Here is a 230,686-nt window from a genome sequence, read left to right as displayed (position 1 = left end):
TTCACCTTCTCAAAGTGAATGGCGAGATAAGCACCCATCATATAATAGGCCAGGTAGGAGATCGCCAAGCTCCCTTTTTCAACAATGTGCAGTTCGTACTTATTCCAAAAAATAAAACCCCACTGAAGCGCCAAACCCACCGGTATCGCCCATTTCATTAAGAAGCGGCAACTCTGCAGTAGCTTAAGCAGCACTGGAAAAAGCAAATAAAACTGAATGCTAATAAAGACAAAATACAAATGCGCATATGCGGAACCCGAAAATAACGCTCTAGAAAAGCTTAACAAGTTGTCTCCAAAGTTCTGCATCAATCGTCCGTTCACATATAGAGTTAGTGCATAATAGCCCATAGAAGCTAGCAAATAAGGCAGTAAGATATACTTTAATCGTCGACGGTAGAAATTAATGATCAAGCTACGTGTCACAGGACGACCATAATAATTATAAAACAATACGAAGCTGCTAAGGAAAATAAATGAGGGCGTACCGAATTTAAAGAAAATGTTAATCCAGTTCAGCCAGTAATAATAAGGTGAATGCAGTGCCTGCTCTCCAGCAGCAAAAGATGAGGCATGCACATGCAGCACTCCTAATATAGCTAGAGCTCTGAAAATATCCAGCTGGGGCAGCCTTTCCTGTCTCACAGTATTCATATTAAATTCCTCTTCTCTACTATGATGGTTGTTCATAGAGACGCTAAGCGGAATGTGGAAACTGAACATACCAGGAAGTCTGCACTTGCTGAATTTACATTCTGATATTTGACGCTGAATGCCTAGCGTGGGATTTACGTGATTACTAAGGTTAATTATACCGCCTACATCCGAATAAAAAACTTAAGAAGATCTTAAAGTTTTCTTAATATGCTTCTCCAAGACGCAAGAAACCCTGCAGATCCTGCGCTAAAAAAACGCAATATGAAACTGCAGGGTTTACGAAGCATCTTTTACACTTGTTCCGAAGAATCTTCCGATGAAGCTAGACGTAGCTCTCGCAGTGGATTGCCTCCTACAAAAGAGCCAGCCGCCACATTCTTGTGTACTACTGATCCTGCGGCAACAACTGCCCAATCACCGATGGTTACACCGGGAAGAATCGTTGTATTCGCGCCAATCAATACATTTTCACCAATCACTACTTCTCCCAGGCGATACTCCTTGATTAAATACTCATGCGCCAATATCGTCGTGTTATAACCGATAATAGAGTTCTCACCCACCGTTATTTTTTCCGGAAAAAATACATCCACCATCGCCATCAGACCGAAGGAGGTATGCTTGCCTACCTTCATCCCGAGAATCTGACGATAGATCCAGTTCTTTAACGGTAGAATCGGGCAATAACGGGCAATCTGAATAAAAATAAAATTGCGGACACCCTTCCACGGGCTGACCGTACGGTAAATGTACCAAAGTGAGTTATGACCTTCTACAGGATATCGGGTTACGTTTCTCACGATTCACTCGTTCCTCGCTCCACAATTTCTATAATATCCTTCATGTTATGGATGATATAGTCGGGATCATACTTGCGGAGAGTCTCTTCGCCTTTTAAAGACCACGATACTCCAGCCGCATATACACCAGCAGCTTTTGCTGACTGAATATCAACCGTACTGTCACCCACCATAAGAGTTTTACGAGGATCAACACCAAGGTTATTGACTGCTGTCAGAACAGGCTCTGGATGTGGCTTTGGTTCAGTAACATCGTTCACCGTCACAATCGTATCCATGTACTTTAGCAAATCAAACATCTCAAGCGATTTAATCGTTGTTGGACGAATTTTTGTGGTCACAATCCCCATTTTAATTCCACGACGTAAGAGCTCTTCCATTGTCTCATTCACTTGAGGAAAGGGACGTACTAACTCATCGTGATGTTCATAATTATAAGAACGGTAGGATTTCTCAAGCGCACCACTTACATCCTCAAGTCCAGAGAAGACTCTCATCTGTTGCTGAAGGGTTGTGCCCATATGCGGAATAATCTCTTCCCTAGTGAGTGGAGCTAGACCATTATCCTTCAGCGCGTACATAAACGAACTAATAATTAGCTCATTCGTATCGACAATCGTTCCATCTAGATCAAAAAGAACGCATTCTATCATAAGCTTTACTGCTCCTTCTTATCTCCATCCGCTGGCTGTCCTTGCTCAGGTTGAGCCCCGTGACGAGCTTTCTGCGGTGTATTTACTGCGCTTTCAGGCACTATGGTATCTGCTTTGATTGGTTTAGTACATACGATAGGATCAGAATAATGTGCTTTAGGCTCTCCGGTGACCCTACGAATAATGATAAGCAGTACAGCTGCGACGATGATCAGTAGAGCAAGCAGCTGAGAAATACGAATATTTCCATAGCTTGGGTCCAAGTATCCTTGCTCAAAGCCTAACCATTCCATCGGTTTCCACAATCCGTTCATAAAGGATGCCAAGCCTGCACTTCCATTAAAGGCCAAGCTGTCCGTACGTATGGCTTCAATGAAGAAACGACCGATGGAATACCATATAAAGTAAGACATGAAGATCTCACCGGCTCGCACAAACTTCTGACGACGAAGTAGCATTAGTAGCGCGATACCCAGTAAGCTCCAAAGAGATTCATACAAGAAGGTCGGATGATGAAAAGCATCCCCTATGTACATTTGGTTCACAATGAAGTCCGGTAAATGCAGTTTATCCCGTAAAAAAGACTCTTCAACCACGCTGCCGTATGCCTCTTGGTTGACAAAGTTTCCCCAGCGTCCAATCATTTGACCCGCAAGTAGTCCAGGTGCACAAATATCAACGATACGCCAGAAGGGGTAGCCTTTATAGCGGAAATAAATAATCCCGCAAATAATGGCTCCAATTAACGCACCGTAAATGGCGATGCCACCATTCCAGATCTTAAAGACATCTATTAAATTATCCTTATAATCCTCCCATTTAAACGCTACAAAGTAAATCCGTGCCCCAATAATGGCCGAAGGCACACCTAGCAGCAGCATATCCATAAAGAATTCTTGTGGTATACCAAACCGTTTGCCCTCGCGGATCGCAAGAAATAACCCCGCGAGTGCACCGAAACCTAGTATTAATCCGTACCAGTGTACTTGCAGTGATCCAATTGAGAAGACAATAGGATTTAGTGCTAATGGGAACATTCTCTCACACTCCTAATCGAGATCATCCATATCTTCAGATATGGTCGCAGTTAGCTTATTCGTGAACTGCAGGGCTGCATTAAAGCCCATTTGTTTCAGGCGATAGTTCATCGCTGCAACCTCTATAATAACTGCAAGGTTACGTCCTGGGCGTACGGGAATCGTTACAAGCGGAACATCTGTGTCAATAATCCGTGTCGTTTCCTCATCAAGTCCAAGTCGATCATACTGCTTGTCTTGCTGCCAAGCTTCCAATCTAACAACAAGTGTAATCCGTTTATGATTACGAATGGCACCCGCACCAAAAAGTGTCATTACATTAATGATACCTACTCCACGGATCTCCAGTAAATGACGGATTAACTCAGGGGCTGTACCATGCAGCTGGTTATCTGAAGTCTGACGGATCTCTACGGCATCATCAGCAATCAATCGATGACCGCGTTTTACGAGTTCAAGGGCTGTTTCACTTTTACCAATCCCACTACTACCCGTAATTAGCATACCTACACCATATACATCACAAAGTACGCCATGAATAGTCGCCGTAGGGGCTAATTTTCCTTCTAGGAAGCTCGTCAAACGGCTGGAGAAAATAGTCGTAGCCATCGAGCTGCGAAGCACAGGAAGAGCCTTTTCATTACTTATGTCAATTAACTCCTGAGGCACTTCCAAACCACGTGTAATTACAATACAAGGTGTGTTATCATTGCAAATTCCACGAAGTCGACTTTTCCGCTCAGCTTCGGGCAGCATGGAGAAAAAAGCGAGTTCTGTTTTGCCTAGCAATTGAACACGTTCTTCTGGATAATATTCAAAATAACCAGCAATCTCTAGTCCAGGGCGATTCAGGTCATCGACCGTAATGGGTCTCTTTAGACCTTCCTGGCCGGAAATAACCTCTAATTGAAAATGCTGTACCAATTCAGATACTTTTACTTTCTTAGCCATGTAATTTCGTCCTTTCGTCACCTGCGGTATTTGTCCGCTTACTGCGTCCGGTTGGCAGCGATCTCTTTACATTCCGGAGGTAATTCTCCTGCTATCTTAATTGATAACGCTTATGAATGCAATCTTAGCGCCTAACCAAACAGGGGCCATCTAAACAATAAAGCCACCCTTTCGGGTGGCTTTATCAAGAGAGAAAAGATCTTTACAATCTTATCCCAACAAAATGTTAGCTTCGGATTCTTTATCAAAGAAGTGAATTTTGTTCATATCAATAGCCAATTTAGGCTTGCTGCCTTCGCGAGTAGTGGAACGTCCATCTACACGAGCGATTACAGTAGATTTACCAAGGCCGCTCAAGTAAAGGAGCATTTCGTGACCAAGGTTTTCAGTAACATCAACCAATGAAGTGAAGATTGTGTTCGGGGAAGCTTCCAAGAATACTGGCTCTTCATGGATATCTTCTGGACGAACGCCCATGATTACTTCTTTACCGATGTAACCTTTGTTGCGGATGATTTGAGCTTTTCCGCCTGGTACTTCAACATCAAGGTTCTCAGCACGGAAACGGATAGAACCGCTCACTTCGGACAAAGTACCATTGATAAAGTTCATTGTAGGGGATCCGATAAATCCAGCTACGAACAAGTTTGTAGGTTCATTGTACAACTCTTCAGGGGAAGCTGCTTGTTGAATGATACCATCATACATAACTACGATGCGATCACCCATTGTCATAGCTTCTGTTTGGTCATGCGTTACGTAGATACAAGTAGTTTCAAGGCGCTTAACCAGTTTAGTGATTTCAGCACGCATTTGACCACGAAGTTTAGCATCCAAGTTGGAAAGAGGCTCATCCATCAAGAAGACTTGTGGATCACGTACGATAGCGCGTCCCAAAGCGACACGTTGGCGTTGACCACCGGAAAGCGCTTTTGGTTTACGATCTAGCAAATGCTCGATATCAAGAATTTTAGCAGCTTCGCGAACTTTCTTGTCGATTTCATCCTTCTTCACTTTACGAAGTTTCAAACCGAAAGCCATGTTTTGGTATACGCTCATATGCGGATACAGGGCGTAGGATTGGAATACCATCGCGATATCGCGGTCTTTAGGTGCAACGTCATTAACTACACGATCGCCAATGTACATTTTACCTTCGGAGATTTCTTCCAAACCAGCGATCATACGCAAAGTTGTGGATTTACCGCAACCGGAAGGTCCAACCAATACTAGAAATTCCTTATCTTTAATATCAAGATTGATATCGATTACTGTTGCTTTATCTGAACCCGGGTATTTTTTGAAAATATGCTCTAAACGTACGCCTGCCATTGTATTTCCCCCTCGAGTTAATTATTAATTAGTTAATATAAAAATTCTGTTTCCTTGTACATTTATATTACCCCAGTCGGGACACTATGGCTATTTGTAAGGTTCACAAAAAACCTATTTCCTTTTCGTCACTTTATACAAAAGCATAGTAAGCTTAACAATAGCAGCGTCCCCAAAGCTTCGTACATCTGCTCCGGTCTCTTGTTTTATCTTATCCAGACGGTAAAGCAGCGTATTTCGATGGATATACAACTTCTTGGCGGTTTCACTTACATTACAGTCCATCTCAAAAAAGGTCTCCAAAGTCAGCAGCATTTCTTTATCTGATAGTACAGAGGAGTAGTCACCAATTTGTCCAAGCAACTGTTTGCGGCGTACATCAGGAATGCTGTTAACCAAACGTTCCAAATGCAGTTCCCAAGGTAAATGAATATACTCTCCTACTTGAAAAATACGACCGAGTACAATCGTCTCCCTGAGCAAAGCTACAGATCCAGTCAATCCCTTAACAGGGACTATAGCCGGAGCTACTGCCAAATGGAATACCCCTACCCATTCACTAGCTATCAGCTCATGTAACCCCATACTAGTCTGTGCTAGAAGATCATCTACACTCTCTTCTTCATCATCCTTATCATCCCCGCCCGTAAGTAATTCTTTACGAGCTAAAATTAACCATTCCTTCTCTTGAAGGGGAATGAGCAGAATTTCGTTCTCAAAATAGCTACGCAGTAATTTCATCAGTGAACGATAAGAGATCTGTGGACTATGGGCAATCTCACTACTAAGGAGGAATGGAATCATATCTCCGAACAGACGTCCCTTTAGGGTGATCTCATCGGGAATTTCAGTGTCATTCTTCTCTTGCTCTAGCTCCGTGTTCAACCAAGCGCCAAGCTGCCGCGCCTCCACTTCACCTTCTTCTCTAAGCCCTGTAGCTTTAAGTGCAATAGCAAAATTTCGAACTGCATAGTTGACCAGTTGTACTTCCAGAGAGGTGAGCCCCTCCATTTCTACCCAGACAGCGGTTATACGTCCGTCACTCTCATACAAAGGTGCCCAAAGATGACCCTCATGGATTACCAGCTGATCCTGTCCTTCTAATCCCATGCTAAAAAGAGAAGCTGAATGCTGCCTCCCTAACTGCTTGATTCCGGTTCTCTTTCCGGTGAGCTGCTCTAATTTTTTCCGCAATGTCTCACTATCCATAGTCACCATGCTCCACCACTTTTGCTCTTTTCGCCTATTTTAGCATATTCTCTTATATTATGTTAATCGCTACAGTAGCGCGCTACTATAATACAACCATAAAACACAAAAAAAGCCACCACCATAAGGTGATGACTTTCTGTTTGGGATGAGCCATGAAGGACTCGAACCTTCGACACCCTGATTAAAAGTCAGGTGCTCTACCAACTGAGCTAATGGCTCATAAATGGTGGGGGATGATGGATTCGAACCACCGAACACGTACGTGAGCAGATTTACAGTCTGATGCGTTTGGCCACTTCGCTAATCCCCCAGGGAAAAGTGGCTCGAGACGGATTCGAACCGCCGACACGAGGATTTTCAGTCCTCTGCTCTACCGACTGAGCTATCGAGCCATATTAAATTGACATAAAAATAAAGTGGTAGCATTAAACTTCCCACCCTAGTCTTGTGGAAAAAAATGGCGGAACCGACGAGATTCGAACTCGCGATCTCCTGCGTGACAGGCAGGCATGTTAGGCCAACTACACCACGGTTCCGCATTGATAATAATGGTGCCGGCGAGAGGACTTGAACCCCCAACCTACTGATTACAAGTCAGTTGCTCTACCAGTTGAGCTACACCGGCACGGTGTAAAAAGTAAATCTAAAAAAGTAATAATGGTGGAGGCTGAGGGGATCGAACCCCCGACCCTCTGCTTGTAAGGCAGATGCTCTCCCAGCTGAGCTAAGCCTCCAGGTATTATGGTAGCGGCGAAGGGGATCGAACCCCCGACCTCACGGGTATGAACCGTACGCTCTAGCCAGCTGAGCTACACCGCCACAATAATTAGAAATGCTATGGATTGAAAATGGCGGAGAGAGTGGGATTCGAACCCACGCACCGCTTACGCAGTCTAACCCCTTAGCAGAGGGTCCCCTTATAGCCACTTGGGTATCTCTCCAAACGATATCAGTACCACAGCAATCCAAACAGGAATTTGACTCCCTGAAAACTGAATCCGAATTGAATTTGCGTATTAAGTATAGGATAAGCCCTCGACCGATTAGTATTGGTCAGCTCCATGCATTACTGCACTTCCACCTCCAACCTATCTACCTCGTCGTCTTCAAGGGGTCTTACTAATTGGGAAATCTCATCTTGAGGGGGGCTTCACGCTTAGATGCTTTCAGCGCTTATCCCGTCCGTACGTAGCTACCCAGCCATGCTTCTGGCGAAACAACTGGTGCACCAGCGGTACGTCCATCCCGGTCCTCTCGTACTAAGGACAGCTCCTCTCAAATTTCCTGCGCCCACGACAGATAGGGACCGAACTGTCTCACGACGTTCTGAACCCAGCTCGCGTACCGCTTTAATGGGCGAACAGCCCAACCCTTGGGACCTACTTCAGCCCCAGGATGCGATGAGCCGACATCGAGGTGCCAAACCTCCCCGTCGATGTGGACTCTTGGGGGAGATAAGCCTGTTATCCCCAGGGTAGCTTTTATCCGTTGAGCGATGGCCCTTCCATGCGGTACCACCGGATCACTAAGTCCGACTTTCGTCCCTGCTCGACTTGTAGGTCTCGCAGTCAAGCTCCCTTATGCCTTTGCACTCTTCGAATGATTTCCAACCATTCTGAGGGAACCTTGGAACGCCTCCGTTACTCTTTAGGAGGCGACCGCCCCAGTCAAACTGCCCGCCTGACACGGTCCCCGTACCCGATTAGGGTACTAGGTTAGAACCTAGATACGATCAGGGTGGTATCCCAACGGCGCCTCCACCGAAGCTTGCGCTCCGATTTCTACGGCTCCCACCTATCCTGTACAGATCGTACCCAAATTCAATATCAAGCTGCAGTAAAGCTCCATGGGGTCTTTCCGTCTTGTCGCGGGTAACCTGCATCTTCACAGGTATTAAAATTTCACCGGATCTCTCGTTGAGACAGCGCCCAAGTCGTTACGCCATTCGTGCGGGTCAGAATTTACCTGACAAGGAATTTCGCTACCTTAGGACCGTTATAGTTACGGCCGCCGTTTACTGGGGCTTCGGTTCATAGCTTCGGGTTACCCCTAACCACTCCCCTTAACCTTCCAGCACCGGGCAGGCGTCAGCCCGTATACTTCGCCTTGCGGCTTCGCACAGACCTGTGTTTTTGCTAAACAGTCGCTTGGGCCTTTTCACTGCGGCCCCCTCGTGCTATTCACACTACCGGGGCACCCCTTCTCCCGAAGTTACGGGGTCATTTTGCCGAGTTCCTTAACGAGAGTTCTTCCGCGCGCCTTAGAATTCTCTTCTCGCCTACCTGTGTCGGTTTGCGGTACGGGCACCTTCTCCTGGCTAGAGGCTTTTCTTGGCAGTGTGAGATCATGACCTTCGCTACTGTAATTTTCGCTCCCCATCACAGCCCAGCCTTAACGATGTGCGGATTTGCCTACACATCAGCCTCACTGCTTAGACGGACATATCCATCAGTCCGCGTCACTACCCTCCTGCGTCACCCCATCGCTCATAGCGGATTACGGTGGTACAGTAATTTCAAACTGTTGTCCTTCGACTACGCCTTTCGGCCTCGCCTTAGGTCCCGACTTACCCTGAGCGGACGAGCCTTCCTCAGGAAACCTTGGGCTTTCGGCGGATCAGATTCTCACTGATCTTTTCGTTACTCATACCGGCATTCTCACTTGTATGCTGTCCAGCGCTCCTTACGGTACACCTTCAACCCACATACAACGCTCCCCTACCCCAGATACATAGTATCTAGCCATAGCTTCGGTGGTGTGTTTAGCCCCGTTACATTTTCGGCGCAGAGTCACTCGACCAGTGAGCTATTACGCACTCTTTCAATGGTGGCTGCTTCTAAGCCAACATCCTGGTTGTCTGTGCAACTCCACATCCTTTCCCACTTAACACACACTTGGGGACCTTAGCTGATGGTCTGGGCTGTTTCCCTTTTGACAATGGATCTTAGCACTCACTGTCTGACTCCCGGCAATAAGTATATGGCATTCGGAGTTTGACTGAGCTTGGTAATCCTTGCGGACCCCGCACCCAATCAGTGCTCTACCTCCACTACTCTTATACCGAGGCTAGCCCTAAAGCTATTTCGGGGAGAACCAGCTATCTCCGAGTTCGATTGGAATTTCTCCGCTACCCCCACCTCATCCCCGCATTTTTCAACATGCGTGGGTTCGGGCCTCCAGTGCGTGTTACCGCACCTTCACCCTGGACAGGGGTAGATCACACGGTTTCGGGTCTACGTCCACATACTCATTCGCCCTATTCAGACTCGCTTTCGCTGCGGCTCCGTCTTCTCGACTTAACCTTGCATGTTAAACGTAACTCGCCGGTTCATTCTACAAAAGGCACGCCATCACCCATTAATAGGGCTCTGACTTTTTGTAAGCACACGGTTTCAGGTTCTATTTCACTCCCCTTCCGGGGTGCTTTTCACCTTTCCCTCACGGTACTGTTTCACTATCGGTCGCCAGGTAGTATTTAGCCTTAGCAGATGGTCCTGCTGGATTCATACGGGGTTTCACGTGCCCCGCACTACTCGGGATCCGTCTCGGAGAGAACACAGTTTAGGTTACAGGGCTTTTACCTCTATCGCGGGCCTTTCCAGACCTCTTCACCTACCATATTCCTTTGTAACTCCATGTGAGACGTCCCACAACCCCTAAGAGCAAGCTCTTAGGTTTAGGCTGTTCCGCGTTCGCTCGCCGCTACTGACGGAATCACTATTGTTTTCTCTTCCTCAGGGTACTTAGATGTTTCAGTTCCCCTGGTCTGCCTCTACATCTCCTATGTGTTCAGAGATGAGTAACTGCGAATTACCACAGCTGGGTTTCCCCATTCGGACACCCCCGGATCAAAGCTTGCTTACAGCTCCCCGAGGCAGTTTCGTTGTTCGCCACGTCCTTCGTCGGCTCCTGGCGCCTAGGCATCCTCCGTGTGCTCTTATTAGCTTAACCTTGATTTTTCTTAGGAAAAATCTCACTAATAACATTTACTTGTTTGCACAAGTTGCTAAAAGATGTTCTAAAACGCAAATTCGTTTCGGTATCCAGTTTTCAAGGATCAAGTTTAAAGAAGGTATTGAATTAAAAATTATGGTGGAGCCAAGCGGGATCGAACCGCTGACCTCCTGCTTGCAAGGCAGGCGCTCTCCCAGCTGAGCTATGGCCCCATAAAAGGATATAATGTCATATGGTGGGCCTTGGTGGACTCGAACCACCGACCTCACCCTTATCAGAGGTGCGCTCTAACCAACTGAGCTAAAAGCCCATATAACATATATAATATTGTGAATCAACCAAAAAATGGTTGTTCGCTTGGCGGCGTCCTACTCTCCCAGGACCCTTCGGTCCAAGTACCATCGGCGCTGGAGGGCTTAACGGTCGTGTTCGGGATGGGTACGTGTGGAACCCCTCCGCTATCGCCACCAAACGCATACGAAAGAGACTTGCTCTTTCAAAACTGAACACGAGTGAGTGTTCGAACCCGAAGGTTCTATTGTGGAAGTTTAACTTCCGATTTGAATGTCTTCATTGCAGAAGACGATTCTCCATAGAAAGGAGGTGATCCAGCCGCACCTTCCGATACGGCTACCTTGTTACGACTTCACCCCAATCATCTACCCCACCTTCGGCGGCTGGCTCCCTTGCGGGTTACCCCACCGACTTCGGGTGTTGTAAACTCTCGTGGTGTGACGGGCGGTGTGTACAAGACCCGGGAACGTATTCACCGCGGCATGCTGATCCGCGATTACTAGCAATTCCGACTTCATGCAGGCGAGTTGCAGCCTGCAATCCGAACTGAGACCGGCTTTGATGGGATTGGCTTCACCTCGCGGTTTCGCTTCCCGTTGTACCGGCCATTGTAGTACGTGTGTAGCCCAGGTCATAAGGGGCATGATGATTTGACGTCATCCCCACCTTCCTCCGGTTTGTCACCGGCAGTCACTCTAGAGTGCCCAGCCTTACCTGCTGGCAACTAAAGTTAAGGGTTGCGCTCGTTGCGGGACTTAACCCAACATCTCACGACACGAGCTGACGACAACCATGCACCACCTGTCTCCTCTGTCCCGAAGGCCGCCACTATCTCTAGTGGATTCAGAGGGATGTCAAGACCTGGTAAGGTTCTTCGCGTTGCTTCGAATTAAACCACATACTCCACTGCTTGTGCGGGTCCCCGTCAATTCCTTTGAGTTTCAGTCTTGCGACCGTACTCCCCAGGCGGAGTGCTTACTGTGTTAACTTCGGCACCAAGGGTATCGAAACCCCTAACACCTAGCACTCATCGTTTACGGCGTGGACTACCAGGGTATCTAATCCTGTTTGCTCCCCACGCTTTCGCGCCTCAGCGTCAGTTACAGCCCAGAAAGTCGCCTTCGCCACTGGTGTTCCTCCACATATCTACGCATTTCACCGCTACACGTGGAATTCCACTTTCCTCTTCTGTACTCAAGTCACCCAGTTTCCAGTGCGACCTCAGGTTGAGCCCAAGGTTTAAACACCAGACTTAAATGACCGCCTGCGCGCGCTTTACGCCCAATAATTCCGGACAACGCTTGCCCCCTACGTATTACCGCGGCTGCTGGCACGTAGTTAGCCGGGGCTTTCTTCTCAGGTACCGTCACTCCGGTAGCAGTTACTCTACCGGACGTTCTTCCCTGGCAACAGAGCTTTACGATCCGAAAACCTTCATCACTCACGCGGCGTTGCTCCGTCAGACTTTCGTCCATTGCGGAAGATTCCCTACTGCTGCCTCCCGTAGGAGTCTGGGCCGTGTCTCAGTCCCAGTGTGGCCGTTCACCCTCTCAGGTCGGCTACGCATCGTCGCCTTGGTGGGCCGTTACCCCACCAACTAGCTAATGCGCCGCAGGCCCATCCCTCAGTGACAGATTGCTCCGTCTTTCATTCTTTCTTCAGGAGAAAAAAGAAATTATCCGGTATTAGCTACCGTTTCCGGTAGTTATCCCAGTCTAAGGGGCAGGTTGCCTACGTGTTACTCACCCGTCCGCCGCTAAGTTATTTTGAAAGCAAGCTTTCAAAATAACTCCGCTCGACTTGCATGTATTAGGCACGCCGCCAGCGTTCGTCCTGAGCCAGGATCAAACTCTCCAATTAGTATTGAAAAGAGCGATATGCTCATTTTGAAACATCTGACGAGAAAATTAATTCTCTAATTTTGGATTTCACTTTCGTGATTTCCTACTCACTCGTTGTTCAGTTTTCAAAGATCAATGTCTCATCTTTCGTTGTCGTTGCTTGTCAGCAGCGACCCTTATAATATATCACAGTACCTTTGTTTTCGTCAAGCGTTTTTTTAATTTCTTTTTTTCGCTTACCGTTTCAGCAAGTTGTTAATCAACATCTTGTCCAAAGGGGCGAGACTTAATGTATCATATTTTTCAAACTCACGTCAAGCATTAAAACAAAATAATTCTTAATCCTATTAACATTACTACGCCTGGAAGGCCAAGAACCGTTACTGCGCCTATGGTTGCCGGATTCAGGGGAATATGAACTTGTGTGATTAAACCCGAGAAATTCACTACATATATCGCGAGCGCAGCCAGTACCAAATGAGCTCCGAACAGACTAAGCCATCCAAAGCCAAGTTTTTTCCGGAATACAATTACACTCAACAATACAACCGATATCACCAGTACTCCTATAGCTAACATTCTTAGCATGTTGATCCCTCCTATATTTTCATTTGGCTAGCGCCTACATCTGACTGCTATTTAATCCAATGCTCTTTGCATGTTTGAGATGTATCTGATACTTACGCTCTGCTGCCTCTAAAATATAAATAGCATAATCAATTTGATCTTGACCCAACGCTTCATCAAACATTAGGTACGCTCTCTCCCACTCAGATTGCGCCTTACGAACCTCCAGCAACGTTTCCCAGCCCTCCGTATCTTTTCTACCCTGTTCTTCATCTGCTCCCCGCCACAATGAGGTCCACCATCCCATTACTCATTCCTCCTCAGAATAATTTCGATGCAAAATTACATCTCGTTATTCTCATTCATATCGAGATAGGGACAAACTTAGAACAAAAAAAGGAGGCCCAGGGGGCCTCCTTTTGAAAAACACGACTTTAGAGCTACTAGAATAGCTCACGACGGCCTTCCAACGCTTTGGACAAGGTAACCTCGTCGGCATATTCAAGATCGCCACCAACAGGCAAGCCATGGGCTATTCTGGTGATTTTAATCTCAAAAGGCCGAACTAGACGAGAAATATACATCGCCGTTGCCTCACCCTCAATGTTGGGGTTAGTCGCCATGATAAGCTCACTCACTCTTTCATCACTCAAACGAGTCAATAATTCCTTCAAGCGAATATCATCAGGGCCTATACCTTCCATAGGTGAAATCGCACCCTGCAGAACGTGATAATACCCATTAAACTCTTTGGTTCGTTCTATTGCCACCAAATCCTTGGAGTCTTGGATCACACAGATTACTGAAGGATCTCTAGTTTTGTCCTGACATATCTTACACGGGTCCGTATCCGTAATATTACAGCAGACGGAGCAATAATGAAGATTACGCTTGACACTTACTAGCGCTTTAGCAAAATCAATGACGTCATCCTCTTTCATGTTAAGCACATGAAAAGCTAACCGGGCGGCTGTCTTCGGCCCAATCCCGGGCAAGCGCGTAAAAGCATCGATCAGCTTGGCTAGCGGTTCGGGATAATACAAATTAATAATTCTCCTTTAGACGAAAGTGGAGTGAGTGAATTAGAACAAGCCCGGGATCTTCATTCCACCAGTAAATTTACCCATATCATTGTTCGCAAGGTCTTCAGCTTGAGTCAAAGCATCATTAACTGCAGTGATTACCAAATCCTGTAGCATTTCAACATCTTCCGGATCAACAGCTTCTGGCTTGATTTGGATAGAAAGCAACTTTTTGTGGCCATTAACTTGAACTGTAACTACACCGCCACCTGATGAGCCTTCAATTACCTTGCCACCTAGTTCTTCTTGAGCTTTAAGCATTTGCTCCTGCATTTTCTTAACTTGCTTCATCATTTGGTTCATATTATTCATACATCATCTCTCCTTTGGAATGCGCAATTTGCGCTAGTATGCTTACATTACTCTTTTATGACAACAAGGTCTTCTCCAAAAAGCTGGATAGCCTCATCAATCCAAGGTTCAGATTTCGCATCTGCAGTATCATGTTCATGCTCTAGCCGCAACTCTTCTTTGCTAGGCTGTCCAACAGACTTCTGAGCGGCTTCGTTCCAATCGCGCTGCATAATAGTTACCAGTCTATAAGGTTTACCAAGACGCGCTGCAAACACATTCTCAATGACCTGTCTGTTTGCTGGCTTCTCCGTTGTATCACGATGAATCGTGTTCTTAAATGCAACAAGCACAGCATCGTCCATTACAGATACAGGTTCTCCGTCTACAAACCACGCATGAACCGTTACCTTCTCCTCTTTTACCCCTTGCAAGACAAGACTCCACTGTTTGTAGATAGCTGCAAAATCAGGACTATCCTTACCAGCAATAAACTTATCAACATTTGGAGGCATTTTGGAGGTTGCAGAGATTCTAGGCGCAGAACTTGGAGTCGGATTCGATTTCGCAGAAGAGGCACCATCTCGCCCACCTCCGGAAATACCACCGGACTGCAATGCCTGCTCCAGCTTTTTCTCCAGCGCAGTAATCTGTCTCTTGAGCAGATCCAGTTCACCAGAGTGGACTGCAGGAGCATTCACCACTGATCCAGCCTGCAATGCACCTAACGGAGCAGCTGATGCGGTCTCACTTTCCTCTTGCTGCAAGCTACAAAGCTTCATCAGCGCGACTTCAAACAAAGTCTGCGGATGAGTAGCATATTTCATTTCACCCAGGTACTTATTAAGTGTATCTACGATCTGAAACAGACGATCCCGGGAAAATGCGGTGGCCATATCTTTAAACTCGGCGGGATTAAGCACTCGCTCCGTCAGTTGATCAGCCCCAGGTACCATCTTAATCATCAATAAATCACGGAAATAATACATAAGATTCTCTAGACATTTATCAGCACTCTTACCTTCATGCATAAGCTGTTCAACAAGCTCCAGCAGAAGACCCATATCACCTTCCAATATGGCAGTGGCAAGACGCGCAAATTGCTCAGAGGGTATCCCTCCGGTCATCCCCAGGACTTGCTCGTACGTAACTTTGCCATCTGTAAAAGATGAAATCTGATCCAGCAAACTCACTGCATCGCGCATACCCCCATCAGAAAGGCGGGCAATATACTGCAATGCGTTAACATCAGCTGTAATCCCTTCCTTCTCACAGATAGCACTTAGATGTGCTGTCTGCTCTTCCAAAGCTACTCTGCGGAAGTCAAAACGCTGACAACGAGAAATGATCGTCGCTGGCAATTTATGAGGTTCCGTAGTCGCAAGGATGAACATTGCATGTGACGGCGGTTCTTCCAATGTCTTTAATAGCGCATTAAATGCTTCTGTTGTCAGCATATGCACTTCATCAATAATATACACTTTACGGCGCACCTCGGTAGGTGCATATTTCACCTTGTCCCGGAGGTCGCGAATCTCTTCTACGCCCCGGTTGGATGCCGCATCTATTTCCTGCACATCCATCACATTACCCGCAGTGATTCGCAAGCAGGAAGGACACTCGTTGCAAGGCTCCGGACCTGGCCCACGTTCACAATTGACCGCTTTCGCTAAGACTTTAGCAGCACTTGTCTTACCAGTTCCCCGCGGACCACTGAACAGATAGGCATGCGAAACCCGCTGTTCACGAATTGCGTTCTGCAGCGTTTGGATAATGTGCTGTTGTCCAACCATGTCTTGAAACGACTGCGGCCGCCAAGCACGGTACAGCGCGATATGTTCCACTATGCATTACCCTCTCTTAGGCTGCCTCTTTCCCGGCATTTGTCGCAAATTTATTATACTATATTCATCGGCTATTGACCAAAAACAAAAAGCATCTTTGCTTGTGGCAAAGATGCTGTTATAAACAGAATTATAAACCGTGCACCTGTTATTGATGACTACGATCCAAGCGGCAACCCTACATGACTGCTCGGGCTAGGCCACCCTCCGGCACAAGAGTAAACTTACTTATGGCTGCTTCCTTCCGGACCTGACCAGGTTCATAAGCACTCATTGCGGAGGACCCAACCGTCAACACAGCCCGTAGGAACCAAGGCCTCACATCGATAGCACCTCTAACAGGAATTCAACCTCGCTACAGCGGATTGCGAGTTACAGGGCACCGCTACCTCCCCGTCTAGCACGGCGAAGATAAGTATAGCTCACGCCCGGACAAAAATCAACTCCAAGACATAAAATGAGCCCCCAGCGAGAAAGCTGGGAGCTCGATCTAACCATTAAGCCGCTAAGCGGCTATTCCAATTAGATACCGTATTTCTTCTTGAATTTATCAACGCGACCGCCGGCATCCAGGAACTTCTGCTTGCCAGTGAAGAAAGGATGGCAGCTGGAGCAAATTTCAACACGAAGCTCTTGTTTAACAGAGCCAGCTTCGAAAGAGTTGCCACATGCGCAGGTTACCTTAGTTAAGTTATACTTTGGTTGAATTGCTGCTTGCATTTTGAATTTCACCTCTCATGCCCTAAGCCTCATGCGGACCCAGAGTTATATGATTACACTGTGGTATTTTAGCACGAAAAATTCAATTGATCAATATGTTTCATTGGTAATTCATTGGTACATTTAATCTATTAAATGTTGAGTTGCCGTTGCTTTACCCGAGCCATATTTGCTGGTGGTACATGTGTGTAAGAACCAATAACAACATCCGGCAATTCGTCCCGGAAAATTTCCAGCATCGTCTTCATGCCGAGAATTTCACCCTTAGCAGGAGGAATTAACTCCAGATAACTCTCTGGATCAATGTTCAGATTACGCATCTGAATAAGCTTCAGATCCGTACGTCTTACAAACTCCACCATCGCCTCAATCTCTTCTTCGCGATCAGTTACTCCAGGGAAAATCAGATAGTTGATCGATGTGTAAACACCTTGCGAGGCAGCATATTTCAAAGACTTCTCTACATTAGCCAATGTGTAGCCACGTGGTTTGTAATAAGCATTGTAATGATCATCTAGAGCACTAATCGTGCTGACACGCATCAAATCCAGCCCAGCATCGACGATTCCACGAATATGATCGCTTAAGCCAGCATTGGTGTTGATATTAATGTAGCCCATGTCAGTAATCGAGCGCACTTCACGGATTGCTTCTATAATAAGTTTTGCCTGCGTAGAAGGCTCACCTTCACAGCCTTGTCCAAAACTGATAATCGATTCAGGCGTCTTCAAGTGCTCCAACATAACTTGTGAAATTTCATTGACCGTTGGTCGGAAATTCATACGAGTCTGCGGAGACACAAAACCACTATCATCAGGTTGCTCAGAAATACAGCCAAAACATCCAGCATTACATGAATAAGAGACAGGTACACCGCCCTCCCAACGCCCTAAGAAGGTGTTGGAGGAAGTCAGGCATTCATAACCAAGCGCACAGTTAGAAAGATGCTCATAGAGACGGTTATCAGGATATTTGGCAGTCAACTCGCCAACGCTTACCTCAAGATCCTGTTTATCACAGTTCAGTGGGTTCCACTTCTCCGGATTATCGGTTGGATCCGCCGCAACATAGAACCCGCCATCCTTCCACACTACAGCCGAATACCCAAACAGAGGAAGCTTGTAAGACTTATCTGTCTTTACATACCCAGGAAGACACAAGCGAGTATAGCCCTGAGGCAGCAGCGCGCCTACAGCCTGTGAGCCATCCGGCAACGCCATCATTTCACCTGTCTCAGGATCCATACCCACAGCCCGCGTACTAGGCAAGCCCACAAGAGTGGCGCCTTCAGGCAGCGGAATCAACTCTTCCTCCAACATTTCAACGATCATATCCCCACTACGGGCTAACCCGTACAGTTCTGGATGATCATATACGTTTCCTTGCCCGTCGGCATATACCAAATACATGTTAGTCTCCTCTTATTATCAATTCTCAAGTTGTAGGTACTGAAGAAGTCTTTGCCCGTGTTGTGCGACGAGCAGCCGTACCACTGTTGGAAGTTCCTCCGCTACTTGCAGTTCCATTTGGCGATTGTTTAGCTCCCGCAACGTCAAATGATGCTAAGAATTCAGCATTAGTCTTTGTATCACGCAGCTTTTTGATGAATCCCTCCACAAAATCGTAGGATTCATTCATATTTTTGCGAATCGCCCAGATCGTATCAAGCTCTTCTTTGCTCAAGAGCACTTCTTCACGACGTGTACCTGAACGACGAATATCAATAGCAGGGAATATACGGCGTTCCGCCAATTTCCGGTCCAAATGAAGCTCCATATTACCAGTACCCTTAAACTCTTCATAAATAATATCATCCATACGTGATCCGGTATCAATTAAAGCAGTTGCTAAAATAGTCAGTGAACCGCCCTCTTCAACATTCCGTGCAGAGCCAAAAAACCGTTTCGGCCGATGAAAGGCTGCTGGGTCAATCCCCCCACTAAGCGTGCGTCCAGATGGTGGAACCACAAGATTATACGCACGTGCAAGACGGGTAATGCTGTCTAAAAGAATAACTACATCCTTCTTGTGCTCAACTAAACGAAGAGCTCTTTGCAACACAAGTTCGGCCACTTTAATATGATTCTCTGGAAGCTCATCAAACGTCGATGCAACCACTTCGCCTTTTACTGAACGCTGCATATCAGTTACTTCTTCGGGACGCTCATCTATTAGCAATACAAAGAGTTCAATCTCAGGATTATTAGTGGAAATACTATTGGCAATTTCTTTCAAGAGGAGCGTTTTTCCTGCTTTAGGAGGTGCTACAATCAAACCCCGCTGCCCCAAACCTACAGGAGCGAGCAAATCCATTATTCGGGTAGACAAATGAGTAGGGGATGTTTCAAGCGGTAGCTTGTCTTGCGGATAAAGTGGTGTTAATGCTGGAAAATGTAGTCGCTCCGCTGCGCTAGCAGGGTTCTCGCCATTAACGGCATTGACTTGAAGCAGGCCAAAATATCGTTCATTTTCTTTCGGCGTCCGGCATTTCCCAGATACAAGATCTCCGCTTCTGAGATCAAACTTCCGAATTTGTGAGGCTGAGATATAAATATCTTCAGCGCTAGGCAAATAGTTAATCGGCCTTAGAAATCCATAGCCCTCGGGTAGAATTTCCAGTACGCCTTCCATAAACATAAGACCGCTTTGCTCTGCCTGTGCCCGAAGGATCGCAAAGATCAGTTCCCGTTTCTTCAGCTGTCCGTAATAAGGGATCTGGTATTTCTTGGCCAGCTTATACAACTCGGTCAGCTTCATTTCTTCCAAATCGGAAATTTGAAGATCCATGTAATAACCACCTATTCAATTTTTAAATGAGTTCGCCCTAGTCTATCTACTAGGCAAAATGATGAGTCTATTAAAATGCCCATTAGGATATTAATACCCAATTTGGAAGGATATATGCGGTAAATAAGCAAATAAACCTCCTTCCAAACGGGATATCCTAATTTTATTCGTTCTCACGCCAAACATGAGCACCAAGTTGTCGAAGGTTGCTCACTAAATTATCATAACCACGGTCAATATATTCTACGCCGGTCACCTCGGTGATCCCATCCCCTACTGTCAATCCAGCAATGACAAGAGCAGCGCCTGCCCGTAAATCAGTCGCTTTCACCTTTGCAGCGTTAAGCTTACCACCCTCAATAATTGCAGAACGGCCTTCAACGCGTATTTTCGCGCCCATACGTACCAATTCTGGCACATGTTTAAAACGGTTGCTGTAGACGAAATCGCTAAGCACACTAACGCCTTCCGCCTGTGTCAACATACTTGTCATAGGAGATTGTAAATCTGTAGGAAAGCCAGGATAGGTCAACGCTTTGACATCTGCGTGCTCATATTTAGCTCTACCTATAACGCGAATACTTTCGTCAAGCTCTTCAATATCAACGCCCATCTCTAAAAGCTTGGCCGTTAAAGCTTCCAAGTGCTTAGGAATAACGTTATCTATCAACACATTACCACGCGTAGCCGCAGCGGCAATCATATAAGTTCCTGCTTGAATCCGATCGGGAATAATGGAGTGACGGCAACCGTGCATCTCCGATACCCCTTCGATTCTGATGGTTTCTGTACCGGCGCCTTTAATAACAGCGCCCATAGAGTTCAATAGGGTTGCTACATCTATAATCTCAGGCTCTTTAGCCGCATTTTCAATAATTGTGGAGCCTTTGGCACGTGAAGCCGCCAGCATGATGTTAATAGTGGCACCTACGCTTGATACGTCTAAATAAATCTTCGCACCGCGTAGCTCTTTAGCATATAAGTGGATAGAACCATGTTCGTTGGTAACTGTTGCTCCTAGTGCCTCGAATCCTTTGATATGCTGATCGATTGGACGAGGTTCGAAGTTACAACCACCGGGTAGACCTATTGTCGCTTCTTTGAATCTTCCAAGTAGAGCTCCCATCATATAATACGAAGCTCGAAGTTTCTTAACCGGACCATTAGGCATAGGTATAGATACAATACGCGAAGGATCAATTTTCATCTGGTTGCCTGACCAAGATACACTTGCGCCAAGCTCTTGCAAGATTTCGGAGTAAACGGCTACATCACTAAGGGACGGTAAATTATCAAGAACAACTTCAGATTCGGCCAAAATCGCCGCAGGAATAAGTGCAATAGCACTATTCTTTGCTCCACTGATGGTTACAACGCCCTCTAGCGGACGTCCACCGCCAATCATTAATTTTTCCATAGATTTATCAATTTCCCCCTACGTGTATTGCAGCTGTGTGGGCAATACGTGCTGTGGACTTTTAGTGATGAAAATGGAAAGACACCGGCTAAGCGGTGTGCTTTCCTCATCAAACTATTCAACTGGGCAGAGCTACACCCTGCCCTTTACAAATTGCTTGTCCACCTGTGGCGGAAGCTAACAATGATTAGGCTTTGTTGTTGGATCCAAATTCGCGGATTTTACCGATAACGGTTTCTTTGATCGCATCGCGACCTGGTGCGATGAATGTGCGTGGATCGTAAGCATCAGGTTTAGCAGCTAGAACTTCGCGGACAACTTTTGCGAACACGATTTGGTTCTCAGTGTTTACGTTGATTTTGGAAGTACCCAAGGAGATAGCTTTCTTGATGTCATGTTCAGGAATACCTGTACCACCATGAAGAACCATTGGGATGTTAGTAGCGTCGCGGATTTCTTCCATTTCTTTAAATCCGAGGTTAGGCTCGCCATGGTAAGGTCCATGAACGGAACCTAGTGCAGGAGCCAAAGTGTCGATACCTGTTTCTTTAACAATACGTACGCACTCATCAAGCTTAGCATACATGATGCCGCCGATAACGTCGTCTTCTTGTCCACCAACAGTACCTACTTCTGCTTCTACAGAAACACCTTTAGCGTGAGCATATTCAACGACTTTTTTAGTCATATCAATGTTCTCATCGATTGGGTGGTGGGAACCGTCGATCATTACGGATGTAAATCCAGCATCAATTGCTGCTTTACATTTATCAAAGCTAGATCCATGGTCAAGGTGGATCGCTACAGGAACTGTGATATTCATATCGATAATTAGACCTTCTACCATTTTAACAACAGTAGTGAAGCCGCCCATGTGACGTGCTGCGCCTTCGGATACACCAAGGATTACTGGTGATTTCTCTTGTTCAGCGGCACCAAGAATAGCTTGTGTCCACTCCAAGTTGTTAATGTTGTACTGACCTACTGCGTATTTTCCTTCAAGTGCTTTGTTCAACATGTCTGTCATAGATACTAATGGCATGGTTTCATCCTCCTAAGAATGTTGGTTGGCTATGTTTTTAAACCGACATCACATACAGGCTTATTATAACACATCCTGAGTCAAATACTAAATAGGATAAACAAAAAAATGTCCCGGTGGGACGATTTTTATCCAGCCCGTATAGCATTTGTACTCAAACTGTTTATAATCACCATAACCAAATAGAATCGATACAGAAAATATTACTTTAACTGCATTGATCTACAGACTTATTATGAAGATGCATATTGACCGCTACCCGCATTTCATCGATGTCAAATGGCTTTGTGAAATGCATCAATGCGCCTAGCTTGGTTGCTTCCTTAATCATATCCAGCTCCCCATAAGCGGTCATCATTATGACCTTAATGGATGGATTTAGTTCCTTCAGATGCTTCAAAATCTCGAGTCCATCCATTCCCGGTATTTTCATATCGAGCAAAACCAAGTCAGGAGACTCACTGCGAACAATGTCTAAGGCCAATTTTCCGTTAGCTGCTTGAAATGTCGTATATCCTTCGCTATTGAACACTTCCATAAGAAGAATCCGAATCCCATTCTGATCATCGACAATTAACACTTTCTTTTTTTCCATATAATACCCTCCCAGAGATTAAGCCAGATTGACTATACCGCGCTCTCCACAGCTAACGGCCCCTTCAGAAACTAACCCATACGAAACCTATTATTCGTGCTTCACTGCTCAAATCCTGCTAATTGGATAAAATGGGTAAATAAAGAGTCTGAATTACAATGATGTCATTTACACAGCTCTTCAAAATGGACAAACAGGCATAAACACCTTCGGCGTCCCTATAAGGACGATAAGCGTTTAAGCGAAAAATATTAGACATAAAGGATAGATGAACAACTTATACTTTCGAATAGTTTAAAAAAAGAGCCTCCTATGGGAGGCTCTTCAGGTTTGATACAAAACCCGTAGGTTCTGATTATATTTACAAAATTACTGCTGTTCGGAATGAGTCAAAGAAGCTTTGACGAAATCACGGAACAACGGTTGTGGACGGTTCGGACGTGAAGTGAATTCCGGATGGAATTGAACCGACAAGAACCAAGGATGTCCCGGAAGCTCTACGATCTCAACTAAACGGCCATCTGGAGAGGTTCCGGAAATAACCAGACCTGCTTTTTCAATCTCATCACGGTACGTATTGTTGAACTCATACCGGTGACGGTGACGCTCATAAACCAGTTCATCATCGTAGCAAGACATTGCCAGGGAACCCTCAGCAATCTTACAAGGATACAAGCCAAGACGCATAGTACCGCCCATATCTTCAATATCCTTCTGCTCAGGAAGCAGATCGATCAGTGGATATGGTGTGTTCGGATCGATTTCGGAGCTATTCGCACCTTGTAGACCTAGAACAGAACGGCCATATTCGATTACGGAAACTTGCATACCTAAGCAAATTCCGAAGAAAGGTATCAATTTCTCACGGGCATAACGAATCGCAGAGATTTTACCTTCAATTCCCCGATCACCGAAACCACCAGGAACAAGAATACCACCAATACCACGCAGCATTTCATCCACGTTCTCATCCGTAATTTCCTCTGCATTCACCCAGCGAATCTTAACCTCTGCATTAGCAGCAAAGCCTGCGTGTGAAAGTGATTCAACAACGCTCAAATAAGCGTCATGCAGTGCTACGTACTTACCAACAATCGCAATTTCCACTGTTTTTTCAAGCTTCTGAATCCGTTCAAGCATACTTTCCCATTCACGCATATCTGGTGCAGGTGTCGTAAGCTTCAAATGATTAACAACAATCTCGTCCAATCCTTCATCACGAAGATTCAATGGAACTTCATACAACGTTGAAGCATCGCGGCATTCCACAACAGCATTAGCATCAATATCGCAAAAGAGTGCGATCTTCGCTTTCATATCTGCGGAAAGCTCATATTCCGTACGGCACACGATGACATTCGGTTGAATACCGATACTGCGCAGCTCTTTAACACTGTGTTGTGTCGGCTTTGTCTTCACTTCTCCAGCAGCCTTGATATAAGGAATCAAGGTTACGTGGATATACATCACATTTTCCCGTCCGATATCACTCTTGATCTGACGAATGGCTTCCAGGAACGGAAGACTTTCAATATCACCTACGGTTCCACCAATCTCTGTGATTACAACATCAGAGTTGGTCTCGCGGCCTGCACGGAACACGCGTTCTTTGATCTCATTCGTAATGTGTGGGATAACTTGTACAGTTCCGCCCAAATACTCTCCACGACGTTCCTTGCTGATTACGGATGAATAGATCTTACCTGTCGTCACATTGTTGTTCTTTGACAGATTAATATCAATAAACCGTTCATAGTGTCCAAGGTCAAGGTCAGTCTCCGCACCGTCATCGGTTACGAATACTTCACCGTGCTGATAAGGACTCATCGTTCCAGGGTCTACGTTAAGATACGGATCAAATTTCTGAATCGTTACCTTTAGACCTCTGTTTTTGAGCAGCCTGCCCAGCGAAGCGGCGGTAATGCCCTTGCCCAGGGAAGACACAACGCCACCCGTTACAAAAATATACTTTGTCACTGTAAAACCCTCCTAAATAAAGTCCAGACATAAAAGCGGCGCATGGTGTTTATCGTAACCCGTTTTACTATCATCAAAACAGGGGAAATCAAAAGTTTGATTCACCGGGGAAAACATAAAGCGTCGTCCCGCAAATTACATAAAACTACAGCTACTTTGCATCTAAAAAAACAAAAAAGTGACACCCGTAGAACCGGGGCACTTTTTATTTTAAGAAACGCGTTTATTAACTTACATGATAAGCCCATGCAATAGTTTACTCTGACGTTCCCCCACTGTCAAGGGAGGAATTAAACCATCAGCAAGACTCTTTGAAATTATTTATCTTACTTGTCAGCTTCTGCATCGTCTTCATCTGAGTCATCTTCTGCATCGTCTTCATCTGAGTCATCTTCGTCTATGTCATCTTCATCGATCACGACATCTTCGTCGACTTCTTCTTCGCTGTCGTCGTCGGAATAGAGGTCGTCGCGATCTTCGTCGATAGCGTCGAAATCCTCTTCTTCAGCAGCGTAGTTTTCTTCTTCTTCAGCAAAGTCGTCATCTTCCAAATCATCGTCTTCATCGTTGATGATACGCACGCGTTTGGTGTTACCAACCGGATCATCAGAGCGCTCTAGAGGATACCAGCGTTTCAATCCCCAAAGGTTGGTTCCGACACAGGCAAAACGCCCATCAATGTTAATCTCGGTATATAACTGGGCAATAGTATCTTGGCTTTGTTGATCGGTCATGCCGCGCAACTTGGCTACCTCGACCATCAGATCACGGTAATAATACGGTGTATTGGCTGCCTTAAGCACTAGAAAGGCCAAATCCACCATCGGCATTTCTTTAACTTTCTCAGGGTCTAGCTTTAAATTGAGTGGCGTACTCACTAAAGGACACTTCCTCTCACGCATTGTTCACATTACGGTTTATTTCAATAATATCCATTAACAAAACTAAGTAAAACCTATTTGACAACAAATTGCAAGTCAAAAGCGGTAACAGCTAACAGAAAGAGCCTTCAGGCTGTTATCCATAGCAGATACCTGTCTCCATCTTGAAGAAGGATAAACCCAAAACATATGTACCCGTGTGAAACTTATAATTCCTTTTAAATAAAAAAAGGCGGAGGAAACCCTCCGCGCATGACTGTATCCACGCCAAGGATCGGCTCCTTACGTGATGTTACAAAGAGAGTGTTAATCTCTTCTGTCTATTTTATGTAAAGCGCCGTCTTTTGACACGATGGGCAGCCCATTTCGTTAAAAAAGGGCAAGTTCCCATTCGGACCCCCTCTTCCACTCATACAATATGGCAGCAGGGCACCGAGGAGGGGACAGCGAAACCTATGGACTATTACAAATTTTGGAACATGCTTCTTGAAGAAATATCGGTTGCCCCCAACAATGGTGAGCGGCGTATTCTTACCTTCAATGATCCCCGCCAGTATGCCGGGGCATTCACACAATGGAAGGCGCTGAAAGCGAAGCAGCCTGAGCTGCGGCAAGTGCAGGTATCTCCGCTGATCCGGGCCTTTTTTGTGCCTGCTGCCGGAGCTGGAAAACTAATGAACCGATTTGCAGACCTCCTAAATGTCGAAGAGGATCTACAAATACAAATCCATTCCATAGCTAACGAAAAGAGCGGTACCGCCACACTCCCTTGGGGAGTAAAAGCCATTCATGCTCCTCAGGCATGGTCCAAATCAACCGGAGTTCACGTCAAAATCGGCGTAATCGACACAGGTGCTGATTACCGCCATCCCGATCTGAAGCATTCATTAGCCTCTGGGGTCAACTTACTACACCGCGGAATGTTGCCGCTAGATGATAATGGACACGGAACTCATATCGCCGGCACTCTAGCTGCGGCAGGAGGAACACGCGGTATGATGGGAGTGGCTCCACGAGCGTTGCTATATCCAGTCAAGGCCTTTGATCATAGTGGCTCCGCGTATGTATCGGACATTGTACTGGGCATTGATTGGTGCGTACAGAACAAAATTGATATCATCAATATGAGCTTCGGAATGAAAACTAGAAGCAAAGCGCTTCACAATGTGGTTATTAAAGCGTACCGAGCCGGAATCGCTGTCATCGCCTCATCCGGGAATGATGGAAAACGTGGCGGAGACTATCCCGCACGTTATCCTGAGACGATTGCCGTGGGCGCCATCGATAAAAGACATCGTGTTGCTGGCTTCAGCAACCGCGGTTCTTATATCGATGTCTATGGCCCCGGCGAAGGCGTGACCTCCTGTTGGCTGAAGGAGGGCTACAAAGAGATGAGCGGCACCTCCATGGCGACCTCGCATGTCACGGGAGCCGCTGCACTGCTGCTCGCGGTGCGACCGGGGCTCTCGCCAAGGGAGCTGAAGCTGCTCTTGCGCCGCACCGCGTCCCCGGTGCGGCTGCGCAAGGGGCAGCGACGCGCATCCCTTGGCGGCGGCGCTGCCGATGCCCTACGCCTGCTGAAAGCAGGAATGAGGGCCAAGCGGGCGGTATCCGCGAACGTATAGAACCTGCCCGGGCACCGGGTGGGTCACTCTGACGTGAGCGCAGCTTGTGCCGGTGCGAAGAACGGCACAAAATAAAATCCGCCTCCCAGAGAACCGGAAGGCGGATTTTTTGTCGTTTGATGTTGAATTACATGCGGTCTGGTGCGGAAACACCAACAAGACGCAGGACATTAGCAATGGTGGTACGCGCAGCACCAAGCAGTGCAAGTCGTGCCACGGTTTGAGCGGCATCCTCAGTGATTACACGTTCAGCTTTGTAATAACTGTGGAACATCGCAGCCAGCTCATATACATAACGGATGAGGCGATGTGGAGCATAACCTTCAGCCGCAACAGCAATTTCTGCTGGGAGCTCACCAATTTTGCGCAGCAGGTCATATTCATGCACTGCTGTCAGCTTGGAGAAGTCAATCTCAGCGTAATCAGGAATGGAGATCCCTTGCTCCTCTGCCTGACGGAAGATGCTGCAGATACGCGCATGCGCATATTGAACGTAGAATACAGGGTTCTCATTAGAAGTAGAGATCGCCAAGTCCATATCGAAATCGAGATGGGAATCCATGCTACGCATGGTGAAGAAATAACGAATCGCATCGATTCCTACTTCTTCCATCAAATCTTCCATCGTAACCGCTTTGCCGGTACGTTTCGACATTTTAACCTTTTCACCATTCTGGAACAGGCTGACCATCTGAGCAATCAGAACCACTAGCTTCTCAGGATCATTGCCAAGTGCTGACATCGCCGCTTTCATCCGCGGAATATAGCCATGATGATCCGCACCCCAAATGTTAATCATTTTATCGTAACCACGGCCATACTTATCGCTGTGATAAGCAATGTCCGGTGTAAGGTAGGTGTATGTGCCATCGTTCTTAATCAGAACGCGGTCTTTATCATCGCCATACTTAGTCGTTTGCAGCCAGGTTGCCCCATCCTGCTCATAGACTTCTCCACGATCACGAAGCTCATCTAGCGAGCGTAACACTTCTCCGTTCTCGTACAGGGAAGTCTCACTGAACCAGATATCGAAGTTTACGCGGAATAGTCCCAGATCACGTTTGATTTTATCGAGCTCTTTATTAAGTCCATAAGTCCGGAAAAAAGCTGCGCGGTCACTCGGGCTCATTTCGAGTAGTGTATCACCCTTTTCAGCCACAAGCTCTTTAGCAAATCCCTTAATATCCTCGCCATGGTAACCGTCTTCAGGCATTTCTGCTTCTTGGCCCAGCTCCTGCAGGTAACGAGTTTCAATGGATTTGCACAGGTTGACCACCTGGTTACCGGCATCATTAATATAATATTCCCGTGTCACCTGATAGCCTGCATAATCAAGTACGTTGCAAAGCGCATCGCCGACAGCAGCACCACGAGCATGTCCTAAATGAAGGCTACCCGTTGGATTAGCGCTGACGAACTCCATTTCAACCTTCTGACCTTGACCGATGTTAATACGGCCATAATCATCACCCTGCTCAGCAACAAGGCTGATAATTGGATACAAATAATTCTTGGACAACGTAAAGTTAATAAAGCCTGGTCCGGCAATCTCAGCTTTTTCAATAGAAGCGCTGCTAGTATCCAAATGTTCTATAATTGCCTCAGCAATTTGGCGCGGGTTACGTTTTGCGATTTTGGTCAGCTGCATAGCAGCGTTCGTAGCCAAATCACCGTGTGCCTTATCTCTTGGTACTTCCAGTACGATATCCGGAACCTCTTCCGGTGCAACAATTCCTGCATTTACAATTGCATCGGCAATGGCTTCTTTTACCCGTTCATTCACTAGCTCCAACGGATTCTTTCTCTGTGTCATAATTTCGGTTCCTCCTGTATATGCAAACTAATAGCAAACTTTCCTGACAATTCCTCGTATACGTACAAATCATATTCCCATGCAACCGTTAGGGAGCGCCCTTCGCGCACCACGTCCAGCTTGTTCGTTTCTGTAGAAAGATTAAACTGTGTATATGGTGAACGATAGAATCCCGGCAGACGCCGTCCGGATTGAAAGCTCTGTTCCGACTGTATCCCACCGTGGCGGATTAGCTTTAGCTGTTTGCCTGCAATCTTTATTGTTGTACGAACAGAAATTTCCTCTCCTCGAGGGCCTTGCTCTAACTCTTCATATTGAATATATAGATGCGGTCCTTTGGATACTACCTCTCCATTCGCTTTCATAACATTCCGCTGACCATCTTGAAGGCTCACGAGCGTAATAGAGACGTCATATTTGTTAGACTGTAATTCGGGCATCACACGTTCCTCCATTCTGCAAGCCTCTGCATTCTGCATAAGAAAAACGCCTGTCGTAAAACTTAAACATTTTTATATTCATTCAAAGGCCTATTCGCTTTCCCATTGTACACTATATCCAGTTCAAAGAAGCATTTCAATCTCAGAATCCATTAGATCTAGCTTAGCTCATAAAATTTTACCATATTGATGGATAAAAGCACACTTGGAACATGTAGTAAAACTGTACACAAGTGCAACCAACTTCATAATCACAAAAAAACGGTTCCCTTAGGAACCGTTTAGAAAACTATAAGCTATGCTCGCTACCTTTACTAACCCGCCCGTTACAAGGACAAAATTTTCAACGAAAATCTAAGTTGCCAAGATGCGCCGCCATCTTTAGTTACATATAACGATGAATAATCGCGTTCGCGAACGGCTAGCCAGCCTTCTTTATTACTAGTGAACGAGATTACTCCTTCATACCCAGCAATCGCCGGAAGATTGGTCCACTGCTTGCCACCGTTATATGTGCGTCCTACCGCTACTTTTTCTGCTGCGTCGGAATAACCCACCAAGAAGGTCGTATTGTTCCCTATCAGCTCCAAATTTCCCGGTCTGCCAGACGCAGGCCCTTTATTTACTACAGCTCTTCCACTACCCGGAGCAGGCCCACCCCCAGCAGTTTCCTGAGCGATCACTCTATTCCAGCTTTTACCCTTATTCGTACTTGTATATAGGGAGTATGAGGTTTGACTCATCCCTGAGCCGCCATAGAGAACCACATCAACTTGATCTCCCTTTGAAGTAATTTGCCCATGCTCTGGATCGGTAAAGGCTACCTTTAACGATAAACTCCAAGTTTTGCCACCATCTGCGGTCTTCATTACCCGGTAGCTGGTTCCAGGCACAGTTACAACGGCCCAGCCGGTATTACGATCACTGAAATAAGCACCGCGTGTATTGGATGGGGTTGAAATCTTACTCCAGCTAAGTCCCCCGTCCTTGGTGTAATACGTTGATGCCCTGTTATACCCGAAACCAATCTTACTGTCGATAAAATCGATTCTTTCAAAGCTAACAGCTTTATTCGAAAGTCTTTTCCATTCTGAGCCGCCATTAGAGGTACTGATTAAATATCGAGCTTGACCGTCTTCTACAGAAGCAAGGGCAAAACCATGCACGTTATCGGGAAAATCAATCTGTTTAAAGCTCCATTGGCCTTCATAAATTTCTTGAAAATTGCAGCCTCCATCAGAAGTGCCAATCATAAATCCATTGCCTGCTGCCCGTCCGATATCTCCATTCAGAAACTGAACATCAGAAAAGGTAAGCGGTGTGGATACGTCTCCTGAATGCTTGTTTTGCAGAGACTGTAGTAGCCCATGATCTCCAGTGCCGCACGCCGCTGGTGTAGCCGATGCCGCAGCATGTACAGAAGAAGCTGATGCACCCCAGCCTGAAACCATTATTAGCGTCGCCGAAAGGGCGGTTATTGTCGATCTGTGAATCTTTTTCGTCCAGTTCATAATGACACCTCCTATTGTATATATACCCTAGCTTTTAATCTCTACTCTTTTATACCTCCTGAAGCACGCATGATCCACCATTGAATAGTCACAAAATGGAAACAGTTTGTCATCTCCTATTTAAATCTCCTCCGGTGATAGTCCCTTTAACAGATCACCTAGTTATACAATGAATATCCTTCCAATTCCTTTCCCATAATACAAGGAGAAGGGAGTCTGGTATCATGTCACGTGAATCAACGAGTCCACCCAAACGAAAAAGCCGCTTCCGCCGTTTATTCCGGCTGCTGGTAGCCATGATTATATTGTTTCTACTGACCACGGTAGCTCTGCTCGGTTACCTATACCAAAAAGATCTCCCTCCCATTGGCGACGATGTGCGCTCCAAGCTACTCGACTCCAGGGGCAATATTCTTGCCACCTTTACCTCAGACGGGCGTAGCCGTGAACCGGTCAAATTAAGTCAAATTTCTCCCTTGCTCATTGAAGCCACACTAGCCGTCGAGGACCGTAAGTTTTACGAGCATTCCGGATTTGACATGAAAGGGATGGCTCGGGCCGTGCTCGTCAATCTGGAAGAGGGAAACCGAACGCAAGGGGCTAGCACGCTAACTCAGCAGCTCGCGAGAAATCTTTATCTCTCCCACGAGAAGACATGGACGCGCAAAGCTAAAGAAGCCTTGTATACGATGCAGCTCGAGATGAAATACAGCAAAGATGAAATCTTGAACATGTATTTAAATAACATCTACTATGGCCATGGTGCCTATGGCATTGAAGCAGCCTCTCAAATGTATTTTGGTAAATCTGCAGCAGACTTAGACTTGGCAGAGAGTACCATGCTAGCTGGAATTCCAAAAGGACCAACCTATTATTCGCCGTACAATCATTTAGACAACGCTAAAAAACGCCAAAAAATCATTTTGACTGTCATGACCAATTTAGGAGAAATCACACAAAAAGAAGCAGGACAGGCTGTTCAGGAAGACTTGAACTTAAAACCACAAGGCCAGAAGGATACCACTGTGGTTGCACCTTATTTCAGAGATTATATCCGCAATCTGGCCACAGAATCTCTTCACATCAGCAGTGATGAGCTGGAACAAGGGGGACTAAATGTTTACACTACCCTTGACCCTGACATGCAGCATGCTGCAGAACAAGCAGTCGACAAAGAGATGGATCAAAAGAGTGATCTGGAGACCGCTCTTGTTTCCATCGATCCTCGCACTGGCTACATTAAAGCTATGGTCGGCGGAAAAAATTATCGTACCAACCAATACAATCATGCTCTAGCCACCACACGTCAGCCTGGCTCGTCCTTTAAGCCGATCATGTACTTAGCAGCACTCTCTTCTAAAGAGATGACTGGTCTTTCCGTTTTCAAAAGCCAGCCCACGATGTTCCATTATGATAACAATCGCAAAACCTACCAGCCTCGGAACTTCGGGGATAAGTATCTGGGCGAAATCAATATGCGACAAGCTATTGCAGCATCCGACAATATCTATGCTGTGAATACGATCATGAAGATCGGCGCGGATAAGGTGAGCGAGATGGCAGGCAAGATGGGCATTGATAGTCCGCTTCAAAGCGTGCCGTCACTGGCACTCGGTACCTCACCGATCAGTCCGCTAGAAATGGCTGCGGCATTCGCTGTTATTGGAAACAGTGGTCAGAAAATGCCCACCACAGCCATTCTAAAAATAACGGATTCTAATGGTATGGTGCTGTATGAAGCACCACAGTCAAAGGGTGAAGCCATTGTAGAGCCTTCTGCCGCCTATGTGTTGACCCGTTTAATGGAGGGGGTATTTGAGACTGGGGGGACAGGAAATCGCGTAGCTTCTATAATCAAACGTCCGGTAGCCGGCAAGACTGGAACTACGGATACAGACGGCTGGATGGTAGGCTTCACCCCCGAGCTGTCCACTGCAGTTTGGGTTGGATATGACAAGGGGCGCGACATCACAACTACCGATGGCCGACGGGCAGCTCCAATTTTCGCGGAGTTTACTGAAAAAGCGTTGGAAAATATCCCGCCTAAGATTTTTCCCATTCCAGATGGCGTAGTCAGTGTATACATCAATCCGCAATCCGGTAAGCTAGCTACAGCAGCCTGTCCCGAAAAAGAACTGGAGACTTTCATTAGTGGAACTGAGCCCACCGAATACTGTGATCAACATGGCAAAGCTCCCGTTGTCGATGATGTACAAAGCAAAGTAGATCCTGCTGAAGAAAGTCGTTCCCTGTGGAACAATATTAAACGCTGGTGGTTGAATTAACCTCTTCATTAATTGAAGAGGTTTTTCTTTTTTATTACTTATTTATTGTAGAATTCATAGGATGGCCAAACTCGATTTTCACTTCTCCCACAAAGGATGTAACCGCTTCATTAATTATATTCACCCCATTCTCTTAACTCACAATTACTGCTATAATAGTTAGTAGCAACCAAAATATAAAGATGTAAATGAGGGACATGGGATGAAGGATACAGGCATGATCCGGAGTTTAGACAGTCTTGGGAGAATTGTGGTTCCCGCAGAAATCCGTATGACTCGTAATATCGACATTGGTGATCCTATCGAATTTTTTATATTAAACGATAACACCATCATACTCAGGAAGTACACCTCGACAGAATGTACGTTTTGCAGAAGCCACGACCATGTCACCTACTATAAAGAGCAATTTATTTGCAGTAGCTGTCTAAAAGAAATTGCCGACCCTGAACGCATGTCTCAAGTGCCTGAGGCGCGCCAAGATTTTGCAGGCGAAGTGTCAGAACACAGCAGCACGATCCGGAAGACGAAGACAGAGGATATGTGCCAACGCCTGGAGCGGGCCATAGAAGAACATCCATATGCCAATCAGAAAGAGCTTGCTGAAATTCTTGGGATCAGTCAAGCCAGAGTAAGTCAACTCAAACGCAAACTTAGTACGGCAGGCAAATCGTAAACTAATTCATTATGTTCAATTCAAAAAGGCCTCGACTCTCCTATATCAGGATGTCGAAGCCTTTTTTCTGTATCAGGTAACCTTGACCGGGTGATTCGTTCCTACTCGTTCAGTGCAGCTTTAAGCTCATCGGAGGACGCAGTCCACCATGCCTCATTATGAGAGATCAAGAGGGATTTGAGGGCAGCTTTTTCAACTGCGCCAAGCCCTCCCACATCGATTTTGCGTTTTAGAGCAGCATCCAACTTATTGACATGCTCGGCGAGAATTTTCCAACCGCGACGCGCTTCCGTATCGATCCACATTTCGCAGGCCGTTATTCCACCATAGAATTGACTATCCTGTGTACGGTCCACTGCTACCCATACTACCCAAACCTGTCTACCATTAGGTACATCTTCACGGTTCATGGAGAATTTAATCCCCTTTTCAACCTTACTCTTGGCATGCATGGCACCAATATCAATGACTGCTTCACCGCCATCAATAATGACAGGCGATACGTTATTGAGCTCTATAGAGCCCGCTCCAAAACCTTTATGTTTACTTTTGGCATTCACAATATTTAAGGCAATCTGTTTCTTGCCCTCCGGTTGTATGTTGTCCACGAGTGCACACCCTTCCTCTTACGAATAATTTAATTTTAGCTAATAATGCGGCGATTGCAAACATATACATCCCGTAGATGCTTGTCACGGGAGGAATCACACTATGAAGTCACTGTCATTAAGGTACATCATCATCTTTGCGACCCTGGCCACCCTCGTGCTATTAGGAGGCATATGGGTCTATTCGGGGGATAACTCCACATCTTCTGTTACTAGCTTTGTTTCAAAAGAGGCCAAGTCCTCAAGCGGTATAGCTCCTGCAGCTGCACCACAACAGACACTGCCTGAAAGCGCCCCCGTTCCAGCAGAAGAGGCATTAAGTCAACGAGTTGTCGAGTATCACATCGATGTTCAGCTTGTTCCTGATACAGAAACCTTAATCGCTTCTGAGACGGTAACCTGGACACACCCCGGTGTAAAACCGGTAAGTGATCTATATTTTCATATGTATCCAAATGCTTTTGCTTCATCAGATACTACCTTTATGAAGGAGTCCGGAGGAACGCTCAGAGGTGACACCATGCCAGAGAACGGCTTCGGAAGTATGACTTTAACCGATTTGCGCACAACAGAAGGAACATCACTAATGCAAAGAGTGCAATTTGTACAACCCGATGATGGTAACGTCAACGATAAGACACTCCTAAAGATACATCTCCCACAGCCGGTTAATGGTGGAGAAAGTGTCACGCTTAAACTCCAGTACGAGGTCCAGCTCCCCAAAATATTTGCCCGTATGGGCGCATCAGGCAATTTCGTGATGGCTGGGCAATGGTTCCCTAAACTTAGTGTATACGAGCCTATGGGCACACGCGGGGTTAAGGAGGAAGGCTGGGATTTGCATCAGTACCACGGCACCTCTGAATTTTACAGCGATTTTGGCATCTTTAATGTAACGATTGCGGTTCCTTCCGACTACACGGTAGCTGCGACCGGATTTCCTGTGAAGAATGCCAAGCTAAAGCAGGATCAGAAAATATATCAGTTCTACGCTGACGATGTCCATGACTTTGCGTGGGCGGCATCCCCTGATTTTACAGTAGCCGAAGAAGCCTTCTCTACGCCAGAAGTGCCTGGTGTACGGATTAAGGTGTATCTCGATCCATTACACAAAGACTTAAAGGAACGATACCTTCAGGCCGCTAAGGCAGCTCTGACCTACTTCAGCAAATGGTATGGTCCTTATCCCTACTCGACTCTGTCTATTATCGTTCCGCCTAAGGAGGGGAATGGGGCTGGAGGAATGGAGTATCCAACACTCATTACAGCGTTTGGAGCCACAGACTCTTCTCCTGACACCTCACTTGAAAGAACCGTCGTTCATGAAATTGGCCATCAATACTTTTACGGCATGGTAGCCAGCAATGAATTCGAAGAGGCTTGGCTAGATGAAAGCTTCACTTCTTATGCTGAAGACAGACTCATGGAGCAAGAATATGGCATCAAAACGAATCTCTCTCTTCAGTCCAGCTTGGTGACCAAATCAGAGCCGCTAAATTTAGAAACATGGAAATATGCCGGGGCAGAATCCTATAGCCGGAATGTGTATATTCGCGGAAAGCTAGTACTTAAGGATATTGAACGCCAAGTAGGCACTAAGGCAATGAACAGCATCATGTCCACTTACGCACGTAAATTCCGTTTCCAGCACCCCACTACGTCTGATTTTCAAAAAGTCATTGAGAAGGTAACCAAAAAATCATGGCAGCCTTATTTCGAAGATTATATTTATGGTGGTGGTGCTCCTGATTTCTCAGTAGATACGATTACGATTAAAAAGAATGGCAACAGCGATGCTCAGAGCTATGAATCCATAGTAAAGATTACAAACAAAGGGAGCCATTACGTTGACGTTCCCATTAAATTCACATTCGCCGATGGCTCTGCTACAGAGCGGGTCTGGAGCGGTGAAGGAGCAGAGACTACCTTCCAATTGTTAAGCGATAAGCTTCTGCTCTCTGCTGAGGTTGATCCTGAGCATACCATTCTGTTAGAAAACAAACATCTTAATAACTTCAGACTGGCGGAAATAGAGCCCAAAACGCTCTCCCGCTGGACATTAAGTGTAACTAAACTAGTTGAAACCGTGCTCGGAACTCTTGTCTGGTGAGGTGAATGATTGTGAGAACATCGATAACCCGCGGCTGGCAAAGCATGAAGGAGCAATTTTATATTCTGATTCTGCTCTTCATCTACCGACTGCTCTGGGGCTACTTTATGTACGGCTTCATCCGGTCTGCTATCGTTCCAATTCTACTGCGTTATCCAGATAAAGACGCTGGAGGCAGCGGAATGGGCAGACTACTCTATTATGTCGAAGGGCAGTTCAGCTTGAACACAGATCCTGCGATACGTACTTGGTTATGGATGTTCCTAGGGCTTGTTGTCTTACGACTGCTACTCTCCCCCTTCATAAGGGCAGGATTACTGCATGAACTCCATCAGGAGCGAAAAGGAGAGCGTGGCCTGTTCTTTTTTCCAGGTATGAAGCTTTATGGATTTCCAGTGTTTATCTTCAGTCTAATCGAATGGGCGCTGGCTCTACTTCCGTTATACTGGCTTGCTCCAAAAATGTACGGGCTATTCTTGTCCTCCTTTCTGAACTACTCTTTGTTACTTCATCTAGTTCCATACGTATTGGCATGGCTTATATACATCTTTATCGTGCGCCTGTTCCTTCTATATATGCAGTTTGGTTATACCAGCGGCACGGGGATGTTCTCCTCCTTATTCGTTTGCTTGAAGTCGCTGATTCCGGCAATAGGAATTTCAATCATACTTGGTGCAGCAGGCCTGATCCTTTTGCTAGTGTGCGGACTAACGGGTATCTTCTGTCCTGGCCTACCAGCGCTTCTTATTCGTCAACTTTCATCACTGCCCTCAACACTCTTCAAAATGTGGGGAATTTCGGCTCAATATCATCTATGGCACAGTAAAGCATTTCCACAATAATTTGAAACATTACAGAACATAATATAAGAGTCCCGGTTCCTGAATCAGGAGTTGGGACTCTTTCGCGTTATAGACAAATTATGAGGATTTGCAAAATCGTAAAGACTTTGTTACAATAAGTCCTGTTCCATTGGTAACAAGTTTGTAATCATTTGAAACGATTTCTACATAACTTCATGTATTTGTCGTAGTCATGTCGATAAGTCACTATCTGGTGCATAAAACGCCGAATTCCTTGCACCGGGAAGTGGGGGAACCATATTTTGGGTGAATTGATCTCGCTTTGCAGTGATCATAGGGGAACCTTCTACCGAATCCTTAAGCTAACCTCACAGGCATTGGAAGGGGTACAATTTTTTTGAAGAATTTAAGAAAAGCATGCGTCGCTGCGGCGCTAGGACTTGTGATGGCGTTCTCTATTGGTGGAGGAAGTGCCTTTGCAGATTCTAAGATGGACAGTGTTATTTCAAAGACAATTGGAGTTGCCTATAAAACCGGAGGCACTAGCACTGCCGGGTTTGACTGTTCTGGATTTACTACGTATGTATTCAAGAAGGTGGGTCTTTCTTTGCCCCGTACTTCAAAAGCTCAATATAATGTCGGAACTCCTGTAGCCAAAAGTAAATTACGTTCAGGTGACCTAGTTTTCTTTAACACATTGGGCAACGGCGTATCCCATGTCGGCATTTATGTTGGAAACGGAAAATTCGCACAATCATCATCTTCATATGGCGTGACCATCACTTCACTTAGCCAGTCCTACTGGGCCAATCGCTACGTTGGTGCTAAAAGAGTAATGAGTACTTCCTCATATCAAGCTATAGCCTACGATTAATACTTCCCCACAACTATAACCTCACAATTACATTATATAGACCTGGGTTTGATTATTGACTTAATCGAATCCAGGTTTTCTTTTGCCTTATTATATTCTTTACACCTCTAGAACGGACTTTAAACACTTTTATTTGATAAAAATTTCAATAAATATAAAAATTAGTTTAATATTATCGCTTACATATGCATTTTGTCTTTAAAAAAACGAATTTTTCTGCATGATTATGTTAAAAACGATTGCCAAGCGGCACTCTGTTTGTTACAATAACTGCAGTAAGATTTTAGTAACATTTTTGTAATCATTAAGTTGTTATTTACAAAGGTTTTGTCATGTATTGATTACAAGCTATTCCTAATCAACAGTATCAGCCGAGTTTCCTAACTATTAGGAAAACGGGGGAACCAACTTTGGGTGAATTGACCTCCATTTTTAGAGGGGTCATAGGGGACCTTCAACCGAACCCTTAAGCTAACCTCGTAGGCATCCGGAAGGGGTATAAACTTTTGAAGAAGAAGCTAGCAGCAGCAGTACTTAGCTTTTCCATTATTTTCACCATCGGAGCAGGAAGCGCTTTCGCGGATTCCAAAATGGATAAAGTGATCGACAAGACCATCGGAACTAAGTACGTATCCGGCGGCATCTCCACAAATGGATTTGATTGCTCCGGATTTACAATGTATGTATTTGATAAAATTGGTATAAACCTACCACACCAATCAGGTTCCCAGTATCAAATGGGCACTGCTATCTCCCAAGATGATTTAAGATCTGGAGATCTTGTATTCTTCAATACAAGTGGTAAGGGTGTCTCCCATGTCGGTATTTATGTCGGTGAAGGCAAGTTTGCACACGCATCTTCCTCACGCGGTGTAACGATTAGCTCCCTGAGTGATAGCTACTACGTGAAACGCTACATCGGTGCTAAACGAATTATGAGCACGGATGCTTATCATTCTGTTGCTTCTGAGACAGAAGATAATGATGATGTTCAATAAGTAAATCGTACATAGGCTCTTTTCCAAGATGTTGATTCTTGGGGAAGAGCTTGTTTTTTGTCTTATTTAGTATTTACCCCTCTCAGAATTTGTAAAACAATAATCCTCATAAATTTCTGAGTCGACCATGCCTCTTTTTGTATATAATTAGTTACAAGCATAAACGCCTTCGATGTCCTTATAAGGACCATAAGTATTTTAAGCTAGAAATATAAGACATTTAAAGTTCCCCCGTGAAAGGAGGTCCTTGACCTTATGATAAATCCCTCTGTTACTTTTCATGTAGCGCCTATGGAGACCAGTCACGCGGAAGAGATTTGCAACTGGGATTACACTGCCCCTTATAATATTTACGGCTGGATGCCGTGGGAGCAAATGCAGGCTCTTGGAATCGAGTTCGGTGACCCTCAGCTACGGAATGAGCAATATGTCTCCATCTTAAATGGGCAAGGGATTTTGTGTGGATTCGCGCAGTTGTTTCCATTGGAAGGTGTTGTTCGCTTGGGGATTGGTATGCGCCCTGATCTATGCGGTCAAGGTCTAGGAAAAATATTCATGGATGCAATCGTGCAAGCAGCCTTAATTCGTTATCCTGAGCGTGAGATTGATCTAGAGGTATTGACCTGGAACCAGCGGGCAATCCGAACTTACCAAAAGTGTGGATTTACGATTACCGATACGTATGAGCGCCTAACCCCCACAGGAAACAAACCTTTTTATTGCATGGTCTATGATAAATAATATTAAATTCCATATTTTTCAATGATTTGATGGCATTATCGTTCATTTTTTTGTCACAAACCCTATGATAACGCTTCACCTTGAGCTATAATGTAGGGAGCAGCTTACATAGAAGGGACGAACTGGGATGCAGAAATGGATCATGAGCGGTTTGTTTTTTGCCGCCTGTGCCTTTGCGGTAGTACTTATGTTTACACTTCCAGGTAAAGAAGAGGTAGCTGAACAGAATAAGCCGACGATGCCGGAAGTCCAATTGGATGCGGCAAAGGCCGAAGCAACCGTGAAAGCCAGCTGTATCACCTGTCACGGCGATCAGCTTCAAGGTGGAGTTGGACCCAGTCTTCAAAATGAAGGCGGTCAGCATGATGCTGAAGAAATCTACAGTATCGTCACTAAAGGACGAGGTCAAATGCCTTCCTTTAAAGAAAAGCTAGCCCCTGAGGAGATTGCAAACGTCGCCCTCTGGCTCTCAGAGAAAAAGTAACAGTAACTACTACCTAAGCAACTAAAAACGCCCGTGCCAGAAGATAGTTCACTATCTGCGCACGGGCGTTTATTTATGAGTTTAGGTGACACTAACGATTTTTCTCAAAGGCTTCATTAAATTCATGTGCCTCTCGAATATCTAGAGCTGTAATACCGTCTTCCTCATTTGATTTCAGTCGTAAAGTCACTGTCTTATAATCAATCGTAATATGTGGATGGTGATCAAAGGCTTCTGAAATGGTGGCTACTTCATCAACGAAAGCAATACCCTTCATATATTGGCTGAACATATATTTTCGCACCATGGTATTCTCTTCCAGCTTCCAACCTTCCAGCTTGCTGATCTGCTCACGCAGTTCTTCTTCGGTAAATAACAATTCGTTTCCTCCCTTACTAAAAATTGCAGTAAAATCCGCAGGTACCTTTACTCGTCTTATTCGTTAAACAAAACATCCCTTAGCTTCTGAGGTCCAAGGGATGTGCCAGGATAAAGGCAATATTTTCGATTAAATGTATTCAAGAATCCCAGCGATTATAACTCGGCTACACCAATTTTAACACGGGCTACTAACTACGGGCAAATTACGCCCCGCGGCCCCTTCTTCTTAAATCAAAACAACAGAGGCTAAATCCTCTTCTCCGACTAAAATATTAATGCGGTGCGTGTCCTTATCGTAGATGATAACGCCGCTCCCCACCTCAATCATAGGTTCATTACCCAGCGCGAAGAAAAGATCCTCAGCCAGTGCCTCCCATACCTCCATCTTGGATTCCTGCGGCAATTCTTGCCACTCTTCCGGATCCATTTCAAAAAATAAGTACCCATCGGAAATTCTTCCGACAGCCTCAGTCAAATCCGTTAGGATTTCACCGTAATCTCTACCATGCTTTACACCCACATGTATCACTCCGTTTTCTCCACAGATGAATAATTACTTACCTTATCCATTATAGCCGAAAAAATGACTTCACAAAAAACGGAATGATGTCGATAAATAAGAATATACGTTATTCGGTTTCGAACAGAGTGCCTTGCCGCTGTTTCAAGGATGATATACGCGGCTTTGTCGGAACACATCTTATAATCTCATGGACGAGGTGCATAATGGAAATTTCAACAATACTCGGTTTAATTTTTGGTCTAGTTGCAGTAATTTGGGGTATGATCCTCAAGCACGCTCCTCTTCACGCTTTAGCCACACCCGCTGCTTACGTTATTATCTTAGTGGGGACGGCGGCCTCCATCTTTATGGCCTTTCCAATCTCGGAGGTCAAAAAGATTCCAAGTCTGTTTAAAATAATTTTTGTCAAAAAGAAATTAATCAGTAAATCCGAATTAATTACTATGTTCATGGAATGGGCTTCTATTACACGGCGTGAAGGTCTACTGGCTCTTGAGTCTAAAGTCGATGAAATAGAAGATAACTTCCTCAGAAACGGCATGCGGATGATTATTGATGGGAATGATCAGGACTTTGTCCGCGATGTTCTCATGGAGGACATCCACGCCACAGAGGATAGACATAAAGCAGGCGCACTCATTTTCACACAAGCAGGTATGTATGCTCCTACACTTGGCGTGCTCGGGGCTGTTATCGGACTTATCGCCGCTCTGGCTGATATGAGTGATATGAACAAATTGGCTGCAGCAATCGGGGCGGCCTTCATCGCAACACTACTCGGTATCTTTACAGGTTACGTATTATGGCATCCTATTGCCAATAAGCTAAAACGACTTTCCAAACGTGAAATTGAAGTTCGAATGATGATGGTCGAAGGTCTTTTGTCCATACAATCCGGTGTATCCACTATTGCCATCAATCAGAAGCTTGCTGTCTTCCTGACACCTTCGGAACGAGCTAAGTTAAATGATGAGAAGGAGAGTGGATCGGGTGAGCAAAAAGACTAGACGACACGAAGAGCATGAAGAACACGCCGATGAATCGTGGCTACTGCCTTATTCTGATCTTATGACCCTTCTGGTAGCCTTGTTCATCGTAATGTATTCTATGAGTGCAACGGATGCCAAAAAATTCGAAGAGATGAGTCAAGCCTTCAGTTCTGCTCTTAATGGCGGTACAGGTGTTCTTGAAGAGCGGGCGGCAATGCCATCTAAGAGTCAAGAGGATTTAGGAAAAAATGATCAAATGGATAAATCAGTAACCAAGAAAAATGAACAAACAGAAATGGCTAAGCTGCGGCAAAAGGAACAAGAGGATTTAGAGAAGCTTAAGAAGCAGTTTGATCAATATATCAGCAAGAACGGCCTTACCGATCTACTCAGCACTAAGCTCAATCAATCCCAACTTATGATTACGATAAGTGATAACGCACTGTTCGCATCCGGACAGGCAGTAGTTAAAGATGATTCTCGGCAATTAGCAAAGTCCATCTCAACCATGCTGCAGCAATTCCCGGATTATGATGTAGTCGTGCAAGGACATACCGATAATATCCCTATCTCTAATAGCGACTATTCTTCCAACTGGGACCTGAGCGCCGATCGCGCCCTTCAGTTCATGAAGATTTTGCTAACAAATACGAACCTGAATCCACGGAAATTTAGTGCGATTGGATACGGGGAATACCACCCCATTTCTGAAAATACTACAGCTGTTGGACGAAGTAAGAACCGCCGGGTTGAAGTATCCATTATTCGTAAATATCAAGAAACCAAAGAGTTCTCAGGTATTGCTCCTTCCGATGAATAATGGTTATCCTATTACAAGCATAAAGAGCTGTCCCAAGGTCTTAGACCGATGGAACAGCTCTTTTTTGATACATTGTATTCAAATCTAGGCTCTTCTAGGTTATAGAAGTTCGTAGTTCAGTGTAGCTCCAAGTTCTTGCTTCTCTTCAGCAGACAGCTCACGCCATTCTCCTGTTTGTAATGCCCCTAGACGAATATTCATAATCCGAATGCGTTGAAGCTTTCTAACCTCGTAGCCAAAAGCGCTGCACATACGGCGGATCTGACGATTCTTACCCTCCGTCAAAATAATACGGAATACACGCTCTGTAATACGAGTGACCTCACAAGGTAGCGTCTTCTCACCTAATATCTTTACGCCGCTGGACATGCCGGTAATAAATGATGGCGTAATCGGTCTGTCTACAGTAACAACATACTCTTTTTCATGCCGACCTTCGGCCCGTAAAATCTTGTTAACGATGTCCCCATCGTTAGTAAGCAGAATCAATCCTTCTGAATCCTTATCGAGACGCCCAATCGGGAAGATTCGCTCATGATGACCTACAAAATCAACAATATTCCCCTTAATATGCTGCTCTGTAGTTGAAGTGATACCCACTGGCTTGTTTAACGCAATGTAAACCGTCTGGCTTGATGTTTCAAGCGCAACACCATCTATTCTCACATCATCGCCTGGAACGGCCTGACTGCCAAGCACAGCAGGTTGTCCGTTGATCGTAACTCTACCACCTTCCACCAGCTTATCTGCTTCACGGCGTGAACAGTACCCTGTCTCACTGATGAATTTATTAATTCTCACGTTGTCCTTCACTCCGTTCATCCTTAATATTAAGCCAAGGGGTATCCGTACCAGCTGCAGGCAGCTTAATCATAACAGTTGTCCCTTGACCCACTTCACTTTGTATTTCCAAATGACCCTTATGAGCCTGAATAATACGTTGGCTAATCATTAGCCCTAAGCCTGTTCCCGACTCCTTATTGGTGAAGAAGGGCTCACCCAGCTTAGGCAGCATATCCTTAGGAATTCCTTCGCCTTGATCTGAAATAAGAATGAAGACAGAATCCAAGGTATTTCTTAACTCCATTGAAATCACACCACCATCAGGCATAGCTTCAATAGCATTTTTGACGATGTTAATAAACACCTGCTTTAGCTGGTTCACTTCACAATGAACGGTGGATGGATATTCAGAGAATGTCGCACTAAACTGAATCCCAAACAAATGAGCTTGACTGTCTAATAGAGAAACCACATCACCAAGGATATCCCGCACATCTTTTTCCTGAAAATGAACAGCTTGAGGCTTGGCCAAAATTAAAAATTCACTTACGATCAGATTAATCCGCTCGAGCTCGGACAACATCAGTTCAATATGGAGGGGGACCAAAATCTGCTTTTCTTGTTGAAGCTGCAGAAATCCTTTTAGCGTCGTAAGAGGATTACGAATCTCATGAGCTACTCCCGCGGCTAATTGGCCAACTGTAGTCAGCTTCTCAGAGCGTCTAAGCAGTTCCTCCATTCGGTTACGTTCCGTCATATCACGTGAGACGTGAATAAAGGAATGTGGATACCCGTCTTCATCACGAATCACTGAGGTACTAACACTAACTTCAACAATTGCTCCATCACGTTTAAGTCTTACGGTTTCAATTGGTGGTAGAACCGCACCACTCTTTAACGCATCAAGCCGCTCTTCCTCCTGCTTAAGCGCTGTCGCAGGCACAAGGTAAGGCTTATTCCCTAGCACCTCTTTGGCACTCCATCCATACAGTTCTTCGAAGGCTCTGTTCGTACTAGTAATTCGGCCGTCCATATCGATGGTATGTATCGCATCAGAGGTTCCATTAATGACCGATTCCAAATGCTCCTTAACTGCTCGGTTCTCTTCCAGTGTCTGTTTGAGTCGATTAGTGCGCTGCATGAGATGAGCCGTCATAGCGTTGATTCGTAGTGCCAGTTGCCCTAACTCATCCCGGCTAGTTACCTTAAGTGGAGGCTCGAATTTCCCTTTGGCTACATCGTTCACTTTGGCAAGTATCGCCTGAATAGGACGAGTAACAAATCCAGACAGTATGTAACTACATAACAAGAATAATGTAAGTAATAACAGTGAAGTTGTCAGATTATTAATTAATTGTTCATGAACCACAGATGAAATCACGGAGTAATCCAAAACGACTCCAATCACATAAGCTTTCAGTCCAGGAGATTGGATAGGGATGAAGCTTTTGAGCACTCTTTTTCCAAGCACTTTCGTCTCCAGTGTAACCGGCTTCTGCTTCTCCTGAGCCAATAGAATCGCTGTTCTATCCTGCTCCACATTACCATAAGTATAGGTGCCGTACTTAATGGGACGGTTACCAAGATTCTTATTCAATGTGTCAGTTCCGTCAGCCTTCATACTTGCTGAGCCAAATGTTACTGGGTTAAATCCTGTGAGTTCTAAGATCCCTGGATTAGCTTCTTTAGTCTGCGCTGCGATTTGATCGGGATTGGTAATCTTGACATAGTCGCTGGCTGCAGTATTGAGAATAACAGGATTTATGATGTAGTTGCTCTCTTCATCATGGTAATATCCCCACTTTTCAATGAAATCGAGATTGTAGGTTGAATAATCAAAAGGGCCTGACCAAAAATGGTCCATGGCCTGCCCCTGACCCACGGATACCTCCTGATTATCGAACAACTCCAAAAAGGCCAGATACCAGTACCCCCAGTCCTTTGTGGACACCCCAATATCACTAGGTAGCGAAGACCTCGCTATTACAATATCGTTATCAGTCTTTACCAGAATTGAAATATTAGACACGCCCACCTTGGAAGTTAGGGCCTTAAGTTCTTCATTCGTCACATTCCTATAGTCGGGGTCCAGCTCCTCGGAGGCAAAGATAGCCGCCATCCTTAAATTATGCGCAATTTGATATTCTACATAGTTAGAGCTATAGTTACTTTGTTCTACAGAAACGGCCATTTGCATAGCGGTTAGTTGCATATTATTAATGCTTTCATTCCGTAGATTATTTTGGGCGGCATAAAGGTTAAATGTCAGGTTCAGTGCTAAAATTAGCAACACCGCCCCAAAAATAATAGCAGATAGTTTTGTCTTTATGGACAAACTGTTTGTTCACCTCTTATCCACTGGTAAATCCTTGCGGGGCCTACAATAAACATCATACCTTTTGCCCTCACATTTGAAAAGACATTTCAATGTAGCGTTCCAATTCAAGAATATTGAAATTCAAAAGGTCTTTCTCTACAATATACAAGTATAAATGCCTTCGGCGTCCTTATATGGACGGGAAGCGTTTAAGCGCGAAATATAAGGACAAAGTATAGCGTGAAACTTATACTTTCTTATATTTTAAGAAACCATCCACAGCTTATGCACATATAAACATTTTATTATAAAACGATGTGTACAAAAATGTGCATAAGTAGGCGGTTATCCACAGAGTTATGCACATTTTGTTAAGAACGAATATTTGTTCGTTGTACAATGGTTACAGAAGAAGGGAAGATGATCTTGAATATTAAAGCCAATGAATCGCCAGAAGATATACAAGCGGTTCATGAATATTGGATGAGGCAGGCGATCGCAGAAGCACGTAAAGCTGAGGCATTAGGTGAGGTTCCTATTGGTGCTGTCATTGTTCGACATGGTGAAATTATAGGACGTGGATACAATTTACGAGAAACGACAATGGATTCGACAGCCCATGCAGAGATGGTAGCCATTCGTGAGGCCAGCAATGTCATGAATTCTTGGCGTCTGCTGGATTGCCAGCTGTACGTCACCCTAGAACCTTGTCCGATGTGTGCAGGAGCAATAGTGCAGTCCAGAGTGCCTCTCACGGTATATGGAACGCCTGACCCTAAAGCTGGATGTGCCGGGACCCTCATGAACTTGCTTGAAGAGCCGCGATTTAATCATAGAACTGAGGTAATACAGGGTGTTTTACAAGAAGAATGTGCAGATCTACTCACCTCCTTCTTTCGCCGTTTACGTAAAAAGCCAATAAAACAAAAGGAGGACTCCTAAATGACCCTTACTCTATATCATACCTCTCAAGGCATCTATATTTCTCCACTTGAGCTTAAGGATGCACAGAGCCTGCTGGAGCTTCGTTTAAATAACCGGGTAACCCACGAACCGTTTGAGCCAAAACGTGATGAGCACTTCTTTACCCTGGAGAGTCAACAACAGATCATCAATCAGCGTATTGAGGACGCCCTACTGGACAGAGCTTATATGTTCGGCATTTATCTGCTGGATGGACAGCTAATCGGTCAGATCACATTGTCCAACGTCTCACGAGGTATAGCACAATATGCTGATTTAGGATATTTAATGGATCATCGGATGCAAGGACAAGGTTATATGACAGCAGCAGTCGGATTAGTCCTTGGCTATGCGTTCCGGGCCTTAGGTCTACATAGAGTTCAAGCAGCTATTTTATTGCATAATGAAGCTTCCCGAAGAGTCCTGGAGAAGAGTGGGTTCAAACCTGAAGGGATTGCTCGTCAGTATCTTAAAATAAATGGACAGTGGCAGGATCACCAAACCTACGCAATCTTAACCGAAGATGTGCTGACTGAGGAACGGAAATAAGATTCTGCATTGTCGCAGGAAAGAGTGCTACTTTTTTTCCTAAAAAAAGACCCGCATGGGCGTATAATATACGCCTCATGCGGGTCTTAATCTTGCGAACTGGGATTAATAAGTTCCCATACCACCGAATTCTTCTCCAAGTTGATCCATTGTAATTACATCATCACCTTGAGGGATACCAATCTTGAATACCGGCTTCTCGTTGATCTTGCTGTATTGGCCCGTTCCATTTACTGAGAAGGCCACATTTGTGCCATCTTCCGGATCATTTACTTTAATATCCATCAATAAATCCTGATACACAGCGTATCCGTCCTTATTGATCGCAGTATTATAGTGGAACTGGTTGATGGTAAGGTACTTATCAAGATCAGCTAAGCCCTTATCTAATTCAGTTCTAGCTTCACCTGATGTCAGTTCTTCTTTAGCTTTAGCTAAATCTGCATCTTTAATCTGCAGCATATCCTTGTATTCTTCCTTGCTTACGATATCAATGATTTTAGGCAGGGCGTTATTCACCAAGATAGTGATTGCTTCTTTAACATTATCGTTAGTCACTTGGAACTGAACGACCTGTTTAGCTTCCACACCTTCTGGTAAATTAGCATCTTTGGGATCAATCTCGTTAAAATATTTTTCTTCGTCATATTCAGCTAGGACAGTGTCCACCACTTCATTAGACAGCTTCTGCATTTTCTGAGTATCCATCGTACTTGGGTTAAATTCTGCACCCTCCTGCTCTGCCAACGCCTTCAGATCAACCTCTACAAACTTATTGAGGATCGTCTCAGGAATCGGTACGAAAGGAATCGATGGAATCTTAACGTACAACTTCTCGGCAGTCATTACCATAGGAACATTAAAGCTCATGCTCATATCGCCCTTCAGATTCAGAATCATAGTTAGTTCTGTCTGCATTGGCTCTGCTTGATATACCCCATCAATGGTAATATCAGCATTCTTAAGCATACTAAGTACCTGTGTAGTCATTGCAGCAGATTCAGCGTCAGAAGTCTCGATCGTAAGATCGTTGATCGTGAATTTACTCTTCATCTCATAGGATGACATTGTAGTCGCTTTAGTAGCAGCTGATTTTAAGGCCTCTTTTGGCGCCTCCTGTTTACTTCCACATCCCGGCAGAATTACTGCTGCTGTAAGCAGCAATGCAGCGGCCGACAAACCCCACTTTTTGTTCATTATTGTTCTCCTCTCCCATTGTAAAGAAATCTCTCCCCCCCCTATGATAAACCATTTGTAAAAATCAAGAAACACTTCTTTAAAATTCTTAACGTTTTTATTTGTTAACCTTGTGGATTATGGTGGTCAACATGATTCGCTTGTTTCACCTTTTTAGAACCTGAAAGCGGTTCTGGTGCAGAAGAATTATGCTCCTTTCTACGCTCGCCATCGTTGGGCTGTGCCCCGGGAACTGGAATACTTTTTGGTTTTGACATTGTTCATTCCTCCTAAGGATTAGTTATACTCTGTAGAGCCTGAGCACATTCGTGAATTTGTCGTGAATACTGCTGTGCTAATAGCTGTACTGCATCACTATGCTCATCAATATGAATTCCACTCTGCTCCACATCAAGCAGATCAACAGCGACCTCCCTGCTATCTACATACCTGCAACGAAAATCAAGTGAGTACCCTTGACGTCCTGCTGCATTAAAATGAATAAGCAGACTATTCGGATCACCATCATCCGCTAGTACATTGAAACTATCCCCATCCTCCATTAACGCAGGCAGGCGTTCTTGCCAGGCCGAGACAAGATTATGCTGATCTACTCCCAATTGTCTGTCCATAATTATGATCATCCTCCTTCTCTAATACATTGCGGAGAAATCAATCTTTTTATTCTCAATGGAACTAGGTTCATCAAACAATAACTAAAACTGTACCAGTTCAAGCACAACAAAAAAACCGCCTCCAAAGGAGACGGTTTCTATCTGCTTATTTCTTAAAGTTCATAAGGAATGGCGGAGAGGATGGGATTCGAACCCATGTGGGCTTGCACCCTAACGGTTTTCAAGACCGCCCCGTTATGACCGCTTCGGTACCTCTCCAAATGCATATAAATTTCACATGCATTAGTAATTGTATCATATGGTGCGGAGAAAAAGCAACTATTTTCTTAAATAGTTTTAGGTTGGATCGATTTTACATTGCGCATATACGGTTGTAGACATTCCGGAATCAGAACACTACCATCCTCTTGCTGATAATTCTCAAGAATTGCTGCAACAGTACGTCCAACAGCCAAAGCAGATCCGTTGAGTGTATGAACAAATTCAGGTTTGGATTTCGGATCTTTACGGAAACGAATATTTGCCCGACGCGCTTGGAAGTCCTCCGTATTCGAGCAAGAAGAGATCTCACGGTACATTCCACTCTCAGGCAGCCATACTTCCAAATCGTACGTCTTAGCCGATGTAAAGCCCATATCAGCTGTACATAGCCCAAGTACGCGATATGGCAATCCAAGAAGCTGCAGCACACGCTCAGCATCTGCTGTCATTTTTTCTAACTCCTCATAAGAGGATTCAGGTGTAGTAAGCTTCACCAGCTCTACCTTGTTGAATTGATGCTGACGGATCAGCCCCCGAGTATCACGGCCAGCTGAACCCGCCTCAGAACGGAAACAAGAGCTGTAAGCTACATGATACTTAGGTAGATCTGCTGCTGTCAAAATCTCTTCGCGATAGTAGTTGGTTACAGGTACTTCCGCTGTAGGAATCAAATAGTATTCAGTGTCACGTAACTTAAACAGATCTTCCTCAAACTTAGGAAGTTGCCCCGTTCCGTACAAGCTGTCTTTATTCACAATGTAAGGCGGCAGCATTTCTTCATAGTTATGCTCACCACTGTGCAGATCCATCATAAAGTTAATAAGCGCCCGCTCTAAACGTGCTCCCAGTCCTTTATAAAAAACAAACCGAGATCCCGTAACCTTCGCTGCAGCTTCAAAATCAATAATATCGAGCTGCTGCGCAAGCTCCCAATGTGATTTCGGAGTAAATCCGAATTCTTTTGGCTCCGACCAGCGACGCAATTCAACGTTATCATCCTCAGATTTACCAACTGGAACTGAATCATGAGGAATATTCGGAATACTCATAGTAAGTTCAGCAATCTGAACTTCCAATTCACGCACTTCGTCATCAAGCTCTTTAATTCGGTCAGATACCGTACGCATTTCTGCAATTAGGTCATCTGCTGGCTCACCATTCTTCTTCTTCTTCGCTACTTCACCAGAAACCGTATTACGACGGTTCTTAAGACCTTCTGTTTCTTGCAGTAATTCACGTCTGCGTAGATCAAGTTGTGGAAAATCAGCAATTAAATCCAGTGATTTACCCCGTTTCTCTAAGGCTTGTTCAACTCGAGCGTAATCACTGCGTAATACTTTTACGTCTAACACAAAGTTTCCCTCCTGAAAACAGCCTAAACTCTTTCAAATTGCTGCTTACAGCTTTGAAAGAGTCAGGATGTTCTTATATGCGATTCTGTTGTTGCACTTGCCTAGTAGCCTCTACCATATCAGCAAAATATTGATGCAGTCTGAAATCATCGGTCAATTCTGGATGAAAAGAAGACACCAGCAGGTTACCCTCCCGTGCAGTTACAATCTCATCATTATAGACTGTAAGCACATCAACTCCGGGGCCTACCTCGTTAATAAGCGGTGCACGTATAAATACAGCACGAACCGGCTCATCAATGCCCTTAACCTCCAGATCACATTCAAAGCTTTCCCGTTGACGACCGAATGCATTCCGAGCCACCGTAATATCCATTAGCTCCAAATGCCCTGGTTCGCCGCCGGCAATTTGTTTGGCCAGAACAATCATACCCGCGCATGTTCCAAAAATCGGCTTGCCCTGATTGGAGAAATCACGTATGGCTTCGATGAAGCCATATTTTCGCATCAGTTTACCGATCGTTGTACTCTCACCACCAGGAATAATTAGGCCATCAACCTCCTCAAGCTGCTCTACTCGCTTGATAGGTACGCCCACTGCTCCGGTCTTCTCTATACTAACAATATGCTCCGTAACTGCGCCTTGAAGCGCCAGCACTCCTATTTTCATCCGGCAACCTTCTCTCTATTAACGGCCACGCTCCGACATACGTTCAGCCGGGGTTAGAGTTGCAATATCAATCCCCTTCATTGGTGCGCCAAGGTTCTTAGATACTTCTGCAATCAGTTTGTAATCAGAATAGTGTGTAGTGGCTTCAACTATCGCACGGGCAAATTTCTCGGGGTTGTCCGATTTAAAAATACCTGAGCCTACAAACACACCATCCGCACCTAGATGCATCATCAGGGCAGCATCGGCAGGAGTTGCTACACCGCCAGCAGCAAAGTTAACAACCGGCAGCTTACCAAGCTCATGCACTTCAAGCAGTAGCTCGTAAGGAACTCCCAGGTTCTTAGCTTCATTATATAGCTCATCCTTGGACAAATTAGTTACTTTGCGGATTTGACTATTGATAAAGCGCATATGACGCACTGCTTCAACAATGTTGCCTGTTCCAGGTTCACCTTTCGTACGGATCATGGATGCACCTTCGTTAATACGTCTCAAGGCTTCACCCAAGTCTTTAGCTCCACATACGAACGGAACAGTGAACTCACGTTTATTAATATGGAAGACTTCATCAGCAGGAGTAAGAACTTCACTCTCATCCAAATAGTCAACACCCAAGGATTCCAGAACCTTTGCTTCTACGTAATGGCCAATACGAGCCTTAGCCATAACAGGGATACTTACCACTTTGATAACTTCTTCTACAATTGTAGGATCGGCCATCCGTGCTACACCGCCAGCTGCGCGAATATCAGAAGGCACGCGTTCCAATGCCATAACAGCTACTGCACCCGCAGCCTCAGCAATTTTTGCTTGTTCTGCATTCATGACGTCCATAATGACGCCGCCTTTTTGCATTTCTGCCATGCCTCTTTTAACTCGCGATGTTCCAGTTTCCATGTCCTAGCCCCCCGAATGATCTATCTTAATCTAACTTGTAATTTTACCCCAATGAAGGGAAATATACAATCCACTTACTCGGATTTAACGCAATTTTCGATGCTAAATTCATTAGAACAAGTTCTTGATCCCTGTAAATAAATCGCCGAAGAAATCTCCAATGGCTCTAAGGAATAAACTGAACCAACCGGCTTTCTCCGCTTCTTCAGCAGTAATCAGATTAACTGTCTTCTGCTGAACATCAGACATGCCTTCAACTTGGTAGGAATAAGTAACCTTACCCACTTTAGCAGATTGTTCTATAGGAGCAACTAAGGTTGCTGGATCATTTATTTCAACAGTTGTTTTAATTTGAGGGGAGGTTGTTCCCTTAGGGACGATAAACGAAACAGCTTCATCCGTAACTACAGACACCTTTTTATTTTTCCCTTTAAGAACTGGCACGGTTTCGTTGCCGGCTATCACTGCTTTAGGGGCCACGACCTGTTTGATTTCAAAATTATTAAATCCGAAATCAAGTACTTTCTTCGTCTCTGTAAAACGGTGTGGCTCTGTATTAGCCCCCATTACTACACTTATCAGACGCATGCCATCACGTACAGCTGTACCTGCAAAACAATATTTTGCTCTAGCGGTATGGCCTGTTTTCAAACCATCCAATCCCTCATAAGCATAAGCCTTAAAATTCTGGATACTCTTGTTAGCTTCCAACATCCAGTTAAAGTTAATCATTGGTGCGGTATCACGTTCACGGAACTTATACGACTGAACCGTTGTAAATCTATTAAAATCAGGATGATCAGTAACGATATATTTGGCAAGAATAGCAGCATCCATCGCTGACATTACGTTTTCTTTCTTATCAGTTGAGCGGAACTTCTTAGGCATGTCAGCTTTGTCTAATCCAGTAGAATTAACAAAATAGGCAGTTTTCATCCCCATCTTCTGGGCAGTCTGATTCATTAGCTCTACGAATTCCAATTCTGATCCGGAAACTAGTTCTGCCAAAGCTACTGTAGCATCATTTGCAGATCCGACAGCCATTGCTATGTACAGCTCTTCAACCGTATGCTCGTCATTTTCCGCTAGAAAAATACGTGATCCAACCTGTTTAGACGCATTTTCCCCTACTATGACTTTTTGATCCCATGAAAGCTGTCCCGTCTTCACCGCTTCTGCTACAAGATACTCTGTCATCATCTTAGTCATACTAGCTGGAGGCAAAGCCTCATCTGCATTCATAGATAAAAGAATTTCACCTGTTGTTGGTTCTATTAGAACCGCTGATTTCAAATTTAGACCCAGTGATTCCACAGAAGGGATCTTTACTGCTTTCTGAGTCGTCTGAGTTGCAGTACCAGCTTGTATTGTCGTTGTCGTACCTTCCTCAGCGAATGCCGGAAGTGGAGTGGAAACTAACATATTTAAAAGTAGACCTACTGTGACTGTCTTAATCATAAATTGCTTACCGTTAAATTTCTGTTTGTGCTTCAATGATTACTACTCTCCTTTAAACCTCATATCAATAGCTTGTTCTATTCTAACACAGGGGTACACGCAAAAAAAGACAGACAGGACGAAATAGTCCTGTCTGTCCAAAAAATAGTCTTTCTAGTCCATTACACGGAATAATTTGGCGCTTCTTTCGTAATTTGCACATCATGTGGATGGCTTTCGCGAAGTCCAGCACTTGTGATGCGAATGAAAGAAGTGTCATTCCGAAGTTCTTCGAGTGACTTGGTCCCACAGTAGCCCATACCCGAACGCAGTCCGCCAATCAATTGATGAACGGTATCCGAAAGAGGCCCTTTAAAAGCGATACGACCCTCAATTCCTTCAGGAACAAGCTTCTTATCGTCATCCTGGAAATAACGATCCTTACTACCTTGTTTCATGGCACTCATACTGCCCATACCACGATATACTTTAAATTTACGGCCTTGATAAAGCTCCGATTCTCCTGGGCTTTCTTCTGTACCCGCAAACATACTTCCCATCATTACTGCATGAGCACCAGCGGCAATAGCCTTAGTGATTTCACCGGAATACTTGATTCCACCGTCAGCGATGATAGGAACTCCGTACTCACGAGCAACCGTTGCACAATCATAAATGGCTGTAACCTGCGGAACACCGATACCAGCGATAACTCGTGTTGTACAGATAGATCCAGGTCCAATACCTACTTTAACTACAGAAGCTCCAGCTTCAATAAGTTCACGGGTTGCTTCACCTGTAGCCACGTTACCAGCAACAATCGTAAGATCAGGATACAACTCACGAATTTGGCGAACCGCTTCAATAATATTAATGTGGTGACCATGTGCAGAATCGACGACGATCAAATCGACACCTGATTTCACTAACGCTGCAGTACGCTCGAATGTATCTTTAGAGATACCAACAGCTGCTCCAACCAGTAAGCGACCCTGTGCATCTTTCGCTCCGTTAGGGAACTGAATCGCCTTCTCAATATCTTTAATTGTGATTAGGCCCTTAAGAACGTTATTCTCGTCCACCAGCGGCAATTTCTCAATTTTATGACGTTGTAAGATGCCTTCTGCTTCTTGAAGTGTCGTACCTACAGCAGCAGTCACGAGATTCTCATGTGTCATAACTTCTTTGATTGGAATATTAAAGTCATGAATAAAACGTAAATCTCTATTAGTTAGAATACCGACCAGTTTGTTGTCACTGTCTACAATCGGTACTCCGGAAATACGATATTTACCCATCAACAGTTCAGCATCGGATACCAGATGTTCTGCTGAAAGAGAGAATGGGTTAGTAATAACTCCGCTCTCGGAACGTTTTACACGATCCACTTCTTCCGCTTGCTGCTCTACAGGCATATTCTTGTGAATAATCCCGATACCACCCTCACGAGCAATAGCAATGGCCATAGCCGCTTCTGTGACTGTGTCCATACCTGCACTCATAAGCGGGATGTTCAACTTCACATTCTTACTTAGAACTGTAGTCAAATCTACTTCCTTCGGCAGTACCTCAGATTTACGCGGAACCAGCAGCACATCATCAAAAGTCAGACCTTCTTTACCAAACTTATCTTTCCACACCTGGGTCATTCCTCCTCGGTTGTTTTTAAATTATACCCGCCTACAAACTTTATAAAAGAAGAACCTTCGACTTTAAGTCCATTCACGACAGACAACTCTGTACATCTGGAAGTTGAACAAGTTCATATCTTCAATTTAGGTTTGAGATGCTTATCCAAAAATATATTATTGCCATCTTAGCAAAGGGCATTTGGACTGTCAAGAACATTACATCATCAGAGTAGGTATTCAAAAAACGACTCCCGCGTAAGCGAATTATTGGACTATTGTCCGCCCTGAGTGGACATTTAGTGGTGAAATTATACAATCCACCATACCCATCACCAATGCTTACACCTATCTCTAATGTAGTATCTCAAAATAAACCCTAATGAATTCTTCAATAATATAACAAAAAGACCACTGTCGATTACTCAACAGTGGTCTTGCGTGCTTGGCAACGTCCTACTCTCCCAGGACCCTTCGGTCCAAGTACCATCGGCGCTGGAGGGCTTAACGGTCGTGTTCGGGATGGGTACGTGTGGAACCCCTCCGCTATCGCCACCAAACATGCGTCTGTGAAACAGACGCTGCCGCGTGAAATTCGGTTCATCACCAGAAGTGAGAATGAATTTCTAAGCGTGTTACAGGCTTGATCGCCTGAAAACTGAATCCGAATTGAATTTGCGTCTTAAGTATAGGATAAGCCCTCGACCGATTAGTATTGGTCAGCTCCATGCATTACTGCACTTCCACCTCCAACCTATCTACCTCGTCGTCTTCAAGGGGTCTTACTAATTGGGAAATCTCATCTTGAGGGGGGCTTCACGCTTAGATGCTTTCAGCGCTTATCCCGTCCGTACGTAGCTACCCAGCCATGCTTCTGGCGAAACAACTGGTGCACCAGCGGTACGTCCATCCCGGTCCTCTCGTACTAAGGACAGCTCCTCTCAAATTTCCTGCGCCCACGACAGATAGGGACCGAACTGTCTCACGACGTTCTGAACCCAGCTCGCGTACCGCTTTAATGGGCGAACAGCCCAACCCTTGGGACCTACTTCAGCCCCAGGATGCGATGAGCCGACATCGAGGTGCCAAACCTCCCCGTCGATGTGGACTCTTGGGGGAGATAAGCCTGTTATCCCCAGGGTAGCTTTTATCCGTTGAGCGATGGCCCTTCCATGCGGTACCACCGGATCACTAAGTCCGACTTTCGTCCCTGCTCGACTTGTAGGTCTCGCAGTCAAGCTCCCTTATGCCTTTGCACTCTTCGAATGATTTCCAACCATTCTGAGGGAACCTTGGAACGCCTCCGTTACTCTTTAGGAGGCGACCGCCCCAGTCAAACTGCCCGCCTGACACGGTCCCCGTACCCGATTAGGGTACTAGGTTAGAACCTAGATACGATCAGGGTGGTATCCCAACGGCGCCTCCACCGAAGCTTGCGCTCCGATTTCTACGGCTCCCACCTATCCTGTACAGATCGTACCCAAATTCAATATCAAGCTGCAGTAAAGCTCCATGGGGTCTTTCCGTCTTGTCGCGGGTAACCTGCATCTTCACAGGTATTAAAATTTCACCGGATCTCTCGTTGAGACAGCGCCCAAGTCGTTACGCCATTCGTGCGGGTCAGAATTTACCTGACAAGGAATTTCGCTACCTTAGGACCGTTATAGTTACGGCCGCCGTTTACTGGGGCTTCGGTTCATAGCTTCGGGTTACCCCTAACCACTCCCCTTAACCTTCCAGCACCGGGCAGGCGTCAGCCCGTATACTTCGCCTTGCGGCTTCGCACAGACCTGTGTTTTTGCTAAACAGTCGCTTGGGCCTTTTCACTGCGGCCCCCTCGTGCTATTCACACTACCGGGGCACCCCTTCTCCCGAAGTTACGGGGTCATTTTGCCGAGTTCCTTAACGAGAGTTCTTCCGCGCGCCTTAGAATTCTCTTCTCGCCTACCTGTGTCGGTTTGCGGTACGGGCACCTTCTCCTGGCTAGAGGCTTTTCTTGGCAGTGTGAGATCATGACCTTCGCTACTGTAATTTTCGCTCCCCATCACAGCCCAGCCTTAATGATGTGCGGATTTGCCTACACATCAGCCTCACTGCTTAGACGGACATATCCATCAGTCCGCGTCACTACCCTCCTGCGTCACCCCATCGCTCATAGCGGATTACGGTGGTACAGTAATTTCAAACTGTTGTCCTTCGACTACGCCTTTCGGCCTCGCCTTAGGTCCCGACTTACCCTGAGCGGACGAGCCTTCCTCAGGAAACCTTGGGCTTTCGGCGGATCAGATTCTCACTGATCTTTTCGTTACTCATACCGGCATTCTCACTTGTATGCTGTCCAGCGCTCCTTACGGTACACCTTCAACCCACATACAACGCTCCCCTACCCCAGATACATACGTATCTAGCCATAGCTTCGGTGGTGTGTTTAGCCCCGTTACATTTTCGGCGCAGAGTCACTCGACCAGTGAGCTATTACGCACTCTTTCAATGGTGGCTGCTTCTAAGCCAACATCCTGGTTGTCTGTGCAACTCCACATCCTTTCCCACTTAACACACACTTGGGGACCTTAGCTGATGGTCTGGGCTGTTTCCCTTTTGACAATGGATCTTAGCACTCACTGTCTGACTCCCGGCAATAAGTATATGGCATTCGGAGTTTGACTGAGCTTGGTAATCCTTGCGGACCCCGCACCCAATCAGTGCTCTACCTCCACTACTCTTATACCGAGGCTAGCCCTAAAGCTATTTCGGGGAGAACCAGCTATCTCCGAGTTCGATTGGAATTTCTCCGCTACCCCCACCTCATCCCCGCATTTTTCAACATGCGTGGGTTCGGGCCTCCAGTGCGTGTTACCGCACCTTCACCCTGGACAGGGGTAGATCACACGGTTTCGGGTCTACGTCCACATACTCATTCGCCCTATTCAGACTCGCTTTCGCTGCGGCTCCGTCTTCTCGACTTAACCTTGCATGTTAAACGTAACTCGCCGGTTCATTCTACAAAAGGCACGCCATCACCCATTAATAGGGCTCTGACTTTTTGTAAGCACACGGTTTCAGGTTCTATTTCACTCCCCTTCCGGGGTGCTTTTCACCTTTCCCTCACGGTACTGTTTCACTATCGGTCGCCAGGTAGTATTTAGCCTTAGCAGATGGTCCTGCTGGATTCATACGGGGTTTCACGTGCCCCGCACTACTCGGGATCCGTCTCGGAGAGAACACAGTTTAGGTTACAGGGCTTTTACCTCTATCGCGGGCCTTTCCAGACCTCTTCGCCTACCATATTCCTTTGTAACTCCATGTGAGACGTCCCACAACCCCTAAGAGCAAGCTCTTAGGTTTAGGCTGTTCCGCGTTCGCTCGCCGCTACTGACGGAATCACTATTGTTTTCTCTTCCTCAGGGTACTTAGATGTTTCAGTTCCCCTGGTCTGCCTCTACATCTCCTATGTGTTCAGAGATGAGTAACTGCGAATTACCACAGCTGGGTTTCCCCATTCGGACACCCCCGGATCAAAGCTTGCTTACAGCTCCCCGAGGCAGTTTCGTTGTTCGCCACGTCCTTCGTCGGCTCCTGGCGCCTAGGCATCCTCCGTGTGCTCTTATTAGCTTAACCTTGATTTTTCCGCAGGAAAATATCATACAATGACATTCTCTTTGGAATCATCTCACTAATAACATTTACTTGTTTGCACAAGTTGCTAAAAGATGTTCTAAAACGCAAATTCGTTTCGGTATCCAGTTTTCAAGGATCAAGTCTTACTGAGAGCTTAAACTCTCAAAACTGAGCAACGAGTGAGTAACAGGCCTAAACCTGAGATTTGGAAGTTTAACTTCCGATTTGAATGTCTTCATTGCAGAAGACGATTCTCCATAGAAAGGAGGTGATCCAGCCGCACCTTCCGATACGGCTACCTTGTTACGACTTCACCCCAATCATCTACCCCACCTTCGGCGGCTGGCTCCCTTGCGGGTTACCCCACCGACTTCGGGTGTTGTAAACTCTCGTGGTGTGACGGGCGGTGTGTACAAGACCCGGGAACGTATTCACCGCGGCATGCTGATCCGCGATTACTAGCAATTCCGACTTCATGCAGGCGAGTTGCAGCCTGCAATCCGAACTGAGACCGGCTTTGATGGGATTGGCTTCACCTCGCGGCTTCGCTTCCCGTTGTACCGGCCATTGTAGTACGTGTGTAGCCCAGGTCATAAGGGGCATGATGATTTGACGTCATCCCCACCTTCCTCCGGTTTGTCACCGGCAGTCACTCTAGAGTGCCCAACATTACTTGCTGGCAACTAAAGTTAAGGGTTGCGCTCGTTGCGGGACTTAACCCAACATCTCACGACACGAGCTGACGACAACCATGCACCACCTGTCTCCTCTGTCCCGAAGGCCGCCACTATCTCTAGTGGATTCAGAGGGATGTCAAGACCTGGTAAGGTTCTTCGCGTTGCTTCGAATTAAACCACATACTCCACTGCTTGTGCGGGTCCCCGTCAATTCCTTTGAGTTTCAGTCTTGCGACCGTACTCCCCAGGCGGAGTGCTTACTGTGTTAACTTCGGCACCAAGGGTATCGAAACCCCTAACACCTAGCACTCATCGTTTACGGCGTGGACTACCAGGGTATCTAATCCTGTTTGCTCCCCACGCTTTCGCGCCTCAGCGTCAGTTACAGCCCAGAAAGTCGCCTTCGCCACTGGTGTTCCTCCACATATCTACGCATTTCACCGCTACACGTGGAATTCCACTTTCCTCTTCTGTACTCAAGTCACCCAGTTTCCAGTGCGACCTCAGGTTGAGCCCAAGGTTTAAACACCAGACTTAAATGACCGCCTGCGCGCGCTTTACGCCCAATAATTCCGGACAACGCTTGCCCCCTACGTATTACCGCGGCTGCTGGCACGTAGTTAGCCGGGGCTTTCTTCTCAGGTACCGTCACTCCGGTAGCAGTTACTCTACCGGACGTTCTTCCCTGGCAACAGAGCTTTACGATCCGAAAACCTTCATCACTCACGCGGCGTTGCTCCGTCAGACTTTCGTCCATTGCGGAAGATTCCCTACTGCTGCCTCCCGTAGGAGTCTGGGCCGTGTCTCAGTCCCAGTGTGGCCGTTCACCCTCTCAGGTCGGCTACGCATCGTCGCCTTGGTGGGCCGTTACCCCACCAACTAGCTAATGCGCCGCAGGCCCATCCCTCAGTGACAGATTGCTCCGTCTTTCATTCTTCCTTCAGGAGAAAAAAGAAATTATCCGGTATTAGCTACCGTTTCCGGTAGTTATCCCAGTCTAAGGGGCAGGTTGCCTACGTGTTACTCACCCGTCCGCCGCTAAGTTATTTTGAAAGCAAGCTTTCAAAATAACTCCGCTCGACTTGCATGTATTAGGCACGCCGCCAGCGTTCGTCCTGAGCCAGGATCAAACTCTCCAATTAGTATTGAAAAGAGCGATATGCTCATTTTGAAACATCTGACGAGAAAATTAATTCTCACGATGAAATTTCAAAAGCGTAAAATACGCTGTGAAACTCATCAGTTTTGGATTTCACTTTCGTGATTTCCTACTCACTCGTTGTTCAGTTTTCAAAGATCAAGTTCTCGTTGGCGCCGTTTAATGTCTCAGCAGCAACTCTTATACTATATCACGTTCGGCTATTTAATGTCAAGCTCTTTTTTTAACTTCTTTTTCGAGCTCGGCATGTGTATTTCTTGGCCGGACTTAGAATATATCACGTATAGAGATTCATTGCAACACTTTTTTTCAAACAAATTAGTATTAAGCTATATATCCTCATAACGATACCAGAATCTTTACCTTCTGATCAACAGTAGCCAAGGAGAACCGCCGCTAGACAGCTCCCCTGTGCTCATTGTTGTATAAATACTATTCGTTTGTACGGTTGCGCATATGCGGGAATAGCAGTACGTCACGAATAGATGCAGAATTGGTAAGCAACATGATCAAACGGTCTACACCGATTCCCAGTCCACCTGTAGGAGGCATACCATATTCCAAAGCACGGATAAAGTCATCGTCCATTTCATGAGCTTCGTCATTACCTTGCTCTTTCTCCTGGATTTGAGCTTCAAAGCGTTGACGCTGGTCGATCGGATCATTCAATTCACTAAATGCATTCGCATGTTCACGACCCACAATAAACAATTCAAAACGATCGGTGAAGCGTGGATCCTCATCGTTTTTCTTCGCCAGTGGTGAGATTTCAACCGGATGTCCCATTACAAAGGTAGGCTGAATCAGAGTTTCCTCTACAAATTGCTCGAAGAAAGCATTAAGGATATGACCAAAAGACATGTGCTTTTCTACAGGTACACGGTGCTCTTTTGCCAGAGCCTGTGCTTCCTCATCTGTCATATGAACACTGAAATCAACACCGGTTACTTCTTTAACGGCATCAACCATAGTTACACGACGCCATCCTGGCGACAGATCTACCGGCTTACCTTGATAGTCGACCTGTTGAGTTCCTAATACCTCTTGGGCAATATGAGCGATCATATTCTCCGTAAGGTTCATGATGTCCTTGTAATCAGCATAAGCTTCATACAGCTCAATCATAGTAAACTCAGGATTGTGACGAGTCGAAATTCCTTCATTACGGTATACACGACCTATTTCGTATACTTTTTCCAGTCCACCAACAATAAGACGTTTCAAATGAAGCTCAATAGCAATACGCATATAAAGCTGCATTTCAAGCGTGTTGTGGTAAGTAATGAACGGACGCGCTGCAGCTCCACCAGCAATCGCATGAAGTGTAGGTGTCTCAACTTCAAGATAGCCAAGTGAATCCAAATAACGACGCATAGATTGAATGATTCTTGAACGAGCAATAAAGGTCTGTTGAACTTCCGGATTAATAATCAAATCAACATAGCGCTGACGGTAACGCAGCTCTACATCTTTAAGACCATGATATTTCTCAGGAAGCGGCAACAAGGACTTGGACAAGACTTCGAGATTATGCACTTTGATGGAGGTCTCACCTGTTTTGGTTTTGAATACTGTTCCGCGAACGCCGATGATGTCTCCTAGATCGAGAACATTGAACGCTGCGTATTGCGTTTCAGGAATGCTGTCTTGACGAACATAAAGCTGAATTCTTCCACTGAGATCTTGGATATGCGCAAAACTGGCTTTACCCATAACACGTTTTGCCATAATGCGACCCGCTATGCTGACTTCAACAGATAGCTCGTCCAATTCTTCTTTAGAAAGTCCATCATACTTCGATACTAGGTCGCCAGCGTTAGCTGTACGCTCATACTTTTTGCCGAAAGGATCGATACCAAGTCCTCTTAGCTCGTCCAATTTGGCACGGCGGATTTGCAAAAGCTCACTAAGTTCGTTCTCTGCATTCTCCACATTATTCATTTCCTCGGTCATGCTATTCATCCCCTTGCAGATATAAATCCCTTATATTTTGAAAAAAAGCTTCCCTAAGGAAGCTTTCCCAAACAATGTTCCCTTATCTGCCTGCATACAACAAAACTACTTATACATTCGGCAGCACATCTATTTACAGACTATAAGATCTGTACACTACTTCATTCTGATATCGAGAATTTTATATTGAATAACGCCTGCAGGTGTATTAACGTCAACAATCGTGCCTATTTTCTTGCCGATGATGGCTTTGCCTACTGGACTTTCGTTGGAGATCTTATTATTTAGTGGATCGGACTCCGCTGTACCTACGATCGTGTATTCCATAGTGTCACCATATTCCAAATCTTCAACACTTACAGTAACACCGATACTTACCACATCAGTAACGATCTCGTCGCTATTAATGATGCGCGCGTTGCGAAGCATCTTCTCCAAGGTGATAACGCGTCCTTCGATAAAAGCCTGCTCATTCTTCGCGTCTTCATACTCCGAGTTCTCACTGATATCTCCGTAGCCAATCGCTACCTTAATCCGTTCAGCAACCTCGCGGCGTTTCACAGATTTGAGGAATTCCAGCTCATCTTCCAGACGCTTTAGCCCGTCCGGCGTAAGGATGACTTCTTTATCGCTCATCTCAACCGATTCTCCTGTCGTATACATTTATTGAAAACACCATACTATATGCTAATCTAGGAGGATAAGAACCCTCCCTGCTGCATTGCTCTTACTGTAACGGCGATTTTATACTGTGAAATTATATTGGAACCGCTACAAAATGTCAATGACACCACATATAAAGTGGGATGTGTTCAAAAAGCGTAAGGAAAACAACGTTTATACTGCCGAAGCAGACATTTCATTACCCTTATTCTCTTCTTCATGCTTTAGTTGAACGACAAAATCATTCAAAATCTTCACCATTCCATCACGTTCTGTCTCTAACATGAGCACATCCTTTACTCGTGCAGCAGACTTCAGGCCTTTTAAATACCAAGCCATATGCTTACGCATCTCCCGAACGGCTACTGCTTCTCCCTTAAGTGCAACCAGCCGATCCATATGAAGAATGGCAACCTTAATCTTCTCATCCAATCCAGGTTCAGGCATCAGTTCCCCGGTGCTTAAATACTGAATCGTACGATACAGCATCCATGGGTTACCTAGCGCACCACGCCCGATCATCACGCCATCACAACCGGTCTGATCAAGCATAGCCCGAGCATCTTCAGGTGTATTGACATCACCATTGCCGATAACCGGAATGGAGACCGCTTCTTTTGCCATCTTGATATAATTCCAATCCGCACGCCCCGTGTAGAGTTGCTCCCGTGTTCGTCCATGTACACTGACAGCCTTGCCACCGGCACGTTCTACTGCACGTGCATTATCTTCGACAAAAATATGCTCGCTATCCCAGCCAATCCGCATTTTCACGGTTACGGGTTTATCGACAACATCGACAACCGCAGAGACCATTTCATAGATTTTATCGGGATTCAAAAGCCAGCGGGCTCCCGCATCACATTTAGTTACTTTAGGCACTGGGCATCCCATATTGATATCGATAATATCAGCATTGGTTTCTTTATCAACCACTTTAGCTGCTTGCACCAGTGATTCTCTATCCCCGCCAAAAATCTGCAAACTAAGCGGTTTTTCCCGTTCATCTACAAACAACATTTCGCGAGTACGCGTATTCCCGTGAATAATAGCCTTGTCGCTCACCATTTCCGCACAGACTAAACCTGTACCAAACTCTTTAGCGATTAGACGAAAGGCCGGATTGCACACCCCAGCCATAGGTGCCAGAACAACTTGATTTTTCATCTCAATGTCGCCAATCTTCAGCATTCGTATCACTTCCATTATTCCTATTTAAATTGCTTAAAAATTATGAGTCAGGGTTTACCAATTCTTCGGTTGTAACCCCTAGGACATTCGCAATTTTATCTAAAATTTGATCTTCCAAACGTCTATTGCCCCTCTCGACTGCGCCAAGCACAGCCAAGGAAATCCCAGTGAGATCCGCAAGTTCCTGCTGAGTATAGCCTTTTAGCTTGCGGAATGCCCTGACCCTCCGTCCCATACGCTTGTTGTCCACAACCGAATTCCTTCCTTCCCGTCTATGTCTTGAAGCGCTGCTGTAATCAACTTGCGGAGTCCGGAAGACTGTTCATTCTGTGGAACGATATCACTGAGCGGAAGCATTACAAATGCACGCTCAAACATACGCGGATGCGGTAACGTTAAATGCGGAGTATCAAGTGTCTGGCCCTCTACCCACAATAAATCTAGATCTACCGTTCTCGGTCCATAGCGAATATCCCGGATACGACCCAGTTGCGTTTCGATCCCCAGCATTACTTCCAGCAAGGTCTCTGGCGCAAGCGTCGTGCGCAAAGCTGCTGCCATATTAAGAAACTGCGGCTGATCTAAATAACCTACTGGCTCTGTCTCGTAGACTTTGGAGCAGCGAACTACCGATATTTCATCATGATTATTCAGTCTGTTCAAAGCCTCTGACAGCGTGCCCTCACGGTCGCCCAAATTAGCCCCTAAAGCAATATAAGCCTCTGATTCTTCAGAGGTGGAATGTATATTCATGGACTTTGTTCTCACTTTCTAGTTCTGCGCAGCTCCACAGTCACTCCCTGAAAATGAATGTCGAATGGCGGATGCGGTTTAGTTACCTTTACCGTTACTGCATTGATAACAGTATAAGTGTCCAGTACGGAGGATGCAATATATTCTGCCAGAGCTTCAATTAACTTAAAGGACTTTATTTCGACAATGTTTTTGACCAGTTCATGCACTTCAGCATAGTTTACGGTTTGGTTCAAATCATCGTTCTGGCCCGCTCCCTGTAGATCAAGTTCCAGCTCCAAATCAATGTAAAAACGTTGGCCCAGCTTACGCTCTTCTTCAAACACACCATGATATCCGTAATATTCCATTCGATGCAGTGTCATTTTATCCATCTTTAAACCCGCCCTTTTTATAAAATATCTTTATTCACGCACCAATAAAGGTGCAGCATACAACATCGCATCACACATCTTGACCGTTCGTTTTATTAGGGACACATCATGCACTCGTACGATCTGGCAGCCCTGAGCAATACCAAAGGCTACTGTAGCTGCGGTACCTTCCACAACATCATCAGCGGGTAAATCAAGTACGGTCCGGATGAATTTTTTGCGTGAAGTCGCCAGTAACAGTGGATAGCCAAACTCAGTCAACCCGTCCAAAAGCATCATCGCCTGCAAATTTTCATTAAAATCCTTCGCAAAGCCGATCCCTGGATCCAAGATGATATTGGCCGGCTTCACTCCTGCGGCTAAAGCAAGATCAATACTTTCCTTAAGGTCTGCCGACATATCCGCACTTAGATTCGTATAATCACGGTCCTGCCGGTTATGCATCAAAATAATGGGACAGTCCGCAGCAGCTGCCACTGCCGCCATTTCCGGATCAGCTTTACAGCCCCATATATCATTAATGATATGGGCACCAGCAGCAATAGCTTGGCGTGCCACTTCAGCTTTGTAGGTATCTATAGATAACGGAATATGCGGTGCCGCTCGATGAATACTCTCGATGACAGGCAATACACGAGCTAATTCCTCTTTAAGCCCCACTGGTTTATGACCAGGACGGGTAGATTCTCCACCAATATCTATAATATCAGCACCGTCTGCGGCCATTTGTAGCGCATGTTCTACTGCTTTGTCCGGATCATCCCAAAGTCCTCCATCTGAAAAAGAATCCGGGGTTACATTCAGGATGCCCATAATCAGCGTTCGATTTCCTAATTCCAAATCAGTATCTCCACAGCGGTATGTCCGCTTGAATATGGCTGGTCTCATTTCGGTATTCCCGTCCTTTCTCTATAGAATGAAATCAAATCCGAAGTCATTCTGCCGCAAAGGCCATCGCCTACGGTAAATTTTTTATCTTTTTCCCAAAGCGTTGTGACCGGGACAATTTCTTGTACGGAATTAGTAAGAAATACTTCGTCGGCTATTTTCAACTGCCCCCAATGATATGCGCCCTCTTCTACCCTGATTCCAGCACTACGAGCCAGCTCCATTACCATTTCCCGGGTAATTCCCGGTAGAATTCCAGTTGAGATATCTGGAGTGTGGAGAATATTGTTTTTTATAAAAAAGATGTTGCTGACAATGCCCTCTGCTATGATCTCTTGTGCAGTCAACATCAGTCCTTCAGCACCATTCGCCGCAGAGGCATAGCCCCTAAGCTCACGCTTGGCCAAAATATTATTCATATAATGCAGAGACTTGAATCGCACTGCTCCCTCCGGAGTGTTACGCCGTAAGGACAACAGTTGCAGGTCTTTGCCTTCGCTATATATCTTTTCGGATACTTTCGGCAGCGCTTTGATGTACAGCAAATGATTGGGTTCGCAATAGTCGCCCGCAGGTAATCCGAGAATATCCTCACCAGCGGTCACGGTATAGCGTATATAAGCTTCTTTTAATTCATTTTTGTCCATAACACGCTGGATCCACTCCTGCAGCTGTTCAACATCCTGCGCAAATGGAATACCAAGCTCCTTGCAGCCCTCCGCCATACGCTTCAAATGACGCTCCAGCAGAAAAGGCACTCCCCCATACGTCCGAAAGGTCTCGAACAATCCTATGCCGTATAAAAAACCGTGATCCAGGGCGGAAACCACGGCTTGTCTTGCATCAATGACACCATTGTTAAATCCTATATATTTCATGCCGTTTCTCCGGCTCTCCGTTTCAAGAAATTACGCAGCATCGTATGACCATGATCCGTAATAATCGATTCCGGATGGAATTGCACACCTTCGATAGGGTATTCTTTATGGCGCAGTGCCATAATCTCCCCTTCTTCAGTCTCCGCTGTAATCTCCAGACAATCCGGCAGACTCTCGCGCTCTACAATCAAAGAATGATATCTCGTTGCCGTAAAAGGAGACTCCAGACCTTCAAAAACCGACGTGCCCTTATGATGAATCGGGGATGTCTTTCCATGCATCAAACGCTCTGCACGAATAACATTTCCACCAAATGCTTGGCCTATCGCCTGATGCCCAAGGCATACGCCGAAGATCGGAATAATACCTTTGAAATGATGTAACAATTCCAAACTGATCCCCGCTTCATTAGGTGTACATGGTCCTGGAGAAATTAAAATATGATCGGGAGCCATTTTTTCAATCTCTTCAATGGTAATTTCATCGTTGCGGTGTACTTTAACCTCTTCCCCAAGTTCACCCAAATACTGTACGAGGTTATACGTAAAGGAATCATAATTATCGATGACCAAGATCACAGTGTTTCTCCCCCTTCGGCGCCGCTGGTAGTTTGGGATTCCTGCTGTAACTCACTACAGAGTACTGCCTTTACTACCGCTTTGGCTTTATTATGGCATTCACGGTATTCACGGTATGGATCAGAGTCGATCACGATGCCCGCACCTGTCTGAATATATCCGACTCCATCCTTTACAGCCAGTGTTCTAATAATAATATTTAATTCCATATTTCCGTTATAGTCAATAAAGCCCATGGATCCTGTATACGGCCCACGCCGAACCGGTTCCAGCTCTTCAATGATTTCCATTGTTCTTACTTTGGGCGCGCCTGTAATCGTTCCCCCTGGGAACAATGCTGCGATTACAGCATAAGCATCCTTATCCGGTGCGACCTGGCCCTCTACCTGCGAAACGAGATGCATCACATGAGAGTAACGCTCCACCGTCATCAGCTCAGGCACGCTGACGGATCCATATGCAGCGACACGCCCGATGTCGTTGCGCTCCAGATCGACAAGCATAATATGCTCGGCGATCTCCTTTTCGCTCCCGCGAAGCTCCGCCTCCATGGCGGCATCCTCCGCGGGAGTCAGGCCTCGCCGCCGGGTGCCGGCGATTGGCCGTGCGCTCACTTTGTCCCCGTGCAGCTTGACGAGCAGCTCCGGTGAAGCGCTGGATAGCGCGAAGCCGGGCGACCGCAAGAGCCCCATGTACGGGGACGGATTGAGCTTGCGCAGCCATTCGTAAACATCCTCCGGCGAGGACTTCAGCTGCGCCTCCTGGCGCAGCGAGAGGTTCACTTGAAATACATCGCCTTGGCGGATGTATTCCTGAACGTCCAGCACGGCCTGCTGGAACTTCTCAGGTGAGAAGGCCGAGGTCATACCCGGCCACTCCCCTGAGGAATCTGTGAGGGCCTCAATGCTACCTTTGACCTCTTCGTTCAATCCCGAAGCAGCGGATACCAACTGCCACTGCTCTACCATTCGTCCAGCCTGTTCTATAGCACCGAGATAAAGGTTCTGCAAATCCTCCATCCCACATTCTGCTGGAACCGGGACGTGAACAGCACAATAAAGCACATGCTCTTCGTGATCATAAATCCATACCTCATCCATCCTCATAAAGAGATAATCAGGAAAACCGGGATCATCTTGTGCGAGAGACGGTAAACGCTCCAATGAGCGAACCACATCGTACCCTAGAAATCCAATACATCCACCGGTAAATGGAGGAATGCCCTGAACGTTTAGACTTGGCGAGGTGAAGCCTGACATCCACTGCTGTAGCAGCTCTAGCGGCTGACCTATCAGCGTTGTAGTCTCATGTGAACCCTCATCGGCTGTATGACCCAATGATTCGGGAGAAAGGCTAAACACCTCAGCGCCTTCTCCCTTGCCTTTTAATATTGATACAGGATTTAAACCTAAGTACGTATAGCGGCCACCCTTGCCACTCTCCAACACTACGGAGTATTCGGAAGCTAGTTCCCAGGCCTTCTTCCAGGATGCGGGCAATTCCCCCGAGCACTTGGGTGATTTTATAATCAAGGGGAACATGCTCCAGTCTTCAGCTGCCCATTGTTCCCACTCATTCCATGTCGTTATGATTTCCAAAGCCATCCTCCTAAAAGTTTTATGGAGCCATTACATCGTAGACATCACTTCGCAATAAAACTCGCTTCGTAAGCATTTGCTTAGTTTTATGAAGCCATTACATCATAGACATCACTTCGCAATAAAACTTACTTCGTAAGCATTTGCTTAGTTTTATCTAGCAATTACTTATTATTAATCATCAGTAGTATATTGCCTGTCAGTATACTGTACTTAAGGCATTATTGAAAAGCCCCCAGCTATAGGAAATTAATATGGCTTTTGAGTCTTCGGTAAAAACCTTAGCATTTTTCAAAAATATAAAATTAACACGTCTAGGGTGTAGTATATCAACAGAACCTTTTGCCCATATAATCAACGAAAAGAGTCTCCATCACCACCAGAAAAGTGGTATGAAGACTCTTATAAATTACGTTATTGCAAACAATTACGCTTCGAAATTGTAAAGTGGTGTACTCAGGTAACGTTCACCATTACTTGGGATGATGACAACTACCTTCTTGCCAGGACCGAGGTCTTTAGCAACCTTAAGTGCTGCAAATACTGCTGCACCGGAAGAAATGCCAGACAAGACGCCTTCTTCTTTAGCTACACGGCGTGCAGTTTCGAATGCTTCATCGTTCTCAACATGGATGATCTCATCATAAATGTCCTGGTTCAGGATTTCAGGAATGAAGTTTGCTCCGATACCCTGAATTTTGTGAGGGCCTGGTTTGCCTCCTGCCAAGATTGGAGAAGCAGCAGGCTCCACAGCATAGATCTTCACGTCAGGATATTTGCTCTTCAGCACTTCACCTGCACCCGTGATCGTTCCACCTGTTCCGATACCTGCAATAAAAGCATCCAGTGGGCCTCCGATAGACTCAATAGCTTCAACGATTTCAGGTCCAGTGGTCTCACGGTGGATCTTCACGTTCGCTTTATTCTTGAATTGCTCCGATGGGAAATAGCTTGGGTTCTCTTTCAGAATTTCTTCCGCTTTCTTAACCGCACCATTCATGCCTTCCGATCCTGGAGTCAGAACCAATTCTGCTCCGTATGCACGAAGTAGATTACGGCGTTCCAAGCTCATGGTTTCCGGCATTACGATAACTGCCTTATAACCTTTAGCCGCAGCCACAAGTGCCAAGCCAATACCAGTGTTACCACTGGTTGCTTCTACAATTGTACCTCCAGGTTTCAGTAGACCTTCACGTTCAGCTTCTTCAACGATGCTGATTGCGATACGGTCTTTTACGCTTGATCCCGGATTCTGATATTCCAATTTCAAATAAATATCTGCGGAGCCTTCCTGTGCCAGACGATTCAAACGAACGAGCGGAGTACCTCCGATCAATTCTGTTACGTTGTTAACGACTTTAGCCATGAGCAAAAACCTCCTTAGAATGATAAATGCGATATAAGAACGTAAATTGTGACTTTACTCTTCTGTATGTGTGTCCCTATTATGCAATAATAACTGCTATAAAGGGGTATAGATATTGGACCACCGTTAGTTATTTCCGACTAAAACGGTAGGTTTTACGTTAATATCATATTATCAATCTTGCAGGCTGTTGTCAATATTTATTGCCACATCATATTTCGTGCGCAAATCACTCTCCACTTGTTGTAAAGGGGGTGCTTGCTCCAACGCCAGCTCTTGACGTATCAGCGCTCGAATTTCCTTTTGATCAGGAATATTTTGTGTGTGAATACTCTCTAGTCGAATGATAGCGAAGTCGTCCTCCGCCTGAATCGGCCCCGCTATATCACCCTCATCCAAACTAGCAGCGGTCTTAAGCAGTCCCTCAGGCCAAAAAGGATCGTCTTCCTCTACTTTGCCCAAACGGCCTCCTTGCTGCCGACTCTCTGCATCAATGGAAACTTCCCTAGCTAAATCAGCAAAATTCTCACCCTGCTCCAAGCGATCCATTACTTGCTCGCCTTCATCATAAGATGAAACCTTAATCATGGAGAGTTCCAATTCCCTTTTGGGAGTGAAACGCTCCGTATTTTGGTCTAAATAAGTATCGATATCAGCTTCCTTAATCGTAATACCATCAGTGGCTATTGCTTGTAAGGTCAGACGATAAGCCGTTTCTGCGAACACTTCCTGACGAGATAATCCCAGCTGAGACTGCATTTGTGCATAATACTGTTCTTCCGATCCGTATCCAACCATAGTTCGTGCAAGTTCTTGCTCAACCTCATCGTCGGTCACGGTAATCCCCAGAGCCTTTGCTTCCATCTCCACAACAATATGATTGATCATTCCAACCAGCACTTCGTGGCCATGCTTTTTTTTGAGCTCATCCATCCACTGCTTATCTGTTATCGGTTGTCCGCCTGCAGTCGCTGCATCCGGTGTTTCGTTTTCTGTTGTATCCCCTTTTAGAAGAGCCATGGCGCGTAAGCTCCAGAACAATAGGCCCCCAAGCATTAAAGTTGCAACAGCCAGAATAACAACCGTATTGCGAAGTGCACGTTCCTGTCTCGTCATCATCCCATGCCCTACGATTTCGCTTGTTCTAAAATGACCTGTAATTCGTCCTTATTAAAAACATAAGCCTCGTTACAAAAATGACATACAACTTCAGCCTGCTCATCTTCTGCAATTAATCTCTCCAGTTCATCTTGCCCTAAGCTAACCAATGTCTGCTCTACCCGCTCACGCGAACATTGACAAGCAAAGTTAATATCCAGTTCATCCATAACTACCGCATCCGGCAAAAGAAAACGCAGCATTTCTTCTGGCTCTAGACCCTGATCAAGAAGTGTTGTCACGGAAGGCATAGCCCCTAGAGCTTTTTCGATCTCCGTAATCTCCGCATCCGTCAGTCCTGGAAGAAGCTGCACGATAAACCCTCCGGCTACAATCACTGACTCATCGGTATCCACTAATACACCTAATCCAACTGCAGCTGGGGTTTGTTCAGAAACAGCGAAATAATAAGTGAAATCTTCCGCAAGTTCTCCGGAGATGATAGGAATACTACCTCGATAAGGTTCCTTCAAACCTAAATCCTTTATAATATCAATGAACCCTTCAGTTCCTACGGCTCCAGCAACATCCAATTTGCCCATACTATTGCTAGGTAAGTGAATGTGAGGATGGTGTACATAACCGCACACTTCTCCCAACGCATTGGACTCCGCAACGATTTGCCCGATCGGTCCATCCCCTTTGACCATGATACATAGCTTCTCTCTTCCTTTGAGCATAGCGCCCATCATGGCTGCAGCGGTAACTGTACGTCCAAGTGCGGCTGTAGCCGTTGGATACGTATCATGTCTGCGCCGCAATTCCTCGACCAATTCTGTTGTGCGGACAGCAAACGCTCTCACTTTACCATTCATAGCCGTTCCACGGATAAGTCGATCCTTCTTTTTTTCCATTGGGTGCATAGCCCTCCTATCTCTTCGCCCTTTAGGCTTCTTTATCTTTATTGGTTACGGTCATAAATAATTCGTAATCCTTCTAGTGTTAACATAGGATTTACTTCGTCGATACAATCCGTCTCCCCCGCAATTAGCGAAGCGAGGCCTCCAGTAGAAATAACCTTCAGTTCCGGAGCGTTCATCTCGATTTTGATACGCTTTACAATCCCCTCGACTTGGCCTGCATACCCAAAAATAATACCAGCCTGCATAGCGTGAACTGTATTACGTCCGATAACCTTTTTAGGCTTCTCCAACTCAATTCGTGGCAGTTTCGACGCCCGCTGGTATAAGGCCTCTGTAGAAATAACAAGACCCGGAACAATCGCTCCTCCAAGATAATTAGCCCCTGCATCGATACAGTCGAAGGTCGTAGCCGTACCAAAATCAACAACAACAAGCGGACATTTATATTGTTCAATCGCAGCCACAGCATTAACAATCCGGTCTGCGCCAATCTCACGCGGATTCTCATAGCGAAGATTAAGTCCCGTTTTTATCCCTGGTCCTACGAGTAACGGATCTTTGCCTATATACTTTATACACATATCCACGATAGTCTTAACCAGAGGTGGAACTACCGAGGATATAATTACACCTTCCACATCTTTAACAGAGATCCCTGACATCTGAAAAAGATTGTGTATCAGCACTCCATATTCGTCCACGGTGGATTGGCGCGCAGTACTTAGCCGAAAATGATGTAACAATTCGCGCTTTCTGTATACACCGAGAACAATATTGGTATTACCGACATCGACAGCAAGCATCATGATGAGGACCCTTCCTTCTTGGCATTAAGGTCTAGACTAATATCCAGACTGGAAAAGGAGTACGTAAGGCGTCCTACAGAAATCACATCCACACCTGTTTCTGCGATCCCACGAACCGTTTCTAACGATACATTGCCGGAGGCCTCTGTCTTGACATGTGGAGCTTTAGCTTTAATCCTAGCCACCGCTTGCTTCATCATCTCGTTAGACATATTATCAAGCATAATAATATCAGCACCTGCTGCCAGCGCCTCTTCGACTTGCTCTAAGTTCTCAGTCTCTACTTCAATGCTCATCGTATGTGGAATGTTCTTCCGCGCACGACCTACTGCCTGCCTAATACCACCTGCACCTTTGATATGATTGTCCTTGATCATAACCGCATCATATAGACCAAAGCGATGATTAAAGCCTCCACCAACACGAACTGCATATTTTTCCAGCATACGATGTCCTGGTGTAGTCTTACGTGTATCTACTAGACGAGTCGGTAATCCATCGAGCACCTGTACGAAAGATGACGTACGTGATGCTACACCGGAAAGACGCTGCATCAAGTTGAGTGCAAGCCGTTCACCCGTAAGAATTGCATGTGTGCTTCCCTCTACCTCAATAATTACAGTCCCTTTTGTCACTGCTTGACCTTCTTCTACAAGGGCTGTAAAGCTAAGCGTAGGATCAACAATTTCAAAAACCAACTCTGCAATCGGGATACCACAAATTACGCCATCTTCTTTAGCATGAATAATCCCTTTAGATTCATGGCCAACAGGTATTGTCATTTGTGTTGTTACATCACCGGAACCTACATCTTCCCGCAGCCAAGCCTTAATGGATTGTACTAGTTCTTCATTGTAACCATTAAACATCATCGCTTAATTCCTCCACTATTCCCAGATCGCGAATTTGAAGCAGGTGCTTGCGCCACTGATCATCACTTCGCTGCGGGTAATCCTCACGGTAATGTGCCCCGCGACTCTCTTCCCGTGCTAGAGCAGACTCTGTCACGAGCAAACAGCAGGTCAGCATATTAGCGAACTCGTATTCCTCACGTTTAGTCAATACGGATCCAAAGATGGGTAGCTGCCGTTTCAATTCTTCTATTCCCTTAGACAAGGTCTCTTCATTACGTCGTAATCCAGCATATCGAACCATTACCTTTTGTAGCTTCAAACGGCGTTCCACAATAGCTTGAGTTGGCGAATCAACACGCCCTTCGTTGCTACTAACTGATGTAACATCACGTCCAAGCGGAGATAATTGGCGAATCCGCTCAATAATACGATGTCCAAAAACAACTGCTTCTGATAATGAATTGCTTGCTAATCGATTAGCCCCATGTACGCCTGTGGAAGAAACCTCCCCGCAAGCAAACAAGCGAGGAATCGTACTCTCCCCATTTAGATCGGTCTTAATGCCCCCCATCATATAATGCGCAGCTGGAGCCACTGGAATCCAATCACTTGTAATATCCAGTCCATAGCCCATACAGGTCTCATGTATTGTAGGGAAACGATGCTTCACCATTTCTGGGGATTCATGCGTAATATCCAAATAGACAAACGTTGACTTTGTAAGCTCCATTTCACTTACAATAGCCCGAGCTACAATATCTCGTGGGGCTAGCTCAAGCAACTCATGATATCGTTCCATGAACCGCTCTCCATTAATATTGCGCAATACCGCTCCTTCCCCACGGACTGCTTCGGAGATTAGGAATCTAGGAGCTCCAGGATAACTCAATGCTGTAGGATGAAATTGAATAAATTCCATATCTCGTATATGAGCCCCGGCACGATAAGCAATGGCTACCCCGTCGCCTGTAGCTACTTCAGGGTTGGTAGTGTATCTAAATAATTGTCCTGCTCCACCAGAGCACAAAATAGTCGCATCCCCTTGCAGGAATAACCGTCCGCCGCCGGGACGCTGCAACAATGCGCCTACACATTCTCCACCTTCAGTGATGAGATCAATGACATAATGATCATCCCACACCTCAATGTTCTCATGTTCAGCTACCTGTTCAGCCAAGGCACGAACAATCTCATAACCTGTAGCATCTCCATTAGCATGCAAAATACGACGGTGACTATGCGCTCCTTCCTGCGTCAAAGCCAGTACCCCATCTTCCTTATCAAAAAGAGTACCTAAACGAATTAGCTCATGAACTCTATCTGGTCCTTCATTAACAAGTGCATCGACAGCTGTGGATGAGCAAAGACCTGCTCCCGCCATTAATGTATCCTGCCGGTGGTAAGCAGGGGAATCGTCCTCAGCTATTACAGCTGCGATCCCCCCCTGTGCATAGCGAGTATTACTCTCCATTACTGATTTCTTTGTGATCATAATGACACGCCGATCTTCACTAGCTTTAATAGCCGTGAACAATCCGGCAATCCCTGAACCGATAACAATACAATCTGTCTTTACTTTAGGAATATCCCGAAGATCAAAATCAACCAAATATTGTGGAATCATGACCGCGTTTCACCTGTTTCAACGAAAGAGTAGCGCATACTACCGGACTTGTAGCATGCGCTCTAGGGAAGTTCTGGCTTTGTCGGCGACAGCAGGCGGTACATAGATTTGTGGCTTCATCGTCTCCAGGCATTTCACCAGTTTTTTTAGATTGTTAACTTTCATATTAGGACAAACAAGAAATTTTGTAGCAAAATGGAATTCTTTATCCGGACTATCTTTACGAAGCTGATATCCTGTACCATCCTCAGTTCCAACGATAAATTGCTTACGGTCAGATTTCCGGCAATACTCGAGAATGGATGTAGTACTACCTACATAATCACCCATGGCCACTACTTCCGGACGACATTCTGGATGAACTACAAATTCTGCTTCTGGGTACTTCGCTCTCATTTCTACTACATCTTTAACAGTCAACATATCATGAGTGTTGCAATAGCCTTCCCAGATAATCAGTTTTTTGCCGGTCTGATCTTGTACGTATTGACCAAGATTCTTATCGGGTACCCAGATAATTTCTTCAGCATCGAGGGATTCGATTACTTTCACGGCATTGGCAGAGGTACAACAGATATCAGTTTCCGCTTTAATCTCTGCAGACGAGTTGATATAAGTCACCACTTTAGCATTTGGATGTTGCGCTTTAAGCTTACGCAAACCGTCTACATTAACCATATCAGCCATTGGGCAGCCTGCACGTTCATCAGGAATAAGGACGGTTTTGTTTGGAGCCAGAATTTTAGCACTTTCCCCCATGAAATGAACACCGCAGAATACGATAACCTCTGCATCAGTCTCTGCAGCCTTCTGAGCGAGTAAAAAAGAGTCTCCCCGGAAATCAGCAACCTCCTGAATTTCATCACGTTGATAATAATGAGCTAAAATGATTGCGTTTCTTTCCTTCTTAAGCTGTTCAAGACGTATACGAAGTTCTCGATTCTGTTCCTGCTTACGCTCAAGTGCCAGAGCTTCCACCGATTGTTCTCCCCCTTAAATCTTCGCGGCTTTACGCCGGTGCGATGTTATCAAATGGCATGAGCCATCATCCGAAAAAATGAATAAGCTGATGTTAATAGTAAGTAATATTAATCACTAATGTACACAACGTTCCAGCCCCTGTCAATGTGACTAGACAGGCTTCCAAGCATGAAATTACCTAAAAATTAAAATAAAAAATCCGGAGAGCAATTACGCTCACCGGATTAATTTACATCTTATGAATAGTGATCCTGCTTAGGTAAGGCTAGTTCCGCCGCCTTTATTGTCATCATCAGATCCGTCATTACCCTCAGATTCAGGTTTGTTCGGGATTTCCTTTGATAGGTTCGGAGGCGTGGAATCAGTATCTTCAGACTTGCCTTGAATGCGGACACGCACATCACCGATATTATCAATGACAGGTTCGCCAACTTCAAGCGCAACGCCTTCGCCACCCTCAGCCTTACCATCTTCAGAAAGGAATCCTTGTTCAATCAGCTCTTTAATCTGATCAAGCTCAAGTGTTTCCTTCTCAAGTAACGTATTGGCAATCAAGTGCATTTCTTTAGAGTGTTTGAGCAACAGTTCTTTACAACGTTCGTAGCTCGAAGTAATAAAGTTCTGCATTTCTTGATCAATCTCATAAGCAATGGAATCACTATAATTCTGTTCATGCCCAATATCACGACCCAAGAATACTTGGCCTTGAGAAGAGCCGAACTGCATAGGTCCAAGCTTATCGCTCATACCGTACTCCATGATCATGGCACGCACGATGCGCGTAGCCTGTTGGAAGTCACTGTATGCGCCCGTACCGATCTCACCAATAAACAATTCTTCGGCAACACGTCCACCAAGTAATCCAGTAACCTTATCCAAAAGCTCCTGCTTGGTAACGATCATCCGATCTTCCTTCGGAAGCATAATAACATATCCGCCGGCACGTCCGCGTGGGATAATTGTAACTTTATGCACCATATCAGCATGCTCAAGGAAATAACCAGCTATAGTATGGCCTGCTTCATGGTAAGCAACAATGCGTTTCTCACGGTCACTGATAACCCGACTACGTTTCTCAGTACCCACGATAACACGGTCAATGGCTTCATCCACTTCAATCATGGAAATATCTTTGCGGTTACGACGTGCAGCTAGCAATGCTGCTTCATTTAGCAGATTCTCTAGATCAGCACCCGTGAATCCAGTTGTGCGTTTAGCGACAACATCCAGTCTTACATCTTTCGTAAGCGGCTTGTTACGGGCATGAACCTTAAGTACAGCTTCACGGCCTTTTACGTCAGGGCGGTCAACCGTAATTTGACGGTCAAAACGTCCTGGACGAAGTAATGCAGGATCAAGTATATCAGCGCGGTTAGTTGCCGCAACAATAATAATGCCTTCGTTACCACCGAATCCATCCATCTCAACCAGCAATTGGTTAAGTGTCTGCTCGCGCTCGTCATGTCCGCCGCCGAGTCCGGCGCCGCGTTGACGACCCACAGCATCAATTTCATCAATGAAGATAATACATGGCGCGTTCTTCTTAGCGTTCTCGAACAAATCACGTACCCGAGAAGCACCGACACCCACGAACATTTCTACAAAATCGGAACCAGAAATACTAAAGAAAGGAACACCGGCTTCACCTGCTACTGCACGTGCAAGCAATGTTTTACCTGTTCCCGGAGGGCCTACAAGCAGTACGCCTTTAGGGATACGTGCACCGACAGCTGCAAATTTGCGCGGATCTTTCAAGAACTCAACGACTTCGACAAGCTCTTGCTTCTCTTCGTCTGCCCCTGCAACATCCTCGAAGCTGATTTTCTTCTTCTCTTCATTATATAACCGAGCCTTGCTCTTGCCGAAATTCATGACTTTACCGCCGCCACCTTGCGCCTGGTTAAACAGGAAGAAGAACAAGATGAACATAATGACTAGCGGGATAATAGAAGAAAGGAATGTCAGCCAAATGCTGGTACCTTCCATTTTCTTCTGAGTTAATTCAATCCCATTAACATCACTAGCTTGAATCAGTTCATTAATAGCAGCATCTGTTGGAGGAATATATGTGGAGAAGCTTTTCGATTTAGTATCGGCAGGCAACTCTCTATATTCGCCTGTAACTAAAAAGGCATTACCCTCAAACTGAACCGTCAAATCCTTCACATTGTTGCTCTTGATCTCCTGCCGTAACTCGTCGTATCTAGGGAAATCGGCGGCTTCATTTCCATTGCTCACAAACTGGACAATACCCACCACGACTAAAAATAAAATCAAATAAAAACCAGAATTCCGGATGAACCGATTCATCCCCTACCTCCTCTCGCAACACTCAAGTTATTGTACCATAGCCTCTTGGGACACCTCAAATAAAGGAAGCCAAGGGTGCCCGATCCGTATGATCAAGGCAATCAATAGTTCAATTGGAATAAATCTCAGGCTTCAGTACTCCAACATATGGGAGGTTCCGATACCGCTCGGCATAATCCAATCCGTAGCCTACTACAAATTCGTCTGGCAACACGAAGCCTGTATAGCTGGCTTCCAGATTAACCGTACGACCTGAGGGCTTATCAAACAAGGTAACCACATTGATAGAAGCAGCATTGCGGTTGCGGAGTAGCTCAATCAAATAGCTGAGCGTAAGGCCACTGTCAATAATATCTTCAACGATCAAGATATCGCGGCCTTCTACCGATACATCTAAATCCTTAATAATTTTGACAACACCAGAGGACTTGGTGGATGCTCCATAGCTAGATACTGCCATGAAATCCATCTCAACAGGTACTGTAATGGCTTTAACCAGATCTGCCATAAATATAAACGCGCCTTTTAGTACACAAATGACTAAAGGGGTACGTCCTGCGTATTCTTCGCTCAGTGTTCGACCGAGCTCCTTAATTTTCTGCTGAAGTTCCTCTTCGGTGATCAAGACTTCTTGAATATCATTTTGCAACTTGCGAAACCTCCTAAGTTATACTATGAAAGACTTACATCGACCATTACGTTTCTTCACGGTCATCCAGCTCTGCTAGAGACAATAGAAGTATCGAGGTCGTTTGCCGCCCTACTGCGGCATGCATCGAGCGTCTTACGCCCGGAATCCAGACGATATTGCCCAAACCATCACAAACGAGGGGGATCATTGAGCGTTCAGCAGCAGGTATTTTATCATCAATATAAATATCTTTTACCTTTTTGCTTCCGTTTAATCCCATGACTCTTATGGTATCTCCAGGCAATCGGGAACGTATCGTTAGTGGAAAGACCAGTTCATCACGGTCAAACCAAGCCGACATCTTCCCATAATCCTCCCCCTGTACAAAAAAGTTTTCTCTCTCCAGCACCGCCATCGACATCACCTTACCTATTTCCTCCAGCTTAAGCTCGGAATCCGGTAAAAACAGACGATATGTATAGCTTGCCTGTTGCTGCGCGGGCTTGGACGAGAACAAGATGATATCATATTGCCGCACACAAGTCAGGCCTCCACCTAAATCCAAACTCCAGGTGGTGGGATAGCTCTGCAGCGTTCCCCGACGTACAGATTCAATCTTGGAGAAATCAAGGGCAGATAGATCCGCCGACAGATAATTTAATATTAGTTTAATCAAACGCCGTTGTAAAGCGGAGGGTATGGCCGCAAATGAAGCTCTGTTAAAGGTATATTTCCCTTCCCCTTCCGAAACCAGCTCCTCAAAGCATTTTACCGCAGATGCCTCCATATATTCATCCTCAGCTCCTGCAATTTCCGCAAGCTGCACAAGTGACTGTCTCACTCTGCCGTTATACCTTTCCAGAAAAGGAAGAACTTCCAATCGAACAGCATTCCGCTTGTATTTCGTCAGCAGATTAGTTGCATCCTCGGCATAGGTGAAACCTTCATTCTGACATAACCCAAGAAGAGCCGTTTTGTTAATACGTAGGAATGGACGAATGAGTTCCACCTTTTTTTCTGTTCTTTTCCACTTGATACCGGACAGCCCCGATAAACCGCTTCCTCGCAATAGACGCATAATCACCGTTTCTGCCTGATCATCCGCATGATGAGCCAGAGCAACGGAGCGCGCCCCATAACGGTGTGCGGTATCAATCAGAAATTCGTATCGCTTCTCGCGTGCTGTCCCCTCAGGACCGAGTCCACTCTCTTTAGCCAAAGAGGGAATATCGAATTCTGCCAACTCAAAGGGCAGTCCCAACTGTTCAGCCATACCACGTACTAGCTCTGCCTCTTCCTTAGACTCCGCTCTAAATCCGTGATTCACATGAGCGCATATTAAGGTAAGTGGCATAACGTTTACTGCTATTTCATGCAAAACATGCAAAAGAGCCACAGAATCCGGGCCGCCGGAAACTGCGACTACAATGGTGTCATGGGGCGCCCACAGCTCGTGCTCGGCTGCTGACTCCAATACTGACTCCACCAGTCCATTCATTTGCTCCATATGCGGCCCCCCTTTTCTCTAACTATATGTATAAGTTCAAAACCGAAATACCCAATAAATTGTAAAGGCAAGCACAAACAAGGATAACCCAAAAGCATTTTTGAGCCAGCGAGGTGTGTCCATACTATCAGGACGCTTTCTACGCGAATTGTAAATATGGCTTCGCCAGAGCTCTGTAGCATCTGCGGAACCGGTGAAACCTCCTTTTAACGCCAAACAAATCCAAGAGGATAGTTTCTTGTCGGGTAGATTTCTAGCCAGCTTAAACAGCTCATCTACACTTCTTGTCTGCGGCAGCTGTAGCGCAGCTTTCTTGAGCCCCTCTTCATTCAAAAGACGGAGGCACAGTACAGCAAAAGCGAATAGATCATAACCCTCATCACTCGTGCGGCTGCCTGCATTCCAAAAGCCACGGTCATGCCATTCGGTAAACTGCTTCACACTGCGACCAATAGGACTTGTGCCCCCAAAGTCGATCAGCTCCACTTCGCCGTACTTTGATACCATGACGTTTTCCGGCTTCAAATCCCCGAACACAAAACCGCATTCATGCAGCGTGCGCAGCTTATCAAGCAGACCAAGCCCTACCAAGCCTAACCAGTCGGGACCGTTTTTCGATAAAAAATGATGCAGAGGTTTGCCTTCAACATACCTCATTACATAAAAGGGGACATTATCCCCATTCGCAAAATCATCCGCTTCCAAAAAATAAGAAGACAATGGATTCTCACGACGAGCACGATGTTCATTCCGCTTTCGCCGTGATTGCAGCGAGGTTAGTACATTGATCTCCGATTGAAGTTCAAGTGTATCGTATCCGATTTTTAGCGCGTACCTTTCCCGTCTGCCTTCTCTTTGCACAAGATATACGGTTCCGTTCGCGCCCCTTCCCAGCATCCGCTCAACGACATAACGGTTACCCCGCCATTTGCCGTTAATTAAGGTACCAGTAGGATAGGACGGATTAGACGACATACCCACCAATCATCCCTTCTCTTTCGTCGTGGTCATCACTTAGTCGGCGTCCACGATGTTCATCCAGTGTATCATAACGATAATGTTCAAGCACCTTGAAAATAGCTGGACCCGTCGGTGTCGCGCCTCTCATGTGTAATTTAGAGAATAACGTACGAATACCTGACATGTCATGGGTCCAATCTAGATCAAGCTTGGCATCTTCGCTGCTGTTATTTCCAGGATAATGGAACACAGCAATCTCACTCTTACCTTCCCGTGCTTCCAAACTGAGCGCCAAATCGCGGATAGCATCTTCCACAGCACCCAGTTTAGGTTTCATACTAGCACTGGCATCGATAAGAAGTGCAATGCGCAGCGGTGTTGTTTCTGTCAGTTCATCTACAACTGTAACAACCTGTGAACGTTGAACAGGAGGTAACTGATCCAATGAGCCATCGCCTAGTATCTTTTTTACCTCTTTATTAACCGCCTGCTGGATCGTCTGAACCACGGTCTTGCGTGTCATCATCTGAATCGTCTGCGCCAGTTGTGGCGTTCCGACTATTCGGCTAAGGCCTCCCCCGGCCTTGGCAATGTCGGCAATCTCCCGGCTTCCGAGCTCGCCGATCGTACCATAATCAACTACACCAACCACATTTACGGTGATTCCCTCCTGCAGGGCATGCGCCGCTGCCAACACCGGACTTTCTCCTACATTCGAACAACCGTCAGTAATGAGCATAATTTGCTTCATAACCCTCAACTCCCCCTTTGTTTGAACCTCTGTTTCTAGCATATCCAGAAATGAGAGATTTCAAACGGTCGCTTTTGTTGGGGAAATTTGTGATCTGAACTACGGGGATAGTGAATAGGGGAACTGCGAGAAATGTTTGGGCTTTCGATCGCTGTTATTATTTGATTTCTCTATTAAAACCGCCCTCTGCGGTTGAAATCAAATAATAAAGGCGAACGCTCCGCTTCTACAGCTCCAAACTTTCTCTCCGTTCCGTACCTTCACTAGTAAACAGTTTAGATTTAAAAAATTACGCTCCAAAGTCAGCGAACCTTTGAAACGTAAATGGTAGAGGCCGGCGAGTTACACATCACAGACTCGCCCCGACTTCCAAGCACGCACGACGCTTCGCGCGTACTTAAACCTCCTATAGCAGCACGGCGCATTGCGCGCACTGCAAATATATAGGCAACACGACACTTCGTGCGTGCTTAAACACACAAGCAATACGGCGCTTCGCGCGTACCAAACATAAAACTTAAGCCTAAACCGAGAAAATTCCTAACTCACCGTACGCGGACGCTCCATTCGGCCAACACCAGGCATATGCAGGCTGGACCACTCTGGGTGGAAATGATCTACACGACTTACAACAATCGTCATGTCATCATGGATCTCATTGCCCTGATAACGAATTACCTTATCTAACAAGCTATCCGCCAAATCTTGAGGATCATCCCCCTCAAGCTCTTGGATCAACCGTTTCATCCATATCTCCTTATTAACGGCATATCCTGGCGCATCATAAATACCATCCGTCATCATAATCAAAATATCACCGGCCCGAAGCTGCATGCTGATCAGATCCACATCGATATCTTTAATGATTCCTATAGGCAGATTGCTAGAGGTTATTGGAATGACCTCACTACCCCTCCGGATAAAGCTCGGTGCGGAAGCAATCTTCATAAAAGTTGTCTGTGCGGAATACTGATCGATCAAAGCCATGTCAACGGTAGCGTAGAACTCGTCAGGAGAACGTAATAAGAGAATAGAGTTTACCGACTTTACAGCCAGCTTCTCATCCATACCGGATTGCAGTAGCTTTTCTAACATACCGAGGGCGGCACTACTCTCCATTCTCGCTCGCTCACCATTTCCCATTCCATCGCTAATGGATACTGCAAAGGTGCCGTTTCCAAGCTCTACGGTACTGAAGCTATCGCCAGATAACATATCTCCTCCTTTAGAAACAACGGCCACTCCTGTGTTTATCTCAAAGGCTTTGGCTGAACCGAAGGTAACCATCGACAATCCTTCCCGAGGATGGACTGCCGTCTCGCTCATGACAGCAATATTCTCATCTAGTATGTCGGAAAGGAGCGGAGCGATCATTTTACGGCATTCATCAAAACCACGAGTATAGGCATGCACCACCTCTATTTCAACACGCCCAGGATCTAAACTTAGGATTTCGATACTATGAATAGACAGCCCTAATTTCTCCAATGTCTCACGGATTTGAGCTTCCTGACGATACATAGCCTGTCCCTCACGTTTTATTTCACGCGCCAGGTCCTCCATAACCTGTGACACGCCCGATAACTGCTCGGCAACAAATTGACGACTATCGTATATTTGTCTTTTCCATCGCATATCATGTTGGTAAAGATCATATTGTCCTTTCATGACTTCAAGTACTTCACCCGTTTTACCGCAAATCCGGCTCCATTCCGGAGGCAGCTGAGCTGCCGTAATATCAGGGCATTCCTCAACAGTAGTCATCATATCTGTCATATATCTATACGTCTGATAGAATTTTGCATCCCAGCAGTGGGAACGCCGAATGCATCCTGCACAGGCCCCCTCTGTCACCGTACTCATGAAATCCTCCATCTCACGGTCTGACTTCCCTACTTCTCCGGCACGTGGAATCTGCCCAAAGCTGCTCGACAGCTGCTGGAATACCTGTGAGAATTGCGTCACCCGTTCTGCCGTTAAATCCCTGACCCTTCGCGCATATTCGTGTTGAGATCGGCTATGATCTGACGTGCCAGGAACATATTTAGCAATGGCAGATATCATCGCCTTAGGCGTTATAAGAAATAGCACTACCGCTACGCAGGTTTCCCATGTTGAGGCCATCATATCACCCGGACCCGTAAAATAGACGGAAAGGATCGTGGATCCTAGCAACATCCCGATAGATACTGCACCTTTTCGACCACCCTGCATCATTCCCGCTAGCATTCCAGAAAAAGCAAGCAGGCTCATCTGATAGATAGCACTAATATCCGCCAAACTGAGAATCAATCCGGTCACCACCCCAACAGCAGCCCCAAGAGGAGCCCCCCCTGCCATGGCGAAGAGTAGAATCAAATATCGTGACAATATATGCTCCAAAGACAAACCATTAAGGGTCCAGCCCACAAGACCCGTCATTACTGAGGCAAGTAATATAATAAGGCACAGAATCTCCTCGTTCCTGAGCGCTCTACTCTTTTGCTTATAGGTTAGTAAAGGCAGCGCTTGAATGAACACCAGTGTAAGCACAAAACCTAGTAAAGCATCTAGTGTTGTCATCATAAGCGGATACCAAGAAAGAGAAGGTCCAATAACAATCTGGAACAAGCCAACCATAAACGAAGACACGAACACCATAAGTGGTGCATAGGATAAATCTATTCGTTCATAACTTTCCAAGCCTTTATAAACTAAAAAGAAAATAATCAGCTCAGCAGTAGTAACCAAAGCTCCAGGGAATGGAGTAAAGAGACTTCCAGCTATAATGGCTGCAGCTACAGGTAGAATAGAGTCGCGACGCATAAACACAATGACGGCAAAGTATGCGACAGCAAAAGGGGATAGTTCGTCCAGAATCATGGCTCTACCCAGCAGAAACCCCATGAAACTGAGCAATAGCATCCATTTCTTCGCTGCTATTAGCTGAACATACCGCTGCTTCTGACCCCAAGCTGTAATACGCGTGCGCAATGCTTGTCTCTGCTTCTTATCTTCACTTCCCACTCTTGTCCACTCTGGCAAATTTACCACGTTGCTTTTACTCATTCCCCTACACCACCCGTTTAAGAATTTATGGTTCTCATTATATAACCGGGCAATTGAGAAAGTTTGTCAGAAATGGAGGGACACACACAAGAAATTTCCGACAAAAAAGCCTTCATTCATGATCTGTAAAAAAGCGGTTCTATCCCTTGCGGGACGGTAGGTTGATTGGTTTCAAGATTGTTTACAACGTAATTTCACGCGCTGACGCGGCGGTTATTCGTCAGCGATTGCCCTAGAGTTATGTGAGAATGACATGGATGCTGTCGGCAATTTTATATGACATGACAAAAAAACCGCAAGGGCGAAATGCCCCTGCGGTTATTTATGATGTACAGGTATTGGATTATACGCGTTTAGCTCCACGGCCTCCGCGCTTTCCTTCTGTGTTCTTCTTAATCGAAGATATCCGTTCTTCGCTGTCTTTCAGGAATCGCGACATTTTATCCTCGAATGAAGGTTTACCGGCTGCAGGCTTAAATGGACGCCCACCCCGTTCACGATTGAATCCACCGCCGCCTCCACCACTGCCGCCGCCACCGCCGAAACGGTCTCCGCCGCTAGGACGTTCTGGTCTTGGAGCTCTAGGCGGACGTACTTCCGATGCTGGCTTGTCAACAGCCTGCTTAATGGAAAGTCCGATCTTGCCGTCCTTATCGACGTTGATCACCTTGACTGTTACTACATCACTAATCTTCAGATGATCGTTAACATCCTTGACATAATTATCGGCGATTTCCGAGATGTGAACGAGACCTGTGACACCTCCTGACAGATCCACAAATGCTCCGAAATGCGTGATGCCTGTCACTTTGCCTTCTAACTTGGTGCCCACTTCAATTGCCATAGAATAAAATGATCCTCCCTTAAAAATATACAGACGAATATTAAGGTCATCCTGTCTGCGGTGATTTGATTATACAGTAAAGAGCAAAGCAAGGCAACAGAGTAAAAGCCTCTTTTCGCCGCTATTATTGCTCTGATTGCTCTGTTCGAATAGGAGTTTCCCCTTGAGGATAGATATTGTACCATTTACGTGCTAATTGGCCAATATACTCGTCATCATTAAGTCTGGATAATTCATATTTTAATTGAGTTAAAGATGCCATGACATCCTCACTAGTCTCCTGTTTCTTTGCAAGTTCCTCACCCTTGTCCGCAATGACCGCACTTTGAGCGAAGTAAGTATAACCCGCCCAACCAAAAAATACTGCCACAAAGACAATCCACATAAATCTTCTTCTCTTCGCGCCTGCGGCCGAATTTTTGCTATGATTACTTTCCTCTTCCGCAGTAAATCTGTTCATGCAACGTACCCCCTAATTCAAGGTCAGCGTTTCCGCCATTTGGTAATCCATTCAGTGATCTTCACAATCCAGGGGCTATGTGTCAGCCGCGATAACTGTGGAGAGATCCACCTAACAGGTAATACCCAAATTGGTTTGGTCAGACGCAGCAGAAGCTTAAAGATGAACCGCAGAATACGACCTAGTAGCTTTAGCAGCCCTAAAATAAATCGCCAAAGCCAGCGAAGAGGTGTACCTATCAGGATCTCCACAAGTCTCCACAGCAACCTGCACATATACTGAACCGATTGAATTAACCTTAACACAAAACGCCGCACCGTAACACTGAAGATTAAAAAATAGATCCATACTCCTAGAAACAAACCTAGAAAGACATAAAACCGCAATTGTCCTTGATTTCCGGCATACAGCATACGAAAAACGAGCAAGGCGGCCCAAAGCCAATACAGTAGATCTAGCATGGCATTCAGCCATTTGGGAAAATTGAACTTCAGCGACAGCACCCGGTAGCTGTCATAGGCCAGTCCCATTGCCAGCCCGGCCATGATCATGTAGAACAGCGTCACCCACTGGACTGCAGGATTCATTTAAATAGCTTACCGAGCAGACCTTTATTTTTGCCCTGCGATCCGGGATCGAGATAAATCAGGGAATGTACATTGCCCTCTAGGGACAACATTCCGTTCTCCAGACTTAAATTTTTGATATGTAAATGATTCCCGCGAATGGTGAGATGGCCGAGTTCTGTACGAAGCAAAAATTCCTCGCTGTCGAAGCTCTCCACATTTTGCACGCCCGTCAACTCCAGCTGCTTCCGACTGCGCATGTGCAGATCATGCTGTTTGTTTACCTTTCCTGGCTCGATCATAGCATGTACCCCTCCTTCTTACCTCTAATCTATGGCAGAGGCAGAAGTTATAGAACATCCCGTCCCACTAAAAATAATAGAAACAAAAAGAAGGCACAACTCTACAAAATGTAAAGTTATGCCTTCTTCTATTACTCTTACCAGTCCAGTCCGCTGCTTTTGGCAACAGGCTCTTCCCGAACTAGAGTATACATACCAGCGGCCTCGTCCTTGCGAGTCGTTTCGACCAGCTTTTCTACTTTGACCGTTACAAGCTTTTGTCCAAATTGTACAGTAATCTCGTCACCGATCTTAACTGCACTACTAGGTTTAGATTCCCGCCCGTTAATCAGTACCCGGCCTTGTTCGGACACATCCTTGGCCACTGTTCGGCGCTTAATTAAACGGGACACTTTCAGGAATTTGTCAAGACGCATTAGTTAACGGCTTCTTTAAGCTTGTTACCAGCTTTGAAAGCCGGTACAGTCGATTCTGGAATTTCAATCGTTGTGCCCGTTTGCGGGTTGCGACCAGTGCGTCCTGCACGTTTGCGAGTTTCAAAAGTTCCGAAACCGATCAGTTGGACTTTATCACCTTTTGCCAAAGCTTCTGTAATCTCACCCAAGAATCCGTTCAATACTGCTTCTACATCTTTTTTTGCCAATCCGTTTTTCTCGGAAATGTTGTTTACCAAATCTGTCTTGTTCATAATTTAAAGTTCCTCCTAGGATACGAAAAAATAAATGAAACGAGAATCACCACCATAATATGGGGCGAATCGCATTTCGTCTTTATGTTATTCTTGATGTCACCTTAAAATCCTGCCACGATTCGTCGTTTTTTTAAAAAAGAAGCAGTTATTTCTCAGAAATCGTCGCAGAATCTATTCTATAGCACTATTAAACTACTGGCCACATTCTAAATCAGAAAATAAAAGCTACATCCACAGCATTGCCCCATTTTTGAGTCCATATACCATAAAGGGGCTGTGAATTACTAGACTTTTCGCTCCTCAGCCTTAGCCTCTTGCCACAGTTCTTCCATCTCTTCCAAACTACTATCCTTTACGCTCGTTCCCTTGCGCTGCAAGCTTTGCTCAATATATTGAAACCGGCGCACAAATTTGCGGTTAGTCCGGGTTAATGCCTCTTCCGGATCTGCACCGATAAAACGAGCGACATTCGTAACTGCAAACAACAAATCCCCAAGTTCCAGAATTTGATCATCTGTCGCCGCATCTGTGTCAATCGCCTCCTGCAGCTCATCGATCTCCTCACGAATCTTGGCTATGCAATCCGTAGCGTTGTCCCAGTCAAAGCCCACCTTGGATGCTTTTTTCTGAAGCTTGTATGCCTTCATAAGAGCAGGCAGGTCACGCGGAACACCACTAAGAACGGATAATTCCTCTGGCTTCACACCTTTACGCCGCTTCTCTTCTGCTTTCATGCCTTCCCAGTTCTTCAGCGCTTCTTCGGCATCATTCGCATTGGTATCCCCAAATACGTGAGGGTGACGGAAGATAAGCTTATCATTCAGCCCTTCAATGACGTCATACACGTTGAACGTACCAAGCTCCTCCTCCATTTGAGAGTGAAGCATAATTTGCAGCAAAAGGTCGCCCAGCTCCTCTTTCATATGATCGGGGTCATCCTCATCAATCGTTTCAAGGACTTCATAGGTTTCTTCGATTAAATTTTTGCGCAGGGATTCATGTGTCTGCTCCCGATCCCATGGACAACCTTCCGGGCTTCGAAGAATATCGACAATCTCATGCAGACGGGCAAAGGTACGATTTCTTAGATTCTCGTCACGATTCGCAGGTACATAAACTAACGACAGGTTGCCATAACCGTCGAGTCGATCCAGTTCGTACAGTGGGACTCTTACAATACTTTCTTCGTTCTCGACACCAAGTGCATGCCCCACAACAACTTCATATTCAGGCGGGTACAGCTCCATCAAACATAATTTTGTCTCCGAGGCTGTAAAGCTATCGTACACCTGACCAATCAGAGTATGTAGTTCAGGCTGAAGCTGAGCACTGCGAATGCCTGAAGCATCTAGTAACTGAAACCCTTCAATGGGGTCAAACCCCAGTCGAACAAACGCCTCGTCGAGAAAGCTCTCCCCACCCAATATTTGCAGTTCAATGCCTTCCTCAGGACACCGCTCGCGCAGCTGCGAAACCGCTGATTCCGCAACCATAGGATGACCCGGAACCGCGTAAACAATATCTGTACCGTCTGCTGCTGCTTGAGCCTCTTCAATCAGTTTTGAAGTAATCGCTGCATACACCTCTGGAAACGAGGATAAAGATTCATACAATCCATCAAAGGACTGTGAAGTTATTTCAAGCTCGGAGAGGGCAGCCATGACTGGATGCTCTTTTGTGCGGACATAGACAACGGATGCTGCCTTCAGCTTCTTTATAATTCCTAGCGTCAATCGATCAGGGTTGCCTGAACCCAGACCGACGACCGTTAATGTTGCACTCATGTCTGTTCCTCCTCTTAAGCGGCTGTCTCAGCAGACCGCATTTTTAAATTGTGATGTAAACGTTGATTAAGGGAATAAGCGCAACTTCTTCAGCTTGTCCGCCAGGGACGGGCCGAAGCCTGGAAGCTGGCGAAGCTCGCTCTCGCTAAGGAGCCGAAGGACTATAGCCCCTACGGCAAAGACAGCGCAGCCTGCGAGCACCCCGAGCAGGCTCTGCGCCAAGCTGGCAGTGCGCCCGCCGCCGATGCCAGCGGCCGTAGCCGCAGCGTCCACGCCCCAGCTGGTGGCTGCGGCGGCAAGAGCCAGGCCCGCTGTGAGCAGCGCGGGCCGTGCCAGGGCATCTGCGAGGCGAAGCCGCAGATGGCCCTGGCGGTACAGCAGCAGCACGTTGAGCGCTGCTGCGAACGAATGCGCGGCCACGCCAGCGATGGCTGCGCCGGTAATGCCCTGCTGCGGAACCAGCAGCAGGTTCAGGGCCGCCTTGAGCAGCGCGGCGGCCAAAAGGTGCAGGGCCGGGGCGCGCACGTAGCCGAGGCCCTGCAGGAGTGCAGCCGAGATGATGCTGACCGTACCGCCAACAGCGGTTAAGGCCAGCCAAGTCATAGTGCTGCTACCGGCGGTGTCGCCGTAAAGAGCCATATTAATCGGCTCAGCAAGCACTGCAAGGCCCGCTGACGCTGCCAGCCCTAGCAGCCAGAACCAACGCAGCGACAAGCTGCAACGGTTCTCGATCAGCTTCATGTCTCCCTTGTACTTCGCCTCTGCTAAGGCTGGTATGAACACGACAGACAAAGAAGTGGCAATCATCGTTACAATCTGCACTAGTGGCAAACCACGATTGTATACACCAAACTGTGTCATTGCCTCTACTTCGCTTCCTACAGAGGATAGCAAGCGAGGTACAGTGAATACATCTACAAGACCGACAAGAGGCATTGCGAGCGCGCCAAGCATCACGGGAATTCCATAAGCCAGCAAGGCCCCTGCTTTAACGCCCATAATCCGTTGATTTGAACGCCCCTCATTATCTGCATTGGGCAGCTTTAAATCCTGACTTTCGACAGAAGCGGAAGCATCTAAAGGGGCCCCTTGTCTTAACACCCGCCGATGACGTCGCAAAAATAGCAGCATGATCACAAGCCCCGCTGCCCCTCCCCCGGCTGATCCGAGTAATGCGCCAGCAGCAATGCTCTCAGCGCCTGCACCCAGTGAGGTCAGGTATAAGAGCAGTACAATCATTACAGTAACACGTACGGACTGCTCTACAATTTGTGACACAGCCGTCGGAACCATATTATGAAGACCCTGAAAGTAACCCCGAAGAGCTGACATGATTGGAACAACCGCAAGCCCCCACGCACTTGCCCGCAAAGCGGGCATCACATGCGAGTTGCCGACCCACCCAGCTATAATCGGTGCACCTGCATAGGTGATTGCTCCGATAACCAAACCGCTTATGGCTGTTATAACCGCAGATAACCGCAGAATCCGCTGACCCTCGTCATCCTGCCTTCCTGCAGAGGCTTCAGCGACAAATTTGGATATGGCCGCTGGCAGACCCAGCATCGCTACCGTCAACAACATCGTGTATAAAGGATAAACCGTGTTGTATATACCAAATACCGCATCTCCGCCTAGATTTTGCAGCGGGATTTTTTGGAGTGTACCTATAAGCTTTGAAATAATCGCCGCTGCACTTAGAATAAATGCCCCTTGCAGCAACCGTGATGTTTGTGTGTTAGATTTCATAAAGTACCTGCTTCTACAACTTTAATGGGATGAATTTCTATATTATAACGTATGTATACCCACAAGTAGAAACGGTTTTGTAAGAACGACAAAACCCCGTTTGCCCTTTGTATATCTTACCAAAAGGAAAGCGGGGTCTACATTACGGTTATTGCTCCATTTGCTTGCCAAGGAATGCGGCGGCGGTTTCGGCCATTTTCACTTCCATTGACGACATTTTCACTGAATCATCCTTACTTACCATCACTACACAACCTATAGGATCTCCACCGGAAATGATCGGTGAGGCTACATATGAGGACACCAAATCCGGATGATCTTTAGCGATTTCATAACTGCCTTCGTTGGTTTCCAGTACAGTCTTACGACTATCCATGACCTTCTCCAAAAGAATTCCTACTTGTTTTTCCAAATAGTCTTTCTTGGAGCCACCAGCCAGTGCAATAAAGGTATCACGATCAGCAATCATCGTAATATGCCCAGTACCTTCGAACAAGGACTCCGCGTACTCTTTTGCAAAGTCACCAAGCTCGCCAATCGGGGAATATTTCTTGAGTATGACTTCACCGTCCCGATCGACGAAAATTTCCAGTGGGTCGCCTTCTCTAATCCGTAGAGTACGTCTAATTTCTTTGGGAATAACCACTCGTCCGAGATCATCAATACGCCGAACAATTCCAGTAGCTTTCATTTCACATGTGCCCCGCTTTCTTAAGAAGTATGGTCTTACTACTGTCCATTATGGGAAAGGATAATCCCAGTGATTTATCGTAATATCTGACCATAGTATTCATCTCTTCCCAGATCCTTATACATAAGCTGACATGTATTAATATCTGCATCAAGATAAAGGCCGTTCTGAAGATGTTTCTTCGAAATAAAAAGCCATCTTCACATTAAGTGAGGATGGCTTTTCTAAGGTAAGCTTGTCCATTTTTACTGATGTTTATTCAGCAGCTTTTGTAGCACTTGGGGATGCGCTTGGCGCAGTAGTGGCTTCTGTTCCGCTATTTTTTGTTCCGGATTCATCTGCGGCAGCAGAGCTCTTCGGCAGATTGATGCTCTCAATAATGCCTTCCAGATCTTTCTCCATGAACGCTTCTAGGTTCTTGGATACAATGGAGCTCTTAATGCCTTCTTTTTGTTCATCCGTTAACTGATCAAAGGTTTTGTCGGTACGGGACTCCACCTTGATGATGTGGTAACCATAAGAAGTCTCTACAGGATCACTAATGGTATTCAAAGGCAAGGTTTGAGCAGCCTTCTTAAACTCGTCTACATACGTTCCTACAGCTTTATCTTTATATTCTCCGCCTGTTTCCTTAGAGGCTGTATCGTCAGTGTATTCCTTAGCGATTGCTGCAAAATCAGCTCCGCCGTCCAGCTTTGCCTTAACTTCCTTCGCGATTTTCAGTGCTTCTTCACTAGTGCGCTCTTTGTTGTTAGCATCGGTCAGACCGATTAGCACATGGCGCAAAGTCGCTACCGTAAAGTCACCTTTTGTAGCTTCAAATTCTTTGACAACCTGATCATCTGTCACTTTAAGCAGCATATCCTGATAAACCGTCAGCACACGCTCCATATAACTATGGATATCGCCCTCTGTAACGTCAGCGTCTTTAAGTGTTTTCTTATAAGTGTCGCCCAGAGTTTTCTTCAAGTCAGCGATTTGGCTATCAGCCTCTTTCTTCGCCTGCTTCTTCGCTTCATCCGTTGCTTTGGAAGCCAAATATTCAAAGCCCACTTCCTGCTTCAAAATAGACTCCTTAAACGCCTCAATCTCTAAATATTGCGCTTGCTGTGGGGAGAGGAATTTCATGATTTTTTGATCCATAGCAAATTCCTTCTCTGTGATTGTTCCACCTTTATAAGTCGCAACTGCCTTGCTATCATCAGCACTACTACCGCATGCTGCTAGCATAGAAAAGGAAACCGCTGCTACCAATGAAACGAGCAGTACTTTCCATGATTTTTTTTTATTTAACGACATTGTGTAGTTCTCCCTTCGATTTAAAAGACTGTTTAGCTTCCTTAAGAAACTGTTCAAGCAAGTCAAGCAGCTGTTTATCACTTAAGTCTTTCGACTTTACTCGGATACTGGCTTTAGCATCTCTATCGAATTGTACACGTCTTTCGAAGCTATTTCCAACTTTGGCGAGTTTCGCCGTATCCAGAGCACCAAGACTTCCCTCATAGAAATTCAGGGTAACATCATCACCACGTCTGATCATGGAATCAATGCCATACATTTTTCCATACACTTTCAGACGAGCTACAGTTAATAGATTAACAACTGCTTCAGGCAATTCTCCGAACCGATCCAAGAGCTCATCCTCAAGCTCAGAAGCATCATCGAAGGATGTTACTGCCGCAACTTTTTTGTAGATTTCAATTTTCTGAATACTGTCGTAAATATACTCGGATGGCAGATATGCGTCAATCGACAAATCAATGACGGTATTGCCCTCTTTGAGCGAGGTATCTTCCTCTCCAAGCACAGTAACCTTACGCTTGCGGATCTCCTCCGCCAGCATTTGTGAGTATAGATCAAATCCTACGGATGCAATAAAACCATGCTGTTCTGCACCAAGTAAGTTACCGGCACCACGAATAGATAAATCCCGCATCGCTATTTTGAAACCAGAACCCAGTTCCGTAAATTCCTTAATAGATTGCAGCCGCTTCTCTGCCACTTCAGTCAGAACCTTGTCCCGCTGGTAGGTAAAATAGGCGTACGCAATCCGGTTGGACCGGCCTACACGTCCACGTAATTGATAGAGCTGAGACAAACCCATCTTATCCGCATCATGCACAATAAGTGTATTTACGTTAGGAATATCTACACCCGTCTCAATAATACTTGTGCTGACCAGCACATCGTACTCTCCATCAAGAAAATCAAGGATCGTCTTCTCCAGCTCCGCTTCCGACATTTGGCCATGTCCGATGCCTACCCGAGCCTCAGGAACAAGCATAGAAATTTGAGCGGCCATTTCTTGAATGCCCTGCACACGATTATAGAGATAGTAGACTTGACCGCCACGAGCCAATTCACGCTCTACAGCTTCCCGCGTAAGCGTCTGACTATGCTCAACAACATAAGTCTGCACGGGGAAACGGTTCTCCGGCGGCGTCTCAATGACAGACAAATCACGCACTCCCAGCATCGACATATGCAATGTACGAGGAATTGGAGTTGCTGTCAGGGTAAGAACATCTACATTCGTTTTTAACTTCTTCAGCTTCTCTTTATGAGTCACGCCAAATCGCTGTTCCTCATCCACGATCAATAAACCTAAGTCCTTAAATACAAGGTCCTGAGACAACAAACGGTGGGTACCAATAACCACGTCAACCGTTCCTGCCCGAACACCTTTAATCGTCTCATTCTGCTCCTTACGGCTGCGGAAACGACTTAGGACTTGAATATTTAGCGGATAATTTGCGAAGCGTTCCCGGAAGGTCTCATAATGCTGCTGAGCTAGAATCGTTGTCGGTACCAGCACAGCCACCTGTTTACCTTCAATCGCTGATTTAAAGGCTGCTCGTATAGCTACTTCCGTCTTACCATATCCAACGTCTCCACAAAGGAGCCGATCCATTGGACGATTCTGTTCCATATCCTTCTTAATCTCTTCAATCGCTCGAAGCTGATCCCGAGTCTCCTCGTAAGGGAACATTTCTTCAAATTCACGCTGTTCCTGTGTGTCCTTCTCAAAACCATACCCTGCTGCACTTTGGCGTTCAGCGTACAGTTTGATTAGATCATCAGCAATATCCTGAACGGAAGAGCGGACCTTATTGGTCACCCGCGTCCATTCATTACCGCCTAATTTATATACTTTCGGCTCTTTATCTTCTGAACCGACATATTTCTGAATCAAGTCAATTTGCTCAATCGGAACCGAGAGCTTATCGCCACCCGCATATAAAATATGCATATAGTCGCGATGAATACCGCTGACCTCCAGCGTGCCGATCCCCATATACTTACCGATACCATGGTTCTGGTGAACAACATAATCACCAATTTTCAGCTCAGTATAACTCTTGATCCGTTCAGCATTATCTATCCCTTTGGAGATCTTCCGTGCCTTCCGCTGCTTCTGAGAGAACATCTCTCCTTCAGTGATAACGGCTAAATGAATAGAAGGCAGCTCAAAGCCTGAACCCAGGTTTCCTTGTACGATCGTTGGCTCATCAATGCCGTAGTCATAAAGGACTCTGCGCACACGTTCAATCCGTTCTTCACTGCTCGCAAGCATCATTACCTTTACACCAGACTTCTGCCAACGCTCCATTTCCGATTTAAGCACATTCATCTGACCATGGAAATCCTGCATCCCACGACTAATAAACCCAAGAATGTTCTGTGGTTGAATGTGTGGGACCTGGCGCAAAAAGATCGACATAAACAGGCTTTGGAACGGACGTTTGTACATCACAACATCTGTCTCGACAGAGAGATCCAGATCCGGCAATGTTTTGCCGTTTTGCATCAGATGGAGGTTCCATTCCGATTCATCTCTTTCGAGCTGTTTCGCCGTTTCAAGCAGTCTTGTCGGCTCATCGAGAATAAGAATCGTATCCTGGGCCATGTAATCAAATAAATGAGAGCGTTCAGGGTATAAAAGACTGATATATTTATAGATTTCAGGAAAATAGGTTCCTTCGCGCAGCATTTCTAGCTCGCGTCCAATTTCTTCTTTTAGACGCAACTTAGCCTGCCGGTCCGCCATTTTCTCGAGCTGTCGTTCCAGCATAACAGATGCTTCAGCAGAAGCAGATTCCTGGCGAAACCTGCTCGCTATAATCTCTTTAGCCGGTGTAATCTTCACACTTCGTACTTTATCAATAGAACGCTGATCGACTGGATCAAAAGTTCTGATGGAATCAACCTCATCATCAAATAACTCAACACGATATGCCAAAGGAGAAGTCATTGGATAAAAATCAATAATTCCGCCTCTTACACTCAGTTCACCGCGATTCTCAACCCGCTCTACTCTTTCATAACCCATTTCGATCATGGACATCAAGAATTCATCCAGAGCAAGCGTTCCATCCTGAGAAACCGTAACCTGTGCCTCTGCCATAACCTCTGGTGCAGGGAGCAGTCTGCGCACTCCCGAGTAGGGAACTACAACAATACCACGGAAGCCCTGAGCACATTTGGTCAGTACATCAATACGCTGGGCTAATGTCTCTGGACTTGAGACAGCCGCTTCCGCAGCCACAAGTTCATTAGCAGGATAGAGCAGAACTCGTTCCGGGGAAAGCGCTTCCTGTAAATCATCGGCCATTTTCTGAGCCGAAAACATATTATGAGTCACCACAAGCAAGGGACGAGCTGTCTCTTCATGCAGTGCTGCAAGCATGATCTGTCTAGCTGAACCTGTAAGCCCCGATATGAGCTGCTCTTTCATACCTGCAGCTACACCCTGGGTGATAGACTGGAAATCGGGATCCTTGGAAAAAGCTTCTATAATACCTTGTAACAACAGGCGCACCTCTCTTACTAAACAGGCTAACGGAAGTCAAAGCCACCGTCACCTATTATGATTGGAATCGAAAAGAAGCCTCAGCTGTAACGCCAAGGCTTGCGGATGACGATAGAGACAGGCGCTATCACCTACTGAAGCGGACTCGTCAGCAGGCTAAGCTCCGGATTATACTCTAAAGCCTCCTTGCAATAGTCGCAAGTCACCTTTACCGTGATCTCACCTTCTGAATTATACGCTATTATATCTCTGCGCTCCGCAGGGGTCAAGGAATGAAGGCCCAACTGCATTTCTGTAACATCACTTCTATTAATGCTGCCTAGAGATGTCTTGCAGTGCCTACATACATAGTTTATTGCCATCTATATGCCTCCTGAAGGTACTATATACCTTCAGTATGTCCGGGGAGCATCATCTTTAGCCTCATAACCAACAGAGTTTACAGATCAACCATTGAATTTAGCCATCGTCTGTTCGAATGAATTCTGTAAGCTGAACTCCAGTGCATCACAAGTATTAAGGATCATCTGCTTCAGAGGATCGCCTTCCTTTTTAGGAAAAGAAGAGAGAACATAATCCACTATTGCAAAACCCGGTTCAGGGCGAGAAATACCCATGCGTACCCGATTAAAGCTTTGTGTACCTACATGCTGAATGATCGATTTAATTCCGTTATGCCCACCAGCACTACCTTGATAACGCAAGCGAATTTTTCCGATTTCGGTATCCAGATCATCGTAGACGACGATCATATCTTCTAGTTTAACTTTGTAATAATCCATATAAGCGCGAACGGCCTCACCGGACAAATTCATAAAGGTCATCGGTTTAATCAATACGGTTTTGACTCCCCCGATAACCCCTTCACCGATCACGGATTTACATTTGCTTTGGTTGAAGGAAATCCCGTTCTGAGCCGCAAGCTCATCCAATGCCATAAAACCAACATTATGCCTTGTTTTCGCATATTGTGTTCCCGGATTTCCCAATCCGACAATCCATTTCATTATCGAACCTTTCCTTTCCATCGGGCTCTCCGGCAAGAGAAGTCCGTTTTTGGTACAATAGATCTTATCTACATATCTCTGTGCAACCAGAGCGAAATTATACTCCGAAGACAGGTGATAACCTATGCTACATCAAAGTGGAATCTTAACACATCAGCGCGATTTTCAGTACCATATCCAATATGCTGTGCCTGTGGAAATATACAGAGGCGACGTGCACATTGACATTGGTGTATTGACAGCAGTGGACGAAGGATTCGTGGAGCTGCAAGGGACACTCTATAACCGCAGCATATTCACCTTCGTCTCCCGCGCCGGGTATTGAAGCCAGCGCTTCTACCTGCATCACGCCGATAAGGGTTACATCTCCGAGAACGGAGGTGTAACCCTTTTGTAAAATATAAGAATGTATAAGTTTCACGCTATACATTATCCTTATATTTCTCGCAATTCATTGATTATATTTATTCAATCTCAAACAATTTACTAATCGACAGCTCTTCATGAACGCGGATAATTGCCTCACCCATAAGTGGAGCCACGGACAACACTTTGAGTTTAGAAGTTGGGTTCGCGCTGCGAATTGGAATCGTATCTGTCACGATAATCTCTTTAATTGGAGAATTCTCCAGACGTTCATGTGCAGGACCAGACAATACTGGGTGTGTACAGCAAGCGTATACTTCCTTCACGCCGCCTTCCATCAAAGCATTAGCACCAAGTACAATGGTTCCAGCAGTATCGATAATATCATCGATCAGAATGGCTGTTTTACCTTCAATATTACCGATAATGTTCATGACTTCGCTGACATTCGGCTCTGGACGACGCTTGTCTATAATTGCAAGCGGAGCGTTCAGGAAATCAGCAAGCTTTCTTGCACGTACTACACCGCCGTGATCTGGCGAAACGACAACTGGGTTCTCGATTTGTTTGGAACGGAAATACTGAGCCAGGATGGGAACTCCCAGCAAGTGATCCACTGGAATATCAAAGAATCCCTGAATCTGCATAGCATGGAGGTCCATCGTAATTACACGGTGGGCGCCGGCTTTTTCAATCAAATTTGCTACCAGCTTGGCCGTAATAGGGTCACGGGAACGAGCTTTCCGATCTTGACGAGCGTAACCATAGTAAGGGATAACCACATTGATGCTTTTTGCGGAGGCGCGTTTGAGTGCATCCACCATAACTAAAAGCTCCATTAGGTTGTCATTAACCGGGCCGCAGGTGGATTGAACAATATACACATGACAACCCCGAACGCTCTCTGACAGCTTGACCTGAATTTCTCCATCGCTAAAACTTGTAGTATGCGATTCACCCATCGGAATTCCGATGTAATCAGCGATTTGACTAGCAAGCTTTGGGTTGGAGTTACAGGTGAAAATCTTTAATTTGGAATCACAATAAGTCATAAAATTTAAACCCTCCGTGACGGAATTTAGCTTTCCAAAGGCGCCGGCGCGGAAATATAAGTCCGTCCGGCGCTTCTTAGCAACGCTTTACGATGGACTCGAGTGGTCTTTCTTCGCTTTTGCACGGGAACGGATCTTCTCTGCATATCCCGGTTTATTCTCCTGCCGCACTCTGGCAACAGCCAGATCGTTCTCTGAAACGGAACGCGTAATTGTCGAACCAGCTACAACAAAAGCCCCCTTGCCCACAGAAACCGGTGCAATAAGGTTAACGTTACTGCCGATAAAGGCATCGTCTTCAATTGTTGTCGTAAATTTATTATACCCGTCGTAGTTAACAGTAATCGCACCGCAACCGACGTTTACATTCTTACCCACAGATGCGTCGCCAATATAGCTAAGATGCGACACCTTAGAACCGTCACCAATCGTAGCATTCTTGATCTCGACGAAATCTCCAACCTTCACTTCTTCTCCAAGTATAGAACCTGGACGCAAATAGGCAAAAGGCCCAACGGTAGTCCGTGCGCCAACTTGTGCTTGATTCAATACGGACTGCTTAATCGTCGCGTCGTCCATGATCTGACAATCTTCGATTTCACTTGCCGGTCCGATCACACAGTTCTCACCGATTACAGTTTTACCCTTCAAGATGGTTCCTGGATAGATCGTTGTATCTGACCCAATGACTACATCTGCTCCGATATATGTGGAGGCAGGATCGATTATGGTTACGCCACCCAGCATATGTTTGCGGTTGATACGTTGACGCATAATACCTTCCGCATCAGATAAAGCTAAACGGTCATTAACACCAATAGACTCGTTAGCATCCTCAGTCTGGAATGCTAGAACAAGATCACCTTGCTCACGCAGAATACTGATAACATCTGTCAAATAATATTCCTGTTGATTATTGCTGTTAGTAACCTTCTCTAAAGCCGAAAATAACTTGATGTTATCAAAGCAATAAATTCCTGTGTTGATTTCATGAATAGCTGCCTGTTCGGCATTACAATCTTTCTGTTCTACGATCTTCATTAAGCCGCCATCTTCACTACGTATAATCCGTCCTAATCCAGATGGATCATCCATTACTGCGGTTAATACAGTCGCTGCCGCCTGACGCTCCTCATGCAGAGCCATCAATCCTATCAGCGTCTCCGATGTAATAAGCGGAGTGTCACCATAAGCAACAATCGTCGTTCCTTCTTCACCACCGAGCAAATCCTTAGCTTGTTTGACAGCGTGACCAGTACCGAGCTGAGTTTCCTGCAGCACGTATTCCGCACTTTGCCCTACATAGGCCTTAACCTTCTCTGCGCCATGCCCAACAACAACAACGGTGCGCTGGCATCCGGTCGCTTCTACTGTATCAAGCACGTGCCCTACCATTGGCTTACCGCAAACGGGGTGCAGCACCTTATATAATTTAGATTTCATTCGCTTGCCTTGACCTGCGGCAAGAACTACAGCCATTCTTTTCAAGAATGCCAACCTCCTACTCTTGAACTCACTACTGAATATATCTCATTCCGGGCAAAAAGAAAAGAGAACCATGAAGTCATGGTTCTCTTTTCTATAAACCCCATGTTAGAAAAGCATTTATCGCTGCCTTTCGAAGATGTCGTCAAATCCTTCACTAGCGCTAGCTTTTCTTGCAAGATCAAGCTGCTTAAGTCATGAAGTATATTCGGTATGATCTTATCAAAAACGGCGGATCCTACGCCACCCAAAAGGTAGCCGTCTTCCGAGGCAGCCTAAGCTCCCTCTTCAATAACTTCTTCTTCTTCTTCAGTAGCGGCGCGATCGTACTCGGCCAGAACCGCGGATTGAATCTTCTCGCGTGTTCCCGAAGAGATCGGGTGAGCGATATCGCGGAATTCGCCATCCGGTGTACGCTTGCTGGGCATTGCAACAAACATCCCGTTATTACCATCGATGACGCGAATGTCATGAACAACAAACTCGTTATCGATTGTAATGGATGCGATTGCTTTCATTCTCCCCTCAGAGTTAACGCGGCGGAGTCTGACATCCGTAATTTGCATGTGTGTGTTCACCACCTTTTTCCATCAGAGACTTGGTGTATAATTCCACACAGCAAAGCGAATTCCTTCTTTTTGATTCCATAAAATACCTAAAAAAGAAATATATTTTTTAGGATCTGTTGTTTTCGACACGCATCGGGTGATTTTCTTAATATCCCTTACGTTTTCGACAATTTCCACGCTTTTTGAAAACAAAGAAACGCCAATCTATCAAGAGGAAAAGTAGTTACCCGGATGCGCGGAAATCCGCCGCTCTTTCGAGTCTACCTCGCTTAGTTTCACTAAAGAAACATAGTCATGCAACAAACGCTCTTCCGTCTCTACTGCGCCTGATTCGACCAACACACCCACTCCAGCAACTTCGGCATTGAACTCACCGAGTAAATCAACCATCCCTCGAACGGTTCCGCCTGCCTTCATGAAGTCATCTACAATGAGTACCCGTGATTTCTCCTTGAGTGCTCGTCTAGAAAGAGACATGGTGTGTATGCTCTTATGTGATCCGGATACATAATTAATGCTTACTGCTGAGCCTTCTGTAACCTGATGATCACGTCGTACCAGCACTACTGGCAAGCCGAGCTGTGCTGCCGTTGCATAGGCTAGCGGAATCCCTTTAGTTTCTACTGTCATCACCACATCGATTTCCGATCCATAAAAGGCCGTTGCGATGATTTTCCCTGCTTGCTCCATCAAAGATGGCAGTCCAAGCAGGTCCGACATATACAAATAACCACCAGGCAATATCCGATCTGTCTGTTCCAGCTGCACACATAAACGTTTAACAAAAGAGAGCGCCATTTCTTTAGGCATCACAGGAATATAACGTACTCCACCTGCTGCACCGGCTAAGGTCTGAAGCTCTCCAATGCCCTCACCTTCAAATACTTCTTTTATGATCGCCAAATCTTCACTGATGGAGGACTTAGCCGCTCCATACCGATCGGCAAATATAGACAGCGGCAGTAGGTCATGTGGCCGCTCAAGTAAAAACTGAGTCATGTCTACCAAACGTTGGCTTCTTTTTAATTTCTTCACGGAATGCTCCTCGCCAAAACCGAATATTTTATGAAAAATATATCACTTTTGTACGGGTTTACACAAGAGAAGCATACTAATTGAGTGATCTCACTGCATAGACTTCCTTGCAGAACCCTCGCAGTCCATTATAAATTCTTGCTACTTTAGACTGCTTGGACACTAAACCGAACACTGTAGGACCGCTGCCGGACATTAACACTCCGTCTGCTCCGAGCTTAACCATCGCCTCTTTGAGCTGCTGGACCTCTGGATGCAGCTTTAGGGTAACATCCTCAAGCACATTGCCCAGATGATTACACACGCCCCCAAAATCTCCAGCTTCGATCGCGTCCTGCATCTTTCGAGCCGAAGGATGAACAGCTATATTATTGCTCCGCACACGTCCGTATACTTCCGCAGTCGATACATTGATAGGTGGCTTAGCCAATACTACCCAGCATTGCGGAGGGTTCTTAATCGGCGTCAGCTTCTCGCCACGACCTGTTGCCAAGGCAGTGCCACCTGTAACGCAGAAAGGCACATCTGAGCCAAGCTCAGCGCCAAGCTCCTGCAGCTCCTGCGCAGGTATACCTAGGCGCCACAGTCGGTTCAGACCACGTAGGGTAGCCGCTGCATCACTGCTGCCGCCAGCCAGGCCAGCTGCCACCGGTATTCTTTTATCCAGATGGATATGTACACCACTCTTCACGTTATAACGCTCTTTAATAAGCCTAGCCGCTTGAAAGGCCAGGTTCTTCTCATCTAGGGGAATATAACCCGCTTGACTTGATATTATAATAGTATCCCTTGGCAGCTCAGACAGCTCTAAACGGTCTGCTAGATCTACCATGGTCATAATCATTTCCACCTCATGAAAACCGTCAGCACGCTTGTGCAGCACATCCAGCATCAAATTAATTTTAGCTGGTGCCTTCTCATACATTTTCAAGGCGTTCACCCACCTTCAGCTTTTCCCGTAAAAACAACTTAACATATTATATGAAAAACTTCTAATGAAGTCCAATAATAAAAGGGTGTCGCCAGTTCGACGCACCCTTTTTCGTTAAATAATTGTTCACACGCTAAAGATTAAGATTTCCGGGCAGCCTCTTCAGCGAGCTGAATCGCTCTTTTTACCATATTACCTGCATCCTTCGCCCGTATTCCTCCCCAGCCTTCACGTTCCACAGTTTCGTAAAAACCAAGCTCCTTGGCTAACTCTGTCTTTAGTTCTTCCGACATCATGCCTCGTTTTCTGCGGCTCATTACGGAATTCCTCCCTTATGAAAGAAAATGATAAACCGATTGCTCAATTAGTATGCTTGCTTAGAACAAGGATCATTCACCGAATATTAACCGCCAAAAAAAAGAAACAGTCGTCCTTTATGAAGGACAACCGTTTCTGATACAAATAAAAAACAGCCTCCAAAGGAAGCTGCCCGTGAAACATTAAGCTTTAATATACATAATCCGCATCTGCCCATCGTCTTCACATACTGTGATTTCCACAGATTCAGTAAGGATATCGGCATAGCTATAGGAGACTCGCTTGAATGTTTGCTGCTCCTGATCCAGTTTGACAATAAATACAGAAGGGTACGTTTCTTCCAGGACACCGGTGCGTTCTACGGTTTTACGACGACCTCCGTTTGCACGCAACGTGATCTTATGACCGACGTGAGCTTCGAGACTGCGTTTGATTTCCAACAGCGCGTTATTAGCCATTGCCTGACGACCACCTCTTTTCTTGTCCATTATACAACTTCCCCAGGTGTTTGTCAAAGCAAATAAATAATTATAGATGATGAATATTTGGTTGTCAACGGAATTTTTTTGCGGAGAATCAGAGGCGAACTAATAGCCTTGTTATCTGTAATAGGTTTACCACAAAGCAAGAAAAATAACATTGTCGATCTTTAAAGATAACTACCATTTCACACAAGCATAATTGCCTTTGGCGTCCCTATAAGGACGGTTAGCGTTTATGCGGGAAATATAAGGATAATGTATAGCGTGAAACTTATACTTTCTTATATAAAAAAAGGGTTAAGCTCATCGCTCACCCTTTCTTCGCGTTACTCTATTCGGCCACTCCAAATTACCTATTAGCTTTGAAAATAGACCAGTACCTGTCGATTAAATTGCGGAAGGTGTCACTTTTAGTGCTGACAGGTTCTGCAGACGCGGCATCCCAATACGGAAGCTGCCACGGGTCTCAATACCGCCGATTCCCTGATTACCACTAATGGTGTTGTTCAAAACCTCACTCAGATTCACCGTATCCCTAATGGGCGTGAACGACGATTTTGCCGCTACATAAACTGGGTCTAAGGCATGGATCAATATCCGTCCAGGAGAACTGGCGAAGTTGGCCCCTGCCCCCAGCAGTGCCTCAAAATGTGACTGACAAGCACCTGCAACAATCGTCAACGCATCAAAATTTCGCTCATAATCCCTAGCTACCCTAATAGCAGCTACGAAGTTTTGCGAATTTTTATAGCTGCTCAGACTGTGAAGATCGTAAGTATGCTGTTGCTTCAGCACCCCGTCATGACCGGTAATCACCACAATATCTGGACGCACGCGGGGCAGCAGCCGGTATAAAGTGTCAGCCATTGCGGACTCATGAACATGATGACCTTCAGCAGGGATCCGCAATTGCTCGTATAAGCTAAGGCTCTTATTCAAATACGCTGGATCGCCATCCAGATGCAGTACTTTCCCCGGTACTTCAAAATAAGCAGCTTCCTTGGGCGATGGAGCCCATGCTCCTTCTGATAGAGCGCTCCCGCTCCGCTGACTTTGCTCCTGTCGGTCTTTCCGCAGCTGTGTCAGTGATTCATTCGCTTTAATCTGTGCCTGCTGTCCTCGTTCCGTAATTCGGGTAGGAGGCACTTGAACCAAGTCATTCAGAGGAGAATCCGCCAACAGACGGAAATCTGTGCCTTTAATGACGGCTCTGTCCTGCACAATATGATCTACACGAAAAGTCAAATCTCCGCCATAAGATTTACGAACGACCAAGTCTCCTAAATTCATTACAACCACCACCTCTACCCCATCGTATGGGCAAAGGCCTCAGTTGGTTCATAACTAGCTATGTTTTTAGCTTATTCAATTCCAGCAGCTAACAGAACACCGCTCAATCGGGCGTATTCTTCTAGACTTAACGTTTCTCCACGACGTGTTGGTTCAATACCAGCTTCTGCGAGTAAAGCCTCCAGACGCTCACGTCCCTCTTCAGGGAAGTAACGAGCTTTGAGATTGTTAGCAATCGTCTTGCGACGCTGTGTGAAAGAAGCTTGGACTACCTCAAAGAAGTGCTTCTCACTCTCAACTTCTACCGGTGGACGCTCTCTTACCTTTAGACGGATTACAGCGGACTCCACATTAGGTTGAGGAATGAACACCGTACGCGGCACAATGCAGACGAGCTCAGGCTCGCTGTAGTACTGCACGGCAATGCTAAGGCTCCCATATTCCTTTCCTCCCGGAGAAGCAGCCATACGCTCCGCAACCTCTTTCTGAATCATTACAACGATGTTATCAAGCGGAAGCTTCTCTTCGAGCAGCTTCATCAGAATCGGAGTAGTTACATAATACGGCAGATTGGCAACTACGCTTACCTTGTTCACGGATGCAAAATCTTCTTTGAACAGCTCCTGCAGATTTACATTCAGAACATCATCATTACGAACCTTTACATGCGGATAAGGGGAAAGTACGTCCCTTAAAATAGGAATCAGCCTACGGTCGATCTCCACAGCAGTCACCGCACCGGCGGTTAGCGCCAAACGCTCCGTCAGGGCACCAATCCCAGGACCGATTTCCAATGCCCCTGATTCACTATCTAGCCCAGCAGCGTCAACAATCTTGTCCAATATATTTTGATCAATCAAAAAATTCTGTCCTAAGCTCTTCTTGAACTTGAATCCATAACGTTGAATAATTTCTTTCGTCCGTTTTGGAGTCGAAATTTGCTCTCTACCACTCATGAAGTAATGCCCCCCTGATCAATTTGGGCGAGAGCTCCGGCAAATTCCTCCCGCGTAATTCCAAACATCGCCAGCCGCTTGTACAGCTGCTTGCCATTACAATATCCGATTCCAAGCAAATTACCAAGTGCCATACGTCTTTCAGCTGCCCGAGGATGTACAAGCATTCCAGCGGCCATTAGATCATCAAGTCCAATTAAAGCAGGTGCACCTTCAAAAGAGGTATGTACATTCCGCAGCGCATGACGAATCGCCTCTGGAGAAGCGTTCTCCACACCAATATCTCCCTTGCGGGTTGCGTCCTTCTCCGGAATGAAGGCATGCTTACAGCCCGGAACCTTTGCGGACACAATCTTACGAATTCGTTCACCCGCGTGATCCGGGTCAGTAAGGATAATCACTCCTCTACGCTCCATAGCAAGCGCGATCTTCGCAATTACGGTCCGGTCTACAGCCGAGCCCCCTGTTTCGATCGTATCTGCTTCTACAGCGCGTTTAACAGCGACGGTATCACTCTTACCTTCAACGACAATTAATTCCTTAATCATATCTCTTGACTCCTTCCAAAAAAAGCAAAAAAGAAGAGGTTTCGCTCCTCTTCTTTTGGTTAAAGAATGTATAAGTGATGAGCGGTTGCTCTGCGATCAACGAAATGATCATCTGGCGTTCCTTAACGGTTATCATCACTATAGCTTATCAAAGAATAATTTGCAAAAGCTTCAGCCTAGTTTAACTCCGGCTTCACAGGTCCAATCACATAAACGGTGCGCGATTTACGACCGAAATTACGGACATGGCTCAGTGAATCGTAATAGACATCTACTTTATTGCCTTTAATGGCACCGCCAGTATCTTCTGCTCGGCGGAATCCAAGCCCCTCGATATATACCCACCAGCCAATAGGGATTACATTCGGGTCTACCGCAATTGTACGACCTTCCGTTACGCGTGTTCCGGAGGCAGTTTTGGTACCAATACCTGGCTCTTCTGATGAATAAGCTGTCATGGAGACGTTCTTAATCATCTTCTTGTACTCAAAGTCTACGCCAGCCTTGCTAGTGACGTTATTAGTCTTGGCGCTAACCTTAGCCGTTTTTGAAGTGGTGTTTGATTTGGAAGTTGTTGTAGTCTTAGCTACAGCCGGCTTAGGAAGTGCTTTGGTACCAACGGCAATAATCTTATCTTTCGTTACCGTTTGTACTTCCTTACCAATCATGCGCATAGAGGCCAGTTCTCCGTCTTGGTAGATCTTTTCAATATGCTGAATCATGACGCCTGGTTTGCCTGCCTGTGCCACTCTAACTGTTCCCACAGTAAGGGAGGGGTCTGCTGTCTTGATGACTCTGAAGGGTAAGTTAGTTGATCGCTGTACAGTCTGTTTGTTGATGCGAACAATCTTAACCTCCATGTTTGCAGAAATGGTGGTGTCTAACGAAGGGAAAATCTTATCATGACCTTCTAGGGTAATGCCCATTTTCTCAATTGCTTTACCAATTGTGTCTTCGGTCGTATATAACGTTTTTGTTGCTCCATCCGCAGTAAGACTAATTTTCTGCGCACGATTGATAACGACACGGTCACCGTCTTTTATTTCATCACTCAGTCCTAAAGATAGTTCATCATGCGGCTGCAGCGAAATTTGCTCTTTCTCCAACACATCACCAAGAAGCGCTTCTCGCGTTTCAAGCGTCTGTGTTTGCCCGTCTATTACTAAAAATAATTGTTTGTTACTTTGACCGTGTACGTACAGCAGAATAAGTAGCGCGATAGCGACTGAAATCACGCCTGCAAGTAAAAGTACGCGAGTATTTACTTGCTCCCACCGTAATGCGAAAGACCTGCTGGATGACTGCGAATCATGGGATACTTCTGGTTGGAATACGCCCATTCTCTCCATCCTCCTTACATAGCCCCGTCGTCAATTGTATATCATGAGGACTGAATTCCTTTGACGAAACTATTTGAGATTGTCACAGGACACGCACGTAATAACTTAGCGTCTCCTGCTCATGGATCGCCTGCTCGGCACAGCTACTCCCACCCCTGTTATATAACAGTATGTGGGCAACATTCTATTTATTCAAAAATAAAAAAGCCTAAAAAGAGTTCAACTGAGGACTCTTTCGTGGCTTCTCCAATATCAGAATAGAGAATGCTTGTGCACGAGGTTGCCTCTCTTACTTGCGCTTACGGGGTTAGCTGTCGGGTTCGGACGAAAGAGAGACGCCCTATTTCAGGTCACCCGCTCATGGCGGTTGCCCTTAAATTCACCCCAAAGACCACGTGAAGAAATCAAATACTGTCCTACGGCACGTCTAAACCGTATTTAAAATACAGGCATGCGGCAGGTCAATATTGGTTCCCCCGTTCTCCATACGGAGACTCAGCGAGACGATCCATGAATCAATGGCTGTCACTATAACACAGCTCACATCACTGAAAAGATGATATCCTGTTTTGATGCATGTTGTAAAGGACGATTCAACCACGTTTACGCAAAAATATGGTTAAAATATTGTAATATTCAGCCGTTTTTATATTAAAAAAGTTTAATATATCGGCCATTCTCTATTTTTCGCCTGTTTTGCTCCCGTTTTCACTCAATCCCAAATCGTTCCAGTGCGTTCGCATACGTTATTTTAGCCAATTCTTCCCATGTTAACCCTTTAATTTCAGCTGCTGCCTCTGCTACAAGCTTCACATGAGCGCTCTCATTTCGCTTCCCGCGGAAGGGGTGTGGAGTCAAATATGGAGCATCGGTTTCGATCAATAATCGGTCTAGTGGGGTCTGCGCAAGCACTTCTTTTGGCACTCTTGCATTTTTGAACGTAATGGGTCCTCCAAAGGATAAATGAAAACCAAGATTCAAGCACATTTTAGCTGTTTCCCAGCTTCCTGAGAACGAGTGCATCACGCCTCCAACCTCATTTGCTTTTTCCTCCCGTAAAATCCGTACAATATCCTCATGGGCATCACGATCATGAATACAAATCGGCATATTTAGTTCACGGGCTAGTCCAATTTGCTTGCGAAAAACTTCTTGTTGCACATCCTTGGGAGAAGTATCCCAGTAATAATCCAGTCCGATTTCACCAATAGCCACTACTTTTTTATGACTGCATAGAGAAGCGATCCAATCGAGATCTCCTTCTTTCATATCAATCGCATCCTGAGGATGCCAACCCACTGCCGCATAAATATAATCATAAGATTCCGCCAGCTTCATCGTTGAGGGAATCGTCTCCCGATTAAATCCGATATTAATCATCTTGCTAACTCCTGCTTCTACAGCACGAGCGATAACTTCTTCGCGATCCTCGTCGAATTGAGGTGCATCCAGATGCGTATGTGTGTCAAACAGAAACATTTTAACCCTCACTCCTTGTTCTTTTTTAGATATAAGACAATATAAGTTTCACGCTATCCGTTATATCTTATATTTCTACTCTTCTTGTCATAAATCCCATATTTTCTTGTATTATTTTGCAAAAATCTCTGCAATAGAAGCAGGCAATCGCGTAAGCGCATTTCTCAACTTATCCTGAGGAAAATAAAGATGATATCTTCCACGGTGAATGCCGCTAATAGAACGCACAATATCCGACACCTCTGAAATTTCCCGCAGATGATCATGCCGATCAAGCAGCAGAATTTGTTTATTGTCAAAAGCTTCTCCCGGACGGAACACATCATAGGGCAGATCTGTCGGAAAATCAATCTCCAAATCATATTCTGGGTGAAGTCCGGCTGCCGCAAAACTGCTGCGAATTTCAGTAATCATATCTGTATCGAGATTCTCCACCTCTACATATTTATACAGTTTACGATGAATAAAACGGGTACACAAGTCACTTAGGAGCTCATCTTTCTCAAGCGTCCACTGCATAAAAGCCGTCTGTACCAGTGCTTCATCTAGCATTAAATATTGCTTCACTGTCACCTCACCACGGAACAAATCCTCCAGCGGATTAATCATGAAACTAAAATTGTACCCCTCTTGGAAAAGCTCCTTGGCTCTACGGAAAATTTGTCGCAAAATAATCTCTGAGCTACGTGTCACCGGATGAAAATAGACTTGCCAGTACATTTGATAACGCGACATTAAATAATCTTCAATGGCATGCATTCCCGATTCTTTTACAACAATTCGACCATTATAAGGACGCAGCATTCTTAAAATCCGATCAATGTCGATCGTCCCATAGTTTACACCTGTATAGTACGCATCACGCAGCAAATAATCCATGCGATCGGCATCTAGCGGACTGGAAACCAGATTTACAACAATTTCATGCTCATAAGTTTTAGCGATTACAGAGGCTACTTTACGAGGAAAATCCTCCTCCACATCACGCAAGATCTCAGTAATCTCTGTGTCCTCCAGAATAATTCGACAAGTCCAATCCTCATGATTCATTTCAAAAGCTTCTTCTATAGAATGGGAAAATGGACCGTGTCCCAGATCATGCAGCAAGGCCGCACACAAGGTGAGCAGACTTTCTTCAGGAATCCAATCCTTATACCCGCTTCGTTCAAATTGCGAAATAATTCTACGTGTAATTTCGTAAACCCCTAGGGAATGAGAAAACCGACTATGCTCTGCGCCATGAAAAGTGAGATACGAGGTACCCAGCTGGCGAATTCGGCGTAAACGCTGAAATTCCTTTGTATTTATTAGTCGCCAAATAATAGTATCCTGCACGTGGATATAATTGTGAACCGGATCTTTGAAAACCTTTTCTTCTGTGAGCGGCTGCTTCATGAGATCAACTCCTTTATTAAATTTAATATGATTTTAACCAATATAAGTATATAATAAGTAATTATGTCGTACTTTGTCGAATAGTGACGTTTTTAGTCTTGGTAAATCGACAAAGTTTATTTTTTCACTTTTTTTAGAATTCGTGATTGTTATAGGGAATTCAAAGTTTTCGTGAAAAAGCACTTATTTAACAGATGAAAAAAGGTTGACTGTTTTGGGAATCGTTGGTATTATAAATATCATAAAACAGTGAACAATGTCGAATAATGACGTTTTTGGAACATTGAGAGGAGTAACGATTGTTATGATGAAATCAACAGGAATTGTAAGAAAAGTAGACGAACTTGGACGGGTAGTTATTCCCATTGAATTGCGCCGTACTCTTGGCATTGGTGAAAAAGATGCACTTGAAATTTACGTTGATGGTGAGCGCATTATGCTTAAGAAATATGAGCCTGCCTGCATTTTCTGCGGCAACGCTGAGAACGTAACTTACTTCAAAGGAAAAATAGTTTGTCATGAATGCATTTCTACTATCCCTACCCCTGTGACAAACTAAAATAAATAGTATATAATAGAACTAATCAAATTGTTAATTCTAACCTTTTCATATCTCCTTGACCTCCCGTGACCGCGGGAGGTATTTTTTTTCTGCAATCACCTGTGTTTCCCGCCCCAAAAGGTGTCTATAAGGATTTACTCCCCCATGACACCTAATAATGATGGGTAATGCGGTGAGAGCATGAAGTAAAACGAGTTTTACCATGATCTGGTCTATCTTGGGCTTCCTTTTGGGAACCACCTTCAGGCTAGAATCTCGTCAGCTTCGTAATACCCCTCCGCACCTGGTTAACCTCTTAGAATTAGAATCCGTCAATGACACTTACTGCTGCTCCGCTTTATCCAGAAGTGCGTTATAAATATCTCGCTTTGACACACCACGATCAGAGGCTGCTTTTTTCATAGCTTCTTTACGCGGCATATCTGCTGCTTCGTAATGAGCAACATGTTCTTCAATACTTAACTGGCGCCACCAAGCCGATTCCGCCATTTCAGCATCTTCCTTGCTCTCGCCTTCAACGACGATAACATACTCACCAAGCGGTGGATGTTCAGCGAGCCAATCCGTACATTCCTCGATCGTCCCACGTAGAAACTCCTCATATCTCTTCGTCAGTTCACGAGCAAGCACAATTCGCCGATTACCAAATGCTTCATGGAGATGAGCCAGTGTCTTCACCACGCGATGTGGAGATTCGTAGAACAGTATAGTCCCTTGCGCCGAACGAAGTGGACTTAATACCGCACGGATATCTTTACGTTCTCGAGGTAAGAAGCCGATAAAAGTGAAAGTAGTCGTAGGCAGACCGGAGGCAATTAATGCTGACAAAGCTGCGTTAGCTCCGGGTATAGGAATTACTGGTATACCGTGACTTATGGCAAGGGCTACAAGGTCTGCACCAGGGTCGGAAATGGCTGGTAAACCGGCATCGCTGACGAGTGCCAAATTTTTTCCTTCTATTATATAGCGGATAAGTTCAGGTCCACTGGCAGCCTTATTATGCTCATGATAACTGAACAACATAGAGGGTGTAATTTCAAAATGGCTCAACAATTTCCGAGTTTGTCTTGTATCCTCAGCTGCAATAATATCGCATTCCTGCAATGTGCGGACAGCACGATAAGTCATATCCTCTAAATTACCGATGGGTGTTGCCACCAAAAAGAGTGAACCGGTTGATTCCTGCTTATGTGTATTGTTATTGTTCTGAAAACTGCTTTGGCATGATATCGTCATGATTTACCCTCTTTAGCACCATAGTAGATGTCCATAATTTCTGGACAGTATTGATTGTCCTCATTATATACAATGAGTGGTGGATGTAAACGAACCTCCGGCTTACCATCACGTATCGCTTCAATTAATACCATATTAGCTTCCAGATGCGCACGTGGATGTACAAAGCGAATAATCTTAGGCTCGAGCCTATATTTTCTCATAAGACTAATAATATCGACCAATCGTTGTGGCTTGTGAACCATACTTACCTTTCCACCGGTGCGAACCAGTCTCACACAGGCTTGAATGACCTCCTCCAGCGTACACCCGATTTCATGACGAGCCATGGCCTGATGAGTGTTCAGCTTGAGGTCACTGCCGTTAAGCGGCATATAAGGAGGATTGACTGTTATTGCATCATATACGCCATGCCCTGCAACTTTATATAACTCACGTAAATCGCCTTCATGGATCACAACCTGATCCTGTAGCCCATTTAGAGCCACGCTACGCCGAGCCATATCCGCTAAACGGGGTTGAATTTCAATCCCTTCTATAGAAGCTTTAGTTCGGGTCGTCATCAAAATAGGAATTACACCATTTCCAGTACAAAGATCCAGGACTCTCCCACGAGGCGGAACGCTGGCGAAACGCGCAAGCAGTACAGCATCCATAGAAAAGCTAAATACTTCGTCACTTTGAATAATTCGCAAGTCATGCGTTAATAAATCATCCACCCGCTCCGTCGGCAACAAAGGAACAGATATATCGTTAAAAGAATTTGTCATGTAGTAATCTCCTAAATGTTTTGTTGAGCTAAATTCAAAAAAAACCGTAGGATCAATCTCCTACGGCTGGATATCCTCATTTATTAAGAAAAGAAAGACAGAACAGACAATCACCTTCCGTGCGTAAATGTCCAAAATAAACATTACAGATGTGAAAGCCTTCATGGTAAAGCCGGGCCAAGTTGTCATAACCTTCCCCGACAACCTCTTCTGTTCCCTCTCCGGCAGCTAAAAGAGCTTCCGCCTCCGCAGAATCTACGGTAGGATCCAAAGGTGCATCCCGCTTTAAAATTTTGCGAAGCTGTTCATTCTCCAGAGTTAACCTCTGATTAGCTTCCATCAGTTCTTTTACCGTCTGTTTCCATTCTCCAAGATTGGCGCGCATCGTTTCCATCTGTGCTTCCATATCCTGCATGTGTGCAAATATATTTTTCTTCTCCAAGTTTCCACCCCGAAAGTAACCTTATAATGGTTTACTTGACGACAACATCATCCATTGGAAGTTCCTTAACTTTGCCCACTTCAAACAACTGTACATGAACCGTACGGCTTCCGGCATTAAGTCCTACTACTTTGCCATCACCCAATGAGGTCACGACAATCTTGCCGACCGCTGGCATTTCTTCCTTTACACTCTCATAATTGTCATGCTCAAATTTCAAACAACACATCAGACGTCCACAAAGTCCTGAAATCTTCGTCGGATTAAGTGACAGGTTCTGATCCTTCGCCATTTTAATGGATACGGGTTCAAAATCCCCTAACCAAGATGAACAACAAAGTACTCGCCCACAAGGTCCAAGTCCACCTAGCATTTTAGCCTCATCACGCACCCCAATTTGCCGTAGCTCAATGCGGGTCCGGAAGATACTTGCTAGGTCTTTAACCAATTCTCTGAAGTCGACCCGTCCTTCGGCCGTAAAGTAAAATATAATCTTATTACGGTCAAAAGTAAACTCTACATCGACGAGCTTCATTTTGAGACCATGGTCGCGTATTTTATTTAAACAGGTGGTAAAAGCCTCTTTAGCAGCCCCTTTGTTCTCTTCAACTACGCGTGCGTCGGTTTCTCCGGCAATACGCATCACTTTTTTGAGGGGCAAAACTACGTCGGATTCTTCCACCTCTTTTTTGCCTACGACAACTTTACCGTATTCAACCCCACGTGCTGTCTCCACAATAACATATTGATCCCGTTCAATCGGAAAATCAAGTGGATCGAAATAATATATTTTACCCGCTTTTTTAAAACGGACACCTACTACGCTGTACAAAAATTAACCCCCTTGTTTGCCGGTAAAAGGAACCTATGGGCATGTCCGCTCCCTGATGATCCATGCTTGTCCTTCCTCGTCTGTTAAAACGATATTTCCAGGTAAAGCGACATCCGGAGGATATATCATAACTAATCCTTTAACTTTCCAGTCGGATTAAAAACTGCTCCAGACACAACTGGGCATTGGCATTGGATCGCAGCTTCTTAGTGCTCTCTGCAGCAAATCCCATATAAGCCACCCATTGTTCCGCACTCCGCTCACGGGCATGCCTGGAAATAAAGTCTAACTGATCTATGAAAACGATACTCTCATGCTTACGATACAGGAAGTAAAGCATATCTTTAAACCACAGATGGAACATGCTGAAGAAGATATCCAAATGTTCAGCGAGTCCGGTCTTGAACAGCTTCTGCCCAGCAGTTGCTACAGCGGAGCTGCCCTTGCCTAAGGACTCCTTAGCTAATTGTAACATTACATTTCTCATTTCTGCAAACCAATTCTGTTCCAAAAGTTTCCTGCAACCATCAAGTCCTGAACTAAGTGATACTGCACATCGAGCTAAGGGTATGGGAACGCCCTCACTTGCCAGAGCTTGGAGCATAATATCCGGGTTTAACGGACTAAATGGAATCCGCTGAGTCCGCGACTGAATTGTTGGCAATAAGGAACGGCTATTATCACAAATTAAGATTCCAACAGCCGGAGCTGGTGGTTCCTCCAGAAATTTCAGCAGACTATTGGCAGCTTGTACCGTCATTTTGTCTGCTCCATCTATAATATAAACTTTCGGATTCACACCCTCTGACCGATAGGAAAAGACGCGCTGCAGCTCACGGATTTGATCTATTTTAATACTTGCTCCATCTGGCTGCAGCAGTGACAAATCAGGGTGGTTTCCATGCTCTACTTTGCGGCACTCCAGGCATTCCCCACAGGCATCGTCCTTGCTCTGGGTACAAAATATAGCTTGGGCAAACATCAGCGCCGTTTTCATTTGTCCACTGCCTGCCGGCCCTGTAAATAAATAAGCATGACTCACAGCTTCTTTGCGCAAGGCATTTTGGAGTAGCCGCTTGGCGTTCTCCTGGCCTACTATATCATGAAAAGGCATAATTTCCTCCCAAAACTTTCAACCATAAACGCCTTTATCGTCCTTATAAGGACGATAAGTGTTTAATCGAGAAATATAAGGCTAAAGTATAGTGTAAAGCATATACTTTCTTATATTTTAAAAAGAAAGGTTGATTAACAACCCACGGATTTCTCCAACGCGTCCTAACAGATCGATCCGGCCTTGCTCACTATTCAGCAAATCATCTGCCATTGATAGCAAAGCCGAATCAATTTCCTCAAGCAGCTTGTAACGCTTGCCACGTCCACGTCGATCCCATCCGCGTGTTTCCTTCAGAATGACGCCTCTTCGAGCCGTTTCCTCCAGAAATCTTTTGATCATCATCCGGTAGATGGTAAGCTCACGAATCGTCATAGACTTAGATAAACGATCGCCTTGAGACTGTATTTCTTTGATCTGGCGATTCAGTTCATCTTTGGTTTTCTGCTCACTTTGCTGCTGAAAAACATCAGAGAACGTTTTTTGCTGAACGGGTTTGTTAGCCCCTTCTGCATTTGGCATCTCACTCTTCAAGGGCCTATACCCCGGATTGATCTTCAAAGGTTATCTACCGCCCTTTTTATATATGGCTTGCTAATCTATATTATACTTAATAATGTTCAAAACGATCTACAGGAAGTACGAATACAGTAGCTCCACCCACTTGTACCTCAACAGGAAGTGGCAAATACGAATCCGTTGTTCCACTCATCGGTGTTACCGGAGTGACTAACTGCTCACGCACTTTACAACTGTTTCGGATTACGGTCAATACGGATTCAATCTGACTGTCTTCTACCCCGATCATAAATGTCGTATTCCCCGCTCGTAGAAATCCACCTGTACTTGCAAGTTTAGTAGCACGGAAATTGGCTTTGACTAGCTCGCTGGACAACCGGTTACTGTCTTTATCCTGGATAATTGCAATGATCAACTTCATCTTCGCATTCCCTCCCAATACTTTTATGGTGTATTACTACTTAGAGTTACTCGTAGTAACCCTTACTTCATAAGCACACGCCTAATTATATGTCACTTCTCTTAGTATATTAGACAAAACACCCTAAAAACCCTTTAATACTCTCTCTTCAAGAGTTCTCACGATATCTTGTTCTACCATATGAATGGGGCGATTAGCATCCAGAACTACTATTCTGTCCGGATTGGCCTGGGCTAATAATTGATAGCCTTCACGGACCTTCTTATGAAAAGAAAGGCTCTCCAGATCCAGACGATTCACTTCCCGTTCTTGATTCGCTGCTATCCGTGACAACCCTATCTCTGGGTCCACATCCAGATAAAAGGTTAGATCTGGCATACGGTTCCCTATCGCAAAACGATTAATACTCCATACCTCTTCTATTCCGAGTCCTCTCGCATGTCCTTGATAAACGAGGCTGCTGTCTACAAAGCGGTCACAGAGTACAGTAAGCCCTTCTCTAAGAGCCGGTTCAACGACTTCGGCGAGATGTTGGCTTCTTGATGCAGCATATAGTAATGCCTCTGTACGCGCATCCATAGCTGTATGGGCAGGGTCTAGAATAATGGAACGAATCTTCTCAGCAATCTCTACGCCACCCGGTTCACGGGTAATTCGATAAGGCATGGATCGGTTCTGTAAATAGGCCGTTACTCTACCTAGTACCGTTGTTTTTCCGGAGCCTTCGCCCCCTTCTAATGTTATGAAGAAACCTTCTTTTCCCACTTATGCTTCTCCGCCCTTCTGAATGTTGTATACCTCAATACGCTGCAAGACCGGATCAGCACAAGCCTGAAATTTGGCGCCTCCTTTGGCTAAACCAGCCAGCCTTCTTTGGATCTGATCTGTGATCACTTCACCCGGATATAATACCGGGATGCCTGGTGGATAGGGAATAACCATCTCTGCCGCCACTCTACCCACGCAATGTTTAAGATCAATACTTTCAATCTCATTCGCTGACACCGGCTTCAATGAGAAGTGGACAGGATCTGAGATTTGTAAAGAATGGAAATTGTTCCACGTGGAAATATTGCGAGCGCCTGATAAGTCGGGGGCGTTCGGTGATTCGGAAGGTTCCTCCGAATCTATTTCCCGCAGCGCCTGCAGCAAATGATCTGCATCTCCAGCCTTCGATCCAAGGCTGAACAGCAGCACTACGTGCCGGTCATCGCTCATCTCCGGCACGCAGCCCTTTGCCTCGAGCTTGCGTTGCAGCTCGAAGCCGCTCAGGACTCCGGTGGCGTCATAAATGACGACTTTAAAGGGGTCCTGTGTCACATACGCCGCCATATAATCAGGCGGCGTATTCGGGTGCAGCGGCTCTGCCGGCTGCACTAGTCCGTAGCGCGGCAGCTCCGCGAGCCCGCGCCGTAGAACGTCCACGGCGGCCAGCCCCGCCGTGAAGGCATCCTTGCCCCGGCTGTGCAGCAGCCGCCGGGCAAGATCCAGCGACGCCATCATAGGATATGATGGGCTGGAGCTCTGCACCATGGCGAGCCGCTGCCGGAGCAGGGCGCGGTTGAGCCGCGGTCCTTGAACATGCAGCATAGCGCCCATGGTCATCGCTGTGAGCATCTTGTGCGTGGACTGCACGACGCCGTCCACGCCACAAGCAAGTGCCCCGGCTGGCAGCGCCGGGTGCTGCCCGTAATGCGCCCCATGCGCCTCATCCACAAGCAGCGGTACACCGCTGTCGTGACAAATACTCGCGAGGGGCGCAAGATCACTACCCATGCCGTAATAATTCGGCATGGTAACAAGTACAGCTGCGGCTTCAGGATAGGCTGCAAGTGCAGCCTTAACAGCTTCGGCCGCCGGCGCCACTGCCAAGCCGCTGAGTGGATCAATCAGAGGCTCCAGAAAAACAGCATGTACTCCAGCCAACATCAGTCCATGAATGACTGACTTATGCACATTGCGTTGAACAATCATAATCATTCCAGGCTCGGGACAAGCGGTTAGAATAAGAGCCAGATTGCCGGCTGTGCTTCCTCCAACCAGAAAAAAGCTTTCCTCTGCTCCAAAGCAATCTGCTGCCAACTCTTGCGCTTCCTTGATAACTCCCTCAGGATGATGAAGATCATCCGTTCCGGAAATTTCCGTAACATCATACTTCATTACCTCATCTAAAAAGCCAGCGCCTTCAACGCCATCATATGCCTCTCCATTCTTATGACCTGGCACATGATATGATCTATTACCCATAATTCTATATTGTTCCAGCATTTCGTATATAGGCGCCCTACAACGTTGTAATTTATTCATATTAAATTCCTTCCCATAGGGTTCCTTCTATTTTAACGTAAATATTCGCAAACGCCTACGCTTCAGTGTAAAAGCGGCCCTTTGGACAACAAAACGGCTCCTCCCGCCTGAAGAACGAGGAAGCCGTGTATTGAATATCACTAATGCAGCCTTCGTATCTTTCATCCAGACCGCTCTCTTAATTGCATCATTTAACAGAGTTACTCTACTTAAGCGTTCTTTTGCAATCCAATCTTCTTCATCCGGCCGATAAAAAAACGGTACTTGGCATCTTCAGCCTCGGTACGTATCATCTCAGCCTCACATTCCTCACAAATAAAATGCGAGACAATCACAATACCTTCCTCTTTTACCTGTCCACAAATGATACAAGCTTGCCCGGTTTGCTGTTCCATAACCATCCCACCTTGACTCTTTTAAGAACAGTATGATACACCTTCTATCATTTTAAACCTTTTCATAGTATTTTCATATCCTTCGTATCGTGCATTATATATATTCCGTTGCCGTTATATCGGTGAATTTCCGCCGCAGTTTATTAAAATACATCCAATCGCCGATATTAAGAACATACGAATTCATGAGGAGGTTAGACTATAATCTATGGAACCCACTACCAAAGGTGCAGCTACATTCTATCAATATAAACTAATTAAAAAAGTAAATCTAACGGCACGCCTGCTGCCTATTTATATTATGCTTCCCTTATTAGTCCTTGTGCTCGAAACCGTATTTCTTTCCTGGTGGAGCATTCTTTACATAATCATAGCAGCGCCTGTAGCCTTCTGGGTTCAATATGTCATTTCACGCTCAGTTCTTTTAATCTCAGGACACCCCATTTCAAAAAGATGGTCTGTCTCATTTAAACTGCCTTGGTTAGGGTTTATGCCTGATCAACATATTAGTTACCGTATATTCCGTAAAGTACAGCTACATAATTTCTATATCGGTCTTTGTATTGCAGCACTCTTTATTTTCTGGTCACCGCCAGCATTTACTGTATCACTGATCACTTGCCACTTATGGCTCCTACTGCCTCGTCTTTATACTCTGTTCAGACTGAATCGACAGGATCAGGGAGGCATGCTGAAATTCAATCCGACCGATGTATCCTATTACTCTCAATAAAGTGCAGCAGTATAGCTCATATTATTTTCACGTATTAAAAAATAAACCGCCATCCTTAGGGATGGCGATTCTTTATTTCGTCTTAAGGCCTTTAATGGAGGTCTTCTTTTCTTTAGGAATCATCACTACAAAATAATCATCGTGCACTGTTAAATGAACCGTTAACCCATCCTTCAGAAAAACACCCGAAGAATCACTATCATCATCTTCCTTTTCTGTCCATCCCCAGGCTTTAATAGCCTCCAAATAAGGATCCGGAATACCATTCTTCTCCTTTAATCCAGGTAAAGAATAACGTACATAATCCATAGCAACGTTAGTAGTGGTCTGGTCTGGTGAGTTTGCCTCATGCGGGACAGGGAAGCTTTTCTCATTCAGTGCACCCTCGAAAGTATCCCACTTAGGTTCTTTAGCCCCGCAACTTGCCAATATTAAAGTTAAAATACAAGAAATCATTATTAACTTGAATATTTTTAATTGTTTCATGCCTTAAATCCTCCCTACCTCTACAATGCATCTAAAGACACAAGAAAATTCAAAGTTAGAATTTATGAGTAGTTCCTTCGTATTAAAGATCTGCTAACTATTAGCACTTTTCTATTATACTTGTATCCACCGCAGCGTCGGTAACAAAAATGTCATTCCACAGTAACCTATTCTAATGTTATTACTAGCCTTAAATACTTGTATAATAAAAAAAGAAAAAAAGCCACTGCTGATATTATCAACAATGGCTTAATCTGCTTGGCAACGTCCTACTCTCCCAGGACCCTTCGGTCCAAGTACCATCGGCGCTGGAGGGCTTAACGGTCGTGTTCGGGATGGGTACGCGTGGAACCCCTCCGCTATCGCCACCAAACATGCGTCTGTGAAACAGACGCTGCCGCGTGAAATTCGGTTCATCACCAGAAGTGAGAATGAATTTCTTAGCGTGTTACAGGCTTGATGCCTGAAAACTGAATCCGAATTGAATTTGCGTTCTAAGTATAGGATAAGCCCTCGACCGATTAGTATTGGTCAGCTCCATGCATTACTGCACTTCCACCTCCAACCTATCTACCTCGTCGTCTTCAAGGGGTCTTACTAATTGGGAAATCTCATCTTGAGGGGGGCTTCACGCTTAGATGCTTTCAGCGCTTATCCCGTCCGTACGTAGCTACCCAGCCATGCTTCTGGCGAAACAACTGGTGCACCAGCGGTACGTCCATCCCGGTCCTCTCGTACTAAGGACAGCTCCTCTCAAATTTCCTGCGCCCACGACAGATAGGGACCGAACTGTCTCACGACGTTCTGAACCCAGCTCGCGTACCGCTTTAATGGGCGAACAGCCCAACCCTTGGGACCTACTTCAGCCCCAGGATGCGATGAGCCGACATCGAGGTGCCAAACCTCCCCGTCGATGTGGACTCTTGGGGGAGATAAGCCTGTTATCCCCAGGGTAGCTTTTATCCGTTGAGCGATGGCCCTTCCATGCGGTACCACCGGATCACTAAGTCCGACTTTCGTCCCTGCTCGACTTGTAGGTCTCGCAGTCAAGCTCCCTTATGCCTTTGCACTCTTCGAATGATTTCCAACCATTCTGAGGGAACCTTGGAACGCCTCCGTTACTCTTTAGGAGGCGACCGCCCCAGTCAAACTGCCCGCCTGACACGGTCCCCGTACCCGATTAGGGTACTAGGTTAGAACCTAGATACGATCAGGGTGGTATCCCAACGGCGCCTCCACCGAAGCTTGCGCTCCGATTTCTACGGCTCCCACCTATCCTGTACAGATCGTACCCAAATTCAATATCAAGCTGCAGTAAAGCTCCATGGGGTCTTTCCGTCTTGTCGCGGGTAACCTGCATCTTCACAGGTATTAAAATTTCACCGGATCTCTCGTTGAGACAGCGCCCAAGTCGTTACGCCATTCGTGCGGGTCAGAATTTACCTGACAAGGAATTTCGCTACCTTAGGACCGTTATAGTTACGGCCGCCGTTTACTGGGGCTTCGGTTCATAGCTTCGGGTTACCCCTAACCACTCCCCTTAACCTTCCAGCACCGGGCAGGCGTCAGCCCGTATACTTCGCCTTGCGGCTTCGCACAGACCTGTGTTTTTGCTAAACAGTCGCTTGGGCCTTTTCACTGCGGCCCCCTCGTGCTATTCACACTACCGGGGCACCCCTTCTCCCGAAGTTACGGGGTCATTTTGCCGAGTTCCTTAACGAGAGTTCTTCCGCGCGCCTTAGAATTCTCTTCTCGCCTACCTGTGTCGGTTTGCGGTACGGGCACCTTCTCCTGGCTAGAGGCTTTTCTTGGCAGTGTGAGATCATGACCTTCGCTACTGTAATTTTCGCTCCCCATCACAGCCCAGCCTTAACGATGTGCGGATTTGCCTACACATCAGCCTCACTGCTTAGACGGACATATCCATCAGTCCGCGTCACTACCCTCCTGCGTCACCCCATCGCTCATAGCGGATTACGGTGGTACAGTAATTTCAAACTGTTGTCCTTCGACTACGCCTTTCGGCCTCGCCTTAGGTCCCGACTTACCCTGAGCGGACGAGCCTTCCTCAGGAAACCTTGGGCTTTCGGCGGATCAGATTCTCACTGATCTTTTCGTTACTCATACCGGCATTCTCACTTGTATGCTGTCCAGCGCTCCTTACGGTACACCTTCAACCCACATACAACGCTCCCCTACCCCAGATACATAGTATCTAGCCATAGCTTCGGTGGTGTGTTTAGCCCCGTTACATTTTCGGCGCAGAGTCACTCGACCAGTGAGCTATTACGCACTCTTTCAATGGTGGCTGCTTCTAAGCCAACATCCTGGTTGTCTGTGCAACTCCACATCCTTTCCCACTTAACACACACTTGGGGACCTTAGCTGATGGTCTGGGCTGTTTCCCTTTTGACAATGGATCTTAGCACTCACTGTCTGACTCCCGGCAATAAGTATATGGCATTCGGAGTTTGACTGAGCTTGGTAATCCTTGCGGACCCCGCACCCAATCAGTGCTCTACCTCCACTACTCTTATACCGAGGCTAGCCCTAAAGCTATTTCGGGGAGAACCAGCTATCTCCGAGTTCGATTGGAATTTCTCCGCTACCCCCACCTCATCCCCGCATTTTTCAACATGCGTGGGTTCGGGCCTCCAGTGCGTGTTACCGCACCTTCACCCTGGACAGGGGTAGATCACACGGTTTCGGGTCTACGTCCACATACTCATTCGCCCTATTCAGACTCGCTTTCGCTGCGGCTCCGTCTTCTCGACTTAACCTTGCATGTTAAACGTAACTCGCCGGTTCATTCTACAAAAGGCACGCCATCACCCATTAATAGGGCTCTGACTTTTTGTAAGCACACGGTTTCAGGTTCTATTTCACTCCCCTTCCGGGGTGCTTTTCACCTTTCCCTCACGGTACTGTTTCACTATCGGTCGCCAGGTAGTATTTAGCCTTAGCAGATGGTCCTGCTGGATTCATACGGGGTTTCACGTGCCCCGCACTACTCGGGATCCGTCTCGGAGAGAACACAGTTTAGGTTACAGGGCTTTTACCTCTATCGCGGGCCTTTCCAGACCTCTTCGCCTACCATATTCCTTTGTAACTCCATGTGAGACGTCCCACAACCCCTAAGAGCAAGCTCTTAGGTTTAGGCTGTTCCGCGTTCGCTCGCCGCTACTGACGGAATCACTATTGTTTTCTCTTCCTCAGGGTACTTAGATGTTTCAGTTCCCCTGGTCTGCCTCTACATCTCCTATGTGTTCAGAGATGAGTAACTGCGAATTACCACAGCTGGGTTTCCCCATTCGGACACCCCCGGATCAAAGCTTGCTTACAGCTCCCCGAGGCAGTTTCGTTGTTCGCCACGTCCTTCGTCGGCTCCTGGCGCCTAGGCATCCTCCGTGTGCTCTTATTAGCTTAACCTTGATTTTTCCGCAGGAAAATATCATACAATGACATTCTCTTTGGAATCATCTCACTAATAACATTTACTTGTTTGCACAAGTTGCTAAAAGATGTTCTAAAACGCAAATTCGTTTCGGTATCCAGTTTTCAAGGATCAAGTCTTACTGAGAGCTTAAACTCTCAAAACTGAGCAACGAGTGAGTAACAGGCCTAAACCTGAGATTTGGAAGTTTAACTTCCGATTTGAATGTCTTCATTGCAGAAGACGATTCTCCATAGAAAGGAGGTGATCCAGCCGCACCTTCCGATACGGCTACCTTGTTACGACTTCACCCCAATCATCTACCCCACCTTCGGCGGCTGGCTCCCTTGCGGGTTACCCCACCGACTTCGGGTGTTGTAAACTCTCGTGGTGTGACGGGCGGTGTGTACAAGACCCGGGAACGTATTCACCGCGGCATGCTGATCCGCGATTACTAGCAATTCCGACTTCATGCAGGCGAGTTGCAGCCTGCAATCCGAACTGAGACCGGCTTTGATGGGATTGGCTTCACCTCGCGGCTTCGCTTCCCGTTGTACCGGCCATTGTAGTACGTGTGTAGCCCAGGTCATAAGGGGCATGATGATTTGACGTCATCCCCACCTTCCTCCGGTTTGTCACCGGCAGTCACTCTAGAGTGCCCAACATTACTTGCTGGCAACTAAAGTTAAGGGTTGCGCTCGTTGCGGGACTTAACCCAACATCTCACGACACGAGCTGACGACAACCATGCACCACCTGTCTCCTCTGTCCCGAAGGCCGCCACTATCTCTAGTGGATTCAGAGGGATGTCAAGACCTGGTAAGGTTCTTCGCGTTGCTTCGAATTAAACCACATACTCCACTGCTTGTGCGGGTCCCCGTCAATTCCTTTGAGTTTCAGTCTTGCGACCGTACTCCCCAGGCGGAGTGCTTACTGTGTTAACTTCGGCACCAAGGGTATCGAAACCCCTAACACCTAGCACTCATCGTTTACGGCGTGGACTACCAGGGTATCTAATCCTGTTTGCTCCCCACGCTTTCGCGCCTCAGCGTCAGTTACAGCCCAGAAAGTCGCCTTCGCCACTGGTGTTCCTCCACATATCTACGCATTTCACCGCTACACGTGGAATTCCACTTTCCTCTTCTGTACTCAAGTCACCCAGTTTCCAGTGCGACCTCAGGTTGAGCCCAAGGTTTAAACACCAGACTTAAATGACCGCCTGCGCGCGCTTTACGCCCAATAATTCCGGACAACGCTTGCCCCCTACGTATTACCGCGGCTGCTGGCACGTAGTTAGCCGGGGCTTTCTTCTCAGGTACCGTCACTCCGGTAGCAGTTACTCTACCGGACGTTCTTCCCTGGCAACAGAGCTTTACGATCCGAAAACCTTCATCACTCACGCGGCGTTGCTCCGTCAGACTTTCGTCCATTGCGGAAGATTCCCTACTGCTGCCTCCCGTAGGAGTCTGGGCCGTGTCTCAGTCCCAGTGTGGCCGTTCACCCTCTCAGGTCGGCTACGCATCGTCGCCTTGGTGGGCCGTTACCCCACCAACTAGCTAATGCGCCGCAGGCCCATCCCTCAGTGACAGATTGCTCCGTCTTTCATTCTTCCTTCAGGAGAAAAAAGAAATTATCCGGTATTAGCTACCGTTTCCGGTAGTTATCCCAGTCTAAGGGGCAGGTTGCCTACGTGTTACTCACCCGTCCGCCGCTAAGTTATTTTGAAAGCAAGCTTTCAAAATAACTCCGCTCGACTTGCATGTATTAGGCACGCCGCCAGCGTTCGTCCTGAGCCAGGATCAAACTCTCCAATTAGTATTGAAAAGAGCGATATGCTCATTTTGAAACATCTGACGAGAAAATTAATTCTCTAATTTTGGATTTCACTTTCGTGATTTCCTACTCACTCGTTGTTCAGTTTTCAAAGATCAAGTTCTCGTTGGCGCCGTTTAATGTCTCAGCAGCAACTCTTATACTATATCATGTTCAGCCGTTTAATGTCAAGCTCTTTTTTCAACTTCTTTTTCGAGCTCGGCATGTGTGTTTCTCGGCCAGAAATAGAATATATCATGTATAGAGATTCATTGCAACACTTTTTTTTTGAAAGATTTAAAAACCATAAATCATGTATTAATGAATACACTCTATCTTTATATACTGTTGCCTTATATACATTCCATAATATAAAAGAAAAACAACTGAAAAAGATATCAGTTGTTTTCAGAAGATAGCTTAGACGAATCTAAATTAATTCCGCTTCCTTCGCTCCAGTAATTACGGAAACGATACTGTTTCGAAGTATCTCTGCATTATACGCCTGGTATGGATCGACATTGAAAACAACAGCATCTGCAATAAAACCTTCTGCAATCTGCCCCAGCTCGTTACCGCTCCCTAGAATGTCAGCAGCGCTTTTAGTAGCAGACTGCCACGCTTCTCTGCGAGTTAAGCCATAATCAATCAACGTATCCAGCTCTTGAAGGTTATAACCATGTAATGAGGGTGTAGCATAATCTGTACCGAATCCAATACGAACGCCTTCTCTTTTTGCATAATTAATGGCTTTAGAATGAGATTCAGCAGCGCGGGCAGCTCGTTCGCAAATGATCGGGTTCAACGCTAGAACGCCTTTCGGATCTGCGGCAATGCGATAGATGGATGTAGTAGGTACAAAAGCTACCTCCGAATTAGCAAGTCTCCCTGCCTGATCTTCAGTTAGAAACATCCCATGCTCTATAGATTCCACCCCGGCCTGAATGGACCAGTCTATCGTCACTCCACCCCAGGTATGAACCAGTACCTTCTTATCATGAGCATGTGCATTACGAACAATGAATGCGAACTCTTCTTCGGAAAAGATCGGATCTACGACTTTTTCGGTGGGCGCCCCAAGACCGCCTGTGGCCATGATTTTTACCCAGCCCGCTCCTGTAGCAAAGATTTGCGCCATCCGTTGTTCCAAATGCTTAATTCCACGGGCATCTGCTGCTCCAAGCATATCGCTGCTGGTATGCACTCTTAAAGGCTGCTGATACTGCTGAACAAGATGCTGCACTGTGCTTGGCACAATTCCGCCTGCATCCCGTACAGTCGTTACACCCGTCCTTAGAGTAGCCTCAAACGCTTGCGCCTGCATGGCTTCGATCTGCTGGGAGTCGCGCTTCAATTGGTCCTCATGATCAAAGTCTGTCCAAGCAAGATGGGTATGAAGATCAATTATACCAGGACTTATCCATAGTTCTGTGCCTGTAGGAGTTGAATTATTTTGTTGCGGCTCCGCTTCAGTAATAGATGAAAAATAGCCATCCTTGATCACAACATCAAATCGTTTACCTTCGATGCCTGCTATATGAATATCCTTGAATGTATGCAGCTCTGGATGCTTATGGATCATCTTCATTCCCCCCAAGCCAGCCGAACAGCATGTAATGCCTGATCAGGGTCTTGTTTCAATAACTCAGCAAGCGTTGATATGGCTTCCTCCACACTTTTCCGAGCAGCATTTGTTCCGAAATGATTGATCCGCAAAAGATGGCCAAATAATTCTCCGTCTCCTGGAGCCACAATGCCTATAGGTTTTTCGATCTGCAAATCTTGCTTTCCAGCAATCCGAACCGTTGTAGTCAGTGTAGAATAATGTCTGCTGTCCTTTTGCCAAGGCTCAAGCCCCAAGGATTCTATACCAGCTAATGTAGCAGCTGCAGCCCTTTCATGACGCTGAATGATTTGCTCCAATCCCTCTTCTTCAATTCGTGTCAAGGCCAGGATCAAAGCTCTAGCCTCTAATGTCGGAATATTTGGAGCAACTCGTAGTGGCGTGGCGCCATTCAGCGAAGGTTTGAGATCCAGCAAGGACAGAATGGAGTTACGCGGTGCATTTTTATTTGACTCAAGAAATTTCCAGCCACGTGGTGAAATACTGACGGCGCTAACACCATTAGGTCCAGCCAAGGCTTTTTGTGCGCCTATCACAGCAAAATCAACTCCCCATTCATCGACCAGTAACGCCTCTCCCCCAACCGCAGAAACTGAGTCCGTCACAGTAATGAGATTGAACTTCTTTGCAATCTTAAATATTTCTTTAGCCGGATTAGAACCACCTGTAACTACTTCAGCCTGAACAAAGGAAAGGGCACAAGGGCTAAACTCTTTAATTGCGGAAGCAACTTGGTCGCCAGTGACCACTTCATCAAAAGGAACCTTTACTTCAATAACCGTTGCTCCTCCCCGTTCAAGCCACTTTCCAAATAGACTTCCATAGGGACCTGTTACTATATTTACAATGGTTCGACCAGGTGCCGCTATTCCTGCAGCCACTGCCTCGATCCCCAGAATTGCCTCAGCTGGGATGATAACTGGTGGATGCTCAGTAAACAAGATTGTAGAAATCAATTGTGTAAGCTTATTGTACTCAGCCACTGAAAGTGGCACATGAACATTATGTTCTGGGCTCATAAGAAACCTCCTGATGTACTTGATTTTGGCATTTTCGGAACCGCCGACAACAGCTCGTAACTGTATTCATGTTTAGGCCGGATGAAGAATTGATCCTTCGGGCTCTGCTCCACGAGCTTTCCTTGCCGCATAACTGCTACTGTATCACTAATTGCATTGATAACTCCTAGATCATGGGAGATAAAAAGCATGGTGAGATTAAGCTCAGCTTTCAGCGTATTGAACAGTTCGAGCACACTTAACTGTACTGATACATCCAACGCGCTTGTAGGTTCATCCGCAATCAGGATGTTTGGTTCAACGCTTAATGCGCGAGCGATCGCTATCCGTTGCCGCTGACCACCAGAAAATTCATGCGGGAATTTATCTAAAGCCTTTTGCTCCAAATGAACCTGGTTCAAAAGCTCTTTACATCTTTGCTCAACGTCTGTACGTCCCACAATTTTATGAAACAATAAGGGCTCGGAAAGAATTTGCCTAATCGAATGCTTTGGATTCAGCGATGCATCAGGATTTTGGAAGATCATCTGGATTATTTTACGCTGCTCACGGCTTCTTTTCTTTTTTAATTCTTGGGTACCTAACAGGATCTTCCCCTCATGCGGAGCAATCAGTCCAGCAATTACTCGCGCCAGTGTAGATTTCCCTGAGCCAGATTCTCCAACTAGTCCAAGAGTGGTGTGCTGCTCAAGATTCAGATTGATACAATCCAGTGCAGTAAATCCGCCATAGTGAACAGTTAAATCTTTTATTTGCAAGGCTAGTTCCATGAGTCTCTACTCCCTTCAAGCTCTGGCAAAGGAAGCACCGAATCAATCAGCATCTGTGTGTAAGGGTCGGATGGATTTTGCAAAATATCAAGGGTAGCGCCATGCTCAACAATCTGCCCTTGTTTCATTACACATAGGCGTGAGCACAAGTTGGCTGCAATCGCGAGATTATGCGTTACAAAAACCATGGCAAATCCCAACTCCTGCTGTAGGTTCGTGATCGTTTCAATAATTTGTCGTTGAACCGTGACGTCCAGCGCCGTTGTCGGCTCATCACAGAGAAGAATACCTGGCTTGCACGCCAGTGCCAAAGCGATGACTACCCGTTGACACTGACCGCCTGACAGCTGACTCGGATATCGATCCTTTTTCTTTAATGAATCAGGGAGACCAAGTCTTTCGAGTAGCTCCAGCGCAATCATTCGTGAAGCCTTTCGACTAACTTTCTGTCTGTAATACACGACTTCAGCCAGCTGATTGACAACCATACAGAGTGGATCAAGCGCACCTCTCGGGTCTTGAAACACCATCGCACTGCTTACGTCACTCTTAATGGTGCCACCTGTCTGTTCAACACCATTTGGAAGTAGTCCCAGAATTGCACGCAGCGTAAGCGATTTTCCTGAACCCGACTCACCTACTAATCCTAGACTCTCCCCTTTGCTCAGCGAAAAGCTAACATTGTTGACTAATCTCTCTTTTGACTTCGCTGCCAGCGATAGTGCGTTTATTTCTAAAATGGGTTCTTTAGACATCATTTTTTCCTCCATATGTCTGCCAAACCATCACCTAGGAGCGACAAAGCTATTCCGGTATACACCACTGCAAATCCTGGGACAGCTGAGAGCCACCAAGCTGTAGTGATGAATGGCTGTCCATCCGAGATCATAGTTCCCCAGTCTGGAGTTGGCGGTGTAATACCGATCCCAAGATACCCCAGTGTAACAATGGCAACAAGCAATCCAATCATGTCTGTCATAAGAACGACCACGGCTTGCGGAAGCACATTGGGCAGCAGGTGACGCAAAATAATTTTCACTCCGGGTAGCCCTAAGGTTTGAGCGGATGCCACCCATTCCTGATTGCGAAAAGATGCGCTAAGACCTCTCACTACACGGGCAAAAACAATCCAACCTACAAGGATAAAAGTAATATAAATGCCTCGTTCTCCTGCTCCACTGGCAAAAGCAACGATAATGACGATTAGATAAAAAGGAAAAGCGATCAACGTATCTGACAGCAGCGTAATAACTGTATCAATCCATTTGCCGTAATATCCTGCTAGCATTCCTAGGAACACACCTATGCAAAAGGGAATGATTTCTGCCAAGACCATGATTTTTAAATCAGTCCTCGCTGCATAAATCAATCTAGTAAACAGATCACGTCCCAGCTGATCGGTTCCTAGCCAGTGTTCAGCCGACGGAGGCTGCAGAAAGGCGCTCAAATTTTGCTCGGAGGGATCATAGGGACTTATAAACGGTATGAACACAGTCAAGAGAATAAGAGCTGCAAACATAATCAATCCCACTAGAAGTGAAGGGGTATTCCATATTCGTTTTAAGCCGCTAGTCATTTTACCAGCCTCATACAATCGTGGTTCTAGTCTTATCGTTTTCATTGTTTTCCCTTCGTTCTGGGATCAAGCCACCAAGAAATGATTTCAATCAAGAGACTGATGATCACAACAGCTAGCGCACAGTAAAGTGCTATTCCTTGAATAACCGGAAAGTCCCGTTTCGAAATTGAAGTGAATAACAAGCTGCCAATTCCCTTTATTCCAAACACCTGTTCAACGACCAATGTGCCGCCGATTAGATAAGAAATATTCACACCCATCAGCATCAATGTTGGAAGAGCCGAATTGCGCAGCACATGTTTAAATAAAATAACCCTGCTTGGTATTCCGGCAGCCTTAAGTGTAACTACAAAATCCGATTCTAACACTTCAAGCATCTGTGCTCTTAACGAACGGACCAGCGTAGGAATCTGTGAGAAAGCAACGGTGATTGCCGGAAGGGCAAGACTGTGCAAAGTTCCAATCCACCCTTCACTTACTCCCCCAACGGGGAACCAGCCAAGCCGGACACTAAAGAGCAAAATTAAAAGTAAGCCAACCCAGAAGATTGGCATACCCAAAGTTATTGTAGGAAAAATACGTATTAAATGATCCAGCAGTTTATCCTTATGCGTAGCTGCTACTGTAGCAAGCAGAAGTGATACGAAAATCGCCAACACACACGCCATTACTATGAGCAACAAAGTGACAGGGGCTCTCTGCATAATCAACTCTCTTGTTGATGTACCCATAACAATGGAGTTTCCAGTATCCCCCTGAGTAAATAGCGTCTTCAGAAATCGCATGAACTGCTCCCATAAAGGGAGGTCCAGCCCAAGAGTATGATGCATACTCTTGAGCGCCTCAGGGGTACTGTATTCTCCCAATATCATTTTAGCTGGATCTCCCGGCACAATTCGGATGATGAAAAAGACTGCTATCATTACGCAGCAGATCACTGCCAATGCTTTTATAAGTGATATCACAAGCCAGTTGTAAGAGTCCTTGCTTCCTCTAGGTTGATTTAACACCTGCTTAAGATTCGTCATTGGCTGAGGCGGACATCTTCGAAACGGGCGCTACCGTTAGGTAGAACAACAAGGCCATCGACTGAAGAACGAATACCTTTCAAAACATCTGGATAATAAAGCGGAATATACGGCACTTCATCAGCAAGTGTTTGCAACAGCTTAGTATAGATTTGTGCGCGAGCATCGCCGTCCGCTGTTTTTTGGCCCTCATATAGCAGCTTCGTTACTTCATCATTCGTATAATGCGTCCAATATGATTTGCTGAAGCCTTCCGGATCAGTTTGAAATGCAATAATCGAGTTCGCTTCAGGGGAGTCGGCTTGACCGCTGTTGAGCATTGCGGCGAAATCATATGCAAAGAACCGTTCACGGAAAGTAGCAAGCTCAATCGACTCAATTTCAATTGTAATCCCGATCGTTTGACCCGCTGCCTGAATAATTTGCGCCTCTTGCGCTCTTGTACTATTGCCGGAGGCTACAAGTAATTTGGTAGTGAATCCATTAGGGAAGGCAGATTTAGCAAGCTCTTCCTTCGCTGCCTCGACATTGAAGTTCAGAGCCTTGATTGTATCATTGGAGTTATAAGGAATTGTTGTTGGCAGCAATGAGTTTGCTGTTTGCGCATAACCAAAGGTTAAAGCCTTGGTTAAGCCTTCACGATCAAGCGCCAGAGCCAGAGCACGGCGAACATGCACATCCGAGAAATGTTCATCCAGTGTATTAAAGAACAATTGCTCTGTCACCCAACTACCGTTAGTAATTACTTTTGTGTCAGCTCCATCTTTGATCTCATTGGCATTTTGCAGTGCTAAAGATTCAATAGCGTTAACTTCCCCAGCCTTCAGCTGGTTGATTGCCTGGCTATCGTCCTCAATCAACTTATAAACTAGCTTATCAATATATGGTTTACCTTCTTGCCAGTAGAATTTGTTCTTAGTGAAGGTCAGATCCCCCGCTGTATCCCATGATTCAACCACAAAGGGTCCCGTTCCGATAGGCTTCTTAAAGAATTCTTCTTCAGAAACTCCACCAAAATTGTTAGGCAAGATACCATTTGAGAAATTGGATAGCTCTGAGATAAATGGTGTATAAGGCTCTTTAAGTGTAATAACAAGCGTTTTGTTATCCTGCGCCTTAATTGTGCCGACCTTTGCCGATATTGCCAGCGGGCCGCCAACCTTCAAGTGCCGCTCAAGGGAGAATACAGCATCTTCTGCAGTCACATCCGTACCGTTTGAAAACTTTAAGCCGTCGCGAATTTCAAAAGTATACGTCAGGCCATCCTCACTGATACTATGTGACTTCGCAAGCCAATCTACAATTTCGCCCTTGCTGTCAAAAGCAACTAACGATTCAAATACTTTGTCGATAGCAAAAGCATTGTTGGACGTAATCTGATTATGCAAATCCAATGAGGTTACAGAAGCAGGGCGTCCATAGACGAAGGTTCCTCCTACTGCAGGCTCAGCTATTTGAGGACTCTGAGTTGCTGTTGCTGGACTCGCACTTTCCTGCGCATCTTTATTTGAAGCAGCCTTATTATTAGATCCCGAGCATCCTGCAATTACCATCAATAGCAAAACTGCTATTGCCCCCAACAGAATCGGTTTCTTAATAGATACACTAAAGTACGACATAATTCTCTCCCCCTATAATTCTTATATGTTTAGTATGAATTGTATTATGGGTTAAACACTGTAGTCTGTCAAACATAATTTAATTTGCAACAATCCTTAAATAAATATACATAACAAAAAGACCACTGTCGATGACTCAACAGTGGTCTTGCGTGCTTGGCAACGTCCTACTCTCCCAGGACCCTTCGGTCCAAGTACCATCGGCGCTGGAGGGCTTAACGGTCGTGTTCGGGATGGGTACGCGTGGAACCCCTCCGCTATCGCCACCAAACATGCGTCTGTGAAACAGACGCTGCCGCGTGAAATTTCGTTCATCACCAGAAGTGAGAATGAATTTCTAAGCGTGTTACAGGCTTGATGCCTGAAAACTGAATCCGAATTGAATTTGCATTTTAAGTATAGGATAAGCCCTCGACCGATTAGTATTGGTCAGCTCCATGCATTACTGCACTTCCACCTCCAACCTATCTACCTCGTCGTCTTCAAGGGGTCTTACTAATTGGGAAATCTCATCTTGAGGGGGGCTTCACGCTTAGATGCTTTCAGCGCTTATCCCGTCCGTACGTAGCTACCCAGCCATGCTTCTGGCGAAACAACTGGTGCACCAGCGGTACGTCCATCCCGGTCCTCTCGTACTAAGGACAGCTCCTCTCAAATTTCCTGCGCCCACGACAGATAGGGACCGAACTGTCTCACGACGTTCTGAACCCAGCTCGCGTACCGCTTTAATGGGCGAACAGCCCAACCCTTGGGACCTACTTCAGCCCCAGGATGCGATGAGCCGACATCGAGGTGCCAAACCTCCCCGTCGATGTGGACTCTTGGGGGAGATAAGCCTGTTATCCCCAGGGTAGCTTTTATCCGTTGAGCGATGGCCCTTCCATGCGGTACCACCGGATCACTAAGTCCGACTTTCGTCCCTGCTCGACTTGTAGGTCTCGCAGTCAAGCTCCCTTATGCCTTTGCACTCTTCGAATGATTTCCAACCATTCTGAGGGAACCTTGGAACGCCTCCGTTACTCTTTAGGAGGCGACCGCCCCAGTCAAACTGCCCGCCTGACACGGTCCCCGTACCCGATTAGGGTACTAGGTTAGAACCTAGATACGATCAGGGTGGTATCCCAACGGCGCCTCCACCGAAGCTTGCGCTCCGATTTCTACGGCTCCCACCTATCCTGTACAGATCGTACCCAAATTCAATATCAAGCTGCAGTAAAGCTCCATGGGGTCTTTCCGTCTTGTCGCGGGTAACCTGCATCTTCACAGGTATTAAAATTTCACCGGATCTCTCGTTGAGACAGCGCCCAAGTCGTTACGCCATTCGTGCGGGTCAGAATTTACCTGACAAGGAATTTCGCTACCTTAGGACCGTTATAGTTACGGCCGCCGTTTACTGGGGCTTCGGTTCATAGCTTCGGGTTACCCCTAACCACTCCCCTTAACCTTCCAGCACCGGGCAGGCGTCAGCCCGTATACTTCGCCTTGCGGCTTCGCACAGACCTGTGTTTTTGCTAAACAGTCGCTTGGGCCTTTTCACTGCGGCCCCCTCGTGCTATTCACACTACCGGGGCACCCCTTCTCCCGAAGTTACGGGGTCATTTTGCCGAGTTCCTTAACGAGAGTTCTTCCGCGCGCCTTAGAATTCTCTTCTCGCCTACCTGTGTCGGTTTGCGGTACGGGCACCTTCTCCTGGCTAGAGGCTTTTCTTGGCAGTGTGAGATCATGACCTTCGCTACTGTAATTTTCGCTCCCCATCACAGCCCAGCCTTAACGATGTGCGGATTTGCCTACACATCAGCCTCACTGCTTAGACGGACATATCCATCAGTCCGCGTCACTACCCTCCTGCGTCACCCCATCGCTCATAGCGGATTACGGTGGTACAGTAATTTCAAACTGTTGTCCTTCGACTACGCCTTTCGGCCTCGCCTTAGGTCCCGACTTACCCTGAGCGGACGAGCCTTCCTCAGGAAACCTTGGGCTTTCGGCGGATCAGATTCTCACTGATCTTTTCGTTACTCATACCGGCATTCTCACTTGTATGCTGTCCAGCGCTCCTTACGGTACACCTTCAACCCACATACAACGCTCCCCTACCCCAGATACATAGTATCTAGCCATAGCTTCGGTGGTGTGTTTAGCCCCGTTACATTTTCGGCGCAGAGTCACTCGACCAGTGAGCTATTACGCACTCTTTCAATGGTGGCTGCTTCTAAGCCAACATCCTGGTTGTCTGTGCAACTCCACATCCTTTCCCACTTAACACACACTTGGGGACCTTAGCTGATGGTCTGGGCTGTTTCCCTTTTGACAATGGATCTTAGCACTCACTGTCTGACTCCCGGCAATAAGTATATGGCATTCGGAGTTTGACTGAGCTTGGTAATCCTTGCGGACCCCGCACCCAATCAGTGCTCTACCTCCACTACTCTTATACCGAGGCTAGCCCTAAAGCTATTTCGGGGAGAACCAGCTATCTCCGAGTTCGATTGGAATTTCTCCGCTACCCCCACCTCATCCCCGCATTTTTCAACATGCGTGGGTTCGGGCCTCCAGTGCGTGTTACCGCACCTTCACCCTGGACAGGGGTAGATCACACGGTTTCGGGTCTACGTCCACATACTCATTCGCCCTATTCAGACTCGCTTTCGCTGCGGCTCCGTCTTCTCGACTTAACCTTGCATGTTAAACGTAACTCGCCGGTTCATTCTACAAAAGGCACGCCATCACCCATTAATAGGGCTCTGACTTTTTGTAAGCACACGGTTTCAGGTTCTATTTCACTCCCCTTCCGGGGTGCTTTTCACCTTTCCCTCACGGTACTGTTTCACTATCGGTCGCCAGGTAGTATTTAGCCTTAGCAGATGGTCCTGCTGGATTCATACGGGGTTTCACGTGCCCCGCACTACTCGGGATCCGTCTCGGAGAGAACACAGTTTAGGTTACAGGGCTTTTACCTCTATCGCGGGCCTTTCCAGACCTCTTCACCTACCATATTCCTTTGTAACTCCATGTGAGACGTCCCACAACCCCTAAGAGCAAGCTCTTAGGTTTAGGCTGTTCCGCGTTCGCTCGCCGCTACTGACGGAATCACTATTGTTTTCTCTTCCTCAGGGTACTTAGATGTTTCAGTTCCCCTGGTCTGCCTCTACATCTCCTATGTGTTCAGAGATGAGTAACTGCGAATTACCACAGCTGGGTTTCCCCATTCGGACACCCCCGGATCAAAGCTTGCTTACAGCTCCCCGAGGCAGTTTCGTTGTTCGCCACGTCCTTCGTCGGCTCCTGGCGCCTAGGCATCCTCCGTGTGCTCTTATTAGCTTAACCTTGATTTTTCCGCAGGAAAATATCATACAATGACATTCTCTTTGGAATCATCTCACTAATAACATTTACTTGTTTGCACAAGTTGCTAAAAGATGTTCTAAAACGCAAATTCGTTTCGGTATCCAGTTTTCAAGGATCAAGTCTTACTGAGAGCTTAAACTCTCAAAACTGAGCAACGAGTGAGTTGTGGAAGCTTAGCTTCCGATTTGAATGTCTTCATTGCAGAAGACGATTCTCCATAGAAAGGAGGTGATCCAGCCGCACCTTCCGATACGGCTACCTTGTTACGACTTCACCCCAATCATCTACCCCACCTTCGGCGGCTGGCTCCCTTGCGGGTTACCCCACCGACTTCGGGTGTTGTAAACTCTCGTGGTGTGACGGGCGGTGTGTACAAGACCCGGGAACGTATTCACCGCGGCATGCTGATCCGCGATTACTAGCAATTCCGACTTCATGCAGGCGAGTTGCAGCCTGCAATCCGAACTGAGACCGGCTTTGATGGGATTGGCTTCACCTCGCGGTTTCGCTTCCCGTTGTACCGGCCATTGTAGTACGTGTGTAGCCCAGGTCATAAGGGGCATGATGATTTGACGTCATCCCCACCTTCCTCCGGTTTGTCACCGGCAGTCACTCTAGAGTGCCCAACATTACTTGCTGGCAACTAAAGTTAAGGGTTGCGCTCGTTGCGGGACTTAACCCAACATCTCACGACACGAGCTGACGACAACCATGCACCACCTGTCTCCTCTGTCCCGAAGGCCGCCACTATCTCTAGTGGATTCAGAGGGATGTCAAGACCTGGTAAGGTTCTTCGCGTTGCTTCGAATTAAACCACATACTCCACTGCTTGTGCGGGTCCCCGTCAATTCCTTTGAGTTTCAGTCTTGCGACCGTACTCCCCAGGCGGAGTGCTTACTGTGTTAACTTCGGCACCAAGGGTATCGAAACCCCTAACACCTAGCACTCATCGTTTACGGCGTGGACTACCAGGGTATCTAATCCTGTTTGCTCCCCACGCTTTCGCGCCTCAGCGTCAGTTACAGCCCAGAAAGTCGCCTTCGCCACTGGTGTTCCTCCACATATCTACGCATTTCACCGCTACACGTGGAATTCCACTTTCCTCTTCTGTACTCAAGTCACCCAGTTTCCAGTGCGACCTCAGGTTGAGCCCAAGGTTTAAACACCAGACTTAAATGACCGCCTGCGCGCGCTTTACGCCCAATAATTCCGGACAACGCTTGCCCCCTACGTATTACCGCGGCTGCTGGCACGTAGTTAGCCGGGGCTTTCTTCTCAGGTACCGTCACTCCGATAGCAGTTACTCTACCGGACGTTCTTCCCTGGCAACAGAGCTTTACGATCCGAAAACCTTCATCACTCACGCGGCGTTGCTCCGTCAGACTTTCGTCCATTGCGGAAGATTCCCTACTGCTGCCTCCCGTAGGAGTCTGGGCCGTGTCTCAGTCCCAGTGTGGCCGTTCACCCTCTCAGGTCGGCTACGCATCGTCGCCTTGGTGGGCCGTTACCCCACCAACTAGCTAATGCGCCGCAGGCCCATCCCTCAGTGACAGATTGCTCCGTCTTTCATTCTTCCTTCAGGAGAAAAAAGAAATTATCCGGTATTAGCTACCGTTTCCGGTAGTTATCCCAGTCTAAGGGGCAGGTTGCCTACGTGTTACTCACCCGTCCGCCGCTAAGTTATTTTGAAAGCAAGCTTTCAAAATAACTCCGCTCGACTTGCATGTATTAGGCACGCCGCCAGCGTTCGTCCTGAGCCAGGATCAAACTCTCCAATTAGTATTGAAAAGAGCGATATGCTCATTTTGAAACATCTGACGAGAAAATTAATTCTCACGATGAAATTTCAAAAGCGTAAAATACGCTGTGAAACTCATCAGTTTTGGATTTCACTTTCGTGATTTCCTACTCACTCGTTGTTCAGTTTTCAAAGATCAAGTTCTCGTTGGCGCCGTTTAATGTCTCAGCAGCAACTCTTATACTATATCATGTTCAGCCGTTTAATGTCAAGCTCTTTTTTTAACTTCTTTTTCGAGCTCGGCATGTGTATTTCTTGGCCGGACTTAGAATATATCATGTATAGAGATTCATTGCAACACTTTTTTTAATATAATCTATAAATAAGAGACTGTGCTATCAATCACCCTTAATATATTGGTATATACCTGTTAGCACAGTCTCAGTTATGGAGTCTCTTGATACTTCCTTCTCTAAGCAATGATCTCCTGAATATACAAATCTCGCTCCAACATTAGGTTAACAATCGTACCCTCTACCTTAATCATAGGACGTGTTGGATTAGCACGGTCAGTAAATATGATCTCTCCATGACGTCCATCGCTCAGACGTATTCTGGTTCCATTAAACAAATCGGTACTCTTCTGTATAAAGGTCTGTACAACGACTGGGTCGAGCTTACCGAAGCTTTCTGTCATTATCTGCTCTAACACTAAATAAGGAGACTGTGCTTTTCTATAGGCCCTTTCTAGGGTCATAGCATGGAATATATCTGCTACCGCAACTACTTTAGCGTAAAAATGAATCTGGCTACCTTCTAGCTTAAGTGGGTAACCAGACCCGTCGACCTTCTCATGATGCTGCAATGCTGTTAGTCTTACCCCTTCATTAATCGCTGTAACATTACGCAACAATTGATAGCCATATGTAGTATGTCTGCGAACCTCTTCTATTTCAGCACTATTAAGTGACTCCGGTTTATGTAAAAGAGAACTATCTACTTTTGCGTTTCCAATGTCATGTAGTAATCCGGCAAAAGCGATCTGCATCCAATCCTTTTGCGGATACCCGCACCACTGAGCGATCTTATATGATGTTAACGCGGACAGCACGGCATTGTGATAGTTGTAATCCTCGTCTTTTAGCGTACGTGGAGAAAACTTCAACACATGATAATCCTTCAAATGACTAATTAGTAACTCTAATTGACTCCGCAACTCAAAAATAGGAAGTGAGGCTGCCGTTACCGAACGATAGCTAGTCCTAATAAGCCCGATCATTTTTTCATATTCATCATGTAGTGGGGAATTGTTCTTGATCAGCATCGATTCATTTATAATCGCTCCAGCTTTAAGTGCTGTCTGCTTGGCGTTTTTTTTGACAGCATCAGAGTTGGCCTCTCCCTGAACACCTTCGATCTCCACTTGCCCAACCAAAAAAGCTTCTAAAATTTCTAGATCACGGGGGAGTAGTATCTTTCCCTTGGTGAACAAAATTCCCCCCAAAGGTGTAATTACATCTTTGGTTATTTTTGAGCCCGCTTTAACTTCTCCAGCCAATACACTTGGCATATACTCAGCCCCTTAATTTCTATAACAATAAGCTCAGGATTACCGAAATCTAATATGACAGATAATTTCTGAGAAAATAGTACTTTATATACTGATTTATACTCTATCGGCTAATTATAGTACGGATAAAAGGAAGCGACTAGTGAAATGAAAACTATTCTTATAAAATTTCTCATTAAATTTCATTAAATAACTAGCTATTAATTAATCACAGCAAAAAGAGCAAGGGTCTCTGTAATAGAAGCCCTTGCTCTTTATTGAATATTACTTACTCTAAGTTATCTTCTTGATCCTCAGCGATTGTTTCCGGTTGATCAATATCACCAGATTCATCTACTGTTACTTGTTCCTCGAGGCCTTCCATATCTTCAGACAATTCGTCCTCTTCGTTCTTATCTGCTCTGCACAGAGTAGCCACTGCATCATCCTCGCGGATGTTAATTAGCTTAACCCCTTGCGCATAACGACCCATAGTAGAGATTCCATCCATGCTGGTACGAATCAAGGTACCGCTTGTAGTAATGATCATTAAGTCTTCATCGTTCTTAACGACTTTTAGACCAACTACAGGGCCATTCTTCTCAGTGAGATTAATGGTCTTGATTCCTTTACCACCACGAGTCTGAGAACGATAGTCACCGGCTGGTGTCCGTTTACCATAACCCTTGCTAGTAACAATCAGAACCTCAAGCTCCTTATCGACACAATCCATACCGATGACATGGTCATTACTATCAAGCGTAATGCCCTTCACGCCTGTCGCGCTACGACCCATAGAACGAACATCATTCTCTGAGAACGTAATCGACATTCCGCGAGCTGTACCGATAATAAGATTTTGCTGTCCATCTGTCAGCTTAACCTCAATTAGAGAATCCTCTTCACGAAGGTTAATAGCGATAAGTCCGCCTTTGCGGATGTTATTGTAATCCTCAAGTGGCGTCTTCTTCACGATACCTTCGCGGGTAGCAAAGAACAAGTACTTGTCACTATCGGTCTCTTCCACTTGGATTACAGCACTAATCTTCTCACCTTGTTCAATTTGAATCAGGTTGATGATTGGTGTCCCACGTGCAGTACGTCCCAGCTCTGGGATCTCATAAGCTTTAATCCGGTACACCTTACCCTTATCGGTAAAGAACATCAGATAGTTATGAGAGTTACTCACGAAGAGATGCTCCACAAAGTCCTGATCCTTGGTGTCCATCCCCATGACTCCGCGCCCTCCACGCTTCTGACTGCGGTAGGTGCTGACAGGTAGACGTTTGATGTATCCCGTATGTGTAATAGTGATAACAACCTCTTCACGCGGAATAAGGTCTTCATCCAGGATACTTTCTTCACCAACGGTAATCTCTGTCCGGCGTTCATCAGAATATCTATCACGAATATCCTGCAGCTCGTTACTAATGATTTCCAGTACAAGATGCTCATTCGCCAAAATTTCACGGTACTCTGCAATTTTAGCTAGCAATTCGTTATATTCATTCTCGATCTTTTCTCTTTCCAGACCGGTCAGACGCTGCATCCGCATGTCGAGGATCGCTTGAGCCTGCTCTACACTGAGGCTAAAGGTGCTCATTAATCCCTCGCGGGCTATATCCGTTGTCCGAGAAGCGCGAATTAACGCAATCACTTCATCCAGATGATCCAGCGCAATACGCAGACCTTCTAAGATATGAGCGCGTGCTTCAGCTTTTTTAAGATCAAATATAGTACGACGACGAATAACTTCAATCTGGTGCTGCAAATAATGATAGAGCACATCACGCAGATTAAGAATTTTCGGCTCGTTGTTCACGATGGCCAGCATGTTAATACCAAATGTAGATTGCATAGAAGTATGTTTATATAGATTGTTCAACACAACATTTGGATTCACATCACGTCTCATCTCAACAACTACACGCATACCGTTACGGTCAGACTCATCTCGAAGATCCGTTATACCCTCGATCCGTTTCTCACGCACTAATTCTGCGATTTTCTCAACCAGTCTTGCCTTGTTCACCTGATACGGCAGCTCATGTACAATGATGCGAGCCTTACCGTTATTCTCTTCAATCGTTGCCTTTGCACGCATGGTCACTGAACCACGCCCCGTACGATAAGCCTGACGAATACCCTCACGACCCAAAATATATCCAGCCGTTGGGAAATCTGGGCCTTGGATATACTCCATCAATTCCATAGGGGTGATATCAGGATTCTTAATCATCGCCTGCACACCATCGATAACTTCACCTAGGTTATGCGGTGGAATATTAGTAGCCATACCTACAGCTATACCAGATACCCCATTAACGAGCAGGTTCGGATAGCGAGCTGGTAATACAACTGGCTCATTCTCTTCACCATCATAGTTGGGTGCGAAATCAACTGTTTCTTTGTTCAAATCACGAAGCATTTCGCCTGCAATCTTGGAAAGACGGGCTTCTGTATAACGCATCGCTGCAGCCATATCACCATCAATCGAACCAAAGTTCCCGTGACCGTCCACAAGCATATAGCGCATAGAGAAATCCTGAGCCATCCGTACCATTGTTTCATAGACGGCTGAGTCACCGTGAGGGTGGTACTTACCGATAACCTCACCGACGATTCTTGCCGATTTCTTATGAGGCTTATCCGCAGACATTCCAAGTTCCGACATCGCAAACAAAATGCGTCGGTGAACCGGCTTGAGTCCGTCCCGCACATCTGGCAAAGCCCGGCTAACAATGATGCTCATTGCGTAGTCCATAAAGGATTCACGCATTTCCACGCCAATGTCCCGATCTTTGACTTGTGGGTTATTTTGTTCAGCCATGAGTTGCTGGACCTCCTTCAGTTAAAAAACCGCTACCCTTAATTATATTACTTTCACAAAAGTAGCACAATTAAACATGATAGCCTTTTATCTTCTAATATTGATTTCTTTTGCGCTGATTAGGGTATTCGCCCTTTCCGCAAATGTCTTTAGTACATAGACTGTAAAGACAAGAAACACGGTTTTATTATCCTAGTATCGTTCGATAAGGCATAACCCCATATCCTTATATTATACCATTGTTTAGGTAGCTTGTCCTGATTTTCACCTGCCAAAGATTATGCTTCCACAGCAAGTTTTGTACAAGGGAATTCAAAAGAGCAAATGCTGCACAAAATTGTTAAGGAGGAAGATAATGAAGATTCAACGAGTCCCAAGTAAATGGGCTAAAACAAAAGTTATCCTTCAAAATCAATCTCTATCTCTATATGTGCCTGATACTCGTAAATATGATTTAAATGTTCTTAAAGAAATGCTTGCGTTATATGCTATGGTCTATATAAAACCTGATCGCGGAAGCTTTGGTATTGGTGTAATGAGAGCTGAGCAGCGTACGGTGATTTTAAGTCCTAGCCAGCAGAAGACTGAAATGAATGTCACCGCCAATAACGAGGAGAGAGAACAGCAAGAAGCACAGGTCCTATATATTTTAAGATATGCAAAGACGGCAGAAGTTTTCTTCTCCCCCGAAGAGCTGCATGAGGCCTTACAGAAACGAATTCAGAACCGTACCTACCTCGTCCAAAAAGGAATTGATCTCCTGCGTCATCAAGATCGTCCCTTCGACCTTCGAGTTCTTGCCCAAAAGACTCCATCAGGTGCATGGGAAACAACAGGAATGCTCGGAAGAGTAGCTGCCCCTCAGAAAATCGTCACCAATTATCATAGTGGAGGTAGTATTCTGTCAGTAAATACATTATTAAAAAATCATATGAACCCTTCTGAAACACTCTCCACGATTAATCAATTAAAATCTTTAGGCGTACAAATTGCAGGCCAATTGGAAACCACCTATCCAGGAATTAAAGAAATTGGTCTGGATATTGCCATGGATCAGCATATGGATATGTGGCTGCTTGAGGTCAACACGCTTCCATCCATTGTTGTTTTCAAGTTATTTCCTGATAAATCTATCTATCGTAGAATACACCGCTATGCTGTAGCATATGGACGTGTAAAAGCTAGAAAATCCCCATATACTACCCGCAATAGGCAATATACTAAAGCCTAAAAAATCAGCTCTGAAACCAAAAAAACCTCCAGCATTCTCATTCCGTTAGGAACAGAAGCCGGAGGTTTTATTAAAATATAAGAAAGTATAAGTTTTACACCATACTATATGTCTTATATTTCTCGTTAAAAAGCTTATCGTCCTTATAAGGACGTCGAAAGCGTTTATGCTTGAATGTAATTCTTACACATCAAGGTATCTGACGCTCTTCGCATGCTCATGGATAAAGTCACGTCTTGGTTCAACATTATCGCCCATCAGCGTATCAAAGATACTATCAGCAAGCATCGCATCTTCAATCGTTACTTGTAGCATCATACGAGCCTCAGGATCCATCGTCGTGTCCCACAGCTGGGTAGCATTCATTTCACCCAAACCTTTGTAGCGCTGAACATTGACCTTAACATTCTCACCAAAAGAGGCGATAATCTCATCACGTTCCTTCTCGCTACCTGCATAACGGATCACTTTGTTGCGTTCTATCTTGAACAATGGCGGTTGTGCGATATAGATATAACCTGCATCTACTAGCTTCCGCATGTAACGGTAGAAGAATGTTAACAACAGAGTTCTAATATGAGCTCCATCGACGTCGGCATCCGTCATAATAACGACTTTATGGTAACGAGCCTTCGATAGATCAAAATCATCACTGATTCCTGTACCAAGAGCAGTAATAATAGCCCGGATCTCGGCGTTGGATAAAATACGGTCTAAGCGTGCCTTTTCTACGTTTAGAATCTTACCACGCAGCGGTAGAATCGCTTGGAAATGACGATCCCGGCCCTGCTTGGCCGATCCACCCGCAGAGTCACCTTCGACGATATACAGTTCGCTGATAGACGCATCCTTGGATGAACAGTCCGCAAGTTTACCAGGTAGTGCACTGACTTCAAGCGCACTCTTACGGCGGGTTAACTCACGAGCCTTACGAGCGGCTTCTCGTGCACGTGAAGCTGAAAGCGACTTCTCAAGGACACGGCGTGATACTGCCGGGTTCTCTTCCAGGAATTCCTGCAATTTCTCTCCGAACAGTGATTCTACTATTCCACGGACTTCACTATTTCCGAGCTTAGTCTTCGTTTGACCTTCGAACTGAGGCTCTGGAATTTTGACAGAAATAATGGCTGTCAATCCTTCACGCACGTCGTCGCCAGTCAGATTTGAATTACCATCCTTCAGCACACCCGCTTTTCGGGCGTAATCGTTGATAATACGTGTTAGAGCACTTTTGAAGCCGGATTCATGCGTTCCGCCCTCATGGGTATTAATATTATTCGCAAAAGAGTAGATGTTCTCTGTATACGAATCATTATATTGGAGAGCTACTTCAACCTGAATCATATCCCGTGAACCTTCCACGTAGATTGGTTCCTCGTGCAGCGCTTCTTTTTTCTCATTCAGATATTTCACATATTCAACGATACCACCCTCATATTTGAACACGTTGGTGACATCGGTCCGCTCATCATGCAGTGAAAGCTCAATTCCTTTGTTAAGAAAAGCTAGCTCCCGAATACGAGTAAGCAGTGTCGCATATTCAAAGACCGTGGTTTCAGTAAAGATTTCAGGGTCCGGATGAAAAGTTGTAGTCGTACCTGTCTCTTCCGTATCTCCAACAACTTTGATCTCATACTGTGGTGCACCACGTCTGTATTCCTGCTGATAAATATGCCCATCACGCTTAACATTAACAACAACCTTCTCAGACAAGGCATTTACTACGGAGATACCCACACCGTGTAAGCCGCCTGATACTTTATATCCGCCGCCGCCGAACTTACCGCCTGCATGCAGTACTGTCATTACAACTTCAAGCGTCGACTTTTTAAGTTTTTCATTTTCACCTACAGGTATGCCACGTCCATTATCGATAACAGTAATCCCGTTATCCTCATGAATAATCACTTGAATCCGGTCACAATAACCTGCTAGGGCTTCATCGATACTATTATCTACGACCTCCCACACCAAGTGATGGAGACCTTTAGAACTAGTGGAACCAATATACATGCCCGGACGTTTCCGGACAGCTTCTAGCCCTTCCAGTACCTGAATCTGGCTCTCATCATATGTCGGTTGATTCATTGACATGCCTTCACCTACTTCTTTCAGATTATCTCTTTGTTACTAAACGCAAGTTATATTTCGAGCAAAATTTTGGCTCTTTTTTTAAGAGTGGAGGAGGAAATGGGGGAGTAATACACGATATTTTTAGTTACGACAATAGATTTTGCTTCCTCTTCACCAATCCGCTCAAGCTTCTTGTCCTGCTCAGAGTGAATGACGAATTGCTTAGACACCTTGGAAGATTTCTCAATCGAAATATCAAATATTGCAATTAACTCCGAAGAGCGAATAATCTTCTCCCCGCCCAAATGAATATACATGATCTTCCTCCGCTCTTTATAACTCCACTTTTCCATCATGAACATGATATAGGCTGGCGCCCTTTAATTTATCGGCATTCAGACCCTCAATCCCGGTAGCGGTAATGAATGTCTGTACCTTGCTTTGAAAGGTTTCAATAAGCTGGGTCTGTCGGTAAGGATCAAGCTCGGATAAAACATCATCAAGAAGCAGCACAGGATATTCTCCGATTTCTTCATGGATCAGCTCGATTTCCGCCAGCTTGAGCGATAAAGCCGTTGTACGCTGCTGTCCCTGAGAACCGTAGACCTGAGCTTCCCTTCCGTTGATAAAAAAGGACAGGTCATCCCGATGGGGACCCGTCAGCGTCATACCGCGCCTGATTTCTTGTTCTCTCGTTTGTGATAACTTTAACATAAAATTGTCTAATAAGACAGCTTCATCTTCCTCATCCCGATCGCCGAAAGAGGGGACATAGAGCAATTTCAGTTCTTCTCCGCCGTTCGTAATCCCCCGGTGTATGCTTTCAGCCCATATTTGCAGCTTCTTTATGAATTGTTTCCTTTTTTTGACGATTTTAACACCATGCTCCACAAGTTGAGCATCCCAAATTTCCAAAAGGTCTTTTCCCGCTGCCTCTTTCCCCCACAACTGCTTCAGCAAATTGCCTCTTTGTAAGAGAATTTTTTGATACTGCTGGAGGTGAAATAGATAACTGGGCTGGACTTGGCCAATCTCCATATCGAGAAAACGCCGTCTGATGCCAGGTGTGCCTTTGACTATCTCTAAATCTTCCGGTGCAAACATGACCACATTGAGTGATCCCACAAACTCACTAAGACGTCGCTGTTCTAAACCGTTAATCTTAGCTTTTTTACCTTTGGCAGATAGGGTGAGCTCTAGCTTGAGATCGCCGTACTTACGTTCTACCTCGGCAATGATCTGAGCAGCGTCTCCAGGGGCATCAAATGAGATAAGTTCGCGATCCTTCGAGGTGCGGTGGCTTTTGGTCATCGCCAGGACGAACAATGCCTCCATGAGGTTTGTTTTGCCTTGGGCGTTCTGACCCAGAATCAGATTCACATCGCCCAAGCTCTCCAGACGCAGCAGCCCGTAATTCCGATAATGCTGCAGACCGATATTTTTAACAAACACGAAATGGTTCCTCCCCTAGCCTACTCCTCTTTGACTCCTCCGCCTTCAACCTGAAATGTGCCGTTATCCTGCACTTCAATTTGATCACCCGGATAAAGTTTTCTTCCGCGCCGTTCCTCTACTTCTCCGTTAACAAGTACATGTCCTTCTTGCAGCAAAGCTTTAGCCATTCCACCTGTGGATACACAATCAGAAAGTTTCAGGAATTGATCCAGCTTAATATATCCACTGTGGATAAGTATTTTTTTCATGGTTTTTATCCTTTCAGCCACTTATCCACATGTTCATGAATGTTGGCATTAATTTGTTGTACGGTAAGGCAAAATAATATACAAGCTATTGGTTTGATCGAGTGGCTTCAAAATGATCGGACTCATCATTCCTGTAAATGCTATTACAAGCTGCTCACTCTCAATAACTTTTAAGACATCGAGCATATATTTGGAGTTGAAAGATATTTTGAGCGGTTCACCTTTGAAATCAATGACTTCAAGTTCTTCACGAACTTTACCAAGCTCAGAAGAGCTAGAAGAAATTTCAATACCACCTTGCTCGAGCGTCTGCATGCGCACAATATTGGTTTTTTCTTCACGGGACAGCAAATAAGCGCGATCAATCGATTCGCTTAATTTTTTTGTGTCCAAAGTTAGTTCTGTTTTGTAGGTTGTTGGAATAATTCTAGAAGTATCCGGATAAATTCCATCAAGGATCCGTGAATAGAACAGTACTTTGTCGATTTTAAAGAGAACTTGATTGTCCGCAACCACAATATCAACGAGCATATTTTGATCAGGAATAATTTTGCTTAGCTCATTAAGGGTTTTACCGGCGATTACAATATTTGCAAATTGGACATTCTCCGTACCTTCTAGTCTTGCTGCTCTTGTAGCTAAGCGGTGACGGTCTGTCGCTGTAAACTTAAACTCATTATCAGCCAGATTCCACAGTATACCTGTTAAAATCGGAGTTGTCTCTTGGGTAGAAATAGAAAAAGCGGTTTGTTTAATCATATTTTTCAGCAAATCACCTGGCAGGGAGATAGTATCGTTCTCCTCAATACTCGGTAGCACCGGGAATTCTTCAGGGTCTAAACCTACGATCTGAATCTCAGTGGATCCAGAAGAAATATACGTTTGGAATCCTTCTTTAACTTCCATGTGAATCTCTTTGGAGGGCAGCTTCTTAATAATTTCGACGAAAAATTTAGCGGGAAGAACAACACTTCCTGGCTGATCTATCTTCACGATCGTATGGCTGTCATTCTCTGCTGGAATAAACGATTGAATCGAAATATCGGTGTCGCTTGCAGTTAATGTGACGCCTTGATGGCTAACTTCCAGCTTAATACCGGTCAGAATAGGGATGGTTGTTCTACTGGATATAGCTTTGGATACGTGTTGAATGGATTCGTTGAGTTCATTTTTAAGAATGCTTATTTTCATGATTTCACTCCTAGCTGAAAAATTGGGAATTTCGTTGTATTGGTATCTCTTTATTACGCGTCTTTACATGATGAATTATTATAGTTATTTAATAGTATTAGTAGTAGGGGCGTCTAATATGTGGATAACCCTATCAAATAGCATAAAATTAAGCCTACCCACATGTGTATAGATTGTGTATAGGCTCTTTGTTCCTCTTAGGAAGGATTTTTAATTTTCTCCGCAAGATTATTTACCACTTTGTACAACTCCTGATCGACCTTTAATGACTGTGTAATTTTATCATGCGCATGAATTACGGTCGTATGGTCACGTCCTCCGAATGCCTCACCAATCTTAGGGAGCGAATAATCGGTTAGTTCACGGGAGAGATACATTGCGATTTGACGTGGAAAAGCTACGGCTTTCGTACGTTTTCGCGCTTTGAAGTCTTCAAGGCGTAAATTGTAGTATTCACCGACTTTTTGCTGAATATCAGCGATGGTAATCATCTTAGGCCGGCTGGAAGGAATAATATCCTTGAGTGCTTCAGCTGCCAAATGAGTGGTTACATCCTGGTTAGTTAGCGATGAGTAAGCAACAACCCGGATTAATGCACCCTCCAGCTCACGAATATTGGTGTCAATCTGGTTAGCAATATACATCATGGCCTCATTAGGGATATCAAGGTTCTCTGCCTTCGCCTTTTTGCGCAAAATCGCAATTCGGGTTTCTAGATCGGGTGGTTGAATATCCGTAATCAAGCCCCACTCGAACCGGGAACGTAGCCGTTCTTCCAGTGTGGGAATTTCCTTTGGCGGTCGGTCGCTGGAGATGATAATTTGCTTGCGTTCTTCGTGGAGCGCATTGAACGTATGAAAAAACTCCTCCTGCGTGGACTCTTTTCCAGCGAGGAATTGAATATCGTCAATAAGCAAAATGTCAACGTTACGATACTTATTGCGGAAGCTTTCACCGCGGTTATCACGGATTGAATTGATAAATTCATTCGTGAATTTCTCTGATGAGATGTAAATAACCTTGTTATTCGGGTTATGTTCTAGAACATAGTGCCCAATGGCATGCATTAAATGGGTTTTGCCCAGACCTACACCACCATATAAAAACAAGGGATTGTATGCTTTGGCCGGCGCTTCGGCTACTGCCAGTGAGGCTGCATGCGCAAAACGGTTGCCGGAGCCGATTACAAAAGTGTCAAAAGTGTACTTGGGATTGAGTAGATGCGTTTGCGCTTCTTCTCGTGATACTACGGGAGTGGGAGCGGATTGTTGAACCACAAGCTCAGGCGGCTTGCTTTCTTCAATCACGAATTTTACATCCACTTGTTTCCCAGTGACTTCGTAGACCGTTGCTCCTACTAGTTTGGTGTAGCGACTTTCCAGCCATTCTACTGCGAACGTTGTAGGTGCCGAGATAATGAGAACCTGGGAGTTGAAGGTTATCGCTTTAGTAGCCTTAAACCAGGTATCAAAGCTCGGCTTGCTTAATTTGGTTTGAATAATCGATAAAATTTGCTGCCATAATTCGGAAGTATGGCTGTCCACAGACTGTCACTCCTTTAAATCTTCCAAATGTGGCATCAGCCATGAAGTGGAAATGTCGAAGAAAATAGGTTGGTGCTGATATTTATCCCCAGTAGGCAATATGAAGAGACAAAAAAATATGGATAAATTTGATTTGTTCACAACTTTATCCACAGCTTGTTGATAATTAAGAGAACAAACAAATCTATTCACATTCAAAAGTAATACCATCATAGCAAAACGCCCCTTATTTTTCAATGAGCAGGGCTATTTTATCCACAAATTCAAGCACTTGTGTACAATTATTAGGAACACCACTACATATTGTTGATAATTTGTTTACGGTTCGACACTTTACGCCAAAGCTTCGATAATTTTATACACAGGTTGTGCTCATCTGTGAGTAGTCGACTTTATTTTTTGATCACAGGTGGATAACTGTCATATCTTGTGGATTACTTTTTTTCTAATGGGAGTTGTGGATAAGCGGCTTGAATTAGAGGGAGGGTCTGGAGCCAGCAGTAGGTTGACTTTTGCGCATAAAATATGTTTAAATATATAAAGGTGTTTTCTGTAAGGATATGTCTCGATAATTAAATGATGATTCATGTAGATACTGTCCCTACTATAAGGACGGCTTAGACCGTTTCTGCTTATATGACAGTAATTAAGTTCCTGTAAGGGAGGTGCAATTATGAGACCGACATTTAGACCAAATGTGAGCAAACGCAAGAAGGTTCACGGTTTCCGTAAAAGAATGAGCACGAAAAACGGCCGTAAAGTGCTGGCAGCTCGCCGCTTGAAAGGCAGAAAAGTTTTGAGTGCGTAAGTTAGGCCACTAAGGGACCACTCCGGTGGTCTTTTTTTACTGCTTTTTATTATTATTTGCTCTGCAAACGACTAGGATCTCGCTTAATGCGCTAGCTACACTTTGCGGGGCTATTTAACGTATATACAGAATTATTTTGTGAGAAGTTGAGAATATTTTTCTTTCTATAATATAGAAGGGAAATTTCAGCGTTGTAGTCGCGGTCGTTTATGGCGACATCCAAATGACTATACTATTAGAAGAAAAAAATTCGGAACGATACTTTTAACCGGATTTATGAAGGAGATTCCCGTGCACAAAAAGTTACGATTACGAAACCGTGCCGACTTCAGTCGTGTATATCGCCATGGGAAGTCATTTGCGAATCATCAATTTGTAGTGTATTGGTTTAGCAAAAAAGAGGTAGAGCGATTTAGAGTTGGGGTATCGGTCAGTAAAAAGGTTGGAAACGCGGTTGTCCGTAACCGAATGAGAAGATTGGTGAAGGAAATCGTTCGTCATCATGAACCTGAAATTGCAGGTGGACTCGATATGGTGTTTATCGTAAGAAAAGGAGCGCTTTCCATGGAATACGCAGAGCTCGAAAAAAGCGTGCTGCATGTACTGCGCAAAGCCAAGCTACTCAAGGCTTCCCGCAAATAAAGGACGCATAAGAGGCTTGTTTATTTGTATTCATAATTATGGTATGATTTACGGTGGAATGGAATGTTCAAGAGAGGGGTTTTGAAGTGTCTCTAATGAAGACTAGACGGGGAAAATGGTTTCTCCTCATCACAGTGATGGTGTTGTCGTTAGCTGTTCTGTCGGGATGCGCTCCGTCAGCTGCTGTTACGCACACTACGGAGGATTTAAAGAATGGAGGCTTCTGGCAAAGTAATGTAGTGTATTATTTCGCCATTGCCTTGGACAAGTTTGCTGATTGGTTTAACGGAGAATATGGTTTAGCCGTACTTGTGATGGTTATTATTGTCCGCACGTTGATTCTTCCGCTTACGATTAAACAGGTGAAGAGCTCGCGGGCAATGCAAGCCATTCAACCGGAACTCCAAAAGATCCAGAAAAAATATAAAGACACACCTGAAAAGGTGCAGCAAGAAACGATGCGTTTGTTCCAAGAGAATAAGGTTAATCCAATGGCGGGTTGTTTACCGCTGATCGTACAAATGCCTATCTTTATCGCTCTCTACAACTCGATCTACTATAATCCACATCTACGAGAGCACTCCTTCTTATGGCTGGAGCTAGGTAAGCCGGATCATCTGTTTATCTTACCAGTGCTTGCAGCATTAACAACATTTATACAAACTAGAATGATGACTAAAATGAACCCGATGCAACAACAAGGGCCAATGCAGTTCATGATGATGATCTATCCAGTTCTGATTTTCGTTATGTCCTACAACTTCCCAGCAGCATTGCCGCTATACTGGGTTTACAGTAACATTTACACTATTGTTCAGAACTATTTCTTATATCGCAACAACGATAAACATAAATTGGCAATCGCAAGTGCTGTGAAAAGTACAGATGACTCAACTGCTGTGAAGAGTAAAGGCGGCAGTAAAGCATCGAAGGGAGCCAAAAAGTCAAAATGAGCAAAGTCGTCGCAACAGGGAAAACCATTGAAGAAGCTGTAGAACGGGGACTAACCCAGCTTGGAGTTCAAAAGGACCGGGTAACGGTCAACGTACTTGAGCAGCCATCAAGAGGATTCCTGGGATTGATCGGTGCGAAAGGTGCCAAGGTTGAGTTAACCTTGATAGCCGAAGCCGCACCGGCATCAGCGGCGAGTGCTCCGTCACTGCCTCAGCAGTCAACAAGAGAGAGCAAACAGGAGGCTAACGGCGGTGTGCCACGCCAAGATTCCGGACAACCGGTGGAGGAAGCTTACCAAGAAGCCGTTCATTTCATTGTGGATGTCGCTAAGAGCATGGGGCTCGAAGTGGAAGTTGAAATCGTCCACACCAAGGAATCCACGATTCTGCAGATATCAGGTCCAGATTTGGGTCTTTTGATTGGTAGAAGAGGACAAACTCTCGATGCTCTGCAGTATTTGGCTAATATCGTAGCTAATCGTTACTCCGACAGTTTTATACGGCTTGTGCTAGATGCGGAGAACTTCCGTGAGCGGCGTAAAAAAACTCTCGAAGAGCTGGCTGATCGTTTAGCCAGTCGTGTCATTCGGACTCGTAAAGAGGTAGTACTGGAACCGATGTCGCCTCAGGAGCGGAAAATTATTCACTCCAGATTACAGGATCATCGGCAAGTGAATACCCTTAGTAAGGGCGAAGAGCCAAATCGCCGCGTCGTTATAACTTTGAAGTAAAGACTATATGATGCAATGACTCCTTGACCAATGTAAGGGGTCATTGCTTTTTTAACAATATAAGACCGTTTATGATCAAAAAAATATAGGTTTTGGGGTGAAAAACAGCATGCTTAGTGACACCATTGCTGCCGTATCGACGGCATTAGGCGAGGGAGGAATTGCTATTATTCGGGTAAGTGGCCCTCAGGCTATTTCCCAAGTGGCGCCTTTGTTTCGTAGCCGAGTTCCGTTAACTGAAGCGGAATCGCATACCGTTCATTATGGGCATATCGTTAGTCCGGATAACGGAGAGAAGATAGAAGAAGTACTTGTAACCGTAATGAAAGGCCCACGTTCTTTTACGACCGAGGATGTAGTAGAGATCAGTGCTCATGGTGGTGTAATTTCTGTAAGAAGGGTGATGGATTTACTTCTTCAGCAGGAGATAAGGTTAGCCGAGCCGGGTGAGTTCACCAAGCGTGCTTTCTTGGGCGGACGTATTGATTTATCACAGGCTGAGGCGGTTATTGATCTCATTCGCTCGAAGTCGGATCGTGCGTTTTCTGTGGCTTTAAAGCAGGTCAGTGGATCCTTGTCGGATCGAATTCATGCTTTGCGCCATACACTTATTGAGATGCTGGCTCATATCGAAGTGAATATAGATTATCCAGAGCATGATGTAGAATCCATGACAGCTGAATTTATTAAAGATAAAAGCAGTGAAGTGATGGAAGGAATCACAAAGCTTCTTAAGACTTCTAATGAAGGAAAAATTCTTCGTGAGGGGATAACGACAGCTATAGTTGGTCGCCCCAATGTTGGTAAATCTTCTTTATTAAACGCGTTAGCACGTGATAACAAAGCGATAGTAACAGATATTCCTGGAACAACACGTGATGTCATCGAAGAATATATAACGATAAACAACATTCCGCTTAAGCTGCTTGATACGGCGGGAATTCGTGAAACGATGGATGTAGTGGAGAAGATTGGCGTAGAACGTTCCAAGGCGGCAGTTAGTGATGCGGATCTGATTCTACTTGTGCTAAATGCTAACGAAGAGCTGCATGAGGACGAATTGGCATTGATGGAACAAATCCACGGTAGACAATGCCTAGTGATCATGAATAAAATGGACTTACCGCCCAAACTGGATAAGGATAAGTTGCTCTCGTTCTTTGAGGAGTCCAATATCGTACCGATGTCCGTTCTGGAAGAGGAAGGTCTAGACAAACTTGAAGATGCCATTTCGACACTCTTTTTTGGTGGAAAGCTGGAATCGGGTGACTTGACATATGTAAGTAATGTGAGACATATTGCACTGCTTAAAAAAGCCTATAAATCACTACAGGATGCATACGATGCGGCGGAACAGTATATTCCAATTGATATGATTCAAATCGATGTACGGCTAGCATGGGAACAACTCGGTGAAATTATAGGCGATACGGCAGCGGACTCGTTGTTAGATCAAATATTCTCACAATTTTGTTTAGGAAAATAGGTTTTACATTTTAATATAACATTAGGGGGAAACAGGACATGAGTTATGATGGAGGCAACTATGACGTAATCGTCATTGGCGCCGGTCATGCCGGTTGCGAAGCAGCTCTAGCGTCAGCACGAATGGGCTGCAGCACGTTGATGATCACAATTAACCTGGATATGGTTGCATTCATGCCCTGCAATCCGTCCATAGGCGGACCTGCCAAAGGACATGTGGTGCGTGAGATTGATGCGCTAGGCGGAGAAATGGGCCGTAATATAGATAAGACTTTTATTCAGCTTCGTATGCTTAACACAGGGAAGGGACCTGCGGTGCATGCATTGCGTGCACAAGCTGATAAGTTCTTGTACCAACATACAATGAAGGAAACGATGGAGAAAACGCCTAATTTGACGCTTCGTCAAGGGATGGTTGAGCGTTTAATCGTTGAGGATGGACGTTGTGCGGGTGTAGTTACGAAGACAGGAACGGAATACCATAGTAAGACTGTTATCCTGACTACAGGTACTTACCTGCGTGGTAAGGTGATCATGGGTGAACTGACATATGAGAGTGGACCTAACAATCAGCAGCCATCAGTGAAGCTGTCTGAGAATTTGCGGGAGCTTGGTTTTGAATTGGTACGTTTTAAGACAGGTACACCACCACGTGTACATCGCGATACGATCGATTTCTCGAAGACAGAAATTCAACCCGGCGACGATGAGCCTAAATTCTTTTCGTTTGAAACGAAATCATCCAACAATGAACAGCTTCCTTGTTGGTTAACTTATACCTCTGAGGTTACTCATCAGATTATTAATGACAACCTTCATCGTGCGCCGATGTTCACGGGTATTATTGAAGGAACAGGTCCACGCTATTGCCCATCTATTGAAGATAAAGTAGTAAGATTTAGTGATAAATCTAAGCATCAGATCTTTTTAGAGCCAGAAGGAAAAAATACATCGGAATACTATGTACAAGGTCTGTCGACTAGTCTTCCTGAGGATGTACAGCTGGCGATTCTGCGTTCCATCCCTGGTATGGAAAAGGTAGAGATGATGCGTAACGGCTATGCTATTGAATATGATGCAATGGTTCCTACACAGCTATGGCCATCTCTTGAAACTAAACGTCTACCAGGTCTTTTCACTGCTGGACAAATCAATGGAACTTCCGGTTATGAAGAAGCAGCTGGACAAGGTGTAATGGCTGGAATTAATGCAGCGCGCAAAGTGCAAGACAAAGAACCCGTAATCTTAGATCGTTCACAGGGATACATTGGTGTACTCATTGATGATCTGGTGACTAAAGGCACTAATGAACCTTACCGTCTGCTTACTTCACGTGCAGAATATCGTTTGTTGCTTCGTCATGACAATGCAGATCTAAGACTTACACCTATCGGTTACGACATTGGTTTGATTACGCAGGAACGTTTCGATAACTTCACGGATAAAAAAGAACGGGTGGAGCGTGAAATTGTTCGTCTGCAAGAGACAAAGGTTAAACCTGTTGAGGTAAACCATGTACTAGCGCAATATGAATCGGCACCTATTGTAGACGGCAGTAATTTGCTTGTTTTGATGCGGCGTCCAGAGCTTGTATATAGCTTCGTAGATCAAGTCTCGCCATCACCGGAAATGCTGGATGCAGAAATGAAGGAGCAAGTGGAAATCCAAATCAAATATGCCGGATATATTGAAAAACAGCTCCAACATGTGGAGCGCTTGCAAAAGATGGAGAAGAAGAAAATTCCAGATGACATTAATTATAATGAAATCCATGGATTAGCGATGGAAGCGCGGCAGAAGCTGACTAAGATCCGTCCAATCTCTATCGGGCAGGCCTCTCGGATTGCGGGAGTCACACCTGCCGACATTTCTATTCTCCTCGTATATCTCGAGCATTACAACCGGGTAACCGCGGCGAAAGGATAATCTATGGATAATACGGAAGTTCAATTCACTCAGCTTTTACAAGAAAGAGGCATTACACTTACAGCAGAACAATTGGAGCAATTCGATCTTTACTATAAGGAACTCGTATCCTGGAATGAAAAAATGAATCTCACTGGAATAACAGAGCGTGAGCAGGTTTACACGAAACATTTTTATGATTCGATCTCTCTAGCCTTTTTCCTTAATATCAATGAGATAAACAATTTGGCAGATATCGGTTCGGGAGCCGGGTTTCCAGGCATTCCGCTTAAGATTTGTTTTCCACATTTAAAACTTACGATCATTGATTCATTAAGTAAAAGAATCTCTTTTCTGCAGCATGTCTGTACTACGTTGAAATTAACTGATGTGCAATTGATTCATGGTCGAGCGGAGGATATTGCCCGGCAATTCAAGCATCGTGACGCCTATGATTTGGTGACTGCGCGTGCAGTGGCAAGATTATCCTTGTTGAATGAGTTTTGTCTTCCTTTCACACGTAAGGATGGAGTTTTTGCTGCCATGAAGGGAAGCGATCCATCAGAAGAATTAAGTGAGGCGAAGTACAGCTTAAAAGAGCTTCGTGCTCAACTTTGTAAAGTAGAGTCGTTCAGCTTGCCTGTGGAAGAGTCGGCGCGACATATTGTCATTATTCGTAAGACAGGTGCCACTCCTGCTAAGTACCCACGAAAAGCGGGAATTCCTGCCAAAACACCACTTATCAAATAATGTTTCACGTGAAACATTATAGATTGACAAATATATTTAAGGTCATCTTCTTTTTAGAGGATGACCTTTTTTGAGTGGAATTGCGATAATGATCTTAAATGAACGTTAATTAAAAGATAAACTAAATTGATATGTTTATTAAGCGGCTATCATTATGAAAATGCAGGAAAAATAGGTCTTTACGGAGAATATGATTATGTAGAGAAAAGTGATAGAATAGCATAGTAGACTTTTAATTTTGTATATAACTCCTTCTCTGTACTCTTGTTCGAAAGAAGGAGAGATTATGATGCCTGATAGCTGCAGGCTATTTCATAATATCAGAATGTTTTTTATTGCTGTACGATACGCTTTCCGAGAAGAAGGTCAAGAAGATCGTACTATAACGAAATTAGGTGGTTATGAACGGAATGAAAGAACAATTTACCAAGCTATTTGGATTTACCGAGCGGAGCAGCGGAGAAGAAATTAAACAAATACCAGTTCATGAGGTCATTAGCAGTCCTTACCAACCACGGACGATATTTGATGACGACAAGATCGATGAGTTGTGCCAGACGATTAAAACTCATGGGGTCATTCAACCCATAGTTGTACGCATGCGAGATTCCGTGTACGAGATTATCGCAGGTGAACGACGCTGGCGTGCGGTCAAAAAGCTTGGTTTAGAGACGATTCCAGCCATTGTTCGTGAATTCAATGATTCACAGGCCGCATCTATTGCGCTTATAGAAAACTTACAGCGTGAGGGCTTGACCTCTATTGAAGAAGCTGTTGCTTATCAAAAGTTAATTGATCTTCATCAATTGACACAAGAAAGCTTAGCACAACGACTAGGTAAAAGTCAGTCTACCATAGCTAATAAAATTCGCTTACTTAATTTACCTGAAGAGGTTAAGACGGCGTTAATGGAGCGTCAGATTTCTGAAAGACATGCACGTTCATTATTATCACTCGATAGTGTGGAGATGCAACTGAAAGTGTTGGCAGAAATCATTTCAAAAGGCTTAAATGTTAAACAAACAGAAGCTCGTATTGCTTTCTACAAACAAGTCTCACAAACTAAAAAATCAAAGCGGGTCTCCTATACCAAGGATGTTCGTCTAGCTCTTAATACAATTCGTCAATCTATTGATATGGTGTCAGGCTCAGGGATGGAAATCAAAACGTCAGAAAATGACCGTGGTGACCATTACGAGATTGTAATCCAAATCCCCAAAAGATAAATTGTTTCAAAAGCTGAAGGCGGCCTTGAGGTGATTGGCCGCCTTTGGTGTGGCTAGAACCGGGATGTGTTGGCCAGGCCTGTAATTTAAAGTTCCAGTATATAATAGTTGTCTATATTCTTCATAAAGTGTGACGCTATATCAGCGTCAGGAACATTTGTACTTGCGATCTACGAGAAGATTCTTCCTAACTATTCGAGGTGAAATAAGTGTCCAAGATTATTGCCATAGCAAATCAAAAAGGCGGTGTCGGTAAAACAACAACCTCCGTGAACCTAGGTGCCGGTATGGCTACATTAGGAAAAAGAGTGCTTCTAGTTGATATCGATCCTCAAGGTAACACTACTAGCGGCGTTGGCGTCAACAAGGCGGACGTGGCGAATTGTATATATGACATTCTTATAAATGAGGTAAATCCTCTAGAAACCATACTGGAAACTCAAAATGAAGGACTGCATATCATTCCGGCGACCATTCAATTAGCGGGTGCGGAAATCGAGTTAGTATCGACGATTTCCAGAGAGCTAAAGCTAAAAAAGGCGCTGAATGCGGTTAAAAACAATTATGATTATATTATCATCGATTGTCCTCCTTCACTTGGCATTTTAACAATCAATTCTCTTACGGCAGCGGATTCGGTAATCATCCCGATCCAGTGTGAATATTATGCACTTGAGGGTTTGAGTCAGCTTTTAAACACCGTTCGTCTGGTGCAAAAGAATCTCAACCCGCATCTGAAGATAGAGGGAGTATTATTGACTATGCTTGATGCCCGGACCAATCTGGGAATTCAAGTGATAGAAGAGGTTAAGAAGTATTTCCAAGAAAAAGTATATAGAACGATTATCCCTCGGAATGTCCGGTTAAGTGAAGCGCCGTCACATGGGCAATCCATTATTACTTATGATCCTCGCTCTAAAGGAGCGGAAGTGTATTTAGAGTTGGCAAAGGAAGTGATTTCTTATGAGTAAACGATTAGGAAAAGGTCTGGATGCGCTAATCCCTTCTTTATCGATTAATGAAGATGATAAGGTAGTTGAGATCCCTTTAGCTCAACTTCGGGCTAATCCATATCAACCGCGCAAAGATTTTAATGAAGAGGCCATTCAAGAACTAGCAGAATCTATCAGACAACATGGCGTGATTCAGCCGATCATTGTTCGTAGCGTATTGAAGGGGTATGAGATCATTGCCGGCGAACGCAGATTCCGTGCCTCGCAATATTGTGGCAAAGCTACAATTCCAGCAGTCGTTAGAAATCTTAGTGATCAGCAAGTCATGGAGATTGCATTAATCGAGAACTTGCAACGTGAGAACCTAAATGCAATGGAAATTGCAGTGGCTTACCAAGGCTTAATGGATCAGTTTTCACTCACGCAGGAAGAACTCTCGCTTAAGGTAGGAAAGTCCAGATCTCATATCGCCAACTTCCTGAGATTGCTTTCTTTACCTGAAGAAGTAAAAGAATATGTTTCACGTGGAACAATGTCAATGGGGCATGCGCGGGCAATTGTTGCTTTAAAGGATCCAGAAGTAATTAAACAACTGGCCGAACAATGCGTGGAACAACAGTGGAGTGTAAGAGAGCTAGAAGAAACAGTAAAGAACTTGGACCGAAAACCTACTAATGGAGTTAAAGTCAAAGTTATTAAACGTGATCCCTATATTGATAATGTTGAGGAAGTATTACGCGAACGTTTTAAAACAACGGTGAAAATAAAACAGGGTAAGGAAAAAGGAAAGATTGAACTGAATTACTACAGTGCTCAGGATTTAGAAAGATTGTTGGAATTATTGGGTAACTAAATGGGTATCTATGCCAAGAACATATCCTGAGATATCCTTAATCGGATAATTAGGGGTATGTTTTTTTGAATAAGTTGATTAAAAAAGGGTAATAGACGAGGAGCGAGGTTATGGAAGACTTCGTATATCTGGATCATGCAGCTACTTCGTGGCCGAAACCACCAGAGGTTGCAGCTGCGATGATGAATGCTCTGCAGTCAGGAGCGAATGCTGGTAGAGGTAATTACTCGCTAGCGATGGGAAGCGGCCGAGTGTTAGTAAGAACGCGGAGTGTGCTGGCGGGATTGTTCGGTGTATCTAATGCGCAAGATATAGCTTTTACCCATAATACTACGATGAGTTTGAATATGGCGATCAGAGGGACGCTTAAAGCGGGAGATCACGTGATTTCAACGATGACAGAACACAATTCTGTGAGACGGCCGCTGGAATACTTGCGTAAGACACTAGGGATAAAAGTTGATTATCTAAAAGTGGATCGTGAAGGGCAATTGGATTTAAAAGAACTCAAAAATGCTTTCCAGCCGAATACCAAAATGGTGATCTGCAATCACAGCTCTAATTTACTAGGAAGTATACTCCCTATCGGTGATATTGGCGATATCGTTAAATCGCATGGTGCTGTATTTCTGGTGGATGCTGCTCAAAGCGCAGGTTCAATTGATATTGATGTTAAAAAAATGAATATAGACTTGTTGGCATTTCCGGGGCATAAAGGACTACTTGGACCACAAGGAACCGGCGGACTTTATATATCACCTGAATTGGACCTGGAACCCCTGATGCATGGAGGAACTGGTAGTCAATCGGAAAACAGTGAACAGCCCTCTGTTCGTCCAGATCGGTATGAAGCGGGAACGCAAAATACGGTAGGGATTGCCGGTTTACTAGCAGGTGTTCAAAAGGTACAATCTTTAGGGACGAGCGTTATTCATGAGAGAGAGTGGGCGTTAACTCAAAGACTGATGGAGGGGTTGTCCCACATCCCGAACATTAGACTATTAGGGCCCTCACTAGGGGCGCCAAGAACCGGTATTGTATCGTTTGTAGTGGATGGAGAAGAGTCAGCAAATATCGCTCATCGCCTAGATCGTGATTATAAAATAGCGGTTAGAGCGGGCATGCATTGTACCCCTTTAGCACATAAGGCGGTTGACACGATAGAGAGTGGTGCTGTTCGGGCGAGTGTAGGTGTAGATACGACAGAGCATAATATAAGCAGAATGCTGGCTGCTATGGATGAGTTATATGGCAATGCCCGCAGCAGATGAATAAAAAGGATGGTCCATTCATGTCTGAATTAAATCAATTAATTAGTGAGCAGTTGCAGTGGTTTGTGTTTGGTTTTACAGTAATTATGTTGGTGCTGATAATCACTGTGATCGCCCAGGGGGCTAAGCTGCGTGCTATGCGGTGTAAATATGAGGCCATGATGGCTGGGAGCGGTGTGGAGGATCTGGAAGGCCTTCTAATTGATCTGAAGAACCAAAGCGACATGCTGGAAGAAGAACAACGTGAGCAAAAAACCGTATTAGAAGCAACTCAAACTAGAATGCGTGGCATGAAGTCCAATATTGCGCTGAAGCGTTATAATGCCTTTGGTGAACGTGGCAATGATCTGAGTTTCTCAGTGGCTATACTGGATGACAACAGTAGTGGTATTGTATTAACCAGTCTTCATAATCGTGAGAATTCTTACATTTACTCTAAACCTATGCAGAATGGCGAATCACAATATGTCTTATCACCTGAAGAAAAAGAAGTAGTTACTCTCGCGTTGCAGCGGACCTAGCATGAAGATTCCATTGCTTTAAGGCAGAATATAGACTCGTAGCTATAATATCAGATAATCGCATAACTAAACTTAATCGCGTGTTCTGTAATACAAAATACTCCATAAAGCCGCCGACATTAACGATTCCCGTCAAATGGATATCACCTACCGGCGGCAATTGTTTATTTACGCCAGCACCTGGTCTCAAAGGCCCTTCAACGACTTGGATGCATCCTACACTAGTAGAGTGACCTAAACAAGCATCTATACCGATGATAAAGGGGTTACTATATCTTTCGTTGATTAGGGATAGAGTTTCCTCAAGGTTAACAGCATGGACAGGCTCCTCAAGAGTTCCATATAAATGAAACAGCGGACTATGAAAACGTGACAATGCAGTGCCAACAAGAGGGCCAAGAGAGTCTCCTGTGGATCGGTCCGTACCTACACAAATGACGACAATCTGTGTTTCCGGGCGTGTACGTGCAAAGTGAAACAGTAGTCGGTGGGTAATAGCAGAATAGATATCGGGATCGGTATGTGATATTTTTAAACAGGACGTTTCTTGCGCTGATGAAGCTTTCGACGAAAAATTCATACCATCTTCCTTTCTGAAGCTGATTCTATTTGATGGTATCTAGTATATGGATAGAAGAGGGGTTTTATACTACAGCGGCAAGAGATAGGACGATAAACCTATGGGAGGCGTAACGTATATGCAGGAAGAGATGTTGATCGCGTTTGACTCTACCCAGCAGGCGCTTCGTGCTGAAATGCTGCTTGAGTATGCGGAAATTGAAATTGATATATTTCCAACCCCGAAAGAGATCACGGCAGGATGCGCGATATCGATTCAGTTTTATCAAAGTGCACTGGAAGAGGTACAAAGGATAGTAACGGAACAGAATATCGAAATACGCGGTATCTACGGAAAACACAACGAGAACTACATACTGATTGAGAGGTAGGGAGGACTATACAATATGAATAGGTGGATATTAGAGGCTACTACTCCCGGTGATGCTGTAAAAGATGCCTTGCGTTTTAAAGATAAGGTGTGGAATTGGTTTACCGATGCTGATATGTGGGCCAATGTCTTATTCTCAGGACTACGAATTCTTATTATTTTTCTCTTAACTAGGGTTATTATTAAGATTGTTTCTAATATTATTGATCGTTCGCTTGAACGTAAAACGGGTGGCAGAATTCTGTCTAACACACGAAGGTTTACTACGGTAGGGGAATTGATGAAAAATGTAGTAACGGTTATCTGTAATTTTGTGATGATCATGCTCGTTCTTTCAGAGTTCCACTTCGATTTAGCACCCTTGTTGGCCGGAGCAGGTGTACTTGGTCTGGCAGTAGGTTTTGGAGCACAAAGTCTGGTGAAGGATGTTATTACAGGGTTCTTTATTATTTTGGAGGATCAATTTGCGGTTGGTGATGTAATTCAGACAGGTACTTATAAAGGGACTGTAGAATTAATCGGATTGCGAACAACAAGACTGTTAAGTGCAACCGGAGAAGTATTTATTATCCCTAATGGACTAATTACGAATGTGACGAACTATTCTCTTTCCAATGCATTGGCTGTAGTTGATGTTCCTGTTAAAATGGAGCGAAGCTTGGAAGCCACGTTAGGATTAATTGGCGAGGCGCTAAAAGGAATAGAAGAACGTAACTCCAATGTGCTTGCTTACCCTAACGTGCTCGGAATACAGTCCATGAGTACCTCGGAATATGTGATTCGTATAGCTGCCAGCTGTGCTCCTAATGCAAGAGATGCAGCGGAAAGACAAATTCAGAACGACATAAAGCAGGCATTAGAGAAACAGAGCATGCTGGAACTAGCTCAAGCTGAAGAAGAAGCACGTAAGAAAGCAGAGGCAGAGGCGAAGGCTGAAATAGATCTTGCGAAAACAGAACATGCACTAGAAGTTACAGGGTCGGCAAACACTGGATCAAGACGGCAAATCGCAGCTACACAAGAAGGAGAAGAGGGGGAAGAATAGTGGAACGTAAAGTTTTTCAGCTTGGGGATATAGTGCAAATGAAGAAGCAGCATCCTTGTGGATCTAATGAGATGGAAATCATTCGCATGGGGATGGATATCCGAATTAAATGTACAGGCTGTCAGCATAGTGTTCTGATTCCCCGTGCTAAATTCGAGAAGAATATGAAGAAGGTACTGCGCTCTGCGGAGGAAAATACAGACAATAATTAAGCTTGCAAATGGCATGTCTGCATGATACAATTATTTTTGCTGCGGAGAGGTACCCAAGAGGCCCAAGGGGGCTGACTCGAAATCAGTTAGGCGTGTCAAAGCGTGCGTGGGTTCGAATCCCACCCTCTCCGCCACTTCAGCATATATAACATTTAATGATTCCTTCGTTCCTGTAACGGAGGTTTTTTTGTGTCTATAATAGCCGATAAACAGGATAATATACAACTCAAAAAGAAGGGCCCTTTCGGGTCCTTCTTCAGGAGGCAGTACATCAATGATGTTTGGAATTTCTCTGTTTATAGCGACTAAAGTGATTTAGGCGTTGCTGAGGCTAATGCTTTTTTAAGGCAATAACCCACTACTCTTCCCAGCTTACAATAGATGCTGAATCAGATCTCCTGTGATTGTGTTCGTCTACGACGGCCAACGGAACCACACCTCTCTTTTGTACTGCCTGAGTATAGTATGTGTAATGTCGGGCTTTTTATACACATTTATTTTTAAAATATTTTTGAATTAGTGGACCCGTGCTTTTTCAACCTTTTTCCACTTTCGATTTTTGTTGGTGGTCTCAGGGAAGGTGTCCCCTTTTTCCATTTTAATGTGCTGTGGATTCGAAATCTCAGTATGGAAGCTTCGGGCTTCGCCTACCTCTGTGTACATGCCTGGATTGGGGGCCTTGTCGCCTTCTTCATATTCCGTTTTCTCACCCATCATTATTCCTCCTTTTTTAGTGTAGATGAATTCGTAATTATTGTGCGCAGGTAGTGATTTTTTCATGTAAAAAGAGGGGGAGGAGTTGTCCTGTATTAATATTGCTTGCACTCTGCTGTTCATTTTGGTATATTAATCAGGTGCGAGTCTATGTTTGTGCTCGTTCCTTGCTCCTGACGTGATTAGGGGCCTCAGACCATAAGGAGGTGAAAATTATGCGCAAATATGAAGTGATGTACATTATTCGTCCTGACATTGAACAAGAAGCCGTTCAAGCAGCAGTCGATAAATTCCAAGGCATCATCTCCAATGGCGGGGAAATTACAAAGCACGAAGTGCAAGGTAAACGCCGTCTTGCGTATGAGATCAAGAAATTCCGTGATGGCGTTTATGTTTTGGTTAACTTCAATGCAGAACCTGCAGTAGTTACTGAATTAGAACGTCTTATGAAGATTTCTGACGAAGTTATTCGTTATCTCATTACGAACGACGTTGCTTAAGATCTTGACAAGCTTTGTAATGAATCGCTCTAAAGGAGGGGACCAGAATTGTTGAACCGTATCATTTTGATCGGACGGTTGACCCGTGACCCGGAACTTCGTTATACTCCCGCTGGTGTTGCCGTAACGCAATTTACGCTAGCCGTAGATCGTAACTTTACGGGCCAGAACGGTGAACGTGAGGCAGACTTCATCCCGGTTGTAACCTGGAGACAGCTAGCAGAAACCTGTGCCAATTACTTGCGCAAAGGTCGTCTGACAGCAGTGGAAGGACGCATCCAAGTGCGGAATTATGAGAATAACGAAGGCAAACGTGTATACGTAACTGAAGTTATTGCTGATAATGTTCGTTTCCTGGAATCTTCACAGAGCCGTGAAGGTGGAAATACTTCAAGTGGTGCAAGTAGTATGCCTGAAGAGCCAGCATATGGTGGCGGTGGTAACGCTGGACGCGGAAATAACAACAATAATTTCTCGCGTAACAACAATACTCAAGATCCTTTTTCGGGCGATGGTAAACCGATTGATATATCGGATGATGATTTGCCATTTTAATTAGGAAGGACTGAAAAGAATATGGCTTTTAAACCAAGAGAAGGCGCTGACAACGACAAAAGACCAGCACGTCGTGGTGGACGCAACAAGCGTAAAAAAGTTTGCTTTTTCACTGTGAACAAGATTACTCACATTGATTATAAAGATACCGAACTTCTTAAGAAGTTCATCAGCGAACGTGGAAAGATTTTGCCACGTCGTGTAACAGGTACAAGTGCAAAATACCAACGCGCTCTTACCATTGCTGTAAAACGCTCGCGTCAAATCGCGTTGCTTCCTTACACAACGGAATAGGACGTTTTATAAAAGCAGTCGGGAAACCGGCTGCTTTTTTTGTATGCAAAAAAGGAAGCATTAATAGTAGGGTAAGCATGAAATCGAATTATTTGGGCGTTGAATCGTTTGACGTTGGCACTTTATTATGTTAAATTACAGCTATCCTATAACTAAAGGGGAAATTTTGATGTCGGTGACCGTTCTTAACTAGCAATTTCATAACACTTGATTAGGAAGACTTTAGCAGGCTTGTCATGAGGCGATTACGTGCTCTATTTGAGTTCGTATTACGCAGCAGTCTGTTGTTCCTTACGGGTGGATGATTTAGTTAAGAACACACGAAGCGTCAAATGGCCTCTTTACGGCTGTTGTTCTCTTTGTAATTAACCGTGCTCTTATTGCACGGTTTTTTTGTTTTTCGGCACCTGTTCTCATTTCGGGGCCTTAGGACAATAGAGGGCATCAGTATAAAAAGAAGGGCAAGGACTGCCATAGTGGCATTCTTTGCCCTTCTTTGCGTTATGGAGAATTAGGTCCAAACCAATAGAGATTTGAAGGAGGATTTGCTGTGAATTTACAAAGTCTAAACACGCTGGAATACGAAATCATTAAAACAGAGCTTGGGCGCCACGCAGTATCTTATGTAGGAAAAAAAGCTGTAGAAGAGCTTATGCCAATGACCTATTTGCCGACGATTCAAAGAGCAATGGAGGAAACTTCTGAAGCTAAAGAACTGCTGGAACGAGGATCGAGTGTACCCATTCCTTCATTAGAAGGCATTGAGTGGATCATGTCATTAATGGGGACTGGATATTTGTACAGTGAGCAAGATTTCACTGCGGTTGCTACATTTCTTAAGAGCTGTAGTCAACTGCGCAAATATATGGCCTCTAAAGAACAGAGTGCTCCACGGATTGCTGCATATGCATCCTCGTTGATGGAGTTAAATCACGTGAGGGAGGCTATTGATCGTTGTATCCGTTTTGGTGCGATTGATGATGGAGCAAGTAAGGGGTTAGAGCGAGTTCGTAAACGGATTGTAGTGGCTAAAGAACGTCTTCATAAAAAAATCGACGGAATTATGTCACGCCATCAATCGATTTTGCAGGAGAATATTTATAGTCAGCGAGGTGGGCGTTACGTTATCCCCGTAAAACGGGAATATCATAAACAAATAAAAGGATCGGTGCTTGATCAATCCACAAGTGGACAGACGGTGTTTATTGAACCAGACGAGATCGCTGCTCTCCAAATTGAGCTTGATTTACTTTTGGGTGAAGAGGCGCGAGAAGAAGCCGTAATCCTCAGCATGCTGACTAGCTTGGTAGAACAGGAACAGGCTGCCCTGCACCTTAATATTGAAGCTACGGGCACGTATGATTTTATTTTTGCTAAAGCTAAATATGCACGAACGCTGGGGGCATCTTCTGTTACGCTGAATGCGAAAGGCTTTGTAAAGATGAATGGAGGCAGGCATCCCATGCTGAAGGGGATGATTCCGATCAATCTGGAGGTTGGTAAGGGGTATAAATCCCTCATCATTACAGGCCCAAATACAGGTGGTAAAACTGTGGTCCTTAAGACACTAGGGCTGCTGACGATCATGGCTCAATCGGGGCTGTTGATTCCGGTCGAGGAGGGTAGCGAATTCACTATTTTTACGGATGTAATCAGTGTAATTGGCGACGGACAAAGTCTGGCACAATCACTCAGCACATTCTCGGCGCAAATGAAGAGTATTGAGGGAATGCTGAGAGATGCATCTAAAGGGGTGCTGCTGCTCATTGACGAGCTGGCGGCTGGTACGGATCCCGGGGAAGGCATTGCGCTCTCTATCGCGATTCTGGAAGAGCTGAGCCGTAAAGGGGCGAATATTATTGTTACTACACATTTTAATGAGCTAAAAGCCTTTGCAGCCGCAACGACGGGCTTTCAAAATGCGCGAATGGAATTTGATAAAGAAACGCTACAGCCGTTGTATCGATTGACGATTGGAGAAGCGGGGGAAAGTTACGCTCTGCAGATCGCTAAAAAGCTGGGGATACAGGATAACGTTATTAAGAGATCATGGGAAATCGTAGAGGCGCAGCAACAAAGGCTACAGAAAGGCAGCGGAGAGGCATGGGGAAGTTTTTTGAGCAAAGAAGATGGAGAGCAAGAATATGCTGCACTTCCAGAAAAGGAACATGGCAACGCAGAAGAAGAGGCTGCTCCATCTGACCGCAGCAAGGAGAAGCTGATTCAATTTGAAATTGGAGATGCAGTTGTGGTAACGTCACTCGGCCGGACAGGGATCGTATATGAGAAGAGAGATCATTTAGGAATGGTTGGGGTGATGATCCAGAAGCAAAAAATGAAAATTAACCATAAGCGGTTGAAGCCCTATCTTTCAAAAGAAGAGCTATACCCGGAGGAATATGACTTTGATATTATTTTTGAGAGTAAGGATACACGTAAAAAGCGCAAGTTGATGCAGCGTAAGCATGTTGAGGGTTTAACGATTACGCACAGAGATGAAGAATAGATTCAATGAAGATCTGTCCACGAGACAGGTCTTTTTTTATAGATATAACGAAATAAGTGAATTTCAAGCAGGAGTAAAGGCCTAGGGCTTAGAAGTTATTGTAACCACCATAAAACTTTGTTACAGTAAAAATATTTATGTTCCATAACTTAAATGTAGATATACGTTCAACTAGAGAAGGGAAGAAACACATGAATAATAAGAAAATATGCAGGTTGTTGTTAACACTGCTCGTGATGGCAACTCTATTGTCAGCATGTAGTAGAACAACTTCTAGCAGTAATCCATTATCTTCGCGCCATAATGTAGTAGACGATAAGCCACAAGCTGGTGGAGTAGTTACCTACGGATTCTCCTCACCATTTACGGGTTTGTTTGAGCCTGCTTTTTATGAAGGTGAAGATGATTTTCATGTGCTGGAATTTATTACTGAGCCGATGTTTCAGGTAAATGATGAACTAGTGACGGTTCCTAATATCGCCTCTTGGCAGGAATCTGATGATCATAAAGTATTTACCTTTAAAATTAAACCGGGAATCCGTTGGCATAACGGTGATGAATTAACGGTAGAGGATTGGAAATTCGCAATTGAAACTATTGCTAGTCCAGATTATACGGGCTCGCATTATTATAGTGTTGAAATGATTCAGGGTGCAGAGGCCTATCATGAGGGAGAAGCGAAGGGCATATCCGGATTGAAGGTTATAGATCCTTATACTTTGAAAATAACTGTAACTGCTGCACGGGTAAACACCATCGATAGTCTGTGGCCCTATCCGATGAATAAAAAATACTATACTGGAATTGCTGTTAAAGATATGCCTGAAAGTGACCAGATGCGAAAATCTCCTATAGGTATTGGCCCTTTTGAGGTTGAACATATTCAGCCTGGCCAGAGGGTAGAAATGAAACGTTTTGATCAATATTACAAGGGCAAAGCGCTATTGGATGGGATAGTGTATAAGGCATTTGACGATAAGGAAGTGGCTGAACGCTTTCAATCAGGAGAGATTGACATAGAGTCAGCCCCTCGGGATGCTTATGATGATCTAAAAGAACTGGATAACATTAACATCCTGCAAACTGCTGAGCTAGGCTATGAATATATAGGTTTTAAATTCGGGCATTGGGATACGGAAACCGAGACCATCGTAATGGATAACCCTAAATTTGAAGACAAAAGATTACGGCAAGCTATGTATTATGCTTTAGATCGTGAAGGGATCATCAAAGCATATTCCCACGGTCTAGCTGAGGCTGTAGAGACTCCAATATCTAGCACTAGCTGGGCGAAGATCCCTGATACTGAGATTAATGCTTATCTGTATAATCCTACAAAGGCCAAGGAACTGCTGGATGCTGCTGGGTTCTTGGATCTAGATGGTGACGGATTACGAGAAGACCCAAAGGGCCAGAAGCTGATGATCCATTTTGATTCTATGCTAGGCAGTCAAACAGCAGAGCTACGTACTAATGCCATTTTAAGAAATTGGCGTGATGTTGGACTCGATGTACAGCTGAACGGTGGAGCCTTAAAGGAATTCCATGCTTTCTACGATGCAGTGGAAGCCGATGATCCGTCTATCGAACTATTTTACGGAGTATGGGGGTTAGCGAGTGGTCCCGATCCAACAGGTCTATGGAGAGAAAATGATCTATGGAACTATCCCCGTTGGTCTTCCGAGCGGAATGAAGAGCTGATTCGTGAAGGCGTAAGTATGAAGGCATACGATATGGATTATCGTAAAGAAATATACTATGAGTGGCAGAAGCTGGTTAATGAAGAGGTGCCTATGATCTTTTTTGCCGAACGAAAAGCGATAGTTCCAGTAAATAAGCGCCTACAGGGCGTTCGCGTGAATTCTATGAGTACGATTATAGACCCTTATAAATGGTGGATTAAGGAAGAGGACGAAAAATAAAATAATAATTTTTTGTGAAAAGTGAAATCAAATTGTAGTTTCATTCGTCATATATAGTATGGAGGATGACGACGATGAAGAGACGGATAGTAGTGGGGGCAATCGCAGCTGTATTAGTCGTTGTCTTAATTGCGGTATGGAGGCCAACTGGGCTTGGTTTTAAACCGAATATTGACGCGGAATCAGCAGTGCTTCTAGATATGGATACCGGAGATATATGGGTGGATATTAATGGTGATGTACCCATGCCACCGGCCAGTGTATCTAAATTAATGACAGAAATGATTGTGCTGGATCAAATCTCCTCTGGAATGATTAGATGGGAGGATAGAGTCCCAATTAGTGCCTATGCAAGTAAAATGGGCGGCACAAGCCTCTCATTGAAGCGGGGAGAATTCTATACTATAAGAGAATTATTCGAAGGAGTCACTATTTATTCTGCCAACGATGCTACTGTTGCATTGGCTGAGTATATGGCTGGTTCAGAAGCCTCTTTTGTGCTCATGATGAACGACAAGGCACATAGTCTAGGCTTATCTTCTCGTACAATATTTACTAATGCAACGGGCCTATCAGGTAAGGATCTTGGTTTCACTGATCCGAATATGCATATCAGCGGTGAGACTATGATGACAGCTCGTGATACCGCTAAATTGGCTGCCGCACTAATCTATCATCATCCGGATATTCTCAATATTTCCAGCCGTACACAAATGCATTTGAAGAATAAGGGGCTATATGTAAGTAATAGCAATTTCATGTTGCCAGCTATGGGTGGCATTTACGCTTATGAGGGTACAGATGGATTAAAGACTGGACATAATAACCGGGCAGGATACTGTATTGCAGGCTCGGCTCAGCGGGATGGGCATAGGCTTATTGCAGTCGTTATGGGGGCAAAGACTTATGAGAGCCGATTTGAAGGGGCAGCAAAATTATTTGATTACGGATTTTTCCGTGGTTTACAATCCGGAGATCGGGTTAAACATATGATGAATCCGCTCAGAATTAGGAACTAAAGTCGGAGCGCCATACCAGTATTTATTACTTGGTTTGGTGCTTTTTCCCTATTCATGTCGTTATTTGTGGTTTCTTTTTATCCATTTAGTGATTACAATAGAAATATTGTTTTAGTCCACATTATTTTAGAACCGCGAAAAACTTTTTTTTCTATAATTTTGAATGACCTGAATTTCTTGAAAGGGGGGACAATAAGATAATGGAATAAGGGTCAGTTGATCGCCGTGAGAAATAAAGTCATGACTGCCTGATAAAGATTCAGGAAGCATTATATATATGGCAAGCAATTATTCTACAATAAAGAAGGAATCAAAAATGAAGGAATCAAAGATGAAAAAAATAAAGAAAAGATATATCGCCCTCATTGTTCTTGTTGTTATTATAGCGGGAGGCTTTCTGTTTCGTAATTCCCTGGCTGTATTAGCCTTCGACCTCTTTTTGTCTGATCGGGTTGAAACTAAGCTAAAGGAAGAATCTTACCAGCCGCTTAAGGATGATAATAAGGTTAAGCCAGAACCGGTTGTGTACAAGAGCGATCCGTTCTCAATTATGCTCTTAGGTACCGATCAACGTGATAATGAAACGGCACGTTCAGATACCATGATGTACGCTGTTGTTCGGCCTGAGGACTATAAGATCCTGCTCATTTCTATTCCGCGTGATACGTATACGGAAATTATAGGTCATAAGGATAATAAAAAGGATAAGATTACACATGCCTATGCTTTTGGGGGGCAACAGATGGCCAAGGATTCTCTAGAAGCTCTGCTTGGTCATGATATTCAATATTATGCGACAATAAATTTCCAAGGACTCAAGGATGCTGTAGATGCTATTGGAGGCGTTCCTCTGCCGATTAAGAAAGACATTGTGAACAAGGGTAAGGATCATGAAAAGTTTACAATTGAAGCTGGAAAGTCGCTTTATAACGGACAAGAAGCACTGAACTATACGCGTTATCGTGAGGATAGTGACTTTAACCGCACCAAACGCCAACAGGTTTTTATTGATGTTGTAGCGAATAAAATGTTATCGATCAGTCAAATTGGCAACATTCCGAAGTTGCTGGATATTATGGGAGATAATTTCAAAACCGATATAGAGCCTTCGATGATCATTAGTCTAGCCAAAAAATTCATGGGCGGAAAAGGCATGGATATCTCAAGCTTCACAGTTATGGGTGAAGGTAAACGTATGGATGGTGTTTACTATGATATCGTTGATGAAGAGGATTTGAGTGAAGCTAAGGCGATGATCGACAACTGGATGAGTGCAGCAACACCTGTAGATCAACTAATTGAGCCGGGAAAAGCAAGTAATGCACTGGAGCCTAAATCAACAGCAGTTACGCAATAATTCTAAAGTGGAGTTCAAACTCATATAATTAGTTGCAGCAGCCATTCACATTCTTATGGCTGCTGCTTACTGTCTTCATGCTATAATGTATTGGAACGATTATTAAGCTGCCACGTATTAATAATTTTGTATGGTAGTAAAAGGAAGTTAAAGAACCGTAATTCCTTCGGAACTCTTTGAGGAGGATCAAGAGATGAATATTGCATTTTTTTTACTTCCGAAACAGGAAGTCGCTTGCGTAACGATCGATTCAACGCTACGCCAAACGTTGGAGAGGATGGAGTATCACCGTTATACTGCTGTCCCTATTCTGAACCGAAATGGAGAATACGCTGGTACGGTTACAGAGGGTGATCTGCTCTGGTATATGAAGGAATCCGAGGGCAAGGTTACTTTCGAGAACGCTTCAAAATTCTTGCTTAAAGATTTGCCGTTGAGGATGAATAACAGACCTGTCTCGATTGATGCGGATATGGAAGATCTGATTAATTTGGCTAAGGTACAGAACTTTGTTCCTGTAGTCGATGATATGAACCGGTTTATTGGCATCGTTCGCCGGAGTCAAGTCATAGAATATTGTGAGAAATTTGTATCAAAACAATCTCAAGAGTCATTATAGCCCAATTTATTCGCGGTAATAGAAGCAATCGGAACAAGGCCTGTATTTCCGGCGATAACGGAAAGCAGGTCTTTTTTAAAAATGAAAGAAGTACTAGTTCATCCCTTGTTGAAGCATACTTAAGGTGCGCGGGGCGCCTTGTGTGACACGGAATTTTTTATGCTATAATGGAGAATAAAGCTTTTTGCCGGAGGTAGAGAGACGTGTCCAATGTGCCGAAGGATCTGGATGTCGCTAAACGCGCCAAGGTAATTGAATGGTTAAAAACAGAAGTGATTGACCAAGTTTCACGGTTATTTAAAGCGTTATGGGAAGGCAGTACTACCCGTGTGGGCGACAGCCTGGCTAGTTTGATTATGAGCTCTTATATTTTGGGCCGCAGACTAGGGATTCCCTATCGTCAATTAGATGACTTGCTACTCGAGAAGCTCAGAAAGCATAAGCAGGAAGGGCATCAACTGGAAGAATGGTATCAAGATATATCTGCTTTAGAAGAACATATGCGTAAGAGGTGAATACTGTTGAAATTTCGCTGGTCATCTGTGGCTTGGAGCGTAGTATATTTACTTTTGCTGCTTAGTTTAACGACTCCACTGCTCATCATCACTACCCTATTTATGATTGTTCCGGCAGTAGTGTTATTCACTACGCTGAACACCAAACAATTCGTTCTACACGTATTGCCGGTGTTGCTGATTGTTGGTCTGATTACACCTATTTATGTGCTGATCGCGGCGTATTTCTTAATACCTGCTCTGGTTATGGGACGTTGGTATAAAAGACATGCTTCAGCAGTATCTACCGTGATTGCAGGTACGGTTACGATTCTTGGAGAATTCCTGTTACTCTTATTACTCGGTACGGCGTTATTTAACTTTGATTTGTCTAACTATGTGAACGATGTGCTGCAGATGGTTAACTCGCCTCTGTCTGATCTTGGTACTGCTAATCCACTGTTTACTGATCTTGGATTTACGACTGAGGATGTAAACAAGCTAAGTCATATGACGGTTCAAATGATCCCAATGACTCTAATCGTAAGCTCTTTTATGATAGCTGTCATTACGCATTCTATTGTTCGTCCGATTCTGAACAGTATGAATTATGCAGTGCCTAAGATGAAGCCTGCTCGTGAATGGAGACTTTCGAGATCGTTTATTTGGTATTATTTGATTGGTGTGGTTCTTCAGCTCTTCTTCTCAGGATCAGAGAATAATTACATCCTCATGATTTCTGCCAATCTACTGCCGTTGCTACGAATTGGCTTTATGATTCAGGCGATTGGATTTTTCTTCTTCCTGGCGCATGAACGCAAATGGAACAAGATGGTTGCCATTCTGCTAGCAATACCGGTCATTTTGCTGCCGCCGCTACGCATTATTGGTATTATTGATCTTGCTTTCCCACTGCGGGAGTATGTGACGAAATCGAAACGATAGGGTGAGAGTTCATGCCTAAATTTCTGCAAAGACGCTGGCACGGCTATCATACCGTATGGGCGTTCATGCTGCTGTTGGCCCTTATTATAATTGTTAGTATTTATAACTGGGCTCTTGGGGTCGTTAGCCTGTTTCTGGCAGGTACATTATGCTTCTATATGCTGAAGACGGAAATTTCGTTCCGCCGTAATCTGGTGGAATATATTAATGGATTAACTTTTCGTATTAAGCGGGTGGAGGGAGAAGCAGTGAGTATGCTGCCCCTCGGAATCATTCTGTTTAGCGAAGATCGAACAGTAGAATGGAATAACCGCTATGCTGGTGATATTTTTGCGCGCAAGTCTTTAGTTGGGGAACCGCTACTGGAATTGCTGCCGGATATGCAGTCTTTTTTTACGACGAATGTATCGGGAAAACGGGATGTTCACAAAGAAGGCGTATTGCATGACACTCGCCTTGAGCTCACTGTGGATGAACGATTTTACCAAGCTGTCATTATTCCAAGTGAACGTATTCTTTACATGTATGATATCACTGAGCTTGTGGTGCTACGTGAACGTTATGAGGATGAGAAGCTGGCGATTGGCATAGTGATGATGGATAATCTAGATGAATCTGCTCAAGGAATGGATGATCAACAGCGTACTTCTCTGATCGCTAAGGTAGCGAGTGAGATCACCGAATGGAGTAAACAGTTTGATGTTTATCTACGTCGTCTGTCGTCTGAGCGTTATCTAATGCTACTTAATCATCGTAGTCTGCAAGCACTGGAAGAAAGTCGATTCGTTATTCTCGATGAGATTAGGGAAATGACGGCCGACCTTAAAGTGCCTATGACACTGAGTATTGGTATGGCATTTGGAGCGGACTCTGCAAGCGAGCTAGGTGCCTTAGCACAATCCAGTTTGGATATGGCGCTCGGCCGAGGTGGAGATCAGGCTGCTGTAAAAGCAGGTCAGAGGTTGTCTTTCTACGGTGGAAAGAGTAATGCTGCGGAGAAGCGTACACGAGTGCGGGCACGAGTCATTGCGCATGCGCTACGTGATTTAATGCAGGAGAGCGACCGTGTGCTGATCCTCGGCCACCGCACACCAGATATCGATGCTGTTGGTGCTGCGATTGGCCTTCTAAGAGCCGCACAGATGTATAATGTAGAGGCTAGCATTGTGATGGAAACTCCTAATCCTTCCATAACGAACATGATGGAGCAGATTCGGAAAGATGATGAATTGTTTAAGTCGTTCATCACAACGGAGCAGTCTTTACAAGTGATGACGGAGCATACACTACTTATTGTTGTAGATACCCATAAGGCATCTATGACAATGGAACCGCGGCTTGTGCAATATGCGAGTAGAATTGTGGTCGTGGATCATCACCGTAGAGGCGAAGAGTTCATCAACGATGCTGTACTTGTCTATTTAGAGCCTTATGCTTCATCAACCTGTGAGCTGGTGACAGAGTTGCTTCAATATATCCATGAGAAGGTAAAGATTAGTCCATTGGATGCTACAATGCTCTTAGCGGGAATTACTGTAGATACGAAGCACTTTGCACTGCATACAGGCTCACGTACATTTGAAGCTGCAGGGTTTCTGCGCCGAAATGGTGCGGATACCGTTCTTATTCAGCGTATGCTGAAGGAGGATTTACAGGAGTATATTTCAAAAGCCGAAATTATCAAACATGCGCGTATGATTTATGATCAAATCGCATTGGTCGTTACGGCACCAGGTATGAAGATTCCACAGCTACTTATCGCTCAGACTGCGGATACATTACTTGGGATGACGAACGTAGTCGCTTCATTTGTCATTAGTGAGCGACCAGACGGCCTGATAAGCATTAGTGCTCGATCACTTGGGCGTATGAATGTACAGGTCGTGATGGAAAAAATGGGTGGCGGTGGGCATCTATCGAACGCCGCGGTACAGCTAGAAGGAACATGTAAAGAAGCAGAAGCCAGACTGCTGCAAGTGCTGGCTGAAATCGAATCGAAAGAGGGTTTATTCGAATGAAGGTCATTTTCATAAAAGATGTTAAGGGTCAAGGTAAAAAAGGTCAGGTTAAAGAGGTATCCGAAGGTTATGCTTCGAACTTCCTATTACCACGTGGATTAGTTCGTCCGGCAACGGAAGGCAATGTGAAGACGCTTGAGAATCAAGCAGCTGCTGAACAACGCCGTAAAGATAACGAAAAAGAAGAAGCCCAGCAACTGGGCAAGAAGATAGATGAGCTTACTCTTACTATGAAAGCAAAAGCAGGTGAAGGCGGCCGTCTATTCGGCGCAATCACGAGCAAACAAATTGCTGAAACGCTAGCTTCCACTCAAAGCATTTCCATCGATAAGCGCAAGATTGAGCTAGGAGAGCCGATTCGTCATTTGGGAGTGTTTCAAGTAAGTATAAAACTACACACTGAAGTAAAGGCTACCCTTAAGGTTCAGGTAACGGAGGAGTAACATGGGTGGAGATCTCTTTTTCGATCGGGTTCCCCCGCAGAATCTTGAGGCGGAGCAAGCGGTAATTGGTGCTGTTCTGTTGCAGGATGAAGCGCTCATTACTGCAATGGAACGGGTGAATACCGAAGACTTCTACGATAAAGCGCATCAAATGATTTTTGAGGCGATGGTGCAGCTCGGAGAAGAGAGCCAGCCGATTGATCTTGTTACGCTTACTTCTAGACTGCAGGACAAGGGAGAGCTCGAAGATATTGGTGGTGTTAGCTACCTAGCTAAGCTGGCGCATGCTGTGCCTACTGCGGCTAACGTAGAATACTACGCGCAGATTATTGAAGAAAAGGCTATGTTACGGCGTTTGATTCGTACAGCGACGCAAATCGTAAGCGAGGGTTACACCGGCGGCGAAGATGTAGCCGATATGCTGAGTGATGCAGAACGGCGAATTCTTGAAATCTCTAACCGGCGCAGCGGCAGTGGATTTATCGCAATCCGCGATGTTTTAATGGAAGTATTTGATAAGGTTGAACTCCTCCATCAGAATAAAGATAAGGGCGGCATGTCAGGTATTCCAACGGGATTTGTGGATTTAGACCATATGACTAATGGATTCCAGCGCAATGATTTGATTATTGTTGCAGCCCGTCCTTCTGTAGGTAAGACAGCATTCGCGCTAAATATTGCTCAGAATGTGGCCGTACGTGCCAAAGAGACGGTTGCCATATTTAGTCTGGAAATGTCTGCGCCGCAGCTAGTACAGCGGATGATTTGTGCCGAAGCTAATCTGGATGCGAATACTATGCGTACCGGTGACTTCAAGAGTGATGATGATTGGTCGAAGCTGACTATGGGCATTCAGTCCCTGTCGGAGGCGGAGATTTATATCGATGATACAGCAGGGATTACTGTAACGGATATTCGTGCGAAATGCCGGAGGCTCAAGAAGGAAAAGGGCCTGGGGATGATCGTCATTGACTACTTGCAGCTCATTCAGGGCCGCGGTAAAGGCGGGGAAAACCGTCAACAGGAAGTATCGGATATATCCCGTACATTGAAGCAGATCGCTCGTGAATTGGACGTGCCGGTTATCGCCCTGTCGCAGCTTAGCCGGGGTGTGGAACAACGTCAGGATAAACGACCGATGATGAGTGACTTGCGTGAATCCGGTTCTATCGAGCAGGATGCCGACATTGTTGCGTTCTTGTATCGTGACGACTATTACAATCAGGACACTGAGAAGAAAAATATTATTGAAATTATTATAGCTAAACAGCGTAATGGTCCCGTTGGGACAGTAGAGCTTGTCTTCCTCAAAAACTTCAACAAGTTCGTTAACTACGAGCGAGCACATGCAGAACCATTTGCTGGGTAACCTGTCATGTATGATATCCGAACGATTGCACATTTCTTTGTGTAATCGTTCGTTTTATTTGACTTTGAAAAAAACGGCTGTTACACTGAGTATTGTCCTTTAGTGGGTAAATCCGCTTGGAGTCCGGAGGGCTACGTACATAAGAATGACGTACAGGGCCCATATTATGAAAAATAATGGTGCTTGCTAGCACCTACGGAGGAATGAACATGTCAACGGTAGTCGTCGTGGGAACACAATGGGGAGACGAAGGTAAAGGGAAAATCACTGACTTTCTAGCGGAAAGTGCAGATGTGGTTGCCCGTTATCAAGGGGGCAATAATGCCGGTCACACGATTCTGATTGACGGTGAGAAGTTTAAGCTCAGCTTAATCCCTTCTGGTGTATTTTATAAAGAAAAGACTTGTGTAATTGGTAACGGGATGGTTATTAATCCAGCTGCCTTGATCCAAGAAATTAATTATATTCACGAGAACGGCTTTGACACTAAAAACTTAGTGATCAGCGACCGGGCTCATGTTATTATGCCTTATCACATGGTACTGGATGCTCTGGAAGAAGACCGCAAGGGTCCGAACAAGATTGGTACAACACGCAAAGGCATCGGTCCATGTTACATGGATAAGGCTGCACGTAACGGTATCCGTATTGCTGACCTGATGGACGCTGAGGAATTCGAATTGAGACTTCGTCACTTGATGGAAGAGAAGAACCAAGTGATTACTCAAGTATATGGCGCGGAAGCTCTTGATGTTGAAGAGATTCTGACTCAGTACCTGGAATATGCGGAAGTGCTACGTAATTATGTGACAGATACGTCGGTCATTCTTAATGAAGCTATTGATGCAGATCGCAAAGTATTGTTTGAGGGTGCACAAGGGGTAATGCTTGATATCGATCAAGGCACGTATCCGTTTGTTACTTCTTCTAACCCTTCTGCAGGTGGCGTATGCATAGGTTCTGGTGTTGGACCTTCTAAGATTAAACAGGTTATCGGGGTTGCTAAAGCCTACACTACTCGTGTTGGAGATGGCCCGTTCCCTACAGAACTGAACGATGCAACTGGTGATTATATCCGTGAAACAGGTCATGAATATGGAACAGTTACAGGACGTGCTCGCCGTGTAGGTTGGTTTGACAGTGTTGTTGTAAGTCACGCTCGTCGTGTAAGTGGAATCACAGGCTTGTCTCTTAACTCGCTGGATGTGCTGAGTGGACTTGAGACTGTGAAGATCTGCACAGGCTACAAATACCGTGGTGAAATAATCACGCATTACCCAGCTAGCCTTAAGATGCTGGCAGAGTGCGAAGCGGTATATGAGGAGCTTCCAGGTTGGAGCGAAGATATTACTTCTGCAAAAACATTGGACGATCTGCCAGCAAATACACGCAGATATGTTGAACGTGTATCTGAGCTTACAGGGATTCCGATCGCCATCTTCTCAGTAGGCCGTAACCGTGAGCAGACGAATCAAGTAACGCCAATTTATATCTAAATAAATTTAGTCATTTATAAGGGACCTCGCGAGAGGTCTCTTTTTTATGTTTACTTTTATGCGTATGTTTCCCGAAGCCGGTTCTAGTCAATACTGGGAGTATAGAAAAACATGGAAAAAATATACCAGATAGACTTGAACATAGGTGAGAGGAGAGAAGAAATGAAGATCGTGAAGCGTGCACTGGGAGTATGTCTAATTGTAGTACTCGCAAGTACACTTTCAATTCTAACTACGGGCGTGGTTGTAAATGCTTATATTCAGTCGGTGCTGGCGAGCTTCGATATTAAAATGGATAGTCCAGGCCCAGGTTTAGGTGGGATGGTCAAGAGCATTATTGGCATGGATAGCCAATCGGACTCCAATAAAGCGAATAAAGAAGCGACGACAACAGGCAGCGCGGTAAACAAGGATGAAGATAAAAGTAAGGATACATCTGAAAAAGGGGAGCCGGTGGAGCAAAAAGCACCCGAGGATGCTTTACCGGTTATGGGCCAAGCCTCAAATGAGTCTTCTACTAACGAAAGCCAGAGTGGAAGTTCAGAGGACCAGAAATTGGTAATGACACCTGAGGCAATAGGTGACTTAAAAGATAATCTCCCTTCGGCGGAGAAGGTAAATATATTCAATATCTTGATGTCCAAACTACCGCAGGATGAGATGCAGAAAATCTCCACGGCGATGGAGGATGGTCTAACGGAGGATGAGGTTAAGGAGCTGCAACAAGTCATTGCCAAATATGTTGATCCCGATGAATACGAGAGTATAATGAAAATGCTTACACCAACTACAGAAACTCTACAGCAACCATAGTAATTGTCAATTTCTAGACACAAGAAAAAGGCTAAATTTTCATATTTGCGCAAAAAACCCGCGTATTTCGTGGGTTTTTTTATGTGTACAAAGTTGAAATTTTCCGCTCAGCTATGGTACATTAGACAAGGATGTTCAAAGGGTTAATTTTTTGTAACCAATTGTAACCTTTTTGAGGGTCCATTAGAAGCAGGAAATTAGAACTAGGATAAGTGGAAATATTCATGGTCGTAATCTATATACTCGAGATTGTATAACTAGCTTGGCCGCTCGTCTCGGATGACCGAGCGGACTGAAAGGGAGAGTTTCATGAAGGGATTTAAGTTCATGCGCCGGATGGGGAAACTGCAGGATAGCGACACAGCAGAATCCGGAGCAGATGTTCAGCAGAGCCACAATTTCGATCACGACTCCACACACTTTCATCAAGAAAAAGGAACTCGTAGATTCCGGCACTCTTGGATTTTGGGAGCTGTTGGTCTAGTACTTCTAACCACTGTGTTGATTGGTGCAGAGAAAAAGTATGTAGCAGCCAATACTGAAACCTTCTATCAAGTGTTGGTGAAGGGTAAGGAGATCGGGAAGCTTAACGATCAGGCACAGCTTAATCAGCTGTATGATAAGAAGCAACAGGAATATCAGGACAAATATCCAGATTCAACGATGGTGCTTCAGACAGAAGGCATTACAATTAAACAGGAGAAAGCGTACAAGCCGGAAGTTGATAGTGAAGCAACGCTTAGTAAATTAGATGGAATGCTGAAGGCCTATGCCGTAGGTGTACAATTATTGGTAGATGGCAAGGTGGTTGGCATTGTTAAGGATCAAGAGACCGCAAATGCGGTACTTGAAGGGGTAAAGAATCATTATGTTCCGCAAACTAAAGTAGCAACGGCTAGTAAGCTCACAAGAACAGCAGCCTCAAGTTCAAGTGCTGCGAAAGCAAAAGCTCCTAACCAAGTGGAGTCAGTCAAAATTAGTGAAGAAGTTGCTATTGTTCCAGTGAAGACAGACCCTAACAAAGTGTTGGATGTGCAGGAAGCGGTCAAAACTCTTACCGAGGGTAAAGAAGCACCACTTCTTTATACCGTTCAAGAGGGCGATACGATTTCGGGGATTGCCAAACGGTTTGAAATTACACAAAAAGAGATCTATAGTAACAACCCGGATGTGAAAGAGCTAACTTTGAAGATTGGAGATACACTGAAGCTGAAGGTACCACAGCCAGATGTTACAGTTGTTACTGTAGAGCAAGTGTCAGAGCAGGTGGTTACTGAGCCTGAAGTGATCGTGCGGAAAAGCGACCAGTTACCAGCAGGCAAAAGTAAGGTCGTTCGTCCAGGACAAACGGGCCTTAAAGAAATGCAGTATCGGTTAACAAAGAAAAACGGAATGGTCGTACAAGAAGAGTGGTTGGGTCAGACCGTTATTAAATCTTCTCTCCCTGAAGTGGTTTATCGGGGTACGAAGGTAGTTGGTGAAGGAACAGGCATGTTCAGTTGGCCAGTAAGCGGAGCAACCCTTACTAGTAGTTTCGGTGAGCGCTGGAGCCGTGCTCATAAGGGTCTAGATATGGTATCTGGCAACCGAAGCATTAAAGCCTCTGATGCCGGAACTGTAATCTTTGCTGGTGTGAAGAGTGGATATGGAAATGTGGTTATCGTGGATCACCGTAACGGATACGAAACCTATTATGGCCACTTAAACAGCATCTCCGTTTCTACGGGACAGCGTTTGGAGCAAGGCGCCAAAATTGGCGTAATGGGCAATACTGGACGCTCGACGGGAACACATCTGCATTTTGAGATTCGGAAGAATGGCACTGCAGTAAATCCAATGAAGTATTTGCGATAATTCATACTTTAACCTCAACTGCTCGATTAAACTCGAGCGGTTTTATTTTTTTTAATATAGGAATGACGATATAGCTGTTTCTTTTTGCTGGGGAAGCCGATTCCTTATTTCGTAGGATGTGACGGTAAGACAGGTATGTTAAAATAAAGGAATGATCTTTAAGTAGGGATAGGAAGGTGAAGCTGAGACATGCAGATGGGAACGATTCTGGTAGTAGACGATGAACAGCCTATTGCTGATATATTGAAGTTTAATCTAGAAAAAGAAGGCTACGAGGTTATTTGTGCTTTTGATGGTAACAGTGCAGTGGAGTTGGCATTGTCCAAAAAGCCTGATCTTATGCTGCTTGATCTTATGCTGCCTGGTAAGGACGGGATGGATGTTTGTCGTGAGGTTCGTTCTGCACATTTGGACATTCCTATCATTATGCTTACTGCCAAAGACGGAGAGATTGATAAGGTGCTTGGTCTAGAGCTTGGTGCGGATGATTATGTGACCAAACCTTTTAGTACACGTGAGCTACTCGCCAGAGTGAAGGCCCAAATGCGGAGACAGCACAAACCGTCACCGCCGGGAATGGCGAATGAACCTGCAGAGACCAGACAGGGTATTTACCATTTTGATCTATTTATTGATACAGATATGTATCTGGTATATAAGGGTGGGGAGCCGCTTGATTTGACCCATCGTGAATATGAGCTGCTCTACTATATGATTAAACATGCGGGTAAGGTGATGACCCGGGAGCATTTACTGCAGGCCGTGTGGGGATTCGAGTATTTCGGCGATGTGCGGACCGTAGACGTGACGATCCGTCGTCTAAGAGAGAAAATTGAGGAGAATCCCAGCAAGCCGGAATATATTTATACTCGGCGCGGACTTGGCTATTTGATGCATAGCCCTAAAAGCGGAGGACTGTGATGAAGTGGTGGTCCTTTTTCCGGACAATTCAGGCCAAGCTTATTATTATTTATGTGCTGCTGATTCTGATAGCTATGCAGTTAATTGGAGTCTATTTTGTCAGCTCGATGAAGAACTCATTAACGGATAACTTCACGAAGGATCTTAAAGCACGTGCGGAGATGCTATCTATCCTGACTGCTGATAAATTCGGTAGTGAGGCTGGTACCGTTGACGAGGAAACGGCTGTAGAAAGTCTGCGTGGTATGGTTAATAATCTTTACATTAACGGGGCGGAGATTCAGGTGCTTGATGCCAGCGGCAAAATCATTACCACCTCCGTGCCCTCGCAGAATGACTATGTCGGACAGCGCAACACTCAGACCGTAGTCAATCGCGCCTTGCAGGGGATCAGCGATAATGAAGAATATATTATTGCCGATGATAATGTGCGGAAAAAGGTTGTGGCCAAGCCGGTACTTTCCGGTGACAAGGTAGTAGGTGCAATCTATATTGCTGCTGACATGAAAGATTTATATGCGACCATGGGCAGGATCAACAGTGTATTTATCTCTGGTTTGCTGTTAGCCTTGGGACTGACAGTTGTCCTATGTGTTATTCTTGCACACACCATTACGCAGCCGATTAAAGAAATGACTAGGCATGCAACAGCTGTTGCTGAAGGTCGGTTCAATCGAAAAATGCCCGTGCTCGGCAACGATGAAATTGGACAACTCAGTCAGGCATTCAATTATATGACCGGCAGATTGCGTGAGGCGCTCTCTCAGAATGAGGAAGAGAAAGAGAAGCTCACCTCTATTCTGACGAATATGAGTGACGGTGTGGTAGCCACGGATGAGAATGGTGTAGTCATTCTTATGAACCTTCGAGCAGCACTTATGCTGGGAACAGAAGGTCCGTTGCCGGAAGGTGCCCCACTGGATAAATTGTTAGGTCTTGATTACGAGCAGAGTGGTTCCTTGGCTAAAGGAAATGCCCAGTCTGCAATGCTTCATCTGACACATATGGGTGGAGAAGATTCTAATATCGTGAGAGTTACGTTTACTCCGATTCATCGCCGTGAAGGCGGCATTGCCGGTACGATTGCTGTACTGCAAGATGTAACTGAGCAAGAGAACCTGGAGGAATCACGCCGAGAGTTCGTCGCGAACGTTTCGCATGAGCTAAGAACACCACTTACAACGATTAAGAGCTATGTGGAGGCACTTGATGATGGAGCGCTTGAGGATCCGCAGTTAGCGGTTCGTTTTGTTGGGGTTATTCGTAACGAAACCGAGCGTATGATTCGTCTGGTTACAGATCTACTGCATCTGTCGCGTCTGGATTCCAAGGAGGCACTTCTCAGAATTCAGCAGACGGATATTACAGAGATGCTAGAGGATGTAGCAGACCGCTTTTCTTTTCAGATTCGGCAGAAGCGGATCGACATTAGTACAAGGGTCCGTAGGGATGTCAGCACAGCATGGCTCGATCGTGATCAAATCGATCAGGTCTTGGGGAATTTGGTCTCAAATGCATTAAAATATACGCCAGAAGGCGGTACGATTGAATTGGAGGCCTTGAAAAGTGAGGATGGAATGCTCTCCATTTCTGTACGGGATTCCGGGATTGGTATACCGAAGAAAGACATCGAGCGGATCTTTGAACGTTTTTATCGGGTGGATAAGGCGCGTTCACGGAATATGGGAGGCACCGGACTTGGCCTTTCCATTGCCCGGGAAATTGTGAAAGCCCATGGAGGCTCTATTTCCCTGCAATCCGAGCTTAATGAAGGCTCTAAGGTAACCTTTACACTACCTCTGAATGCGCAAAGGGGGAGTGAGGCATGAAGGAGAGATTGAAGTCATGGATTTTAGCCTTGCTCGTGCTGGGAAGTCTTGTTGAGAGTTACTATTTGATTTATCGCTTGCCTGGTGCAGACTCAGCGGTACTCTCCGAGAATCTATATGTGAAGACAGACAATATGGGACCGGAGGAAAAGGTTGAGAACCTGCTGTACCCTGATAAAATGATCATCCATATGGGCGATAACAAGCATACGCTTTTTTATCCAGACTCAACGTTCTATAGCTTGATTATGAATCGGTTAAAAGGGCGTGGATTTGAAAGCTTCCAGCGGCACTCGGTACAGGATTATGATTGGGATAAGATTCGAAATGAGAATCCGGGGATTGAGCTTTCGTTCGGATCCGGCATTCCGGTAACGTTACTTCAGCGGGTTATGCAGCTGTCACCTGATTCCCTATTTGAAGGAGAAAGCATTGATCGCATTTGGATCTATAACATTAAGAATGACTCCAAAGCGCATGCCATTTTCTTCAGTACGAGAGGCGACATTATATATGAAGCGGCAAAAGCGGATTTAACTGTGCAAGACGTGCAGCAGCATGTGGATTTCGGCAAGAACTGGACGCCTTACAAGTCCGTAGATGGTGATTATTATGTGCCAGACAGCAAGATTTCTCTGGTTCAGGTTGAGATGCCTTCAGGCATGTATACCATAGAACAAATGCAGAACAATCTTTTCTTCGATGTTGGAAGCACTAGATATATTCGCGAGAAAAATGGCTCGGAGATTTATACGGATAGCAAACGGAGTCTTCAGGTCGATAAGGAACGGAATTGGATGAGCTATAGCGATCCTGCCGCACTTCCAGCCGGAGACAGTACACCTGCCAAGGATGCGCTTGAAGCTGTAGAATTTGTGAACCAACATGGTGGATGGAATGGAACCTATCGTCTTGAAGCCACCGAGGAGGGGAGACAGGAGAGAAAGGTCTCTTTTCAACAATATTATGGTTCCTATCCATATGGCTCCTATCCGATCATGAGTAACTCGCAGCTGCAGTATGGTGTAATTAATCTGGAATTGCAGCAAGGCACCGTATCCTCTTATGAACGCTCGTTAATCTATATTGATGAGAGTAAGGCAGAGAAGAAAATCGTAGAGCTATCTGGAGGCGTGGAGCTAGAGAATCAATTGTCTGCGGTTAGCAAAACTTCGGCAGTGAAGGATTTAACGCCTGCGTATGTACCTGTAGTGAAAGAAGAGAAGCTGCAACTACTTCCAGTCTGGAAGGTTACGCTTATTGACGGCAGCGTTCTTACATTAAATTAATGTACAAGTTGTTCATATAACATTTAGGAGGTAAGGGTATGGATTGGGGAAGAGCCAAAAATGTACTAATTTGCGCCTTTTTAGGTCTAAATCTGCTGCTATGTTATCAGCTGTGGATTGATTTGCGCGATCAGGTTAGTGCCAATCTCGATTTCACTTCCCTGTCCGAAGAAACCCAGGCGGTCATGGAGCAGAAAGGGATTCGTGTGTTGTGTCCCATTCCGGCTTCTACCCCGCAGCTTCCTAATATAACTTATCGATATTCTGCTGAAGAGCAGAATGAACCACCCATTAAATTAGATGTTCCTATAGACAGCAAGCTGATCTATTCTTCCTTCACTGACCTTAGCAAGGCGCTTGAAAGTCAAATACCGGATATCGCAAATTATCGTTTTGATTCTCAAGAAAGTGAAGTTGGGAAGTTCGTGCTTCACCCGCTAGTTCAGAATCAGTGGTCGCTATTCCGAGTTAGGTTAGAGTTGATTAATAGTGATCAGAAGATTGTAGCTTTCCGCTCACCTAAGATTGAGATAGGGGCAAGCAGTAGCGATAAGGAACAGAAGGTACTGCCGGCATCGCAAGCGCTTAGCAGTTTGATTGAAAAATATTTTCCGGCAGACTCTGTAGTAAAGGAGATTGAGCTTGGTTATTATGGTGAGTTGTTCAACTCCGAAAGTCAGGTAGCGTCGCCAATGTGGCGGTTCATGCTGGAGAACGGCAATGCCTATTATGTGGATGCTATAAGTGCGGACATCATCAGTCCGAAGACAACAGATTAGAAGGAGTAAGGAAAATGGGGATTTCATTTACAGTACTGTCCAGTGGTTCTACCGGAAATGTAACGGTGGTTCGGAACGGGGAGACAACACTTATGATTGACGCGGGACTAAGTGCCAAGCGGATCGATGAGCTGTTGGCCATGCGCGAGCTAACGGGTAATGATATAGACGGGATTCTAGTCACACACGAGCATTCCGATCATATTAAAGGACTCGGGGCAATGGCCCGTAAATACGATCTTCCGATTTATGCGAACACCAATACCTGGGGAGCCATTGAAAAAGGCATTGGGAAAATACCCGACTATAACCGAATCATTATGGAGTCGGGACAGCATAGGGATTTTGGTAGTCTGCGTGTAGAATCGTTTGCAATTTCTCATGATGCGGCGGAGCCGGTGGGTTACAATTTTTATGATGGAAAAGAAAAACTGTGTGTAGCTACAGATCTGGGATATGTTAGCGACAAGGTAAGAGATGCGATTTCAGAGGCGGACGTATTGGTGCTGGAGGCGAATCATGATATTGAAATGCTGAGGATGGGACGTTATCCGTGGAATACGAAACGACGTATACTTGGCGACATGGGTCACCTTTCTAATGAAGCAGCCGGAGCAGCACTAAGTGAAATTCTCACAGGACGGACTAAACGTACCTATTTAGCGCATTTAAGCCGGGATCATAATATGATGGATTTGGCTAAAATGTCGGTACGTTGCGCAATGGAGGATCGGGGCTGTTTCTTTAAAGATAGTGAGTTTAAGCTTTGCGATACGTATTATGACCAACCTACGCCATGGGATAAGTTGAGCCAGTTGTCATAAGCTGATCAAGCTCGGCAGTCTTTCGTTCTAATTCTTGGCGGGAGATCAGGCCTTTATCGATCATCAATTCGATCATAGCACTGAAGGCAAGGGTCATATGGTAGTGTTCATCCTTCAAATCGCCAAGCTTACCGATAAACTCCACCAGATCCATACTTGTGGAAAAAGAATTCATAATTATACCTCCTTATGTAGTAAAAGCAGAACTGGAGTTGTAAAAAATTCGCAGGCTTTTTACCTCAGGAAAATCACGAATTGAGGGTTGCCTGTGATACAATTATAGACGTGATAAGCAAACTCTAAATTTATGGAACCTTTCTATTAGTGTAGTCTTTTAAGTTACAAAATATTCCTAGTAGAGAAGATATATTGAAAGATTCTAAAATTCTTTCGATTAACTGAAACTATTGTGTGGTTAATGGATAAAGTGAAACTTTTTAGTGATTGTTGGAGTCTAAAGGATGCAGAGGTATATGCTTGGAACGTGATTGCTAGAGGTTCAGGTTTTAGATACTGTGAACGGTTGGCAATAGAAGGGGGAGATTTTCGGTGGGATTGTTTGATGACGATTTCTATTCAACTAAAGTATCACGGTCCAGAGGGGATGAAGCATCAAAGGGATCATTTGCTAACCGCAAGCATTCTGTGCGAAGATCGCGCAAGGGCTTATCCACTTGGCAAATATCCGCCGTCTGCTCCTTAATCAGTGCTGTGGTGGCAGTGTTTTTATTCAGTATGCTTACTGGACAAATGAGTCACGAAACTGCCCCGAAGTCGGTAGTAACAACTGGGGAGGTTGCCCCAAGCAGAGATCCGTTTGACCGTATCATTCAAGCCGCTGCTACGGTTCGTCCTGCGGTAGTAAGTATTATCAATCATAAAGAAGATAATAAAGAATTGAACATTCTGGATGAGTCAGCATTAGGCTCTGGAGTGATTTATAAAAAGGTAGATAATAAAGCGTTTATCATTACTAATAACCATGTCATCGAAGACTCTAGCAATCTTGAAGTCGTAACAGTAGATGGCGAGACACGTAAAGCTACACTCGTTGGAACGGATAAAGTGAGTGACATCGCGGTCCTTTCTATTGATGCCAAGGGTATCAATACAATCGCAGAGCTCGGGGATTCCTCGAAGCTTCGTCTAGGTGAAACGGTCATTGCCATCGGAAACCCGTTGGGACTTGGTGACACATTGACTTCAGGTATTGTCAGCTATACTGAACGGAAGGTTCCCGTATCCTTGAATCAGGACGGCGTATATGATTGGGAGCAAGAGGTCATTCAGACCGATGCAGCAATTAATGAAGGCAATAGCGGCGGGGCGCTTGTGGATCTGGATGGTAAAGTCATCGGTATTAACACGATGAAAATCTCCGATGCAGGTGTAGAAGGGCTGGGTTTTGCTATTCCAGCTAACCATGTGATAGATACCGCTAATGAACTGGCTGAGAAAGGGCGGATTGCCCGTTCCTACTTAGGCGTATATTCGGTAGATTTAAACAATCCTTACATTCCTCTCGCAGAGGACCAACGCAAGGAACTGAACCTACCGAACAATGTTAAGGATGGGGTTGTCGTTCTGGATGCTGTTGGACCTGCACAAGAAGCGGGAATACAGTTCAATGATGTAATTACGAAATTTAATGATGAACCGATTACATCCACGCTTTCCCTTCGCAAGTATTTATATAATCAGACGAAGATTGGTGAGGATCTGAAGATTACCTATTATCGAAATGGGAAAGTCAATCAGACTACAGTAAAACTTCTTGAAAAACCAGAGGAATAATATGCTGGAAGTCGGCATATAATGATATAGCAGTAATGACAAGTAGAGCGGACTACCCCTTCGGTTGAGAAGGTAGAGCTTCCTGAAATAGCGATACTCTGTATCGCTATCGGGGATCTATTTCTTCTAAAGTTTTGATAAATATGGCAATTATAAGCTGATTTAATCAATTTTGGGCTGACTGGCAACCCTTACATTGGAAGGTAATACTTATTAGGGTAGAAACGGATATATACGGATGCCAGCTTGCCTTTGCTAATCAGGTGTGGTAATATGATATCAATCATACATTTAGTCCCTAATTTTCGCATTGAAAAGGGCTGTTATATTCGGTAATACAACCTTTTTCAATGTGTGAATTTTTTCTTTGTTTGAAGATAAAAAGAACATATTAATTTAAATTTGTGGAGGTAACACACATGCAAACAGGTACAGTTAAATGGTTCAACGCAGAAAAAGGATTCGGATTTATCGAAGTTGAAGGCGGAAGCGACGTATTCGTTCACTTCAGCGCAATCACTGGCGACGGCTTCAAAACTTTGGACGAAGGCCAACGCGTTGAATTCAACGTTGTTCAAGGCAACCGTGGACCACAAGCCGAAAACGTTGTAAAACTGTAATAATAGAAGAAACCGTCCCAGCTTGTGAAAGTTGGGACGGTCTTTTTATATCTAGTTAGTCACTATTGACTTACAGGATGGGAGGAACGGCAATGAACTACCGGAAGAAACCTTTGGAAGAAATACCGGAAGAAAATACCGCGATTTGGGCGTGTACCAATGATGGATGCAACGGATGGATGAGGGATAATTTCGCATTTGAACATGCGCCTTCTTGCCGTCTATGTGACTCTCCAATGGTTCGCAGCACGAAGATGCTACCACAATTGCTTAATTCGAATGGCGATCTCAAATCGCTGAAGAAGGGTATTTCCATTACCTAACCAATGCCTTTATGAGTCAAGCTTGTTATAGAGCAGTGAACAACTTCAAGACGGTCAAACCGTCTTATTTTTTTTGCTTTTTTTAAGATAAATTGTGATTTTTGTCACAAATCATTTGAATTTCACCGTTAAAAGTACCCCTTTGTGTGACATTTATCACAAAATGACGTCTAAATTTTTGACACAATATAATTAACGAAAAGGGGAGAAGGAAGGGAAAAATATGGATACAGTAATGCTGTCGCGTATACAATTTGCGTCGACGACAATATTCCACTATTTCTTTGTACCGGTATCAATCGGACTAGCGCTCTTGATTGCGATCATGGAGACCATGTACGTTAGAAAAGGCAATGAAGAGTACAAAAGAATGGCACAGTTCTGGGGAAAGCTGTTTCTCATCAACTTTGCAGTAGGGGTAGTTACAGGTATTTTGCAGGAATTTCAGTTCGGGATGAACTGGTCTGATTATTCACGTTTTGTGGGTGATGTATTCGGGGCTCCACTTGCAGTCGAAGCATTGGCAGCTTTTTTTCTGGAGTCTACTTTTATTGGGATCTGGATATTCGGCTGGGACAAAGTGTCCAAAAGAGTGCACTTGTTATCCATCTGGCTGGTAGCATTCGGTACGATGTTATCCGCTTTCTGGATTCTAGCAGCGAACTCCTTTATGCAGCATCCTGTGGGATTTGAGATAAATAATGGACGGGCAGAAATGAATGATTTCTTCGCGCTCATTACGAACGGACAATTGCTGGTTGAATTCCCGCACACGGTTCTTGCTGCGTATGCAACAGGCGCCTTCCTCGTAACGGGTATTAGTGCATATAAGATATTGAAGAAACAAGATGTATCTTTCTTTAAGAAATCTTTTCAAATTGCAGCAATCGTAGGTATCATTTCTTCTATTGGTGTAGCCGTGGCAGGTCATGCGCAAGCACAGTATTTGGTTGAGACTCAACCTATGAAGATGGCGGCTTCTGAAGGACTGTGGGGTAAGAGTGGTGACCCAGCACCTTGGACCGTATGGGCTAACATTGATCCTGACAAGCAGGAAAGTTCTGGAGAATTTCAAATTCCGTATATGCTAAGCTTCCTTTCATACAGTAAATTTTCCGGTGAAGTTAAAGGTATGCTTGAGCTGCAAGCTGAGTATGAGCAAACCTATGGCCCCGGTGACTATATCCCGCCAGTACGTACGACATTCTGGAGTTTCCGGATCATGGTTCTAGCAGGAACGTTAATGATCGTAATGGGTATGTACGCAATGTATTTAATGTGGCGCAAAAAGATGGACCGTCCAAACACATGGTTTATGCGGTTTATGTTATGGGGAATATTGCTTCCTCCAATCGCGAATACAGCAGGTTGGGTCATGACCGAATTCGGGCGTCAGCCATGGACGGTATTCGGATTGATGACAACGGAAGACAGTGTGTCGCCTAACATTACTAGTGGTCAGGTTCTATTCTCTGTTATTTCTTTTACAGCGATTTACGCCATTCTCGGATTAGTTCTAATTGGTTTGTTTATGAAAGTGATTAAAAAAGGTCCTTATGCGATGGATAACGATCACGGGGATTCGCATGATCCATATAACGAGGAGGGCGCCCAATGATGTCTCTTAATGAATTGTGGTTTGTGCTCATTGCAGTTCTGTTTATAGGGTTCTTCTTCCTGGAGGGTTTCGATTTCGGCGTAGGGATGGAAACACAAATTCTCGCTAAGAATGATACTGAGCGCCGGATTCTGATTAACTCGATCGGACCCTTCTGGGATGGAAATGAGGTATGGCTAATCACAGCCGCGGGTGCAATGTTTGCAGCTTTCCCTGAGTGGTATGCAACATTATTTAGTGGATTTTACATTCCCTTTGTCTTTGCTTTATTAGCTTTGATTGCACGTGGTGTTGCTTTTGAATTTAGAGGTAAACGGGATTCCATAGCTTGGAAAAAAACTTGGGATGTGTGTATCTTTTTCGGCAGCTTCCTCCCACCGTTCCTCCTAGCTGTGGTGTTCGCCAGCTTTATCAAAGGTTTGCCGATTGATGGGGATATGCAAATGTACGCAAGTTTTACAGATATCGTAAATGTGTATACCGTAGTAGCTGGTGTGACTGTTGTCCTTCTTTGTTTGGTACATGGTCTCATGTTCACAACGTTGCGTACAGTGGGAGATCTACAGGCTCGCGCTCGAAAAATGGCGCAAAGATTGCTTTTGCCACTTGGGGCTTTATTGCTTGCTTTCGTGGTAATGACTTATTATATGACTGATATTTTCGAACAACGTGGTTTAGTTCTTATGATTATAGTAGCGCTGGGAATTATCGCGTTTATATTATCGGGTTATTTCATGACGAAGAAGAAGGATGGCTATGCTTTTGGTATGACAGGAGCGGTAATAGCATTGTCCGTAACTTCTATCTTTGTAGGATTGTTCCCACGTGTTATGATTAGTTCAATCGATCAAGCCTTTAATTTGACAATCACCAATGCGGCTTCGGGACATTACTCTTTAAAGGTAATGACGATTGTGGCACTGACCATCCTTCCATTCGTATTGGGATATCAAATTTGGAGTTACTTTGTCTTTCATAAACGCGTTCACGAGAAGGAGCATCTTGAATACTAATGGATAAAAATTTGCTTGGGTATAAAGGAGTTAAGCCGGTATTTCTGATCGTTGGCCTCCTTACCCTGGTGCAAAGCATGTCCATACTTCTGCTGGCCAAATGGCTGGCAGAAGTCATCTCTGCGCTATTTGCGGGAGAACCTCTGAAGGAACAATGGGCTACTTCGCTATTGTTCCTTCTTGCATTTCTAGTGCGCCATGCTTGCGCCATGCTGATGAGCCGTATCTCTTACCGCTTTGCGGAAGCAACGGGCAGCAACATGCGGAGGGAAATGATGGATAAGCTCTTCCAGCTTGGACCCAGAATGGTGGGCGGGCGTGGAACCGGGGATCTTGTCACACTTGTGCTGGAAGGTGTAACAAAGTTCCGCACATATTTAGAAGCGATTATCCCTAGAATGGTAGGGATGTCAATTACACCGATTTTGGTGCTTATTTATATCTACAAGATGGATACCACGAGTGGGATTATTCTTACGATCACCATGCCGATTATTATTGTTTTTATGATCTTGATCGGGATGACGGCTCGCAAGCAGATGGACCGTCAGCTAAAATCTTATCGCACCTTATCTAATCATTTCGTAGACTCCCTCCGTGGGCTAGAAACGCTGAAATTTCTGGGCCGCAGCCGTAGTCATAGCACGAGTATTGCCACCGTCAGCGATCGATATCGCTCGGCGACGATGCGTACACTGCGAGTAGCCTTTTTGTCTTCGTTCGCGCTGGACTTCTTTACGATGTTATCCGTTGCTTCCGTCGCGGTAAGTCTCGGCCTACGTCTGGTCAACGATCAGATGACACTGGTTACGGGCTTAACCATTCTGATCTTGGCACCGGAATATTTTTTGCCTGTACGATTGGTAGGTTCGGATTTCCATGCTACTCTCGATGGTAAGGAAGCCGCTGAGGCAATGAAAAGCATTATAGATCAGGATGAAGTGAAAGCTGAAGTAGTAGGTTCTAATGGTGACCAAGCATTGAAATCAGCATCGAAAACACCAGAAGAGATATTCACTTGGCATAAAAATAGCGTACTTAAATTAAATGATGTCAGTGTGAAATACGAGGAAGCTGGTCTTTCTTCGCTGGAAGCGGTGAACCTACAATTTAAAGGAGCAAGCAAAATTGGGATTATCGGAGAGAGTGGGGCCGGTAAATCTACGTTAGTGGATATACTAGGGGGCTTTTTGCACCCTACTTCAGGAAGTATCACAGTAAACGGTACAACGGTTAGCGCATTAACGGATGAGGCTTGGCGAAAGCAGACCTCGTATATCCCGCAGCGCCCTTATATTTTTAGTGGTACATTGGCTGATAATATTCGCTTCTATTACCCTGAAGCTTCTATGGAAGCTGTGGCTGCAGCTGTGAAAGCTACCGGATTATCAGAGCTGGCGGCAACCCTTCCGAATGGCTTGGATGAGATGATCGGCGGCGGAGGTCGTTCGTTCAGTGGCGGGCAGGAGCAGCGGGTTGCGCTGGCTCGAGCTTTACTCAGCAGTCGTCCGATTATGTTATTGGATGAGCCGACGGCACATCTGGATATTGAGACGGAATATGAGCTGAAGGAGACGATGGTGCCTCTTTTTGAAGGAAAGCTGGTCTTTCTGGCTACACATCGCCTGCACTGGATGCTTGATATGGACATTATTGTAGTAATGAAACAAGGAAAAGTGGCAGAAATCGGTACCCATCAGGAATTGCTTGCCCGTAAGGGTGCGTATTATGAGTTGATTGGGTCGCAATTGGAGGGAATCCATTGAAACGTGAAGGATGGTTTGCTCCGTATGTATCGTCGTATTTTTGGCGTTTTGTGCTTATTATCGTGCTTGGGGCGTTGACGATTTTTACAGCCTCATCATTAATGTATACTTCAGGATTTCTGATCTCAAAAGCGTCTACACCCGTCGAAAATATTCTAATGATTTATGTACCGATTGTAGGTGTGCGTACGTTCGGAACGAGTCGGGCTGTCATTCATTATGTAGAACGTTTAGTTGGGCATGACACGATTTTGCGAATTCTATCTAAGATGCGTGTGCGTCTGTACAATATTTTGGAACCACAGGCTTTGTTCCTGTCGTCACGCTTCCGCACTGGGGATATTCTCGGGATGCTTGCGGATGACATTGAATATTTGCAAAATGTATATCTGCGCACCGTTTTTCCAAGCATTATTGCTTTGCTGATTTATGGAGCAGCTGTGATTGCACTGGGTACTTTTGATATCGCCTTTGCGCTATTGATGGCTCTGTATATATTGGTGTTAGTAGTGGTGTTGCCGTTCTTATCTCTATTGTTCACACAGAAACGCCAACGTGAAGTGAAAGTAGAGCGTAATCGTCTCTATCAAAAGCTGACTGACGCCGTACTTGGTATGGGTGACTGGGTCATTAGTGGACGACAAAGCCAGTTCGTAGACACTTATGAAGCAGATGAGAGAAAAGTAGCCAAAACCGATGCAGCGCTGCGCAGCTGGGCACGTATTCGTACGTTCATTGGGCAAGCAGTAATTGGGATTGGCGTGCTTTCTATGCTGTATTGGGCCGCTGGAGAGTTTGCAGATGGTGCTATTGCGGGTACATTGATTGCGGCGTTCGTACTGGTTGTTTTTCCTGTAGCAGATGCCTTTCTGCCAGTGTCTGAAGCGGTGGAGAAAATCCCGCAGTACCGTAACTCTTTGGAGCGATTGTCTGGTGTAAATGGAACTGAGCAGAACATCGTGTCTGAAAAAGCAACTGTAGTCGATGCTCTACCTCAGGCCATGAAGAGTGCTCACATCAAGCTCGAAAATGTAGGTTACCACTATGGTTCAGAGGCTAACTGGTCGGTTCGCGATCTCAGCCTCGATATTCCACAAGGTAAAAAGATTGCGATCATCGGCCGAAGTGGTGCGGGTAAATCGACGTTATTAAAGGCTATTCAAGGTGTTATTGAACCTTCTGACGGCTCGGTTACGATTAATGGAATCGCTGCAGATGCCTATGGCGAGCATATTCCTTCTATTATAGCGGTGCTTAATCAGAGTCCACATTTATTCGATACTACAGTAGCTAACAATATTCGTATGGGTGATCCGAAGGCTTCCGAACAAGCGATTAAAGAAGCTGGCGCCTTAGCCAAAATGGATACGTTGATCTCCTCGTTGCCAGATGGATATGATACCTTTGTCCGTGAAGCAGGGCAACGATTCTCTGGTGGAGAGCGTCAGCGGATAGCATTAGCTCGTATTTTGCTGCAAAATACACCTGTTGTCATACTCGACGAACCGACTGTAGGGTTGGACCCGCGGACGGAACGTGATCTTTTGAAGACAATGTTCGAAGCCATGAAGGGTAAGTCACTAATTTGGGTAACGCATCATTTGGTCGGTGCGGAGCAGATGGATGAAGTGATTTTTATGGAAAATGGCTCGGTAGAAATGCGTGGAACCCATGCGGAGCTGATGAAAAAAGAACCACGTTACCGCAGATTATATGAGCTGGATCGTCCGGTGGAGTTTCTAGGGTAGGATGGAGAGTTTAAAATAATATTTATAGAAAATAGAGAGAGATAAGTGATGAGATTCCTTTTGCCCTTCGGGGTGAGAGGAATCTTTTTTTGGTGAAGGGCAAGAATATAGACAATGGATGAACAGATCACTGGAATGGATAGATAGGAGTTCCATTTTCGTGGGAAGTATGGTAGAACAATAGAAGGAGTATTAGGCCGTAGCGGCACAGAAAGGGATGCTTGGTTGAATGTATGTAGTATGTAAAGAACATGTAGAATTAGCTATTGATTTGTTTGTGGACGAGTATGAAGATGCACCAGATGTAGTGGATTTGAAGGAAACGGAATTCTCTGACTGGGACCCGCCGGCAAAGTGCACCCAATGTGAGAAGAACGCTGAATATTTGGTGGTCTAAAGGACCTTTAAGACTTATAAAAAAACACCTTGCAGTCCCGGAAATGGGCCGCAAGGTGTTTTTGCGTGGAATAATTATAGGTGCATTGGAGGATTAATTTTATGCATCTGCTGCATCTGCCATATTGGTCAGGGAGCTACCTCGGTTGTTCTTACGGTAGACAATGGCTGAGATGATGGCAAGCATTGCTGCAATAGAGAGTCCCCAGTAGATGTTTGAGTAAGCGGCCCGGAGAGGCAGCCCACGCTGCCATTCCAATGCACTTGCGGCCATAGCTACGCTGAAGGCGCCGCTAAAGAATTGCAGTAGCTGGAACAGTCCCATCCCGGAGCCGATTTGTGAGGAAGGCAGAATCCGTGAGATTTCATTGGATACACTACTGGACAATGTAGTGAAGGCAAGACTCATAATCATATAGATGAGCATGACGGCAATCCAGGATCGTCCCGCAAAAACAGCGAACAGGACAGTAGCAGTCAGCACAAGTAGTGGAGCGAAACGCAATATCCCCGCATTGCCATAACGGTCGATGATTCGTCCGACGGAACGGGAAACGAAGATTGCGAGCAGCGATCCCGGAAAGATCACAAGCCCGGCATGACTTGCGCTGAAGCCAAAGCGATGAGTCAAAATCTGCGGCAGCAGGAACAAGGTGGCGAAGCTGCACAGATAGGAGGCGATACCGACCACTGCCAGCACGAGATATGAGCGGTTACGGAATAGCGCGGGCATTACAAATGGGTCGGGCGTGCTGCGGATGCGGCCAACAAATAAAGCGATGGCAAGAAGTCCAGCTACCAAGGCCACCCACAGCCCACTAGTCAGGAATAGCAGCAGACCGGTGGTGCCGACGCCCAAGAGCAGCCCACCAAGCACATCGAAGGAGCCTCGGGTGGGCACCTCTTTAGGCAGTAGGATAAGGAACAACGGCACGAGAAGCAAAATAGCTGCCGTTACAGCGAACAACCAGATCCAGCCGAGATATTCGACGATGGCTCCGCCCGCGACCGGACCAAGGCCTAGGCCGAGTGAAACAGCTGACATAATCGTCGCCATCGCTTTGCCGCGACGAGCTTGCGGGACATAACGTGTAAACAGCACAAGAGATAAGGACATTACTGCGCCCGCGCCCGACGCCTGTAGAATGCGCACGATAAGCAGAAAGATAAAGTTGGTGCTGAAGAAGCCGGCTACAGCCGCAAAGCCCAGCGTCAACAGGCCTATCACCAGCAGGCGGCGGATCGGCAGAAAATCAGAGAGCCGGCTGTACGTGATTGAGGCAATCGAGAACATAATGGAATACCCGGTAACTATCCAAGAAGCAGATGCAGCTGTAATGCCGAAGGCTTCGGTTACATCAGGCAGTGCCAGATTGAACATGGCTGTATTCATGATGACGAGAACCACAGCGATGCTGAACAGCAGTGTCAGCAGGCCTTCCCGTGGAAGAGTCGCTTCCGGAGCGGAGGCTTCATGATCCGCATTCGCGGAAAGGTTATTTACAGAAGTCATGTGCGAAGCACTCCTTTTATTATTGTTTAATAGTTCGATTACTTACGAACAATTGAAATATAGCATGCGTTGATATAAAATGCAATTAGGATCACCAATATTTTTTTCGCATTAAAAGTAGGACAAAGGGGATAATCATCCATGAAAATACTATTTCATCCGGACCGCAAGGACATTCAGCTTGCTTCCGTATTGTATGCGCTCAGCGATCCGATTCGCCTCCATATCGTATCGGATATTCATAGAAATGGAGAACAGGCTTGCAACGGCTTCAACGTTCCGATCGCCAAATCCACCATGTCTCACCATGCCCGTACGCTGCGCGAGTCAGGGGTTGTGTTTACGCGGGTGCAAGGAACCCAGCGCATACTATCGCTGCGGACGGAGGATCTTAATGTACGATTCCCAGGTTTGCTGGATTCTATATTGAGTGCTTACGAAGCTGGGGAAAAACCGGATTTTGCAATGGAGCAGCGGGAGGAGAGTAAGTAGGGGATGGATTGTCTGAAGAATAGGACATTTAAGGAATGCGAAAGACTAGGAAGGTACTTACTAAAACTACAAGGGACGCCCAGTGCGCGTCCTTTTGCTATTTCAATAGAGGACTATAACAGGAGGCACTTATGCTTATTCAAATTATTGGCGTAGGAAAATTGAAGGAAAAGTACTTGATCAATGGCATCGCGGAGTATGCTAAACGGCTGACACCGTACCTGAAATTTCAGGTGATTGAGGTGGCAGATGAAAAAGCACCCGACTCTCTAAGCGAAGCAGAGGTCGGTATTGTTAAGGCGCGCGAGGGGGAACGCATCCTCGCGCACATTAAGAGTGAGGCGCATGTCATTGCGCTCGCGATTGACGGCAAGCTGTGGAGCTCGGAAGAGCTTGCCGCAGAAATTGACCGGCTCGGCACCTACGGGACGAGCCATGTCGTGTTCGTCATCGGAGGGAGCCATGGGCTCTCCGACGAGGTCATGCGCCGCGCGCAGCAGCGCATGAGCTTCGGGCGCATGACGCTGCCCCATCAGCTCATGCGCCTGGTGCTGGTGGAGCAGATTTATCGCGCGGTGAAGATAAATCGGGGGGAACCGTATCATAAGTAGGACGAAAAATTGTAAATTGGTTGGATATGGTAAAAATACAACCTTTGAAATCAAAGTCTAGCAACTGAAGTGCCTCAGCTTGCCTGGAGCCCCTGGCGAATCTAGAAAAACATGTTGAGATGGGTGATGTATCGACACTTGACCATATTCACACACTATCTTACCCCACATTTTAACAAGCCACACAAAGGAGAATGCCCATCGTAGGTGTTCTCTTTTTCATTACGCATGATATTCTATTGCCTCTCTTGCTACTTGCTGTACATAGGCTTTACACGAGCCGATAGATTTGGTAATACGCCGCGCGTCAAAGTATCAATAAGCTCGATCACTACATCATGCTGTCCAACGCCAACGGTGACGGCTTCCTTAATCGATTCTTTGAAAGCTGCTCTCTGTCACTATGGCTCAACCGCTTCTGTGTTCGCTTTACATTCTAACTCACATGCATCTGTTCCATATTATCTTCACCAGCGTTTTTGAAATTGTATGGGTCTATTGGCATGCCCAATCAATTCATGTCCTCCATCTGCCAGTATGCTTCACCTAGGCCAATTAAATCATAGTAAGCCCGCGTCACATCCTCCATGCGCTGGGTCATAGCATCATGCTGCTCCATCGGGATAAACTCAAGGATAGCTATGGTGATGGCCCGTTCGTCGCGCGCTAATCTCCTCCAGCAGTTCCATGTTACGGAGAACGTATCGCAAGTAACTACAAAATTTTTTTTATTTATGGGTCATAAGGAGGAAAAAATGACTGAATTATTAGCTCCAGCAGGAAATATGGAAGCTTTAAAAGCTGCAATATCTAATGGTTGTGATGCAATATACTTAGGAATGCAAAAATTTGGTGCACGCGCATACTCATCTAATTTTGATTTAGAATCGTTAAAAGAAGCTGTTACGTATGCGCACCTGAGGGACGTTAAAATCTATGTTGCAATGAATACTATCGTTTTCGAAAACGAAGTTGAAGAGATGAAGGAGCAGATACACGAATTAAATGAAATCGGTGTTGATGGCATTATCGTTCAGGACCTGACTGCTTTCGATTATATCGTTAAAAACTTTCTTGATATGGAAGCACATTGTTCAACTCAAATGGGAATAGACGATTTAGACGGAACTTTATTATTTAAAGAACTTGGTGCTAAAAGAGTTGTTCTGTCCCGTGAGGTTGAGATTGAAAAAGTAAAAGAGATCAAAAAAATAGCTGAAATACCTTTAGAAATTTTCGTTCACGGTGCTTTATGTGTATCTTATTCGGGAAACTGTCTAATGTCAGGATTACTCGGCTATCGATGCGCAAATCGCGGAAGATGTGTTGGTTCATGCCGTAAGGAGTATGAACTAATGGATAAGACAACAGATACATCTTTAGGGAAAAACTATATTCTATCTACTAAGGACTTAAACACAATCGATTACATCCATGATTTAAAAGAAATCGATTCTTTAAAAATAGAGGGTAGGATGAAAGCGCCTACGTATGTTGCTAATGTTGTATCAAAATATCGCATGGCCTTAGATAATAAAATAACCGAAGAAGATAAAGAAAATCTGAAAAAAACATTCAATAGGACATTTACTAAAGGATATTTGTTTCACGAAGATAGGAGAAATATTACAAACATCTCAAGACCTAATAACTTTGGTTATCCAATTGGAACAATCAGCAAGATTGATAAAGATAGGTATGAAATAACACTTACACGTACTTTAAATCAAAACGATACCATCCGAATAAGTCACAACAATGAAGATGTTAATTTAACTGTTGTAAAACTGTACGATAAAGATGGCGAATTAATCAACAAAGCAGATGATGTCTGCTATATCAAAATCAAAGAAAAGGTGTCTAAGGGAGATTTAGTATATAAAACGAAGGATTATTTCTATAGCAAAGAATTAGAATCATCACTGGAAAAAGAATTTAAGCGGTTTAACCTCGATATTAGAGTATATGCATGTCCAGATTCAAAGCTTTTCATAGATGCGGAGGGCTTAGGCTTTAATTATTCATATGAAAGCGAGGAAATACTAGGCGAAGCCATTAATAATCCAACAACAAAAGACCAGGTAATAAAGCAATTTTCAAGATTAAATGATACTATATTCGAACTTAATCATGTGGATTTTGAGGAATGCAATGCATTTATTCCAGCTAAACTGTTAAATGCAGCAAGAAGAGATATTGTACTGGGCTTATATGACTTAAAGCTTAACAGCCAAAAGAAAAGAACCAAGGCTTTGAAAGCAAAAGAAAAAATAAGCTTTGCCTCTGAAAAACCATACCTTACGGCCTCTGTAACGACTAAGGAGCAGTACGATGCTTGCGTGAGCTGTGGAATTAAGGAAATCTATTTTAAAAACGTTGTTAGAAGAAATCAGAATGATTATAAGGAAAAAGAAGGGCAGCTACTGATCGGAGGATATGGTGGAATTTATCACTACAGAGAAACTAATCCGTTTGTTACGGACTATTCTCTAAATGTTGTTAATGCTACTAGTTGCTATGAATTATATAAATTAGGTGCAAAACGAGTCACTTTATCTTATGAATTGAATAAGAGCCAAATTGAAGATTTAATGAATGCCTATTATGAAGAAAATGACGGTTATCCTGCACTGGAAATGATTGTATATGGTAAGGTTCCTTTGATGTTTACAAAATATTGTCCGATGAAAAAAATGAATCAATGCAGAATTTGCAAAACGAAGAGCTATGAGTTAAAAGATGAGCACGGAACGTTCCCTATAATTTCCCATAATGATTGTACAACGACTCTCCTTAATGGGAAGACGCTTAATCTTTTAGATGAGCTACAAAACATCAAAGGAATCGAGGCGCTCAGATTAAACTTCACAGTTGAATCAAAAGAGCAGGTTGTGAAAGTCATTAATATGGCGTCAGGTAAATTAAATGGCTCAATGAATAATGCTGTCTTTAATCAGGAAACAGACACAAGAGGACATTTTAATAAAGAGATTGTGTAGGTAGCCAAAGGGATGGTTCTGGCGATATGATGGCGGGAGCGAATCCAACAGCGGCAGCGGATATTGGGGAGATTGGCGCAGGGCGGGAAGAGTGCGGAGTGAATAGCGAAAGAGTTAAGGGATGAAGGAATAGTGAGGCCTTCAATTTCGTTCTATAGATGTTACGGTGAACCGTATCATAAGTAGGGGCAAGTTTTCTGGAGAAAAGCTTGCAGAAGGCTGTGTTTACAGCTTGCGGATCATAGGAGTGGGGGAGGTCACACCCCAGTCGGAACGATGTGTAAACAGACGTCTGCGAGTTTTTTCGTGGTGCAAAAATGGCTCAAAACCAAACTTAGTGGTTGAAAAAACTAAACCAGCAAAAAGTGAGGAAAGAAATAGAAAAACATCTGCCCTTACGGCTTCGGCATTCTTAATTTGCACCGGATCGAACTGGTGGTCTACAGCTAAAATGCCCGCGCTGCGCATATGTATGAATCGGCCGGGTTCGTCCAGGAGGGTGTGCGTCGCCACACGCTGTACTATAACCATGAATACCATGATGTGATTATGATGGGGATACTGGAGAGTGAATACCGTGCGCGGTATATGAATTAGCAGAAGTAAACCGGACATGCGACGGTCTGATTCAAGACTGACGCATGTCCGGCGAAATTCTGATTGGACGTTCACCAATATACTTATTTTACGAAAGTATTCCTCACTCTCTTGGACCGCAGGAAATAAGGAATCCAGATCACAGCATAAATGAAAGAGCGGAATATATCTGTATAAGAGTTATCATCCGGTATGACATCAGAAAGAGTACTCTGCACTTGGCTGAACATCAGGGTATCTACTGTATTAAGTAAGATGTTATATACAATGAAAGATATACATATGTATTTGAAAGATTTTTTATGTTTGAGGCCCAGATATAAGATGAACAGGATCATCAGGATCTGAATAGTTACTAATGCCGTTTCTATCACAAGACTAGGGAGCATTGAAGCGACGTAGTAACTGCTGTCAGGGTCTGTGAGAAGCTTATAGCCATCGGTGCCGAATAATGAAATATTACCATAAAGTATCCGCACACCTGCGAAAAGTGAAAAAACAATGCCTAATGCAAAAAGTCCTAACCAGCCCCCGGTGCCGGAAGGCTCTGATTCATCTGCGGTTTGATCTGAAGTTTCCAGTATCACTTCGGAAGCTGCTGCGGCCTCTGCGGCAGACGTTGGAACTTTGTTAACAAGCAGTGGTTTAATTAACCCGCCGACCGCTTCTCCGATAACAACTGCCAAGCTTCCAATCACAATTGAAATAATAACGTTAGCATCAACTGCATAAGTTCTATGTAGAATAAAACCTATGCCGAAGAAGATAATGCCTAGTACTATTTTTACCACTTCATCACCTCATGATATCCGCATCGACTGCGGGATTTTTTTATATAGCCTATATCGGAAATTCCCATCAATTACTTAAATTTACTTGTTATATATATTCTAGTATCTTGAGTGGAGGCGATTATGACATTATGACTGGCGTGAAAGACGACCTCAACTATATCGAACTATGGTTCGCGGTTCGTAAAGTGTGACCAGAGGACAAAAGTAACAGAGAAAACTTGCCGTTACAGACAGCGCGGTGAACTCTACCATAAGTGACGGCGAAAAATTGGGGTGTTGGGAGGGGGTAGAGGCTTGTGGGAGTGGTGGAGCCAAAGCTCCAGTGTTCGAGATAGAATAGAACTTAGAACAAAGGAATGGCTCCTTGAACTCCAAGGGCTATTTGAACATCTACTGCTGAACCTCCTTTAGAGGAGCCGCCTTAATAGCTTTCATCGCTTCCCTCAGTTGATCTATTTCTAGAAATCCTAACTCTTTCGCTTCCTCCACATGCTCCTCGCCTTTCGTAAGATCGCCTTTTTGGCTGTAGGCTAAAGCCATCAGACAATGAATCTCAACATTCTCTGGAAATAAAGTGATTTCTAGGGTTAAATTCTATGGACAATTCCGGTTTGTCCATTTCAAGGAACATTTTTTAACGGAATGCTGTATCATCTGTGGTATTTTCCTGGCCTCATGCTAGGAGTCTGTATTTGTTACTTTCTCTATACGAGACTTTCTGCTATAGGAGCTTTCTTGATATCGTTGTTCCTGTATGGAATCGGGTTATTGGGTGACAGCTATTATGCATTTGCACAGATGAATCCGTCTATTGAAAGCATCTATCAAGCTATGTTTTCCTTGTTCGATTCCACGAGGAAAGGGTGTTTTTTTGCCCCCGTGTTTGTTATGTTGGGAGGCCTGATTGATGTCGTACACGGATGGATTTGTCTTTTTCTTCTGCATGATGGTTACGGAAGGCGCCGTTGATCGTTGGAAATAGCCTGATTCATTTCTTGCTGGTAACGTTGCGGTCATTTGTTGTCTCTGTAATCGCGATGAAAGTTGTAAGAAAGCTGAAAAAAGTGATCAGCGGCGCGCCAGCTTACCGTGGAGGGTAGTTATTTCAATTTTATATCAATTCAATCAACTGAATGTGAATCAATCAAAAAGTGAAAGATACCCCTTTTTAGGTATGTATGTGTGGACTGGAACGTAATAAAATGTCGAAGTAAGCAATGAGTATCTGAAAATGAAGAGGAAAGGAGTGACATATATGTTTCCACCAAGAAGCGGATTTAATGACAAAGGTGGCAGGAGACCACTACAAATTGTAGTGAACCTACTTGTGAGCAGCGAGCAAGCGAGAACAGCGCCTGCGAAATAAGCATTCGGTATGGGAAGAGCTGCACCTAAGTCGTTGGACTTTCGGGCAGCTTTTTCTTGTGGGACAACATTCATCCTATAAGTAAGAAAAAGAACAGATCTACATAATGCAAGGAGTTGGAATTAATCAGATGAGCTATTACTTTCAAGTCTGCAGTTCAGAGAGCTATCAGGATAAATACATGATATTTCTATTGGAACATTACAATGAACTAAATCTGCCTTATCCTTTTTCAATCTCGCTGAGTTTTCTGGCAAGCTCTGTTCTAATGCAAAAAGAAGCTATCTTGTGTTTCAACGATGAGGATGAAGTTGTCGGGGCGATTGGTTACATTTGCGGGACTGGTGAGAACCAATACAAGGATACGCATGTGGCACAAATCCAGATTGTTTTCTTTGTTGAAACGTATCGCCGAAGCCGGCTGTTCCTAGAGAGTTTGCAATTTCTGGTGCAATATATATCACAACTACCTGAGCCTATTGTTGAGCTCCGTTTTTGGGTCCCGGTCCAACTCCGGCTGCAAAGACTTCTAGCCAAGCTTGCAGAGAAAACAGCGACATGGGATACAGCACAAGGTGGGATCGATGAATATCATGCCGATTTCAAGGAATGGCAAGCATACGTAATGAAGTTCAGAAATGAAGCCTATTTCACTTCGTAGTGCTTGCTCTGTTGTGATCCTCGAGATAGCTAAGCTCATATGAACGATTAGGAGGTGGGGCGGTTTATGCTTGCCCATTACCGGAATTGCCAAAATGATGAAGATTATGCGCAGTTTACTTTATATTTTATCCGAAACCGAAAAGATTTTAACCGCCAATTCTCACTTGCGGATGCACTTGTACATGTGTTGGAATCCATCCCCAACTCCCGCATTATATTAATAACGGACAAGATGGGGGCAATGATAGGTTGGGGGCATTATCGCTATCTCAATACTGAGAATGAATTTGATCCCAAAGGTAAAATCGTTTTTGTTAATTCTGTCATTGTCCACCCCTCCTATCGCAGCAGTCGCCTATTTATTCAGGGGTTCCGCTATTTGGTACAACAAATCGTCGCAGAGAATTGTGGCGTTAACTATCTACAATTTTGCGCTCAGATCGACAACACTTATCTAAATCGACTGTACGCGAAGTTTTCCCGCGTTATTGGGCAAAGAGAAGGCTACCATGGAATTGAAAATGTCTATTCCTCGGATTTCGGACAGCTACTTCAGTATCTGAATCTCAGTTCAAAAGGCGGAGATTGAAAGGCATTATTTATATACAATAATTCGTTATTAGATTCCATATAAACTGCTTAGCAGCCTATTTTTATATGGTTGTTTATTAATGGGAGTGGCTTATGCGGTAGCTGCACATTTAGGTCTGAAATATGTGGTCGATGCAGCGTTTACTCCAAAGGATGCTCGAGCTGGAGAGCTAACTGAAATATTGCCAGGTTACTATTACTACATCACTGATTACGGTCTTAACGAGAAGACGGGCAGGACACAACATACACTCTCCACATTAAATCATTTCTACAATGCAGAACCGGACGGGGTGAAGCTGATGAAGTGGCTGGACTACGCCGTGAATAAGGATGAATATTACTCCGTGGGGCGGCATTTTGTAGCACAATAGTTGAACTATAGACAACTAGGCCGCCGAGTATTTCGACGACCTTCGGTGCATGTGTATGAAGGCTTGATTTAGCTATTAGATCGGGTAAAAGGTTGGCGGTCATGTGCAGCGGCGGATTTTTCGCCGATAGACCCGTTAAGCTGAACCCTACCATAAGTAACGGCGAAAAAGGGAGTGTGCGGACACTCCCTTTGAGTTAACATTGTCTGTTATCAAATGTCGACTTCACATTAATCCAATAAGGCGAACCACACAGTATGCTTATACCCCAGCGGCAACAACCTAATATGCAAAATATAGAAGCCACATAGACCACTTAATTTGCCGTCTTATTGACGAAATCAATCTCATTTCTGATCCCTTTATGGGCGTCATTCCACAGGCCCTTTGTCAGGCGAATGCGCAGCAGGCATGTGTTAGGGTCTTCGTCGTTATTGGCTTCGTTATACCACTCGGCGAAGATTGTGCGCAGCTTTGTCATCATCTCCGCGTTTTTCTCGTCACATACCCAGCCCAGGTTTTCACCTATACCATCGGCCGTAAAGTTTTCGACGATGATACAAACGGCGACTTCGGGGTTTTGGGCGATCTGCTGCATCTTGCCTGAGGTCGCGTAAGTAACGGTGTAGAACGCGCCGTCCTCATAATAGGCGTCCACAATGCGGGCAGCGGGACGGCTTTTGCCATTGGCCCCCGGTTCCAGTGCAATGGTGGACAGAGAGATTAGGCCGTCCTTGTTACCTACTTGTTCTTCCAGCAGCTTCATGGCTTCATCGTACTTGCTCATTATATTACCTCCTAAAGTGTCATAAGGCATACAATGTTAAGCTTATCATTGTGAAATCTTAGCGCATGTGAGGAATAATACGATAAAATATTAAATCGCTATCATAATCCTCTGCTCGACTCAGGTTATATGTGTGTAGGCCATGCGCTAAGGAAATGCGATAAAATTACATAAGGATATCGTTTTTTGAGTTGTAATATCCTCATCACATCCCACGAAGAAAGAGGGCATCGTGGACCGGAGAAAGTCCCACTTTTCTGAGAAAGGAAAGTGTCAGAAGCGTTGATGCTGGCAGATATAAGGATATCCTCACTTTGATATTAGATTGGAACGGCTTTACTTTTTATTTCACTACTGTTATATTACACATGTGTAATATACATGTAAGAGGAGGGAGGATACCTGTGAATCAGCTTACAACCGTAGAATTGGTGCTGTTACAAATCATTGCGGAGTCGGAACGAATGTCCGGGTATGAAATCAATAAACTGATCGAGCTTAGAGGCTATAGAGAATGGACAAAGATTGGAACCACTTCCATCTATGCAGGATTGCAAAAGTTGAAGGAGAAACGGCTCATCCGATCAGACAACTCCGACGATAAAATTGGAAAAGGCCCCTTACCCGTCAAATTTACAATTACTGAGAATGGGCAACAAATACTGCATAACGAAATTATTGACTGTTTATCATCCACGCGAGAGAGGGACAGCCGCTTCGATCTCGGCCTTGCGGCGTTACCTTTCATCCACAAAGAGGAAGCTAAAGAAGCATTAAGGAAACGGTATGATTTTTTACAAGAAACATCGCTTCAGTTAGAGGGGAAATATAAAGCTCAAGGCGGAAAAAAGCTGCCGATGCATGTTCGGGCCCTTTTTCTTCACCCATTGAGTCTCATTGACAAAGAACTGCAATTTATCGATCAGTTGATAAGTGAGTTGGAAGGAGAAACAGCAAAATGATAATAGACCGTTTTGTTTCGTTTACAGGGGAGCACTGCGAGACTACAGCGATGGGCAATCTGCTTTCCCATGTTGGCATCCGGTTGTCCGAACCGATGTTGTTTGGAATTGGAGAAGGTTTAGGGTTTATATATTGGGATAGAAAGGGGATGGATTTTCCGTTTATAGGCGGCAGGGTCAAGTCGGATGAGTTGACTGCCTCTATTGCGTTTCATTTAAACTTAAAGCTCACGGTACAAGAAACTGGCTCTATAACGAAAGCGTGGTTCAATATAAAGGAAAACATAGATCGTGGTATTCCCGTAGGCTTAAAGTTAGATTGTTATCATTTGGATTATTTCAAAAGTAAAGTTCATTTTGCGGCACACTATGCCACTATGTACGGGTACGATGATGAATATGCTTATATGGCCGATACCTCCCAACAGGGTGGCATTACAAAGACACGATTGGCTACATTGGCTCTCGCTAGAAATGAAAAAGGACCCATGAGCTCCCGAAACCTTTCCTACACAATCGAAAAAACAACCGCCCTTCCACAACTGTCCTCCCTCATCCGAACTTCCATCTTAAGAAATGCTTACCGCTATTTGAACCCGCCGATCCGCAATATCGGGATAAAAGGAATCGAAAAAATGAGTGCTGAAGTACTCAAATGGCCATCACACGGTCCGAATTTGGCCCATAACTTATGTTTGACAGCACAACTGATGGAAAGAGGAGGAACAGGCGGTGCGTTGTTTCGCAATCTGTACAGGGACTTTCTTAAGGAAAGCTTGGGGGTTCTAGGTGATTCAAAAATAGAGCGGGCCTACTTGAAGTTCATAGAAATTGCTCCATTATGGAGTGAGGTTTCTGCTTCGATAGACAATGCGGGAAGGACGGGGAATTGGGACTGGCTGAGACAAGCATCTGAATTATTGATGCATATCGCCTGTAAAGAAAGAGAAGCGATGGAATTATTATTAGAGCTTTGAAATGGTGAGGAAAAGGCTTCAACAGCAATCGGCAAGGTCGTCATCATCAAGAAAGACCCTTTCACGGAGATACCGGCGTTCGTGGAGGTAATTTGGAAGAATGGCACGCATGACCGGATTAACGAGACTGTTGGCAGGCCTGTAGGTTCTCTGTTAAACGGGTATTCCTTTGATTTCAGAGAGGATGGTACTTAAAGCTATATGACGGGTGTCGAGTTACCAGAAGGAAGAGGAGTACCAGATGAGCTGAACATCCTTCAGATTCCTAATCAAAGCTACGCGGTGTTCGATAGTCGAGAATCGATTCCAGACGACATGGAGATCGGGTTAGAAATCCTAATCGTCTGGAAACGAATTTACTCGGAGTGGTTCCCATCCTCGAATTTTGAACAAGTTGAAGGACCATGTATGGAGAAGTACTATTGGGCAAATGATGATCACACCGAATCAATTTGCGAAATATGGATCCCGGTTAGAAGAAAGTCGTAATTTAATTTTAGGCCGCCATTATGGCGGTCTTCATTATATAAAGATACTTGCCGTTACAGACAGCGCGGTCATGGTAGGAAAAATCATCGCAACCACTATTAAAAACACCGCGTATACCAATCCGAGCGCTGCGGATAGCGGCACCGTTAACGCCATGTACAGCAGCGTATTGCCGATCACCTTCCCAAATTGTCGTTAACAAACAGTATCGAGATAGAATTATATAACGATTTGTTTGATACTGAATCCTACAGTTATCAAATCCAAATGCTGATCGAAAATGATGAGCTGGATTAAAGTGAAGGATATAACGTGATTCAGGAGCTGAACTAAAAAAACCACAGCTAGGTCGTGGCTTCATATGCAGATGCTCCGATAGCAGATACAGCGAGTACCAAGGATTGAATGCCTGCGCTAAAGAAGGGGATGATGGAAAGGGGACTTTAATTTAAAAAGAACCCTAGACTTTAGGTCTTAGGGTTCTAATTATGAACTACAAACGTAATCTATTTAGTCGCATTTCGTCCTACGAATAACCAGTACAGAGATAAACTGAAAAGGGTAATGAATACGAGAGTGAATAGGATATTACTAAACATCGAAGCATCCGAATTGCTCGTAATTCCTAGGAAGCTTCTTCGCATTGCGGAATGGTCCATCATAGCTGCTGTATAGGCGATTCCGATTGACATAGCGACATTCAGTGTTAAATTGAAAAATCCGACGGCTGTACCTTTTTTTTCTTTTTCAATCGTACGAATGCAAGAATCAAGTATTGGTGCATACATGAATGCAAATGAGCTAGAAAATAACACCATGGAGATCACGAATACAACAACCGAAGTTTGTATAAAGAATGCGCCTAATAATAAGCTTACCACAATACAAGACATCGCGATTGTAATGCATTGCTTGCTTCCTAAGAACTTCGCAAATTTCCCAGAAAGAGCCCCGACTAGAGTAGCTCCTATATAGCCTGGAATCAATAATAGTGAAATGGTATCTAGCTTCAAACCATAAATCTTTTCAAGCAAGAATGGAAATAAGAAAATATATGCTAACTGCACAGAGTAAATCACAAAAGCAACGCCAAGCAATGAGATAAACTGTTTATTTTTAAAGAATGATATTCCAATAAACGCTTTGGAGTTCTTACTGATATAAGTAAGGAATAATATAATTGCAACAACAAACAAGAGAAGGTACATCCAATTGAAATCGGTAATATACAGTAGTAGGGATGCTGAAATGGTTCCCACTAGAAATAATCCGAATACATCAACATGACTGTTCTTCGCTTCTTCCTTAGGAAGATATTTTAAAATAAATGGAAGGGTGAGAAGTGTTACTAAAGAAACTAAAAACAGCATTGTCCAATGGAAATACGTAGAAATATAGCCTCCAGTTAATGCACCAATAAGCTGTGAAAGAGCAAAACTGCTTGTACTTAATCCCAAAAATTTCTTTTGTTCATTTGCAGGTAAATGTTTGGTTACAAATATAACATATAATGTTTCAGCTGATGCTAAACCTGCCGTTTGGATCAATCGTGAGATAACAACGAGTAAAAACGAATGTTGAAAAACATATCCCATGACTGAACCGACACATATTAAAATGATACCAGCGGTAAAAAGTTTTCTGAAACTAATGGAATCCGCCAAAGCTGCGTAAACAACCGCCCCAATCCCAATCACAAGGCCAGCTAGGGTTGCTTGCCAGCTGACTGTTGTCGCTGAAATGTTAAAATCTTTTGCCATATCAACAGAAACAATCTTAAACGAATTATCAATGATCAAGCATAGTAGAAATAATAGCAAGGTAATAGGTACTGCTTTCTTAAAATTATATTCCTGCGGTTTCTTCATGCACACATCTGCAGTTGTAGTAGACATAGGTATATTCTTCTCCTTTGTTGTTTGCTTCTAATGATGTTGAATAAGGTAGCGCTTCCATGAATAACCCGAAATAATTACTCTTTGATTGCGATTTCATAGTCATTCATGATAACTTTTCAGTTAATACAACATTGTATAGTTGTCTAAAAACTTGTATGTTCTTTAACAATGAGAATATTACCACACCTTTATACCACTGACAACCTTTAGAAATTTGTCTTTTTTGTTACAAAAAGGGATTTCCCCAAAAGTTGTTTTTTTACGAATGAGTCAGCCTCGTCTTCATTCTAATGCTTCTAAAATTAAAAAAATGGCAAGCCTCCGGTTTATTGAAGGCTTGCCATTTGACGTTTTCGGTCCATTGTGGCTTGCTTTAAAAGATGATGGGCAGCGCATGCCCTTCATTCGGTTATTTAGATGTTTTAATCCTAATTTGACTAAATTGTATGGGTATATAGTATTTATTATAAACAACAGGGTACTTATCGCTGATATATACACTTTCTAAAATTAAATCACATTCCTCTCCGTAGGAAAGTTGGTATTTTAATGACGGAGTATTGACGGAATCAGAACGTTTAATTTCAATGGTGGAGGAATTAGCTAGTTCATAAACCTTCTCCTCCAACATGTCCAGTACTTGCTTTTCGTTTTGTAAGTCAAGATTTAATTGAGAAACGGCTTCGATTGGCATCATCGTAAAAGCAAAAGCTACGATCTTATCGTTACTTTTATACCAGCGTTCCAACGCAACAACTGCAGTCATTTCTCGATTTAATACTTGTATGGCATAGTCCGTTATTAGGTCTATTCGGAAAATAAGTTCGATATCATCTATGTTTCCCGTATAGCATTTATATAGAGGATTCCCCAACTTCTCCAAGCCATCCATACTTTCATTCTGATGAAATTTGGTAATGAAATTTCCCTTTCCCTGGATATTTTTAACCAATCCATCTTCCTTCAAAAGTGCCAAAGCATGTCTCAATGTCATTCTGCTCACACCTAACTTTTTGGCCAATTCGGGTTCTGTTGGAAGCTGGCTGTCGGGAGGAAATATTCCTTCCATGATTAATTTATACAATTGGTCATACACGATGACGGATAGTGGTTTTTTTTGTTTATTGAGTTCATGAAGTTTATTGATCATTGTCTTATACCCCTATAGTTTTTTATTCATGACTATAAATTCCATTATAAACTAGTATAGTGCAATTAAGAAGGGTGGTGGGCTCACCGATAATGGCAAACCAAAGCCGTAACCTTTGCAAGAAGCTGGGTAAGGTCTTGTTAACAGAGTTGTTTCTCAATAATAGGAGGCCCCTAAAAGCAGCCCGATATGGCAGAACTTAGATAGCTAGTTAACTGACCTTGTATCTGAGCAGGATCTAGAACAGTATCAATTACGAAGGCAACCGACGTGGCAATAAAGATCGCTGCGAGCGCAATCTTGACTGATCAGATATCTTTTACTTCCCCTATACTTATCCGCCAGATCGCTTGGGTTGCAAAGTTCAAGAAGTACTGCTTCCACATCGTTTGGGGTTGCGATTTCACCTTGAGTTGGCTCTTCAGGCATATCCTCAATTAATCCTTGTAACTCTTTCTTTATGTCTGCTCTCTGCTGCTCAGGTAACTTTTGTGTTTCGGCATGAATGTACCTTTTAACTACTTCCCCCTTCGCTTCCACCTCGAATTAAGCTATCAAGGCTGACAGCGGCTGGAGCAGAAGAAATTTCTGGGGCTAATGAGCAGCAGTTGGCTGCAATGGAGGAGATTGCTTCATCTGCTACCTCACTCTCTTCTGTGGCAGAAGAGTTGAAAGAAATGGTTAGCAAATTTCATCTGTAGAAAGATGGGATAAGAGCTAGATTGTGCTGAGATAAAAGACCATCCACTAGGATGGTCTATTCCATGAGCGATGATATTCCAATGGGATAATGAACTTGAGTGGGTCATCAATTTGAGAGGGAGATTGGTAGAAAGATTAAAGGCCAACGATCTTATTTTGACCAAGAAATGCCGAATCAGAAATGAAACATCTGAATACCAATTAATGTGGAACTTTGTGACGAATGAATAGAAATCCTGTTATAAAAGCTAATTCAAAAATACAAAACAGTAGCCGCACAGCTTTGGATGAGAATCCTATAGACTGTGCGGCTATATATATGCGATCAATCTTCATAGAGTTTTCTTAAACTTTATACGTACTAATCATCTCTTTTAGTTTTTGCGAAGCATCAGATAAATCAGAGACTAAGTGCTTCATTACATCAGAGGAGAGCTAATCTGCCGTGCCGATGCCGATACTTCCGCTATCCCCGCAGCATTTTCTTCGGATATAGTGGCGACTTCCTCGAATGAAACTTTAAACTGGCCTTCTTTATTGGACATTAGTACTAAATGTGTTGCCATGGAGTTAACTAACTCATACATATTGGATATAACCTGCGATATATCTTGGAACGCATCTTCTGTCTTAAGTATATTAACTCGTCCTTCATCAACCAACTCTAAGCTTTCCACTTCGCTATTTTGGGATTCTAAAGTTTGCACTTCGATTACTGATTGGGAGACAATGCTATGTATGTCTTCCGTAATATTTATCTATATTGGACCGTACTGCAGGATCAACTTAAACTGAACTTATCTTGCTTACCCTTCGCTATCCAGCAGCCACTGTTCCAGCTTCATCGCGACGCCATCCTCGTCGTTGCTCGCCGTAGTATCCGTCGCAATGGAAGCCAGCTCAGGAATGGCGTTGTGCATAGCAACCGAATGACCGCAATATCGGAACATCGCCATGTCGTTATAGTCATCGCCGAACGATCCGATCTCCCCGCTGGATAATCCATGCCTAAGCGCGATTCCTTCAACGCCGGACGCCTTGCTGATCGTTCTTGGAGCCATCTCCACACAAGGCGCGCTGGACAGCCTATATACATTCAGCTCGTTTTGGAAGGTTTCGGACAAATTATCCATATCATAGACGCGAGGCAGAAGTATCTTGGACGGCTGCAGCTCCCGAATGGACTGTTCCGATAAAATAATGGGGTCCAATTGATCAGCGGGACCTAGGAAATAAGCTTTTTCCTCATCGTAGAGCGGACGGTTGGCATGCCAGCGGTCAGCCACCTCCCATATACAAATGCCATCCGCATGATGATTCAGTACATGCCGATGGAACCGATACGCTGTATCGTTAGAGATGGGCTGCTCTACACGCCAGTCACCCCCGGTATTGACCACAACTGCTCCATTGTTATAGATGAAATAGTCCGCTACCGCCAATTGCGGAAATAACGGGAGCACCAGCCGCGGTGGTCTTCCAGTCGCTATGATGATGATGCCGCCGCTAGCGCTGTATGCTCGAAGCGCTCGCTCCGTGCGCGCCGACAAGGTTCCGTCTGAACGCAGCAGCGTCCCATCCATATCGAAGGCCGCCGCCTTAGGCTTCTTCCTCGTTACGTGAATCGACATCCACATTCCCCCCTATAATCTCCCAGTTTGACGTATAATCGATCCGCAGCATGCGCTGTGAGCCGGCGTTATTCTCCAACAGCCGAGCAAGCGGCTCCTTAATCCCGTACAGCCTCTTCATTCTACGAAGCATGGGATACCGGGAAGCCTGCCCGGCCAAGTAGTCGGTCATCACAATCGTAAAGGAATCGGCATGCCGTACCGCTTGTCCCTGATAGTGACATGCACGAAGACGCGATCCAATGGGCCGCGACAAATCGATCGTGTACCGAACGCCTTCAAACATGATGAACTGGTACAGCAGAAGCTGTGGCTTAAGCCAATCAGCGTGCGGCTCCTGCGATTTGTCATCATACCAGGAGGCACTGACTTCCAGAGCAGAGAGCAGCTCCGCGCCCTTTATTTGAAACACGCTGAGAGAATCCATATACGGAAATATCCGCTGGATGTCCCCTCGCGTCAATTGTCCCGATGAAAGCTTCAACTGCTTCTCGCCCGCATAGGCTACAGCAGACAGCTGCGCGCGGCTCTCCTTCAACTGCACCCGGTGCATCCACTCCACAATGGGATGCTCGCTGCACGTCAAGTCGTGCCAATCATGGAGCTGCAAGCGCGAATCGCACAGACATAACACCTTGCCAAGCCCCGCTTCCGCTCTGTCGCGGATCTTTAGCACTTCTGCCACTACCTCTCCAGACTCCTCTTGTCCGGTTATATCCGCAATCCGTCCTTCCGACACCATCTCTTTCGAATCTTCCCCAGTCAAAAATGTAAGCGTAACTTCCCCTATGCTGGTACCGTGAGAGCCGGGCTGCAGCATCAGCGTCTTCCCCTCCCGCCGAACAAAGCGGTCATGCTGATGACCCGTCAGCAGCACATCGATTCCTTCCACTTCGCGCGCCATGCGAAGCGCGGCATTCTCTTGATCCAGCGCGCCTTCCCGCTCCACTCCGCCGTGATAGCATACAACGATAGCATCAACGTTGGAACGAATATGATCTACGATCGCCTGGACCGTCAATACTTCGTCATGCCACTCCCAGCCCTCCAGCCGATCCGGGTATTGCCATGCCGGAACCCGCGTCGTAACGCCGATGAAAGCGATCCGCCTAGCTCCGAATTCCGCGATATGACAAGACTCCGCCAGCCTTTTCCCCGAACGATGGCGAATATTGGCGGCCAACCACACGCAGGAGGATGAAGCGATGACACCCTTCAAATAAGGAATGCCGTAGTCAAAATCATGATTGCCGGGCACCGCCATATCCACTCCGCTTGCCCGAAGCAGATTACCAACCATCTCCGCTCCGCATTCTCCTTCATTCTGAGCGACATGACTCGCAAGCGGCGTGCCTTGCAGCAAGTCGCCATTGTCGATCATCCATACATGCTTATGCGAATTCCTAATGTTCGCGGCATATTGGGCGGCGCAAGCGAGCGACCCGCCCGACTGACCGTCAGCGCGCGTCCAATGCCCATGCATATCGCTGGTGTACAGCAATGTAATGGTATCATCGTTATGGGGCATGGTGTTCCTGCTCCAGCATCTTCCATTCAATCGACCAGAGTTCTGATTGGCTGGTCGACACCGCACAAGCGCCAGCTTCATATAGCTTCCCGACTTCCTCAGGCAACGTAATGAGTCCGCTCGCGATAATGGGCACATCGTATTGCTCGGACAGCTCGCGTACGTTCTTCGGCAAGTTGCCTGGAGCGATGTTAATGGCGTCCGGCTGCAAACCGTTAATCACCTTGTCGCTTAGCTCAAGTGAATAGCTATCGAGTAGGAACATCGTTAATATGCCGAATACGCCGAGTCTCTTCGCTTCTTTGACCACATGAGCCTTGTTGCTCACAATTCCACAGACGGCGACCTCATTCAGCAGAAATTGAACGGCTTCCTTATCCTGTGACAATCCGCGGATCATATCAAAATAGACGAATAAACGCATGCCGCTTTTTTCCGCTTGCTTGCTGTACACCTTTAATTCGCTCAACGATGATCGAACCAGAAACACATTACGTACGCCCATGCGCTCGGCTCTCGCCATATCCAGCTCTGTCTTGACTGCCGCAATAACCGTAAAAGGGCTAAACAGATGATGTAATTTCATTGGCCACTCTCCTATCGATAGATTGAATACGCAGCACCCCGAACAATGCCGCAATAAATACAAGAAACAAACCCGTTACCACCATAATGGCGTGGCTGAACGAGGCGGACTGCTGTAGCGCACCAATAAGCCAGGTGGAGCAAGCCCCTCCCGCGAAGCCGCAAGCAAAAAACAAGCCCATGTGCGAAGCTGCAAGCTCTTCCCAATAATGAACAGCCAGCGCGGTCATGGTAGGAAAAATCATCGCAATCGCTATTAAAAACACCGCGTATCCGAGAGCGCCAAGCACGCCTGGGACAAAGCTTCCCCATATCAGGCACAGGATAGCAAGCGCCGCACATCGGATGAGAACGCCGCTGTAGCCCCATCGCTTCACGCTGCGGCTAACGCCAAGCCGCAGCGCCGTTAAGCCGGCAAACGCGACCGAGTACAACAGCGTTGCAAGGGAGGGCTCCAATCCATATTGTTGGAGGAGCAAGGGGCGATACCACACCGTAAGGCCAACCTCCGCTCCAACATAACAAAAGTACAGAAGTCCGAAGCAGGCAAGCGGCAGAACGGAACCGCTATTAATCCGTTGCACAGGCGGAGCCTCGCCCTTAGTCTTCCCCGCGAGCTCGTTCCTCCCGGGCTTGCTCCCCACGCTTGGCCAGGCAAGCCTACTCCCGGCAAAGGCGAGCAGCGCGCCGAATACGGCAAAAGCGAACAGGATCAGCGGCCAAGTCACAGCAGCCTGCGCAGTGGACTTCCCGCTTACGATCAACTCAAGCGCAAGCGGTCCAATCATAAAGCCGCAGCCCATCATAAAATGAAGCCGTCCCAGCAATTGTCCCGCTCGCTCCGGTGAAGCGAGCGGCAGCGCTACGTTGCACACCATACCGACGATTCCGTTGGCGTAACCCGTCATAAGGAACATTCCGCACCATGCTGCTGCAGAAGAAGCGGACAGCAGTGCCAATAGGGCCATGCCTGCTGCAAAGATCACTTGATGTATACTAAAGGCTCTCTGCCATCCCCACAATGCCGTTACACGGCCGGCAAGCACATTGGCCCCCAGCAATCCAGCGGAGCTAAACGCAAAGATTAGCCCGCTTGTTTGCGCGTCAAACTGGTATTCGTTCAGAAAGAAGTCCGGCAAAAAACCTTTCATGGACTCCATCATTCCAGTAACCAGCATCGACAAGCCTGTTAGAAGAGGCAGCGCCCAACCAATCGCAGCTGAACGCTTCACCTGTTACCACCCCAGTATCTTTTTGATTTCGGCGGCGGCTTTATCGAGCGCTTCATCGCCAGTCATGTCGCCGGAGAAAGAGCCCTGAATATGATCAAGCAAGGTCCGCGTCGCGCGTGTGCCCGCATCGCCCGGCCAGTTGAACCATGGCACAATATCTTGCGCTTGCTTATAAGTAGCGGCCGCCTTCGGGTTTTCCTTCAAATAATCGGCCATCAGCTCTTCGCGAGCGCTATTGCGCACGGTCATATACCCCATCTTCTGCGCCAGCAGAGACGAGCTTTCCGGCGAAGTCGCGTACTTCACGAAGTCCCATGCCGCGGCTTCCTTCTCTTCGCTGCCTTGGAACACATACAGTCCCGCTCCGCCAGCAGGCAAGCGGCGAGGCGTTTGTTCACCCTCCCAAGTTGGAAGCAGCATAATGCCCAGTTTGAAGGAAGAGTTCTTCGACAAATTCGCTAAATTGCCCGTAGTAGCTACCAGCATGGATAGGTCGCCGCTTTGGAAAGCTTCCGCCGCTTGCGTGCCGTTCATCATCGGAATCGACTTATCCTTTTGCATCATATCCAGCCAGTAACGAAGAACTTCTTTACCGGTCTCGTCATTGAACTGAACATCCTTATCCTTAACGGATGCGTAGCTTCCACCTTTGGTTTCAAGAAGTGTCTGGAACATCCATGTATCAAAGTCCATCTGGAAGTAGACTCCGCCGCGGTCTGGCGCCGCGGCAGCAAGCTGCTTCGCCCAGCCGCGTACCTGCTCCCAGCTTTCAGGCTGCTCCACAACCGTAATGCCCGCTTTCTCAAAGTGATCCAGGTTGACATAAATCAAAGGCGTACTGACGAGAAACGGCAGAGACTGCTGTTTGCCATCCGCGTCTTGTCCTAGCTTAAGCATTTGAGCCGTGTAGTCTTCGGTCGAATACCCTTCCTTGTCAATAAAGGTATGCATCGGGCGGATTGGCATCCGGGAGGACATAAACTCCCCGTTTGCGTAGCTGCCGATCGCGACCTCTGGAAGCTGCTTGGACACCGCCAGCGTTTGAAGCTTCTCCAGCAGTCCGTCATAGAAGCCCTGCGTCTGCTCGGCCTTTACAATGACCTTGTTCTGGGAAGCGTTATAACGATCCACCATTTCTTTAATCGCCTCGCCCTGCGTTCCACCAAATACATGCATAAATTTGATCTCTACCGCTTTCTCCGTCTTGTCCTCTTTATTAGAAGAGTCTTCTGTTCCTGCCGGCGAAGCCGAAGGGGCAGCATTGTTCCCAGAATCGGCGTTCCCTTGTCCGCAGCCAACCAAAAGCCACATTAACGCTACTACCATCATTACATTCAAGCCGATACGTTTTTTCATTTCTATTCCTCCTGAAGTTCTTATTTAATCCCGCTTTGCAATGAACTTTCTGTAAAGTAGCGCTGCGCCAGTACGTATATTCCGATAACAGGCAGCACAGACAAAGTGGCAGACGCCATCGTCGGCACCCATTCGATATAGCTGTCGTTACGGAATTGGACGATAGCCACCGACAGCGTCATTTTCATTTCATCGTTCAAAATGAGAAAGGGCCAATAATAATCATTCCAGTTGTTAACAAATTGAATGAGTCCGACACCAAACAAGGTAGGCACCGAGGCCCTTAAATAAATGTGATACAAGGTTTGGACGGAATGACAGCCGTCCACTCTCGAAGCCTCCTCGAGTTCTCGTGGAATAGCCATAAAGAATTGGCGGAGTACAAAAATGGCGTACGCGCTTGCGATATGAGGTATGATCACCCCCTTATATGAATTGACCCAATCAAATGAGTTGACGACCAAATATACCGGCAGCATAATAGCCTGCGGGGGAATCATCATCGTGCACAAGACGAAGAAAAATAAGGTTTCGCGTCCTCTGAATCGGTATCTGGCGAAGGCGTACGCGGCCAATACGCCGAGCATCAACTGACCTGCCGTCAATACGCTCGTCAACAGCACGCTGTTCATAAACCAGCGGGCTAACGGCGCCTGCTGGAACACTTGCAGATAACCCTCAAGACTAAAGCTTGTCGTAATGAGAAACGCCACGCGCCGGAACGGATCGGAGCTTGGGGACAAGGATACCGTCAGCATCCAGATAAACGGCACCAGGACCACCAGTACGGATAACAGCAGAAATACATTCAACAACAGATGATTTCGTAACTTCAAGTTGCCAATCCCCCCTATACCCATTGTGTGCGCTTCTGCATCCAGCGCACCTGAATAACGGTCAATCCCAGCACAATGACAAACAAGATCGTCGCCGCCGCGCTGGCCGTACCCGTGTTAAAAAATTGGAACGCCTCCTGCCATATGAAGAAAGCCCAGACGTTCGTCGAATTGTTGGGACCCCCGAGCGTCATAATTTGAACTGTGGCGAACACCTGCAAGGAATGAAGTAGTGTGATCGTCCAGACGAACATATGCACCGGCATAAGCATCGGGAAAGTCATATGACGGAAGGACTGCCAGCCGCTAGCTCCATCAATCGCCGCCGCTTCCTTCACCTCGTTATCCAATTGCTTCAAGCCGGAAATGTACAAGATGACGTTGTAGCCAAAGGACATCCACACCCCTACAATTGCTAGCGCGTATATTGCCAGCTGCGTGTCCTGAAGCCATGCCTTCTCACCGATTCCGAATAGGCCAAGCCATTCGTTGATCAACCCGTTCTGAGGCGAGAACATGAGCGAGAATACTAGACCCGCCACCGAGACGCTGACAACCACCGGAACAAAAAATAATACCCGGTACAAGGACCTCAGCTTGCCCGCCCGCTCAATCGCCAGCGCGTATACCAATCCGAGCGCTGCGGACAGCGGCACCGTTAACGCCATGTACAGCAGCGTATTGCCGATCACCTTCCAGAACAACGGCTTACCAAGCACCTCTCTATAGTTGCTCAAGCCGACAAACTGTTTCTTATCCAGCAGCAGATCCCACTCCATAAAGCTGATATAGAGGGAGAAAAAAAACGGGAAAACAAAAAATATCGCGTAAAGCACTAACACGGGGGATAAATACAAATAGGGTTGCCATGGTATTCGTCTCATCTTATGCCTCCTTTAAGCTGAAATAAACGCAACAAAGCCCGTGACTCCCCTTATGGTTCCATCAAGAATGGAGAAGGGGAATCACGGGCATTCTCTGCAATTAAGCCCATTGCTATCAAATATTCAATTGCTTGTTGACTCTACTTTAACCCAGCAATGTTAACAGAGTGTTTGCTTTATGTTGAAAATTGTAAATGTTACTAGCTAGTCTTTTTGAAGGTGCACTAAATGAATCAGGAGGATGCCTCATGACGAAAATAAAATTTACTGTTCCCAAGAAGAGTTATTTCAAAAATAAGGGAAACTGGTTTACGAAATAGTACGGGTATCATTAAGAAATAATGAACCTTTTACTAACACTATCGATCACTGCCAGTTTGTGTGAAAGAATCCTGTTAAATCACTTCGTTCATAAGTATGGGCTCCAAAATAATCCCGTTGTGCTTGCAGAAGGTTAGCATTTGAAATGCCTGTCCGGTAACTATCGTAATAAGTAAGTGAAGCACTTAAACATGGAAACGAAATACCAAAATTAATACCCTCACAGGCAACTTTTCGCAATCCTATTTGATATTCTTTAACCTTTTCAGCAAAATAGGGGGCGATTAATAGATTAGCGAGATTTGGCTGTGCTAGATAGGTTTGGCTTATGACGTTTAAGAATTCTGCACGAATGATACATCCACCACGGAAAATAAGGGCAATATCCTTTAAAGGTAAATCCCATCCGTAAAGGTCAGAAGTCATTTTATATTGTGTGAATCCTTGTGCGTAGGCACAAATTTTGCCCATATATAATGCTTGTCTAACGTACTCAATCCACAAATCTTTATCTAAACTCTGGTGATCCATCTCAGGCCCGGATAGGATATTGTCTGCATAAACCCGTTCCTCTTTTAAAGAGGAGATGTAGCGGGCAAACAATGACTCTGTAATAATGGATGATGGGATCCCGGTATCAATGGCTTGAATGCTCGTCCATTTACCTGTGCCTTTTTGCCCTGTTTTATCAAGAATCACATCGATCAGCGGTAAGCCTGTTATTTCATCCTTTTTCCGTAAAATCTCTGCGGTGATTTGGATTAAATAACTGTTCAGTTCACCTTGATTCCATGTTTCAAAGATGACAGCAATTTCGTTAACAGATAAACCTAACCTTTTTCTTAAAAATGTATAGGCTTCTGCAATTAATTGCATATCTGCATACTCGATTCCATTATGGACCATTTTTACAAAGTGACCGGAACCTGTTGGACCAATATAAACACAGCAAGGGTCGTCGTCCACTTGGGCAGCTATTTTTGTTAGAATAGGAGCTACTTTTTCGTATACGGCTTTATCTCCACCAGGCATGATCGAAGGTCCTTTTAAAGCTCCAACTTCGCCTCCGGAAATACCGATTCCTAAATAACCGATTCCTTTAGACTTTAATTCATCATATCTACGTTCAGTATCTTCGTAATGGGAGTTACCACCGTCCATGATCACATCGCCTGCTTCAAGAAAAGGTACTAATGCACTGATCACCGAATCGATCGGTTTGCCCGCTGTGACCATAAGGAAGATTTTTCTTGGAGTTTCTAAAGAGTGAACAAAGTCTTGAATTTTGTAGTAGGGATGGATTAATTGACCTTCCGTTGTGCCAACAAGATTATCGGTTAAGTCCCTCGTATAATTATAGACAGCCACTTGCTCACCTTTACTAGCCATGTTTAAAGCGATATTACTGCCCATTACCCCTAAACCAATGACACCAATTGTATTGAACATTTTGTCCTGCTCCTTCTAATTAATAGGTAGAAAAAACCCTCACTTATTGACTCAGGAGATTCTAAGAGAATAAGTGGGGGGACTGCCCACAAATATTGTTGTTATAGGAATAAACTTAGTAATAGAATAAATCCTAATCCAGCTACAGAAACGATTGTCTCAAGCAATGTCCATGTTGCAAATGTTTCTTTCATGCTTAGACCAAAATACTCTTTAAACATCCAGAAACCAGCATCGTTAACATGGGAAGCTATTAAACTACCCGCTCCCGTTGCAAGTACGACTAAAGCAAGATTAACGTCAGATTGTCCTAACATCGGAATAACTAAACCAGCCGTTGTTAAAGATGCAACAGTAGCAGAACCTAAGGAAATACGTAAGATTGCAGCGATGATCCAGGCAAGCAAGATGGGCGATAATGAAGTTCCTTGGAATAGTTCGGCTACATAGTCACCCACGCCGCCATTAATCAATACTTGTTTGAAGGCTCCGCCGCCCCCAATGATTAAGAGCATCATCCCAATATGAGTAATAGCAGTTGTACAAGATTGCATTACAGTTTTGATTGGAATTTTTCTTGCTAATCCCATGGTATAGACAGCAACCAGTAAGGAAATTAACATGGAAGTTGATGCATCACCAATAAAACGGATAGCGGATAGTAAACTATTATCTTCAAATCCGATTGTTTTTTGAAGTAAAGTAATTATCGTTGCAATAGACATTAAAATAACAGGAAGCATTGCAGTAAATACACTGATACCAAATCCAGGTGTATCTTCTAATTTAAATTCTTTTTGTTCTCCTAAAGAGGCAATATTACCTGTTTTCGTAAATGATGCAGGTACGAGTTTTTTGGCAAGCTTAGTAAATATAGGTCCAGCCAAAATAACTGTTGGAATTGCAATAATGAAACCGTAAAGTAAAACCTCACCAATGTCCGCGCCATATTCACCTGCAATAACTGTAGGTCCTGGGTGAGGAGGTAAGAACCCGTGTGTTACGGATAAAGCTGCAGCCATCGGAATACCGAGATAAAGAATAGAAACCTTCAATTGTCTTGAAATGGCGAATACAATTGGAATTAATAATACTAATCCTACTTCGAAAAATAACGCCACACCGATAATGAATGAAGCAGCTACGACCGCCCATTGAATATTTTTTTCACCAAATTTATGAACGAGAGTCATGGCAATTCTTTGAGCGCCACCTGAATCAGCGATCAACTTACCTAACATCGCTCCAAGACCAAAGATTAACGCTAAGTGACCAAGTGTTCCGCCTAATCCGGCTTCGATGGTTTTGACAATTTCATTCAAGGGCATTCCAAGTGCTAAAGCGACACCGAACGATACAATGATTAATGAAACAAAGGTGTTTAATTTCAAACCCATTATTAAACCTAATAATGCTAAAATTCCAATGGCTACAATAACTAATGGCATTGTAATTTCCCCCTGCTGTTTATCTTGTTAGTGTTTGATTAAGCTTCTTTGATAATTGGAAATCCGTGTATAATCATCTTTTAATACTCTAGATATGTTAATGAAGATCGGTAGTAATTTCCTATATTCTTTCGTTGCTTCTTCGTTTGGTGTGTGTTTGTAGGTACTGCCAACCATTTCAGAAACGACTTCAAATGATTCGATCTTTCCGGTGGCATATAAGCCTAAAATACAAGCACCTAGACAAGAACTTTCGTAGCTTTCTGGAACGATTACTTCAGAATCGAATATATCGGACATCATTTGCCGCCAAACCTCTGATCTTGCGAAGCCTCCGGTAGCTTGAATTCGGGTCACAGGACCGTCCATGCATTCGGTTAATGCTAAGAATACGGTGTATAAATTGTAAATGACTCCTTCTAGGGCTGCGCGAATCATATGTTCCTTCTTATGTGACATCGTTAAACCGAAGAATGAGCCACGTACGTCTGGATTCCATAAAGGCGCACGTTCACCAGCGAGGTATGGATGGAATAACAATCCATCTGATCCTGGTCTTACACGTTCAGCAATCTTAGTTAATACATCATATGGATCAATTCCTAGTCTTTTTGCTGTTTCTATTTCTGATGAGGCAAGTTCATCACGGATCCAGCGAAGGACCATCCCACCATTGTTTACCGGCCCGCCGATGACCCAGTGCTTTTCCGTTAAGGCATAACAGAATATTCTTCCCTTTTCGTCTGTTTGCGGCTTGTCAATAATGGTTCGAATGGC

The 230,686-nt window shown here is 45.1% G+C and carries 203 protein-coding genes, 12 tRNA genes, 12 rRNA genes, 1 other RNA gene and 3 riboswitches (2 of these 231 cut by a window edge); of the genes, 71 read left to right on the top strand and 157 right to left on the bottom strand.

What is annotated here, in order from left to right; all coding sequences use genetic code 11:
• The 34 genes from NYE25_RS21795 to rpoE form a co-directional block, all read right to left on the bottom strand.
• Positions 1 to 653, bottom strand: the 5' portion of a protein-coding gene (locus NYE25_RS21795) for an acyltransferase (RefSeq protein WP_341146807.1). It extends 544 nt beyond the left edge of the window; 653 of the gene's 1,197 nt are visible here — the first part of the coding sequence; its start codon is at positions 651 to 653; its stop codon lies beyond the left edge, outside the window.
• 293 nt (positions 654 to 946) lie between these two features.
• A complete protein-coding gene (locus tag NYE25_RS21790) occupies positions 947 to 1,456 on the bottom strand; it encodes an acyltransferase (protein WP_341146806.1) in 510 nt (169 codons plus the stop codon).
• Positions 1,453 to 2,109 carry a pyrophosphatase PpaX gene (gene ppaX, locus NYE25_RS21785; protein ID WP_076286834.1) on the bottom strand — a complete coding sequence of 219 codons (657 nt, stop codon included), beginning with the start codon at positions 2,107 to 2,109 and terminating at the stop codon, positions 1,453 to 1,455. The genes NYE25_RS21790 and ppaX overlap by 4 nt, the downstream gene beginning before the upstream one ends.
• A gap of 5 nt (positions 2,110 to 2,114) precedes the next feature.
• Positions 2,115 to 3,146 (bottom strand): prolipoprotein diacylglyceryl transferase, encoded by a 1,032-nt coding sequence (gene lgt, locus NYE25_RS21780; protein WP_076286835.1) that lies wholly within the window; start codon positions 3,144 to 3,146, stop codon positions 2,115 to 2,117.
• 12 nt (positions 3,147 to 3,158) lie between these two features.
• Positions 3,159 to 4,097 carry an HPr(Ser) kinase/phosphatase gene (gene hprK / locus NYE25_RS21775; protein ID WP_042183988.1) on the bottom strand — a complete coding sequence of 313 codons (939 nt, stop codon included), beginning with the start codon at positions 4,095 to 4,097 and terminating at the stop codon, positions 3,159 to 3,161.
• A 210-nt stretch (positions 4,098 to 4,307) separates the two neighbouring features.
• Positions 4,308 to 5,429, bottom strand: a complete 1,122-nt coding sequence (locus tag NYE25_RS21770) for an ABC transporter ATP-binding protein (protein ID WP_042123255.1) — start codon at positions 5,427 to 5,429, stop codon at positions 4,308 to 4,310.
• Positions 5,430 to 5,543: 114 nt separating this feature from the next.
• A complete protein-coding gene (locus tag NYE25_RS21765; protein WP_042183986.1) occupies positions 5,544 to 6,638 on the bottom strand; it encodes a PucR family transcriptional regulator in 1,095 nt (364 codons plus the stop codon).
• Between the two features lie 149 nt (positions 6,639 to 6,787).
• A tRNA-Lys gene (locus NYE25_RS21760) sits at positions 6,788 to 6,860 on the bottom strand.
• A 5-nt stretch (positions 6,861 to 6,865) separates the two neighbouring features.
• Positions 6,866 to 6,951, bottom strand: a tRNA-Tyr gene (locus NYE25_RS21755).
• 9 nt (positions 6,952 to 6,960) lie between these two features.
• Positions 6,961 to 7,033, bottom strand: a tRNA-Phe gene (locus NYE25_RS21750).
• 66 nt (positions 7,034 to 7,099) lie between these two features.
• Positions 7,100 to 7,177: transfer RNA gene (locus tag NYE25_RS21745), tRNA-Asp, on the bottom strand.
• Between the two features lie 13 nt (positions 7,178 to 7,190).
• Positions 7,191 to 7,266, bottom strand: a tRNA-Thr gene (locus NYE25_RS21740).
• A gap of 33 nt (positions 7,267 to 7,299) precedes the next feature.
• A tRNA-Val gene (locus NYE25_RS21735) sits at positions 7,300 to 7,375 on the bottom strand.
• An 8-nt stretch (positions 7,376 to 7,383) separates the two neighbouring features.
• Positions 7,384 to 7,460, bottom strand: a tRNA-Met gene (locus NYE25_RS21730).
• A 30-nt stretch (positions 7,461 to 7,490) separates the two neighbouring features.
• A tRNA-Ser gene (locus NYE25_RS21725) sits at positions 7,491 to 7,582 on the bottom strand.
• An 82-nt stretch (positions 7,583 to 7,664) separates the two neighbouring features.
• Positions 7,665 to 10,592 (bottom strand): 23S ribosomal RNA (locus NYE25_RS21720).
• 139 nt (positions 10,593 to 10,731) lie between these two features.
• Positions 10,732 to 10,807 (bottom strand) — tRNA-Ala (locus tag NYE25_RS21715).
• Between the two features lie 21 nt (positions 10,808 to 10,828).
• Positions 10,829 to 10,905: transfer RNA gene (locus tag NYE25_RS21710), tRNA-Ile, on the bottom strand.
• Between the two features lie 45 nt (positions 10,906 to 10,950).
• Positions 10,951 to 11,067: ribosomal RNA gene (gene rrf / locus NYE25_RS21705) — 5S ribosomal RNA — on the bottom strand.
• Between the two features lie 124 nt (positions 11,068 to 11,191).
• A 16S ribosomal RNA gene (locus NYE25_RS21700) occupies positions 11,192 to 12,749 on the bottom strand.
• Together the 16S, 23S and 5S rRNA genes with 10 tRNA genes alongside form the textbook arrangement of a ribosomal RNA operon.
• Before the next feature lie 302 nt (positions 12,750 to 13,051).
• Entirely contained in the window at positions 13,052 to 13,309 is a 258-nt protein-coding gene (locus NYE25_RS21695; protein ID WP_371915754.1) for a pro-sigmaK processing inhibitor BofA family protein, read from the bottom strand.
• Between the two features lie 43 nt (positions 13,310 to 13,352).
• On the bottom strand, positions 13,353 to 13,604 hold the full coding sequence (locus NYE25_RS21690; RefSeq protein WP_052404100.1) for a DUF2508 family protein: 252 nt from the start codon (positions 13,602 to 13,604) through the stop codon (positions 13,353 to 13,355).
• Positions 13,605 to 13,740: 136 nt separating this feature from the next.
• Positions 13,741 to 14,340 (bottom strand): recombination mediator RecR, encoded by a 600-nt coding sequence (gene recR, locus NYE25_RS21685; protein ID WP_042123249.1) that lies wholly within the window; start codon positions 14,338 to 14,340, stop codon positions 13,741 to 13,743.
• Positions 14,341 to 14,379: 39 nt separating this feature from the next.
• The gene (locus tag NYE25_RS21680) at positions 14,380 to 14,691 is read right to left on the bottom strand and encodes a YbaB/EbfC family nucleoid-associated protein (protein WP_042183982.1); all 312 of its coding nucleotides are present in this window, start codon (positions 14,689 to 14,691) and stop codon (positions 14,380 to 14,382) included.
• 47 nt (positions 14,692 to 14,738) lie between these two features.
• Positions 14,739 to 16,514 carry a DNA polymerase III subunit gamma/tau gene (gene dnaX / locus NYE25_RS21675; protein ID WP_341146805.1) on the bottom strand — a complete coding sequence of 592 codons (1,776 nt, stop codon included), beginning with the start codon at positions 16,512 to 16,514 and terminating at the stop codon, positions 14,739 to 14,741.
• A 137-nt stretch (positions 16,515 to 16,651) separates the two neighbouring features.
• An RNA gene (gene ffs / locus NYE25_RS21670) (signal recognition particle sRNA large type) lies at positions 16,652 to 16,920 on the bottom strand.
• 116 nt (positions 16,921 to 17,036) lie between these two features.
• The gene (gene rpmE / locus NYE25_RS21665) at positions 17,037 to 17,234 is read right to left on the bottom strand and encodes a 50S ribosomal protein L31 (RefSeq protein ID WP_042123239.1); all 198 of its coding nucleotides are present in this window, start codon (positions 17,232 to 17,234) and stop codon (positions 17,037 to 17,039) included.
• Positions 17,235 to 17,365: 131 nt separating this feature from the next.
• Positions 17,366 to 18,643 carry a radical SAM protein gene (locus NYE25_RS21660; protein ID WP_042183978.1) on the bottom strand — a complete coding sequence of 426 codons (1,278 nt, stop codon included), beginning with the start codon at positions 18,641 to 18,643 and terminating at the stop codon, positions 17,366 to 17,368.
• A gap of 25 nt (positions 18,644 to 18,668) precedes the next feature.
• Positions 18,669 to 20,021, bottom strand: coding sequence for a transcription termination factor Rho (gene rho / locus NYE25_RS21655; protein WP_042123234.1), 1,353 nt, complete (start codon positions 20,019 to 20,021; stop codon positions 18,669 to 18,671).
• A gap of 163 nt (positions 20,022 to 20,184) precedes the next feature.
• Positions 20,185 to 21,438, bottom strand: coding sequence for a UDP-N-acetylglucosamine 1-carboxyvinyltransferase (locus NYE25_RS21650; protein WP_060623903.1), 1,254 nt, complete (start codon positions 21,436 to 21,438; stop codon positions 20,185 to 20,187).
• A gap of 187 nt (positions 21,439 to 21,625) precedes the next feature.
• The gene (fba, locus tag NYE25_RS21645) at positions 21,626 to 22,480 is read right to left on the bottom strand and encodes a class II fructose-1,6-bisphosphate aldolase (RefSeq protein WP_036679934.1); all 855 of its coding nucleotides are present in this window, start codon (positions 22,478 to 22,480) and stop codon (positions 21,626 to 21,628) included.
• Positions 22,481 to 22,688: 208 nt separating this feature from the next.
• Positions 22,689 to 23,075 carry a response regulator gene (locus NYE25_RS21640; protein ID WP_042123230.1) on the bottom strand — a complete coding sequence of 129 codons (387 nt, stop codon included), beginning with the start codon at positions 23,073 to 23,075 and terminating at the stop codon, positions 22,689 to 22,691.
• 369 nt (positions 23,076 to 23,444) lie between these two features.
• Complete coding sequence (locus NYE25_RS21635) at positions 23,445 to 25,052, bottom strand: CTP synthase (protein ID WP_042183974.1); 1,608 nt, start codon at positions 25,050 to 25,052, stop codon at positions 23,445 to 23,447.
• Positions 25,053 to 25,378: 326 nt separating this feature from the next.
• On the bottom strand, positions 25,379 to 25,930 hold the full coding sequence (gene rpoE, locus NYE25_RS21630; protein WP_042183972.1) for a DNA-directed RNA polymerase subunit delta: 552 nt from the start codon (positions 25,928 to 25,930) through the stop codon (positions 25,379 to 25,381).
• A gap of 458 nt (positions 25,931 to 26,388) precedes the next feature.
• Between rpoE and NYE25_RS21625 the strand changes: the two genes are divergently transcribed.
• The gene (locus NYE25_RS21625) at positions 26,389 to 27,558 is read left to right on the top strand and encodes a S8 family peptidase (protein WP_341147763.1); all 1,170 of its coding nucleotides are present in this window, start codon (positions 26,389 to 26,391) and stop codon (positions 27,556 to 27,558) included.
• Positions 27,559 to 27,685: 127 nt separating this feature from the next.
• Here NYE25_RS21625 and argS read toward each other — a convergent pair whose 3' ends face one another.
• From argS to NYE25_RS21610, 3 genes are all read right to left on the bottom strand, one after another.
• On the bottom strand, positions 27,686 to 29,371 hold the full coding sequence (argS, locus tag NYE25_RS21620) for an arginine--tRNA ligase (protein ID WP_076121339.1): 1,686 nt from the start codon (positions 29,369 to 29,371) through the stop codon (positions 27,686 to 27,688).
• A complete protein-coding gene (locus tag NYE25_RS21615) occupies positions 29,368 to 29,811 on the bottom strand; it encodes a DUF1934 domain-containing protein (protein WP_143764154.1) in 444 nt (147 codons plus the stop codon). Before NYE25_RS21615 ends, argS begins: the two co-directional genes overlap by 4 nt.
• A gap of 326 nt (positions 29,812 to 30,137) precedes the next feature.
• Positions 30,138 to 31,322, bottom strand: coding sequence for a hypothetical protein (locus NYE25_RS21610; RefSeq protein WP_341146804.1), 1,185 nt, complete (start codon positions 31,320 to 31,322; stop codon positions 30,138 to 30,140).
• Positions 31,323 to 31,546: 224 nt separating this feature from the next.
• Between NYE25_RS21610 and NYE25_RS21605 the strand changes: the two genes are divergently transcribed.
• Both NYE25_RS21605 and NYE25_RS21600 read left to right on the top strand, forming a co-directional pair.
• Entirely contained in the window at positions 31,547 to 33,607 is a 2,061-nt protein-coding gene (locus tag NYE25_RS21605) for a transglycosylase domain-containing protein (protein ID WP_341146803.1), read from the top strand.
• Positions 33,608 to 33,809: 202 nt separating this feature from the next.
• Positions 33,810 to 34,283, top strand: coding sequence for an AbrB/MazE/SpoVT family DNA-binding domain-containing protein (locus NYE25_RS21600; protein ID WP_076286897.1), 474 nt, complete (start codon positions 33,810 to 33,812; stop codon positions 34,281 to 34,283).
• 101 nt (positions 34,284 to 34,384) lie between these two features.
• Here the strand turns inward: NYE25_RS21600 and NYE25_RS21595 are convergent, their stop codons facing one another.
• Complete coding sequence (locus NYE25_RS21595) at positions 34,385 to 34,891, bottom strand: YwhD family protein (RefSeq protein ID WP_341050946.1); 507 nt, start codon at positions 34,889 to 34,891, stop codon at positions 34,385 to 34,387.
• Between the two features lie 103 nt (positions 34,892 to 34,994).
• Between NYE25_RS21595 and NYE25_RS21590 the strand changes: the two genes are divergently transcribed.
• From NYE25_RS21590 to NYE25_RS21565, 6 genes are all read left to right on the top strand, one after another.
• A complete protein-coding gene (locus NYE25_RS21590) occupies positions 34,995 to 37,001 on the top strand; it encodes a M1 family metallopeptidase (RefSeq protein WP_341146802.1) in 2,007 nt (668 codons plus the stop codon).
• Between the two features lie 11 nt (positions 37,002 to 37,012).
• Entirely contained in the window at positions 37,013 to 37,843 is an 831-nt protein-coding gene (locus tag NYE25_RS21585; protein ID WP_341146801.1) for a hypothetical protein, read from the top strand.
• A gap of 214 nt (positions 37,844 to 38,057) precedes the next feature.
• Positions 38,058 to 38,196: riboswitch (cyclic di-AMP (ydaO/yuaA leader) on the top strand.
• Between the two features lie 53 nt (positions 38,197 to 38,249).
• On the top strand, positions 38,250 to 38,678 hold the full coding sequence (locus NYE25_RS21580; protein ID WP_042193080.1) for a C40 family peptidase: 429 nt from the start codon (positions 38,250 to 38,252) through the stop codon (positions 38,676 to 38,678).
• Positions 38,679 to 39,037: 359 nt separating this feature from the next.
• A riboswitch (cyclic di-AMP (ydaO/yuaA leader) is annotated at positions 39,038 to 39,179 on the top strand.
• Positions 39,180 to 39,184: 5 nt separating this feature from the next.
• Positions 39,185 to 39,676, top strand: a complete 492-nt coding sequence (locus tag NYE25_RS21575) for a C40 family peptidase (RefSeq protein ID WP_042183954.1) — start codon at positions 39,185 to 39,187, stop codon at positions 39,674 to 39,676.
• A 255-nt stretch (positions 39,677 to 39,931) separates the two neighbouring features.
• Positions 39,932 to 40,417, top strand: coding sequence for a GNAT family N-acetyltransferase (locus NYE25_RS21570; RefSeq protein WP_341146800.1), 486 nt, complete (start codon positions 39,932 to 39,934; stop codon positions 40,415 to 40,417).
• Between the two features lie 127 nt (positions 40,418 to 40,544).
• On the top strand, positions 40,545 to 40,901 hold the full coding sequence (locus NYE25_RS21565) for a c-type cytochrome (protein WP_042183950.1): 357 nt from the start codon (positions 40,545 to 40,547) through the stop codon (positions 40,899 to 40,901).
• A gap of 91 nt (positions 40,902 to 40,992) precedes the next feature.
• Here NYE25_RS21565 and NYE25_RS21560 read toward each other — a convergent pair whose 3' ends face one another.
• Positions 40,993 to 41,280 carry a 4a-hydroxytetrahydrobiopterin dehydratase gene (locus NYE25_RS21560; protein WP_042123209.1) on the bottom strand — a complete coding sequence of 96 codons (288 nt, stop codon included), beginning with the start codon at positions 41,278 to 41,280 and terminating at the stop codon, positions 40,993 to 40,995.
• A gap of 228 nt (positions 41,281 to 41,508) precedes the next feature.
• Positions 41,509 to 41,802: a hypothetical protein gene (locus NYE25_RS21555; RefSeq protein ID WP_042131745.1), complete on the bottom strand. Its 294-nt coding sequence runs from the start codon at positions 41,800 to 41,802 to the stop codon at positions 41,509 to 41,511.
• Positions 41,803 to 42,008: 206 nt separating this feature from the next.
• Here NYE25_RS21555 and motA point away from each other — a divergent pair, with 206 nt between their 5' ends.
• Together motA and motB are read left to right on the top strand one after the other, a co-directional pair.
• Complete coding sequence (gene motA, locus NYE25_RS21550) at positions 42,009 to 42,812, top strand: flagellar motor stator protein MotA (RefSeq protein ID WP_042123206.1); 804 nt, start codon at positions 42,009 to 42,011, stop codon at positions 42,810 to 42,812.
• Positions 42,796 to 43,614 (top strand): flagellar motor protein MotB, encoded by an 819-nt coding sequence (gene motB, locus NYE25_RS21545; RefSeq protein WP_042183946.1) that lies wholly within the window; start codon positions 42,796 to 42,798, stop codon positions 43,612 to 43,614. The genes motA and motB overlap by 17 nt, the downstream gene beginning before the upstream one ends.
• Positions 43,615 to 43,713: 99 nt before the next feature.
• Here the strand turns inward: motB and rluF are convergent, their stop codons facing one another.
• Together rluF and NYE25_RS21535 are read right to left on the bottom strand one after the other, a co-directional pair.
• Complete coding sequence (gene rluF, locus NYE25_RS21540; RefSeq protein WP_341053378.1) at positions 43,714 to 44,415, bottom strand: 23S rRNA pseudouridine(2604) synthase RluF; 702 nt, start codon at positions 44,413 to 44,415, stop codon at positions 43,714 to 43,716.
• The gene (locus tag NYE25_RS21535) at positions 44,405 to 46,732 is read right to left on the bottom strand and encodes a sensor histidine kinase (protein ID WP_076301050.1); all 2,328 of its coding nucleotides are present in this window, start codon (positions 46,730 to 46,732) and stop codon (positions 44,405 to 44,407) included. The genes rluF and NYE25_RS21535 overlap by 11 nt, the downstream gene beginning before the upstream one ends.
• A 408-nt stretch (positions 46,733 to 47,140) precedes the next feature.
• Between NYE25_RS21535 and tadA the strand changes: the two genes are divergently transcribed.
• A complete protein-coding gene (gene tadA, locus NYE25_RS21530) occupies positions 47,141 to 47,656 on the top strand; it encodes a tRNA adenosine(34) deaminase TadA (protein ID WP_256721116.1) in 516 nt (171 codons plus the stop codon).
• Positions 47,657 to 48,226 carry a GNAT family N-acetyltransferase gene (locus NYE25_RS21525; RefSeq protein WP_076286889.1) on the top strand — a complete coding sequence of 190 codons (570 nt, stop codon included), beginning with the start codon at positions 47,657 to 47,659 and terminating at the stop codon, positions 48,224 to 48,226.
• A gap of 105 nt (positions 48,227 to 48,331) precedes the next feature.
• Here the strand turns inward: NYE25_RS21525 and NYE25_RS21520 are convergent, their stop codons facing one another.
• The 48 genes from NYE25_RS21520 to pth form a co-directional block, all read right to left on the bottom strand.
• A complete protein-coding gene (locus tag NYE25_RS21520; protein ID WP_076286888.1) occupies positions 48,332 to 49,423 on the bottom strand; it encodes a hypothetical protein in 1,092 nt (363 codons plus the stop codon).
• Positions 49,424 to 49,527: 104 nt separating this feature from the next.
• Entirely contained in the window at positions 49,528 to 49,680 is a 153-nt protein-coding gene (locus NYE25_RS21515) for a small acid-soluble spore protein P (protein ID WP_060623882.1), read from the bottom strand.
• Positions 49,681 to 49,692: 12 nt separating this feature from the next.
• A complete protein-coding gene (locus tag NYE25_RS21510; RefSeq protein ID WP_341050952.1) occupies positions 49,693 to 50,034 on the bottom strand; it encodes a hypothetical protein in 342 nt (113 codons plus the stop codon).
• Positions 50,035 to 50,206: 172 nt separating this feature from the next.
• Positions 50,207 to 50,295 (bottom strand) — tRNA-Ser (locus tag NYE25_RS21505).
• A gap of 68 nt (positions 50,296 to 50,363) precedes the next feature.
• Entirely contained in the window at positions 50,364 to 51,650 is a 1,287-nt protein-coding gene (serS, locus tag NYE25_RS21500; RefSeq protein ID WP_076301054.1) for a serine--tRNA ligase, read from the bottom strand.
• A gap of 73 nt (positions 51,651 to 51,723) precedes the next feature.
• Complete coding sequence (pdxT, locus tag NYE25_RS21495) at positions 51,724 to 52,320, bottom strand: pyridoxal 5'-phosphate synthase glutaminase subunit PdxT (RefSeq protein ID WP_341050954.1); 597 nt, start codon at positions 52,318 to 52,320, stop codon at positions 51,724 to 51,726.
• 18 nt (positions 52,321 to 52,338) lie between these two features.
• The gene (pdxS, locus tag NYE25_RS21490; RefSeq protein WP_341146799.1) at positions 52,339 to 53,220 is read right to left on the bottom strand and encodes a pyridoxal 5'-phosphate synthase lyase subunit PdxS; all 882 of its coding nucleotides are present in this window, start codon (positions 53,218 to 53,220) and stop codon (positions 52,339 to 52,341) included.
• A 111-nt stretch (positions 53,221 to 53,331) separates the two neighbouring features.
• On the bottom strand, positions 53,332 to 54,678 hold the full coding sequence (locus NYE25_RS21485) for a D-alanyl-D-alanine carboxypeptidase family protein (RefSeq protein WP_076286904.1): 1,347 nt from the start codon (positions 54,676 to 54,678) through the stop codon (positions 53,332 to 53,334).
• 161 nt (positions 54,679 to 54,839) lie between these two features.
• Positions 54,840 to 56,297 (bottom strand): IMP dehydrogenase, encoded by a 1,458-nt coding sequence (guaB, locus tag NYE25_RS21480; RefSeq protein WP_149647701.1) that lies wholly within the window; start codon positions 56,295 to 56,297, stop codon positions 54,840 to 54,842.
• 431 nt (positions 56,298 to 56,728) lie between these two features.
• Positions 56,729 to 56,845 (bottom strand): 5S ribosomal RNA (gene rrf, locus NYE25_RS21475).
• A 129-nt stretch (positions 56,846 to 56,974) separates the two neighbouring features.
• Positions 56,975 to 59,903, bottom strand: a 23S ribosomal RNA gene (locus tag NYE25_RS21470).
• Positions 59,904 to 60,164: 261 nt separating this feature from the next.
• Positions 60,165 to 61,722: ribosomal RNA gene (locus NYE25_RS21465) — 16S ribosomal RNA — on the bottom strand.
• Positions 61,723 to 62,171: 449 nt separating this feature from the next.
• Complete coding sequence (gene lysS / locus NYE25_RS21460; protein WP_179085871.1) at positions 62,172 to 63,692, bottom strand: lysine--tRNA ligase; 1,521 nt, start codon at positions 63,690 to 63,692, stop codon at positions 62,172 to 62,174.
• A gap of 156 nt (positions 63,693 to 63,848) precedes the next feature.
• Positions 63,849 to 64,328 (bottom strand): transcription elongation factor GreA, encoded by a 480-nt coding sequence (gene greA / locus NYE25_RS21455; RefSeq protein ID WP_042183910.1) that lies wholly within the window; start codon positions 64,326 to 64,328, stop codon positions 63,849 to 63,851.
• Between the two features lie 201 nt (positions 64,329 to 64,529).
• Positions 64,530 to 65,546 carry a tRNA dihydrouridine synthase DusB gene (gene dusB / locus NYE25_RS21450; RefSeq protein ID WP_076300985.1) on the bottom strand — a complete coding sequence of 339 codons (1,017 nt, stop codon included), beginning with the start codon at positions 65,544 to 65,546 and terminating at the stop codon, positions 64,530 to 64,532.
• A gap of 40 nt (positions 65,547 to 65,586) precedes the next feature.
• Positions 65,587 to 65,781, bottom strand: a complete 195-nt coding sequence (locus NYE25_RS21445; RefSeq protein ID WP_234540301.1) for a helix-turn-helix domain-containing protein — start codon at positions 65,779 to 65,781, stop codon at positions 65,587 to 65,589.
• Positions 65,748 to 66,299 carry a 2-amino-4-hydroxy-6-hydroxymethyldihydropteridine diphosphokinase gene (gene folK, locus NYE25_RS21440; protein WP_076286864.1) on the bottom strand — a complete coding sequence of 184 codons (552 nt, stop codon included), beginning with the start codon at positions 66,297 to 66,299 and terminating at the stop codon, positions 65,748 to 65,750. The genes NYE25_RS21445 and folK overlap by 34 nt, the downstream gene beginning before the upstream one ends.
• Before the next feature lie 11 nt (positions 66,300 to 66,310).
• On the bottom strand, positions 66,311 to 66,673 hold the full coding sequence (gene folB, locus NYE25_RS21435) for a dihydroneopterin aldolase (protein WP_042183904.1): 363 nt from the start codon (positions 66,671 to 66,673) through the stop codon (positions 66,311 to 66,313).
• Positions 66,674 to 66,703: 30 nt separating this feature from the next.
• Complete coding sequence (gene folP, locus NYE25_RS21430; RefSeq protein WP_341146798.1) at positions 66,704 to 67,561, bottom strand: dihydropteroate synthase; 858 nt, start codon at positions 67,559 to 67,561, stop codon at positions 66,704 to 66,706.
• The gene (locus NYE25_RS21425; RefSeq protein ID WP_341059087.1) at positions 67,558 to 68,439 is read right to left on the bottom strand and encodes an aminotransferase class IV; all 882 of its coding nucleotides are present in this window, start codon (positions 68,437 to 68,439) and stop codon (positions 67,558 to 67,560) included. The genes folP and NYE25_RS21425 overlap by 4 nt, the downstream gene beginning before the upstream one ends.
• Positions 68,436 to 69,017 carry an aminodeoxychorismate/anthranilate synthase component II gene (pabA, locus tag NYE25_RS21420; RefSeq protein WP_042123170.1) on the bottom strand — a complete coding sequence of 194 codons (582 nt, stop codon included), beginning with the start codon at positions 69,015 to 69,017 and terminating at the stop codon, positions 68,436 to 68,438. The genes NYE25_RS21425 and pabA overlap by 4 nt, the downstream gene beginning before the upstream one ends.
• Positions 69,014 to 70,621: an anthranilate synthase component I family protein gene (locus NYE25_RS21415; protein WP_076300982.1), complete on the bottom strand. Its 1,608-nt coding sequence runs from the start codon at positions 70,619 to 70,621 to the stop codon at positions 69,014 to 69,016. Before NYE25_RS21415 ends, pabA begins: the two co-directional genes overlap by 4 nt.
• A 421-nt stretch (positions 70,622 to 71,042) precedes the next feature.
• Positions 71,043 to 71,981 (bottom strand): cysteine synthase A, encoded by a 939-nt coding sequence (gene cysK / locus NYE25_RS21410; RefSeq protein ID WP_042123166.1) that lies wholly within the window; start codon positions 71,979 to 71,981, stop codon positions 71,043 to 71,045.
• A gap of 174 nt (positions 71,982 to 72,155) precedes the next feature.
• Entirely contained in the window at positions 72,156 to 73,100 is a 945-nt protein-coding gene (locus NYE25_RS21405; RefSeq protein ID WP_149643859.1) for a peptidylprolyl isomerase, read from the bottom strand.
• 8 nt (positions 73,101 to 73,108) lie between these two features.
• Positions 73,109 to 73,993, bottom strand: a complete 885-nt coding sequence (gene hslO, locus NYE25_RS21400; RefSeq protein WP_042183894.1) for an Hsp33 family molecular chaperone HslO — start codon at positions 73,991 to 73,993, stop codon at positions 73,109 to 73,111.
• Positions 73,994 to 74,040: 47 nt separating this feature from the next.
• On the bottom strand, positions 74,041 to 74,808 hold the full coding sequence (locus tag NYE25_RS21395; RefSeq protein WP_042183892.1) for a type III pantothenate kinase: 768 nt from the start codon (positions 74,806 to 74,808) through the stop codon (positions 74,041 to 74,043).
• Positions 74,805 to 75,680, bottom strand: coding sequence for a carboxylating nicotinate-nucleotide diphosphorylase (gene nadC, locus NYE25_RS21390; protein WP_042183890.1), 876 nt, complete (start codon positions 75,678 to 75,680; stop codon positions 74,805 to 74,807). The genes NYE25_RS21395 and nadC overlap by 4 nt, the downstream gene beginning before the upstream one ends.
• The gene (nadB, locus tag NYE25_RS21385) at positions 75,670 to 77,286 is read right to left on the bottom strand and encodes an L-aspartate oxidase (RefSeq protein WP_076286871.1); all 1,617 of its coding nucleotides are present in this window, start codon (positions 77,284 to 77,286) and stop codon (positions 75,670 to 75,672) included. The genes nadC and nadB overlap by 11 nt, the downstream gene beginning before the upstream one ends.
• 39 nt (positions 77,287 to 77,325) lie before the next feature.
• Complete coding sequence (nadA, locus tag NYE25_RS21380; RefSeq protein ID WP_042183878.1) at positions 77,326 to 78,264, bottom strand: quinolinate synthase NadA; 939 nt, start codon at positions 78,262 to 78,264, stop codon at positions 77,326 to 77,328.
• A gap of 258 nt (positions 78,265 to 78,522) precedes the next feature.
• Positions 78,523 to 80,577, bottom strand: coding sequence for an ATP-dependent zinc metalloprotease FtsH (gene ftsH / locus NYE25_RS21375; RefSeq protein WP_149643860.1), 2,055 nt, complete (start codon positions 80,575 to 80,577; stop codon positions 78,523 to 78,525).
• A 109-nt stretch (positions 80,578 to 80,686) separates the two neighbouring features.
• Positions 80,687 to 81,226 (bottom strand): hypoxanthine phosphoribosyltransferase, encoded by a 540-nt coding sequence (hpt, locus tag NYE25_RS21370; RefSeq protein WP_042183870.1) that lies wholly within the window; start codon positions 81,224 to 81,226, stop codon positions 80,687 to 80,689.
• 46 nt (positions 81,227 to 81,272) lie between these two features.
• Positions 81,273 to 82,715, bottom strand: coding sequence for a tRNA lysidine(34) synthetase TilS (gene tilS / locus NYE25_RS21365; protein WP_341050960.1), 1,443 nt, complete (start codon positions 82,713 to 82,715; stop codon positions 81,273 to 81,275).
• A gap of 36 nt (positions 82,716 to 82,751) precedes the next feature.
• Entirely contained in the window at positions 82,752 to 83,690 is a 939-nt protein-coding gene (locus NYE25_RS21360) for a serine/threonine protein kinase (protein WP_042193073.1), read from the bottom strand.
• Complete coding sequence (locus tag NYE25_RS21355) at positions 83,680 to 84,426, bottom strand: VWA domain-containing protein (protein WP_042183866.1); 747 nt, start codon at positions 84,424 to 84,426, stop codon at positions 83,680 to 83,682. The genes NYE25_RS21360 and NYE25_RS21355 overlap by 11 nt, the downstream gene beginning before the upstream one ends.
• Before the next feature lie 540 nt (positions 84,427 to 84,966).
• Positions 84,967 to 87,474 carry a stage II sporulation protein E gene (gene spoIIE / locus NYE25_RS21350; RefSeq protein WP_149643863.1) on the bottom strand — a complete coding sequence of 836 codons (2,508 nt, stop codon included), beginning with the start codon at positions 87,472 to 87,474 and terminating at the stop codon, positions 84,967 to 84,969.
• Positions 87,475 to 87,817: 343 nt separating this feature from the next.
• On the bottom strand, positions 87,818 to 88,318 hold the full coding sequence (locus NYE25_RS21345; protein ID WP_036678766.1) for a S1 domain-containing RNA-binding protein: 501 nt from the start codon (positions 88,316 to 88,318) through the stop codon (positions 87,818 to 87,820).
• Positions 88,319 to 88,442: 124 nt separating this feature from the next.
• A complete protein-coding gene (locus NYE25_RS21340; protein ID WP_341146797.1) occupies positions 88,443 to 88,778 on the bottom strand; it encodes an FtsB family cell division protein in 336 nt (111 codons plus the stop codon).
• 23 nt (positions 88,779 to 88,801) lie between these two features.
• Entirely contained in the window at positions 88,802 to 89,365 is a 564-nt protein-coding gene (gene yabQ, locus NYE25_RS21335) for a spore cortex biosynthesis protein YabQ (protein ID WP_341050961.1), read from the bottom strand.
• The gene (gene yabP, locus NYE25_RS21330; protein ID WP_042123140.1) at positions 89,362 to 89,646 is read right to left on the bottom strand and encodes a sporulation protein YabP; all 285 of its coding nucleotides are present in this window, start codon (positions 89,644 to 89,646) and stop codon (positions 89,362 to 89,364) included. The genes yabQ and yabP overlap by 4 nt, the downstream gene beginning before the upstream one ends.
• 137 nt (positions 89,647 to 89,783) lie before the next feature.
• On the bottom strand, positions 89,784 to 90,062 hold the full coding sequence (locus tag NYE25_RS21325; RefSeq protein ID WP_042183857.1) for an RNA-binding S4 domain-containing protein: 279 nt from the start codon (positions 90,060 to 90,062) through the stop codon (positions 89,784 to 89,786).
• Positions 90,062 to 90,334: an HU family DNA-binding protein gene (locus NYE25_RS21320; protein WP_036678778.1), complete on the bottom strand. Its 273-nt coding sequence runs from the start codon at positions 90,332 to 90,334 to the stop codon at positions 90,062 to 90,064. Before NYE25_RS21320 ends, NYE25_RS21325 begins: the two co-directional genes overlap by 1 nt.
• Before the next feature lie 287 nt (positions 90,335 to 90,621).
• Positions 90,622 to 92,121: a nucleoside triphosphate pyrophosphohydrolase gene (gene mazG, locus NYE25_RS21315; protein ID WP_042183855.1), complete on the bottom strand. Its 1,500-nt coding sequence runs from the start codon at positions 92,119 to 92,121 to the stop codon at positions 90,622 to 90,624.
• Between the two features lie 66 nt (positions 92,122 to 92,187).
• Entirely contained in the window at positions 92,188 to 93,870 is a 1,683-nt protein-coding gene (locus NYE25_RS21310; RefSeq protein WP_341146796.1) for a putative polysaccharide biosynthesis protein, read from the bottom strand.
• 148 nt (positions 93,871 to 94,018) lie between these two features.
• Entirely contained in the window at positions 94,019 to 94,561 is a 543-nt protein-coding gene (spoVT, locus tag NYE25_RS21305) for a stage V sporulation protein T (protein WP_076286877.1), read from the bottom strand.
• Between the two features lie 255 nt (positions 94,562 to 94,816).
• Positions 94,817 to 95,860 carry a peptidylprolyl isomerase gene (locus NYE25_RS21300; protein ID WP_341050966.1) on the bottom strand — a complete coding sequence of 348 codons (1,044 nt, stop codon included), beginning with the start codon at positions 95,858 to 95,860 and terminating at the stop codon, positions 94,817 to 94,819.
• On the bottom strand, positions 95,847 to 99,371 hold the full coding sequence (mfd, locus tag NYE25_RS21295) for a transcription-repair coupling factor (RefSeq protein WP_042123128.1): 3,525 nt from the start codon (positions 99,369 to 99,371) through the stop codon (positions 95,847 to 95,849). The genes NYE25_RS21300 and mfd overlap by 14 nt, the downstream gene beginning before the upstream one ends.
• A gap of 131 nt (positions 99,372 to 99,502) precedes the next feature.
• Positions 99,503 to 99,733 (bottom strand): anti-sigma-F factor Fin family protein, encoded by a 231-nt coding sequence (locus NYE25_RS21290; protein WP_341126926.1) that lies wholly within the window; start codon positions 99,731 to 99,733, stop codon positions 99,503 to 99,505.
• An 84-nt stretch (positions 99,734 to 99,817) separates the two neighbouring features.
• A complete protein-coding gene (gene pth / locus NYE25_RS21285; protein WP_042183849.1) occupies positions 99,818 to 100,378 on the bottom strand; it encodes an aminoacyl-tRNA hydrolase in 561 nt (186 codons plus the stop codon).
• 124 nt (positions 100,379 to 100,502) lie between these two features.
• Here pth and NYE25_RS21280 point away from each other — a divergent pair, with 124 nt between their 5' ends.
• On the top strand, positions 100,503 to 100,703 hold the full coding sequence (locus tag NYE25_RS21280; RefSeq protein WP_042183847.1) for a hypothetical protein: 201 nt from the start codon (positions 100,503 to 100,505) through the stop codon (positions 100,701 to 100,703).
• A gap of 139 nt (positions 100,704 to 100,842) precedes the next feature.
• Here the strand turns inward: NYE25_RS21280 and NYE25_RS21275 are convergent, their stop codons facing one another.
• From NYE25_RS21275 to NYE25_RS21215, 13 genes are all read right to left on the bottom strand, one after another.
• Positions 100,843 to 101,796 (bottom strand): ribose-phosphate diphosphokinase, encoded by a 954-nt coding sequence (locus NYE25_RS21275; protein ID WP_036678796.1) that lies wholly within the window; start codon positions 101,794 to 101,796, stop codon positions 100,843 to 100,845.
• Between the two features lie 87 nt (positions 101,797 to 101,883).
• The gene (gene glmU / locus NYE25_RS21270; RefSeq protein WP_042183845.1) at positions 101,884 to 103,284 is read right to left on the bottom strand and encodes a bifunctional UDP-N-acetylglucosamine diphosphorylase/glucosamine-1-phosphate N-acetyltransferase GlmU; all 1,401 of its coding nucleotides are present in this window, start codon (positions 103,282 to 103,284) and stop codon (positions 101,884 to 101,886) included.
• 272 nt (positions 103,285 to 103,556) lie between these two features.
• Positions 103,557 to 103,847 (bottom strand): septation regulator SpoVG, encoded by a 291-nt coding sequence (gene spoVG / locus NYE25_RS21265; RefSeq protein ID WP_042123119.1) that lies wholly within the window; start codon positions 103,845 to 103,847, stop codon positions 103,557 to 103,559.
• 210 nt (positions 103,848 to 104,057) lie between these two features.
• Positions 104,058 to 104,885 carry a pur operon repressor gene (gene purR, locus NYE25_RS21260; RefSeq protein ID WP_042183840.1) on the bottom strand — a complete coding sequence of 276 codons (828 nt, stop codon included), beginning with the start codon at positions 104,883 to 104,885 and terminating at the stop codon, positions 104,058 to 104,060.
• 76 nt (positions 104,886 to 104,961) lie between these two features.
• Positions 104,962 to 105,816 (bottom strand): 4-(cytidine 5'-diphospho)-2-C-methyl-D-erythritol kinase, encoded by an 855-nt coding sequence (gene ispE / locus NYE25_RS21255; protein WP_042183839.1) that lies wholly within the window; start codon positions 105,814 to 105,816, stop codon positions 104,962 to 104,964.
• Positions 105,817 to 105,956: 140 nt separating this feature from the next.
• A complete protein-coding gene (locus NYE25_RS21250; protein ID WP_042183837.1) occupies positions 105,957 to 106,133 on the bottom strand; it encodes a small, acid-soluble spore protein, alpha/beta type in 177 nt (58 codons plus the stop codon).
• A gap of 183 nt (positions 106,134 to 106,316) precedes the next feature.
• Entirely contained in the window at positions 106,317 to 106,592 is a 276-nt protein-coding gene (gene veg, locus NYE25_RS21245; RefSeq protein ID WP_019914493.1) for a biofilm formation stimulator Veg, read from the bottom strand.
• 411 nt (positions 106,593 to 107,003) lie between these two features.
• On the bottom strand, positions 107,004 to 107,906 hold the full coding sequence (gene yabG / locus NYE25_RS21240) for a sporulation peptidase YabG (protein ID WP_042183835.1): 903 nt from the start codon (positions 107,904 to 107,906) through the stop codon (positions 107,004 to 107,006).
• Positions 107,907 to 107,977: 71 nt separating this feature from the next.
• Positions 107,978 to 108,862, bottom strand: a complete 885-nt coding sequence (gene rsmA, locus NYE25_RS21235; RefSeq protein ID WP_341146795.1) for a 16S rRNA (adenine(1518)-N(6)/adenine(1519)-N(6))-dimethyltransferase RsmA — start codon at positions 108,860 to 108,862, stop codon at positions 107,978 to 107,980.
• A complete protein-coding gene (rnmV, locus tag NYE25_RS21230; protein WP_042183831.1) occupies positions 108,859 to 109,410 on the bottom strand; it encodes a ribonuclease M5 in 552 nt (183 codons plus the stop codon). Before rnmV ends, rsmA begins: the two co-directional genes overlap by 4 nt.
• Positions 109,411 to 109,586: 176 nt before the next feature.
• Positions 109,587 to 110,750 (bottom strand): 3D domain-containing protein, encoded by a 1,164-nt coding sequence (locus NYE25_RS21225; protein ID WP_076286881.1) that lies wholly within the window; start codon positions 110,748 to 110,750, stop codon positions 109,587 to 109,589.
• 281 nt (positions 110,751 to 111,031) lie between these two features.
• A riboswitch (cyclic di-AMP (ydaO/yuaA leader) is annotated at positions 111,032 to 111,261 on the bottom strand.
• Positions 111,262 to 111,458: 197 nt separating this feature from the next.
• Positions 111,459 to 112,229 (bottom strand): TatD family hydrolase, encoded by a 771-nt coding sequence (locus NYE25_RS21220; protein WP_341146794.1) that lies wholly within the window; start codon positions 112,227 to 112,229, stop codon positions 111,459 to 111,461.
• A 111-nt stretch (positions 112,230 to 112,340) separates the two neighbouring features.
• Positions 112,341 to 113,624 carry an HD domain-containing protein gene (locus tag NYE25_RS21215; RefSeq protein ID WP_042183826.1) on the bottom strand — a complete coding sequence of 428 codons (1,284 nt, stop codon included), beginning with the start codon at positions 113,622 to 113,624 and terminating at the stop codon, positions 112,341 to 112,343.
• 304 nt (positions 113,625 to 113,928) lie between these two features.
• Between NYE25_RS21215 and NYE25_RS21210 the strand changes: the two genes are divergently transcribed.
• Positions 113,929 to 114,183 (top strand): AbrB/MazE/SpoVT family DNA-binding domain-containing protein, encoded by a 255-nt coding sequence (locus NYE25_RS21210; RefSeq protein WP_042123095.1) that lies wholly within the window; start codon positions 113,929 to 113,931, stop codon positions 114,181 to 114,183.
• Positions 114,184 to 114,507: 324 nt separating this feature from the next.
• Here NYE25_RS21210 and rsmI read toward each other — a convergent pair whose 3' ends face one another.
• The 10 genes from rsmI to NYE25_RS21160 form a co-directional block, all read right to left on the bottom strand.
• Positions 114,508 to 115,422, bottom strand: coding sequence for a 16S rRNA (cytidine(1402)-2'-O)-methyltransferase (rsmI, locus tag NYE25_RS21205; RefSeq protein ID WP_094872031.1), 915 nt, complete (start codon positions 115,420 to 115,422; stop codon positions 114,508 to 114,510).
• Complete coding sequence (locus NYE25_RS21200; protein ID WP_042183822.1) at positions 115,419 to 116,192, bottom strand: tRNA1(Val) (adenine(37)-N6)-methyltransferase; 774 nt, start codon at positions 116,190 to 116,192, stop codon at positions 115,419 to 115,421. Before NYE25_RS21200 ends, rsmI begins: the two co-directional genes overlap by 4 nt.
• Before the next feature lie 76 nt (positions 116,193 to 116,268).
• Positions 116,269 to 116,634, bottom strand: a complete 366-nt coding sequence (gene yabA, locus NYE25_RS21195) for a DNA replication initiation control protein YabA (RefSeq protein ID WP_042123089.1) — start codon at positions 116,632 to 116,634, stop codon at positions 116,269 to 116,271.
• Between the two features lie 31 nt (positions 116,635 to 116,665).
• Positions 116,666 to 117,466 (bottom strand): PSP1 domain-containing protein, encoded by an 801-nt coding sequence (locus NYE25_RS21190; protein ID WP_042123087.1) that lies wholly within the window; start codon positions 117,464 to 117,466, stop codon positions 116,666 to 116,668.
• A 139-nt stretch (positions 117,467 to 117,605) separates the two neighbouring features.
• Entirely contained in the window at positions 117,606 to 118,580 is a 975-nt protein-coding gene (gene holB, locus NYE25_RS21185) for a DNA polymerase III subunit delta' (protein WP_341146793.1), read from the bottom strand.
• A gap of 117 nt (positions 118,581 to 118,697) precedes the next feature.
• Entirely contained in the window at positions 118,698 to 119,141 is a 444-nt protein-coding gene (locus tag NYE25_RS21180) for a YaaR family protein (RefSeq protein WP_042183820.1), read from the bottom strand.
• 49 nt (positions 119,142 to 119,190) lie between these two features.
• The gene (locus NYE25_RS21175) at positions 119,191 to 119,520 is read right to left on the bottom strand and encodes a cyclic-di-AMP receptor (RefSeq protein ID WP_042183817.1); all 330 of its coding nucleotides are present in this window, start codon (positions 119,518 to 119,520) and stop codon (positions 119,191 to 119,193) included.
• A 123-nt stretch (positions 119,521 to 119,643) separates the two neighbouring features.
• Positions 119,644 to 120,285, bottom strand: a complete 642-nt coding sequence (tmk, locus tag NYE25_RS21170; protein ID WP_042183814.1) for a dTMP kinase — start codon at positions 120,283 to 120,285, stop codon at positions 119,644 to 119,646.
• A complete protein-coding gene (locus NYE25_RS21165) occupies positions 120,286 to 121,827 on the bottom strand; it encodes an aminotransferase class I/II-fold pyridoxal phosphate-dependent enzyme (RefSeq protein ID WP_341146792.1) in 1,542 nt (513 codons plus the stop codon).
• A 209-nt stretch (positions 121,828 to 122,036) separates the two neighbouring features.
• Positions 122,037 to 122,222 (bottom strand): sigma factor G inhibitor Gin, encoded by a 186-nt coding sequence (locus tag NYE25_RS21160; protein WP_042123074.1) that lies wholly within the window; start codon positions 122,220 to 122,222, stop codon positions 122,037 to 122,039.
• Between the two features lie 208 nt (positions 122,223 to 122,430).
• Between NYE25_RS21160 and NYE25_RS21155 the strand changes: the two genes are divergently transcribed.
• A complete protein-coding gene (locus NYE25_RS21155) occupies positions 122,431 to 122,955 on the top strand; it encodes a hypothetical protein (protein WP_042183802.1) in 525 nt (174 codons plus the stop codon).
• Positions 122,956 to 123,027: 72 nt separating this feature from the next.
• On the opposite strand, the gene NYE25_RS21150 is transcribed toward NYE25_RS21155, so the two are convergent.
• The 16 genes from NYE25_RS21150 to gyrA all read right to left on the bottom strand — a co-directional run bounded on the left by NYE25_RS21150 (position 123,028) and on the right by gyrA (position 145,790).
• The gene (locus tag NYE25_RS21150) at positions 123,028 to 123,441 is read right to left on the bottom strand and encodes a hypothetical protein (RefSeq protein ID WP_341146791.1); all 414 of its coding nucleotides are present in this window, start codon (positions 123,439 to 123,441) and stop codon (positions 123,028 to 123,030) included.
• Positions 123,442 to 123,697: 256 nt separating this feature from the next.
• Positions 123,698 to 123,814, bottom strand: a 5S ribosomal RNA gene (gene rrf, locus NYE25_RS21145).
• Between the two features lie 128 nt (positions 123,815 to 123,942).
• Positions 123,943 to 126,870: ribosomal RNA gene (locus NYE25_RS21140) — 23S ribosomal RNA — on the bottom strand.
• 261 nt (positions 126,871 to 127,131) lie between these two features.
• Positions 127,132 to 128,689 (bottom strand): 16S ribosomal RNA (locus NYE25_RS21135).
• A 427-nt stretch (positions 128,690 to 129,116) separates the two neighbouring features.
• Entirely contained in the window at positions 129,117 to 130,268 is a 1,152-nt protein-coding gene (locus NYE25_RS21130; RefSeq protein ID WP_341146790.1) for an amidohydrolase family protein, read from the bottom strand.
• Between the two features lie 2 nt (positions 130,269 to 130,270).
• Complete coding sequence (locus NYE25_RS21125) at positions 130,271 to 131,329, bottom strand: pyridoxal-phosphate-dependent aminotransferase family protein (RefSeq protein WP_341146789.1); 1,059 nt, start codon at positions 131,327 to 131,329, stop codon at positions 130,271 to 130,273.
• Complete coding sequence (locus NYE25_RS21120; protein WP_076287055.1) at positions 131,326 to 132,099, bottom strand: ABC transporter ATP-binding protein; 774 nt, start codon at positions 132,097 to 132,099, stop codon at positions 131,326 to 131,328. Before NYE25_RS21120 ends, NYE25_RS21125 begins: the two co-directional genes overlap by 4 nt.
• On the bottom strand, positions 132,090 to 132,857 hold the full coding sequence (locus NYE25_RS21115; protein ID WP_256716449.1) for an ABC transporter ATP-binding protein: 768 nt from the start codon (positions 132,855 to 132,857) through the stop codon (positions 132,090 to 132,092). Before NYE25_RS21115 ends, NYE25_RS21120 begins: the two co-directional genes overlap by 10 nt.
• A complete protein-coding gene (locus NYE25_RS21110) occupies positions 132,854 to 133,720 on the bottom strand; it encodes an ABC transporter permease (RefSeq protein ID WP_339799597.1) in 867 nt (288 codons plus the stop codon). The genes NYE25_RS21115 and NYE25_RS21110 overlap by 4 nt, the downstream gene beginning before the upstream one ends.
• The gene (locus NYE25_RS21105) at positions 133,717 to 134,706 is read right to left on the bottom strand and encodes an ABC transporter permease (protein ID WP_042183789.1); all 990 of its coding nucleotides are present in this window, start codon (positions 134,704 to 134,706) and stop codon (positions 133,717 to 133,719) included. Before NYE25_RS21105 ends, NYE25_RS21110 begins: the two co-directional genes overlap by 4 nt.
• On the bottom strand, positions 134,703 to 136,325 hold the full coding sequence (locus tag NYE25_RS21100) for an ABC transporter substrate-binding protein (protein ID WP_341146788.1): 1,623 nt from the start codon (positions 136,323 to 136,325) through the stop codon (positions 134,703 to 134,705). Before NYE25_RS21100 ends, NYE25_RS21105 begins: the two co-directional genes overlap by 4 nt.
• 154 nt (positions 136,326 to 136,479) lie before the next feature.
• A 5S ribosomal RNA gene (rrf, locus tag NYE25_RS21095) occupies positions 136,480 to 136,596 on the bottom strand.
• A 128-nt stretch (positions 136,597 to 136,724) separates the two neighbouring features.
• A 23S ribosomal RNA gene (locus NYE25_RS21090) occupies positions 136,725 to 139,652 on the bottom strand.
• A gap of 242 nt (positions 139,653 to 139,894) precedes the next feature.
• Positions 139,895 to 141,452, bottom strand: a 16S ribosomal RNA gene (locus NYE25_RS21085).
• Between the two features lie 431 nt (positions 141,453 to 141,883).
• Complete coding sequence (locus NYE25_RS21080; protein ID WP_341146787.1) at positions 141,884 to 142,981, bottom strand: HD-GYP domain-containing protein; 1,098 nt, start codon at positions 142,979 to 142,981, stop codon at positions 141,884 to 141,886.
• A gap of 268 nt (positions 142,982 to 143,249) precedes the next feature.
• Complete coding sequence (gene gyrA, locus NYE25_RS21075) at positions 143,250 to 145,790, bottom strand: DNA gyrase subunit A (RefSeq protein ID WP_042183783.1); 2,541 nt, start codon at positions 145,788 to 145,790, stop codon at positions 143,250 to 143,252.
• Between the two features lie 355 nt (positions 145,791 to 146,145).
• On the opposite strand from gyrA, the gene NYE25_RS21070 reads away from it, so the two are divergent.
• Positions 146,146 to 147,021, top strand: a complete 876-nt coding sequence (locus tag NYE25_RS21070; RefSeq protein ID WP_341126515.1) for a YheC/YheD family protein — start codon at positions 146,146 to 146,148, stop codon at positions 147,019 to 147,021.
• Between the two features lie 183 nt (positions 147,022 to 147,204).
• Here NYE25_RS21070 and gyrB read toward each other — a convergent pair whose 3' ends face one another.
• The 6 genes from gyrB to dnaA form a co-directional block, all read right to left on the bottom strand.
• Entirely contained in the window at positions 147,205 to 149,115 is a 1,911-nt protein-coding gene (gyrB, locus tag NYE25_RS21065) for a DNA topoisomerase (ATP-hydrolyzing) subunit B (RefSeq protein WP_042183779.1), read from the bottom strand.
• Between the two features lie 47 nt (positions 149,116 to 149,162).
• Positions 149,163 to 149,411, bottom strand: a complete 249-nt coding sequence (remB, locus tag NYE25_RS21060; RefSeq protein ID WP_036677731.1) for an extracellular matrix regulator RemB — start codon at positions 149,409 to 149,411, stop codon at positions 149,163 to 149,165.
• Between the two features lie 16 nt (positions 149,412 to 149,427).
• On the bottom strand, positions 149,428 to 150,546 hold the full coding sequence (recF, locus tag NYE25_RS21055; RefSeq protein ID WP_042123050.1) for a DNA replication/repair protein RecF: 1,119 nt from the start codon (positions 150,544 to 150,546) through the stop codon (positions 149,428 to 149,430).
• Between the two features lie 20 nt (positions 150,547 to 150,566).
• Positions 150,567 to 150,797 carry a S4 domain-containing protein YaaA gene (gene yaaA / locus NYE25_RS21050; protein ID WP_042123047.1) on the bottom strand — a complete coding sequence of 77 codons (231 nt, stop codon included), beginning with the start codon at positions 150,795 to 150,797 and terminating at the stop codon, positions 150,567 to 150,569.
• Between the two features lie 48 nt (positions 150,798 to 150,845).
• The gene (gene dnaN, locus NYE25_RS21045) at positions 150,846 to 151,988 is read right to left on the bottom strand and encodes a DNA polymerase III subunit beta (RefSeq protein WP_042123045.1); all 1,143 of its coding nucleotides are present in this window, start codon (positions 151,986 to 151,988) and stop codon (positions 150,846 to 150,848) included.
• 197 nt (positions 151,989 to 152,185) lie between these two features.
• Entirely contained in the window at positions 152,186 to 153,532 is a 1,347-nt protein-coding gene (dnaA, locus tag NYE25_RS21040) for a chromosomal replication initiator protein DnaA (protein ID WP_042183777.1), read from the bottom strand.
• A gap of 673 nt (positions 153,533 to 154,205) precedes the next feature.
• Here dnaA and rpmH point away from each other — a divergent pair.
• The 12 genes from rpmH (at position 154,206) to NYE25_RS20980 (ending at position 165,630) form a co-directional block, all read left to right on the top strand.
• The gene (gene rpmH / locus NYE25_RS21035) at positions 154,206 to 154,340 is read left to right on the top strand and encodes a 50S ribosomal protein L34 (protein WP_039295761.1); all 135 of its coding nucleotides are present in this window, start codon (positions 154,206 to 154,208) and stop codon (positions 154,338 to 154,340) included.
• 291 nt (positions 154,341 to 154,631) lie between these two features.
• On the top strand, positions 154,632 to 154,982 hold the full coding sequence (rnpA, locus tag NYE25_RS21030) for a ribonuclease P protein component (protein WP_042193070.1): 351 nt from the start codon (positions 154,632 to 154,634) through the stop codon (positions 154,980 to 154,982).
• Positions 154,983 to 155,068: 86 nt separating this feature from the next.
• The gene (locus tag NYE25_RS21025) at positions 155,069 to 155,935 is read left to right on the top strand and encodes a YidC/Oxa1 family membrane protein insertase (RefSeq protein WP_042193068.1); all 867 of its coding nucleotides are present in this window, start codon (positions 155,069 to 155,071) and stop codon (positions 155,933 to 155,935) included.
• On the top strand, positions 155,932 to 156,666 hold the full coding sequence (gene jag / locus NYE25_RS21020) for an RNA-binding cell elongation regulator Jag/EloR (protein WP_042193066.1): 735 nt from the start codon (positions 155,932 to 155,934) through the stop codon (positions 156,664 to 156,666). Before NYE25_RS21025 ends, jag begins: the two co-directional genes overlap by 4 nt.
• A 109-nt stretch (positions 156,667 to 156,775) precedes the next feature.
• A complete protein-coding gene (mnmE, locus tag NYE25_RS21015) occupies positions 156,776 to 158,152 on the top strand; it encodes a tRNA uridine-5-carboxymethylaminomethyl(34) synthesis GTPase MnmE (protein WP_341146786.1) in 1,377 nt (458 codons plus the stop codon).
• Positions 158,153 to 158,190: 38 nt separating this feature from the next.
• Positions 158,191 to 160,077, top strand: coding sequence for a tRNA uridine-5-carboxymethylaminomethyl(34) synthesis enzyme MnmG (mnmG, locus tag NYE25_RS21010; RefSeq protein WP_042193060.1), 1,887 nt, complete (start codon positions 158,191 to 158,193; stop codon positions 160,075 to 160,077).
• 3 nt (positions 160,078 to 160,080) lie between these two features.
• Positions 160,081 to 160,806 (top strand): 16S rRNA (guanine(527)-N(7))-methyltransferase RsmG, encoded by a 726-nt coding sequence (rsmG, locus tag NYE25_RS21005; RefSeq protein WP_341146785.1) that lies wholly within the window; start codon positions 160,081 to 160,083, stop codon positions 160,804 to 160,806.
• Positions 160,807 to 161,216: 410 nt separating this feature from the next.
• On the top strand, positions 161,217 to 162,032 hold the full coding sequence (gene noc / locus NYE25_RS21000) for a nucleoid occlusion protein (protein ID WP_076285062.1): 816 nt from the start codon (positions 161,217 to 161,219) through the stop codon (positions 162,030 to 162,032).
• Between the two features lie 209 nt (positions 162,033 to 162,241).
• Positions 162,242 to 163,003: a ParA family protein gene (locus tag NYE25_RS20995; RefSeq protein ID WP_042131728.1), complete on the top strand. Its 762-nt coding sequence runs from the start codon at positions 162,242 to 162,244 to the stop codon at positions 163,001 to 163,003.
• Entirely contained in the window at positions 162,996 to 163,838 is an 843-nt protein-coding gene (locus tag NYE25_RS20990; RefSeq protein ID WP_149644927.1) for a ParB/RepB/Spo0J family partition protein, read from the top strand. Before NYE25_RS20995 ends, NYE25_RS20990 begins: the two co-directional genes overlap by 8 nt.
• 110 nt (positions 163,839 to 163,948) lie before the next feature.
• Positions 163,949 to 165,109: an aminotransferase class V-fold PLP-dependent enzyme gene (locus tag NYE25_RS20985; protein ID WP_341146784.1), complete on the top strand. Its 1,161-nt coding sequence runs from the start codon at positions 163,949 to 163,951 to the stop codon at positions 165,107 to 165,109.
• Between the two features lie 20 nt (positions 165,110 to 165,129).
• On the top strand, positions 165,130 to 165,630 hold the full coding sequence (locus tag NYE25_RS20980; RefSeq protein ID WP_341146783.1) for a DUF4446 family protein: 501 nt from the start codon (positions 165,130 to 165,132) through the stop codon (positions 165,628 to 165,630).
• Here the strand turns inward: NYE25_RS20980 and yyaC are convergent.
• The gene (yyaC, locus tag NYE25_RS20975) at positions 165,605 to 166,210 is read right to left on the bottom strand and encodes a spore protease YyaC (protein WP_341146782.1); all 606 of its coding nucleotides are present in this window, start codon (positions 166,208 to 166,210) and stop codon (positions 165,605 to 165,607) included. The two genes, NYE25_RS20980 and yyaC, sit on opposite strands and share 26 nt — an antisense overlap.
• Positions 166,211 to 166,328: 118 nt before the next feature.
• Between yyaC and NYE25_RS20970 the strand changes: the two genes are divergently transcribed.
• The 4 genes from NYE25_RS20970 to NYE25_RS20955 all read left to right on the top strand — a co-directional run bounded on the left by NYE25_RS20970 (position 166,329) and on the right by NYE25_RS20955 (position 167,970).
• Positions 166,329 to 166,580 carry a DUF3343 domain-containing protein gene (locus NYE25_RS20970; protein ID WP_042193047.1) on the top strand — a complete coding sequence of 84 codons (252 nt, stop codon included), beginning with the start codon at positions 166,329 to 166,331 and terminating at the stop codon, positions 166,578 to 166,580.
• A gap of 15 nt (positions 166,581 to 166,595) precedes the next feature.
• On the top strand, positions 166,596 to 167,624 hold the full coding sequence (locus NYE25_RS20965) for a mechanosensitive ion channel family protein (RefSeq protein ID WP_341146781.1): 1,029 nt from the start codon (positions 166,596 to 166,598) through the stop codon (positions 167,622 to 167,624).
• Positions 167,624 to 167,836, top strand: coding sequence for a DUF951 domain-containing protein (locus tag NYE25_RS20960; RefSeq protein ID WP_042193044.1), 213 nt, complete (start codon positions 167,624 to 167,626; stop codon positions 167,834 to 167,836). The genes NYE25_RS20965 and NYE25_RS20960 overlap by 1 nt, the downstream gene beginning before the upstream one ends.
• 43 nt (positions 167,837 to 167,879) lie before the next feature.
• Positions 167,880 to 167,970 (top strand) — tRNA-Ser (locus NYE25_RS20955).
• Positions 167,971 to 168,352: 382 nt separating this feature from the next.
• On the opposite strand, the gene NYE25_RS20950 is transcribed toward NYE25_RS20955, so the two are convergent.
• A complete protein-coding gene (locus NYE25_RS20950; RefSeq protein ID WP_042131720.1) occupies positions 168,353 to 168,550 on the bottom strand; it encodes a YjzC family protein in 198 nt (65 codons plus the stop codon).
• A 215-nt stretch (positions 168,551 to 168,765) separates the two neighbouring features.
• Here NYE25_RS20950 and rpsF point away from each other — a divergent pair, with 215 nt between their 5' ends.
• The 21 genes from rpsF (at position 168,766) to NYE25_RS20845 (ending at position 192,396) form a co-directional block, all read left to right on the top strand.
• Positions 168,766 to 169,050: a 30S ribosomal protein S6 gene (gene rpsF, locus NYE25_RS20945; RefSeq protein ID WP_036677776.1), complete on the top strand. Its 285-nt coding sequence runs from the start codon at positions 168,766 to 168,768 to the stop codon at positions 169,048 to 169,050.
• Between the two features lie 48 nt (positions 169,051 to 169,098).
• Positions 169,099 to 169,605, top strand: coding sequence for a single-stranded DNA-binding protein (ssb, locus tag NYE25_RS20940; protein WP_036677780.1), 507 nt, complete (start codon positions 169,099 to 169,101; stop codon positions 169,603 to 169,605).
• A 21-nt stretch (positions 169,606 to 169,626) separates the two neighbouring features.
• Positions 169,627 to 169,899: a 30S ribosomal protein S18 gene (gene rpsR / locus NYE25_RS20935; protein ID WP_036651767.1), complete on the top strand. Its 273-nt coding sequence runs from the start codon at positions 169,627 to 169,629 to the stop codon at positions 169,897 to 169,899.
• A gap of 550 nt (positions 169,900 to 170,449) precedes the next feature.
• Complete coding sequence (locus NYE25_RS20930; RefSeq protein WP_076285058.1) at positions 170,450 to 172,405, top strand: endonuclease MutS2; 1,956 nt, start codon at positions 170,450 to 170,452, stop codon at positions 172,403 to 172,405.
• A 191-nt stretch (positions 172,406 to 172,596) separates the two neighbouring features.
• The gene (gene opp4A / locus NYE25_RS20925; RefSeq protein ID WP_341146780.1) at positions 172,597 to 174,327 is read left to right on the top strand and encodes an oligopeptide ABC transporter substrate-binding protein; all 1,731 of its coding nucleotides are present in this window, start codon (positions 172,597 to 172,599) and stop codon (positions 174,325 to 174,327) included.
• Positions 174,328 to 174,401: 74 nt separating this feature from the next.
• Complete coding sequence (locus NYE25_RS20920) at positions 174,402 to 175,346, top strand: D-alanyl-D-alanine carboxypeptidase family protein (RefSeq protein ID WP_339244147.1); 945 nt, start codon at positions 174,402 to 174,404, stop codon at positions 175,344 to 175,346.
• A gap of 316 nt (positions 175,347 to 175,662) precedes the next feature.
• The gene (locus NYE25_RS20915; protein ID WP_179085792.1) at positions 175,663 to 176,703 is read left to right on the top strand and encodes an LCP family protein; all 1,041 of its coding nucleotides are present in this window, start codon (positions 175,663 to 175,665) and stop codon (positions 176,701 to 176,703) included.
• Between the two features lie 193 nt (positions 176,704 to 176,896).
• Positions 176,897 to 177,322: a CBS domain-containing protein gene (locus NYE25_RS20910; protein WP_042193039.1), complete on the top strand. Its 426-nt coding sequence runs from the start codon at positions 176,897 to 176,899 to the stop codon at positions 177,320 to 177,322.
• A gap of 212 nt (positions 177,323 to 177,534) precedes the next feature.
• On the top strand, positions 177,535 to 177,837 hold the full coding sequence (locus tag NYE25_RS20905) for a MazG-like family protein (RefSeq protein WP_170880353.1): 303 nt from the start codon (positions 177,535 to 177,537) through the stop codon (positions 177,835 to 177,837).
• Positions 177,838 to 177,843: 6 nt separating this feature from the next.
• The gene (locus tag NYE25_RS20900; protein ID WP_076298104.1) at positions 177,844 to 178,761 is read left to right on the top strand and encodes a DUF2232 domain-containing protein; all 918 of its coding nucleotides are present in this window, start codon (positions 177,844 to 177,846) and stop codon (positions 178,759 to 178,761) included.
• An 11-nt stretch (positions 178,762 to 178,772) separates the two neighbouring features.
• A complete protein-coding gene (locus NYE25_RS20895; protein ID WP_042193037.1) occupies positions 178,773 to 180,779 on the top strand; it encodes a DHH family phosphoesterase in 2,007 nt (668 codons plus the stop codon).
• Positions 180,776 to 181,222 (top strand): 50S ribosomal protein L9, encoded by a 447-nt coding sequence (rplI, locus tag NYE25_RS20890; protein ID WP_042193036.1) that lies wholly within the window; start codon positions 180,776 to 180,778, stop codon positions 181,220 to 181,222. Before NYE25_RS20895 ends, rplI begins: the two co-directional genes overlap by 4 nt.
• A gap of 1 nt (position 181,223) precedes the next feature.
• The gene (gene dnaB, locus NYE25_RS20885; RefSeq protein WP_042131710.1) at positions 181,224 to 182,591 is read left to right on the top strand and encodes a replicative DNA helicase; all 1,368 of its coding nucleotides are present in this window, start codon (positions 181,224 to 181,226) and stop codon (positions 182,589 to 182,591) included.
• 209 nt (positions 182,592 to 182,800) lie between these two features.
• On the top strand, positions 182,801 to 184,087 hold the full coding sequence (locus NYE25_RS20880; protein WP_341146779.1) for an adenylosuccinate synthase: 1,287 nt from the start codon (positions 182,801 to 182,803) through the stop codon (positions 184,085 to 184,087).
• Positions 184,088 to 184,249: 162 nt separating this feature from the next.
• Positions 184,250 to 184,900 carry a hypothetical protein gene (locus NYE25_RS20875; RefSeq protein WP_341146778.1) on the top strand — a complete coding sequence of 217 codons (651 nt, stop codon included), beginning with the start codon at positions 184,250 to 184,252 and terminating at the stop codon, positions 184,898 to 184,900.
• A 309-nt stretch (positions 184,901 to 185,209) separates the two neighbouring features.
• Positions 185,210 to 186,754, top strand: a complete 1,545-nt coding sequence (locus NYE25_RS20870; RefSeq protein WP_341146777.1) for a M23 family metallopeptidase — start codon at positions 185,210 to 185,212, stop codon at positions 186,752 to 186,754.
• Positions 186,755 to 186,943: 189 nt separating this feature from the next.
• Positions 186,944 to 187,675, top strand: a complete 732-nt coding sequence (yycF, locus tag NYE25_RS20865; protein WP_042193032.1) for a response regulator YycF — start codon at positions 186,944 to 186,946, stop codon at positions 187,673 to 187,675.
• A complete protein-coding gene (walK, locus tag NYE25_RS20860) occupies positions 187,675 to 189,504 on the top strand; it encodes a cell wall metabolism sensor histidine kinase WalK (protein ID WP_042193031.1) in 1,830 nt (609 codons plus the stop codon). Before yycF ends, walK begins: the two co-directional genes overlap by 1 nt.
• Entirely contained in the window at positions 189,501 to 190,793 is a 1,293-nt protein-coding gene (locus NYE25_RS20855) for a YycH family regulatory protein (protein ID WP_042193030.1), read from the top strand. Before walK ends, NYE25_RS20855 begins: the two co-directional genes overlap by 4 nt.
• 38 nt (positions 190,794 to 190,831) lie before the next feature.
• Positions 190,832 to 191,572 carry a two-component system regulatory protein YycI gene (gene yycI / locus NYE25_RS20850; protein WP_042193029.1) on the top strand — a complete coding sequence of 247 codons (741 nt, stop codon included), beginning with the start codon at positions 190,832 to 190,834 and terminating at the stop codon, positions 191,570 to 191,572.
• A gap of 14 nt (positions 191,573 to 191,586) precedes the next feature.
• Positions 191,587 to 192,396 carry an MBL fold metallo-hydrolase gene (locus NYE25_RS20845; RefSeq protein ID WP_042193028.1) on the top strand — a complete coding sequence of 270 codons (810 nt, stop codon included), beginning with the start codon at positions 191,587 to 191,589 and terminating at the stop codon, positions 192,394 to 192,396.
• On the opposite strand, the gene NYE25_RS20840 is transcribed toward NYE25_RS20845, so the two are convergent.
• Complete coding sequence (locus tag NYE25_RS20840) at positions 192,362 to 192,571, bottom strand: hypothetical protein (RefSeq protein WP_042193027.1); 210 nt, start codon at positions 192,569 to 192,571, stop codon at positions 192,362 to 192,364. The two genes, NYE25_RS20845 and NYE25_RS20840, sit on opposite strands and share 35 nt — an antisense overlap.
• Positions 192,572 to 192,945: 374 nt before the next feature.
• On the opposite strand from NYE25_RS20840, the gene NYE25_RS20835 reads away from it, so the two are divergent.
• From NYE25_RS20835 to NYE25_RS20800, 8 genes are all read left to right on the top strand, one after another.
• Positions 192,946 to 194,190 carry a S1C family serine protease gene (locus NYE25_RS20835; RefSeq protein WP_042193026.1) on the top strand — a complete coding sequence of 415 codons (1,245 nt, stop codon included), beginning with the start codon at positions 192,946 to 192,948 and terminating at the stop codon, positions 194,188 to 194,190.
• 419 nt (positions 194,191 to 194,609) lie between these two features.
• Complete coding sequence (locus tag NYE25_RS20830; RefSeq protein WP_019914582.1) at positions 194,610 to 194,810, top strand: cold-shock protein; 201 nt, start codon at positions 194,610 to 194,612, stop codon at positions 194,808 to 194,810.
• A 92-nt stretch (positions 194,811 to 194,902) separates the two neighbouring features.
• Positions 194,903 to 195,133 (top strand): cold-shock protein, encoded by a 231-nt coding sequence (locus NYE25_RS20825; protein ID WP_042131698.1) that lies wholly within the window; start codon positions 194,903 to 194,905, stop codon positions 195,131 to 195,133.
• A 223-nt stretch (positions 195,134 to 195,356) separates the two neighbouring features.
• Complete coding sequence (locus NYE25_RS20820) at positions 195,357 to 196,751, top strand: cytochrome ubiquinol oxidase subunit I (RefSeq protein WP_339799565.1); 1,395 nt, start codon at positions 195,357 to 195,359, stop codon at positions 196,749 to 196,751.
• Positions 196,748 to 197,764 (top strand): cytochrome d ubiquinol oxidase subunit II, encoded by a 1,017-nt coding sequence (gene cydB, locus NYE25_RS20815; protein WP_341146776.1) that lies wholly within the window; start codon positions 196,748 to 196,750, stop codon positions 197,762 to 197,764. The genes NYE25_RS20820 and cydB overlap by 4 nt, the downstream gene beginning before the upstream one ends.
• Complete coding sequence (cydD, locus tag NYE25_RS20810; protein WP_341146775.1) at positions 197,764 to 199,530, top strand: thiol reductant ABC exporter subunit CydD; 1,767 nt, start codon at positions 197,764 to 197,766, stop codon at positions 199,528 to 199,530. The genes cydB and cydD overlap by 1 nt, the downstream gene beginning before the upstream one ends.
• Positions 199,527 to 201,278, top strand: a complete 1,752-nt coding sequence (gene cydC, locus NYE25_RS20805) for a thiol reductant ABC exporter subunit CydC (RefSeq protein ID WP_042193022.1) — start codon at positions 199,527 to 199,529, stop codon at positions 201,276 to 201,278. The genes cydD and cydC overlap by 4 nt, the downstream gene beginning before the upstream one ends.
• Before the next feature lie 229 nt (positions 201,279 to 201,507).
• Positions 201,508 to 201,675: a CxxH/CxxC protein gene (locus tag NYE25_RS20800; RefSeq protein ID WP_076120603.1), complete on the top strand. Its 168-nt coding sequence runs from the start codon at positions 201,508 to 201,510 to the stop codon at positions 201,673 to 201,675.
• Positions 201,676 to 201,774: 99 nt separating this feature from the next.
• Here NYE25_RS20800 and NYE25_RS20795 read toward each other — a convergent pair whose 3' ends face one another.
• A complete protein-coding gene (locus tag NYE25_RS20795) occupies positions 201,775 to 203,187 on the bottom strand; it encodes an MFS transporter (RefSeq protein WP_341146774.1) in 1,413 nt (470 codons plus the stop codon).
• Between the two features lie 141 nt (positions 203,188 to 203,328).
• Between NYE25_RS20795 and NYE25_RS20790 the strand changes: the two genes are divergently transcribed.
• The 3 genes from NYE25_RS20790 to NYE25_RS20780 all read left to right on the top strand — a co-directional run bounded on the left by NYE25_RS20790 (position 203,329) and on the right by NYE25_RS20780 (position 207,289).
• The gene (locus tag NYE25_RS20790) at positions 203,329 to 203,679 is read left to right on the top strand and encodes an ArsR/SmtB family transcription factor (RefSeq protein ID WP_341146773.1); all 351 of its coding nucleotides are present in this window, start codon (positions 203,329 to 203,331) and stop codon (positions 203,677 to 203,679) included.
• Positions 203,680 to 203,810: 131 nt separating this feature from the next.
• Positions 203,811 to 204,290, top strand: a complete 480-nt coding sequence (rlmH, locus tag NYE25_RS20785) for a 23S rRNA (pseudouridine(1915)-N(3))-methyltransferase RlmH (protein WP_042131690.1) — start codon at positions 203,811 to 203,813, stop codon at positions 204,288 to 204,290.
• A 755-nt stretch (positions 204,291 to 205,045) separates the two neighbouring features.
• On the top strand, positions 205,046 to 207,289 hold the full coding sequence (locus NYE25_RS20780) for a U32 family peptidase (RefSeq protein WP_341146772.1): 2,244 nt from the start codon (positions 205,046 to 205,048) through the stop codon (positions 207,287 to 207,289).
• Between the two features lie 225 nt (positions 207,290 to 207,514).
• On the opposite strand, the gene NYE25_RS20775 is transcribed toward NYE25_RS20780, so the two are convergent.
• From NYE25_RS20775 to NYE25_RS20760, 3 genes are all read right to left on the bottom strand, one after another.
• Positions 207,515 to 207,757: a hypothetical protein gene (locus tag NYE25_RS20775; protein WP_341147814.1), complete on the bottom strand. Its 243-nt coding sequence runs from the start codon at positions 207,755 to 207,757 to the stop codon at positions 207,515 to 207,517.
• A 212-nt stretch (positions 207,758 to 207,969) separates the two neighbouring features.
• Positions 207,970 to 208,677 (bottom strand): DUF2569 domain-containing protein, encoded by a 708-nt coding sequence (locus NYE25_RS20765; protein ID WP_341146771.1) that lies wholly within the window; start codon positions 208,675 to 208,677, stop codon positions 207,970 to 207,972.
• Between the two features lie 393 nt (positions 208,678 to 209,070).
• Entirely contained in the window at positions 209,071 to 209,220 is a 150-nt protein-coding gene (locus NYE25_RS20760) for a hypothetical protein (RefSeq protein WP_341146770.1), read from the bottom strand.
• 956 nt (positions 209,221 to 210,176) lie between these two features.
• Between NYE25_RS20760 and NYE25_RS20755 the strand changes: the two genes are divergently transcribed.
• From NYE25_RS20755 to NYE25_RS20745, 3 genes are all read left to right on the top strand, one after another.
• On the top strand, positions 210,177 to 210,707 hold the full coding sequence (locus NYE25_RS20755; RefSeq protein ID WP_341146769.1) for a hypothetical protein: 531 nt from the start codon (positions 210,177 to 210,179) through the stop codon (positions 210,705 to 210,707).
• A gap of 66 nt (positions 210,708 to 210,773) precedes the next feature.
• On the top strand, positions 210,774 to 211,298 hold the full coding sequence (locus NYE25_RS20750; RefSeq protein ID WP_341146768.1) for a GNAT family N-acetyltransferase: 525 nt from the start codon (positions 210,774 to 210,776) through the stop codon (positions 211,296 to 211,298).
• An 82-nt stretch (positions 211,299 to 211,380) separates the two neighbouring features.
• Entirely contained in the window at positions 211,381 to 211,674 is a 294-nt protein-coding gene (locus tag NYE25_RS20745; RefSeq protein ID WP_341146767.1) for a hypothetical protein, read from the top strand.
• A gap of 316 nt (positions 211,675 to 211,990) precedes the next feature.
• Here the strand turns inward: NYE25_RS20745 and NYE25_RS20740 are convergent, their stop codons facing one another.
• Complete coding sequence (locus tag NYE25_RS20740) at positions 211,991 to 212,461, bottom strand: pyridoxamine 5'-phosphate oxidase family protein (protein WP_038598155.1); 471 nt, start codon at positions 212,459 to 212,461, stop codon at positions 211,991 to 211,993.
• Positions 212,462 to 212,865: 404 nt separating this feature from the next.
• Here NYE25_RS20740 and NYE25_RS20735 point away from each other — a divergent pair, with 404 nt between their 5' ends.
• The 3 genes from NYE25_RS20735 to NYE25_RS20725 all read left to right on the top strand — a co-directional run bounded on the left by NYE25_RS20735 (position 212,866) and on the right by NYE25_RS20725 (position 214,889).
• A complete protein-coding gene (locus NYE25_RS20735) occupies positions 212,866 to 213,423 on the top strand; it encodes a PadR family transcriptional regulator (protein ID WP_341146766.1) in 558 nt (185 codons plus the stop codon).
• On the top strand, positions 213,420 to 214,400 hold the full coding sequence (locus NYE25_RS20730; RefSeq protein WP_341146765.1) for a BtrH N-terminal domain-containing protein: 981 nt from the start codon (positions 213,420 to 213,422) through the stop codon (positions 214,398 to 214,400). Before NYE25_RS20735 ends, NYE25_RS20730 begins: the two co-directional genes overlap by 4 nt.
• Before the next feature lie 201 nt (positions 214,401 to 214,601).
• Complete coding sequence (locus NYE25_RS20725; protein ID WP_341146764.1) at positions 214,602 to 214,889, top strand: GyrI-like domain-containing protein; 288 nt, start codon at positions 214,602 to 214,604, stop codon at positions 214,887 to 214,889.
• Between the two features lie 33 nt (positions 214,890 to 214,922).
• Here the strand turns inward: NYE25_RS20725 and NYE25_RS20720 are convergent, their stop codons facing one another.
• The 14 genes from NYE25_RS20720 to gntK all read right to left on the bottom strand — a co-directional run.
• Positions 214,923 to 215,069, bottom strand: coding sequence for a hypothetical protein (locus NYE25_RS20720; RefSeq protein ID WP_341146763.1), 147 nt, complete (start codon positions 215,067 to 215,069; stop codon positions 214,923 to 214,925).
• Between the two features lie 326 nt (positions 215,070 to 215,395).
• Positions 215,396 to 216,784: an MFS transporter gene (locus tag NYE25_RS20715; protein WP_341146762.1), complete on the bottom strand. Its 1,389-nt coding sequence runs from the start codon at positions 216,782 to 216,784 to the stop codon at positions 215,396 to 215,398.
• Between the two features lie 412 nt (positions 216,785 to 217,196).
• Positions 217,197 to 217,937 carry a GntR family transcriptional regulator gene (locus NYE25_RS20710; protein ID WP_234534765.1) on the bottom strand — a complete coding sequence of 247 codons (741 nt, stop codon included), beginning with the start codon at positions 217,935 to 217,937 and terminating at the stop codon, positions 217,197 to 217,199.
• Between the two features lie 1,121 nt (positions 217,938 to 219,058).
• Complete coding sequence (locus tag NYE25_RS20705) at positions 219,059 to 219,205, bottom strand: hypothetical protein (protein WP_341146761.1); 147 nt, start codon at positions 219,203 to 219,205, stop codon at positions 219,059 to 219,061.
• Positions 219,206 to 219,445: 240 nt separating this feature from the next.
• Positions 219,446 to 220,270: an HAD family hydrolase gene (locus tag NYE25_RS20700; RefSeq protein WP_341146760.1), complete on the bottom strand. Its 825-nt coding sequence runs from the start codon at positions 220,268 to 220,270 to the stop codon at positions 219,446 to 219,448.
• Positions 220,239 to 221,798, bottom strand: coding sequence for a bifunctional metallophosphatase/5'-nucleotidase (locus tag NYE25_RS20695; protein ID WP_341146759.1), 1,560 nt, complete (start codon positions 221,796 to 221,798; stop codon positions 220,239 to 220,241). Before NYE25_RS20695 ends, NYE25_RS20700 begins: the two co-directional genes overlap by 32 nt.
• A complete protein-coding gene (locus NYE25_RS20690; protein WP_341146758.1) occupies positions 221,788 to 222,384 on the bottom strand; it encodes a glycerol-3-phosphate responsive antiterminator in 597 nt (198 codons plus the stop codon). Before NYE25_RS20690 ends, NYE25_RS20695 begins: the two co-directional genes overlap by 11 nt.
• Entirely contained in the window at positions 222,362 to 223,615 is a 1,254-nt protein-coding gene (locus tag NYE25_RS20685) for an MFS transporter (protein ID WP_341146757.1), read from the bottom strand. Before NYE25_RS20685 ends, NYE25_RS20690 begins: the two co-directional genes overlap by 23 nt.
• A gap of 3 nt (positions 223,616 to 223,618) precedes the next feature.
• Complete coding sequence (locus NYE25_RS20680) at positions 223,619 to 224,971, bottom strand: ABC transporter substrate-binding protein (protein WP_341146756.1); 1,353 nt, start codon at positions 224,969 to 224,971, stop codon at positions 223,619 to 223,621.
• 20 nt (positions 224,972 to 224,991) lie between these two features.
• Complete coding sequence (locus tag NYE25_RS20675) at positions 224,992 to 225,807, bottom strand: carbohydrate ABC transporter permease (RefSeq protein WP_341146755.1); 816 nt, start codon at positions 225,805 to 225,807, stop codon at positions 224,992 to 224,994.
• Between the two features lie 14 nt (positions 225,808 to 225,821).
• Positions 225,822 to 226,691, bottom strand: a complete 870-nt coding sequence (locus NYE25_RS20670; RefSeq protein WP_341146754.1) for a carbohydrate ABC transporter permease — start codon at positions 226,689 to 226,691, stop codon at positions 225,822 to 225,824.
• 366 nt (positions 226,692 to 227,057) lie between these two features.
• Positions 227,058 to 228,461, bottom strand: coding sequence for a decarboxylating NADP(+)-dependent phosphogluconate dehydrogenase (gene gnd, locus NYE25_RS20665; protein WP_341146753.1), 1,404 nt, complete (start codon positions 228,459 to 228,461; stop codon positions 227,058 to 227,060).
• A gap of 101 nt (positions 228,462 to 228,562) precedes the next feature.
• Complete coding sequence (locus NYE25_RS20660) at positions 228,563 to 229,909, bottom strand: GntP family permease (RefSeq protein WP_341146752.1); 1,347 nt, start codon at positions 229,907 to 229,909, stop codon at positions 228,563 to 228,565.
• 27 nt (positions 229,910 to 229,936) lie between these two features.
• Positions 229,937 to 230,686, bottom strand: partial view of a gluconokinase gene (gene gntK / locus NYE25_RS20655; protein ID WP_341146751.1) — the 3' portion only. Its footprint extends 789 nt past the window's final position; 750 of the gene's 1,539 nt are visible here — the last part of the coding sequence; the start codon falls outside the window, past its right edge; it ends in the stop codon at positions 229,937 to 229,939.

Origin of the sequence: Paenibacillus sp. FSL E2-8871, from assembly GCF_038000345.1 — a bacterium.
Taxonomy (GTDB): domain Bacteria; phylum Bacillota; class Bacilli; order Paenibacillales; family Paenibacillaceae; genus Paenibacillus_AQ.
This window is presented reverse-complemented; position numbering and strand designations above follow the sequence as displayed.

What these genes read in the sequence shown, in the direction of transcription:
- dnaB (WP_042131710.1), top strand. Translation starts at nt 181,224, where the DNA reads ATGGGTGGAGATCTCTTTTTCGATCGGGTTCCCCCGCAGAATCTTGAG.
- NYE25_RS20775 (WP_341147814.1), bottom strand. Translation starts at nt 207,757, where the DNA reads ATGCGCAGCGCGGGCATTTTAGCTGTAGACCACCAGTTCGATCCGGTG.
- gyrA (WP_042183783.1), bottom strand. Translation starts at nt 145,790, where the DNA reads ATGGCTGAACAAAATAACCCACAAGTCAAAGATCGGGACATTGGCGTG.
- yabP (WP_042123140.1), bottom strand. Translation starts at nt 89,646, where the DNA reads ATGATCGAGCCAGGAAAGGTAAACAAACAGCATGATCTGCACATGCGC.
- greA (WP_042183910.1), bottom strand. Translation starts at nt 64,328, where the DNA reads ATGAGCGATAAAGAAGTCATCCTTACGCCGGACGGGCTAAAGCGTCTG.
- NYE25_RS20985 (WP_341146784.1), top strand. Translation starts at nt 163,949, where the DNA reads ATGGAAGACTTCGTATATCTGGATCATGCAGCTACTTCGTGGCCGAAA.
- yaaA (WP_042123047.1), bottom strand. Translation starts at nt 150,797, where the DNA reads ATGAAAAAAATACTTATCCACAGTGGATATATTAAGCTGGATCAATTC.
- NYE25_RS21660 (WP_042183978.1), bottom strand. Translation starts at nt 18,643, where the DNA reads ATGTATTTGGTATATGCCGACGGGCAAGGAAACGTATATGATCATCCA.
- NYE25_RS21510 (WP_341050952.1), bottom strand. Translation starts at nt 50,034, where the DNA reads ATGGACAGACAATTGGGAGTAGATCAGCATAATCTTGTCTCGGCCTGG.
- NYE25_RS21360 (WP_042193073.1), bottom strand. Translation starts at nt 83,690, where the DNA reads ATGTCGTCTAATCCGTCCTATCCTACTGGTACCTTAATTAACGGCAAA.
- rho (WP_042123234.1), bottom strand. Translation starts at nt 20,021, where the DNA reads ATGGATCTTCAAATTTCCGATTTGGAAGAAATGAAGCTGACCGAGTTG.
- jag (WP_042193066.1), top strand. Translation starts at nt 155,932, where the DNA reads ATGAGCAAAGTCGTCGCAACAGGGAAAACCATTGAAGAAGCTGTAGAA.
- rplI (WP_042193036.1), top strand. Translation starts at nt 180,776, where the DNA reads ATGAAGGTCATTTTCATAAAAGATGTTAAGGGTCAAGGTAAAAAAGGT.
- NYE25_RS20760 (WP_341146770.1), bottom strand. Translation starts at nt 209,220, where the DNA reads ATGGCTTTAGCCTACAGCCAAAAAGGCGATCTTACGAAAGGCGAGGAG.
- NYE25_RS21100 (WP_341146788.1), bottom strand. Translation starts at nt 136,325, where the DNA reads ATGTCGTACTTTAGTGTATCTATTAAGAAACCGATTCTGTTGGGGGCA.
- NYE25_RS20875 (WP_341146778.1), top strand. Translation starts at nt 184,250, where the DNA reads ATGAAGATCGTGAAGCGTGCACTGGGAGTATGTCTAATTGTAGTACTC.
- ppaX (WP_076286834.1), bottom strand. Translation starts at nt 2,109, where the DNA reads ATGATAGAATGCGTTCTTTTTGATCTAGATGGAACGATTGTCGATACG.
- cysK (WP_042123166.1), bottom strand. Translation starts at nt 71,981, where the DNA reads ATGGCTAAAGTCGTTAACAACGTAACAGAATTGATCGGAGGTACTCCG.
- NYE25_RS21320 (WP_036678778.1), bottom strand. Translation starts at nt 90,334, where the DNA reads ATGAACAAGACAGATTTGGTAAACAACATTTCCGAGAAAAACGGATTG.
- NYE25_RS21200 (WP_042183822.1), bottom strand. Translation starts at nt 116,192, where the DNA reads ATGACAAATTCTTTTAACGATATATCTGTTCCTTTGTTGCCGACGGAG.
- mnmG (WP_042193060.1), top strand. Translation starts at nt 158,191, where the DNA reads ATGAGTTATGATGGAGGCAACTATGACGTAATCGTCATTGGCGCCGGT.
- NYE25_RS21110 (WP_339799597.1), bottom strand. Translation starts at nt 133,720, where the DNA reads ATGAAAACGATAAGACTAGAACCACGATTGTATGAGGCTGGTAAAATG.
- NYE25_RS21250 (WP_042183837.1), bottom strand. Translation starts at nt 106,133, where the DNA reads ATGAGCCGCAGAAAACGAGGCATGATGTCGGAAGAACTAAAGACAGAG.
- argS (WP_076121339.1), bottom strand. Translation starts at nt 29,371, where the DNA reads ATGACACAGAGAAAGAATCCGTTGGAGCTAGTGAATGAACGGGTAAAA.
- NYE25_RS21275 (WP_036678796.1), bottom strand. Translation starts at nt 101,796, where the DNA reads ATGACTTATTGTGATTCCAAATTAAAGATTTTCACCTGTAACTCCAAC.
- NYE25_RS20730 (WP_341146765.1), top strand. Translation starts at nt 213,420, where the DNA reads ATGATAATAGACCGTTTTGTTTCGTTTACAGGGGAGCACTGCGAGACT.
- NYE25_RS21445 (WP_234540301.1), bottom strand. Translation starts at nt 65,781, where the DNA reads ATGGGACGGAGGGTCAGGGCATTCCGCAAGCTAAAAGGCTATACTCAG.
- NYE25_RS21590 (WP_341146802.1), top strand. Translation starts at nt 34,995, where the DNA reads ATGAAGTCACTGTCATTAAGGTACATCATCATCTTTGCGACCCTGGCC.
- NYE25_RS20800 (WP_076120603.1), top strand. Translation starts at nt 201,508, where the DNA reads ATGTATGTAGTATGTAAAGAACATGTAGAATTAGCTATTGATTTGTTT.
- NYE25_RS20855 (WP_042193030.1), top strand. Translation starts at nt 189,501, where the DNA reads ATGAAGGAGAGATTGAAGTCATGGATTTTAGCCTTGCTCGTGCTGGGA.
- NYE25_RS21415 (WP_076300982.1), bottom strand. Translation starts at nt 70,621, where the DNA reads ATGGCTTTGGAAATCATAACGACATGGAATGAGTGGGAACAATGGGCA.
- NYE25_RS20950 (WP_042131720.1), bottom strand. Translation starts at nt 168,550, where the DNA reads ATGGGTGAGAAAACGGAATATGAAGAAGGCGACAAGGCCCCCAATCCA.
- rlmH (WP_042131690.1), top strand. Translation starts at nt 203,811, where the DNA reads ATGCTTATTCAAATTATTGGCGTAGGAAAATTGAAGGAAAAGTACTTG.
- NYE25_RS20870 (WP_341146777.1), top strand. Translation starts at nt 185,210, where the DNA reads ATGAAGGGATTTAAGTTCATGCGCCGGATGGGGAAACTGCAGGATAGC.
- NYE25_RS20795 (WP_341146774.1), bottom strand. Translation starts at nt 203,187, where the DNA reads ATGACTTCTGTAAATAACCTTTCCGCGAATGCGGATCATGAAGCCTCC.
- rpmE (WP_042123239.1), bottom strand. Translation starts at nt 17,234, where the DNA reads ATGCAAGCAGCAATTCAACCAAAGTATAACTTAACTAAGGTAACCTGC.
- cydB (WP_341146776.1), top strand. Translation starts at nt 196,748, where the DNA reads ATGATGTCTCTTAATGAATTGTGGTTTGTGCTCATTGCAGTTCTGTTT.
- NYE25_RS21605 (WP_341146803.1), top strand. Translation starts at nt 31,547, where the DNA reads ATGTCACGTGAATCAACGAGTCCACCCAAACGAAAAAGCCGCTTCCGC.
- NYE25_RS21160 (WP_042123074.1), bottom strand. Translation starts at nt 122,222, where the DNA reads ATGGAACAGCAAACCGGGCAAGCTTGTATCATTTGTGGACAGGTAAAA.
- rpsR (WP_036651767.1), top strand. Translation starts at nt 169,627, where the DNA reads ATGGCTTTTAAACCAAGAGAAGGCGCTGACAACGACAAAAGACCAGCA.
- NYE25_RS21650 (WP_060623903.1), bottom strand. Translation starts at nt 21,438, where the DNA reads ATGGAAAAATTAATGATTGGCGGTGGACGTCCGCTAGAGGGCGTTGTA.
- NYE25_RS21130 (WP_341146790.1), bottom strand. Translation starts at nt 130,268, where the DNA reads ATGATCCATAAGCATCCAGAGCTGCATACATTCAAGGATATTCATATA.
- NYE25_RS20780 (WP_341146772.1), top strand. Translation starts at nt 205,046, where the DNA reads ATGACTGAATTATTAGCTCCAGCAGGAAATATGGAAGCTTTAAAAGCT.
- NYE25_RS21405 (WP_149643859.1), bottom strand. Translation starts at nt 73,100, where the DNA reads ATGATGACGAGACAGGAACGTGCACTTCGCAATACGGTTGTTATTCTG.
- NYE25_RS21690 (WP_052404100.1), bottom strand. Translation starts at nt 13,604, where the DNA reads ATGGGATGGTGGACCTCATTGTGGCGGGGAGCAGATGAAGAACAGGGT.
- NYE25_RS20750 (WP_341146768.1), top strand. Translation starts at nt 210,774, where the DNA reads ATGCTTGCCCATTACCGGAATTGCCAAAATGATGAAGATTATGCGCAG.
- nadC (WP_042183890.1), bottom strand. Translation starts at nt 75,680, where the DNA reads ATGATGTTTAATGGTTACAATGAAGAACTAGTACAATCCATTAAGGCT.
- NYE25_RS21345 (WP_036678766.1), bottom strand. Translation starts at nt 88,318, where the DNA reads ATGGCAATTGAAGTGGGCACCAAGTTAGAAGGCAAAGTGACAGGCATC.
- NYE25_RS21355 (WP_042183866.1), bottom strand. Translation starts at nt 84,426, where the DNA reads ATGAAGCAAATTATGCTCATTACTGACGGTTGTTCGAATGTAGGAGAA.
- yyaC (WP_341146782.1), bottom strand. Translation starts at nt 166,210, where the DNA reads ATGAATTTTTCGTCGAAAGCTTCATCAGCGCAAGAAACGTCCTGTTTA.
- dusB (WP_076300985.1), bottom strand. Translation starts at nt 65,546, where the DNA reads ATGCTGAAGATTGGCGACATTGAGATGAAAAATCAAGTTGTTCTGGCA.
- NYE25_RS20660 (WP_341146752.1), bottom strand. Translation starts at nt 229,909, where the DNA reads ATGCCATTAGTTATTGTAGCCATTGGAATTTTAGCATTATTAGGTTTA.
- NYE25_RS21640 (WP_042123230.1), bottom strand. Translation starts at nt 23,075, where the DNA reads ATGGAAAAAAAGAAAGTGTTAATTGTCGATGATCAGAATGGGATTCGG.
- pth (WP_042183849.1), bottom strand. Translation starts at nt 100,378, where the DNA reads ATGAAATGGATTGTCGGATTGGGAAATCCGGGAACACAATATGCGAAA.
- NYE25_RS20740 (WP_038598155.1), bottom strand. Translation starts at nt 212,461, where the DNA reads ATGAGCAAGTACGATGAAGCCATGAAGCTGCTGGAAGAACAAGTAGGT.
- NYE25_RS20715 (WP_341146762.1), bottom strand. Translation starts at nt 216,784, where the DNA reads ATGTCTACTACAACTGCAGATGTGTGCATGAAGAAACCGCAGGAATAT.
- NYE25_RS20840 (WP_042193027.1), bottom strand. Translation starts at nt 192,571, where the DNA reads ATGAATTCTTTTTCCACAAGTATGGATCTGGTGGAGTTTATCGGTAAG.
- folP (WP_341146798.1), bottom strand. Translation starts at nt 67,561, where the DNA reads ATGAGACCAGCCATATTCAAGCGGACATACCGCTGTGGAGATACTGAT.
- NYE25_RS20965 (WP_341146781.1), top strand. Translation starts at nt 166,596, where the DNA reads ATGAATAGGTGGATATTAGAGGCTACTACTCCCGGTGATGCTGTAAAA.
- NYE25_RS21570 (WP_341146800.1), top strand. Translation starts at nt 39,932, where the DNA reads ATGATAAATCCCTCTGTTACTTTTCATGTAGCGCCTATGGAGACCAGT.
- spoVG (WP_042123119.1), bottom strand. Translation starts at nt 103,847, where the DNA reads ATGCAAATTACGGATGTCAGACTCCGCCGCGTTAACTCTGAGGGGAGA.
- rsmG (WP_341146785.1), top strand. Translation starts at nt 160,081, where the DNA reads ATGGATAATACGGAAGTTCAATTCACTCAGCTTTTACAAGAAAGAGGC.
- NYE25_RS21610 (WP_341146804.1), bottom strand. Translation starts at nt 31,322, where the DNA reads ATGAACTGGACGAAAAAGATTCACAGATCGACAATAACCGCCCTTTCG.
- NYE25_RS21105 (WP_042183789.1), bottom strand. Translation starts at nt 134,706, where the DNA reads ATGACGAATCTTAAGCAGGTGTTAAATCAACCTAGAGGAAGCAAGGAC.
- NYE25_RS20980 (WP_341146783.1), top strand. Translation starts at nt 165,130, where the DNA reads ATGTCTGAATTAAATCAATTAATTAGTGAGCAGTTGCAGTGGTTTGTG.
- NYE25_RS21280 (WP_042183847.1), top strand. Translation starts at nt 100,503, where the DNA reads ATGCTACATCAAAGTGGAATCTTAACACATCAGCGCGATTTTCAGTAC.
- NYE25_RS20820 (WP_339799565.1), top strand. Translation starts at nt 195,357, where the DNA reads ATGGATACAGTAATGCTGTCGCGTATACAATTTGCGTCGACGACAATA.
- NYE25_RS21580 (WP_042193080.1), top strand. Translation starts at nt 38,250, where the DNA reads ATGGCGTTCTCTATTGGTGGAGGAAGTGCCTTTGCAGATTCTAAGATG.
- NYE25_RS20920 (WP_339244147.1), top strand. Translation starts at nt 174,402, where the DNA reads ATGAAGAGACGGATAGTAGTGGGGGCAATCGCAGCTGTATTAGTCGTT.
- walK (WP_042193031.1), top strand. Translation starts at nt 187,675, where the DNA reads ATGAAGTGGTGGTCCTTTTTCCGGACAATTCAGGCCAAGCTTATTATT.
- NYE25_RS21120 (WP_076287055.1), bottom strand. Translation starts at nt 132,099, where the DNA reads ATGGAACTAGCCTTGCAAATAAAAGATTTAACTGTTCACTATGGCGGA.
- NYE25_RS20690 (WP_341146758.1), bottom strand. Translation starts at nt 222,384, where the DNA reads ATGAAATTACATCATCTGTTTAGCCCTTTTACGGTTATTGCGGCAGTC.
- folK (WP_076286864.1), bottom strand. Translation starts at nt 66,299, where the DNA reads ATGAATATACATTCCACCTCTGAAGAATCAGAGGCTTATATTGCTTTA.
- rsmI (WP_094872031.1), bottom strand. Translation starts at nt 115,422, where the DNA reads ATGACGATATCATGCCAAAGCAGTTTTCAGAACAATAACAATACACAT.
- pdxT (WP_341050954.1), bottom strand. Translation starts at nt 52,320, where the DNA reads ATGAAAATAGGAGTGCTGGCGCTTCAAGGCGCAGTTACGGAGCATATT.
- NYE25_RS21070 (WP_341126515.1), top strand. Translation starts at nt 146,146, where the DNA reads ATGAAGATTCAACGAGTCCCAAGTAAATGGGCTAAAACAAAAGTTATC.
- NYE25_RS21680 (WP_042183982.1), bottom strand. Translation starts at nt 14,691, where the DNA reads ATGAATAATATGAACCAAATGATGAAGCAAGTTAAGAAAATGCAGGAG.
- NYE25_RS21615 (WP_143764154.1), bottom strand. Translation starts at nt 29,811, where the DNA reads ATGCCCGAATTACAGTCTAACAAATATGACGTCTCTATTACGCTCGTG.
- fba (WP_036679934.1), bottom strand. Translation starts at nt 22,480, where the DNA reads ATGCCATTAGTATCTATGACAGACATGTTGAACAAAGCACTTGAAGGA.
- gnd (WP_341146753.1), bottom strand. Translation starts at nt 228,461, where the DNA reads ATGTTCAATACAATTGGTGTCATTGGTTTAGGGGTAATGGGCAGTAAT.
- dnaN (WP_042123045.1), bottom strand. Translation starts at nt 151,988, where the DNA reads ATGAAAATAAGCATTCTTAAAAATGAACTCAACGAATCCATTCAACAC.
- rsmA (WP_341146795.1), bottom strand. Translation starts at nt 108,862, where the DNA reads ATGAGTGGTAGAGAGCAAATTTCGACTCCAAAACGGACGAAAGAAATT.
- NYE25_RS21525 (WP_076286889.1), top strand. Translation starts at nt 47,657, where the DNA reads ATGACCCTTACTCTATATCATACCTCTCAAGGCATCTATATTTCTCCA.
- NYE25_RS21340 (WP_341146797.1), bottom strand. Translation starts at nt 88,778, where the DNA reads ATGAACAGATTTACTGCGGAAGAGGAAAGTAATCATAGCAAAAATTCG.
- pdxS (WP_341146799.1), bottom strand. Translation starts at nt 53,220, where the DNA reads ATGGAAACTGGAACATCGCGAGTTAAAAGAGGCATGGCAGAAATGCAA.
- NYE25_RS20745 (WP_341146767.1), top strand. Translation starts at nt 211,381, where the DNA reads ATGGGAGTGGCTTATGCGGTAGCTGCACATTTAGGTCTGAAATATGTG.
- gyrB (WP_042183779.1), bottom strand. Translation starts at nt 149,115, where the DNA reads ATGTCAATGAATCAACCGACATATGATGAGAGCCAGATTCAGGTACTG.
- NYE25_RS21150 (WP_341146791.1), bottom strand. Translation starts at nt 123,441, where the DNA reads ATGAAACAATTAAAAATATTCAAGTTAATAATGATTTCTTGTATTTTA.
- NYE25_RS20830 (WP_019914582.1), top strand. Translation starts at nt 194,610, where the DNA reads ATGCAAACAGGTACAGTTAAATGGTTCAACGCAGAAAAAGGATTCGGA.
- hslO (WP_042183894.1), bottom strand. Translation starts at nt 73,993, where the DNA reads ATGGAAAAAAAGAAGGATCGACTTATCCGTGGAACGGCTATGAATGGT.
- NYE25_RS20910 (WP_042193039.1), top strand. Translation starts at nt 176,897, where the DNA reads ATGAATATTGCATTTTTTTTACTTCCGAAACAGGAAGTCGCTTGCGTA.
- NYE25_RS21765 (WP_042183986.1), bottom strand. Translation starts at nt 6,638, where the DNA reads ATGGATAGTGAGACATTGCGGAAAAAATTAGAGCAGCTCACCGGAAAG.
- yabQ (WP_341050961.1), bottom strand. Translation starts at nt 89,365, where the DNA reads ATGAATCCTGCAGTCCAGTGGGTGACGCTGTTCTACATGATCATGGCC.
- NYE25_RS21165 (WP_341146792.1), bottom strand. Translation starts at nt 121,827, where the DNA reads ATGAATAAATTACAACGTTGTAGGGCGCCTATATACGAAATGCTGGAA.
- NYE25_RS20880 (WP_341146779.1), top strand. Translation starts at nt 182,801, where the DNA reads ATGTCAACGGTAGTCGTCGTGGGAACACAATGGGGAGACGAAGGTAAA.
- opp4A (WP_341146780.1), top strand. Translation starts at nt 172,597, where the DNA reads ATGAATAATAAGAAAATATGCAGGTTGTTGTTAACACTGCTCGTGATG.
- NYE25_RS21565 (WP_042183950.1), top strand. Translation starts at nt 40,545, where the DNA reads ATGCAGAAATGGATCATGAGCGGTTTGTTTTTTGCCGCCTGTGCCTTT.
- NYE25_RS21770 (WP_042123255.1), bottom strand. Translation starts at nt 5,429, where the DNA reads ATGGCAGGCGTACGTTTAGAGCATATTTTCAAAAAATACCCGGGTTCA.
- yabG (WP_042183835.1), bottom strand. Translation starts at nt 107,906, where the DNA reads ATGAATTTAGGAGACTTGGTCGTTCGTAAATCTTATGGCGGAGATTTG.
- lysS (WP_179085871.1), bottom strand. Translation starts at nt 63,692, where the DNA reads ATGACCGAGGAAATGAATAATGTGGAGAATGCAGAGAACGAACTTAGT.
- NYE25_RS21300 (WP_341050966.1), bottom strand. Translation starts at nt 95,860, where the DNA reads ATGTCGTTAAATAAAAAAAAATCATGGAAAGTACTGCTCGTTTCATTG.
- NYE25_RS20755 (WP_341146769.1), top strand. Translation starts at nt 210,177, where the DNA reads ATGAGCTATTACTTTCAAGTCTGCAGTTCAGAGAGCTATCAGGATAAA.
- NYE25_RS21220 (WP_341146794.1), bottom strand. Translation starts at nt 112,229, where the DNA reads ATGTTTCTGTTTGACACACATACGCATCTGGATGCACCTCAATTCGAC.
- rpsF (WP_036677776.1), top strand. Translation starts at nt 168,766, where the DNA reads ATGCGCAAATATGAAGTGATGTACATTATTCGTCCTGACATTGAACAA.
- NYE25_RS20695 (WP_341146759.1), bottom strand. Translation starts at nt 221,798, where the DNA reads ATGCCCCATAACGATGATACCATTACATTGCTGTACACCAGCGATATG.
- mnmE (WP_341146786.1), top strand. Translation starts at nt 156,776, where the DNA reads ATGCTTAGTGACACCATTGCTGCCGTATCGACGGCATTAGGCGAGGGA.
- NYE25_RS20710 (WP_234534765.1), bottom strand. Translation starts at nt 217,937, where the DNA reads ATGATCAATAAACTTCATGAACTCAATAAACAAAAAAAACCACTATCC.
- NYE25_RS20725 (WP_341146764.1), top strand. Translation starts at nt 214,602, where the DNA reads ATGACGGGTGTCGAGTTACCAGAAGGAAGAGGAGTACCAGATGAGCTG.
- NYE25_RS20915 (WP_179085792.1), top strand. Translation starts at nt 175,663, where the DNA reads ATGAAGGAATCAAAGATGAAAAAAATAAAGAAAAGATATATCGCCCTC.
- NYE25_RS21175 (WP_042183817.1), bottom strand. Translation starts at nt 119,520, where the DNA reads ATGAAGTTGATCATTGCAATTATCCAGGATAAAGACAGTAACCGGTTG.
- NYE25_RS21115 (WP_256716449.1), bottom strand. Translation starts at nt 132,857, where the DNA reads ATGATGTCTAAAGAACCCATTTTAGAAATAAACGCACTATCGCTGGCA.
- NYE25_RS21215 (WP_042183826.1), bottom strand. Translation starts at nt 113,624, where the DNA reads ATGAAGCAGCCGCTCACAGAAGAAAAGGTTTTCAAAGATCCGGTTCAC.
- NYE25_RS20670 (WP_341146754.1), bottom strand. Translation starts at nt 226,691, where the DNA reads ATGAGACGAATACCATGGCAACCCTATTTGTATTTATCCCCCGTGTTA.
- veg (WP_019914493.1), bottom strand. Translation starts at nt 106,592, where the DNA reads ATGGCTAATAACGCGCTGTTGGAAATCAAACGCAGTCTCGAAGCTCAC.
- tilS (WP_341050960.1), bottom strand. Translation starts at nt 82,715, where the DNA reads ATGGAGCAAATGAATGGACTGGTGGAGTCAGTATTGGAGTCAGCAGCC.
- hprK (WP_042183988.1), bottom strand. Translation starts at nt 4,097, where the DNA reads ATGGCTAAGAAAGTAAAAGTATCTGAATTGGTACAGCATTTTCAATTA.
- folB (WP_042183904.1), bottom strand. Translation starts at nt 66,673, where the DNA reads ATGGATAAAATGACACTGCATCGAATGGAATATTACGGATATCATGGT.
- NYE25_RS21310 (WP_341146796.1), bottom strand. Translation starts at nt 93,870, where the DNA reads ATGAAATCTAACACACAAACATCACGGTTGCTGCAAGGGGCATTTATT.
- spoVT (WP_076286877.1), bottom strand. Translation starts at nt 94,561, where the DNA reads ATGAAAGCTACTGGAATTGTTCGGCGTATTGATGATCTCGGACGAGTG.
- NYE25_RS20970 (WP_042193047.1), top strand. Translation starts at nt 166,329, where the DNA reads ATGCAGGAAGAGATGTTGATCGCGTTTGACTCTACCCAGCAGGCGCTT.
- NYE25_RS21155 (WP_042183802.1), top strand. Translation starts at nt 122,431, where the DNA reads ATGGAACCCACTACCAAAGGTGCAGCTACATTCTATCAATATAAACTA.
- NYE25_RS21625 (WP_341147763.1), top strand. Translation starts at nt 26,389, where the DNA reads ATGGACTATTACAAATTTTGGAACATGCTTCTTGAAGAAATATCGGTT.
- NYE25_RS21485 (WP_076286904.1), bottom strand. Translation starts at nt 54,678, where the DNA reads ATGATTAAGACAGTCACAGTAGGTCTACTTTTAAATATGTTAGTTTCC.
- holB (WP_341146793.1), bottom strand. Translation starts at nt 118,580, where the DNA reads ATGCCTTTTCATGATATAGTAGGCCAGGAGAACGCCAAGCGGCTACTC.
- mazG (WP_042183855.1), bottom strand. Translation starts at nt 92,121, where the DNA reads ATGAGTGCAACATTAACGGTCGTCGGTCTGGGTTCAGGCAACCCTGAT.
- motA (WP_042123206.1), top strand. Translation starts at nt 42,009, where the DNA reads ATGGAAATTTCAACAATACTCGGTTTAATTTTTGGTCTAGTTGCAGTA.
- NYE25_RS21325 (WP_042183857.1), bottom strand. Translation starts at nt 90,062, where the DNA reads ATGCGTCTTGACAAATTCCTGAAAGTGTCCCGTTTAATTAAGCGCCGA.
- NYE25_RS21290 (WP_341126926.1), bottom strand. Translation starts at nt 99,733, where the DNA reads ATGGCAATAAACTATGTATGTAGGCACTGCAAGACATCTCTAGGCAGC.
- NYE25_RS21395 (WP_042183892.1), bottom strand. Translation starts at nt 74,808, where the DNA reads ATGATGCTTGCTGTCGATGTCGGTAATACCAATATTGTTCTCGGTGTA.
- NYE25_RS21425 (WP_341059087.1), bottom strand. Translation starts at nt 68,439, where the DNA reads ATGAAATATATAGGATTTAACAATGGTGTCATTGATGCAAGACAAGCC.
- NYE25_RS21210 (WP_042123095.1), top strand. Translation starts at nt 113,929, where the DNA reads ATGATGAAATCAACAGGAATTGTAAGAAAAGTAGACGAACTTGGACGG.
- NYE25_RS21695 (WP_371915754.1), bottom strand. Translation starts at nt 13,309, where the DNA reads ATGTTAGCTATAGGAGTACTGGTGATATCGGTTGTATTGTTGAGTGTA.
- ftsH (WP_149643860.1), bottom strand. Translation starts at nt 80,577, where the DNA reads ATGAATCGGTTCATCCGGAATTCTGGTTTTTATTTGATTTTATTTTTA.
- NYE25_RS20705 (WP_341146761.1), bottom strand. Translation starts at nt 219,205, where the DNA reads ATGGCAACACATTTAGTACTAATGTCCAATAAAGAAGGCCAGTTTAAA.
- NYE25_RS20825 (WP_042131698.1), top strand. Translation starts at nt 194,903, where the DNA reads ATGAACTACCGGAAGAAACCTTTGGAAGAAATACCGGAAGAAAATACC.
- yycI (WP_042193029.1), top strand. Translation starts at nt 190,832, where the DNA reads ATGGATTGGGGAAGAGCCAAAAATGTACTAATTTGCGCCTTTTTAGGT.
- nadB (WP_076286871.1), bottom strand. Translation starts at nt 77,286, where the DNA reads ATGATTCCACAATATTTGGTTGATTTTGATCTTCGGGATATTCCTAAA.
- NYE25_RS20790 (WP_341146773.1), top strand. Translation starts at nt 203,329, where the DNA reads ATGAAAATACTATTTCATCCGGACCGCAAGGACATTCAGCTTGCTTCC.
- NYE25_RS21080 (WP_341146787.1), bottom strand. Translation starts at nt 142,981, where the DNA reads ATGCCAAGTGTATTGGCTGGAGAAGTTAAAGCGGGCTCAAAAATAACC.
- NYE25_RS21225 (WP_076286881.1), bottom strand. Translation starts at nt 110,750, where the DNA reads ATGGGCGTATTCCAACCAGAAGTATCCCATGATTCGCAGTCATCCAGC.
- spoIIE (WP_149643863.1), bottom strand. Translation starts at nt 87,474, where the DNA reads ATGAGTAAAAGCAACGTGGTAAATTTGCCAGAGTGGACAAGAGTGGGA.
- remB (WP_036677731.1), bottom strand. Translation starts at nt 149,411, where the DNA reads ATGTATATTCATTTGGGCGGGGAGAAGATTATTCGCTCTTCGGAGTTA.
- lgt (WP_076286835.1), bottom strand. Translation starts at nt 3,146, where the DNA reads ATGTTCCCATTAGCACTAAATCCTATTGTCTTCTCAATTGGATCACTG.
- NYE25_RS20845 (WP_042193028.1), top strand. Translation starts at nt 191,587, where the DNA reads ATGGGGATTTCATTTACAGTACTGTCCAGTGGTTCTACCGGAAATGTA.
- NYE25_RS20680 (WP_341146756.1), bottom strand. Translation starts at nt 224,971, where the DNA reads ATGAAAAAACGTATCGGCTTGAATGTAATGATGGTAGTAGCGTTAATG.
- rpmH (WP_039295761.1), top strand. Translation starts at nt 154,206, where the DNA reads ATGAGACCGACATTTAGACCAAATGTGAGCAAACGCAAGAAGGTTCAC.
- NYE25_RS21125 (WP_341146789.1), bottom strand. Translation starts at nt 131,329, where the DNA reads ATGAGCCCAGAACATAATGTTCATGTGCCACTTTCAGTGGCTGAGTAC.
- NYE25_RS20990 (WP_149644927.1), top strand. Translation starts at nt 162,996, where the DNA reads ATGAGTAAACGATTAGGAAAAGGTCTGGATGCGCTAATCCCTTCTTTA.
- noc (WP_076285062.1), top strand. Translation starts at nt 161,217, where the DNA reads ATGAAAGAACAATTTACCAAGCTATTTGGATTTACCGAGCGGAGCAGC.
- NYE25_RS20895 (WP_042193037.1), top strand. Translation starts at nt 178,773, where the DNA reads ATGCCTAAATTTCTGCAAAGACGCTGGCACGGCTATCATACCGTATGG.
- NYE25_RS21520 (WP_076286888.1), bottom strand. Translation starts at nt 49,423, where the DNA reads ATGAACAAAAAGTGGGGTTTGTCGGCCGCTGCATTGCTGCTTACAGCA.
- NYE25_RS20700 (WP_341146760.1), bottom strand. Translation starts at nt 220,270, where the DNA reads ATGTCGATTCACGTAACGAGGAAGAAGCCTAAGGCGGCGGCCTTCGAT.
- rnmV (WP_042183831.1), bottom strand. Translation starts at nt 109,410, where the DNA reads ATGATTAAGGAATTAATTGTCGTTGAAGGTAAGAGTGATACCGTCGCT.
- yycF (WP_042193032.1), top strand. Translation starts at nt 186,944, where the DNA reads ATGCAGATGGGAACGATTCTGGTAGTAGACGATGAACAGCCTATTGCT.
- NYE25_RS21600 (WP_076286897.1), top strand. Translation starts at nt 33,810, where the DNA reads ATGAAGGATACAGGCATGATCCGGAGTTTAGACAGTCTTGGGAGAATT.
- NYE25_RS21515 (WP_060623882.1), bottom strand. Translation starts at nt 49,680, where the DNA reads ATGTCAAAACCAAAAAGTATTCCAGTTCCCGGGGCACAGCCCAACGAT.
- cydD (WP_341146775.1), top strand. Translation starts at nt 197,764, where the DNA reads ATGGATAAAAATTTGCTTGGGTATAAAGGAGTTAAGCCGGTATTTCTG.